Below are 225775 nucleotides of genomic sequence, written 5' to 3'. Positions count from 1 at the left end.
GCGCCGCGCGCGTCAGGTCGGTGTCGATCCAGCCGGGCAGAATCGCGTTGACCTGGATGTTGTCGGGCGCCCAGGCGCAGGCACAGGCGCGCGTGTACTGCACGATGCCGCCTTTGCTGGCCGCGTAGGCCGGCGCGAAGCTGGCGCCGAAGATCGACAGCATCGAGCCGATGTTGATGATTTTGCCGCCGCCGCTCGCCTTGAGGGCCGGGTAGGCGGCCTTCGAGCACAGGAACGCGCTGGTGAGATTGGTGTCGATCACCTGCTGCCACTCCTCCAGCTCGAGCACGTGCGGCGGCTTGCGAATGCTCATGCCGGCATTGTTGATGAGGATGTCGATACGACCGAGCTCGCTGGCCACGCGCGCGACCATGGCGGCGACGTCGTCCTTGTCGCTGACGTCGGCTGTGACGGCGATGGCACGGCCGCCGCGACCGGCGAGATCAGCCACCGCCGCCTGTGACTTGGCTTCGTTGCGGCCGACCACGGCAATGTCGGCGCCGGCATCGGCAAGCCCGCGCGCCATCCCCAGGCCGATTCCGCCGTTGCCTCCTGTCACGATCGCAACCTTGCCACTCAGGTCGAAGCGGCCCGCCATGTCGTGTCTCCATGTTGTTGTCAGACGTCAGCAGGTGCCCTGCCAGATCATCACCAGGCCGAGTGCACCCATGCCGACGCCGTAGCCGGCCCATTGCAGCTGGTTGATCATGAAGCTCGTCCGCGGCCATGCCACCACCCCGGTGCCCTGGCCGACCCAGAGCAGGCCGACGGCGAGCAGAAGCAGGCCGCCGATCATCAGGAATCTCCGCATGGCCACTTCCTCCCTCATCGACCGCGTCACAGCATCGGAGACGCTGCTGCCGTCTTTTTTGTGATGTTTTATGAGGAGGAGGCTAGCGGCCGCTGCGGCAGATGACCAGCGGCTCCAGCCGCCAATATCGGAGGCAAAAACAAAAAGCCCCGGATCAACCGGGGCTTTTCGCAGAAAAATCGAAAGACCGCGTGCGGTCCGCTCAGTACTTGACGGCCGGGCCGGTCCAGTTGAAGCGGTAAACCAGCGAGGTGCTGATGGTCTGCACCCACGGCTTGAAGCTGACCGAGTCGGTCGTCGCGAGGTTGCCGACGTCGGTACGGACCGCGATGTCCTTGCGGTCGTAGTAGGCGGCGCGATATTCGGTCTTCATGAACCAGCCCGGCGCCGAGATACCGAAGATGTTCAGGTTGTTCTCGACGCCGCCACCGACGAACCAGCCGTTGCGGTTGAACGAGTCGGTGTGGAAGCCGGACGCCGCGCCCGTGAGGGTGGTCAGGCCAGTGCCCGACCAGTGCGAACCGGAGTAGCCGGCGTTGACGTAGGACAGCACGTTCGGCGCAACCAAGTAGCCGACGCGGGCGCCCGCGGCCCAGGCGGTTTCCATCTTGATGCGGCCGGTCAGGGCAGCGAACTGATCCTGCAGGGTGCCGCGCAGGCTGCCGAACTGGCCGTCAGCGAACAGGCCGAAAACCCAGGTCGGGTTGACCTGCCAGTCATAGCCCGCGCCGACCGTGCCGAGGAAGCCGTCGCCGCCGACGCGCTGATCAATCGTCACCGGCACGCCGTTGAAGTTGGTGTGCGAATCGGCATCCCAGAGGCCGCCGCCAGCGCCACCGAAGATGTAGAAACCGGTCCAGCTCGGCGCCACCGGCATCATCGGAGCCTTCACATAGGGGCGAGCCGCCAGATCAGCAGCCGAGGCGGCACCCGTGATCGCAACCAGCGCAGTGGCAGCAAGCAAAAGCTTTTTCATATTCAATTCCCCAAGATCGTCGTGTCGCAGGTGCCGGGTTGCGGCGGCGATTCCCTCGCCAGATGTGCCCGAACTATAGCCGATTGGTGCCCAAAAGCTGTTGCAGGTTGAGCACACCGGAGGGGAAAGTGCGCTGCGGGATGCGCGCGGCCCCCGTAAGTCTCTGATCAAACTAGGTGATTGCAGGCTCGCGCGAGCGAATGGAACCTGCAATCGAGGCGTGAAATCGGGTCAAAAGCTAGACGTCGAGCAGCTCGTCGCTGGCGAATTCGGCCTTTTCCGAAATGAAGGCGAAGCGGGCCTCTGCCTTGGTCCCCATCAGCCGCTCGACCGAGTCGGCGGTGCCGTCGCGATCCTCGGCCAGCAGAACCACGCGCAGCAGGGTGCGCTTGGCCGGATCCATGGTGGTTTCCTTGAGCTGGGCCGGCATCATCTCGCCGAGACCTTTGAAGCGGCCGATCTCGACTTTGGCGTTGGCATTGAACTCGCGCTTCAGGAGTTCGTCCCGATGGGCATCGTCGCGCGCGTAGAACGTCTTGCTGCCATGGGTCAGCCGGTAGAGCGGCGGCACGGCGAGGTAGAGGTGGCCCTCGTCGATCAGCGGTCGCATCTGCCGGTAGAAGAAGGTGATCAGCAGCGAGGCGATGTGGGCGCCGTCGACGTCGGCATCGGTCATGATGATGATGCGCTGGTAGCGCAGATCCTCTTCGCGATACGACGTGCCGGTGCCGGCGCCGATCGCCATCACGAGATCGGCGAGCTGGGCATTCGCCGTCAGCTTGTCCTTGCCGGCGGAGGCCACGTTGAGGATCTTGCCGCGCAGCGGCAGCACCGCCTGCTTCTTGCGGTCGCGCGCCTGCTTGGCGCTGCCGCCGGCCGAATCGCCCTCGACGATGAACAGCTCGGAGCCCTCGGTGCCGGCATCGGTGCAATCGGCAAGCTTGCCCGGCAGGCGCAGCTTCTTGGTCGCGGTCTTGCGCGCCGTCTCCTTCTCCTGGCGACGGCGGATGCGCTCCTCGGCGCGCTCGATGACGAAATCGAGCAGCCGGTTGGCCTGCACCGGATTGCCCGACAGCCAGTGATCGAACGGATCCTTGACGGCTTGCTCGACGATGCGCTGGGCCTCGGCGGTCGCGAGGCGATCCTTGGTCTGGCCCTGGAATTCGGGCTCGCGCACGAACACCGAGAGCATGATGGCGGCGCCCGCCATGATGTCCTCGGAGGTGATGTTGGCCGAGCGCTTGCCTTGGCCGACGCGCTCGGCGTGGTCCTTCAGGCCGCGCAGCAGCGCGCTGCGGATGCCGGATTCGTGCGTGCCGCCGTCGGGCGTCGGAATCGTGTTGCAGTAGGACGACAGGAAGCCGTCGGCATCAGCGGTCCAGGCGACCGCCCATTCGCAGCCGCCATGGCCGCCGGTGCGGCCCGACTTGCCGGCGAAGATATCCGGATGGACCAGCGTGTCGGCATGGATCGCTGCGGCCAGATAGTCCTTCAGGCCGCCGGGGAAGTGGAACGTCGCCTCGGGCTGGACGTCCTCGATGCCCTTCAGCAGCGACGGATCGCATTTCCAGCGGATCTCGACGCCGCCGAACAGATAGGCTTTCGAGCGCGCCATCTTGAACAGGCGCTGCGGCTTGAACGTCGCCTTGGCGCCGAAGATGGTCGGGTCGGGCTGGAAACGCACCCGTGTGCCGCGCCGGTTGGCGACCTTGCCGACCTCCTCGAGCTTGCCCTTCGGGTGGCCGCGCTCGAAGATCATGCGGTAGAGCTTCTGGTTGCGTGCGACCTCGACCTCGAGCCGGGTCGACAGCGCGTTCACCACGGAGATGCCGACGCCGTGCAGACCGCCCGAGGTCTCGTAGACCTTGGAGTCGAACTTTCCGCCCGCGTGCAGGGTGCACATGATGATCTCGAGCGCCGACTTCTTGGGAAACTTCGGATGTGGATCGATCGGAATGCCGCGGCCGTTGTCGGTCACGGTGAGGAAGCCTTCGGCATCGAGCTCGACCTCGATGAAGGTGGCGTGGCCGGCCAGCGCCTCGTCCATCGAGTTGTCGATGACCTCGGCGAACAGGTGGTGCAGCGCCTTTTCGTCGGTGCCGCCGATATACATGCCGGGGCGGCGCCGCACCGGCTCCAGGCCCTCGAGGACCTCGATGTCACGGGCGGTGTAATCGCCCTCGGCGCTGCCTGCGCGGGCGGCTGGCTTGGCCGGAGCCTTGCCCTTGGCGGCGAACGCCGCCAACGGGTCCGTGACGCCCTTGGCCTTGGCTTTTGCAGCTGATTTCAACGGTTTACCCATGGAATTGGATGTTGCGTGTGCGCAAGATGGAACGAATCGTTGGGCCTGACTATGCCATGGACCGGCATAAAACAATGACCCCGGGAAACAACGACGTTCACCAGCCCGCCACGTTTTGGCCGGTTCCGATCGCCGGATCGCCGCTGTTCACGCGGTTCAGCCGGTTGTTGTGACTTGAAGTGGGCGGGTTCGGTGGCGTACCAGTCTGCGCCATGGAACCGCGAAGGCCTTCAAGCACTTAAGCGCCGCGGAGCAGAAAGGCGTCGAGCAGATGGAAGATTTTGGCCGCGCGGTTGCCGACTTCGTGCGCGACCATCAGGCCTGGGCTGCTCCGATCGTCCTGCTGCTTGCCTTTGGCGAGTCCCTGGCCTTCGTCTCGCTCCTGATTCCCGCCTGGGGCGCCCTGGTCGCGATCGGCGCCCTGATCGGCGCCACCGGGATCAGCTTCTGGCCGATATGGCTGGCCGGTGGAATCGGCGCCGCGCTCGGCGACTGGGTCTCCTACTGGTTCGGCTACCGCTACAAGGACCGCGTCGCCCAGATGTGGCCGCTGTCGCGATACCCGGAGCTGCTGCCGCGCGGCGAGGCCTTCGTGCGCGATTGGGGCGTGCCGAGCATCTTCATCGGCCGGTTCTTCGGCCCGTTGCGCGCGTCGGTGCCGCTGGCGGCGGGCATTTTCGAGATGCCCTACATGGTGTTCCAGATCGCCAACTTCGTGTCGGCGCTGGTGTGGTCGGCGGTGCTGCTGTTGTTCGGCGACATCATCGGGCGCACCATGGAATGGCTGTGGCATGCGGTCTGACGCCAGCCCCGAACGGGCCGGGCCGACGTGCGAGCTTGACGCAGGAACCCTGCGGCCCTATAGGCCTGCCCCCATGATCAACGCAGCGACCAACATGATCGCCGAAATGCGCCGTCGTACCTCCGCGGTACGGGCGATGATCTGCGTCTAGATCACAGCCCCTGCCGCCGGATCCGTCCCGCGGCAAACTTTCTCCTTGCAGCGCGATCGATCAGGCGGCTCCTTCGTCCAGCAGGAGTTTTCCGATGTACACGCCACCGCCCTTCAAGCCCGATCGCGCCGCGAGCCTCGGCTTTGCGGAGGCGCGCGGCTTCGGCACGGTCTGCGCGTGGGACGGCACTAGGCCGATTGCGTCCTCCGTGCCGTTTCACCTGGGGGCGCTGAACGACGGCACGCCGCAGGCGTTCTTCCACGTCGCCCGCGGCAATCCGCTGGCGAAGCTCGCCGACGGCGCGACGCCGTGGCTGCTCGCCGTCAATGGCGCCGATTCCTATGTGTCGGCCGACTGGTACGTCTCGCCCGATCAGGTGCCGACCTGGCTCTATCAGGCGGTGCATCTGACCGGTCCGGCGCGCATCCTGTCGGAGGCGGAGCTTGCAGAGCAGGTGGATGCGGTCAGCGCCAAGTTCGAGCAATGGCTGTTGCCGAAGGCGCCGTGGACCTCGGGCAAGATGAGCGCTGGCCGGCTCGAGGCGATGCGCAAGGCGATCGTCGGCATCGTGATGACGATCGACGAGGTCGAGGGCAGCTTCAAGCTCAACCAGCATAAGTCGGAAGCCGATTATGCGGCGGTCGCGACCCGGCTCGGCGAGCGGCCCGACATCGGCTCGCAACAGATATCGTCTCTCATGCGGCAGGCGCGGCCCCAGGCCTTTGCCGGCGAAACCCAGACCTAAGGAGCGTGCCATGACCGTGATCGACAGCAATTTGCCGAAAGCTCACATCACCTCCGGGACTGCGACACGCGCCGTGTTCGTCGACGGCGGCTCGGGCACGACCGGCCTGGGAATCGCCGAGCGGCTCCGGCACCAGCCGGATATCGTCGTGAAGACGATCGCCGAGGACAAGCGCAAGGATCCGGCAGCCAAGCGGGCGCTGATGGCCGAGGTCGATCTCGTCATCCTTTGCCTGCCCGATGACGCCGCCAAGGAGACGGTGGCGCTGATCGACGGCATGGGCAGCTCTGCGCCGAAGGTGCTGGACGCGTCGACCGCCTATCGCGTCGCGCCGGACTGGGCCTATGGCTTTCCCGAGCTCGCCGCCGATCAGGCCGACAAGATCCGCAATGCACGCAAGGTCTCCAACCCCGGCTGCTATCCCACCGGTGGCATCGCGCTGTTGCGGCCATTGGTCGATGCCGGCCTGCTGCCGCAGGACTATCCGGTGACGGTGAATGCCGTCAGCGGCTATTCCGGCGGCGGCAAGACCATGATCGCGGCCTTCGAGAACGGCACCGCACCGAGCTTCGAGCTGTACGGCCTCGGCCTCGAGCACAAGCATCTGCCCGAATTGCAGCTCTATTCGCGGCTGACCCGGCGGCCGATCTTCATTCCCTCGGTCGGCAACTACCGGCAGGGCATGCTGGTCTCCGTGCCGCTGCAGCTCGACACCCTGCCGGGCAGGCCGTCGGGCTCGGACCTGCAGGCGGCCCTGGCGAAGCACTATGCCGGCAGCCAATACGTCTCGGTGATGCCGCTCGACGGCGCGGCGGCCAAGAGCGGCCGGCTCGAGCCGGAGGCGCTGAACGAGACCAACGAGCTCGAGCTCTACGTCTTCGCCAGCGACAAGCATCATCAGGCGGTGCTGGTGGCGCGGCTCGACAATCTCGGCAAGGGCGCATCGGGCGCGGCCGTGCAGAACATGCGGCTGATGCTCGGACTGCCCGATCTCGTGAGCTGAGATCGATCTGGATCATCCGGTCGCGGAAGCGCCGGGCACGATCGGCAACATCATGCGACGGCCTGCGTTCCGCCGGCCGCGCTGTGCAATGACGCACGCTGAGGAATGGGCAGACCCATGACCGCCACCGATTTGAACGCGCTGCCCGTCACCGTCAACGACGTGCGCGCCGCCGCGGAAACCATCGGCGGTGCCGTGCTCGCGACGGCCTGCAACCAGAGCAGGACGCTCGGCGAGATCTGCGGCTGCAACGTCTGGCTCAAATTCGAGAACCTGCAGTTCACCTCCTCGTTCAAGGAGCGCGGCGCGCTGAACCGGCTGAATGCGCTGTCCGCCGGGCAGCGCGAACGCGGCGTGATCGCGATGTCGGCCGGCAACCACGCGCAGGGCGTCGCCTACAATGCGCGGCGTCTCGGCATTCCCGCGACCATCGTGATGCCGGTGGGCACGCCGATGGTGAAGGTGGAGAACACCAAGCGGCACGGCGCCGAGGTCGTGATTTCCGGCGCCACCCTGGAAGAGGCGGGGGCATTTGCCAGGGAGCACGGTGCGGCCAAGGGCATGACCATGATCCACCCGTACGACGATCCGCTGATCATCGCCGGGCAGGGCACGGTGGCGCTGGAGATGCTCGCGGTGGTCCCCGAGCTCGATACGCTCGTGGTGCCGATCGGGGGCGGCGGGCTGATCTCTGGCATGGCGGTCGCGGCGCGCGCCATCAAGCCGGGCCTGCGCATCGTCGGCGTGCAGGCCGAACTCTATCCCTCCATGTACAACGCCGTCCGCAACAGCCAGCTGCCGATGCGCGGTGATACGCTGGCCGAGGGCATCGCGGTGAAGTCGCCGGGCCGGATCACGACCGAGATCATCCGACAGCTCGTCGATGACATATTGCTGGTCACCGAGCCGCAGATCGAGCGTGCACTGGCGACCTTGATCTCGATCGAGAAGACAGTGGTCGAAGGCGCCGGCGCCGTCGGTCTCGCCGCCGTGCTCGCGCATCCTGCGCAGTTTGCCGGACGCAATGTCGGCCTGGTGCTGAGCGGCGGCAACATCGATACCCGGTTGATCGCCTCGGTCCTGACCCGCGAGCTGGCGCGTGAGGGGCGGCTGACGCAGTTGTCGATCGACATCGTCGACCGCCCGGGACAGCTCGCGGCCGTCTCCACCCTGCTTGCGGATGCGGGCGCCAACATCATCGAGGTCTCGCACCAGCGCACCTTCTCGGACCTGCCGGCGAAGGCGACCCTGCTGGAGCTGGTGATCGAGACGCGCGACCAGGCCCACCTCAAGGACGTGATGGCAAAACTCGTCGCCGCCGATTTCAAGGCACGGTGCACCTGAGCGTCATACGGTCCACGGCATATTCTCTTGCGCAGCCGGCGCCAGCTCGCGCCGGTCGGTCCCCGCCTTCCCAGCTCAGCTAGCCGTCTCTCCCGCCTGCAATACGTATCGCAAACGCGAACACCTCATCCTTGAGGTTCTCACTGTCAGAATTTCAGTTGCGCACCTCAGAAAATGAGGACAGGATTACCGCAGCAAAGAAGACGGTTGGGAGGATTCCGATGGGACTGCTCGCGAAGCTGGGACTCGCCGCTGCCGCATGCCTGCTTGGTGCGACCGCCGCAAGCGCCGACACCACGGTGAAATGGCTGCATATCGAGGTCAATCCGGCCCAGGTGAAGATCTGGGAGGAGGTGGCCCGCGCCTACGAGGCGTCGCATCCCGGCACCAAGATCGAGATGCAGTTCCTCGAGAACGAGGCCTACAAGGCCAAGCTGCCGACCATCCTGCAATCCAAGGACCGGCCGAACATCATCTACAGCTGGGCCGGCGGCGTGCTGAAGGCGCAGATCGAGGCCGGCGTCCTCGAGGACATCACCGACCAGGTGAAGGGTTACAGCGACAGCGTGACGCCGGCAGCGCTCGCGGCCTTCACCGACAACGGCCATGTCTACGGCCTGCCGATCTCGCTGTCGCAGGTCGGCTTCGTCTGCAACAAGGAGCTGATGGCCAAGGCGAAGGTCGATCCGGCTGCCATCAAGAGCTGGGATGATCTGCTGGCGGCCGTGAAGGCGTTGAAGGCCGCGGGCGTGACCCCGATCGTCGTCGGCGGCGCCGACAAATGGCCGCTGCATTTCTACTGGACGCATCTGGCGGTGCGCATCGGCGGCAAGCCGGCATTCGACGCGGCGTTGCGCGGCGAGAATGGCGGCTTTGCTGGCGACACCTTCGTCAAGTCCGGCGAGCTGTTCAAGCAGCTCGTCGATCTCCAGCCGTTCCAGAACGGCTTTCTTGGCTTCAAGAATCCGCAGGCCGTCGGCTATTTCGGCGACGGCAAGGCGGCCATGACGCTCGCGATCAGCTCCGTCTACAACCTGCAGCGGGCGCTCGCCGCCGACAAGGTGGGCCTCAGCGAAGACAAGATCTGCTGGTTCGATTTTCCGGTCGTGCAAGGCGGCAAGGGCGCGCCGACGGATACGCTCGGCGGCATCACCGGCTGGCTGGTCACCAAGGGCTCGCCCAAGGAAGCTGTCGATTTCCTGAAGTACTTCATCTCCAAGGACGTCCAGACCCGGCTGGCGGCAGGGAATTTCATCATCCCGGTGGTGCAGGGCGCCGACGCCGGCCTCAACAATTCCTTCATGAAGCTGATCGCGTCCAATCTGGCAAAATCGAACTATCACCAGAACTTCTATGACCAGAGCCTGGGTCCCTCCGTCGGCCGTGTCGTCAATGACGTCTCCGCGGAGATTGCCGGCGGCAGCATGACCCCGCAGGACGCCGCCCAGGCGATCGAGGCGGCGCGGAAGCAGGGCAACTGACGTGGCGCGGCCGATCGCGGGCTCGCCGGCGATGGTGTCGCCGGCATCGCTCTCCGCGCGCGCGGTGCGCGGCCCGAGCTGGGACGGCCGCTTCACCGTCCTGGTCCTGTTCCTGCCGCCGGCGCTGCTGCTGTTCACGCTGTTCGTGGTGCTGCCGATCGGCGAGGCCGCCTGGTACTCCGGCTTCAACTGGAACGGATTCGGACGGCCGACCCATTGGATCGGCTTCGACAACTACCGCTTCGTGCTGGAGACGCGCGCCTTCTGGCTCGCGCTGCGCAACAACGGCCTGATCATTGCGGTCTCGCTCTGCGTCCAGCTGCCGCTGGCGTTGACACTGGCCCTGATGCTCGCGGAGCGGTTTCGCGGCGCGGTCGCGCTGCGCATGCTGTTCTTCATGCCCTATATCCTCGCCGAGATCGCGACCGGGCTGATCTTCAGCTTCGTCTATGACGGCGATTACGGCCTGGTCGCGTCGATCTGGCGCAGCTTCGGCGCCGAGCCGCCGCATCTGCTGGCCTCGACCGACACGGCGATGCTGGCGGTGCTGATCGTGATCGTCTGGAAGTATTTCGGCTTCCACATGATGCTGTTCATCGCGGCGCTGCAAAGCATCGACAAGAGCCTGATCGAGGCGGCACGGATCGACGGAGCCACCCGGACGAAGAGCCTGCGCCATGTCGTCATCCCCTTGCTCTATCCGACGATCCGGCTGTCGGTGTTCTTCGCCATCGTCGGCTCGCTGCAGCTGTTCGATCTCGTGATGCCGCTGACCCGCGGTGGCCCCGCCGACTCCTCGAACACGATGGTGAGCTTCCTCTACAACAACGGCATCTCCCGCATGCGGGTCGGCTATGGCAGCGCCATCGGTGTCATCCTGTTCGTGATCTGTGTGACATTTGCCTTCACCTACAAGCGATGGTTCATGCGCGATGAATAGTGCCGAGACGAGCCAAGCGCCGTTCGATCCCGCCGTGCTGTTCAAGGCGGTGTTCCTCGCGATCGTCGCCATCTTCGTGCTGGTGCCGCTGCTCGCGACGCTGCTGGGCGGCTTCAAGTCGCTCGGGGAACTGCGCGTCAATCCGTTTGGCCTGCCGCAGCGCTGGGAGTGGCAGAATTATGCCGACATCCTGTTCTCCGGGCGCTACTGGCAGCTGCTGCGCAACTCGCTGATCATCTCCACGCTGACGGTGGTCCTGACTCTCATCGTCGCGTCGATGGCGGCCTTCACCTTTGCTCATGTCCGATTCTACGGCAGCTCGATGCTGTTGAGCTATCTGACGCTCGGCCTGCTGTTTCCGGCGGCGACCGCGGTGTTGCCGCTGTTCATCAAGGTGCGCGATCTCGGGCTGCTGGACACCTATTTCGGCGTCGCGCTGCCGCAGGTCGCCTTCAGCCTTGCGATGAGCGTGCTGCTGCTGCGCCGCTTCTTCAAGGACATCCCCTACGAGCTGCTCGAGGCCGCGCTGGTCGACGGCTGCAGCTACGTCAAATTCTTCCGCTATGTGACGCTGCCATTGTCGCGCCCGATCCTGGCGACCGTGGGCACCATCACTTTCGTGAACAGCTGGAACGCCTATCTGTTGCCGCTCGTGATGCTCAACACCGACGCGCTGTATCCCTGGCCGCTCGGCATCATGGTCTATCAGGGCGAATATTCCTCCGAGTGGCACCTGATCCTCGCCTTCATCACCCTGACCATCCTGCCCACGATCGTCCTTTTCCTCCTGGCGCAGAAGCACATCGTTGCCGGCTTGACATCGGGCGCGGTCAAGGGATGAACGAGACCTCACGGAGACCTCAATGAGAAAAGTCGGCATCGGCATCATCGGCTGCGGCAACATCAGCACGGCGTATCTGAAGGCCGCGCAGCGCTTTCCCGTTCTGGACATCAAGGCGCTCGCCGACATGCGCAGCGACGCCGCCGAGCGGCAGGGCGCGGCCTTCGGCCTGCCGGCGATGCGGGTCGATCAATTGCTGAAGCGCGATGACGTCGAGATCGTCATCAATCTCACCGTGCCGCTCGCCCATACCGACGTCAGTCTCGCCGTGCTGAACGCCGGCAAGCACGTGCATTCCGAGAAGCCGCTGGGCATCGACGTCGCCGAGGCCCGCAAGGTGATCGAGCTTGCCGCGCAGAAGAATCTCCGCGTCGGCTGCGCGCCCGACACCTTCCTGGGCGGCGGACACCAGACCGCACGCAAGCTGATCGACGACGGCGCGATCGGCACACCCGTGGCCGGTAGCGCCTTCTTCGGCTGCCCCGGCCATGAGCGCTGGCATCCCGCGCCGGGCTTCTATTATCTGCGCGGCGGCGGGCCGATGCTCGACATGGGGCCGTACTACATCACCGATCTCGTGCAACTGCTCGGCCCGGTGGCGAGCGTCATGGGCTCGACCGCGCGCCCGCGAGCGGAGCGCCTCGTCACCAGCCAGCCGATGAGCGGCACGCTGATCCCGGTCGAGGTGCAGACGCACGTCGCAGGCACGCTCGAATTCGAAAGCGGTGCGGTGGTCTCGGTCACGATGAGCTTCGACGTCCCGAAGCACCGGCACGCCCCCATCGAGATCTATGGCGACGAGGGCAGCATGCTGGTGCCGGACCCCAACCGCTTCGGCGGCGAGGTCCAGGTCGCCAGGACCGGCGGCGACTGGCAGACGATGCCGTTGACGCATGGTCACATCGACGGCGAGTTCCGCTCCATCGGCGTCGCTGACATGGCGACCGCGATCCTGAACGACCGGCCGCATCGCGCCAGCGGCGCGCTCGCGTTCCACGTGCTGGAGGTCATGGAAGCGTTCCAGACCTCCGCAAACGAAGGCCGGCGGGTCAAGATCGAGAGCCGCGTGGAGCGGCCGGCGATGTTGCCGGTTGGACGCGACACCGGACAGATCGACTGAGGACAGAGACATGCGCAAGGCAATGATTGTGTGGGGCGGCTGGCCGGGACATGACCCCGATCTCTGTGCCTCGATGATCCGCGGCTGGCTCAAGGCGGAAGGCTTCGAGGTGCGGATCGAGACCACGACGGCTGCATTCGCAGATCCTGCGATCCACGATCTGTCGCTGATCATCCCGATCTACACGATGTCCAAGATCGAGAAGGCGGAAGCGCTCAATCTCTGCGCGGCGGTGCGCAGCGGCGTTGGGCTCGCCGGCCATCATGGCGGCATGTGCGATGCCTTCCGCGATTCGGTCGACTACCAGTTCCTGTGCGGCGGGCAATGGGTCGCCCATCCCGGCAATATCATCGACTACCGGGTCGACTTGACCCGGCCGGACGATCCCATCATGAAGGGCCTGACAAGTTTCGAGCACCGTTCCGAGCAGTATTACATGCACGTCGACCCGGCCAACGAGGTGTTGGCGACCACGACCTTCACCGGAGAGCACGCCCCGTGGATCGAGGGGGTGGTGATGCCGGTGGTCTGGAAGAAGCGCTACGGCGCGGGCAGGGTGTTCTATTCCTCGCTCGGCCACCGCGCCTACGAGCTCGACGTGCCGGAGATCCGGACGTTGATGACCCGCGGCATGTTATGGGCGGCGCGCGAGTGACGGCTGACGCGAACCCGTTGCCGGTCCGGGCCACGCTGGAGGACGTCGCGCGGACGGCGGGCGTGTCGCTCGCCACCGTCGACCGCGTCATCAACCGGCGCGAGGGCGTGCGTGCCAAGACCGTTGCCCGGGTGGAGGCCGCTGTTGCCAAGCTGGGTTATCGCGCCGACGTCGCCGCGGCACGGCTCGCGCGCGGCCAGAGCTTCCGCTTTGCCTTCGTGCTGCCGACCGGTGGCAACAGCTTCATGACCGTCCTGACCGAGCAGGTCCAGCGCACGGCGGAGTGGCTGGCCGGCCAGCGCGGCTTCATCGATATCCTCCACGTCGACGTGTTCGATCCTGACGTGCTGGCCGGTGCGCTGGAGAACCTGTCGCCGGCCTATCAGGGCGTTGCGGTCATCGCGCTCGATCACCCCAGAGTGCGCGCCGCGATCGACGAGCTCACCGCGCGCGGTGTCGCGGTGGTGACCCTGGTCTCGGACGCGCCCAGCTCGCGCCGCCTGCATTATGTCGGGATCGACAATCCGGCCGCGGGGCGAACCGCCGCCACCCTGATGGGACGCTATCTCGGCGGTCGCGAGGGAACGGTCGCGGTGATCGCGGGATCTCTGTCGCTGCGCGATCATGCCGAGCGGCAGTTCGGCTTCAACCAGATCCTCTCCAGCGAATATCCGAACCTGCGGGCGCTGCCCGTGATCGAGGGCCGCGACGACAGCGAGCGCACGCGGGAGCTGACCGCGGCGCTGCTCGCGCGCCATGCGGATCTGCTCGGCATCTATTGCTGCGGCGCCGGCAATCGCGGCATCGCCGATGCCCTGGAGGCCTCAGGGCGGGCTCGCGAGGTGGTGTGGATCACGCATGAGCTGACCCAGCACACCAGGAGGTTCCTGGTCCGCGGCACGTGCGACGCCATCATCAACCAGGATCCCGGCCACGAGGCGCGCTCGGCGGCGCGCGTCCTGCTCGCGCACTGCTCGGGGGAGCCGATCAGTCCCGATCAGGAGCGCATCCGCATCGATATCTTCCTGCGGGACAATCTGCCCTAGCGGATCGCTAGAGCCAGCCGAAGATCGCGACCGCGAGCACAGCCTGTGCCGCGAAGCCGACCACGAACGCCAGCGTCCGGAACACCGGCAGGCCGATCGCGTAGACGATGACGTGAGCGACGCGCGACCAGAAATAGACGGCGCAGGCGAGCACGGTCCATTTGGTCGAGTAGTCGATCGCATTGAGGATCAGCACCAGCGGCGCGAAGATCACGAGGTTCTCGACCGCATTGTCGTGCGCGAACATCAGCCGCGTGGCCCACGGTGCGTGCGGCTTGTCGTTGCGGGAGGGATTGGCCATGGCGCCCGTGAGGCCGCGGACCTGGCAGCGGTTCAGGATGTAGGGAACCCACAGCAGGCCGGTCAGAATGACCGTGAGCGTCAGCCAGAACAGTTCGCGCGTCATCGAGATCCCCTCAACTGATTCCCGTCCCGTCCCGGCGGGACGGAGCGGTTATAGTCAATCGCGGCGGATCACGCTATGCGCGGACGCGGACATAGGAGCCCGGCGCATCCTCTAGCGGTGGATAGGCCTCGCTGCCGACGTCGCGTGCGGGAACTTCTTCCGGATCCAGCTGGCTCAGCCATTCGCGCCAGTCCGGCCACCACGAGCCCTTGTGCTCCTGCGCGCCCTTCATCCAGTCCTTCAGCGAGATGTCGTGGATCTGGTCATTGGTCCAGTACTGATACTTGCCGGAGGAGGGCGGGTTGACGACGCCGGCGATGTGGCCCGAGCCAGACAGCACGTACTTCACCGGACCGCCGAAGAATTGCGAGCCGTACAGCACGGAGTCGGCCGGCGCGATGTGGTCCTCGCGGGTGGCGAGATTGTAGACCGGCACCTTCACCTTGGAGAGGTCGAGCAGCGTGTTGTCGAGCACCATAGTGCCCTGCGTCAGCCGGTTCTCCAGATAGCAGTTGCGCAGATAGTAGGAATGGTTCGCCGCCGACATCCGCGTGGCGTCCGAATTCCAATGCAGCAGGTCGAACGCCTGCGGCGCCTGGCCCTTCAGGTAATTGTTGACGACGTAGGACCAGATCAGGTCGTTCGAGCGCAGCATGTTGAAGGCCATCGCCATCTTGCTGCCTTCGAGCACGCCCGAGGCCTGCATGTCGCGTTCCAGCGCCGAGATCTGGGTCTCGTCGACGAACACCAGGAGATCGCCGGCATGGGTGAAGTCGACCTGTGCGGCCAGGAAGGTCGCGGAGGTCACGCGCTGGCGGCGCTTGTCGGCGAGCCAGGCCAGCGTCGTCGCCAGCATGGTGCCGCCGACGCAATAGCCCATCGTGTGCACCTTCATCTCGCCCGTCACCTTCTCGATGACGTCCATCGCGGTGAGCGGACCTTCCTTCATGTAGTCCTCCCAGGTCTTGGTCCCGAGCTTCTTGTCGGGATTGACCCAGGAGATCACGAACACCGTGAGGCCCTGATCGACGCACCATTTGATGAAGGATTTCGCGGGGCGCAGATCGAGGATGTAGAACTTGTTGATCCAGGGCGGCACGATCAGCAGCGGCGTGCGCAGCACGTTCTCCGTCGACGGCGCGTACTGGATCAGTTGCATCATGTCGTTCTGGAAGATGACCTTGCCCGGCGTCGTCGCCATGTTGACGCCGACCTCGAGATTGGCCGGGTCGGACTGGCGAATCTTGAGCGAGCCCTTGCCGGCCTCGATGTCCTCCGCGAGCATCTGCATGCCACGCACCAGGTTATCGCCGCTCGACGCCACCGTCTGCCGCAGCACCTCAGGATTGGTCAGAACGAAATTCGAGGGCGCCAGCGCATTGGTGATCTGGTTGACGTAGAACTCGGCCTTCTTGCGCGTGTGCGGATCGAGGCCTTCGGCATTGTGGACGAGGTCCTGCGCCCATTGCGTCGTCAGCAGATAGGCCTGCATCACGAAATCGAAGAACTGGTTCGACTTCCATTCCGGATCGGCGAAGCGCTTGTCGCGCGGCGAGGGCGAAATGGCCGGGGGCGCGTCTTCGCCGGCGAGACGGCGCGCGGCCGAGCCCCACAAATCGAGATAGCCCTTGGCGATCTTGGTCTGGACGTCGCTGGCGCGATCCTTGTCCGACAGCCAGTAGTCGGCGACCGCGGTGAAGGATTTGACGACCTCGGTTAATTCGGTCGGTGGCCGGTCCTGAACCTCGCCGGTCTCGCGCGGCTTCAGATAGGCGGACAGCGCCTTGCCGCTGCTTTCCATGGCCTTCGCGATGTTCATCGCGAACGCTTCCGCATCGAATGTTTTTTCTGGATTGCTGCTGTTCTGAACGTCGGTCATGGCTCGATCACACTATCGCGTCGGGATCGTTTCGTCACCGCGCGAGATCAATAATCCGCGAGTTTGCGGCAAATTCGATTTCTGATTGTTGCGCTGCGAAAAAATCTCTCGCTTCCGACATCATGATCACGTAGCTGGATGAAATTCCTGTTCAAGCCGGTCACGTTTCGAGTGACAATTGGTTGTGCTGCGGCAAAATGCGCCGCGCTGCGGTCGGGCCGGGGACCGTCGACTGGAAGTTGGGGGCTGAGGGACGTGCGCGTGGGGACGCAGGGGCGAGGTTGGAGGTCGGGACGGCGCGCCCTTGTTGCGGGGCTCGTCGTGTTCGGCGCGCTCGCGCTTGCCGGGTGCTCCAGTCCAATCGCGGACATGCCTTCGCTCGACGCGGATGCCGTCGCCCGACCCAAGGAGCCGGGTGGGTATCTGCCCGTCAACGACGTGCCGCGCGACCGCGATGCGCCGATCATCTCGCCGCAGGAGCGCGACAAGATCGAAAAGGAGCTGCTCGCGGCGCGCGACCGCCAGGCTTCGGCGGGGACCAGCGTCAGGCCCAAATGACCGGCCCGGGACAAAGGCTGGGCGATCGGCCGCGTGGCGCGGCGTAATTGTCTGGCGCGGCGCGGCGGCCATGATAAAACAACCGGAATCAACACCTCCGCGTGTCGTTGCCAGCCAAGCCGCGAGCCCGTGCTAAACTCCTGATCCAGCACCGGTTTCAAGGCATGGCGAACGCCGCCGCAGCGCCAGCCCTGCTGGCGAATCCGCCCCCGGTTGCCGGAGCCGAGAGACCCATGGAAGATTTTTACCGCATCCGCCGTTTGCCGCCTTACGTGTTCGAGCAGGTCAACCGGGCCAAGGCGGCCGCGCGGAATGCCGGGGCCGACATCATCGATCTCGGCATGGGCAATCCGGATCTGCCGGCGCCGCCGCACGTGCTGGAGAAGCTCAAGGAGACCCTGGGCAAGCCGCGGACCGACCGCTATTCGGCCTCGCGCGGCATCGTCGGACTGCGCCGGGCGCAGGCCGGCTATTACGACCGCCGTTTCGGGGTGAAGCTCAATCCCGACACTCAGATCGTGGCGACCTTGGGCTCGAAGGAAGGTTTTGCCAACGTCGCGCAGGCGATCACCGCACCGGGCGATGTCATCCTCTGCCCGAATCCGAGCTATCCGATTCACGCCTTCGGTTTCCTGATGGCGGGCGGCGTGATCCGCTCGGTGCCGTCCGAGCCGACCCCGCAATTCTTCGAGGCGGCCGAGCGCGCGATCATCCATTCCATTCCGAAGCCGCTGGCGCTGATCGTCTGCTATCCGAGCAACCCGACCGCCTATGTCGCGAGCCTCGACTTCTATCGCGACCTCGTCGCATTCGCGAAGAAGCACGAGATCCTGATCCTCTCGGACCTCGCTTATGCCGAGGTGTATTTCGACGACAAGAACCCGCCGCCATCGGTGCTGCAGGTGCCCGGCGCGATGGATGTCGCCGTCGAATTCACCTCGATGTCTAAGACCTATTCGATGGCCGGCTGGCGCATGGGCTTTGCCGTCGGCAACGAGCGCATCATCGCGGCGCTCGCGCGCGTCAAATCGTACCTCGACTACGGCGCGTTCACGCCGGTCCAGGTGGCGGCCACCGCTGCGCTCAACGGCCCCGACGACTGCATCCGCGAGATGCGCGACGTCTATCGCAAGCGCCGCGACACGCTGGTCGAGTCGTTCGGCCGGGCCGGCTGGGAGATCCCGTCGCCCGAGGCCTCGATGTTCGCCTGGGCGCCGCTGCCGGAGAAGTTCAAGAGCCTCGGCAGCATGCAGTTCGCGACGCTCATGGTCGAGAAGTCCGGCGTCGCGGTGTCGCCGGGCGTCGGCTTCGGCGAGCATGGCGAGGGCTATGTCCGCATCGCGATGGTCGAGAACGAGCAGCGCATTCGGCAGGCCGCGCGCGGTGTCCGCCGCTTCCTTGAAAGCGGGATCGAAACGTTGCACAACGTCGTTCCCATCGCCAACCGGCGCTGAGCCCTCCCGTACTTTCCTTTCGACAGGTTCTTTGATTCCATGGTCGCACCCCTGAGAGTGGGCATCGCGGGCCTCGGCACCGTGGGTGTCGAGGTCGTTCGTCTCATCGAGCGTCAGGCGCGCGTGCTGACCGAGCGGACGGGGCGCCCGGTCAAGGTTGTCGCCGTGACGGCGCGGTCGAAGGCCAAGAAGCGCGGCATCGATCTGTCCGGCATCACCTGGGCCAAGGATGCGCTGGCGCTTGCCTCGGATCCGGAGGTCGATTGCCTGGTCGAGCTGATGGGCGGCGCCGGCGATCCTGCGCTGTCGGCGATCGACACCGCGCTGAAGGCCGGCAAGTCGGTGGTGACCGCCAACAAGGCGCTGATCGCAAAGCACGGTCTGAAGCTCGCCAAGGCGGCCGAGAAGCATGGCGGCGCGCTGAATTTCGAGGCGGCCGTCTGCGCCGCCATTCCGGTGATCAAGACCCTGCGCGAGGGTCTCGCCGGCACCGGCATCAGCCGCGTCTATGGCATCCTCAACGGCACCTGCAACTACATCCTGACCCGGATGGAGCAGGAAGGGCTGTCGTTCGACGAGTGCCTGAAGGACGCCCAGCGCCTCGGCTATGCCGAGGCCGATCCGTCGTTCGACATTCATGGCCACGACACCGCGCAGAAGCTCGCGATCCTCGCGAGCCTCGCCTTCGGCACCCAGGTGGCGGAGAAATCCATCTATGTGGAAGGCATCTCCTCGATCGCCCCGGAGGACCTGAAGGCGGCGGCCGAGCTCGGCTACCGCGTCAAGCTGCTCGGCGTCGCCGTGCGGACCGCCAAGGGCATCGAGCAGCGGGTGCATCCGACGATGGTGCCGAAATCCTCCTCGATCGCCCAGGTGATGGGCGTCACCAACGCGGTCACGATCGACGGCGACGGTATCCCGCCGATCACGCTGGTCGGTCCGGGAGCAGGGGGCGCCGCGACGGCCTCCGCGGTCGTGGCCGATATCGCCGATGTCGCGCGCGGCATCCGCGCCGCGCCGTTCGGCCGCCCGGTCGAGAAGCTGCAGGCGACCGAGAAGGCGCCGATGGAGCGGCACGAGGGTGGCTATTACATCCGCCTGATGGCGCGTGACCATGCCGGCACCGCCGCCACCATCGCCACCCGGCTGGCCGAGCAGAAGATCTCGATCGAATCGATCGTGCAGCGCCATCCCAACGGCAGCGAGCCGGCGAAGACGGCCGGCAAGTCGGCGCCGGTGCCGGTCATCCTGATCACCTATGCGACACACGAGGATGCCGTGCATCGCGCGCTCCAGGCGGTGCAGCGCGACAAGGTCATCAGCGGAAAGCCCCAGGTGATCCGGATCGAGAAGAACTAGCGCATGATGCCCAGGGAACCGCTTGTCCCTGCTCAAACAAACGCGTGGCGTTTGGTATAGGTTCATGCTCAAAGCGGGAGAGTAGACAGGCGGGGAGCGGCCGTTCGTGCCGACCGCCTGACCCGGATGCCGCCCAGGGGGGCGGCGTGCGAGCGGTAGATTTTGATGGCGGATGTCCGCCTTGACGTCTTGAGGAGTTGATCGATGTCGACGCAGATTTCTGTCCCGCAACAATTGCTGCTCGAGCGCATCCTGACGCTGGAGCTGGTGCGCGTGACCGAACGGGCGGCGGTGTCGGCGGCGCGGCTGCGCGGCCACGGCCAGGAGAAGCCGGCCGACCAGGCGGCCGTGGATGCGATGCGCCGCGAGCTCAACAAGCTGCCGATCGAAGGCACGGTCGTGATCGGCGAGGGCGAGCGCGACGAAGCGCCGATGCTCTACATCGGCGAGAAGGTCGGCCTCAATGCCGGTCCCAAGGTCGATATCGCGGTCGATCCGCTCGAGGGCACCACCTTGTGCGCCAAGAACATGCCGGGCGCGATCGCGACCATGGCGATGGCCGATGGCGGCACCTTGCTGCACGCCCCCGACGTCTACATGCAGAAGATCGCGGTCGGCCCCGGCTACGCCAAGGGCGTCGTCGACATCGACGCGACGCCGGCCGACAATGTGCGCCGGCTCGCCAAGGCCAAGGGCGTCGAGCCCGGCGCGATCACGGTGCTGGTGCTCGACCGTCCCCGCCACGCCGACATCATCCAGGGCGTCCGCTCGACCGGCGCCGCGGTGCGCCTGATCACCGACGGCGACGTCGCCGGCGTGATCCACTGCGCCGACCCGGACAATACCGGCGTCGACATGTATCTCGGCACCGGCGGCGCGCCTGAGGGCGTGCTGGCCGCGGTGGCGCTGCGCTGCATCGGCGGCCAGATGCAGTGCCGCCTGATCCTCGACACCGAGGAGAAGCGCGAGCGCGCCCACAAGATGGGCGTCGGTGATCCCAAGATGATCTACGGCATCGAGGACATGGCCCGCGGCGACTGCCTGTTCGCGGCGACCGGCGTCACCACCGGCTCGCTGCTCTCCGGCGTCAAGTTCCGCAAGGACGGCGTCATCGAGACCGAGACCGTCGTGATGCGCTCGGTCACTGGCACGGTGCGCTACATCCGCGCCGAGCACCGCCAGTTGGCGAAGTTCCACCTCGACTAATCCAACCCTGTCATTCCGGGGCACGCGACTTGTCCGCCGAAGCTCGTAGAGCGAAGGCGGAAGCGTGAACCCGGAATCCCGAGCTCGCAGATCGAGATTCCGGGTCTGCGCGCTTCGCAGGCATCCCGGAATGACGAAGTCGGGGAGCGATTCAGCATGTCCGATCTGTCCATGGTCAAGGCGCTGGTGTTCGACGTGTTCGGCACCGTCGTCGACTGGCGCACCAGCCTGATCAACGACTTCACCGCGTGGTCGAAGACCCGCGGCATCCAGGGCGACTGGACCGCGCTGGTCGATGGCTGGCGCGGGCTCTATGTCGGCTCGATGGACGAGGTCCGCAAGCACCCCGAGCGCGGCTACGTCATCCTCGACGTCCTGCATCGCCGTTCGCTGGAGACGCTGGTCGCCAAGCTCGGCATCACCGGGCTCACCGAAGCCGATCTCGATCATCTCACCCGCGGCTGGCACCGGCTGCATCCGTGGGCCGACAGTGTCGCCGGCCTGACCCGGCTGAAGTCCAAATACATCATCGCGCCGCTCTCCAACGGCAACGTCGCGCTGCTCACCAACATGGCGAAGTTCGCAGGCCTTCCGTGGGACCTGATCCTCTCCGCCGAGCTGTTCGCGCACTACAAGCCCGACCCCGAGACCTATCTCGGCGCCGCGCGTCTGCTGGGTCTTGCGCCCGGCGAGGTGATGATGGTCGCCGCGCACAACAACGATCTCGAGGCGGCACAACGTTACGGCCTGAAGACCGCCTTCGTCGCCCGTCCCACTGAATACGGCCCGCTGCAGAGCCGCGACTTCGACGCCACCGGGGCCTGGGACATCGTTGCCGATGATTTCAACGGCATCGCCGACCGCTTGGGCTGCTGATCCTCCCGCCTCACGCGCCCGACACGATCACGCCGTACCAGCCGAGCCCCTTGTAGGTCTCGTAGCCGGGCGTGGCGTGGAATGCGACCAATCGCCCGGACGCATCCTGATAGAAGCCGCTGGGCTTGCCATCGAGCTTCAGCGACACCCGCTCGCTGAGGATGCCCTGGCCATCCGAGGACGCGATCACGCGATGGCTGGAATCCACCAGCAGTGCGCGCGCCCTGTCGCTCTCGCTGACGCGCACGCCCTGGACGATCGCGCGCGCCTGCGCCTCCCAGTCGAAATGGATGGCGAGCACGCCGAGCGGCTTGCCATGCGCCTTGCCGTCCTCTCGGACCGAGGCGCAATAGGTCGCGACCTGGGCGTTGCCGAGCAGCGGCTGGCACTCAACGTCGCCGGCGACGTAGTCGTCGCCCGAGCGCAATCCACGCGCCTCGCGAAACCATCTGGTCTCGGCCACGCTCTGGCCGACGACGTTGAAGCGGTCGGCGCGGCCGTTGGCGATCACCTTGCCGCTGGGATCGCACAGCCACAAATCGAGATAGACCGTGTAGGCCGAGAGAATCACCGCGAGCCGTTCGGAGACATGGGCGACGCGCGCCGCGTCCGGAGCGGCGGCGCAATCGACCACGGCGGAGTCGGTCGCCCACCAGCGCACGTCGCAGGTCCGCTCATAGAGATTGCGGTCGATCAGCTCGATCGCATTCAGCGCCAGATCGACCATGCGCTCGCCGCGGGCCCGTTCGGTCATGCGCTCGATCGAGCTCTTGAGATTGCCGGTGCGCGTCGTGAGCTGGCCTTCGAGCTCGCGCGCGATGGTCTCGACCAATTGGCCGACGGCGCGGACCTCCTGGGCCACCACGGCGAAGCCCGCGCCCTGCGCGCCCACCCGCGAGCTCTCGATCAGCGCGTTCAAGGCCAGCATCTTCATCTGGTTGGTGATCTGCTGGATCGACTTGGTCTTCTCGCAGGCGATCTGATTGACCTCGCCGGTGAGCCGCGCGATCAGCGCCGAGACGTCGGTCTCGTCGTCCTTGGGAGTCGTTTGCGACGGAGCGGCGGAGGAAAGCGTCTTCAACTCGGGCGCGGTCAGCATCGGCAATCAACTCCATGTTGCCGCGCCTCCTCGTCGGCACGAAGAGGGCGAACAAATCGGACGAAATAATTGATTGAAATGTTACGGAATTCGCCTAACGGCTGTTTAATGCACTCCATTGAACGCAGCTCTAATTTTAGGCAACCGGGCGTATATATCAGCAGCCCTCTCATTTCCTGTGAGTTCCGTGGTTCTCCGGCACAAATCCGGTGGGCTCCAGCGAAGGAACCTGCTGATGGATGCCAGTTGCTGTAGATTCGAGGGGTCCGTTTTCGAATCGCTGCGCTGCAAGCGAGGCCCTGCGCATCATGGCACCATCCGCCCTTGCACTGCCCCTGAGCGCTCCGCAGGCGTTCCTCGGCGTGCGGCTGTCGCTGACCAACAAATTGTGGCGCGACCGGCTGGACGCACGCGGCGCGGCGCGGGCCCTGGCGATGGTGCAACGCTATCAGTTGCCGGAGATGCTGGCGCGCGTCCTCGCCGGCCGCGACGTCGAGCTCGACGCGGTCAACGACTTCCTCGATCCGACCATCCGCAAGCTGATGCCGGACCCGTTCACGGTGACGCAGATGGAAGCGGCGGCGCAGCGCATTGCCGACGCCGCGGTGAGGGGCGAGAAGGTCGCGATCTTCGGCGACTACGATGTCGACGGCGCGACCTCGGCGGCGCTGCTCGCCTGGCATCTGCGCCATTGCGGGCTCGATCCGCTGATCCACATTCCCGACCGCATCTTCGAAGGCTACGGCCCGAACGTCGACGCCATCCGAGCGCTGGCGAACAAGGGCGCGACCTTGCTCGTCACGGTCGATTGCGGCACCACCAGCCTCGAGCCGCTGGCGGAAGCGCGGCGGCTCGGCATGTCCGTGGTGGTGATCGATCACCATCAATGCGGCGACGAGCTGCCGGAGGTCGAGGCGCTGGTCAATCCAAACCGGCCCGACGACCTCTCCGGCCTCGGCTATCTCGCCGCGGTCGGGCTGACCCTGGTGACGCTGGTTGCCGTCAATCGCGAGCTGCGCGGCCGCGGCTTCTGGAGCAGCACGCGCCCGGAGCCGGATCTGCTGTCCATGTTGCATCACGTTGCGCTCGGCACCGTCGCCGACGTCGCGCCGCTGATCGCGCTCAACCGCGCCTTCGTCGCCAAGGGCCTGATCGCGATGCGCCGGCGCGACCATGTCGGTCACACCGCGCTGATGGATGTCGCCCGTCTCAACGGCCCGCCCGAAGCCTGGCATCTCGGCTTCATGCTGGGGCCGCGCATCAATGCGGGCGGGCGCATCGGCCGCGCCGATCTCGGCGTGCGGCTGCTGTTGGAGAGCGACGTCTCGGAAGCCGCGCGCATCGCCGCGGAGCTCGACCGCCTCAACAGCGAGCGCCGCGTCATCGAGCAGCAGGCCGAAGCGCAGGCGGAGGCCGAGGCGCTGGCCTCGCTCGGGCTGGAGGACAAGGGCGCGGTCATCGTCACGGCATCGGAAGGCTGGCATCCCGGCGTGGTCGGGCTGGTCGCCTCGCGGCTGAAGGAAAAGTTTGCCCGGCCGGCGTTTGCGATCGCGCTCGAGCCGGGCGGCATCGGCACCGGATCGGGCCGCTCGATTCCGGGTGTCGATCTCGGCAAGGCGGTGCGGCATGCGGTGGAGCAGGGCATCCTGATGAAGGGCGGCGGGCACGCGATGGCCGCCGGCGTCACCTTGCGCAAGGAGCGGCTGGCGGAATTCCGCGCCTATCTGGAAAGCGCGCTGGCGGCCGACGTCGCCGACGCGCGTCACGTCAACGAGATCCTGATCGACGGCGCCATCAGCGCGCGCGCCGCAACGCCCGAGCTGGTGGCGACGCTCAATCGCGCCGGTCCGTTCGGCAGCGGCAATCCCGAGCCGATCGTGGCGCTGCCGTCGCATCAGCTGGTCTATGCCGACGAGGTCGGGCAGGCGCATCTCAAGCTGCGCTTCAAATCCGGCGACGGCGCTACCGTGAATGCGATCGCATTCCGCTCGGTCGGCCAAAAGCTCGGCAACGCCCTGGTTCAGCATCGCGGCCAGATCCTGCACGTCGCCGGCACCCTTACCGTCGACCGCTACCAGGGCGTCGAGCGCGTGCAGTTGCGCGTGCTCGATGTGGCCGTGCCGGACCATGGGCCGGCGATGATCAGGTAGCGGTTCCACATTCGGCGTCGTCCCGGACAAGCTTCCCATACGCCGCAGCAGTTGTTGTGAGAACGAAATGCTCACGCCGTTCGTGCCTCACCTTGCTCCCTGTGGGTATGGGTCCCGGCGCGGAGGCCGGGACGACAGCGGAGGATGACGCGGCTGTCGTGCCTTTCATGAATTCGCGTGTCTTTGCATCCCGCCGCGCATTCGCGCCCGAGTGATGCATCGTCAAAGACCCTCTTGATGGGAGAGGGCGCAGGGAATGCCGGGTGAAGGCCTCACCCATGGCCCGCCTGCAAACAAAAAGCAGGCGGCAGTCACCACAGGTAGGCCGATCAACCGGCATTCCCTGCGCGATGGTTTTCACGCTTATACGCGATCTCCCCGGTGTCCGGCTTGTTAGCCACCGTCGCCCTCAGGGCTCATCATCACCCGACGACTTGGCGCCAGCTTCGGGGCGCCAGGACCACGCGATTTCACGTCCGCAACCTGCCGTTCGTCCGCGCGCATGGAGCACGCTGCGACACGATCGCGGCCACCGCATCCCGCCCTCCACGTTCATGACGATCGCGAAGCGCCCCTCTCATGAGGACGAGACCCGGATGTTATTTCCGATTTTCGGAATAAAAGCAAGCGGAAAGTTGGCTCCCGGGAGCTGAAGGAAGCAGGCGGCTGATTGTCCTGCGGAATGGGTTCGATTGGCGCAGCGATGCCGGCATGGCGCCACGTGATTGGAGAACTGAGGCCCCCGGGGCAGCGCGCCAGGTGCAGCACGCTTTGGCGAACGTCGAGGACGCGCACGCGCGAGGCGGTTGCACGCTCTTGACCGGCTCGGCAAGGTGCGCAGGCGGCTGAGGGGGGCTAGATGAATCGCGTGTCGTTCAAGGGCGTCGTGATCGGTAACATCGTCGACATTCTGTCGACGAACCTTGCCATCTTTCCCGTGACGATCCTCGTCTTCATCGTGTCGGGATCGGCTGCGGCGGAGCTCGCGGCCTCCGATCCGCGCGCACTGATGGCGAGCAAGCTCTTCAAGGCGTTGTCGTTCACGTTCGGAGCACTCAGCTCCGTGTTGGGTGGCTACGTGTCCGGGCGGCTTGCCAGGCACGATGACATCTTGAATGGAGCTCTCTCGTCGATCCTGTGCATGGGGTTCGGCGTGTACGCGATGTTTGTCGGCCGTGGCGGGCTTGGGACGCAACTGGCCCTCATCGCCTTGAGCCCGGTGCTGGGCGCTGTTGGCGGCTATCTCAGCATGCGCCACAGGAAACCGCAGTGACAGCCGGCGGGCTGCGCCTGGAGCTCAGCGCCAGGACGGCTTCGGCAGCTGATCGGGATTGAATTTCGGCGTCGGCCGGGGCGCTGGTGGAGGCGCGGCGTCGTCGGACGCCGAGAACAGCAGAAGCGCCTCGAACGGCACGTCGGGAGCTTCCGCGGCATAGCCGGAGCAGGTGACGGGCGTGCCCCGGCAGCATCCTTCGAGGCTGAGCGTCAGCTCGTCCGGGCCGAACAGCGACGGCTGTCCCGGGGCATGGCGCTTGGTCTTGATGATGGCGGTGAAACGATCGCCATGGGCCTCGTAGCTGCCGGCATAGCTGAGCACGGTATCGCCGCCGCAGATCCTGCCAGCGACCAGCTCGACAATGCCCGTTCCCTGGCCCTTGGGGGTCCTGAACCAGGCGGAATAGGTGCCTTCTTTCATCATCTGCCGCAGATCCCGTCGTTGGGTCGCGCGCATCGTTGTGCGACGCAAATTAAGAGAAGGTGAAAACGACCGCCAGAACAGGTCGGGAACCCGGAATTTGTTAGTATACGAATGGTGGGGGCGCTGCGGGCCGTCTCCGCTCGCTACGCTCCGGGCCGTGCCAAGTCGCATCCCGTGGCCATGCCGTTCGTCTCAAGAAAATCATCCGGCTGGGTGTCGGCCCGCGTATAAGGGAATAAGAACAGGGCCTACCTTGAGGACTATCCGATGCCATCCGAACCTCGCTCGCCGCGTCTTGCCGTTCTGATCGACGCCGACAATGCCTCGGCCAAGATCGCGGACGGGCTGTTCGAGGAAATCGCCAAGATCGGCGAGGCGAGCGTGCGCCGGATCTATGGCGACTTCTCCAGCCCGCGCTCGAAGCCGTGGGCCGATACGCTGGCGCGTCACGCGATCGTGCCGCAGCAGCAGTTCGCCTATACGACCGGCAAGAACGCCTCCGACATCACGCTGGTGATCGACGCGATGGACCTGCTGCACAGTGGACGCTTCGACGGCTTCTGCCTGGTGTCGTCGGACAGCGACTTCACCCGTCTCGCGGCGCGCATCCGCGAGCAGGGCACCGACGTGTTCGGCTTCGGCGAGCAGAAGACGCCGGAGAGTTTTCGGCAGGCCTGCCGCAGGTTCATCTACACGGAGAATTTGCGCAGCGACGCGGCGGGCAGCAAGGATGCGGACAGCGCCGCGGCGCCGAAGTCGCTGCTGCCGATCAGCGCGGCGACGCCGATGATCAAGAAGGTGATCACGCAGATGGAGAGCGAGGACGGCTGGGTCGCGCTCGGCGAGGTCGGCAAGCAGCTCTCCAACCTGGTCTCCGACTTCGATCCGCGCACCTATGGCTGTCGCAAGCTCAGCGATCTCGTTCGCAAGACGGGAGGCTTCGAGATCGAGGAGCAGGCCAAGGGCGGCGGCTCGGTGCGCATCCGGGTGAAGGCTGCCAGCGCGTCGCAGCCCAAGGCGCGGGCGTCGAGGTCCGGCCACCGCGAGGCGGCCGCCAAGACGTGATCACTCCGGCGCGAGGCTCGCGATGACCGGAGCGTTGCGCTACTCGCCATGACGGCGAACTCGTAGGGTGGCCGAAGCAGCCGCCGAAGGAGGCCGCGTGCCCACCGTCGGGCCGCGTGCTCAACCGCGGGATGGTGGGCACGGCGCCACCGCGATTTCGATCGTTGAGAGAGCACGGCAGCGCCTTTGCCCACTCTACTTGTTGGTCACACGGCAGCGACCGTACCGCTCAACCGCCCTGTCTGAGCTTCGCCAGCACCTTCAGCCCACCATAGCCGTCGGCCGGCGTGAGGCCCGCTTTGACCTGGAAGTCGCGGATCGCCTTCATGGTGTCGTTGCCGACGCGGCCATCGGTGCCGCCGGTGTCGAAGCCGGCGGCGGTCAGGCGCTTCTGCATCTCCTGCACCTCGGCCAAGGTCAGCGCGCGCTCCGAGCCGGGGAAGGGCTGCAGGAAGGGCGGGGCGCCCAGAATGCGGTCGCCGAGATGGCAGATCGCGAGCGCGTAGCTCATGGCCGGATTGTAGGACTTCACCGAGTAGAAGTTCGGGCCGAGCAGGAAGGCGGGGCCGCCCGCGACCGGAATCCAGAGCTGCGCTGACGCATTGGGCTGCGGGAACGGCTGGCCGTCGGCGCGGGTGACGCCGGCCGCCTGCCACGCCGCATAGCTGCGGCTGCCAGACATGTTGCCGGGCGCGCGCACCTCGTAGCCCCAGTGCTCGCCGCGGTGATATTTGCCGCGGTTGACGAGATAGCGCGCGGTCGAGCCGAGCGCGTCGTCGGGGCGGCCGAAGGGGTTGATCTTGCCATCGCCGTCATAGTCGAAGCCGACATTGAGCCAGACCTCAGGCATCCATTGCGTGTGACCCATGGCGCCGGCCCAGGAGCCGCGCATCTCCTCCGGCGTGCTCCAGCCGCGGTCGACGATTTTCAGCGCATTGGTGAGCTCGGTCTCCCAATAGGCCTTGCGGCGCGGCTCGTTCCAGGCGAGCGCGGCGAGCGCCGGAAACACCGGGCGCATGTGGTTCTGCTGCACCAGTGGATCGCCGAACGCGGATTCGACGCCCCACAGCGCGAGAAGCGTGCCGCGCTCGACGCCAAAATCCTTCTCGATGCGCGTGAACAGCGCCTCGTTCTTCTGCAGCGCGATCTTGCCGTTGATGACGCGCCAGTCGGAGACGCGGCGGTTGATGTACTGCCAGAGCTGCTCCTTGAACTCGGGCTGGTTGCGCATCTCCTTGAACACGGTCATGTCCGGCTCGAGCCGTGCCATGACCCGCGTCCAGGTCGCCTGCGAGATGCCCTTGGCGAGCGCGCGGTTGCGGAAGCCGTCGCGCCAGGCCTCGAACTCGGCCGGCGCCGCGGACGCCGGCAGGGCCGGGACGAGCAGCGCGGCGGCGCCGAGGCCGGAGCGGAGCAGGGCGCGGCGGGTCACCGGATCGGGTCGTGAATCGGACTGGGTCATGGCCGCCAGTCTACCCGGTCAGGGCGGTGCGCGGCAAAGCCTTGGCAGCGCCGGGAACCCGCTAGGCGCCGTGGAGATCGGCGGCGATGTGCGCGAGCCAGCGCCGGATGGTCGCGAGCTCACTCCGTTTCAAGCCGCGGGCGAGCCTGCGTTCGATGGCAGTCGCCTGTCGGCGCGCCGTGGCGAGCAGCGCGAGGCCACGGCGCGTCAGGCTCCATTGCAGCACCCGGCCATGGACCGGATGCGGCGTCCGCCGGACGGCACCGTCCCGCTCGAGATTGCCGATGATGACGTTGACGGTCTGCGGCGTCAGCAGCGCGACGCGGGCGCAGTCGGCGCCGGACAGGCCGGGATAGGCCTTGAGCATCGTCAGCACCACGAATTGCGGATGGGTCAGGCCGGTGGCGACGAGCGCGCGGTCGAGCGAGAGCCGCGCCGCGGCCTGCGCCTGGCGCAGCAGATAGGCGAGGTGGCCGTCCTCGCCGCGCTTGCCCTCGCCGGGCGACGGCGGACGGGCCGCCGTCTTGGGCTGACTCTTGGGTTGTGTCTTGGATTGCGCTTTGGGCCGACGCGCGGGGCCGGCCTTTCGCGAGGCTCGCGAGTTCGTCAATGCCGGTGCCTTGCGCATGTCATCAGAGCCCTGATAAGTTGTCAGACATCTGATAACATGAGAGACGGATAATGTCACATGCGCGCAGCGAATACACCGCGTTCCGGAGCCAGGCGCCGGAGCTGTACGAGGCCATCCTGGCGGTGAGCCAGCAGGCGGCCAAGGCCGGCCTCGACAAGCAGTTGCTCGAGCTCGTCAAGATCAGGGCGTCGCAGATCAATGGCTGCGCATTCTGCGTGCAGCATCACGTGCTGCTGGCCGAGAAGCTCGGCATCTCCGCCGACAAGATCAACCTGGTCGTCGTGTGGCGCGAGGCGCCGCAATTCTCGGCCCGCGAGCGCGCGGCGCTGGCGTTCACCGAGGCGCTGACCACGCTGCACGGCGGCGTCAGCGACGAGGTCTACACCCAGGCGCGGGCCGAATTTTCCGAAACGGAGCTGGTGTTCCTGACGTCGGCGATCGGCGTGATCAATCTCTGGAATCGCTATGGCGTCGCGTTCCGCTGGACGCCGGCGGAGCGGCCGGCACGGGCGCCGTCCTGAGCTGCCTGGAACCGCAGCGGGGCCGGGCGGGTTATGCGTGCAACTCGGAGGAGGCGCGCATGACCGGGACGGACGAACCGCTCAAGCCGGAGGATTTCCCGCTGGAAGCCGATAAGCAGCACGTGCAGCGCCAGGACGGCAAGCCGATCGCCACGACGAAGAACGAGGCGATGGCGCACGAGATCGCCGAGCGTCTCAATGCCGAGGAGCAACGCCGCGAAGAGGACAAGTGGTCGGCGTGACCGACGACAACGAGCTCATGAGTTGCCTTGCGAGACGGCGAGCCGCGCGATGTGAACGATGATCTCGCGGCTTGCGCCATGCACCTCGCCGGGAGAGGTCGGATCGAGGGTGACAGGTCTACCACTCATAATTCCCGTGCGGCTGCCCCTCACGCCAACCCTCTCCCCGTAAGAACAGGGCGAGGGAGCACACCGGTGATGGCGGGCAAGCTTGTGTCTCTCTGAGAGCCGCGGGAGACAGATACCGGCTGCAAGCTAATAAGTATGTCGCGCTCAGAACGGATTGGCCGGCTGCGCGCGCTTGGGGCCTTCCGGCTTGGGCTCGACCGCGAGGCTGGGGTCGGTCGGCATCACGCGCGCGCCGGCAGCGCGGGCGACCTGGCCGGTGGTCGAATGACGCGCTTCGTCGGCCGACTTGATCTCGGGCGGATGCCAGCGGTCGCGCACCAGCATCGTCAGCGCGCCGACACACACCAGCGCAATCGCCGCTGAAACGAGCGCCGGGCCGGCTCTGCGATGTGGGTTGGCTGTCACCGTCTGCGATCCTCCGCGCAGACAACCCGGAACGGTGGGCCGCGGTTCCAGCCGCGCCGGCGATCAGTTCCGGTCGCGCCCGGCGGCAGCATCGGCCGCAGGTCCGGGCGGCGAGGGTCCGAGCGCGCCGGTGGTCAACGGCGGCTGCGACGCGGTGATCTCCTCCAGCCCGACCTCGCGGCCGCGGCCGCCGATCAGGCGCTCATAGGCCGCGATCAGCGTCATGTAGGGATTGACCCAGATCCAGCCATCGCGCGTGAACAGCTGGACGTCGAAATGCAGATGGCGCGTGGTGCCGTTGGGATGGTCGAGATAGTTCGAGACCACGCCGATCGGCTCGCCCTCGCGCAAGCGCCGGCCGTTGAGCAGGCCGTCGGCATCCATCGCCGAAGGGTTCATGTGCATGTAGCGGAAGCGGATGTGCTCGGTGCCGCTGTTGACCTGCACCGTCACGGCCTGCTGCCGGGTCGAGCGGATCACGACGCCGTCGCGCGCGGCGAGCACGCGCTGCCGCCACGGATTGCAGCCCTCGGCGCCGTCGCGCCGCACCGGGCAGGCCCCCGGCCTGAGATCCTGGCCCTGATGGCCGAAGCCGCTGGCGCACTGGCCGACGTTGAAGCTGCGCGCCTCGCAGAAATTGTCGCGCCAGGGATACTGGCTCCACGGCTGATCGAATTTGTCGCTCGCACGCCGGCGGCCGAACGACTGCGAGTGCACATAGGCCGGTGCATCCAGGGGATAGCGGATCTGCGAATAGACGGTGCGGTCGGCCCGCCCGCTCCGGCCGCGTCCGCCGCTGTTGGCGACGATGTCGCCAACAGGCCGATAGGTGAAATCGGCATCGAGCGTGACCGGACGCTCGGCGGTGAGCGGCGCGATCTCCGGCGGGATGCGCGACGGCTGCCCGCCGGCGATGCGCAGCGCCTTCAGGAAACGCTCGGCGATGGGATAGGCCTCGCGGCAGGCGAGGCGCCGCGGCCGCGGCGCGCTGTCGAGACACTGGATCGAGACCACATAGGGCACGCCGAAGCGGGTGAAGGCGTAGCGGACATAGCCCTCGCGAATGAAGCGGCGCAGATCCGGATATTGCGCTGACAGCGCCTTGACGCTTTCGCCCTTGCCGCCGGCGGGATCGGCGACCTCGTAGGTGAGGAGTGAGCCGGTGATCTGGATCTCGACCGGCTTGGCGAAGACGCGCGACGGCAGGCCGGAGGTCACCTCCGGCGGCAGCGAGAACACGGCGTCGTAGCCGGACGGGCCGGCATCGAACAGGTCGGTCTGGAAGTCGGCCTGATAGCGCGACAGGTCGCGCGCCGCGATGGCGGCGCTGCGGCGCGCAGCGAGATAGGCGATGGTGTCGAACGGCAGCAAAACGGGGACCGGACTGCGTCCGATCCCCGTGAAGATGGTCGAGGTTACGCCGTTGAGCTGGACCAGCGCGGGCCTGCGCCGGGCATCGCCGGCGGAAATACCGCTCCGGCGCGCGGACAGAGCGAAGTCGGCGGCGACCTCGGGCGCCGCGTTGAGCTCGGAGCGGAGCTGATCCAGCGCCGCGCGCCAGTCGGCGCGGTTGATGGTGAGGGCAGGCGGCGCGAAGTCATCGGCCGCGCGCGTCGTCGATGGCGCGGCCAGCGTGATGATCGCCGCCAGGGCGGCGATGAGCGTGATGACCCGTGCCCCCAAATTCCCCCACGCCCCCCGGCGTCAGATCCTCGAGATGCCTCAGTCCTTGGCGCGCTCGCAGTAGGAGCCGTCCTCGGTCATGACGACGATGCGGGTGCCGACCGTGATATGCGCCGGCACGCCGGTGCGGACGCCGTTGGAGAGCACCGCCGGCTTGTAGGACGACGACGCGGTCTGGCCCTTGGTGACCGGCTCGGTCTCGACAACCTCGAGCGTGACCCGCTGCGGCAGCGTGATTGCCACCGGGACCACGTCGTGCATCGACAGTTTGACCGTCATGTTCTCCTGGAGATAGGCGGCCTGGTTGCCGACCACGTCCTTCGGCACCTGGACCTGGTCGTAGGTCTCCGGGTTCATGAAGTGGAAGCCGTCGGCATCCTCGTAGAGGAACGTGAAGTTGCGCTCCTCGATCGTCGCCTTCTCGACCTGGTCGGTGGTCTTGAAGCGCTCCGAGATCTTCACGCCATCGCTGATTCGGCGCATTTCGATCTGGCTGACCGGGGTGCCCTTGCCGGGATGGATGTTCTCGGCGGTCACGACGACATAGAGCTTTCCATCTTGCTCAATGACGTTACCCTTGCGAATAGAGCTGGCGATGACTTTCAAAGCTGTTTTCCTGACACTGAAAAGGGGGCGCCGGCCCAAGCCGGGGCGCCACGCGACGCGGAATGCGGTTTCGGGCGGCAACATACTGATTTTGTCCGGGGTTGCCAGTCTTTTGCGGCCCGAACGGACGACCCTCTGATGTCCCGGGAGCCCGCGCCTTCGCCGTGGTGGTCGCCGCAGCGGCACGCCGATGTCAGGCCGTTCCTGCTCGCCCGGGCCGCGATCACCCGGGCGTTGCGAGCCTGGTTCGACGAGCAGGGCTTTACCGAGGTCGAGACCGGCATCCTGCAGGTGTCGCCGGGCAACGAGACCCACCTGCACGCACCACGCACCGACCTGACGAGCCCGGATGGAACCCGCTACCGGCGTTTTTTTCGAACCTCACCGGAATTCGCCTGCAAGAAGCTGCTGGCGGCCGGGGAGCGGCGGATATTCGAGTTCGCCCGGGTGTTCCGCGACCGCGAGCGCGGCGACCTGCACCTGCCGGAATTCACCATGCTGGAATGGTATCGGGCGGAGGCGCCTTACGACGCGATCATGGCCGACACCGTCGTGGTGATCGCCCACGCCGCCCGGACCACCGGCATCCGGCAATTCGCGTTCCGTGGCCGCACCGCCGATCCCTTCGCCGAGCCGGAGCTGCTGACGGTTGCCGGCGCGTTCGCGCGCCATGCCGGGATCGACCTGCTCGCGACCATCCGCGACGGCGCGGGCGACCGTGCGGCGCTGGCCGAGGCCGCCGCCGGCAAGATCCGGATCAGCGACGACGACACCTGGTCGGACCTGTTCAGCAAGGTGCTGGTCGAGCATGTCGAGCCGCATCTCGGGCAGGGTCGGCTCACCGTGCTCTATGAATATCCGGCGCCGGAGGCCGCGCTGGCACGGGTGGCCGCCGACCCCCGCGTCGCCGAGCGGTTCGAAGTCTATGCCTGCGGCGTCGAGCTCGCCAATGGCTTTGGCGAGCTCACCGACGCCGCCGAGCAGCGCCGCCGCTTCGAGCAGGAGATGGCCGAGAAGGAGCGCCGCTATGGCGAGCGCTATCCGCTCGACGACGACTTCCTCGCCGCCGTGACCGAGATGCCGCAGGCGAGCGGCGTTGCGCTCGGCTTCGACCGCCTGGTGATGCTGGCGGCCGGCGCCATCAGGATCGACCAGGTGGTGTGGACACCGCCGGCAGGTGAGCGATGAACAGGATCGAACGTCCGACGACATTGCGCAGCGCCGAGGATCTCGTCGCGCAGGGACTGGCCGACCCGGCGGAGCAGCCGGCGCTGGCGCGCGTGGCGCAGCGCTACGCCGTGGCGGTGACGACGCATCTCGCCGACCTGATCGACGCCGATGATCCCAACGATCCGATCGCGCGCCAGTTCGTGCCCAGCCCGGACGAGCTGAAGGCCGCGCCCGGCGAGCGCGGCGATCCGATCGGGGACGATTCGCATGCACCGGTACCCGGCATCGTGCACCGCTATCCCGATCGCGTGCTGCTCAAGCTGGTGCATGTCTGCGCGGTCTATTGCCGCTTCTGCTTCCGCCGCGAGATGGTCGGGCCCGGCAAGGACAATGCGCTGTCGGAGGAGGCCTATCGCGGCGCGCTCGACTACATCCGCGGCCATCGCGAGATCTGGGAGGTGATCCTCACCGGCGGCGATCCGCTGATGCTGTCACCGCGGCGGCTGAAGGAGATCATGGCCGATCTCGCCGGCATCGAGCACGTCAGGATCATCCGTATCCACACCCGTTTGCCGGTCGCCGATCCCCAGCGCATCACGCCAGCGCTGGTCGACGCGCTGAAGGTGCCGGGCGCAACGACCTGGATCGCGCTGCACGCCAATCATCCGCGCGAGCTCAGTCCTCCGGTTCAGGCGGCCTGCGCGCGGCTGATCGATGCCGGCATTCCCATGGTCAGCCAGTCGGTGCTGCTGCGCGGCGTCAATGATGACGCGGCGACCCTGGAGGCGCTGATGCGCGCCTTCGTGGAGATCCGCATCAAGCCGTATTACCTGCACCATGGCGACCTCGCGCCGGGCACGGCGCATCTGCGGACCACGCTGGCGCAAGGTCAGGCCCTGATTCGAACGCTGCGCGGCCGGGTGTCCGGCCTGTGCCAGCCCGACTACGTGCTCGACATTCCCGGCGGCTACGGCAAGGCGCCGGTGGGGCCGCAATACCTCACTGCCGATGAAACTGTTGAGCAGGATCATGTGGCAGCTGCGCAAACGCGCTATCGTGTGATTGACTATTGCGGTGAGGCGCACCTCTATCCGCCCGCCGCGGGATGAAGTGTCCTGCTGATTCCGCTGACACGGAGGAGCAACATGAAGAGACTTGCGATCGCGATGGGGCTCCTGATGGCCGCGACTGACGGCATCGCGCTGGCGCAGAGCGGCAGCGGCTCCTCCGCCGGCACCGGATCGAAGAGCGGCATGCCGCCGCAGGCGCCGATCGGCCATCGCCAGGTGCGTCCCAGCGACCTGCCGAAGGCCGAGCAGACCGAAGACAATTCGATGAGCGGCATGACCAAGGAAGACCGCGACCTCGATCGCAAGATCAAGGGCATCTGCCGCGGCTGCTGAGTCCGACCAGCGGCGCGCCCGACGCGCGCCGCCTTATTGGTTCGTGAGCGTTACGCCGAGCGCTCGTGTGGGGAGTTGCGAAGCGCCGCACGCCGGGCGGCGACGGCTTCGGCGAGCTGCTCCAGCACCTCCACCGTCGTGTCCCAGCCGATACAGCCGTCGGTGATGCTCTGGCCGTAGGTCAGCGGCACGCCCGGCTTGACGTCCTGCCGTCCGGCGACGAGATGGCTCTCGATCATCACGCCCATGATGCGCTGCTCGCCTGCGGCGAGCTGGTGGCCGACGTCGGCGGCGACCAGCGGCTGGTTCTCCGGCTTCTTGCTCGAATTGGCGTGGCTGGTGTCGATCATCAGCCGCGCCGGCAGTCCGGACTTGATCAGCTCGGCCGCGGCCTGCTCGACATGGGCGGCGTCGTAATTGGGGCCGCTGCCGCCGCGCAGGATGATGTGGCAGTCCTCGTTGCCCGTGGTCGCCGCGATGCCCGAGCGGCCGCCTTTGGTCACCGCCATGAAATGATGCGGATGGGCGGCCGACTTCACCGCATCCGCGGCGATGCGGATGTTGCCGTCGGTGCCGTTCTTGAAGCCGACCGGGCACGACAGGCCTGAGGCCAGCTCGCGGTGGATCTGGCTCTCGGTGGTGCGCGCGCCGATCGCAGCCCAGGCGACGAGGTCGGCGATGTATTGCGGGGTCGTCATGTCGAGGAATTCGCATCCCGCCGGCAGGCCGAGATTGTTGACGGCAGACAGCACGCTGCGCGCGAGCCGCAGGCCCTTGTTGATGTCGAAGGAATTGTCCAGGCCGGGATCGTTGATCAGGCCTTTCCAGCCGACGGTCGTGCGCGGCTTCTCGAAATAGACCCGCATCACGATCTCCAGGCGGTCGGCGAGGCGCTCGCGCAGGGCCGCGAGGCGGCCGGCATAGTCGATCGCGGCGGCGGGATCGTGGATGGAGCAGGGGCCGACGATGACCAGCAGGCGGTCGTCGCTGCCGGTCAGGATGGCGTGGATCGCATTGCGCGCGGCCATGACCACCCGGGTCGCGGTGAGGGTGCGGGGGATTTCACCCATCACCTCCGCCGGCAGGCTCAATTCCTTGATTTCCTTGATACGAAGATCGTCTGTGGTGCTCAGCACGGCGGGCTCCTGGGTCTCTTGGGTGGGCACCTGCCGGCAATAAAAAAGCCGCCAGGTCTGGCGGCTCGTTCGGATATCTTGCTGCAATGTGTCAGATTGAGCGCGATCCTCCCGCCGCCAGCGAGCTGTCGTAGCTAAAGTACCAATAGTAGCTGGTGGCGGCGTGGATCATGATCGCTCTATAGCGGCCGCGCGGCCGCTTGTCATCCCGAAAATCGCAACCCTCGGACTCAGGCGTTGCGGGCGGCGAGCGCCATGCCGATCATCGACAGCCCGCCGAACAGCAGGTTGATGCCGACCAAGAGTCCGATCGCCCACAACGCCGTGCCCGGCAGCCCGGAAATGATGATGCCGGCGATCGCGATGTCGACGACGCCCGAAATTGCCAGCCACGACCAGCGCCCGGACAGCTCGCGGCGGTGCTCCAGCGCATACATGATAGTGGCGACGCCCTCGGCGAGGAAATAGACGCCGATCACGATCGTCAGCGTCACCGTCCCCTGGACCGGCTGCGCCACCAGGATGATTCCGGCGACGATGGCGAGCACGGCCGACAACAGCGACCACCAGAAGCCCGGCATGCCGCGAGCCCAGAAGGTGAGTGCGAGCCCGGCGATGCCCGAGATCAGGAACATCCAGCCGAGGAAGATCGTGACCGCGAGGCTCGCCAGCGGGGTGAGGATCATTGCCAGCAGGCCGAGCACCGCGAGCAGGATGCCCTCGATCAGGAAGGCCTTCCAATGCGCGCGCATGGCCGCCCCCATTTGCGACCTCATGCGTTCGAGCTCGGGCGGAATCGTATCCTGGGGAAGGGTCATGATCGTCACTCCGGGCAAGGTCACGCGCTCAACGCCGCGGCCGCCTGTCCACGCACATGGTGAGGACCTGCGGCCCGGACAAGCGCGCGATGCGCGTTTCGTTGCTCTGCCGGCCGCAGCAGGCCGGGACTAGGCCGTCGTCCGCATCCGGTTGCGGCCGAAAACATAGACCGTCGTTGTGACAATCAGAAGGGCCATGCCGACGATGATCGCGGTGAGACCGAGTGGAACCAGCACGGCGGCGACGTTGCGGTCGGGGTTGAGCAGCCAGTGCCGAATGGAGGTCAGCACGAATCCGAGCCCGACGAAGCCGGCGGCGCCGCCGAACAGCAGCAGCGCCCACATCCTGCGCAGCTGGCTCAGCCTTGCCCGCGCTACCTCGGTGCGCGGCGTGTGGTGATGGGCGACCCGGCGCACCAGCCGCACGGCAAGGCCGATCGAGGAGAACCCGATCAGCACGCTGACGCCGCCGAGCCAGAGGCGCGCGGCGGCGTCGAGGGTCGACGCCCGCTGCAGCAGCAGCAACGGATAGTCGAAGGCCGCATGCAGCATCACCGGAGCGGCCAGCACCAGTGCCCAGCTCGACAGCCGCGCCCCTTCGCGATTGTGGCGGTTGGCGCCGAGCGCCGTACTGGTGCGGGCGATCGCGAGATAGGCACCGGCAATGATGCCGAGCGCGCCATGAAACGGCACGGTGAGCACGCTGCGCAGCACCGCCAGCGAGCGCCACATCTCGGCATGCTGGACGAGATAAGCCAGGTTCTCGTAAGCCGCGAAGCCGAGCCCGACGGCGGCGCCGTAGAACACCGTGTCCATGGCATTGCCGACCTGCCGGCGCCGCGACCAGAGCGCGGCGATCACCGCGACCTTGGCGAGCTCTTCCGGCAAGGCGACGCCGAACAGAGCCCGGACTGCTTGCGCGATCCAGGGATTCTCCAGCGTCAGCCCGACATGCTGGAACGGGATCCTGACGATGCCGAGCAGCAGCACGCTGGCGGCACCCAGCAGGAAGGCGGTCCAGATCTTGAGCGGGGGGCCTGAATTGTCACCCGCGGCGACCACCAGCCAGAGGATCAGCAGCGCGGGCGCGATGGCGGCGGTGCCGATCACGGTCGCGAGGGCTTCGAGCAGGTTCATTTGCGATGGCAAGTAAGCCATGGTCTCCGATCATCCAATGCGGCGGGGCCGAACCGGCCGCCACCACCCGCACGGGGGATGGATTTGACATCGGTCCGTGGCCGCACGGCAAGATCTACATGTCGGCAGAATGAGCCGCCCTTCAAGGGAAAGAACCCCGTCCGGATGCTCGATTGGGGAGGGACCGCTGTGCGGCCGCAGTCCGCGGCCGCACGGCAGGGCTCAACGGGGCCGGGGTCCTCTTGGCGTCGCCGTATCGCTGTCGCGCGCCGGCGCCTCCTGGCGCGGCTCGCCCGGGGTCCAGGCGTCGGTGCGGGAGGGGCTCGGCGCCTGGGCGGTCGTCGGCGTTTCCACGCAGCTCAAGCGCGGCGTCGGGTCGGCTACGCGCCGGCACTCCAGACCCTCAGCAAAAGCGCTCTGGCTGATGGCGCACGCAACCAGGACAATCGAAAGAACAACTCTCATGGTGCCCCTCGGAGCAGGCTCGGCTCGCCCGTGATGCAGGCTCGACTCGGTCTTATTGGCCGATCATCTCCAGCTTGGTCGCAAAAGCGTGCATTTGTTTGACCATTCTCGCCGTCATTCAAAAAAAACTTCCGAAAATCGCTTGCATTATCGGAAGGTTGCAAGTCGTGCGCGAGTTCTGGCCGGTGGAATGAATGCGCGGTTGCGCTCGCTCTCGAACGGCGCCAAGTGCGCGGCCGGCGCCGAGCCGCTGCCGGACCATTTGCCCCCAGCTTGCGCGGCATGAACGGTCGGCCGGGCTTGATGTGGCGGATGGATCATGGTCGGTTGCCGCGATGAATTCGCCGCCTTGGTCAGCTTCCGACAGAGCCTGTGGTCCACGCTATCGCCGTGGCTGGGTCGACGACGCCGTGGCGGCCATCGAGGCCGACCAGTGCCGGACCGCCGACACGCATCTGATCCGGCTGATCGTGCCCGCGCTCGCCGGCATCGACATCTACCTGAAGGACGAATCGACCCACCCGACCGGGAGCCTCAAGCATCGGCTGGCCCGATCGCTGTTTCTCTATGCGCTGTGCAACGGCCACATCCGGGAAGGCACGCCGGTGGTCGAGGCCTCCTCCGGGTCGACAGCGGTCTCGGAGGCCTATTTCGCGCAGATGATCGGCGTGCCGTTCTACGCGGTGATGCCGCGCACCACCTCGGAAGAGAAGATCGCCGCGATCACGCATTACGGCGGCAATTGCCACCTCATCGACGACGGCCGGTTTCTCTATGCCGAGGCGGCCGCGCTCGCAGGCCGGCTCGGTGGCCACTACATGGACCAGTTCACCTTCGCCGAGCGCGCCACCGATTGGCGCGGCAACAACAACATCGCCGAGTCGATCTTCAACCAGTTGCAGGGCGAGCGCTGTCCGCTGCCGGAATGGATCGTGATGGGCGCAGGGACCGGCGGCACGTCGGCGACGATGGGCCGCTATCTGCGCTACCGCCGCCACCCGACGCGGCTGTGCGTCGCCGATGTCGAGCATTCGGCCTTCTTCGACGCCTTCTGCAACGGCGACAGCGCCCGGACTTGCGAACGGCCGTCATTGATCGAAGGCGTCGGCCGTCCGCGCTGCGAGCCGTCCTTCGTGCCTGGCGTGGTGGACCGGATGATGAAGGTGCCGGATGCCGCGTCCGTGGCGGCCATGAACGTGCTGACGCGGCGGCTGCGGCGGCCGGTCGGCGGCTCGACCGGAACCAACTTCCTGGCGCTGTGCCGGCTGGCGGCGGAGATGCGGCAGCAGGGACAGACGGGGTCGCTGGTCACGCTGATCTGCGATTCCGGGGAGCGCTACCGCCAGACCTATTACGAGCCGCAATGGCTGTCCGCGCGCGGTCTCGACCCCGCACCGTACGAGGGCGATCTGTCCGCCTTTCTTGATAGCGGGGCGCCGCTACGGCTCGATATTGCCGATGCGGGGAATCCGCTGTCCGCCTGAATGCCTCCGCGCGCGTCGTGATGAGAGCCGCGGCGAGCGGTGTCCGGATGCCCGGCAATGTGCGCGATCCCTGATCTGGATCAACGAAGAAGGCGCCGGATTGCGCTTTGGTCCGACCCCGAGCAGGGCTCCAAGGGCGCGCCGGAACGCAGGTTCGGGACGCGGGCAGGGGAAGGACGGATCAGGTGATGAACTACGACAGCTATTTCGACCGTGCCCTCGACCAGTTGCACCAGGAGCGGCGCTATCGCGTCTTTGCCGATCTGGAGCGCCTCGCCGGCCGCTTCCCGCGCGCGATCTGGCATTCGCCGGAGGGGCCGAAGGATGTCGTGATCTGGTGCTCCAATGACTATCTCGGCATGGGCCAGCATCCGAAGGTGATCGGCGCCATGGTCGACGTGGCCGCGCGCATGGGCACCGGCGCCGGCGGCACCCGCAACATCGCCGGCACCAACCATCCGCTGATCGAACTCGAGCGCGAGCTCGCCGATCTCCACGGCAAGCAAGCGGCGCTGGTGTTCACCTCGGGCTACGTCTCCAACGAGACCGGCATCTCGACCATCGCAAAACTGCTGCCGAACTGTCTGCTGCTGTCGGACGCGCTCAACCACAATTCGATGATCGAGGGCGTCCGCAAGGCCGGGAGAGAGAAGCAGGTCTGGCGGCACAACGACCTCGCCCATCTCGAAGAGCTGCTGCGGGCGGCCGATCCCGACCGTCCCAAGCTGATCGTCTGCGAGAGCCTGTATTCGATGGACGGTGACGTCGCGCCGTTGCACCGGATCTGCGATCTCGCCGAGCGTTATGGCGCGCTCACTTACGTCGACGAGGTCCATGCGGTCGGCATGTACGGCCCGCGCGGCGGCGGCATCGCCGAGCGCGACGGCGCGATGGCCCGCATCGACATCCTCGAGGGCACGCTCGCCAAGGCCTTTGGCTGCCTCGGCGGCTACATCGCTGCCAATGCCAATCTGATCGATGCCGTCCGCTCCTATGCGCCGGGCTTCATCTTCACCACCGCCTTGCCGCCGCCGGTTTGCGCCGCGGCGACCGCCGCGATCCGCCACCTCAAGACCTCGCAGTGGGAGCGTGACCGGCACCAGGATCGGGCGGCGCGGCTCAAGGCCGTACTTAACGCCTCGGGGCTGCCGGTCATGCCGTCCGACACCCACATCGTGCCGGTGCATGTCGGCGATCCCGAGAAGTGCAAGACGGCGTCCGACCTGCTCCTGTCCGAGCACGGCATCTACATCCAGCCGATCAACTATCCGACCGTGCCGCGCGGCCTGGAGCGGCTGCGGATCACGCCATCGCCCTACCATGATGACGGCCTGATCGACGCCCTGGCCGAGGCGCTGGTCGACGTCTGGGACCGGCTCGGCCTTGCACGGGCGCCGCAGGCGCTGGCCGCGGAGTGAGCCCGTTCCGCTGACCTGTCACATGGGCCTGTCAGTTTGATCTGCCGCAATGCCGCCCGCGCCCGCGCGGGCGTAGTCTTTTGCGTTCAGGGAAAATGCCGGTTCGGCAAGGCCCGGCCGGCGCACAGGCGAGGGCGGCCATGGCAAGGATCATCGAAGCGCTGCTGCAGGAGCACGAGAATCTCGAGAAGCTTCTCTCGGTGCTCGAGCACGAACTGGAGCTGTTCGATCACAATCGGCGGCCGGACTACGACATTCTGCAGAGCATCATCGCCTATTTCGAGGACTATCCGCAGCGCTGTCATCATCCCAAGGAGGAGATGATCTTCGGCAAGCTGCGCGAGCGCGATCCAGCCGCGGCCGCGGCCTATGGCGACGTCGACGACGAGCATGAGACCGAGGCGCGGCGGCTGCGCGGCTTTGCCGACGCCGTGAACGCGGTGCTGTCGGACCAGGAGATCCTGCGCGAGAGCTTCCACGCCGCCGTGAATGAGTTCATCGACAGCCAGCGCGAGCATCTGCGCAAGGAGGAGACCCTGCTGTTTCCCGCGGCGCTGCGTACCCTCCAGGCGGAGGATTGGGCCGACATCGACGCCCGCATGTCCGACCGCAAGGACCCGCTGTTCGACGGCGACGTCGCCGAGAAATTCCACAATCTCGAGCGGACCATCCTGCGCTGGGAACAGGAGGCGGAGCAGGCGCGCGCCACGGCCGGCTGATGGCATTTTGCCCAATTGCGCCCCGCGAGCCGTGGACTATAGTTTCAGCTCGGGGGTAGGCACTCGTCTCGGAGTTGGCTATGACCGCTTTGAACACAGGGCTCGAACCGGCCCGAGGTTCGCAGGATGCAGGTGCCGTCGACGCGACGGGCAGGCCTGCGCAGGTCCCGATGGCGCAGCAGAACGCCTTCGGCAGCCACGGCTATGACATGTATCCGCAGAAGCTCATCCGGCTGTCGGGCTGTCAGGAGCGCGCGCTCCGTCGCGAGAAGAAGCTCCCGTTGCTGCTGAGCTGACGGTGCTGCCCCGTAAGCATACGGTTGGCTGGCTTGTATTAAGACATCGTTAACCAGGCCGCGCGACCCTGTTCGCATGCTCCCCCAGGAGTGCGACGGAACCGGACGGCCGGAGCCGGCAGTCGCGACAAGAGGCCGGCGGCGTAACGCCCGCCGGCCTTTTTGCGTGGGCGGGGCGTCCTGGAATCGCCCCTCCTGGATCAGTTGCGTCGCGCCAGCGAGCGCAGGAAGCCCTGATATTCCTCGTTCAGCTCCATATCGACGGCGGGTGCGAGCCGCAGCAGCACGTTGGCGATGAAGGCCTGATCGTTGCGGGGCTCCGCGAGCACCTCGCGCAGCACCGGGACGTTGTCCTCGATGTGGTGCAGGAAGGCGACGCCTTTCTCCGCCGTGTCGGACCAGCGCGCCCGCGTCCATTTCGCCAGCGGATACATGATCTCGTGGACGAAGTTCGATTTGCGCGCCTTCTCGAAGAAGCGCAGTCCGGCGCTCCAATTTTCCTTGGCGCGCAGGGGCGGTGGGGACAGATCGCCGGTCAGCATCTTCCTGCCGGCCTGGCCGACGAAATCGTCCAGCGTGGTCGGCGCATCGATCGTGGCGCGGAAGTGCCACAGCGCGAACGAGCCGGGAAAATCCTTGCCCATGCCGTCGAGCAGGGCCGTCTCGACCGTGTCGACCGCCGCCTTGTCGCCCTTGAGCGACGCCGTCATCGCGAAGGCGAACAGCGCGTCGTTGCCGACCTCATGGACGCCGCCGTTCTTCAATTGCGCCGCCGACAATGCGGGCGTCTTGCCGTCGGCAGGCACCGTGGCCTCGCCGGCGCGCTGCGCCTTGATGAAGGCGGTGATCTCGAGCCAAGCCGTGAGGTTGGCGATGAAGGCGTCGGGATCGACATGCACGATGGCGAGATTGAGCGGCTCCTTGCGCGTTCTCAGCTCGGTCATGTCGGTCATGTCGCACTCCGCAGCAGCTCGCCGCCGAACGGTCTGTCGCCTTTGCGACATGATGGCTCGTTCGACGAAGATGCCGGAAGGGCAGCAAGAAGGGTGCCACGGTCTTGTCGGGCTCGCGGGCACGGCGCGATCCTCGGAACGAGTCTTGCTCGGGCTGCTTCGCGTGCGATGTTCGCAACGGAAAGCATGAGGCCAGTGAATGTTCACCCGTGTCTGCAAGGCCGACACCATCGACGAAGGCGGCATGCGCCTCGTGATCGCCGATGCCCAGCTCATCATCCTGGCCTGGCCCGACGATGGCGAGCTCAAGGCGTTCCAGGGCGTCTGCCCGCACACCGCGGCGCCGATGGAGGAGGCCGGCTTCGACGGCCGCGTGCTCAGTTGCCCCGTGCACAATTGGACGTGGGATGCCCGTACCGGCGCACCGCTCCACCCTCCGGAGAGTGCGTTGGCCGCGTATCCGGTGAAGGTCGAGGACGGCGTGGTCTACATCGACACGGACGGCATCTCTCCGCTGTTTGCGGCCCGTTGAGCATGCGGGACCAGACTGGAAAGACCGGCACGGGGTGGCTTGCCCGGCCGGCGAAACGCCTCTATACGTTCGGCGCGCGGCACGGAATCACCGTCGGTGGTTCAGCCGACCTCGCAGATCATCGCCTCAAGCGGCTGATTTGCTGAAGGTTTTGCCGAAACGTGCAAGCGGCGATGGCACCGGGGCCTCGTGCCCTCTGGCATCGTGCGTATTGCTCCCTTCGTCTATCGGTCAGGACGCCACCCTTTCACGGTGGAGAGAGCGGTTCGATTCCGCTAGGGAGCGCCATTCCGCGCCGGCTTTCCTTCCATCTCCGATCTTGAAACGGACGGTTTGCGCCGAGACGTGTCGGCGCGGGGTCCTGCATCCATGAATCGCACGCCCAGTACGTGATCCGGTCAACCGTCCATTAGGGTCCTTGCCGTACTGCAGCGGGCGAGCAGGAGCAGGATGATGGCCGCGCCCAAGAAGCGGGAAGCCCGCAAATCGATGAAGCAGCCGGCGTGGATCACGCTGGATGGCGGGTTCGCCGTGCGCCATTGCCTGGTTCAGGACATTTCCAGCGCCGGCGCCAAGCTGACCTTGCAGGACGCGGCGGCGCTGCCGGCGACCATCCGGCTCGCCTTCGCGCGCGACGCAAGAACCGGCCGGCAGTGCCAGGTGGTGTGGCGCCGCGGCGCCTCGGTCGGCGTCAAGTTCATCGGCAAATAGACCGGTATCGCTTCACTGCCGCAGACGCGCTAACAAGCGGCATGTGTCGATCTCTCATCCTGGGCGTCCTCGCGGCGTTCGCCGCCGTGACCGTTGCGGCCGCCGGCTCGCCGGGGTCATCGCTTCTTGCGCCATCGCTTCCCGGGCCGAATAAGGCTGGGCCGAATAAGGCCGCACCCAGTTCAGGCGCCGCCACCAACAATCCCTGCGCGTCCTACGGTGCGAACTTCGTACGCGTCGAGGGAACCGATACCTGCGTGAAGGTCGGCGGCGCCCTGGGCGTCGAGATGGGCACCTCGGCCGGCCGCTGAGGCGCTCACGACAGCGGCGGCGCGATGTGGCGGATGAAGGCCGGGCGTTGCGCGATCTGTCCGTACCAGCGCGCGAGACTCGGCAGCTCCGGCTTGACAACACCTTCGACTCCGAACCAGCGCCGCGCATAGGCGCCGAGCGCGATGTCGGCGAGCGTGAAGCGCTCGGCCTCGACATGGCTGCGTGTGGCCAGATGCGCGTCGAGGATGCGCCACATCGCCGCGGCGTCGTCGGCCGCCTTCTGCAAGGCGGGCATGTCGCGCTGCTCCGGCGGCGTACGCACCAATCCCCAGAACAGCGGACGCTCGATCGGCTGCACCGTCGACAGCGTCCAGTCCAGCCAGCGCTCCACCGCGGCGCGGTGCCGCGGCGTCGTCGGGTAGAGCGGCGTGCCGTCGCCGTGAGCGAGGCAGAGGTAGCGCATGATCGCGTTGCTCTCCCACAGCACGAAATCACCCTCGACCAGGGTCGGGATGCGGCCGTTCGGATTCATCGCGAGATAGTCCGCTTCGTTGTTGCGGCCGTACTGCATCCCCGCGTCGATCCGGTCATGGGCGACATCGAGCTCGGCGAGACACCACAGCACCTTCTGCACGTTCACCGAATTGGGGCGGCCCCAGATCGTCAGTCTGTTGTCGGCGGACACGTTCGGCTCCTCTCTGGCGAGCGTCATCATTAGCGCATGTTACGCAAAAAGCCCCGCTCGTTGGCGGGGCTTTTCGGTCGAACGCGTCGTTCGCGGGATCAGCGGCCGAAGAACAGCCACAGCAGAATGATCACCGGAATCGGCACGCCCAACAACCACAATAGAATTCCACGACCCATCTCGGCCTCCTCGTATCCTCACCGTCAATCGGAACGACAACGCGAGGGTGGCCTCGATGTTCCGGCCGGAATCACGCGGGCAGATGACTCACCAATGTCCGGTGTTCGGCATCGACAGCCAGGGCTCGGCGGGCGCCTTCGGCTCGCCCTTCTGCAACAGCTCGATCGAGTGCAGGTCGGGCGAGCGGACGAACGCCATGTTGCCGTCGCGCGGCGGCCGGTTGATGGTGATGCCGAGCTTCATCAGCCGGTCGCAGGTGGCGTAGATGTCGTCGACCTCATAGGCGAGATGGCCGAAGAAGCGGTCCTCGCCATAGCTCTCCTCGTCCCAATTGTAGGTGAGCTCGACCAGCGGGGCGCCGCGCGTCGGCGGCAGGCTCTTCAGCAGGTGTTCATCCTCGGGTGCGCAGAGAAACACCAGTGTGAAGCGACCCTTGTCGTTGTCGATCCGGCGCACCTCCTTGAGGCCGAGCGCATCGGAATAGAATTTGAGCGCGGCGTCGAGATTGCGCACGCGCAGCATGGTGTGGAGATAACGCATCGTTTCTTCTCTCCCTGAACTCGAAGCGGATGGTCAATGGCCGCCTGCGGACGCCGATCCATAGCAGCAATTCGTTCGCCCGTGTATCGAGCCCGATGCTGCGGCGATGCCGGCTCGCGCGGATGTGCGGTGCGCGCGGCGACGCATTCGATGGGCTGCGCGGTGTTGCGAAAGCCTCTCCGCATGCCCGCGAATCGCTGTTTTGGCAGTGATTCGCGGCATGGATGAACGGGCGCGATGCGACCGCATGCAGGTATTTCAGCGTGTTTCGCCTGCAATGTGCGGCCAAAATCACGCAGGACCGTCGAAAATGCCTAGAAATATAGGGGAAAATGAATCGCATGCTCCGTTCGATCGCCAACGCAGCTTGACTTCTGCGCGCTCCGTTGGAATTTTGGCGCCGCTGTGGGTGCTTCGGGGCCCCTTGAAATGCAGGAGAATCCCGAAAATCGCGGGGTGATACGCCACCAGACGACTGAAGTCCCGGCTGTGCAATGCAGCCAGAAAGCCCCGACCAGTCTGCGCAGCAATGCGCTGATAGCCGCGCAGTCGTCACGTCATTCACCAGTATCAATCACAAGGAGATACGATGGCTACCCAACTTTCCAAGTCGCAACTGATCGAGAAGATTGCGACCTCGACCGAGCTGTCCAAGCGCGACGTCAAGAACGTCATGGAGACGCTCACCGACGTCGGCCACAAGGAGCTGAAGAAGAACGGCGTGTTCCTGGTGCCGGGCTTCGCCAAGTTCGTCGTCGTCAAGAAGCCCGCCGTGAAGGCGCGCAAGGGCACCAACCCCTTCACCGGCGAAGAGATGATGTTCAAGGCCAAGCCGGCCCGCAAGATCGTGCGCGCGCGCCCGGTCAAGGCCGCCAAGGACGCGGTTGCCTGATCTGACCGTCAGTCACGGTCGTGATCACGTCAAAGGCCTCCCGGAAGGGAGGCCTTTTTCGTTGCGGCTATGTGGTTGCAGCGCGGCTGAGCGTTGCGGTCGCCGAAGCGCCGCCGTCCCCGGATCGCGAAGGTTGGCACCACGGGGGCCCGAAAAACGACAGCAGCGCCAGCGCGACGGAATATCTTCGTCGCGTGGCGCCACCCTCGAGCACTGGGCCCTGAAATCCCCAGTACTGATCTGTCTCGGGGTGGCGCAGGCAGGTTCAAAGGATTTTGCGGGAAAATTGACCGGCCCGTGCGACCTCCGGCCCGCGCAGGAGCGCCGTCGCGCGTGCTGGGGAGAAGCCGGTGGATATGGCGCAGCAAGCCGTTGATCCGCAATCCGGAGAGTCCAGGCGAGGAGCTGTGGACAAGCGTTGGATCGACTGTGGATGAAGGCCCGGCGATCGCCGCAAAGCTCGGCTCTAGCGGCGCTCGCCGTTCAGATCCGCGCCGTCGTCCGCTCCTGTTTCAGGCGCCACACCGGCCGCCTCGGTCCTGGGATGACAGGACGCAAGCACGACGAATCCGCCATAGCCGATGATGTTGAACAGAAGTTCCAGCCAGGATGCCATCGCGGATTCCCCCCCATGGCAGTGAACGTGTGGCGACGGTGACGGTTCCAGACGCGCGCGGCGGTGAGCCTGCCTGCAACCAACTCCCCAGCATCTGCGTTGTTTGGACGCACGGGAATTGGAGGACATTCGATCATGAGAAAGACATTGGCTGTTCTGGCGACCGCGGGCGCCGTCGCCATCACCGCACTGGCGGCACCCGCTCCGGCACAGGCGCGCGGCATCGGCCCGGGTCTCGCATTCGGCCTCGCGGCGGGAGCGCTGACCGCCGGCGCGATCGCGGCGTCGCACCCGTATTACTATGGTCCGGGCTACGGCTACTACGACTACGGCCCGCGTTACGTCTACGCGCCCGGGCCGTATGCCTATTACGGCGGACCGTACTATCATCGCTACCACCACTGGCGTCATCACTGGTAAGCGCCAGTCGTAAGGAGGAGGGCACGGATGGCGAAAGCTTCCGGGCTCTTCTCTCATCCCTGCTATTCCGCGGCCTCGCCGCGCTGTGCCTTCTTCCACGCCAAGCGGGCATATTCCTCGCGTTCGCGCGCGAACTTCTCCTGGGTCGACTTGAACCGTGCAATCCTTGCGGTGATGTCGGCGCGCTCCTTCGCGCGGCGGTCGTCCTGCGTCTCGTTCTGCCTCACGGATCCTCTCTGCTCCGGTCGCTATCCGGCGAGCCTCGCCCTGAGACGCGTGACAAACTTCCTGGCGAATCGCTGGCGCGATGTGGATGTCCGATTGAGGCGTGATTGCGGACGCCCGGCCCCGCTGCAGGCGGCTCGCGCGTTTTGCTGGGGACAGAAGGCGAGCACCGCCAACGTCTTCAGGTAGAACGGAACGATCCGACTCGTCTTGCTTGCGGTCGCGTCGTTCACGGCTGGTTCCGGAGGATGCGGAGTGGCGCAACGACGCAGCCGGGCCGGACATGCTCGGAGGCGGGAGCCAGCTTGCCGTGCTATGAAGGGAGGACAATGATGGTGCGAGGTTTCATGGTTCGGGGCCGCCGCTGATGATTGCATCCGATCTGCACGACGGGGTGAACCGCCTGGGAGACATGATCGCTGCGGCGCGTGTGATCGTGCCCTTCACCGGCGCTGGAATATCGACCGAGACGGGCATTCCGGATTTCCGGTCTCCCGGCGGTCTATGGACGCGAAACCGGCCGATCCATTTCGACGAATTCGTCGCCAGCCAGGAGGCGCGGGACGAGGCCTGGCGGCGGCGCTTCGCGATGCAGGAGACGTTTGCCGCGGCGCGGCCCGGCCGCGGACACCTGGCGCTTTCGTCGCTCTACCGTGCGGGGAAAATTCCGGCCGTGATCACTCAGAACATCGACAACCTGCACCAGGACTCCGGTTTCGCGCCGGATCACGTCATCGAGCTGCACGGCAACACCACCTACGCGCGATGCATCGGATGCGGGCAGCGCTATGAGCTCACCTGGGTGCGCCAGCGCTTCGAGGCCGACGGGGCCGCGCCGGATTGCCCCGATTGCGCGGAGCCGGTGAAGACCGCGACGGTATCCTTTGGTCAGTCGATGCCGGAGCATGAAATGCAGCGCGCCACCGAGCTCGCGCAGCACTGTGATCTGTTCGTCGCGATCGGCTCGTCGCTGGTTGTGTGGCCGGCCGCTGGCTTTCCATTGATGGCAAAGCGGGCTGGCGCGCGACTCGTGATCATCAACCGGGAACCGACCGATCAGGACGACGTTGCCGACCTCGTTGTCCACCACGAGATCGGCGAAGTACTCGGATCGTTCGTCCGTAATTGAACGGAAATTGATGCATTTTTGTCGGCATCTCTGTTCATATGCCTCAGTGAAACCGATTTTTATCTATGCGCGGCACGAGGGAATGTTATCTTTGATTCGAGAGATTCGCGTGACTCATCGTGGGTATAGGTGGTGAGCACGTGTATGAGGGCGCCGTTGCAGGGGTGGCGGCTCACAATTCATATGTGAGGTCCGGGGTTATGGGGTCGGACGGATTTGAGTCCAAGAAGCTTGGGGTGCCGGTCGTTGGTGGTTCGACACCAACCCGGCTCGGGGCGGAATATCAAACCGGCGTCGCGCGCGACTCGGCAATCGATGCGATGACCGGTCTTGGCGAGAACCTCGTCGAAATCAGCGGCGTCATCAAATGGTTCGACGCCTCGAAGGGATACGGTTTCATCGTTCCCGACAATGGCTGGCCGGACGTGCTGCTGCACGTCACGGTGCTCAGGCGCGACGGCTACCAGACCGCCTATGAAGGGGCTCGCCTGGTGGTGGAGTGCGTGCAGCGCTCCAAGGGCTACCAGGCCTTCCGCATCGTCTCGATGGACGAGTCGACGGCGATCCATCCGGCGCAGATGCTGCCGCCGCGCACCCATGTCACGGTGACGCCGACCAGCGGGCTGGAGCGAGCCCAGGTCAAGTGGTTCAACCGCCTGCGCGGCTTCGGCTTCGTGACCTGCGGGGAAGGGAGCCCGGACATCTTCGTCCACATGGAGACCCTGCGCCGCTACGGCATGACCGAGCTGCGCCCCGGCCAATGGGTGCTGGTCCGCTACGGGCCCGGCTCCAAGGGCATGATGGCGGCCGAGATCCACCCCGAGACGGGTTCGCCGGCATTGTCCTCGCACTGAGTTGCTTGCGATCACTGCACTTGACGGCCCTGGAAAGGTGCTTTCCGGGGCCGTTTTCATGTCGGCTCCATCTTCACGGCCAGGCCGCGGTCTTGCTGCCGAGGCCGCGACCGTGTAGTGACGGGTTCGTCGAGGACAATCGTCCCTTGAGAACATCGGGGTATAGCGCAGCCTGGTAGCGCGGCAGTTTTGGGTACTGCAGGTCGTTGGTTCGAATCCAGCTGCCCCGACCATCTCCGCAGCAACGTGGCCTCGCAGGTGAGACCTGATAGCTGGCGCGAACTGCGCGACGAGGCCGATAAAAAATTCGGATGCTCCCGCAGCGGCAAAACCCGGGAGCATCCGAAGTGTGCGGGTGAATCCGGGGAAGGAACATCCGCTGGCCGCCAGCATCCTCTGAATCGGAATCTCGCGTCTTTGCGCTAGATCAAATCGGGCGTGGGCGGCGGTTCGCGCGTCGGCCGTGCCGAGGTCGCGGCGGGGGGATCAGCGCGCCAGCTCGTCCTGCGCCAGCCGGCCGTCGATGATGTGCACGCGCCGTTGCATCTGAGCGGCGAGGTTGAGGTCGTGCGTGACCGCGACCACCGTCTTGCCGCGCAGGGTGACGAGATCGCGCAGGATGCCGAACACCTGCGCGGTCGCGGCGGTGTCGAGGCTGCCGGTCGGCTCGTCGGCGAGGATGACGGGAGGATCGTTGGCGAGCGCGCGCGCCACCGCCACGCGCTGGCGCTGGCCGCCCGACAGCTTGTCCGGCGTCTTGCGCAGATGCTCGGCGAGGCCGAGCGAGCTCAGCAGCTCCTCGGCGCGCGTGGTGATGGCGCGCGGCGACAGCCGTGCCAGCGCGCGCATCGGCAGCGCGACGTTCTCGGTGATCGAGAATTCCGGCAGCAGGAAATGAAACTGGAAGACGAAGCCGAGCCGTGACAGCCGCACCTCGGCGCGCTCGTCCTCGTTCATGCCCGTCGTCGAGCGGCCGTCGATCAGCACGTCGCCCTGGCTCGGCAGGTCGAGCAGGCCGAGCAGATAGAGCAGCGAGGATTTTCCCGAGCCCGACGGTCCGGTGATGGCGATGAGCTCGCGCGGATGGATCACGAGATCGATGTCGGCGACCAGCGTCACCGGCACCTCGCCGGGCAGCACCTTCGTCACTTGCCGCGCCTCGATCAGGGGCGGGCTCACGTCGCGCCCCGGATGATGTCGACCGGATGCAACCGCGCCGCGGCGCGGGCCGGAAAGTAGCCGGCGACGGCGCTGGAGATCAGCGCGACCGCGCCCGCCAGCAGATAGTGCTTCAGCGAATACAGCACGGGCAGATGATTGTAGTCGGAGAACGGCGTCTTGAACTCGAGCGAGGCGAGCCCGCGGGTGAGCAGGTAGCCGAGCGCCCAGCCGAGAGCGGCACCGGTCAGGCCGATGAACAGCGCCTCGACGATGAAGATGGTGCGGACCGTGCGGTCGCGGAAGCCGAGCGACTTGAGGATGGCGATGTCGCGGGTCTTCTCGTGGGTGATGGTCGAGATGATGTTGTAGGTGCCGAAGCTCGCGACCAGCAGGATGGCCCCGACGATGGTGTACATCAGCACGTTGCGCAGCGTGATCGCCGCCAGCAGGTCCTCCTGCGCCTCCTGCCAGGAGACCGCCTTGTAGCCGGTCTGCTCGCCGATGCGCTCGCTGATCAGGCGCGCCTGCATCGGATCGTTGGTGCGGACGCGGATCTCGTTGATGATCCCGGTCTGGCGCTCCAGGATCTGCGCGGTGCGCAGCAGCACGTAGCCGGTGGTCTCGTCGGTACCGCGGAAGCCGGAATGGAAGATGCCGACGACGGTCGCGTTCATGCTGACGCCCTGGGCCGAGGCGAGCGTGATGTTGGAGTTGACCCGCGCGCCGATCTTGGTCGCGAGCCGGTCGCCGAGCAGGATCGCGTGCGAGGACCGGTACAGCGAATTGAGGTTGCCCTGTCGCATGTGGCTCGCCAGCGTCGAAACTTGGCCCTCCGTGCGCGGATCGATGCCGATGATCGCGACCGTGAGGTTGCGGCCGGCGAAGCGCAGCACGGCCTTGGACTGCACCGACGCCGTCAGCGCGCCCGGCACCCAGCCCTGCAGCGAGGCGATGGTGGCCATCGGGTTCTTGATGCCGGGGCGGCGGACGTTCGGGGTCAATCGGTGGAATTCGGCTGCCGCATAGATCTGATCGGCCGGCTGACGGGTCGGCTGGCGCAGCTCGTCGGTGATCGAAATGTGCGGCAGCGCATCGACCAGCGTGCGGATGAAGTCGTCCTGGGAGCCCTCCATCATCGCCGCCATCATCACCGAAAACGCCACGCCGGTCATGACGCCCGCGATCGCGACCAGCGTCTGGCGGGCGCGATGGCGCACATGAGTCCAGGCGATGGTCAGGACGAGGCTCATGGCGCCGACGTCTCGGGCCCGATCACGCGGATCCGCTGACCGTCCTTGATGTCGGCGGTCGCGGGCGCTGCGACCAGCTCGCCCTCGCGGGCGCCGTCGAGGATCTCGACCGCCGCGGAGCCGCGGATGCCGATCCGCACCGCGCGCCGCTGCACACGGCCGTCTTCGATCACCATGAGGCTGCCGTTGACGACGGCATTGGCCGGCGCGAGCAGCGTGTCGGCCGTCTCCCGGCTGACGATGTTGGCCTCGACGCTCATGCCGACGCGCAGCGGCGTGTCGTCCGGCAAGCCGATCCGCACGCGGAACGTCTTGGCCACGGGATCGCCTGCCGGCGTGATCTGCTTCACCGTCCCGGGCAGGGCCTGGTTGCCGAACGCATCGGCGCGCAGCAGCGCCTTCTGCCCGACCTGGACACGGGGGATGTCCTCCTCGTTGACGTCGGCGACGACCCAGAGCGGCTTCTCCAGGCCGACGCGGTAGAGGATGGTGCCGGGATCGACCATGTCGCCGACCTCGCCGTCCTCCTTGAGGACGACGCCGTCCATCGGCGCCACCAGCTTGAAGTAGTCGAGGCGCTGGGTCTGGGCCGCGATCTGGGCACGGATGCGGGCGAGATCGCTTTCGGAGCGCTGGTAGGCTTGCGAGGTGGCCGCCCCGCGGGCCAGCAACTGCGACTGTCGCTCGAACTCGTGGCGCTGGAATTCCTCCTGTGCACGCAGATCGTTCAAGGTGGCCAGCGCCTCCTTGTCGTCGAGCCGCGCCAGCAAGTCGCCGGCCTTGACCGACTTGCCCTCGCAGCGGCAGCGCTCGATGATGCGGCCGCGGACCAGCGGCGTGCTCCGCGACCACGTCTCCGGCTCCACGGCGCCGGTCGCATACACGATCTCGGCCGCCGTGCCGCGGGTGATGCGGGCGGTCGCAATCAGCGGTCCACGCCCCCACCATGCGGCAAGCCCAGCCAGTGCGCCGGACAGCAGGATGATCGAGAGCAGGCCGCGCCACGGAAAACGACGCCGGCCGCGATCGACGGCCGGCGTGGCAGCAATGGCGTTGGATTGGTCCGGCGTCAGCATGTCCATGATCGAACGGACCCTGCGACGGGAGAAAGGCTATACTTAGCCCGTAGTGCCCGTCGCCACGCGGGGCGGAGCCATCTTGAAGTGCTGCTTGGCATAGGCGACGATCTGGCGATCGGTCGGGTGATCGGCGGCTTCGACGCCGACGATGCGCTTTCCGACCGCAGGATGCTTCTCGTGCAGGTACTTGGCAAGCTCGGTCTTGGCGCCGGCCGGGCCGATGATCAGGATCTCGCCGGCGTCATCGAGCGCGTGCGCGACCTCTTCGAGGAAATTCTTGTCGGGCGCCGCGTGGCCGCTGCCGATCTCGTTGGCCTTGTGGTGCAGATGCTTGGTCTGCAGGTGCGGATGCAGCGTCAGCTCGTCGGCACCGGTCAGTCCGATGTGGAACACCTTGGCCTCGCTGTGATCGAGCCACACGACGGCATGGAAATGGGTTGGCATGATCTGGTCCTTGTCAGCAAATCACCGCTTGCGCAGCCTCGCGCGTTCGCAAGCGAACGCGCGCCGCGGGAAGCGGCTCCGTTGGTGATGCAAACCTTAGCGAGCCCGATCGGGCCCGGCTTGATGCAGGTCAACGGAGGCGGGGCGCGACCACGCGCCCCCAATGGCGCGAAGTTTACTTCGGCGCGGGCGGCTTCGGCAGCGGCTTGTCCTGCCGCTTCGACCAGGAGATGTAGTAGGCGACGGTTGTCATGATCGCGATGCCCGCCGCGCTGACCAGGATCTGCGCCAGCAGCGAGCCCGAGCTCAGCATCAGGGTGAAGTGGCCGATGAAGGACAGGAACACGCCGACGCAGAACACCGCCAGCGACTGTTGGCCGCAGACGATGAGGGGATCGAACGCCTTCCACTCCAGGCCCGGCCATTCCTTCGGCACGAACCGGATGACCAAAATGACGATCACCACGAAGTGCAGGAAGCGGTACGGCGCGAGATTGGTCTTGTCGTTCGGGTTGAAGGCCGCATAGAGCCAGTTCGGAAACATCGATCCGAGCTCAGGGAAGCGGCCGGCCATCGTCATGACCAATGCGAGCACCATGTAGGCGATGCAGAAATAGAGCGTGGCCGGCGCCATGATGATGCCCATCGAGCGGCGGGCGCCGCCGAGCGCGCACCAGGAGCCGAACACGAACAGCACCTGCCAGCAATACGGATTGAAGTACCAGGTGCCCGCCGGATAGGCCGCGAAATTCCAGCCCATCTGCCGCGCCAGGAGCCAGAGCACGATCGAGGCGATCATGGTCAGGTCGGGCTGGCGCAGCATCATCCACAGCACCGGCGGGAAGAAGCCCATCAGCACGATGTAGAGCGGCAGCACGTCGAGATTGACCGGCTTGAACTTCAGGATCAGTCCCTGGGCCAGCGTATCGCTGGCGTGGTCGACGAGTCCTGCGACGTTGAACTCGTCAATGATCTCGGAGACGCCGAACCGCGTCGCCAGATAGCTGATGGCCACGATGTAGATCACGAAAAGCACGATGTGGGCGACGTAGAGCTGCCACACCCGCTTGAACAGCCGGGTGGCGCCGACGATGAAGCCGCGATCGATCATCATGCGCGCATAGACGAACGAGGCGGTATAGCCGGAGATGAAGACGAACAGGTCGGCGGCGTCGCTGAAGCCGTAATTCCGCGTGGTGATCCAGTTCACCACATTGTCCGGGATGTGATCGAGAAAGATCGCCCAGTTGGCGATTCCGCGAAACAGGTCGAGCCGCAGGTCGCGCCCGCGCTCGGGCAGCGTGGCATTGATTTTCATGGCCGCTTCAACGCACTGTTTTGAATGGAAAACGTTCGGGGAGCAGAGGCGCCGTGGCAGTCGACCGAGATTGTCACGGGACGGCAGAATGACTATACGGAGCACGATAGACGGTCACGTCCTGGATGGGAATCACCGTTCCGTGCTGGAGCTTGCCTGTACCCCATCCCGGCCGTTTCCGCCAAACGCATGACGACCTCAGCTTCCAGGGGCTCTTCCAGCCATGACCGCACGCATTTTCAAGCCCGCCAAGAACGCGATGCAATCGGGCAAGGCCAAGACCAGGGACTGGCAGTTGGATTATGAGCCGGAGCAGCCGCGGTCGGTCGAGCCGCTGATGGGCTGGACGTCCTCCTCGGACATGAAGCAGCAGGTCACCTTGCGCTTCGACACCAAGGACGAGGCGATTGCCTATTGCGAGCGCAAGGGCATTCCCTACCAGGTGATCGAGCCGAAGGAGCCGGTGAAGCGGCAGATCGCCTATGCCGACAATTTCTCGTTCCGCCGCGGTGAGCCCTGGACGCACTGATTTGGACTCATTGAGGGGCCGGCTCGGCCGTCATCCGTTCAACCTGTTTGAGGCGGCCCGCCGGAGATGGGCAGCGGGGCGTCCTTGGACAGGCCGAGCACCGGGAAGCTCCTGATGGCCCGGACGCCGGGCAGGGCGGCGAACTGGCGGAGCTGGCGGCTCATGCCTTCGACGCCGGTCGACACGCATTTCAGCAGGAAATCCGCATCTCCCGACAGCCGCCAGCATTGCTGGACCCAGGGCAACGTCACGATCGCGGCCTCGAACGACTCCAGTGCCGTCTGGTGCTGGCTGTCGAGCTGAATCGACACGAACGCGACCACCTCATAGCCCAGCGACCGTTCATCGATGCTGGCGCGGATGGATTTGATCACGCCGCTGCTGCGCAGCGTCCGCACCCGGCGCAGGCAGTTCGGATGCGAGATCCCGACCCGGTCGGCGAGCTCGTTGATGCGGATCCGGCCATCGGCCTGGAGCTCCGCCAGGATCCTGCGATCGATCGCGTCGAGCTCCGGGCTGCCAGCCATCGGCGCGGCCCGTTCAGCCGGTCGGGCGATCAGGCCGGCCACCGCCGGCCGGATCAGGCTCGGCGGTGCGCGGCATGACGCCCGAGAGCACGAGCTTCTCGTGGGCCGCGATGATCGCCTCCCTGGTGAGCCGGCCGCCGGGACGGTACCAGCTGCACAGCCCGGTCAGGAGCGCGATGATGGCAAAGGTCGCGACCTGGATGTCGTCGACGTCGAACACGCCTTGCGCCACGCCGTCGCTGAGGATGTCGGCCAGCCGGCGCTCATAGGCGCCGCGCAGCGCCACCACCGCCTCGTAGTTGCGGGGATCGAGGCTGCGCAGCTCCGAATTGGCGATGAAGACCTCGCGCTTCCGGGTCATGTGATAGCTGACGTGGAAGGCGACGAATGCCCGGAGGCGTTCGACCGGACCCTGGGTGTCGCGGAGCGCCTGCTCGAGCTCGTGCAGCAGGTCGTTGATGTGGTCCTGGATCAGCTCTGCCAGCAGCTCCTGCTTGGTGCTGATGTGATTGTAGAGCGAGCCCGGCTGGATGCCGACCTCGGCGGCGAGCTGGCGCAGGCTCATGGCCTCATAGCCGTGCTGGAAGATCAGCCGCAGGCCGGCCCTGCGGATCGCCTCCATCGTCGTCGGACCATGTGACCCGATCGTGCGCGCCATCTCGTCCTCGCTGGACCGTCCCGATGCCAATCGCGGCGGATCCGCCACGGCGGGGGGTCCCGTAGTGAAGTCTGAAAATTCCGTGGTCTCAAGCAAATGCTGCTCGCCCCGGACCCTACAACAATCCGCTTGAGAATAGAATTTAAAAACGTATGATCGTTTAATTCGAGAAGGACGGACGGTCGCAAACCGGCCGCCGGCGGGCAGGGAGGACAGCATGCGGGCAAAGATGGTACACCCGGGCTCGCAGCGGCCTGAACGGCCGCGACCGCTCTGACGCGTGCTCCCACGGCTTCCCCCTCCAGCCCCGCAACGAAGACGCCGGTCATGACGCTTCACTCCACGATCGATCCATCGTCCTCCGATTTCGCCCGCAATGCCGACGCCATGCGCGCGCTGGTCGCCGACCTCAGAACGAAGCTGGGGCAGGTCGCCGAGGGCGGCGGCGAGACCTCGCGCAAGCGGCATTTGTCGCGCGGCAAGATGCTGGCGCGCCAGCGCGTCGACCTGCTGCTCGACCCCGGAACGGCGTTCCTGGAGCTGTCGCCATTGGCCGCGCACGGGCTCTATGGCGGCGACGTCCATTCGGCGAGCATCGTGACCGGCATCGGCCGCATCGCGGGGCGCGAATGCGTCGTCGTCGCCAACGACGCCACCATCAAGGGCGGCACCTACTACCCGATGACGGTGAAGAAGCATCTGCGCGCCCAGGACATCGCGCGGCAGAACAATCTGCCCTGCGTCTACATGGTCGATTCCGGCGGCGCGTTCCTGCCGCTGCAGGACGAGATCTTCCCGGACGAGCGGCATTTCGGCCGGATCTTCTACAACCAGGCGCAGATGTCGGCGCAGGGCATTCCGCAGATCGCGATCGTGATGGGCTCGTGCACCGCCGGCGGCGCCTATGTGCCGGCGATGTCGGACGAGAGCATCATCGTGCGCAACCAGGGCACGATCTTCCTCGGCGGTCCGCCGCTGGTGAAGGCCGCGACCGGCGAGGTCGTCAGCGCCGAGGAGCTCGGCGGTGCCGACGTGCATTCGCGACAGTCGGGCGTGACCGATCACTACGCGCAGAACGATGCCCATGCGATCGGCATCGCCCGCCGCATCGTCGGCACCCTTAAGCCGCCGGGCGCGCGCACCGTGCTCAACATGCGCGAGGTGCGCGAGCCGCGCTATGCCGCGGAAGAGATCTATGGCGTCGTGCCGGTCGACGGCCGCAAGCCGTTCGACGTGCGCGACATCATCGCGCGGGTGGTCGACGGCTCGGAGTTCGACGAGTTCAAGAAGCTCTACGGTCAGACGCTGGTGTGCGGCTTCGCCCACATCTGGGGCCATCCGGTCGGCATCATCGCCAACAACGGCATCCTGTTCAGCGAGAGCTCGCTGAAGGGCGCGCACTTCATCGAGCTGTGCTGCCAGCGCAACATTCCGCTGGTGTTCCTGCAGAACATCACCGGCTTCATGGTCGGCAAGAAATACGAGGCCGGCGGCATCGCCCGCGACGGCGCCAAGCTGGTGACGGCGGTCGCGACCGCGTCGGTGCCGAAGTTCACCGTCGTGATCGGCGGCTCCTACGGCGCCGGCAATTACGGCATGTGCGGCCGCGCCTATGCGCCGCGTTTCCTGTGGATGTGGCCGAACGCGCGCATCTCGGTGATGGGCGGCGAGCAGGCCGCGATGGTGCTGAGCCAGGTCCGGCGCGACGGCATCGAGGCCAAGGGCGAGAGCTGGCCGGCGGAAGAGGAAGAGAAATTCCGCAGCCCCATCCGCGCGCAATACGAGGCGCAGGGCAATCCGTACTACGCGACCGCGCGGCTGTGGGACGACGGCGTGATCGATCCCGCCGATACCCGCCTCGTGCTCGGCCTTGGATTGTCTGCCGCCGCCAATGCCCCGGTCGAGCCGACCAAGTTCGGCCTGTTCAGGATGTGATCATGGCTCGTCCCGGATTGTATCGTCGTTTTCGCAAGCTCCTGATCGCCAACCGCGGCGAGATCGCCGTGCGCGTCATCCGCACGGCGCGCGCGATGGGATTGAAGACCGTCGCGGTCTATTCGGAGGCCGACCGCAACGCGCTGCACGTCGCGCTGGCCGACGAAGCGGTGCTGCTCGGCCCTGCGCGCGCCCGCGACTCCTATCTCAACATCGAGCGGCTGATCGAGGCCGCCAGGCAGACCGGTGCCGAGGCCGTTCATCCCGGCTATGGCTTCCTGTCCGAGAGTGCCGAGTTCGCACAGGCCTGTCTCGATGCGGGGCTGGTGTTCGTCGGGCCGACCGCGGCGATGATCACGGCGATGGGGTCGAAGTCCGGCTCGAAGTTTCTGATGGAGCAGGCGGGCGTGCCGCTGGTGCCCGGCTATCACGGCGAGGCGCAGGATGACGCCACGCTCGCCAATGAAGCCGCGCGGATCGGCTTTCCCGTGCTGATCAAGGCGTCCGCCGGCGGCGGCGGCCGCGGCATGCGCGTGGTTCACGCGGCCGGCGACCTCACTGATGCCGTCACCAGCGCCAAGCGCGAGGCCAAGGCGGCGTTCGGCGACGACCGCGTGCTGATCGAGAAGTTCGTCGAGAGCCCGCGTCACATCGAGGTGCAGATCGTCGGCGACAGCCACGGCAATCTGGTCTCGCTGTTCGAGCGCGAATGCACCCTGCAGCGCCGGCACCAGAAGGTGGTCGAGGAGGCGCCGTCGCCGACGTTGACGCCGGCGCAGCGGGACACGGTGTGCGCTGCGGCGCGTCGCGCGGCGGGCGCGGTGAACTATGTCGGCGCCGGCACCATCGAGTTCGTCTCCGACGGCCGCGACGTGTTCTTCATCGAGATGAACACGCGTCTGCAGGTCGAGCATCCCGTCACCGAGTTGATCACCGGGGTCGATCTCGTCGAATGGCAGTTGCGCGTCGCCTTCGGCGAAGAGCTGCCGCTGACGCAGGACCAGATCCGGTTGCATGGCCATGCCATCGAGGCGCGCGTCTACGCGGAGAATCCCGCCAAGAACTTCATGCCCTCAGTCGGCACGATCAAGACCTGGCAGCTTCCCGCTGAAACCGGCGGCCTGCGCATCGATGCCGGCTATCGCGAGGGCGATGCGGTCTCGCCCTATTACGACGCGATGCTCGCCAAGATGATCGCCTGGGCGCCGACCCGCGAGGTCGCGATCGAGCGGCTCAATCGCGGCCTTGACGACACCGACGTCCGAGGCATCGTCAGCAACATCCCGTTCCTGTCGTCGCTGCTGACGCATCCCGACGTCGTGGCGAACGCGATCGACACCGGTTTCATCGAGCGCCATCTGACGCATCTGACCCAGTCAGGAGCGGTGGCCGGCGACCTCGAGCTCTGTGCCGCGGTTGGGGCCATTCTCATCGGCGAGCAGATCGCGGCCGCGAAGGAGCAAGGCTCGCCGTGGCGCGCATCCGGCTGGATGCCGGTGGGACTGCGACAGCGCGTGTTCTCGTTCCGCCAAGGCGCGGGTAATGAACCGCGGACCGCCACGCTGGCCTATGGTTCCGGCGTACAGCGCCTGTCGATCGAGGGCCGTGAGACCTCGTTCTCGGCTATTCCGACTGATGACGGCGGCTTCGACCTTGTGTGCGACGGCGTCAAATCCCATGTGGTGGCCGTCATCGAGGGCCATGAGCTGTACCTGCGGACCCGCAACGGTCGTTTCGACCTGCATTGGATCGATCCGTTCGGCGGAGACGACGAGGAGCAGGCCGGCGAGGACAAGATCGTGGCGCCGTTGCCGGGGACCGTCGTGGCGCTGCTTGCGCAGGAAGGCGCCGTCCTGGAGAAGGGTGCGGCGATCCTGACGCTCGAAGTCATGAAGATGGAGCAGACCCTGCGGGCGCCGTTCGCAGGCCGGCTCACGGCGATCAAGTGCAAGGTCGGCGACATCGTGCAGGAAGGCGTCGAACTGGCGGACCTCGAACCGTCCGCCTGATCCTCGAACCGGAGAGGTCGGCATGAGCGAGAGCGTGCGCATCATCGAAATGGGCCCGCGCGACGGCCTGCAGAACGAGAAGACGTTGGTCGGCGTGGCCGATCGCATCGCCTTTGTCCGCGCGCTGGTGAACGCCGGCCTGGCGACCGTCGAGGTCGGCGCCTTCGTCTCGCCTAAGGCGATCCCGCAGATGGTGGGATCGGATGAGGTGATGCGCAGCGTGTCTGCGCTGCCCGGCGAATTCCATGTGCTGGTGCCCAATGTGAAGGGCTATGAGGCCGCGCGCGCTGCGGGCGCCAGGGTGATTTCCGTGTTCACGGCGGCCTCTGAGAGCTTCTCCCGCGCCAACATCAACTGTTCGATCGCGGAGTCGCTGGAGCGCTTCAAGCCGGTGATCGCCCACGCCAGGACCGACGGCGTCAAGGTGCGCGGCTACGTCTCCTGCGCGCTCGGCTGTCCCTATGAAGGCGAGATCAAGCCGCAGGCGGTAGCCGGCGTGGCGAAGGCGCTGTGGGACCTGGGCTGCTACGAGGTCTCGCTGGGCGACACGATCGGCGTCGGCACGCCGCTCAAGGCCAAGCAGATGCTGCGCGCCGTCTGCGACGATGTGCCCGTGATGCATCTTGCGATGCATTTCCACGACACCTACGGCCAGGCGCTGGCCAATCTCTATGTGGGCATGGAGGAGGGCGTCCGCGTCATCGATGCCGCCGCCGGCGGCCTCGGCGGCTGCCCGTTCGCTCCGGGCGCGACGGGAAATGTCGCGACCGAGGACGTCGTCTACATGCTCGAAGGCATGGGCATCCGCACCGGCGTCGACATGACGAAACTGCTGGCCGCCACCAACGAAATCAGCCGGCTGCTCGGCCGGCCCCCGGTCAGCCGCGTTGCCGGCGCGCTGAATGCGAAGAACAGGCGAGCAGCGAATGGCGAATAGCGAACGGGGGCTGAACCTATCGCCAATCCCTATTCGCTACGTCCTAGTCGCCATTCGTCGCTGCGTCAGCGGCTGAGATCCGGCCCCATCACGAGATCCGGCAGCGCCGTCGAGATCTGCGGCACGAAGCAGAGCAGCAGCACGGCGGCCATCATCAGCAGGACGAACGGCAGCGTGCCCCAGATCACCTCGCGCAGCGGGATGTCCGGCGCGACGTTCCTGATGACGAAGATGTTGAGACCCACCGGCGGGTGAATCAGGCCCATCTCCATCACGATCGTCATCACCACGCCGAACCAGATGATGTCGAAGTTTGCTGCCCGCAACGGCGGCAGGATGATCGGCGCCGTCATCAGGATGATCGATACCGGCGGCAGGAAGAAGCCGAGCACGACCACCATCAGCAGGATCGCGAACAACAGTTCCCAGCGCGGCAGGTGCATCGCCACGATGGACTCCGCCACCGACTGCGAGATGTGCAGGTAGCTCATCACGTAGGAGTACAGCAGCGACATGCCGATGATCAGCATCAGCATGGTCGATTCGCGCAGCGTCGCCTTCATGATGGGCGCGAGATCGGCCGGGCTCCAGACGCGGTAGATGATCGCGATCAGCACGAGCGCGAGGATGCCGCCGAGACCGGCTGTTTCCGATGGCGTGGCGAGGCCGCCATAGAGCGCGACCATGACGCCGGTCAGGAGCAGCACGAACGGAATCACGCGTGGCAGCACGGAGAAGCGCTGCGCCATCGTAAAATCGTCCTTGGTCAGGATGTCCGACCACGCGCCCGACTTCTCATAGACGGCTTTCGCGCGCGCATATTCCTGCCGGAAGCGCACCACCGAATAGACGCCGAACAGGGTCACCAGCAGCAGCCCGGGGCCGATACCGGCCAGGAACAGCCGTCCCAGCGATTTCTCCGCCGCGATCGCGAACAGGATCATCGTAATCGAGGGCGGAAGCAGAATGCCGAGCGTGCCGCCGGCGGCGATGATGCCTGCGGCGAAGCCGCCGGAATAGCCGCGCTTGCGCATCTCGGGAATTCCGGCCGAGCCGATCGCCGAGCAGGTCGCGGGGGACGATCCCGCCATCGCCGCGAACAGCGCGCAGGCGAACACGTTGGCGACGCCCAATCCGCCGGGCACGCGATGCAGCCACGCGTGCAGCGCCGAGTAGAGGTCCTGGCCTGCGCGGGAGCGGCCGATCGCCGCGCCCTTGAGGATGAACAGCGGGATCGACAGCAGCGTGATCGAAGCCATTTCCTCGTAGACGTTCTGCGTCACCGTATCGAGCGACGCGGTCGGCATGTAGATGGCCATGAACACGACGGCGACGGCGCCGAGCGCGAACGCGATCGGCATGCCCGCGAACATCGCAAACAGGGTCGAGAGTCCGTAGGCAACCCCAATTCCGAACACGCTCATCGACGCGCTCCGGTCAGCGGAGCCACGATCTGCAGCAGCATCTGCAGGCACAGCAGGGTCATTCCCGCGGCCATCAGGCCGTAGGGAATCGCCAGCGGCGGCGACCACATCGAATTCGAGACCTGACCATCGACCCAGGCCTCATGTGTCAGGGTCCAGGATTTCCAGGTGAAGAAGGCACAAAACAAAAAGCTCGCGACGTCGACCAGCCAGAGCCTGATCTTGTTGGCGAGCGGCGACATCAGCCCAACGAAGGCTTCGATGCTGACGTGGCCGCGATGCTCCTGCACATAGGCTGCAGTCATGAAGGTTGCGCCGACGAGCAAGAACACGGCGGCTTCGTCCTGCCAGTAGTTGGCGGCCTTGAACAGTGCACGGCCCGCCACGCTGTAGCTCAGGATGAGGCAGGCCGCGACCAGTGCGAACGCGGCCAGAACGACGATGATACGATTGAGCAGCGAGACAACACGCTGGAGCGGCGCCAGCGGACCGCTGGCGCCGATGGCTGTCGTGGCCTCGGTATCGAGAACGGGCGCGTGCATCAATCAGGCCGCGACGTCGGAGGCGAGTTTGAGGAGCTTGGCGCAGTTCGCGGACCTGCCGCCATAGTCCTTCCAGGCCGTGTCACGGGCAATGTCGCGCCATTTGTTGACGGTCTCGACATCGAGCTCCGTAACCTTGGCGCCGGCCTTTTCGTAGACCTTGGCAACTTCGATGTCGTCGTCCTGCGCGCCCTTGCGCCCGAACGCCTCCATCTCCGCGCCGACCGCGAGGATGATGTCCTGTTGGTTCTTCGGCAGCTTGTCGAACGAGGCCTTGGACATCATCAGCGGCTCGAGCATGAACCAGTACGACGCCTTGGCTCCGGAGGTGAGGGCCTTCGACACCTCTTCCAGCCGGAACGAGATCAGGCTGGTCGACGAGGTAATGCCGGCATCGCAGGCACCGGTCTGCATCGCGGTGTAGATTTCATTCGACGGAACCGACAGCACCGAGGCGCCGGCGGTCTGCAGCACCATGTCCATCTCGCGCGAGCCGCCGCGCACCTTCATGCCCTTGGCATCCTCGGGCGCCACCAGCGGCCGTGATCGGCTGGCGACCCCGCCCGCCTGCCAGACCCAGGTGAGCAGGATGATGCCCTTGTCGGCCAGAAAATCGCTCAGCGTCTTGCCGACCGGCTCGTTCTTCCAGCGCATCCCCTGGTCGTAGGTCGTGACCAGACCCGGCATCAGCCCGATGTTGGTCTCGGGCACCTCGCCGCCGGCGTAAGGCATCGGATAAAGGCTGATGTCGAGCGCGCCCTTCCGCATGGCCGAGAATTGCGCGACGGTCTTGATGAGCGAGGAGTTCGGATAGATCTCGGTCGCGATCTCGCCGCCGGAGCGCTTCGCAACCTCCTCGGAGAACACCCGGCAGAGCCGGTCGCGGAAATCGCCCTTGTCGATGGTGCCGCCGGGAAACTGGTGAGAGATCTTCAGCGTCGTTGCTGCATGGGCCGTGCCGGTTCCAAAACGCAGAATGGCCGGCGCAGCGAGCGCGGATGCGATGACATGACGGCGTGTGAGCATGAGATTTCCCCTGGACAACTTCTGGTTGGGTTCCCGACCCGGGTTCGTTGGCGTGAGTTATACCAACCAATCTACCGGACTTACCTCTAGCCGAACTAGGCAGTTCGTTCGAGGCCAAATGCATGGGAAGCGACATATTGCTGCGGCGCACGTACCGGCCTGTGAATCCCTTGCCCGGGTTGTACTAACATGATCTTGCCGGGCAAAATTGTGTCCTCGATTCCGGAACGGGACGCATTCGAGTCAAATTTGATCGAACAAAAATTCTCGCCCGCGCTCGTAACAATCGCCTTCATCGGAACGTCGATATCCAGGAACGGCGCGTCCGTCGCCGTCGAACCCCGTCATACGAAGGAGCGATCATCATGACCAATCGTAGCCGCCTCATCCTCGGAATCTCCGCCGCCGCCCTCGCGTTCAACGTGGCCGTCGCGCCGGTGGCCTTCGCGGAGGACAAGATGAGCAAGGACGATGGGATGAAAAAGGGCGCGATGTCCCACGACGGCATGAAGAAGGATTCGATGGCCAAGGACGGCATGAAGAAGGACGATGCCATGTCCAAGGACGGGATGAAGAAGGACGACGGCATGATGAAGAAGAACTAAGTCGTCTCGCCCGGCATCGTGCGATGGGACGACCGTATCAGTCCCATCGCCGATGAAGTGAGGAGCCGCGCGATGCCGGACGCGACGGCACGCAGGTCTCGTGGCGGCGGCGTTGCTGCTTACTTCTTCTTTCCGCGGGCCTTGCGCGCGGCGTAGCGCGCATCGCGCTTCGCCTTCTGCTCGGCCTCCATCTCGGCCAGGCGAGCGGCTTCGTCTTCCGCCTCGCGCGCGAGCCGGGCAATCTCGGCAGCTTTGGCCTCTTCCTCGAGGCGCTTCTGCTCCGCCTTGGCGGCCTCGCGCTCCAATCGCTGCTGCTCGCGGCGGGCGGCGGCAGCTTCGCGCTCCTGCCGTCGCTTCACGACTTCGGGATCGTCCGGTCCCGGCTGCGATTTGAACTTCTGCACGATGCTCTGGCGGGCCTGCTGCGCGGCCTTCTGCCGATCGGCAAATCCAGGTTCCTTGAATCCTCTCATGGAGACGTCGTCACTTCGCTATTTGGGTGTTCGATCAGGGTGTGGTCGGTCAGGGGCTGCACGCGCCGCCAGGCAGTTCTTCCACGAGATCGTGAACACGAGCGGAGGCCGACGCGAGCCCGTGTGTATAGGATCGCATGCGTCGATGACAAATGCTTTATCGCCGCTCCTCCACATCCGACCTGCCTAGCGCTTGCATGGCGCTCGCCGGAGGCTATGTAAGCACCCCCGTCGCTGACGCAGGTCGGCCGGCTGTGAGTCGCTTCACGCCTCGCGGGCACCAGCGCACCGCCCGGGTGCGACGTCCAACGGAGTTGACCGGCATGATCTGTGTTCGCCGCGGGCGCATGGCGCTCGGCCTCGCGCTCGTCGCTCTCGTGGTCAGCGCATGCGTGATGACCGCGGTCCTCGCCCGCCCGCGGCCCGTTTCGGCCGGTGTGCTGGGTTCCGAATGGGAATGCGGGCAGCTGTTCTGGGTGACGAGCTGCACCCGTATCGAATCGATCTCGCCGGCATCGCGCCAGCAGCAGCAACCGCACGGTGAGGCCGCTGGCCTGCGTGCCGCCTAGGCGCACCGGCGATGAGTACGCAGGGGCCGGATAGACGCGGTGCCATGGCGGCACTGGTGTTCGCGGCGCTCGTCGTGGCCTTCGGCGTGTGGCTGGCTCGCAGCCTGACCTCGGCAAGCCAGATGCAGGATTGCCTGATGTCGGGACGAACCAACTGCAATGTGATCGTGCCCGACCGGTGACCGCCGATCAGCTCGTACCGGATCGGCAAGACCGCGCCAGCAAGGTTGCATGATCGGAGCGGCGAATCAGCCGGCATCTCGGTTAACCTGACGGCAGCAGGTCGACCTGGCCGCAAAATAGTCGGGATTTTACCCGTTTGTCGCGGAAACTATGGTGCGCCCGGACCATACGCGCCAAAGCCGGCGATCCGGGATCATCAATCCGCATCACACCTCGCGTGCGCGGCAACCGGCGGGCGATCAAGGGTAGGAGAGAATGACGTTGTCCAACCAGAGCACACGGTGGCTGCCCGCGATCGCAATCCTGACCGCAGTCGTGATCCCCGCCCAAGCCTGGGCGCAAACCCAGGACCAGGCTGGTCCCGGCGCCGGGCATTCGCCCCAGGCCCGCCCGCCCGGTGTCATTCGCCAGGCGCCGGCCCAGGGTGGGCAGCCGGGCGGCCAGCCCCATGTCCAGATTCCGCGGCAAGTCGGTCCCATGGCCGGCCAGCCGCAGGGAGCACAGCCGGGCGCACCGCCGCGGGCTGCCATTGTCCCTCAGGGACGTCAGCCTGCGCCGGTGGCGCAGCAGGGACGTCCGCCGGGAGCCGGTCAGGGCTACGCAGCGGGTCACGGCCCGGGCCCTGGTCCGGCGATGGTCGGGCGGGGACCGGATGCGCGTTATACGCACGGCCGGGTCGCGGTGCGCGACTATGGTGGGCAGTCTTATCGCGGCCGGGTCGGCTGGGAGGGCGGCCGATGGCGGCACGAGGTTCACAATGGCCGTCCGGGCTGGTGGTGGGACGTTGGTGGCGTCTGGTACTATTATCCCGAGCCCATGGAAGGACCGCCGACCTACGTGTCGGAGGACTATGCTGACGATGTGGTCTATGCGCCGTCGGCGGCCTACGAGGCGCCCCCGCCGGTCGCCTACGAGCCGGCGCCGCCTCCGGCCGAAGTCGATCCGGGTGCCAGCGCGCTCGGGGGCGCGATCATCGGCGGGGTGCTCGGCGGTATCCTCACCGGCAAGGCGGGCGGTGCCGCGGCGGGCGCCGTGCTTGGTGGTGCCACCGGGGCGATCGCCGGCGCTACGGCTGCGGCGCGACCGGGCTATTATCTGTCGCAGGGCAATTGCTACTATCGATATCCGTCGGGAGAGTATGTCGCGGTCGATCCGCGCTCCTGCTACTGAGCCGCCGCCGGCGGTCGGAGCGCTGCGCTGAGCTTGGTTGGCCGCTGCGGAGTTGTGGCCGAATCTCCGCAAAGCTCCGGAGCAGGAGTGGGAGCGAATCTTGATAGACTCCGCTTCATCGTTCGAGAGGTGAGAGCTCCTGGGCCATGACCAAGGCGTCCAAGCTGGTTGCCGCCAAGGGCGGAAGGGTTCTCCTGGTCCGGCGCCGGGCCGACGGTCGCTGGATGTTTCCGGGTGGCCGCAAACGCGCGCAGGAGACGGCGAAGGACTGCCTGAAGCGCGAGATCAAGGAGGAGCTTCCCAAGCTCAAGCTCGGCCGGCTGCGGCTATGGAAGGAAGTCACCGCCAAGAACAAGCGCTCGGGTCGCAAGATGAGCGATGCCATCTTCATCGCCAAGCATGCCAAAGGGCGCCTGGAGATCGGAGACAAGAAGGAGATCGACCGCGCGGTGTGGCAAAAGCCCTACGGACTCAGCCTGACGCCGACGTCGCGCTACATCCGCGACCAGCTGTTTCCACGAAAGCCGGACTGAACCGTCGCGGGCTGGGAACATCCCGGCCGCCTGGGCGTTATCTGCCCATGCCTTACGATAACACAGACAGACAGCCTCGCGTCCTCACGCCGGAAGAGCGTCGAGCGCGCGACGCCAGCCGCAGGGCTGATGCCGAACAAGCCATGCGCGAGCATGAGGCGGCCCAGCGCGCCTTTTACGCCAACCGCGAGCGGCTCCGGGCCGAGCGTCTGGCCCGGGAGGCCGCCGCCAAGTCGGGCTGACGGGAGTTCCTGTCAGCTCGCCTTGCGGCTCCGGAATGCGTTCGCCATCCGCAGAAACGCTTGATCCAGCAACGCATACATGTCGCCCGTGATGTCGCAATCGAACATCGCGCGGCGCATGCACGTCATCCATTCGTCGCGCTCGGCGTCGCCGATCGGATACGGACGGTGCGCGGACATGATGCAGCGATGTTCGGCCCGCTCGAAATAAAGCGCCGGCCCGCCCAGCCAGCCACTGAGAAATTCGAACAGCAACTGCTTGATCGGACCAAGATCGGCGTCGTGCATCGCGCGGATGCGGCTGGCGCCGGGCTCCTGGTCCATGATGGTGTAAAAGCGCTCCGCCAGACGGCGCACGCCGGCCTCGCCGCCTACGAGCTCATAGGGCGTCGCCTCGTTCACAACTGCTTCTGCTTCGTTAGCCGAATTCGCTGCCGTCATCGCATCTCGTTTCCGCTCGCCCCTCTGCAGCCAACAAGCGGCAGAGGTATGGCGCCTTGATCTGGATCAAGCGGGAAAACGCGCGTGCGTTCGGGCTAGCGGATGCTGGCTTTGACGAGGCGCTGCCGGTCGGTGTCGGCGGCGATCTGGCGCAGCGTCTGTCGGAGCAGAGCGAGATCGACCGGCTTGGAGAACGGCGGATAGACGTTCAGGCCGAGGATCTTGCCGGCGCGGACCGTGACGTCGCGGGTCTGATCGTCGGAGCCGCTGATGATCAGCACCGGCGTGCGGGACTTGATGTCCGCCAACAGCTGCAACACCTCGGTGCCGGAGCGCTCACCGAGATTGAGGTCGAGCGTGATGCATTCGAAGTTGCGCCGGCGCAGCACGTTCATCGCGCCGTCGACCGAGTTCACGCCGGTCGTCGCAAAGCCCGCCTGCACGGCGATCTTGCGCAGGATCGACAGATGAACGTCGGCATCTTCGATCACGAGAAGTTCGTTCAGCATGGTCCCCGCGCGGCTGGTGTGTCGGCTACAGATGGACCTGCGGAACTTAAGAGGGGGTTTCTGATTTCCTCGTAAACATCGGGTCCCGTAGAACAACGGAAAATCTGCACGCTATCCGTCATTGCCGGCGCCCGCGCGGAACAGCTCAGAACGGCCGACGGCTCGGCATGGCTTTGGAGGAGCCTCGCAGATCGGTCATCTCTGCCGAATCGGCCGGAGGCAGGCGCCCGCCCGGCCGGCGCCAGTGCTCGACGTGCAGAAGGATGCCGGCCACCAGCAGCGGCGCGACGGCGGCCACCGCCAGCAGCGGCGACAGCGGCTTGGGCGTGATCATCTCCATCGTCATCTCGCAGACCATCCAGATGGCTGCGGACGCCAGCACAAAGTCGCGGGAGGGGATGCGGAGCCAGTACAGGAAGCCGGCGATGATCGCGGCCGGCGCAATGATCGGGCCGATCATGTAGAAGTTCAGCTCGGGCGGCGTCACGGCGTCGAGGACCATCGATGCCAGCAGCCACAGGCTGAGGAACATCACTACGCCGTCGACGTATCTCATGGCCAACCTCCGCCGCGACATTTTGGCGCAATCTTTGTCCGGTTTATGGCTGTTCCGTCAAGGGCCATGGTGTCCAGGGCCGATTTGCAGCCCGATCCGGCGGATTTTCCGCCCGCGGCCCGGATAAAAACGAGTTCCTGGTTCCACGGTCATCCCCCGCTCAATCCGCCGAAAACCCGAACGGAACGGACGACGTCCTGAAATCGTCCGGCAGGATCTCGCGCCCGATCGGCGGCGCCGAGCGTGCGGCGCATTTCGGCCGGTGGCAGACCCGGCAGGCGACGCCGATCGGGGTCGGCGCGTTCGCATCGGGCCCGTGGCCGTCGCGGGTGTAGATCAACTGCCCCGCATGCTCGGCGGCGCAGCCGACCGCAATCGCCCGCTCGACGCGCACCGCGCCATAGGAGCCGCCGCCGGCCGTCACGGTGCGGGCGATCGAGAAGAAGCGGCGGCCATCCGGCAGCTCCAGCCATTGCGTCACGATCTGGCGCGGTGTCTTGAAGATGCCGTGCACCGACCACAGCGGGCAGGCCCCGCCATGCCTGGCGAACGGGAAGCCGGCGCCGTCGAGCAGCTTCGAGACGTTGCCGGCGGGATCGACCCGGATCAGGAAGAACGGGATCCGCTCCGCGCCCGGCTTCTGCAGGGTGGTGACGCGGTGCGCGGTCTGCTCGAAGCTGGTGCCGAACTGGCGCGCCAGCGCCTCCAGATCGTACGCCCGCGCATCGACCGCTTTCGCAAAGATCGAATAGGGCATGATGATCGCAGCCGCTGCGTACGCCGCGAGCGCGCGGCGCGCCAGGAGCTCGGCGGTCTTGCTGGCGAACTTGCCGTCCTCCAGGGCGGCGCCGATCTCGGTGTCGAGCTCGAGATAGGCGAGCTGCCGGGCGAGCTCGAATTTCAGGCTCGCGCTGTCCAGCGAATCCTCGATCAGCAGCTGCCGGCGGTGCAGGTCGAGCCGCCTGAGCGAGCCGAGCATCACGTTCGGCGGCATGTAGCGGACCTGGAGATTATGCCGGGCGCGAAACCGCTCGATGAAGCCGGCCGGTCCGGCGGAGACCTGCGGAGCCCCCGTCGGCGCCCCCTGGAAGATCGCCTGCGCCAGCCGCTCGGCGGCATCGTCGAGCTGGGCAAAGTTGTTGCGGCGGGCGGCGAGGAAGCGGCGGACGTCGGCGACGGGATCGTTGGCGTCGAAGCCGTCATTGCCGACGCGCGGCGCGCTGCCGGCCGGCGCCGGCGCGCGCTGCTCGGCCAGCGCGAGCTGCTCCTCGCGATACGCCGTGTAGAGGCGCAGGAACGCCTCGGCCATGCCGGGATAGCTGACGGCGAGGTCGGAGATCTCCAGCGCGGGAATGTCGATGTCGGAGAACATCGGGTCCTTGAGCACCGACTGCATCCGCGCGGTATGGTCGGCGCCGCCGTCGCCGGCGAGATCGGCCAGGTCGATCTTGTAGGTCCGCGCCAGCCGCAGCAGCATGTCGGCGGTGACCGGCCTCTGGTTCCGCTCCAGGAGCGCGACGTAAGGCGCTGAAATTTCGAGGTCCGCGGCCATGTCGGCCTGGGTCAGGCCGAGCTCGCGCCGCAGGCGGCGCAGGCGCGGGCCCATGAAGATCGATCGTGCCGTGGCGGTGGTCATGGCCATATCCCGGTCTTGTAATCTCCTTACAGCTATACACGATAAGTTTGTAAAGTGTGACAAGTTTTCCGCGCAATGTCTGGTCCGCCGCCCCAGGCTGCTTACAACAGGTCCCAGGTTGTCCTTAACCAAGGGATCACGGACATGAACTTCCAACCGCGTGGACTGAACGACCAGGCCCTCCAGGGCCCCGCGTCCTACCAGGCCGAGGTCGAGGCGGCGCGCGCGCTGCTCGAGACCCAGCCGACCTGGAACGGCGTCACCGCCGAGGCCGTGGCGCGCATGCGCCTGCAGAACCGCTTCAAGACCGGTCTCGACGTTGCCCGCTACACCGCGGCCGTGATGCGCGCCGACATGGCCGCCTATGACGAGGACAGCACCAAGTACACCCAGTCGCTGGGCTGCTGGCACGGCTTCATCGCGCAGCAGAAGCTGATCTCGATCAAGAAGCACTTCGGCAAGACCGACCGCCGCTACCTCTATCTCTCCGGCTGGATGATCGCGGCGCTGCGCTCCGAGTTCGGCCCGCTGCCGGACCAGTCGATGCACGAGAAGACCTCGGTGCCCGCGCTGATCGAGGAGCTCTACACCTTCCTGCGCCAGGCCGACTCGCGCGAGCTCAACGATCTCTTCCGCACGCTGGACGCAGCCCGCAAGGCCGGCGACAAGGCGAAGGAAGCGGAGATCATCGGCAAGATCGACGGCTTCCAGACCCACGTCGTCCCTGTGATCGCCGACATCGACGCCGGCTTCGGCAATGCCGAGGCGACCTATCTGCTCGCCAAGAAGATGATCGAGGCGGGCGCCTGCGCGCTGCAGATCGAGAACCAGGTCTCCGACGAGAAGCAGTGCGGCCATCAGGACGGCAAGGTCACCGTGCCGCATGACGTCTTCCTGGCCAAGATCCGCGCCTGCCGCCACGCTTTCCTGGAGCTCGGCGTCGAGGACGGCATCATCGTCACCCGCACCGACTCGCTCGGCGCTGGTCTCACCCAGCAGATCGCGTTCTCGAGCCAGCCGGGCGATCTCGGCGACCAGTACAACAGCTTCCTCGACTGCGAGGAGGTGACGCCTGCGACCGCGCGCAGCGGCGATGTCATCATCACCCAGAACGGCAAGATGATGCGGCCGAAGCGGCTGCCCTCGAACCTCTACCAGTTCCGTCCCGGCACCGGCGAGGACCGCTGCGTGCTCGACTGCATCACCTCGCTGCAGAACGGCGCCGACCTGCTGTGGATCGAGACCGAGAAGCCGCACATCGAGCAGATCGCCAAGATGGTCGACCGCATCCGCAAGGTGATCCCGAACGCCAAGCTCGCCTACAACAACTCGCCGTCGTTCAACTGGACCCTCAACTTCCGTTGGCAGGTCTATGACGCGATGAAGGAGGCGGGCCAGGACGTCAGCAAGTACAACCGCGCCGAGCTGATGAAGGCGGAGTACGACGACACCCCGCTGGCGAAGGAAGCCGACGAGCGCATCCGCACCTTCCAGGCGGATTCGGCCAAGCGCGCCGGCATCTTCCACCACCTGATCACGCTGCCGACCTACCACACGGCCGCGCTGTCGACCGACAATCTGGCCCGCGAGTACTTTGGCGAGCAGGGCATGCTGGGCTACGTCAAGAACGTTCAGCGCGCCGAGATCCGCCAGGGCATCGCCTGCGTCAAGCACCAGAACATGGCCGGCTCCGACATCGGCGACGACCACAAGGAATACTTCGCCGGCGAGAAGGCGCTGAAGGCCGGCGGCGCGCACAACACGATGAACCAGTTCGGCTGAGCTTGGCCGACTGAGGACTGACAGGACCCGTCTGGAGCTGACAGCTTCAGGCGGGTCTCGCTTTTTGGGGACGCGCCTTGTAGCTGTCGCCGATCGTGAGCCTGGAAGCTTGAGGTCGCCTCTCTCCACGCCGTCATGGCCGGGCTTGTCCCACGGCTGTCCGGTTCAGCTTCCGCATATTGCGAGGCTCAACTGTTGTGGGTTTTTGGCAAGTTGGGGTGGCCCCGTGAGCAATTGATCGATGGGGCGGCGATGCATGAGGTTGGTGCGGACCAATCTGGCAAAGACCAAGGGGCTTTGGATTGCCTTCTGAAGGTCTTGCGCGAGGCGAAGCAAGAGGAAGGCGATCAGGGCAACGGCGATCTGGATACGAACGGCGTTCTCAGAAGTCCCGAGGAACCTGGTGATCTTGAGGGTCTGCTTGACCCAACGAAAGAACAACTCGATGGCCCAGCGGCGACGATAGAGGTCGGCGATCTCTTGAGCGCTGGCATCGAGGTCGTTCGACAGGATGCGCAGGATCTTTCCCGTTTCCAAGGTGACGCGCACTTCGCGCACCGCAGTCTGCATTGGATTGCGGCGGCTGTAGGCTTGGCGTTGTGGAAGGAAGCCGATGCGGTCGGAGAGGATGTTGCCATCCGCGATGACAGGCAACTCCTCCACGACCCGCAGCGGCGTATTGGATTTGAACCGGGTCACGATTCGACAACCGGCGGCGTCCAGTTGAGCCCACCAAGCATATTCATAATAGCCGAGATCGAAGACGTAGGTTGCTCCCGGCTCGATGGGCATCTGATGCGCTGCAGTATTGTCGTTGACGTTGGCTCCGCTGATTGCCGCATAAATCGGCCGGTCGGCGTCGGCATCATAGATCACATGCACCTTGGCACCGCAGACACCGGTAGAGAACCGTGCCCAGCCAGCGCTGGCTTCTGTCAGCCGTACGCTGGTCGAATCAATCAAATACGTCGTCTCGGCAAGCTTGCGGCGTAACCGGCGATGGGCCTGCTTCATCATGATGGCCAACAGGGCGGCAAACATCTCCGCAGGCCGATTCATATTGGCGTCCGCGAAAGTCGAGCGGCGGACAGGGCCCCCACCCAGGTGATAAAGCCGCGCGGTGTGGCTCGACAGCCCGGTGACAATCTCACGCAGACTGGAAGCCCCCGAAAGCTGACCGTACAGCAGCGCCACAAATTGGTCTTTGGTGGAAAGCCGTCGAATCCGCGCGTCCGTGCCATGCTCGTCCACAAGCGCCTCGAAGCGATGCCAGGGGACCAACTTCAGAATGTCTCGGAATACTGTATTCTGATGCGGCATGGCGGGACCTTCCTGGTGTGTCTCGAACATTTGGCGATGCTCAAGACCGCAGAAGAATCCACGCCATGCACCATGTCCAGTCTGTCTGAACCGGACAGCCGTGGGCTTGTCCCGGCCATCCACGTCGTTCGGCGGACGTGGATCGACGTGGATGCCCGGGCCTTCGCCGCGCCGAAGCGGCTTCGGCCGCGCAGGCGGGACAAGCCCGGGCATGACGAGCAACAAATTGGTGCCGGACCGTGCGGCTGAGGACGTCATTCTCCTACGCGACCCTCTCGCCCCGTCGCGCGGTGCCCTCAGCGCTCCGCCAGCGCCAGCCGCGCACCAAGCAACGCAAAGCCGCCGGCAAAGGCGCGGCGCAGCCAGGTCATGACGCGGGGGCGGCTGACGACGCGGTCGCGCACGGCGGCGGCGAACAGGCCGTAGAGCACGAACACCGCGAACGTCATCGCCATGAACGCGGCCGACAGCTCCAGCATCAGCGCCAGCGGATGGGCGGCATCGGCGGCGATGAACTGCGGCAGGAAGGCGAGGAAGAAGATCGACAGCTTTGGATTGAGGATGTTGATCAGGAAGCCGGTCAGCACCACGCGCCCGGCCGAGCGGGCATCCGCATCGTCCTTCGTCTCGACCGCCAGCGCGCCGCGCTCGCCGAGCGTCTGCCAGGCCATGTACAGAAGGTAGGCGACGCCGCAATATTTCAGTGCCGCAAACGCCAGCGCGCTGGTGTGCAGCACGGCGGCAAGGCCGACGATCGCGGCCAGCATCGCCGGAAGGATGCCGAGCGTGCAGCCGAACGCGGCGGCGATGCTCATCCGCGAGCCCTTGGTCAGCGCCACTGCGAGCGTGTAGAGCACGCCGGTGCCAGGCGAGGCGACCACGATCAGCGAGGTCAGCAGGAAGGCAGTGGACATCGGCGGGCTCCCAGGGTCGCGGTTGTTCAGGCAAAGGGCAGTCGGCGCATCTCAAATCGGCCTCCATCATTCCACGGCGCAGCGGCGGACGATAGAAGGGCACGGGACACGGGTCGGTGACGACCGGGCGTGCCATCGTGTGCGTCGTCGTCGAGGGCGCGCAGCGGGTCATGCGGGCAGGGGGCGCGTTCATTCGTCATCGCGACGCATGTCGCGCCCGAACTGTTGCGGTCGTCTCGCCCTCCAGCAAACAGAGGGCGCGGGGAATGCCGGGCTGCTGGCCGCAACCCATGGCCCGCCTGCAGAAGAAAAAGCAGGCGGCAGTCACCACAGGTTCAGCCGACATCCGGCATTCCCCGCGCGATGGTCTTCACGCTTATACGCGATCTCCCCGGTGTCCGGCTTGGTAGCCACCGTCGCCACGGGGGTCATCATCCCCCAGGACTTGACGCCAGCTTCGGGGCGCCAGGACCACGCGATTTCACGTCCGCAAGGAGCCGTTCGTCCGCGCGCTATCAAAGCACGCTGCGACCCGCCTGCGGCCACCGCTCCCCGCGCCCAACGTCCGTGACGATCGCGATCCGCCCCTCTCGAGGAGCACGGGATGGGGACAGTCAATCATGAATTTCGGAAAAAGTGAAGAGGAATATTTTTGCGCCGATGACTGGACAGGGGTGATCGTCTTGAGCGGCCTGCTGAAATAAGTTTCGCCGCGCATCCTCACGGCTCATGCTGCCGGCAAGCGCAGCCAGCGCCGTCGCGCCATGATCCGGTTTCTGCGCCGTGAGGACCTCCCGGACACTGCAACCTGTGCGGGTACTGAACGCATCGCCCTGCCAACGACCTGCTTGATGCCGGGGACGGCAACGGCTGTGTCCTGCCCGCAACGTGGTCGGTTTTTGATAGTTCCACCATTCCCCTCGAGGTTGCGGCTATTGTTCCCCAGATCGGCCCCTGCTACCGCTGCTCAACGACAGTTGGGGATGCCGTGGGGGCTCAAATGAAGTGTTTGCGTTGGCCTGCCGGCTGGCTGGCCATCCTGGGAGTCGCGTGTCTTGGCGGGTGTGCTGCGCCGCTTGCGGTCAACAATGTAACCGACATCAGGTCGACGACGGGCAGCCGAGGGATCGACGTCTACGAGGCGAAGCGCCGGACCGATCCGAGCTTGCCCGAGTTCGCGGGCGACCAGCTCGTGGAAGTGCGGACGTTTCACAATCCCGGCGGGGGAGGCGAGGTCGAGATGGCCGGAGCGTCCTGCTCACTGGAAGCCTCCGGCTTCACGGCGACCATGACGAGCCCCGCGAAGGTGCGCGTACCGCTCTATCGCGGACAGTCGAGCACGCTGGCCGTGTCCTGCCAAAAGCCTGGCTATCAGAAGCGGATGATCACGGTCGCGCCGATCGATGCGACGCGCCAGGCTCGTCTGGCCAGCGGCATCAATGGCGGCATCCTCGGTGCGGTCATCGTGGCAGGTATCGATGCCGCCGCCGACAACACGAAGAACGACTGGCGCTATCCCGTCGCGAAGGTCGTGCTGGAGGCCGATGCCGCCGGGAGGTGATGGAGGGAGCCTTCGTCGCTGGCGGTCACGGCAGTTGCGGTGACCGTGCACATAACTCGTTCGATCGCCTGTCGAGATCACGGGTTCGGGGGACGATAGCGCCGGCCACAATTTCAACGTCGGAGTCGAATGTCATGAGAGCCCTCGCGCTGATCCCACTGATCGCCTGCCTCGCTGGCTGCGGGATGGTCGACGCCGTCCAGAACGGGCTGGCCTACAGCCGCGCCGTCGAAGCCGACCTCCTCGCCGAAACCGGCGTCAAGCCCGCCGTCGGCTTCAACTGGAACAACGGCACCCTGACGTCGGTGATGGTGACCTTTCCGAAGCTCTACACCGACAAGCCGCTGCCAGAGCTGGCGGAGAAGGTCCGGGCCGCAGTGCTCAAGGAGTTCAAGCAGAGCCCGCGGCAGCTGGTGCTTGGGTTCGCGGTCAGTGGGTGAGGGCAGCGCGGCTGCTTCAACTGATGTCCATGGGAATTTCGTGCACTGGACTGCACCCCTCAAGTGAGACACGATAATCTCAGTGACAGGCATTCCGAGGATGACCTGTGGCAGCAAGAGGGAAGACCCGTCGGTTTCCGACGGCTTGTAAGCTGAAGGCGATCAAGCGTGTCGAACGAGGCGAAGGCGTTCTGCCTGTGGCTCGGGACCTTGGGATATCGCGCAAGATCCTTCATGACTGGATCAAGGCCTGGAGGGCGCAAGGGCCGGACGGGTTGAACCGCAAGCCGGGACCGAAGCCTGGTCCCCGGAAGCTCAAATCTGTGGCGACCTATGACGATAAGCGGTCCGCACTGGCACGGGCCAATGCTCGCATTGCCGAGCTCGAAGGGCTGGTCGGCCGTCAGCAGATGGACCTCGATTTTTTTCGGCAAGCCTTGCGCGCACTGGAGCGGCCGGCAGCGCAAGGCAAACCCGTATCCGCATCATCGAAGTCATCAAAAGCATGACCGCGGAGACAGCCGACTCCAGCGCTCATGTGCAGCGCCTCTGCGCTTTGGCAAGGCTGCCTCGAGCGACTTATTACCGGCATCTCAATCGACGTAGCCGCGCCGAAGCCGAGTGCGAGTTGCGCGACCAGCTCCAGCGCATCTGCCTGAAGCATCCGTTCTACGGCTATCGACGGGTGACCGCCGCTCTTCGGCGTCTGGGAATGGTCGTCAATGGCAAGAAAGTCCTGCGCCTCATGCGTCAGGATAATCTTCTCGCGCAGCGCAAGACGCCCTTCCTGAAGCCGCCGACTGCAAGGCCGACTGACGTGATCGTCGTCCCCAACCTGATCCGTGGCCTAGCGCCATCGGCTCCGGATCAGATCTGGGTCGCTGACATCACCTACGTCCATCTCGCCAAGACGTTCGCCTATCTCGCCGTCATTCTCGACGGCTTCTCCCGCAAGGCGGTCGGCTGGGCATTCGACAACACCCTCGACGCCTCCCTCGCGATCGCGGCTCTCGACAAAGCGCTTCAATCTCGGAACCCCAAGCCCGGCAGCCTGATCCACCACTCAGACCGCGGCGTGCAATACTCCTCGATCGCCTATCGGGAGCGGCTGGCCAAGCGCGACATCAAGATCAGCATGAGCAGTCCCGGCAACCCGTTCGACAACGCCAAGGCCGAAAGCTTCATGAAGACGCTCAAGGCCGAGGAGATCAACGGCAAGAGCTTTGCCGACGTCAACGACGCCCGGCGCCGGATCAACAGCTTCATCGCCGAGATCTACAATAAGGAGCGCTTGCATTCGGCCCTCGGCTATCGATCTCCCCTTGAGTTCGAAGCCGCGTTCAAGCAAAACACGATGCGATGACTTTACCCATTGTCACTGAGATTATCGTGTCTCACTTGAGGGGTGCAGTCCAGCACGTCACCGTAACTCCCAACCGGATCGACGAGGTCGGTGGACAACGGGATTCCTACATTTCCGCTCATGGCTCGCACCACTATGCTTGCGCATTTGCGATTCAAAACCGGAGGAATGGTAGATGAGGATGCGTACGCTCGCGCTTAGTGCAATGGTAATGCGAAGGGACGGCAAAACGCCGGCGGAAATTCGCTTGTACGTTTTTAAGGGCGCGACCGATCTTGCGCTCCAACAGGGCTCGGGCGTCGTCGTCGCCGAGACCGGTACTGATGAAGGTTGGAGAATTCGGGTTGGTAGCGAAATCGTTGACTACGGACCCGACGGCTATTCTTATCGCGTTTGGCGCGGAAGTTAATATTGCCCAGCGTCGCCAACGCCAGGGAACGGCTGTTATTGGACGCTCTGCGTTCGGTGGATCAGCCGGACGTTCACGATAGCACCGCCACCGACCTGTCCTTACGAACACGCTACCGTAACGCATGAAGTGGACGGGTTAGTTCTTGGTGCCTCGCTGGCTGATAACCCGGGCCATTTTTGTACGCTGTCACCTGATACGCGCAGGTGGTAATATCTCTGATACTGAAATCGAAAGATCGTGCCAACGACTGCTTCGCTGAAGGAGCGTGTTGATGGTGACATCCACCCAACTGTTGAATGTTCTTGGGAAAATTGGATTTTCGGCACTCGCACTTCTTTTTCCGCCTCTGAAGCGCTGGTGGCAGAGATATTCGTTCCCGGTCGCATCAGCGCATCGGCTTTCCATACTCATCGCGAGAGTAGCGGGGGATAATTCCGCCAATTCGAACCAGAGCAATATACGTGACGCGATCCGAGAAACTCTTCCAGAGGTAAGTATCTACATCTGGGATGAAGAATGGGTGATAAGTGCAGGGGAGGATCAGGCCTCACAAGTCACAGCCTACAAAAGAGCCAGAAAATTCTTGGCCCGAAAAAAGTGCGACCTATTGGTCGCCGGGCGGGTCAAATCCGAAAGTGTGATCTCGATCAGATTTATTGCTGCAGCTGGCGGTCCCTCATCGCCCCAAGAGTTAGCCGCGCGTCCGCTGACGTACGCGCTCGCCACGGATACGATGGACTTGCCAAAAAAGTTCACAAACGATCTCGCGTCTGCCCTTGGCACCTGCGTCATGCTCCACCTAAATGGACGCCGAGCTAGCAGGGAAATATTGAACGCCTTGGGTCGACTTACGCTTCGGCTTCAAACGTTAGTCGAGGAATCGCCAGCGATTAGTGATAATCGCGTGAGAGCCGGGCTCGTAAATTCCTACTCACTAGCTCGTGCATTTCGGTACGAATTTTCCGGCAACTTTGATGACCTCCGCAGTGCGATTGCGGGGTTTTCCGAAGCTTGCGCCGCCTTTTCGGCGGAGAACAACCGAGAGGAGTGGTCAAGGTGCCGCGCCAATCAAGGTGCCGCCGAAGTTCGTTTGGGCAGCGCAGCTAATGATGTGGAGATGTTAACCTCCGCCATCGATGTCCTAAAGGAGGCCCTCCCTGGCTTGACCTCTGACGAGGTTCGGTGGTGCAAGATCCAGCTGTCCCTGGCACTAGCCTATTTTGAGTTGGCGAGAGTTCGCGGAACAGTCGAGGATGCACAATCCGCAATTGACGTATGCATGCAAGTGCTGAACACAGAACTGCTGCGGCAAAAGGAGTCCATTCTTTGGGGAGCGGCCGCCGATCAGCGTGGGAGAGCGCTCGCTCTGCTTGCCGAAGCGCGAGTCAGTCCGGAATCTCTTTACGGGAGCGTCGAAGCATTCACAGACGCATTGGAGATATTTGACGAAAAACTTCCCGAGCTTCGGGCGGCAGTTCTTGCCAATCTGTCAAACACTTTTATTTCAATGGGCACGCGTCAAAATAGTCTGGACTGGATACACGATGCCGCGGCCAGGCTGCGGGACGCGCGACGACTTGTTTCGTAAGTGGATCATCTGCGCGTGTGGTTGGTTGTCGAGATTAATTTGGGAGTTTCGCTGGCTCTGATCGCATTCTCTGACCATGGATCGTTCACTGAAGCAATTTTGATTTTGCGTCGCGCGCTTTCTTTGGTCCCTTCGCCGGACATCGAGCTGCGGACGAGGGCTTCGCTTGGTCTCGCTAAGGCATTGATGTTCTCAGGTAAGGAAAATGAACGGGCTAGTGAACTAAACGAGGCCATCTCCATTTTTAACAGTTTGTTACAAGTTGAAGATCCATTGGTTCGCCGGGAAGCAAAAAACAATCTTGGGATGGCGTTCTACTTCCTCGGTGTAGCGACAGAGGACCGTCCGTCCCTTCGGATCGCTTGCGCGGTACTTTCTGCTGCAATTGACGCCGACGATATGGCGGCCTGTCCTTTTGTGCATGCTCAAACACAAGTCGCGTTGGGACAAGCACTTCGAGAGATAGGTCGGCTTGAGAAATCCGCTTCAGATATTGATTCGTCGATTGAAAGACTTCAGGGCTGTCTCACGGTTGCCTCCAAGGGGGAGGCGCCTATGTTCCGAGCTGCCGTACAGACCCAGCTTGCGAGCAGCTACCTAGAACGTGCCCGGCTCGACCATAACCCGAGTTCGTTTGCGTCGGCTCAAGAACTCATTGAGGAAGCGTTATTCGTCCTCGGACCGAACACCCGTGGTCCGCTTACCGCGGAAGCTCTTGAAGTCGGTCGGAAAGTTCATCTTTTCGGCGAAGAAGTCGGCACTACCATACGGTCCAGTATCGGAGCGAACCCAGATTGATCCGGAAACGTGTGGCTCGCAACAGCCCAGAGGAAAGAGCGCTCTTCTTGATACCAGCGGAACGCATAGTGGAACGCCTTTTTAACGCTGTGGTCGAAGAATATGCACGGGAAGATGCGCCGGTCCGCCTCAGGTGGAACTGAGTGGGGTCAGGAAAATGGCATTTAGGAGCACGATGTTGCTCAGTAAGACCTCTCCACCGTTAGAACAATCCGTTGCGATGGTTCCGTCCCAGGCCAACGAGTGATCCCCGACGAGCGGGTCCGGATCTGTGTAGCCAAGTATGGCGCGCTGTCCGATCAGTAAGGGCTTTAACTCCTCACTGGTCGGCCCGTGCCGGTCTACTCCCCCTCGCTTGAATCCTTCTTCCGTAACGATAACCGCAGCGGACCAGCCGAGGCGCAATAGCGGGAAGGGAATACTGAGAATGTCTATCCCCATTGGATAGGGGGTCAGCTCCGGGAGCCTCGTCTTCTCGTCTATAGCGATGTCAAGAGCGTGGGCTATCTCTTCATAGCTGTGGCGCGTTACCGTAGCGAGCGTCGCAATCACACAGTCTTTTGCTGGCCATCGCTGTGATACGTATCCATGCTCGATCAGATGCGCCTCCAAAAAATAGCCGATCATCTTCACGGCTCGCACGAGAATCTAATATTCGCGGCTTGGCTATTAAGTACTTGCCTCGTTGGTGAGCGCGCCGGGACTCGAACCCGGGACCCCATGATTAAAAGTCACGTGCTCTACCGGCTGAGCTACGCGCTCGCTCCCAAGGAAGCGGTGTGACGGCTGGACCGTCACTGTCCGGATCGTCGACAGGTCACCATCAGAACGCTGGAGGCGTGGCTGTGGTTCACTGCGGCACGGGGAACGGGGCGGTGAAACCCCGGCCGTGAGCCGCATCCTGTCGTGGGGCGCTGTGTAGGGGGTGGGTCCGTCCCGGTCAATAGGGCGGGAGGGGAAACCACGGGAGATCGACGATCGTTTCGGGCGCGGCGACGACGGTGCCGTAGCCCGCCATGAGCCTCCGCCGGCGCTCGACAGCGACGCGGAGGCGACATGCGGGGTCTCCAGGGTGTTGCGATGAACCCGGGTGACGCCTGCGCCCTTCCGGCCCAGGCGTCCTCTCATTCGGGCTACGCGGCTGGCGTCACGACGTGGAGGGCCGGGACGAGCCCGGCCACGACGGGTGGCGAGGGAGCGGCGCGGTCTCGCGCCGCTCGACGGTTGCCGTCAGACCTTCTCCGCCACCTTCGTCGCCGCTGCGCTCAGCGGGGCCGGCTGCATGCCCGGTCCCGCCAGCTCCGGCACCCAGACCGGGCGCAGGCCGATCAGCTCGGCGGTGCGGACGGTGGCGTGGCGCCAGAACTCGAAGGAGTTGATGCGGGACATCTCCAGGAGCGCGATCGCGACCGCGGACAGGAACGGCAGGCTCTCCAGGATCAGGACGGCGGCGAAGATGTAGAGCTCGGTGATCTGCAACGTGTTGGTCACGATCAGGATGGTGGCGCCGATCAGGAGCAGGGCGCCGATCACGGCCTCCCAGAACGCCTGGAACTCGATCGACATCCGCGACAGGCCGCCCTTGGAGGTGCGGGCGAATGCCAGGTGCTCGGTGATCAGGCCCTGCGCCACGGCGCGGCTGACGGTCCATTGCACTGACATCGCCGCGACCATCGCGCCCAGCATCTGCCACGGCTTCACCGCCACTCGCAGCCGGTAGAGGATCAGGAAGTGGGCGAGCGAGACCACGAAGGCGGCGAGGATCGGGATGGTCAGGATCTTGTCGGGGATGGCGATGCCGGCGAAGGCGACGATCGGCGTCCAGATCAGGTTGAGGATCGCGACCACGACGCCGAGGCTCTCGGCGCCCAGCCAGTTGAGCCAGCCGAGCGAGAACTCGCGCTTCTGGTCCGCCGTCAGCCGGCTCCTGCCCGGCAGGAAGCGCTGCCAGTGCTTCTTGACGATCTGGAAGCCGCCATAGGCCCAGCGGTGGCGCTGCTTCTTGAACGCCTCGTAGGTGTCGGGCAGCAGCCCCGAGCCATAGCGGGTGGCGGTGTAGTGGGTCTGCCATCCCAGTTCCTGGATCGCGAGGCCGAGATCGGTGTCCTCGCAGATCGTGTCGCTCGACCAGCCGCCGGCCATGTCCATCGCCGCGCGCCGGATCAGGCACATCGTGCCATGCACGATGATCGCGTTCTCCTCGTTGCGCTGGACCATGCCGATGTCGAAGAAGCCGGCATACTCGCCGTTCATGATGTAGTGCATCAGCGACAGGTCCTCGTCGCGATGCTCCTGCGGCGCCTGCACCAGGCCGACGGTGGGGTCGGCGAAGGCCGGCACGAGGTCGGAGAGCCAGTCCGGCGTCACGACGTAGTCGGCGTCGATGATGCCAATGATCTCGGCATCGACGGCGGTGCGCTCCATCGCGATGCGCAAGGCGCCGGCCTTGAAGCCCTTGACCTTCTCGGCATTGATGAACTTGAAACGCTCGCCGAGCATGCGGCAGTGATCCTGGATCGGCTGCCAGAACGCCGGATCGGGCGTGTTGTTGATGATGCAGACGACCTCGTAGTTCGGGTAGTCGAGCCGCGCCAGCGCATCCAAGGTCTGCTTCATCATCTCGACCGGCTCGAAATAGGCCGGCACGTGGATCGAGACCTTCGGGCAATAGCCTTGGGGCATGGCGGCGCGGTCGCGCGCGACCTTGTCGCGGGTCAGGAGACGGCGCGGCTCGCGGCCGAAGGCGATCGCGGCGATCTCCTCGATGCGGGCCATCGCGATCAGGATCAGGGGAACCAGCAGGATCAGGCCGAGCGTCAGCGCGAAGGTCGAGCCCCAGACGAAATAGTGCACGTTCCAATAGGCGAAGACGGTGGAGACCCAGGCGCCGACGCCGTGCGCCGTGATGGCGAGCATCATCGCCTGCAGCATGGTCGGCTGGCGCAGCCGCACGATCGGCAAGGACAGGAGCACGCCGACCAGCAGCGCGATGGTCGCGAGCTTCCAATAGTCGGGATTCACGATCGGGCCGGTCCAGGCGAATTTCGCCTCGCGCGCGGCGTTGAGCACGCCCCAATACGGGCCGACGCCGCCTTCGAAATATTTCCAGGGCTGATCGATCGCCTCGACGATGTTGTACTCCATGCCGATCGAGGCGGCCTGGGCGAGGAAATTGCGCAACACCTTGGCCTGCCGGAGCGGGCCCGGCACGGCTGGGCCGCGGCCGTCGCCGCTGCGGCTGTAGCCCTGGCTCGGCCAGCCGAACTCGGCAATCATGATGCGCTTGCCGGTGAACTGCTTCTTCAGGAGCTGATAGCGATCCACCGCCTGGTCGACCGCCTGGTCGTCGGTGAAGAACTCCCAATAGGGCAGGACGTGCGCGGCGATGAAGTCGACATTGGCCGCGAGCTCGGGGTTGTCGCGCCAGGTGTTCCAGACGTCGCCGGTGGTGACGGGGACGTTGACCGACTTCTTCACGCGCTTGATCTTCTCGATCAGCTCGTCGACCTTCTGCGTCGCCGTGAGGATGGTCTCGTTGCCGACCACGATGCCGATGACGTTGCTGTTGCGGCGGGCGAGGGTGATGGCCGACTGGATCTCGCGCTCGTTGCGGTCCGGATCCTTGTCGATCCAGGCGCCGAGCATCACCTTCAGGCCCGCCTCGGCGGCCAGCGGCGGCACGATCTCGAGGCCTCCGGTCGAGGAGTAGAGCCGGATCGCCCGCGTGATCGTGGCGAGCTTCTTCATGTCGGCGCGGATGCGCTCCGGCGAGGCCACGGTGTTGGCGCCGGGGGCGCCGGTTCCTTCATGCGGATCGTAGGAGACGCTCTGCAGCAGGCCGGTGAAGTTGGGGGCCTCCTGCTTGTCCTGCAGCAGTCCCCAGAGGGCGGCGTGCACGGCGGTGACGAGGAGCAGGACGGCGACGACGGCACGCATGGGAGGGGCAACCATTCCTAGGATCAAGTCAGCGGTGAAGCGGAGCGGTCGATCGCCGTTCCATCTCGGATATGCGATGCTGCCGGGATCACGTTCGCGGGTGACGTCCGACGACGAACGGCGAAGGCGATCAGTCTCACGCCGTCACAGCCGAAGGCCGCGACGTCATACGTCATCCCAATATGTCATCCCAACAGAGCCCAATCCTGCTGAACGCTGCCTGAACCGGGGCGAGGCTCAGGCGCGCGTCGACGACCTCGATCATATCTCGGCCGTATCCTGCCACGCGATCGGAGCGCTGTCATGCCGCACGCCGCGCATGGCGCCCGGTCGGCGGGATCGTGCGTCCTGCCTGCCGTCAGGCGCCGGTCACTTCGCCGGAGGCTGCGGGGGCGACGGCGAGGCCTGGGGGGCGGGCTGCTGCGCCGGCGCTGGCGAAGCCGGCGCGGCCGGCGTCGCTGCCGGGCCCGGCGCAGGCGCCGCAGCCACCTGCGGCTTGGCGTCCGGATTGATCCAGCAGCCATGGACGTGGTTGTTCAGCGAGTTCGGCACCTTCGGATCGATCTGCGGGATGAAGCGCGTCAGGCAGCGGAAGGCGGCCTGGACGTGGCCACCGGGGCAGCCGAAGCGGTCATAGAGATCGAGGTGGCGGAAGGCGGTATCGAGGTCGTCATTGTACATCAGCTGGACGACGCGGCGGCCGAGCCAGACGCATTCGGGATTGCCGGCCGGGCCGCCAGAGAGCGCCTGGGACGCTTCGGTGAATTCGTCGGCCTTGCGCTGGTTCTCCTTCGACACGTCGGCCGGATTGGCCGCCTGCGGCTTTTGGTCCTGGGGATGGTCGCTGCCGCTCTGGGCGAGCGCGCCGGGGGCGCCGATGAGGAGCACGAGGCCCAGAGCCGCCGACAGGCGCGAAACCGAAAACTTGGAGTGGAGCACGCGTCGACCCATAAATTCCCCGATTGTTGCCTTCGTGCCGTCCCCTGACGGACGCAGTGTTGATGCCGATCAAATCAGCCCCGATTGCGGCGGGAGATTGATTCCGACTGTCGCAGAGCGTTCCTAACGGGCGCTTGCGCAGGGGTCCAGAACCTGGGTTGCAACGGCCGGGGTCAACCGGGATTCCCAATGACCGGAATCTCGGATTTTGTCCAGCAACGTACCAACTTTCTCGCGTCATCGTAAAAGGGTGATTTGGAGCGGGTACGCCCGGTGCGCCGTCGGGCCCGAACGCCTACTTGGCAGATCGCCGCCGACCGGGTAATCGACACCACCCTGCCTGGAGAACGGAACTGAAATCCCTCCCTACGCCGCTGGCGCTTCTGCTCATATCCTTGGGTGTCATCGCCGCCGCGTGGTGGTGGCTGGCCAAGCCGATCACGCTCGCGCGCGCGCCGATCGAGCCGGCCTCGAAGCTGCAGTGCGTATCCTATGCGCCGTTCCGCGGCCAGCAGAGCCCGCTCGATCCGACCACGCATATCGACGCCGAGCAGATCGAGCAGGACCTGGTGCAGCTCGCCAAGATCTCCGAATGCGTGCGCACCTATTCGATCGAGAACGGCCTCGACCAGGTGCCGGGAATCGCCGCCCGGGTCGGCATCAAGGTCATCCAGGGCATCTGGCTCGGCTCAAACAAGCTGAAGAACCAGCAGCAGATCGGCATCGCGGTCGACCTGATCAAGCGCTATCCCGGCGTCATCACGGCGGTCGTGGTCGGCAACGAGGTGCTGCTGCGCGGCGAGATGACGACCGCCGACCTCGCCGCCACCATCCGCAGCGTCAAGGCGCAGGTCACGGTTCCTGTGACCTATGCCGACGTCTGGGAGTTCTGGCTGCGCAACCGCGAACTCTACGACATCGTCGACTTCGTCACGGTTCATATCCTCCCGTATTGGGAGGACATCCCGGTGCGCGCGAAATTCGCCGCCTCCCATGTCGACGCCATCCGCCAGCAGGTCGGCGTCGCCTTTCCGGGCAAGGAGATCCTGATCGGCGAGACCGGCTGGCCGAGCGAGGGGCGCATGCGCGAGGGCGCGCTGCCGTCGCGCGCCAACCAGGCCCGCGTGGTGTCGGAGATCCTCTCGCTCGCCAAGCGCGAGAATTTCCGCGTCAACCTGATCGAGGCCTATGACCAGCCCTGGAAGCGCAAGCTCGAAGGCACCGTCGGCGGCTATTGGGGCCTGATCAGCGACGACACGCGCACGCTGAAATATCCGCCGGGCCAGCCCGTCAGCAACTATCCGCTGTGGAAGCTGCAGATGGGCGGCGGCATGATCCTGTCCTTCGCGGTGTTCCTCGCCGGCTGGCTGACGGTGCGGCGCCGGCCCTGGCCGCCGCACATCTCGGCCTGGATCGGCGTCGGCATTTCCGCGACCACGGCCGGCGTGCTGTTCGGCATGGCCGCCGACAAGATGTTCTACGAGAGCCTCGGTGTCGGCGGCTGGCTGCAATGGGGCGCGCTGCTCGCCGCCGGCGTACTGGCGCCGATCCTGGCCGCCAATGCGGCGATGGCCGGGCGGCCGCTGCCGACCTTCCTCGACCTGCTCGGGCCGAATGACGGCCGCAAGCAGCTGAAGATCACCTACCTGCTGGCCCTGGTCCTGGTCGTGACCGTGCTGATCGCGGCCGAGACGGCGCTCGGCTTCGTGTTCGACCCGCGCTACCGCGATTTCCCGTTCGCCAGCCTGACCATGGCGGTGGTGCCATTCGCGATGCTGCTCGGCAACCGTCCGACGCAGGGCCCGCGGCCGATCGCCGAGGCATGCTTCGCCGGACTGCTGGCGATCTCCTCGGTCTACGTGATCTACAACGAGGGCCGCGACAACTGGCAGGCGATGTGGACCTGCGCGATGTATCTGCTGCTGGCGTTCACGCTGTGGCGGGCGCGGGCCGCGCAAAGCCGAGGATGAGCAGGCCGATCGCCAGCCCCGACAGCACGATGTTGTAGAGCACGATGCCGAGGCCGGCGGCGATCAGCCCGCCGGTCAAGAGCACGATCGACGGCCGCATCACGTGCAGCACCGCGATCACCAGCGCGGTGGCGCCGAACACAGAATTCTTGAACAGCGGGGTCGCCACCGCCCGGCTCTTGCAGGCCAGCGTCTGCAGGCCGGCGTCGCAGGCGAGCGCGACGCTCGACAGCTCGATCGCCAGATAGCGCAGATAGAGGGCATAGCCGACGGTGACGAAGCCGACGATCAGGAGCCATTGCACCTGATAGGGCGAGAGGCGGAACGGGGTCTTTTTCATGCGCCGGACTATGCTGCGGAAAGGACGTGCGGACAAGCCGCAAAGCCGGTTCGCGGACTGCTTTCACAATCCGTCCCAACCGGCTTTGACCGCTCGCTGATTTGAGACTCAGGAGCGGCGGAAGAACGACGACAGCGCCGACGGCTGCTCGGGCTTGGGCGCCTCGGCCGGCGGCGGCGACGGCGCGGCTGCCGTGGGCGGCGGCTCCTCGCGCTTGCCGTGGCGCTGCTGCTGGGCCTGCGGCTGATAGGTGCGCCGGCGCTGCACCGGCTTCGGGGCGGCGGCCGCGGGAGCGCCCGGCTTGGCCGCCTCCGGCTCCTCGCGGACCGCGAGGCGCTGGCCGTCATAGACGGTGGTCTCGCAGGCGCGCTGGCTCTCGGCGAGCACCGCGCAGATCTTCGCCGCCGTCGCCGCGTCACTCAACGGACCGGCGCCGAGCCGCAGCTGCACGCCCGGACCGCCTCGGCCTTCCTTGAGAATGACGATCGGCCTGAGCGAGGCGAGGTCCGCATGGGTTCTTACGAGGTCCCGCCACAGCGCCCGCAGGCCGCCGAGCGAGTTGGCCGCGCCGAGATCGACGGCAAATTCGGTCTTCTGGACCGCCGTGACCGCGGCGTCGGTGCTGTCACTGCCCTTGGCGCCGGCGGCCTCGGCGGGTTCAGCTCTTGCGAGCTTGTCGGTCTCGGCCGGCTTGCCGGCCGGGTCCGGTGCGCCAGCGGGCAGCGGCTTGGAACCAGCTGCTGCGACCGCAGGGGCGGGCGAGGCAGATGGTGTCGGGGACGGGGCCGCAGACACAGGCGATGACGAAGCTCCCGAGGCCGGCTCCTGCTTCGTCTTGTCGGCGCTCGCGGCAGCCGACGGAGCCACCGGCTGAGCCGGATTGGGTCCGGCCGCTCCGCTGGGAATCGGCATGAACGGGGACGCGTTCGCGAATGCCGGCAGGGGGCTGGGCGCCACGGAACTCGACGGAACCGCAGCCGGGGCGAGGGATTCCACGGCTGCGATCTGCGGCGCGGGCCCGGCCCTGCTGGCGGGATTCGGGGACGCCTGGGCGCTCTGCTTGGCCAGCGCGCCGGTCACCGAGTCCAATCCCTGCTCGAGCACGGTCACGCGCGCGTACAGCCGGTCCCGGTCGGTGTTGAGCGTCTCGATGGCCGCGCCGAGCTGGCGCGCCTCGCCCTGGGTCTCACGGGCCAGCGACTGCAGCAGTTGCGCCTGGCGCGACAGGTCGGCCGCAGAAACACGGTCCTGCCGCCATCCCTGTGCGGCCTGATTGGTGAAAACGGCCAGGCCGACGGCGCCGACGGCACCAGCCCCCCACCAGCCGAGCCGCCACAGCGCGCGGCGATCGAACTCGTTCTCGTCGGCAAACAGTCCAGACAGAGTCGTGCCCGTCTTCTCAGCTGCATTTGCGCCGGCGGATTTGCGGGAGTCCTTAGCCATGAACCTGCCTTAATCGAATCACGAAGCGAACATTAACAGGAAAACCACCAGGGGCTTCAGCCGGTGCGGTTTGCCCCGCGCAGAAAACGCATTATGACAGCGCGACCTATGCGCTCCCTTCATCCCAGGTGTTTCATGACCGCTCGATCCAGTCTGACCATCGTGCTTGCGGCAGGCGAGGGCACCCGGATGCGCACGAGCGTGCCCAAGGTGTTGCATCCCGTCGCCGGCGAATCACTGCTGGCGCACGTCCTGGCGGCGGCGCCGCATGGGGATGGCGCCCGCGTCGCGGTGGTGGTGGGGCCGGGGCACGAGGCGGTCGAGAAGGAAGCCCGGCGCCTGCGCCCGGATGCGGATATCTTCGTCCAGCGCGACCGGCTGGGGACGGCGCATGCGGTGCTGGCGGCGCGGCAGGCGATCGCGCGCGGCACCGACGATCTGCTGGTCGCGTTCGGCGACACGCCGCTGATCACGGCCGAGACGTTCGCGCGGCTGCGGGCGGCGCTCGCCGAAGGCGCTGCACTCGCCGTGCTCGGCTTCCGCGCCGCCGATCCGACCGGCTATGGACGCCTGCTGCTCGACGGATCGAAGCTGGTCGCGATCCGCGAGCAGGCCGATGCGAGCGAAGCGGAGCGGGCGATCACGCTGTGCAATGCCGGGGTGATGGCGATGGACGGCCGTCGCGCGCTGGGGATCCTCGACAGGATCGGCAATGCCAACAGCAAGGGCGAGTACTATCTGGTCGATGCGGTGGCGATCGCGCGCGAGCAGGGGCTCGATGCGGTCGTGATCGAAACCTCCGAGGACGAGGTGCGCGGCATCAACACCAAGGCGCAACTCGCCGAGGCCGAGGCGGTGATGCAGACCCGGCTGCGCCGCGCGGCGATGGATGCGGGCGTGACGCTGATCGCGCCGGAGACCGTCTATCTCGCCGCGGATACGACGTTCGGCAAGGACGTGACCATCGAGCCGTTCGTCGTGATCGGCCCCGGCGTGTCGATCGGCGACGGCGCGGTGGTGCATTCATTTTCGCACATCGTGCAGTCCAAGCTCGGCCGCAACAGCCTGCTCGGGCCGTTCGCGCGGCTGCGGCCCGGAACGTCGCTCGGCGACGGCGCCAAGATCGGCAATTTCGTCGAGGCCAAGGCTGCGGTGCTGGAGCCGGGCGTGAAGGTCAATCACCTGTCCTATATCGGCGACGCCCATGTCGGCGCCAATGCCAACATCGGCGCCGGCACCATCACCTGCAATTATGACGGCTTCAACAAGCACAAGACGAACATCGGCGAGGGCGCCTTCATCGGCACCAACACCTCGCTGGTGGCGCCGATCAACATCGGCGCGCGCGCCTATATCGGCTCGGGCTCGGTGATCACGCGCGATGTGCCCGACGATGCGCTGGCGCTGGAGCGCAGTCCGCAGACGACGCGCGAAGGCGCCGCGGCGCGATTCCGGAATGCCAAGCAACGCCACAAAAAATAGGCGCGAGCCGGGGCAGGGCAGCTTGGATTTCGGTCAACTGCTGTTCGATCTCGTCGGTGCGATTCTGACTGCGATCGTACGGCTAGCCATGTTTCTGGCCGCGTCGTTTACGCCACGCTTGGTACAACTCCCCCTTTGGAGATCATGTTGCTGACCGGGCTCGGCATATGGGCCTGATCGGTGCGATCGCCGCTAGGGTCTTTCTATAGGCGCCACGCGCTTGTTCACTCTTCGTCGTCCTGGAACTCGGCGAACATCGCGCGCGTCAGGCGCCAGCCGCGGCGGGTGGCGTGCTTGACCGGCTCGTTCTTGCTCTGATGCTTGATCGGCATCGGCTTCAGCTCGTGACTCAGCGTCGGCGGCGGCCAGTGCGCCAGATGGCTCCCGGACGCCGGATGTGACAGGCTGAGCGAGCTGGTTCCCTTTGGATCAGTTGGGCGGCGGTAAAAGGCCATGGGTCATCTCCGACGCGATAGTCTTGTGCGAAAGCGTTGACCGCACGTTAAGCCCGCTCCGAACCGACCTCCGTGTCGAACCGGAGCTGCCGGCCTGCCGCGTGGTTAAGCCTTGCGTGAAGTCTTGCACTTAACCCTGTCGCAATCCGCAATAATTATTGAATCCTGAAAGCGCGCGGTTTTCGTTAAGACAATGCCACGCTTTTGAATCTCTCTCGACGATTTGGGGACTAGCGCTGATGTGCGGAATCATCGGGATCCTGGGACGCGGGCCGGTTGCCGAGCATCTCGTCGATTCCCTGAAACGTCTCGAATATCGCGGCTACGATTCCGCGGGTGTCGCCACGCTCGAGGGCGATCATCTGGACCGGCGACGCGCCGAGGGCAAGCTGAAGAACCTCGAGAAGCGGCTCGAGCAGCAGCCGCTGAAGGGGCACGCCGGCATCGGTCATACCCGCTGGGCCACCCACGGCAAGCCGACCGAGAGCAACGCGCATCCGCACGCAACTGACAATGTTGCCGTGGTGCATAACGGCATCATCGAGAATTTTCGCGAACTACGCGCCGAGCTCGAAAAGCAGGGCGCCAGGTTCGCATCCGAGACCGACACCGAGACCGTCGTCCATCTGGTCAATTCCTATCTGCTGAAGGGCCACACGCCGCAGCAGGCGGTCGCTGCGTCGCTGCCGCAGTTGAAGGGCGCCTTCGCGCTGGCCTTCCTGTTCAAGGGCCACGGCAATCTCCTGATCGGCGCCCGCAAGGGCTCGCCGCTGGCGCTCGGCTATGGCGACGGCGAGATGTTCCTGGGCTCGGACGCGATCGCGCTGGCGCCGTTCACCGACACGATCAGCTATCTCGACGACGGCGACTGGGTCGAGATCACCCGCGATTCCGGCATCATTCACGACGCCTCGGGCGCGGTGGTGAAGCGCGAGGTGCTGAAATCCGGCGCGTCGTCGTTCCTGGTCGACAAGGCCAATTATCGCCACTTCATGGCCAAGGAGATCCACGAGCAGCCGGAGGTCGTCGGCCACACCCTGGCGCGCTACGTCGACATGGGCACCGAGCGCGTGATGCTGCCGGCGCGGCTGCCGTTCGACTTCAAGGACATCCAGCGCATCTCGATCACCGCCTGCGGCACCGCGAGCTATGCCGGATTCGTCGCCAAATACTGGTTCGAGCGCTTCGCGCGGGTGCCGGTCGAACTCGACGTCGCCTCCGAGTTCCGCTACCGCGAGGCGCCGCTTCGCAAGGGCGATCTCGCCATCTTCATCTCGCAGTCCGGCGAGACCGCCGACACCCTGGCCGCGCTGCGCTACGCCAAATCGCAGGGCGTGCATACGCTCTCCGTCGTCAACGTGCCGACCTCGACGATCGCGCGCGAGAGCGAGATCGTGATGCCGACGCTGGCCGGTCCCGAGATCGGCGTCGCCTCGACCAAGGCCTTCACCTGCCAGTTGATGGTGCTGGCGGCGCTCGCCATCGCCGCCGGCCGCGGCCGCGGCGAGCTGTCCGAGGCCGACGAGACCAAGCTGGTCCACGGCCTGGTCGAGGTGCCGCGTCTGATCGCGGCGGCGCTGACCACCGAGCCGCAGATCGAGAAGCTCGCCCGCGAGATCGCCAAGTCAAAGGACGTGCTCTATCTCGGCCGCGGCACCTCCTATCCGCTGGCGCTGGAAGGCGCGCTGAAGCTGAAGGAGATCTCCTACATCCATGCCGAGGGCTACGCCGCCGGCGAGCTCAAGCATGGGCCGATCGCGCTGATCGACGAGACCATGCCGGTCGTCGTCATCGCGCCGTATGACCGCGTGTTCGAAAAGACCGTGTCGAACATGCAGGAGGTCGCCGCGCGCGGTGGCAACATCATCCTGATGACCGATGCCAAGGGCGCCGAGGAGGCGACGGTGGACTCGCTGGTCACGATCACCATGCCGGACATGGCCGCGACCTTCACGCCGATCGTCTACGCCATCCCGGTCCAGCTGCTGGCCTATCACACCGCCGTGGTGATGGGCACCGACGTCGACCAGCCGCGCAACTTGGCGAAGTCGGTCACGGTGGAGTAGATACGCCGCCGCTTGCCGCGTCCAAGCGATGCTCTCGCGTCGCCTTGAGAACCAGTTGGGCGTGAGTTGCGACGCGGCCTCTGCACATTCGCTGTCATCCCGGCGAACGCCGGGATCCATAACCACCTCACTTCGTGGCTGGCAGCTCCAGCGAGGCCCAAACCACCTCCCGGGACGACGGCCGAGTTTGCCTGTGCTGTGGCGCAACTGATTGACAGGGATTCCGATGGCACTCGACACTTGGCTGCTGTTCCTGCTCACGAGCATCGGAATCTCCCTGACGCCCGGACCCAACGGCCTGCTCGCCTTGACGCACGGGGCGCTGCATGGCGGTCGCAGGACATTGTTCACGATCGCGGGCGGCCTGATCGGCTTCATCCTCGTCATCGCGCTGTGCATGTTCGGCATCGGCGCGCTGGTGCAAGCGTCGATCACCTGGCTCGTGGTCCTGAAGTGGGTCGGCGGACTCTATCTTGCCTGGCTCGGGATCAAGCTCTGGTTCGCGCCGCCGGTGGGCGTCGATCTGGCCGGCCAGACCGTGGCGGCGCGCCCGCACGCGCTGTTCCGCCAGGGCTTCCTGACCGCGGCCACCAACCCGAAATGCCTGCTGTTCTTCAGCGCCCTGCTGCCACAATTCATCGATCCCGATCGCAGCCTGGCGGTGCAGTTCGCCGTCGTGGCCGTCACCTATACGGTGACGGAGTTCGTCACCGAATACGCCATTGCCAGCGCGGCAGCCCAGGTTCGTCCGTGGCTCGCCCGGGTCGGGCGGCGCTTCAACCAGGTCTGTGGCGGCATCTTCGTGGCGGTCGGCCTGGCCCTGCCGCTGCGAAGCGCCTAGGCGCGGCGGGTTTGCCCTTTTGAGTGGCTCCTCGCCGCCGCAGGGATCGAAATCGACGGCTTGCGCGCTGACTTGGGGCCCGACTGCCGGGCCACAGGTCAGCGGCAAAGCGCGCCTGTGTCGGAAAGAGGGCCTTTGCCCTTCAAAAATCTGCTAAGACCCCTAGGTGAGATTTGATCCGACCCGGAAGTTCGCATGAGTTCCCGCGACGACCTGCCGCCTGAGACCGATCCCTTGGCCGATGTTCCGGCCGAGACGCCCCACCATGGGCTGATGTTCAGGTTTCGCAACTATTTCCTGACCGGCCTCGTCGTCGCCGGACCCGTTGCCATTACGCTCTACATCACCTGGTGGTTCGTGACCTGGGTGGACGGGCTGGTCCGGCCGTTCGTGCCGCTGGTCTATCGTCCGGAAACCTATCTGCCGTTCGGCGTGCCCGGCTCCGGCCTGATCGTGGCCGTGATCGGACTGACGCTGCTCGGCTTCCTGACGGCCAACCTGATCGGCCGCACCCTGGTCGACCTCGGCGAGCGGCTGCTCGGCCGCATCCCGGCGGTGCGGGCGATCTATCGCGGCCTCAAGCAGGTGTTCGAGACGCTGTTCTCGGGCAAGGGTTCGAGCCTGCGCCGTGTCGGCCTGGTCGAGTTTCCGTCGCCCGGCATGTGGTCGATCGTGCTGATCTCGCAGCCGCCGAGCGCGGAGATTTCGAGCCGGCTGCCCGGTGACGACGAGCAGATCTCGGTGTTCTTGCCGTGCGCGCCGAACCCCACCACCGGCTTTTTCTTCTATCTGCCGCGGAGCAAGATCATCGAGGTGGACATGAGCGCCGAGGACGCGGCGACGCTGATCATGTCCTGCGGCGTGGTGCAGCCGGGATCGGACCAGCAGAAAAAAGTCGCGGCGCTGGCCAACATGGCCAACGCCGCGCGCCTCGCCAACGCACCCGCGCAGCCATCGCCGCACCGCGAGCCCGAGCCGGCCAAGGCGGACTAGGCTGAAGGGCCGACTGGCGCGAAAGGCCAGCCACTGCGGAAGAGCTAGGCCGCATCCTGCGGAACGAACACGCGCAGGCGATGTCCATCCGGATCGAGCGCGACGAACGTCGTTCCGAAATCCATCCGCGTCGGCGCCTGCGCGATCGAAAGTCCGCGCGCCTTCCAGTCGTCGTGCAGCCTTTGGACCTCGCCGGCATCGCCGACCGCGAACGCGACCTCGCCGAAGCCTGCTGCGCCGGCCGCTGGCGGCTCGACCGTGTGCCGCGACCACAGGCCCAGCATGACGCCCTCGCGCAGCGGCAGCATGGCGAACGTCGGCGATTGTTCGATCACGGGCCGGCCAAGCAGATCCGCATAGAAGGCCGCGCTGCTCGGCGGGTTGTCGACGTAGAGGATCAGGAAATTGAACTCGGGCATCGTCTTTTCTCCGGTGGCGGCGCCGGCTGCGGCGCGTCAGCCACACGACTAGCCGAGCTCCCTGCCAGATTCTGTCAGCAGCCTTCGCGAGCACGGTCGGCGGCGGTCCGGTCCGCCCAGCGGGCAAACGTGCGCATCGCGGCACTTTGCACTGCATGATGATGCGAGGAAGGCACAGCCACGGATGTCGTCGTTCCTACAACCAGCGGGCGGTGGTGTTTCGAATGGTCACCATGGAAACATCGGGCAAACAAAAGTATGACGTTGGGGAAGCGCGTATGAGGCCTGTGAGTAGAACGACGTTGTTGTGCGTGGTCGCGCTGTCCGTAGCGTCGCTGCAACTGACCGGGCCGGCGGCAGCCCAGACCACCTATACGCGCATTCAGGCATTTGGCGACAGCTACGCCGATACGGGCAATCTCTGGACCTTCACCGGCGGGGCCGGCAAGCTGCCGCTCTATCCCACCGGCCGCTTCAGCGGCGGCACCAATTTCGTCGATACGACCTCGGCGCTGCTCGGCATTCCCCAGCTCAACTACGCGATCGGCGGCGCCATGGCCGGCAACACCAACGTGGTGGCGCCCGGCATTCCCGGCTTCTTCCAGGAGTGGAGCGGACTGACCGGCTTCTCCGGCAGGATCTCATCGACCGACCTCGTCGAAATTTCCGTCGGCGGCAATGACGCACGAGCCTACTACCGCGCCGGTGGCTCGCTCGCTGGAGCGCCGACGGCCGCGGCCGTCACGGCTCAGCAGGCCATGGCCGGCATCAACGCGCTGGTCGGGGACGGCGCGCGCAGCATCGTGTTCACGGCCGGCGATGTCAGCACCTTGCCGGAGGCCGTCGGCAACGCCAATGCTCCAGCCGGCAAGGCCTACAGCACGACCTACAACAGCCTGATGCAGCAGTCGCTCGCCGGCGTCGCGCGTTCGGGCGTACGTGTCGAGTATGTCGACACCGGACTGGTGGGGACGCTGATCCAGGCCAATCCGTCGCGCTATGGCTTCACCAATGTCGGCGCCTGTCCGATCGCCTGCATCGGCAATCCTGCGCTGCAGAACCAATACCTGTTCTATGTCGATGGCGTGCACCTGACGTCACACGGCTTCGAGGTGCTGGGCCAATATATCGTCAACCGCCTCAACGCGCCGCTGACCTTCGCGCCGCAAGGCGAGGTGGGGTCGATCACGGCGATGGGCTTCGCCTCGACCCTGTTCGGCAAGCTCGACATGTTCCGCGAGACCGCGGGCTTCGCTCCATCGACGATGAACGCCTATGGGGCAATGGGCCGCCCGCCCCACACCAAGGCGCCGCCGCTCGCGTCGGTCAGTCCATGGTCGTTCTACATGCAGGGCAATGGCGGCGTCAGCGACCGCCAGGGCAGCGCCGCCTCGAACGGCTTCAATCTCGACAGCATCGGCGGCACGATTGGCGTCGAGTACCGGCTGTCGGCGAACGCCATGATCGGCACCGCCTTCGACTACTCCAACCCGAAGGCGAGGCTGTTCAACAGCGCCGGCACCACGGATGCCAACTCCTATCAGTTCGGCCTCTACGGCGCCTGGGCCAGCAGCAACCTGTTTGCGGAAGCGCTCGCGACGATCGGCCATCAGGACTATCGCAACACGCGGCCGGGCGTCGTCGACACCATCACCTCCAATCCCGGCGGCACGACCTTCGTCGCGGCCGGCAAGGCCGGTTACCTGTTCGATGCCGGCACGGCAAAGCTCGGCCCGATCGGCGGGCTGACCTATGCCCGCGCCCGTGTCGACGGCTTCACCGAGACCGGCGATCCTGCGCTCACGCTCGCGGTCGGCTCGCAGACCGCCGAGACCCTGATCGGCAGCGTCGGCGTGCAGCTGCGCACCCCGTTCCAGGTGCAGGGCAACGTCATCAATCCGTACCTGAACCTGACGCTCGATGACGACATCATCGGCAACGGCCGCCTGATTCAGTACAGCGCGACGTCGGCGCCCGTCATCGTCAACAACTGGACCGTTCCGAACGGCACCTCGCACGACGTCTACGGCCGGGTGAGCGCCGGCGTCGTGGCGCCGTTCTGGAGCAATGTGGCGCTGACGGCGACCGTGTCGCGCACCATCGGACGCACGGGTGGCGACGATTTCTTCGGCAGCGGAGGATTGAAGATCGCGTTCTGAGGTCTGCCGCGGCGGCCAGCGTTCTCGGGGGCTCTGAGGGGAGCGTTGAAGTTGCGGCCAAGGCGAGGGCAGCCCGGAAGGGCTGCCCTTCGTTTTCGTGCCTTCAATTTTGTCACGGGGTGCGCATAGTCTTCGAGACCATCGTTGGAACCGGAGCCGTCCTCATGCCCCCCAGCATTGCCGTCATCGCACCGGGCGCAATGGGCGGCGCGATCGCTGCCCGTCTCGTGGAGCACGGCTGCAACGTCCTGACGTCGCTCGAGGGGCGCAGCGCGGCGACGCGGGCGAGAGCGGCCGCATCCGGCATGATCGGCGCCAGCGATGCCGAGATCGCCAATGCGGACATCATCCTGTCGATCGTGCCGCCGGGCGAGGCCGTGGCGCTGGCGGAGCAGCTCGCGACGGTCGTCAACCGGAATTCGAGGAAGCCCATCATCGTCGACTGCAATGCCGTCAACGTCGAGACCATCCGGACGATCGAGGACATCGTGCTGTCGTCGGGCGCGCGCCTGGTGGATGCCGCCATCATCGGCCTGCCGCCGAAGCCCGGCACGAAGGGACCGGCCTTCTATGTGAGCGGCGAGGCGTCCGCCGATGTCTCCGTGCTGGGCCAACTCGGGCTCGATCTGCGACGGATCGAAGGACCCATCGGCGCTGCTTCGGCGCTGAAGATGTCCTATGCCGGCATCAACAAGGGGCTGACCGGGCTCGGCGCCGCGATGGTGCTGGCCGCCACCCGCGCCGGCGCAGCGGACGCGCTGCGCGATGAGCTGGCTCTGAGCCAGCCGCACGTGCAGGCGCGGCTCGGCAATGCGCTGCCGGACATGCTGCCGAAGTCCTATCGCTGGGTTGCCGAAATGCGCGAGATCGCGGGCTTCCTGGGAGAGGATCATCCGGCGGCGCTGATCTACGAAGGTTTCGCGCGGCTGTTCGAGCACATCGCGGCGGACGTGCAGGGGGAGGGGGCAGAGGCGGCGCAACTGGTGGCCTTCGCCGAGAGCTGCAAGGCGAAGACGTAGCCGGAACCTCTCCCCGCGTCATTGCGAGCGCAGTGTTTAGCCCGGAGACATAGCTTACACCTGTTCGGGGACATGGTTGACACTTTTGGGGTCACGCAAATCGATCGCTGCGATCTGATGAGCGGCAAAGAAAACTCCGAATTTTCCGTCTTGTCTGAGTGGACGAATAGCGAGTCGCTCACCGCGAAAGGCTTGAGGGACTTTCCAGAGCCGTCCCTCGAAACTGACATAGGCCTTCGTGCTCGACACGGAACGGACGATCTCCCCCTCGTCGTAGTCCACCGTCGGAAGGCGATCCGGCATGGTGCGTTGGCTGGGCCGATAGCGGCTTGCCGGCACATTGAAGTCGAGAGCCTCATGGGGGCGGTCGAGATTGTAGACGGCTCGCCATTCGTCGAGTGCCCGCTGGACATCGGGAAGGTCCCTGTAACGCTTGAAGGCAAAGACCTCGGCCTTCAGGCTGCGGTGGAAGCGTTCGTTCTTGCCGCGGCTCTGGGGATGATAGGGCCGGCTATGGATCGTTCGAACGCCGAGCTTCAGCAGCCAGACCGTCAACGCGGTCCAGGGGTCTTCGAGAGTAAAGCCCCAGGGGCCACCGTTGTCGACGAACATCGCATCCGGCAGTCCATAGCGGCGGAACGTCGTCTCCAAATGTCCTTTGACCGTAGAGCCGCGCTCATTGTCGCAGGCCGCCAGGCACAAGGAAAAGCGCGAGTGATCGTCCAGCGCGGTGAGCGGATGACAAGACACACCGTTCTCCAGCGCACTGTGTCCCTTGAAGTCCATCTGCCACAGCTGATTGGGCGCATCCTTCTCGAACCGCGTGTAGGGCTGCCCGGGCGTGCCGCCAGGCTCCGTCACCCGATCGTAGCGGCGCAGGATGTTATGCACGGTGGAGATCGCCGGGACAGCTTGCCCATCGCGATCGAGACGATGCGCGAGCTTGCGCGCGCCCCAGGCCGGGTGAGCATCGCGCAACGCGACAATCTGCTGCTCAGTCGCAGCTGCGGTGCGCTCCGGACTTCGATGCGGCCGCCGCGACCGGTCCGCCAGCGTCGTATCGCCGGCGTCAGACCGCTCGATCCATTTGTAGCCGGTCTGGGGGCTGATGCCGAACCGCCGACACAGCTGCCGCCGGTTGGCTCCCTCCTGCTTGGCAAGCATCACAAACTCTCGTCGCTGGTCCATGACAGACACCTCTCGCCACGGCATCGCTCGCCCCTTTGCTTGACGAATCGAGCCAATTTTGAGGTGTCAACCATGTCTCCGAACACCTGTCAGCCATGTCCCCGGGCTGAACAGCAGCGAAGCAATCCAGAATCCCGCGACGACTCTGGATTGCTTCGCTGCGCTCGCAATCACGGCGTTGGTCTATCCCGCGGTCAACAGCGGGATCGCTTCATCCCGTTCGTACAGATACAACAAACAGCGCAGCGCGTCGCTGCGCGGACCCTTCAGCTTCGGATCCTCTTTCAGGATGCGCAGCGCCTCGTCGCGCGCCTGGGTGATCAACTGGGCGTGCACCTCGGGCCGCGCGATGCGATAGCCGGGCAGGCCGCTCTGGCGGATGCCGAGCACGTCGCCTTCGCCGCGCAGCTTGAGATCCTCCTCGGCGATGCGGAAGCCGTCGGTGGTCTCGCGGATCACCGCGAGCCGCGCCTTCGACATCGGCCCGAGCGGCTCGTGATAGAGCAGGATGCAGGTCGAGGCCTCGGAGCCGCGGCCGATGCGGCCGCGCAGCTGGTGCAATTGTGCGAGGCCGAAGCGCTCGGCATTCTCGATCACCATGATGCTGGCGGCCGGCACGTCGACGCCGACCTCGACCACCGTGGTGGCGACCAGCAGGCGCAGCTCATGCGCCGCGAAGCGGCCCATGACCTCGTCCTTCTCGCTGCCCTTCATCTTGCCGTGGACGAGGCCGACCTTGTCGCCGAAGCGCTCGCGCAGGCTCTCGAAGCGATCCGTCGCGTTGGTGAGATGATCGATGCCCTCGGCCTCGGATTCCTCGACCAGCGGGCAGATCCAGTACACCAGCTTGCCGGCATCGAGCGCGCGGCCGACGGCGTCGATGACCTCGCCGAGCCTGGTATCGGCCACCGCGCGGGTGTCGATCGGCTGGCGGCCGGCCGGCTTCTCGCGCAGCTCGGAAATGTCCATGTCGCCGAAATAGGTCAGCACCAGGGTGCGCGGGATCGGCGTCGCCGACAGCACGAGCACGTCGACGGCCTCGCCCTTCGAGGTCAGCGCCAGCCGCTCGCGTACGCCGAAGCGATGCTGCTCGTCGACGATGGCGAGCGCCAGCGACTGGAAGACCACGTCGTCCTGGATCAGCGCGTGGGTGCCGATCAGGATGTCGATCTCGCCGGCTTCGAGCCGGGCGAGGATGTCGCGGCGCTCCTTGCCCTTCTCGCGTCCGGTGAGGATGACCACGTTCATGCCGGCGCGCGCGGCGAGCGGGGCGATGGTCTTGGCATGCTGGCGCGCCAGGATCTCGGTCGGCGCCATCAGCGCCGCCTGCTTGCCGGCCTCGGCGACGGCGGCTGCGGCCAGCAGCGCCACCACCGTCTTGCCGGAGCCGACGTCGCCCTGCAGCAGCCGCAGCATCCGCACCGGCTTTTCGAGATCGGCGGCAATCGCGGCCATCGCCTCGGCCTGCGAGTTCGTCAGCGCATAAGGCAGGGCGTCGATGATCCTGCGGCGCAGGCGGCCGTCGCCGGCGTGGCGGTTGCCGGCGGGCCGGCGCAGCTGCGCCCGCACCAGCGCCAGCGCCAATTGCCCGGCGAGCAGCTCGTCGAAGGCGAGGCGCGACCAGAACGGGTTCTCCGGCAGGATGTCGGTCAATTCCTGCGGGACGTGCACCCGCGTCAGCGCCTCCCTCAAGGACGGGAAGTTGCAGCGGCTGAGCACCTCCGGGCTGATCCATTCCGGCAGGTCCGGCAGCTTGGTCAGCGCGGCGGCGATCGCCCGCCGCAGCGAGCCGAGCGCGAGGCCTTCGGTCAGCGGATAGACCGGGTCGATTCCTGACAGTTTTGCAAACCCAGCCTCATCGAGGATGCGGTCGGGATGCACGATCTGCGGCACGCCGTCGTACATCTGCACCGTGCCGGAGACGTAGCGCTTGGCGCCGACCGGCAGGATCTTCTCGATGTAGTCGCCCTTGGGCCGGAAGAACGTCAGCACGACGTCGCCGGTCTCGTCGCTGGCGTAAACGAGGTATGGCGCGCGCGCGTTGCGCGAGGGACGGTGGCGGTCGACCGTGACCTCCAGCGTCACGACCGTGCCGACCTCGACGTCGCGGACCTTCGGCCGGTTACGGCGGTCGATCACGCTGGCCGGCAGATGCAGCAGCAGGTCGACCAGCCGCGGCGTCTCGCTGCAGCCGAGCAGGTAGCGCAGCAGCTTGTCCTGCTTCGGCCCGACCCCGGAGAGGGCGGTGACCGGCGCAAACAGGGGATTGAGGATGCTGGGGCGCATGGAGCGAACACTTAAAGCGGTTTGGGAGCCGGGATAGCCGCGAATGCCGAGACATCCACGTCTTTTTCTCAGTTTTCAGGTGCCGGGCATGCCGGTTCTGCAGTCCCGAGGGCTGACAGGGGCGCCGCGCACCGCTATATCAACCGCGCCCGGCACCGTCCGGGCTTTTGGCGTTGTACTGCAGGATGTCGCGATGACTGGAACGACCCGATCGAGCCAAGGCCTTGACGACCGCCGCAAGCGGCTCCTGTTCCGCTGCTGGCATCGCGGCACCCGCGAGATGGATCTGATCCTCGGCCGCTTTGCCGACGCCGAGATCGGCAGCCTCAGCGAGAGCGAGCTGGCCGAGCTCGAGCAACTGCTCGAAGTCCCCGACCCGGACTTTTATGCCGCGGTCACCGGCGCCCGACCGCTGCCGCCGGAGCAGACCCCGGCGCTGTTCGCTCGCATCAAGGCGTTCCGCGCGGTGGACGCCGACTGATGAAGAGCCCTGTCAAGTCGCCTGCCGAGCATCTCGCGCCGGGGCGCGCGCTGACGCTCGCCAACGTCGCCGAGGGCGCCGAAGGCCTCGTCGTCTCCGACCTCGCGCGCGCCATCGCCGCCAAGCCGAAGCCGCCGGCGGTGAGCCTCGCCGTGGTCTGCCGCGACGGCGCACGCATGCAGCAGCTGGCGCGGGCGCTCGACTTCTTCGCGCCCGATCTTCCTGTCATGCAGTTCCCCGCCTGGGACTGCCAGCCCTATGACCGCGTCTCGCCGCATGGCGGCATCCTGGCCCAGCGCGTCACGACATTGGCGCGGCTGTCGCGCCTCGCCGGCAGCGACAAGCCGCTGATCGTGCTGACCACCGTGAATGCCATCGTCCAGCGCGTGCCGTCGCGCGACACCATGGCCGGGCAGGCACTGTCGGTCGCGCCCGGCCATGTCGTGCCGATGGACTCTGTCGTCGCCTGGTTGGAGCACAACGGCTACCACCGCTCGTCGACCGTGCGCGAGAGCGGCGAATATGCCGTGCGCGGCGGCATCCTCGACCTGTTCCCGGCGGGCCTCGACCAGCCGGTGCGCTTCGACTTCTTCGGCGACAGCCTGGAATCGATCCGCACCTTCGACGCCGAGACGCAGCGAACCCTGCTCGACATGCGCTCGCTCGATCTGGTGCCCGTCTCCGAATTCCAACTGGTCACCGACACCATCCGCCGCTTCCGCATGGGCTATGTCGCCGAGTTCGGCGCGCCCGAGCGCGACGATGCGCTGTACGAGGCCGTCAGCGAGGGCCGGCGCTATCCCGGCATGGAGCACTGGCTGCCGCTGTTCCACGACAAGATGGAGACGCTGTTCGACTACCTGCCGAACACGCCGGTCGTGATCGAGCCGCAGGGCGAGGACGCCGCGCGCGAACGCTTCAAGCAGATCATCGACTATTACGACGCGCGCCGCGAGGCGATGGAGCATCCCGGCGGCGGCGCGATCTACAAGCCTCTGACCGTCGATCGGCTGTATCTGACGTCGTCCGAATGGGCCGAACGGATCGCCACCGTGCCGCTGGCGCGGATCACGCCCTTCGCCTTGCCCGAAGCGGCAAACGTCGTCGACATCGGCGCACGGCAGGGCCGCAACTTCGCGCCGGAGCGCAACGACGCCGCGGTCAACGTGTTCGAGGCCGTGGTGGCGCATGTGCAGGCGCTGCAGTCGGTACGCAAGAAGGTGGTCATCGCGCTGTGGAGCGAAGGCTCGCGCGACCGCATGGCCAGCATGTTGAAGGATCACAAGCTGATCCATGTCACCAGCGTCAACACCTGGCGCGTGGTGCAGGCGACGCCGCGCAACGAGACCATGCTCGCGCTGCTCGGACTGGAATCCGGATTCGAGACCGACCAGATCGCGGTCATCTCCGAGCAGGACATTCTCGGCGACCGCCTGGTGCGGCCGCGCCGGGCGAGCCGCAAGCTCGACAATTTCATCTCCGAGGTCACGAGCCTCGGCGTCGGCGACATCGTCGTGCACGTCGATCATGGCATCGGCCGCTTCGTCGGCCTGCAGACCCTGGAGGTCGCCGGCGCACCGCATGACTGTCTCGAGCTGCGCTATGCCGGCGAGACCAAGCTGTATCTGCCGGTCGAGAACATCGAGCTGCTGTCGCGCTACGGCTCCGACCAGACCAGTGTCGAGCTCGACAAGCTCGGCGGTTCCGGCTGGCAGACCCGCAAGGCCAAGCTCAAGAACCGCATCCGCGAGATGGCCGGCGAGCTGATCAAGATCGCCGCCGAGCGCATGCTGCACGAGGCGCCGAAGCTGCCGGTGCAGGCGGGGCTCTATGACGAGTTCTGCGCCCGCTTCCCCTATGACGAAACCGAGGACCAACTCGCCGCGATCCAGGCGACGCTCGGCGATCTCGAAGCGGGACGGCCGATGGATCGTCTCGTCTGCGGCGACGTCGGCTTCGGCAAGACCGAGGTGGCACTGCGCGCGGCGTTTGCCGTCGCGCTCGACGGCAAGCAGGTCGCCGTGGTCGTGCCCACCACCTTGCTGGCGCGCCAGCACGCCAAGACCTTCACCGAGCGCTTCAAGGGCTTTCCGGTCAACGTCGCACAGGCCTCGCGCCTCGTCTCGACCAAGGAGCTCAACCAGGTCAAGAAGGGGCTCGCCGACGGCTCGGTCGACATCGTCGTCGGCACCCATGCGCTGCTCGGCAAGTCGATCAAGTTCCGCGACCTCGGCCTCGTCATCGTCGACGAGGAACAGCATTTCGGAGTCGGCCACAAGGAGCGGCTGAAGCAGCTGCGTGCCGAGGTCCACGTGCTGACGCTGTCAGCGACGCCGATCCCGCGCACCTTGCAGCTGGCGCTGACGGGCGTGCGCGAGCTGTCGATCATCGCCTCGCCACCGGTCGATCGGCTCGCCGTGCGCACCTTCGTGGCGCCGCATGACCCGGTGATGATCCGCGAGGCCTTGCTGCGCGAGCGCTATCGCGGCGGCCAGGCGTTCTACGTCGTGCCGCGCATCGACGATCTGGCCGAGGTCAAGGAGTTCCTCGACAAGACCGTGCCGGAGATGAAGGTCGCGGTCGCCCACGGCCAGATGGCGCCGACCGTGATCGAGGACATCATGTCGGCGTTCTACGACGGCAAGTTCGACGTCCTGCTGTCGACGACCATCGTCGAGTCCGGCCTCGACATTCCCCGCGCCAACACCCTGATCGTGCACCGCGCCGACATGTTCGGCCTCGCCCAGCTCTATCAGCTGCGCGGCCGCGTCGGCCGCTCCAAGCTGCGCGCCTATGCGCTGTTCACCCTGCCGTCGACCCACAAGATCAGCCCGCAGGCCGAGAAGCGCCTGGGTGTGTTGCAGTCGCTGGAGACGCTCGGCGCCGGCTTCCAGCTCGCCAGCCACGACCTCGACATCCGCGGCGCCGGCAATCTCCTCGGCGACGAGCAGTCCGGCCACATCAGGGAGGTCGGCTTCGAGCTCTATCAGTCGATGCTGGAGGAAGCGATCGAGAACCTCAAGGCCGGGATCACCGAGCCGACCGTCGACCGCTGGTCGCCGCAGATCACCATCGGCATGCCCGTGCTGATTCCCGAGGACTACGTCTCCGACCTCTCCGTGCGGCTGTCGCTGTACCGAAGGCTCGCCGATCTCGAGACCGACGACGAGATCGAGAATTTTGCCGCCGAGCTGCGCGACCGTTTCGGCAAGCTGCCGGACGAGACGCGCTATCTGTTCAAGGTCGCGGCAATCAAGAACTACTGCCGCCGCGCCAATGTCGAGAAGGTCGACGCCGGCCCGAAGGGCGCCGTCATCGCCTTCCGCGACAACAGTTTTGCTTATCCCGAGCGCCTCGTCGCCTTCATCAAGCGCCACGGCCAAGCCGCCAAGGTGCGCCCCGACATGAAGGTCGTGTTCCTGCAGATATGGGAGACGCCGGAAGAGCGCCTGGCGGGGACCACGGATATCCTCAAGGAGCTCGCCGAGCTCGCGGAGAAGAAGAAGGCGGCGTAGGGCAGCCGCTGGCTCTACATCAGCGAAGCTGCCAGCCGAAGTGCAAGGCAAGGCTGGCGATCAGGAAGACCGAGACGATCGCGACGACGCTGACCCAGTCAGTCTCGTCGCGTGATTGCCGGTTGTGCATGACGCATGCTCCGCTTGCTGAGATGCCCCCGAGTCGAGCTTGGATCGCACCACACGAGTGGGGCAAATACGCGATCTCAACATGCACGTGTTTGGATGAGATCGTGGCCGAAGGAACGAACGTCCGGCGTGGAACACGAGATCTCGTAGGGTGGGCAAAGCGGCCGCCGTCAGGCGGCAGCGTGCCCACCGTCGGCCGGCATACTAAGCGGTGAGACGGTGGGCACGGCGCCATCTAATAGATCGCATGTAGCGAGACCGTGCATGCGCCTTTGCCCACCCTACGCAGCACGACTCTTGGTTCGAACCAGCGCAGTGATGACGCAAAACATGTAGTTTATTACGACGCCGCGCGCTGCGCCTCGCCATAGACGCGGGCCAGCAGCGTGCGCGCCGTGTCATTGGGCTGCAATGCGGCGACGGTGATCGAAGGCTCGGTGCGGGTGTCGCGCTTGCCGTGCGAGGTGTGGCGCATCACGCTGGAGAGGCGGCGGGCGATGGCATGGGCGGAGCGGAGGTCGGTCTCGGCGAAGACGACCACGACGGAGCCGTTGTCCTCGTGGGTGCCGAAATCCATCCGCCGCATCAGGCGGCTGATGATGCGGGCGCCGTCATATTGCGCGCGCGGGTTGACAGGGTCGAAGGCGAACCGAGCTACCGCGAGGCTGCCGCCGCTCTTCTGCGTCTGGCTGACCGCGGTGGCGAAGTCGCGCGCGAAGGCGTTGCGGGTGAGCAGGCCGGTCTGCGGGTCGAGCATGCCGCCGGCTTCGATGGCGCGCAGCGTGCGGTTGAGGCGGGCTTCGAAGGCGTGCAGGCGGATCAACGGCAGCGCGCTGGCCGCGATGTGCGCGGGAGCGCCGGCGATGATCTCGAGATTGGCGAGTTCCTGCAGCGGCGCCGGCTGGTTGGCAGTGACGACAACGGCAAGGTTGCGGAAGCGGGTGTCCTCGGCGAGCACCGCGAGGAACGCGTCGACCACGCGCGGCGAAAACCCTTCGCCGAGCACGATGCCGTCGATGTCGCGGCTCGACAGATGCTTGGCGGCGGCTTCGATGCTCAGCGCGCCGACGACCGCCATGCGTTCGCCGAGCGCGACCGACAGGCCGGGCAGGGAGCTGCCGCGGCCGAGCAGCAGCACGGTCGCGTCATCCAGCGGATCTGTTTCCGGCAGGGTGGCGTCGGGTGCCTTCTTTTCATCGAGACGGCGCAGCACGGTGGTGTGCAGCGTGCGGACACGCAGCGCCGCGCGCAGCCGCGCCAGCAGCCGCTCGTGATTGTCGCTGCCATGCAAGGGAATGGCGTGGTCGGGCAGGACAGCGCCACCGGGCGCGATGGCGATCAGCGGCACGTAGGGCTTGCGCGCACCGACATGACGCGAGACCGCCGCCAGCTCGGTTGCATCAGCATCCTCGACGACGGCGACGACCGCGGCCGGCTGAACCCGGGACATCGTGCTGATCGCATCAGCCCAGCGCGTCTCGACGGAGGGAAGAATTTGCGCCACCGCGAGGGCCGCACTCAGCGAAGGCCGCGTGGACGAGGAGACGATGAGAAGCGGGCCTTGTGGGGACATCCAGGAAACTCAGGATACGCTGGGCGATACGTCGCGTATCCTAGGTCCCTCCCGTTAACGCAGCGTCAACACTGTTCCAAACATGACGGTTCCGTAGTGGTCCGGACGGCAGGATCAGCCGCCCGGGCCGGCGCGGTCGCGGAAGGCCTCGACCATCAGCGGATTGAGCCCGAGCTCAGCGAGCGCTTCCCGCGCGCGCGCATTGTCCATCGCGCGGCCCGCGAGGCGGTGACCGCTGAGACGGTCGGGCAGAGCGGTCAGCAGCGCGCCCTGGCCAAGCCGCCGCGACCATTCGTGCAGGTCCTGCGCAAGGAAGCGGTAGCCGCCGACGGCCATCACGCCGGCCGGCGGCGCCGTGATCGAGATCGTGTCCTGGGCACGGTCGAGGCGCACGGCATACTCGGTGTCGACGTAGTCGCGCGGCGCTGCCGGCATCAGCGAGTCGCTCGGCGGCGGCGGAGGGGCGTAGGCGGCGAGCACGACCATCGGCCCCCGCAGCCCGAGCGTGCCCTTCGGCGTCACCAGGATCTCGCCGGCGATCGACGAGCCCGGCTGCTCGCGCGGCGCGCCCTGGCGGCCCGGTTTGACCGGCCCGGGACTGCCATCGGCCGCGGTGCGGCGAACGGCGAACAGTCCGGCTTCGCCGAACAGATAGACGTCGGTCATCTCGATGTCGCGCGTCTTCCAAGATGCGCTCGACGCCACCTGCTCGGGCGCGCGCCACATGCCGAGCACGTAACGCAGGTTCGGCAGCCGCGAGGCGAGGTCGCCCTCGTCGAGACGCAAGGCGAGTTGGGCCGGCGCGATCAGCGTATCGCAGGCGAGCTCCGCGAGCTGCTGTTCCAGCACGTCGGCGTCGAACGGGTGATGCAGCGCAAGGGTGCCGCCGGACAACAGCCATGTCACGACCGAAGCGGCAAGGCCGGCGAATGACGACGGCAGGAAGGCCGACATCATGTTCACGCCCTGCGGCAGATCGCTCTCGAGCGAGACGGCGAGCCCCCCGGCGATCAGGCTCAAATGGGTGCGCGGGACGGCGCGGAAGCCGTCGGCGGTCACGTCGAACGAGACGATCGCGGCCTTGCGGCCGTCCGGCATCAGCCCGCGCGTCGAGCGCGAAGGTTTCGCGATCGACTGGTCGAGCGAATACATCCCCTCGGGCAGGTCGGAGCCGAAGCCGCAGACGTGGCGGATCGAGAACGCCTCCGCCGCCGCATTCATCGCGAGATCGGAGTGAATCACGCCGTCGATCTTCGACATCGTGACGATGGCGCGCGCGCTGGTGCGGTTCAGCGCCGCCACGAGCTCCGACTGACGCCACAGCAGTGGGAACACGGCGACGACGAGGCCGGCGCGATGCGCGGCCAACACCGTCAGCACGAACTCGATCGTGTTGGGCAGCTGGACCGCGATCACCGAATGGGCGGGCAGGCCGGCGTCGATGAAATGCGCCGCCAGCGCCGAGATCACGCGATCGGCTTCGGCATAGGTCAGGCGCATCGGCGGCCGCCCGGTGACGCGCTGCTTGTTGATGGGATCGACCAGCGCGACCGCATCCGGCTTGCGCGCCAGGATGCGTTGAAACAACGCGTCGAACGTCGGCGACGTATTGGCCTGATTCACCTGTTGCCCCGTACTTTCACGGACCCGGCCACGACCAATTGCCCCGATTGGTCACTTCCGTGCCGGCTCCGGCCGCTGCCACCAGCTCTCCGGGAGCGCTCCCGTCAAAGCCGTCCTCTTTGGCCGTTCTATACGATTCCACCGCGCGATCCATTCCTCGGCGGCATTGAGCACTGGAATAGCGTAGAACCCCGCCATAAGAGTACGGTCCAATGCGCGAACCGTCGAGATAAATTCCGGCCTGTCGCGGGCGCGCAACAGCGCCGCGATCATGGCGTCGATCGCCGGGTCCCTGGCCCCCATGTAGTTGCGGGTTCCGGTGCGGTCGGCGGCCTCGCTGCCCCAGTAGAACGCCTGCTCGTTGCCGGGGGACAGCGACTGGTCCCAGCGGTTCTGGATCATGTCGAACTCGAAGCTCAGGCGGCGCTGGTCGAACTGCACGGGATCGACCACCCTGATCGAGGCATTGATGCCGGCCCGCTTGAGACTGCCGGCGTAAGCCAGTGCGATGCGCTCCTGATCGCGCGTCGTGACCAGGATCTCGAAGGCGAGGGGGGCCCGCGTGGTCCGATGCCGCAATACCGTCCCGTCGAGGCCATATCCGGCCTCGTTAAGCAGATCGAGCGCCGCCTTCAGCGTTGCGCGGTCGCGGCCGGATCCGTCGGTGATCGGCAACCGGTAGCTGCCGTCCATGATGTCGGCGGGGATCTGCGTGGCGTAGGGCTTCAACAGCTCAAGCTCGGTCGCGTCGGCCGGACGTCCATAGGCGGACAGCTCCGAGCCGGCGAAATAGCCGCCGCTGCGGCGGTACAGCCCGAAGAAGTAGTTGCGGTTGATCCATTCGAAATCGAACAGCAACGTCAGCGCACGGCGCACCTTCACGTCGGCGAACACCGGCCGCCGCGTGTTGAACACCAGGAACTGCGAGGGCTGCGGCATCCCCGAGGTGAAGCTGTCGCGGATGACCTCGCCATTGCGTGCGGCCGGGAAGTCATAGCCGTCGTGCCAGCGCAGCGGCTCGGTCTCGACGCGGAAGTCGTACAGCCCGCGCTTGAAGGCTTCGAACTGTCCGTTGGACTCGCGGTAGTAGTCGAGCCTGACCTCGTCGAAGTTCCACAATCCGCGGTTGACCGGCAGGTCGCGTCCCCAATAGTCCGGATTGCGGGTGAGGGTGACACTGGATCCCGGCTGCACCGCGGTGACCCGATATGGGCCTGACCCGAGCGGCGCGGTCATCGTCGTGTCCTCGAAGCTCGGCACGTCCGTCGCGTGCTTCGCCAGAATCGGCATCAGGCCGAGGATCAGCGGCAGCTCGCGGTCTTCCGTTCCACCGAAATCGAACCGGATGGTCAGCGGGTCGAGCACGTCGGCCCTGGCCACCTTGCCGTAGAACTGCCGGTGGTTGGGGCGGCCGTGATCGCGCAGCAGCTCAAAGGAGAACGCCACGTCCTCGGCGAGCACGGGGCTGCCGTCGGAGAAGCGGGCACGCGGGTCGAGCCGGAAGGTGACATAGGTCCTGTTCTCGTCGGTCTCGACGGATTTCGCGAGCAGGCCATACAGCGTGAACGGCTCGTCGTTGCCGCGGGTGAGCAGGCTCTCGACCACATAGCTGCGGATTTGCTGCACCGCGAGGCCGCGGACGATGAACGGATTCAGGCTATCGAAGGTGCCGAGCAGTCCCCAGACCAGACGGCCGCCCTTGGGCGCGTCGGGATTCGCATAGGGCATGTGGTCGAAGTCGGCCGGCAAGGCCGGGAGACCGTGCATGGCGATCGCCGCAGTCTCTGCCGCGTTCGCCGTGGGGGTGTAGACCGCGGGCAACAATGCCAGGACCACGGCGACCCATCCCGCGGCCGCGCTGAACATGCGCTGCAGCATCAGGATCGGGGCGCAAGCATTTGATTCGGAACAGGTCACAAGGGGCTTTTACCACAGGCTCGCCAGCGCTAGACCGCGGCTTCGACATGGTCTCGCGGCATTGATTCTTCCGCGCACCGCGTTAAGAAGGCGGGCGATTGAGTTAGGGCGGCAACGCCTGTCACTTAACCGCCTCATTTCCTGAGGAGACAGCCGCTTCAACGGCTTGGTGTGGCGCCTTTGGCGGTCTCGGGCGCTGCCGTTCAGAAAGGGTTTTCCGCAATGAATTTCCGTGACTTGGCCTCGTCGGTTGGGCCGCGTGGGCGGCTTGTCGCGCTGCTCGCGGTCACCGCGCTGGCCGTTTCCTTCGCTCCTTCGGTTGCGCAGGCTCAAGCGCCGAAGGCGAAGGCTCCGGCTGCCGCTCCCAAGGCTCCCGCGCCGGCCGCCCAGGCCCCTGCCATTCCTCCCGCCGGCGGCCAGCCTCAGGCCCAGGCTCAGCAGGAGATGCCGCAGCTGATCTACGCGCCGTGGACCAAGTTCTGCCTGAAGGGGCAGGATGCCAACGCCAAGCAGGTCTGCTTCATCGGCAAGGACGGCCGCATCGAATCCGGTCAGCCTGTGGTTGCAGCCGTCATCATCGAGCCCGAAGGCGAGCCGAAGAAGATCCTGCGTGTGACCTTGCCGCTCGGCATGCAGCTCCAGCCCGGAACCCGCATCGTCATCGACAACAACCAGTTCATGGAAGGAAAGTACGTCATCTGCTTCCAGAACGGCTGCATGTCGGACTACGAAGCGACGCCCGAATTCGTGAACAGCCTCAAGAAGGGCCAGACCCTCTACGTCCAGGCGATCAACTCGAACGGCACCGCGCTGACGCTGCCGCTGCCGCTGCAGGAAGGCAACAGCAGCTTCGCCAAGGCCTATGATGGTCCGCCGACCGACCCGAAGCAGTTCGAAGAGACCCAGAAGAAGCTGCAGGAAGAGCTGCAGAAGCGCGCCGAGGAGCAGCGCAAGAAGCTCGAGCAGACCCAGCCAGGCCAGCCGCAGGCGAAGCAGTAACGCTGGCCGGGCCCGTCCCGCATCATCAAAAGGCGCTCCATTCGGGGCGCCTTTTTCATTCTGCGAGCTGATGCGAGGGGGAACTTGCGAGCCGGGACCGAACGATGAGGGGCTTGCGCCGACGGCGCTCAGGCGAAGCTCTCTGGTCGAGCAGGTCAGTTCATCAGCGGATTGCGCGGACGATAGCCGCCCGATTTGTCCTTGATGAAGATCTCCGCAACCTGGGAATGGCGGATCGGCTCGCCGGACTCGTCGGGAACCAGGTTCTGCTCGGAAACATAGGCGACGTATTCGGATTCAGCGTTCTCGGCCAGCAGGTGATAGAATGGCTGGTCCTTATGCGGACGGACCTCCTCGGGAATCGACAGCCACCATTCCTCGGTGTTGTTGAACTCCGGATCGATGTCGAAAATCACGCCCCGGAACGAGAACACCCGATGCCGGACGATCTGGCCGATCTGAAACTTGGCAGTTCGTGCTTTGATCATCCCAGTCGAATAGACCAGGACGGGGAGCGATGCTAGTGCCCCGCGGGCGGATTTAATCTAGACCAATCCGAGTCGCGTCAAGCCGCGACGCCCCCGCATTCCAGGCCCTTCCCAGGCTCCCTCAGGGGGCCATCTTCCGAGCCCATGTTCGACATTCTCAATCTGGCCCTGCCTTATTTCGGCGTCGTTTTCATAGGCTTCGCCTGCGGTAAGTGGAGGAGGCTGCCCGAAGCCGGGCTCGCCTGGATGAACTTCTTCCTGCTCTACGTCTCGCTGCCCGCCTTGATGTTCAACCTCATCGCGCGGACGCCGTTCACCGAGCTGAGCAACCCTCCCTTCCTGGTTGCAACGACGCTCGCCACCATGCTCACCTTCGCCCTGGCGCTCGTGCTCGGCAAGGCCATCGGGCGGCTGTCGCTCCGCGAGGCGACCATGGCCGGGCTCGCGGGTGGCTACGGCAATATCGGCTATATGGGGCCTGGGCTGGCGCTGGCCGTGCTCGGGACCAAGGCGGCGGCGCCGACCGCGCTGATCTTCTGCTGCGACAGCATCTTCCTGTTCTCGATCGTGCCGCTGCTCGTCGAGCTGACCGAGCGCGATCATGCCTCGGTGGTGCACGCGATGCGCACCGTGCTGCGCCAGATCCTGCAGAACCCGCTGATCATGGCCACCGCCGCCGGCATCCTGGCGGCCGCGTTCCAGTTGCATCCGCCGACCGTTCTCGACCGCACCCTGCAGTTCCTGCAGAACGCCGCTGCGCCGACGGCGCTGTTCGCGCTCGGCGTGACCGTGGCGCTCCGCCCGTTCGAGCGGCTGCCCTGGGAGGTGCCGGTCCTGACCGTGGTGAAGCTCGTCGTTCACCCGCTGCTGTCGTTCGGGCTGATGCTGCTGTTCGGGCCGTTCGCGCAGCCCTGGGCGGCGACCGCGGTGCTGATGGCGGCGCTGCCGCCGGCGCTCAATGTGTTCGTGATCGCGCGCCAGCACGACAGCTGGATCGAGCCGGCCTCATCGGCGGTGCTGATCGGCACCTTCGCCTCGGTGATCACCCTGACCAGCGTGATGTGGCTGATCCAGACTGGCCGGCTGGCGTTTCCCTGACGGTGCTCAACCGGCCCTGCGCGTGGCTCTCCATGACGGCGCCAGGCCCTCGCGCATCGCGAGCCGTCGCAGCGGACCGATGCCGCTCATGAGGTGCATGCCGACGGCGCGCAGCGACTGCATCGGCAGAAGATCGCTGAGCAGCGAGCGGTTGGCGACGTCGATGGCGAAGGTGCGGCTCAGGATATCGGCGCGGCGCGCCGCACCATAGCGCGCGAGCACCTGCGGCGCACCGATATCCTCGCCGGCCGCATTGGCCTTGCGCACGACATCTGCGATGTCGATGCCGTCGCGCAGGCCGAGGTTCAGTCCCTGCGCACCGATCGGCGGCACCACATGCGCGGCCTCGCCGACCAGGGCGATCCGGTTTTGCGCGTAGCTCAAGGGCCGCTCGATCGCGAGCGGAAACACATGGCGGCCCGGCTCGACGCGCACCCGGCCGAAGATCGAGTGCGACTGCCGCTCGGCGGCGGCGGACAGGGCGTCGTCGTCGAGCGCGAACAGCCGGTCGGCCTCCTTCGGGGCCGCGACCCAGACAACGCTGCAGCGGTCGCCCGGCAGCGGCACGAACACGCAGGGTCCCTGCGGCGTGTGGAATTCCGTCGACACGTTGTCGTGCGGCCGGGCATGGGTGATGTTGAAGGTCAGCGCCGACTGCTGCAGCGTGCGCCGGCTCACGCCGATGCCGGCGGCCTCGCGGCACAGTGAATGCCGGCCGTCGGCGCCGACCACGAGCCGCGCCGTCAGCACGCGGCCCGATGCGCTGGTGACGGTCACCGCATCGGCATCGCTACGCACGCTTTCCGCATCCTCGGCGATCCGCACCAGGCCGTCGATCTCGCCGGCGCGTTGTTCCAGCGCCTCGACCAGGACGGCATTGGCGATGTTGTAGCCGAACATGTCGAGACCGATCTCGTCGGCGACGAAGCGCACCTCCGGGGCTCGGATCAACCGGCCGGTATCGTCGACCAGCCGCATCGCCTTGAGGCCGGCGGCGCGGTCACGGCACGCCGACCAGACGCCGATCTCGTCGAGGAAGTCGACCGAGCCGCCGAGCAGGGCGGTGGTGCGGTTGTCGGCATACGGAGCCTGACGGGCCACGAGCGCCGTCCGCGCCCCGGTCTGCGACAGGGCAATGGCGGTGGCGAGCCCGGCGGGTCCGCCGCCGACGACGATGACATCGAAGCTGGCGTCTGAGTTGCTCATGCGGGAACATTTGACGTTCCGGCAGGGCTTTTTCAAGGGTATTGCGTGAGCCTGCGCGGCGCATCGCCGCAACGGCGGATATGCAATTGGCGCCGATTCCTGATAGCAATGGCGCCGCATGGATCAGTTGAGACCAGAGAGCGGGGTGGCCGCAACGCCCGCGCATCGCGCCGCGGCGTTCTCGGTGCACGTCTTCACCGCGCTCGGTGCGGGCGTCGCGCTGCTGGCGATGCTCGAGGCCGTGCGCGAGCATTGGACTGCGATGTTCTGGTGGCTCGGCGTCGCGCTCATCATCGACGGCATCGACGGGCCGCTGGCGCGCCGGCTCGACGTCGTCCATGTGCAGCCGGACTGGTCGGGTGACGTGCTCGATCTGGTGGTGGATTTCACGACCTACGTGTTCGTGCCTGCCTACGCCATCACCGCCAGCGGGATGCTGCTGCCGCTCGCCGCCCCGGTCATCGGCGTCGGCATCGCCGTCACCGGCGCGCTGTATTTCGCCGATCGCCGGATGAAGAGCGACGACAATCATTTTCGCGGGTTTCCGGGACTCTGGAACATCGCGGCGTTCTATCTGTTCCTGCTGCATCCCTCGCCATCGTTGGCGACCTCGGGTCTTGCGGTCCTGATCGCGCTGACCTTCGTCCCATTCCATGTCATCCACCCGGTGCGCGTCGAACGGCTGCGCTGGCTGACGCTGCCGCTGGTCGCGCTCTGGGGCGTCCTGGTCATCGACGTCCTGGGCAACAACTTCGCCGTGGGCCCGATCGTGACGACGCTGTTGTGCGCGATCGCCCTCTACATCGTCGCGAGCGACTCCGCGATCCGCCTGCTGAGATCCTTGAAAGCATGATCGACCTTCTGACCAGTCCCGAAGCGTGGGCCGCGCTGCTCACTCTGACCGCCCTCGAGATCGTTCTCGGCATCGACAACGTCATATTCCTGTCGGTGATCACCTCGCGCATCCCGCAGCCGCAGGCGACACGCGCCCGCCAGATCGGGCTGGCGTTGGCCCTGATCTTCCGCATCCTGCTGCTCAGCGTGCTGGTCTGGCTGATCGGGCTGACGCAGCCGGTGTTCACGATCGGCGGCGTGGGCTTCTCCTGGCGCGACATCATCCTGATCGCCGGCGGCCTGTTCCTGATCGCCAAGGCCACGCACGAGATCCATGCCGAGGTCGAGGCGCGCGAGGAGGAGGAGGGGTCGCAGGGCGGCGGCGCCAACAAGTTCTTCTGGGTGATCCTGCAGATCATCGTCATCGATCTCGTGTTCTCGCTGGACTCGATCATTACCGCGATCGGCATGGCCCAGGATCTCGAGATCATGATCGCCGCCGTCATCATCGCCATGGTCATCATGTACGTGTCCTCGGGACCGGTGGCGCGTTTCGTGGCGAACCATCCGACCACCAAGATGCTGGCGCTCGCCTTCCTGGTGCTGATCGGCGTCGCGCTGGTCGCCGACGGCTTCAAGTTCCACATCCCGCGCGGCTACATCTACTTCGCGATCGTCTTTGCGCTGGCGGTCGAGGCCTTCAACGTGATGGCCTCGCGCAACCGCAGGAAGCGCAAGGCCTGACGGTCGCCGAGTTGACAAGACGATCGTGATCGCCTTCGCTTTTGCCGCCGGCAGCGCCTGGTGCACGGCCGGAGGCCGGCTCCTTCAACGGAGCCGGATGTCCGATGGGAATCAGGTAAGTGTCGAAGGTTCTTTCGCCGGATTCCCGGACGCGGCGATGGAGAGTCCGAAGGGGAGATGGCGGGATGGTCAAGGCGGTGCGCGTGCACAAGGTGGGAGGCCCCGAGGCGCTGGTCTATGAGCCGGTCGATCTCGCCGCGCCCGGCCCCGGCGAGGTCCGCATCCGCCAGCACGCGATCGGCCTGAATTTCATCGACGTGTATTATCGCACCGGTCTGTACAAGGCGCCCGGCCTGCCGTTCATCGCCGGTAACGAGGCGGCAGGCGAGGTGATCGCCGTGGGGCCCGGCGTCACGCATTTCCATCCCGGCGACCGCGTCGCGTATTATGAGAACCTCGGCGGCTATGCCACCGAGCGCAACATCGCCTGGCAGCGCCTGGTCAAGCTGCCCGACCATATCACCTATGAGCAGGGCGCGGTGCTGATGCTCAAGGGGCTGACGGTCTGGTATCTGCTGCACAAGACCTTCAAGGTCGAGCCGCACCATCGCGTGCTGATCCACGCCGCCGCCGGCGGCATCGGCCTGCTGGCCTGCCAGTGGGCGCGCGCGCTCGGCGCGCACGTCATCGGCACCGTCGGCTCCAAGGCGAAGGCGGATCTCGCGCTGGCCAATGGCTGCGACCACGTCATCCTCTACAACGAGGAGGACTTCGTCGCGCGGGTCAAGCAGATCAGCCGCGGCGAATTGTGCGACGTGGTCTATGACGGCGTCGGCAAGTCGACCTTCCCCGGCTCGTTGTCCTGCCTGAAGCAGCGCGGCCTGTTCGTCAGCTTTGGCAACGCCTCGGGTCCGGTGCCGCCGTTCTCGATCGCCGAACTCAACAGTCATGGCTCTCTGTTCGCGACCCGGCCGAAGCTCAACGACTATATCGGCAAGCGGTCCGAACTGCTGGAGGGCGCCGATACGCTGTTCTCGGCGGTGATCAGCGGCAAGCTGCACGTGCCGATCAATCACGCCTATGCGCTGAAGGATGCGGGTCGGGCGCATGCCGACCTCGAAAGCCGCGCCACGACCGGGGCCTCGATCCTCAAGCCTTAACAGCCGGCCTTAACAGCCGCGCGACCGAGCCCTGTCGCTACACCTCGCCCCGGATCGAAGCGTCACCGGCTGCCGCGCGACTCCAGAGCACCGCATCGGTCTGCGCTGCCGTCGACGCCTCGATCCGCGCCGGCGCGAGGCTGTCTTGCCCGTCCCGCCAAGCGCGCTCGCGCTCGGGGTCGTCGAGCGCCAGAACGAGACCCTGGTTGAGCTCATACAGGCCAGAGGCGAGCCCCGCAGCGACGAGCGCCGCCCTGAGCGAATCCTGCACCAGCGCGCGCAGCGCGAGGTGTGGTGCCGAGACCGGCACGTCGACCTCGCGGCCGGCCATGGCCTGTGCGCAGGCGCGCCGGTCGAACGAGGCATGCCCGCGGCAGGCGAGCGGACGCGCGGGATGGACGATGCAGCCGCCGCGTACGAGGAATGGGCAGGGCTGACGCAACTTCATCCGCGCGGTGTCGCTCAATCCGTGCGTCGCGCGGTTGGCGAGCTTGATCCGGCGCGACAGCGAGCCGAGCGCCTTAGCCGGCATGCGCTGGTCGATCTGCCGGACATAGCGCGCGAGCAGGAAGATCTCCGGTGCCGTCGCGGTCACGCGCAATGCGCAACAGGAGGGGCAGCCCTTGGCGCAGGCGAGGGCGGGCAGATGCGCCGTCTGGGCGTCGATATTGGCTTCGAACAGATCGAAAGCGCGGTCGGCGAGCGTCTCAGCGCAGTTCTGCGATGCCCTGCACGCTGCCAGCAGCGAGCTGAACGCCCGCTTCAGTTCGGTGAAAGCCGCATCGCTCAATGCTGTCCTCCAAAGACCCGACGATCAAAACGCCGGACGGTCAAAACGCCAGCGACCGCGGCGCACCCGGCGCACCGCGGTCGACAGGGGCAGGGCAGAGAGGACGCTCACTGCCACACCCAGCCCGAAAGCCGATGTCAGGCAATGCCCTTGAGGATCGCCTCGAAACAGGGGCGGGGGATGCGGAAGAAGCCGCGGCCGCCGGCGAAGGTCTGATAATGCGGACGCGCCATGTCGAGCAGGCGCTCATACCATTCATTGGCGGTCAGGCTGGCGGGCTTCTCGCCGATCGAGTTGATGTCCGAGTTCGGGAAGAAGCGAACGTGGATCAGCACCTCTTCGGTCGCGGCCAGGGCGATGTGGCTGCCGCTGTCGTCGACCGGCAACGCCCGAGCCAGATTGTCTCTCGCCATTCTTGCATCTCCTTCTATCGTGCCGACCTCGTTGTCGGCGGATGATCATCAGCTTGGTCCCGGCAAGCCTCTCTCCTCCGAGCTGATCACATCCCGTACAACGCTATATCAGGACAGATATAACGTAAGTCATCGGATCGCAGGTGTTTGGCGCGATCAGGATCGTTGTTCGGGGGGACAGCTGTCCTTGATCCAAGTCAAATGGCGGCGAGCCCGACCTCGGTGTTTGTGCCTCATCTGTAGGCAGCCGGCACGCAGGCTTCGCATGTGGCACGGAGCCTGCGTCTTGAACGGCATTCGATCAGGCGACGCAGCGCGCGGCGCCGACCTTGGTCAGGATTCCGTCCAGCGTGTCGATCATCGCCGCGATCTCATCGCGAGTCACATTGAGGGCCGGCATGAAGCGTAGCGCATCCGGACGCGGCGCGTTCAGCAGCAGGCCGAGCTCGAAGGCGTGCGCAACGATCGCCGGCGCGATCGGCCTGATCACGTCGAGCGCAAGCAGCAGACCACGGCCGCGCACTTCGCCCAGGCCGTGCCTTGCCGAGATGCGCTGCAACTCGCTCTCCAGATAGATCCCGTTGTCCGCGACAGCCTTCAGAAACTCCGGCTTCTCGATCACATCGAGCACGGCGAGTCCCGCCGCACACATCAGCGGATTGCCGTTGAAGGTGCCGCCCTGATCGCCATGCTCGAAGCAAGACGCCTCGTCGGTCGCCAGCAGGGCGGCGAGCGGAACGCCGCCGCCGATGCCCTTGCCCAGGGTCATGATGTCCGGGAGGACGTCGGCATGCTCATAGCCGAACAGTTTTCCGGTGCGGCCCATGCCGGTCTGGATCTCGTCGACGATCAGCAGCAGCCCGTGCCTGGTGGTCAGCGCCCGCAACTGCTGCAGGAACTCGTCGGTCGCGGGCCACACGCCGGCCTCGCCCTGGATCGGCTCCAGCATGATCGCCACCGTCTTGTCGGAGATCAGGGCCTCGACCGAGGCGATGTCGTTCAGCCGTGCCTTTGGAAAGCCCGGGACCTTGGGCTCGAACAGCGGCTCGAACGCCTTCTTGCCCGAAGCCGACATCGTCGCCAGCGTGCGGCCGTGGAAGCCGCCCTCGAAGGTGATGATCTCGTATGCGCCGTTCTTGCGCAGAGCGCCGTATTTGCGGGCGAGCTTGATGGCGCCTTCATTGGCTTCGGCGCCCGAATTGGTGAAGAACACCTGGTCGAAGCACGAGCGGTCGACCAGCGCCTTAGCGAATTGGAGGCTGGTGTCGTTGAAATAGGCCGGGCTCGGCGTGATCAGGCGTGCCGCCTGGTGGGCGAGCGCGCTGGCCAGCTCCGGCGGCGCGTGGCCGAGCGAGTTCACGGCCCAGCCCTGGACGAAGTCGAGGTAGCGCTTGCCGCCGTCGTCCCATAACCAGGAACCCTTGCCCTGAACGAAGACGGTGCGCGGGCGCGCCGTGATCTCCATCAGAGCGTCGTAGGGATGGGAGGCGGTCAGCATGTGCAATCTCCTATGCTCAGGGGGAAGCGGGGGCCAAAAACCGAGAAGGCCGCTCCTTTGCGGGAGCGGCCTTCTCGAAAACCTGGAGCTGATGAGCTAGCTGATCAGCAACGTCTTCGGACATGGCGCGCCCCGGCATCGTCACGGCGGTGACGACGGCAAACGGCGGCGCGGCGGTTGGTCCGGTTGAAGATCATGCGGCGGCCATACAGGCAAATCGCAACCGGTGTCAAGATGCCGGCCTGCAGACTGCAACAAGGGCCGCCGTTCCAGGAAGCGGCGAGGGAAGCGCCGGCCGGTGCGAAGCCCGCTCGATCCGATCTCGGGTCTCGCGCTTTAGTGACAACTTTACCAAACATTTAGCGGCTGTGTTTACCCTCCCGGGGCAGCTTGAAAATGCAAGCGCTCAGGACGAGCGATGTCGAACCCCCATCTCACGATCGCCGAAGAAGTGCAGGCGGCCATAGCCACCGGCTCAGCCGACCGCTGCTCCGGCGTGGCCGAGCGGGTCGCCTCCCTGTTCGTCGCCTCTGCCGGCAGCCTGGATATCGAGCAGCACGCGCTGTTTGCCGACGTCTTCGAGCGTCTCGTCAATACCATCGAGCTGCGTGCGCTGGCCGACGTCGGGGCCCGGATCGCACTCGCCGAACTCAGCGCCCAGCTCGCCCCGATCCCGCAGGCGCCGGCCGGCGTGATCCGGCGGCTGGCCCATCATGACGACATCGCCGTCGCGGGGCCGGTGCTTTCGGAATCGCCGCGGCTGAGCAGCGAGGATCTGATCGAGATCGCGCAGACGCGCAGCGAGAAGCACCTGATGGCGATCGCCGGGCGCTGGTGGCTGCAGGAGATCGTGACCGACGCGCTGCTCGCGCGACGCTATCCGAGCGTGAGCCGGCAACTCATGAAGAACCCCGGGGCGCGGGTGTCACCCGCCGGATTTGCCGCCATCGTGGCGCAAGCGGCGGGAGACGCGGAGCTCACGGTCGCGGCCGGCATCCGCGCCGATCTGCCGGCAGCCTTGCGCAGGACCCTGTTGCAGCGCGCGACGGAGGCGGTGAGGGTGCGCCTGCTCGCGTCGGCGCCGCCGCATCTCTACGAGGAAATTCGCAGCGCCATTTCATCGGCCACGCTCGACGCCGAGCGCGAAATGTCGCGCAATCGCGACGCGGGCAGTTCCAAGGTGGCAGTCGGCCAGCTGAAGCAGGGCGGCAAACTGACCGAAGCCGCGCTGCTGGAATTTGCCCGCCAGCGGCGTTACGGCGAGACGATCGCGGCCATCGCGGAGCTCGCGAAATGCAGCATCGAGCTGGTGCGGCCGCTGATGCAGAGCCTGCGCAGCGACGGCATCCTCGTGCCGTGCAAGGCCGCTGGACTGAGCTGGGTCACGGTTGCCGCGATCCTCGATAGCCGGTTCGTTTCAGGCGCAACGCCCCCCGACGAGCTGACCAAGCTCAAGAACAAATATCTCGAACTGAAGCAGGACGAGGCGCTTCGCCTGCTGAAGCTCTGGTCGGTTCGTACCACGGGCTCCTCGCACTGAGGACGGCTCGCCCGGGCAGCAAAGGCGCTTGGGCGACCTGCTGCAGTGCAGCAAGACAACCGAGGGGCGTTCGGCCATATCCACGCACCTTTGATCTTTTAAAATCAGGGGTTGTATCGTATCCTCTCCGCTGCCTGCGGGAGATGCCCCGGTCAGACCGGTCAGGAATGACTCCCGTCGAGGAGATCGTGATGGGTGTCGAGCTTCGTCCGCTGGGCGTGACCTGCAACATCATGTGCCAGTATTGCTACCAGAACCCGCTCCGGGACAGCGGCAGCCTGCGCCCGCGCTATGACATCGATGCGATGCTGGCCGCCCTCGCAGAGGACGATGAGCCGTTCACGTTGTTCGGCGGCGAGCCGCTGCTGCTGCCGCTGCCGGATCTCGAGAGGCTGTGGGCATTCGGACTGGCGCGCTTTGGCCGCAACCGGATCCAGACCAATGGCACGCTCATCACAGACCGCCACATGGAGCTGTTCGCGACCTACGCGGTTCATGTCGGCATTTCCATCGACGGCCCTGACGCTTTGAATGATGTCCGCTGGGCCGGGTCCCTCGACAGGACGCGGGACCTCACCAAGAGCGTCGATCGTGCGATCGCCGGACTGTGCGAGCGGGGCCTGCATCCGAGCCTGATCATCACGATGCATCGGGGCAATGGCCTGCCGCAGCACTGGCCCTCGATGGACAGCTGGCTGCTGGAGATGCAGGCGAGGGGGGTGCGAAATGTCAGGCTGCATGCACTCGAGGTCGACTCGCCCGCCGTGCAGGCGCATTGGGCGATGACCGATCCCGAAACCATCGCGGCGTTTCTGCACTTCTATCGATTCGAGCGCGAGCACCTCACCTCGATGCGCTTCGACATCTTCGACGAGATGCGGGCGCTTCTTCGTGGGCTGGACGACCAGACCGGCTGTGTCTGGCACGGTTGTGATCCGTATACGACCGGCGCGGTGCACGGCATCGAGGGATTTGGCGAGCGCAGCAATTGCGGCCGCACCAACAAGCGCGGGATCGACTTCATCAAGACCGAGGCTGCCGGCTATGAGCGCAGCATTGCCCTGTGGTTCACCCCGCAGCCGGCCGGCGGCTGCCGCGACTGCCGCTTCTTCGCGATGTGCAAGGGCCAATGCCCGGGAACCTCGATCGACGGCGATTGGCGCAACCGCAGTGCGCAATGCGCGCTCTGGACCGCGCTGTTTGTCCAGATCGAGGAAGACCTGCTCGCTGCAGGCGAAACGCCGTTGTCCTGCGATCCTCGTCGCGCCGAGATCGAGCACAGGCTCATCAAGTCGATGATGGACGGCCGGGTCCCGTTGCTGACGGAGATCATGGACGATTTGAGTGGATCGCCGCCTGTGGCGGTTTGAGATCCAGGACGTTTGCGAAAGAGAATTTGGCCGATCAAATGTCCGAGCATGCCGCGATCCTCCCTCCGATCCGCCCGCCATTCGTTCGCATCGGCTGGGTCTCGGAGGCTGCGAGAAAGGTGTGGGAGCCGCGCTTCGAGCTGATCAGGACGGAATGGAAAGTGTTGCGTTGGCGGGCGGTCGCGGCCGGTTTGAGCCGGGCATCGATCAGCACCGTCAACCCCGAAGCTCTCGACGAGATGGCGCTGCAGGTCGAACGCGCAGGGCTCGCGCTCATACCAGTCCGACTAGCGGTCGAGGCGGTCCCGAAATTGCCGTCGTCGCAGACGCGGGCAAGACTGCCGCTCGAAGTCACCATCGCTGTCGTCCGTGCTCGCGACACGGATGAGTTCGAAGCCGACTGGCAGCGCGATCCGGCACGCACATTGCGGGACTGGGCAGGGTGTCCCCATTGTTGCGCCGAGGCGCTGCGCCGCCGCGAGCGCCGGCCGCTGGATCCGGTCTGGGCGAGCGCGCTGTTCGAGAGAACCGAAGCGTCGGGACATCGGCGGATCGAGCTGCCGTCGCGGCCGGCGACGAACATGCTCTGGCGGTCAATTGATCTCTGCATCATCCCGCACTGGCCTTGCCGGCTCGATTGCCCGGCAAGCGCCGCGCTCGCGGCGAACATGCTCGCATTCGGCCGAGCGCATTGCGGGCAGACGACGGAGTGGCTGCTCGATGTCCTGACATGGCCGGCCGAGTGGTCGATGATGCACGGCATCGCCGAGCTGCACGCGCCGGTCTGCCGGATCACGGCATCGACCTCCTACAGCAGCGCACGCCGCGAAATTATCTATCATGGCGCGACCTGGCCCGTTGAAGGCGCGAGCGGCTTGCGCTTCCCGTATCGGGCACCATCGCGCGAACGCTGGACGGGGTCGAAGAGCTTTCGTGGGGGAACGCTGACGACAGGGTAGGCGGTCCTACTTCCCTGGCCCGAGTGAAAATACAATCTCCGCGAGTTGTGATGTATCTACTGCCGCAAAAGTGTTATATGCTCCGCTTTGCGTTGATTGACCACCTTCATTGCCAAGAGCGATTATCGGGAGACTCCAAGATGTCTTACATGGACAAGAAGATTCAAATCACTGCGGACCTTGCGAAAGTGAAGGCTGCGGCGGCCCAGCTGAAGAGCCAGGCCAATGCCGCGGACGAGCTCCAGAAGGATCCGCAGGGATATCTCGCCCAAGTCGGCATCGAGATCGATTCGAACACGGCCGATCTGATCAAGGATCGCCTGTCGGGCCAGAAGGCGACCGCCGCGCCTGCTTCGGTCATTCACGTCGACGTCTGACCGCGATCTCAAGCCGGCCGGACAATGTCTGCATTGCCCGGCCGGAAACGTGCTGCAGCTCCGACCTCCGTCAAAGTCAGTTCCTGCCCCTGGGAGCAGCTGGACATGCATTCGCGTGACCGGGTGACGAAACCGACTGAGCTTGTCTTCAATATCAGTTACCGCTGTCCGCTGAAGTGCAGCCATTGCTGCTTTTCGTCGGATATGACTCAGCTCGACGTGCTGCCGCAGGACCTGATGATCGCAGCGATCGATGATGCAGCCGTCGCTCACGACATGACGCGGATCAATCTGGTCGGCGGCGATCCATTCCTCCAGCCCGAATTGATGCGCGCTGCGGCATCCCGCGCCAGGTCGTTCGGCCTCTCCACGTCCGCGACCACCAGCGCCTATTGGGCGACATCCGAAGCGAAGGCCGAGCGGATCCTGACTCCACTGGTTGAAGCAGGTCTCGAACGGATCATCATCTCTTTCGACGACATGCATGCCGAATTCTTGGACGGGCGCAATATCGCGCATGCCTACCGGGCTGCCCGTTCGCTCGGATTGGACGTGCTGATTGCCGTCGTGACATCGCCGGGCAGCGTGATCGACCGGTCCCGGATCTTCGATCTTCTCGGTGTCGACCCTGACTCGGATCCGCAGCTGTCGGTGTACGAGACGGCGATCAACTCCACGGGACGCGCCGTCGACGATGTCAGCGCGTCCGACCTCGACGCAAGGCGGCATTCGCCACAGGTCTATCGCGGACCATGTCCCTCGGTGCTGAGGCATTTCTCCGTGGCCCCGAGCGGGAACGTTCTGCCCTGCTGCGGCGTGCTGCCGTTTCATGCCGCGATGAGCGTCGGTGATCTGAACGAGACGCCGATGTCCGAGGCGATGTCCCGCGCCTACATGGACCCGGTGTGGAAGTGGATCGCCTTCGAAGGTCCGATCGCTCTGCTCTGCGAAATCACGGCGGAGACCGAACGACCGCTCGCGGCCAGCGATTTCGACGGCATCTGCACGGCGTGCGACCGTCTGTTCTCAAATCCCGAGCTGCTGCAATTGCTCGACAGCCATCTGCCGCGGAAGCTGCCAACGTTGACGCTGCTCGAGCACATGTTCGAGGCAGTGGGTGTATTTCATTCGGTGCCTCCGCCGTCGTCCGACCTGTCCGCCAAGTTCTGACAGCCCAAGTTCTGAGAGCCATTGCCATGACCATATCCGTTGCGCTGGTTGCAGCGCCGTTCCTGGCCTTGACGCGGCCCGCGCTGGGGATCAGCACGCTCCAGGCGGCCCTCGAGGACCGCGGGATCGACGCACGGCAGTACTATCTCGGTTTTGCGTTTGCCGAGTTGATCGGCGCCGACACCTTCCAGTTCATCGCGGAGCAGGTTCAGACCAGCCTGCTGATCGGTGAATGGGTGTTCGCCGCGACCTTCGAAAACGCTCCTGATCCTGTCGCGGAAGCCCGGCACCGGGAGCGAATGGAAGCCTATTGCGGCAAGCATTGGCCCGCGGTCGTCGCGGCGCGCGATGCGGCGGAGAGGTTCGTCGACCGGTCGGCTCGTCTGCTGATCGCAGACGGCGCCCGCATCGTCGGCTTCTCGTCGACGTTCCAGCAGAATTGCGCGTCTCTCGGCATCGCGCATCGCATCAGGCAGCTCGCGCCGGACACGATCATATGCTTCGGCGGCGCCAACTGCGAGGGGCCGATGGGCGAGGCGCTGCTCGAACGCTTCCCGCAAATCGACTATGTGTTTCGCGGCGAGTCCGACCGGACCTTCCCGGATTTCGTCGAGCGCTTCCTTGCAGGCACCTTGCCTTACAGTGAAAGCACCGACGTGCTGGGCCGCGTAGGCACGAATGGAAGGATCGCGGAGACTCCGCTGCAGAATCTTGACGAGCTTCCCGTCCCCGACTTCACCGACTATTTCGCGGAGCTGAGGCAGGCGTCGTTCTGCGATGATCTGCTCCCCGCGCTGCCGTTCGAGAGCTCGCGCGGCTGCTGGTGGGGCATGAAGCACCACTGCACATTCTGCGGCCTGAACGGCGCGACGATGGCGTTTCGCACCAAGTCGGCCGAGCGCGTGCTGGCCGAGCTCGCAACACTATCCGCGCGCTGGAGCGTCAAGCGCTTCGAGGCGACCGACAACATTCTGAACTTGAAGCATGTCGACGCCGTGTTCGGCCACCTCGCCAACACCGCGCCGTCGCCTTACCGGATCCTCTACGAGATCAAGTCGAACATGCGCCCCGAGCAGCTGCGTACGCTCGCGCGCGGCGGGGTGACCTGGGTTCAGCCGGGCATCGAGCATCTCGACAACGATGTCCTGCGCCTGATGGAAAAGGGCGTGACCGGGCTGCAGAACGTCCGCGTGCTCCGAAGCTGTGCCGAGATCGGACTCCGGCCGATCTGGAACGTGCTGTGCGGCTTCCCCGGCGAGCGGCCTGCGGCCTACGCCAAGATAGCGCGATGGTTTGCGCTGCTGGAGCATCTGCAGCCGCCGACCGGACATTGCCGGATCAGGCTCGACCGCTTCAGCCCGTACTTCAACCACGCGGCCGAGTTCGGGTTTGAAAATGTCGCTCCCGCGCTGGCCTATCAGGCGGTCTATGGCCAGCCGGAAGATGTGCTGACGCGGCTCGCTTATTTCTTCGATGGCACGGCGGCCAACACCGCGTCGGATGATGATCTCGCGCCGCTCGGCGCGGCGATCAGGCTTTGGCGGTCTGCACATGTGGACGGCACCGCAATGCCGATACTGGCGGTGGTCGGATTGGGTCCGTTGTCGATCCTCAAGGACACGCGCCGGATCGCAACCGAGACATGGCGCATCCTCGATCCGATCGAGATCGCCGTGCTGGACGCCTTCCGAGAACCAGTTCGCATCGACGCGACCCTCGGGCGACTGGTCGACCAGGAGACCTCCTGGCCAGAGGTGGAGCAGAGCTACGCCGGCCTGGTCGCCAGCGGGTGCATCCTGGAAGACGAGGACTGCGCGCTGACACTGGTCACCAGCACCGAAGCCCTCGTCATCGACGACGAATGCCGGCGCGATTTCCCCGGCGGCTGGCTGCGCCCGATCGCCAGGGACGGCTCCGGCGCGTCGTCCGCTCAGCTTCAATTCTGAATCAACATCCGTCGCGGGAGGAGACAATGATCGACTGGTCGCGGGCCGCGGCACCACAGGATGATCTGTATGACGCATTGCTGGCCTGTCATCTCGCCAGCACGACCACGAACGCTCACCGGCCGGAGCCGTTCGTGCACCGGGTCGCCGGCCATTCGCCGCGCATCTTCGATGGCGCCGTGTCGGTTCGCTACGTGCAGCCGACCGCGCCGGGGGCGCCCGTATTCAGCAACGGTCCGCTGGAGCACCCCAACATCGATGCTGCCGTCGACTACGTGCGGCGCTGGCCGGTCGCCTTCGAACAGATGCGCATGCTCATCGATTCCTTCCATCCGTTGGCGCGTCCCGATGTTGCGGAGAGCGACTATCGCGAGGGCTACGGATCCTACAGCGGCTCGACCGACGACCGGCTGGGCACGCTGTTCGCCACCATCTTCGATCCGATCGGCCTGGCCCAGGCGTTCGTGCACGAGATGGGACACAACAAGCTTCGCGCGCTCGGCATCAATCTGGAATCCGCGGATCGGCTGGTGTTGAATCCGGCGGACGAGTTGTATGTCAGCCCCGTCATCAAGGATCGTTTGCGCCCGATGACCGCGGTGCTGCACGCGGAATATTCGTTTGCCTACATCACGGCGCTCGACATCGTGCTGATCGAGACCGAGCCGGATGAAGAGCGGCGCCAATTGCTGTTTCGCCTGCTGCGGCGCAATCTCGCCCGCATTGAGGAGGGGGTCGACGAGATCCGGCGGTACATCCGCGTCGACCGGGACGGAGAGGCGTTCGTTGCCGGCCTCTATGCCTGGATCGACGCGTTGATCGCGCGAGGCCGGCAGTTGCTCGAGACCCGCGAGGCGGCGGCGGTGCACTGAGGAGGCCGTCGTTGGACCTGTCAACGTGGCGAGCGCTGATGTCCGGCGAACGGCCCGCGCCGGATTGGCTTGCGGCCGACAACGGCTTCGCGTCCGTCTGCGGAATGCGAGAGGCTCACGCTCCCATCGCCGCGGCCGTAAGAACGGTCACGGCCGGGGCGCGCTACAACATCATCGATCTCGGATGCGGCAATGGGGCGCTGTTGGCCGCGAGTTGCGAAGGGACGCCTGATCTGCAGCCGCTCGGCATCGAGCGAGATTCACGAAAGCTCGTCCATGCGCGAGCGATGTTCGGACGAGCGGTTTCGCACTGGCCGAGTTGCGACATGTTCGCTTGCCCCGCACCTCTTGAGACGGCCGCTGATCGGAGCGTCGTTTTGATCATGCCCGGACGGTTGCTCGAAGCGGGCGCTGACAGGGCTGCCACACTGTGTCGGTGGCTTCGCAGCCACGCCGACATCATCCTCTGCTACGCCTATCCCGATTGGATCGCGCGCTACGGCAATCTTGATGAACTCGGCAGACGCGCCGGCTTTGCATCATTGGAAAGCGTAGGACCCGACCGGACGATTGCGATCGGCCGGCTTCCCTGAGTTGCCGTTGACCCGCGCTAGAACCCAGCGACCGTGCCGTGCAGGTCGTATTCGTCGGCACGCTCGATCTTGACCGTGACGATCTCGCCGACACGCAGCGGCCGCCGGCTGGACAGATAAACGGCGCCATCGATGTCCGGGGCATCGGCCTTGGTGCGGCCCTTGGCGACGCTCGGCCCGACCTCGTCGATGATCACCTGCTGACGCGTTCCGACCTTGCGCTTGAGCCTGCGCGCCGAGATCTTCTGCTGGCGGGCCATGAGCGCGTCCCAGCGCTCCTGCTTGACCTCGTCCGGGACCTGGTCGGGCAGGGCGTTGGAGGTCGCGCCGGCCACCGGCTCGTATTTGAAGCAGCCGAGCCGATCGATCTCGGCCTCATCCAGCCAGTCCAGCAGGTAGGCGAAGTCGGCGTCCGTCTCGCCGGGGAAGCCGACGATGAAGGTCGAGCGCAGCGCAAGATCCGGGCAGGTCGTCCGCCACGCCTTGATCCGGTCCAGCGTCTTGTCCTGCGCCGCCGGGCGGCGCATCGCCTTCAGGACGTTGGGGCTGGCATGCTGGAACGGGATGTCGAGATAGGGTAATATCTTACCGTCCGTCATGAGGCCGATCACCTCGTCGACATGCGGGTAGGGGTACACGTAGTGCATGCGCACCCAGGCGCCGAGCTCGCCGAGCTCGCGCGCCAGATCGAGGAAGCGAGCCCGGACGTTGCGGTCCTTCCAGGCGCTTTCGGCATATTTCAGGTCCAGCCCATAGGCCGAGGTGTCCTGAGAAATGACCAGGAGCTCCTTGACCCCGGCTGCGACCAGCCGCTCGGCCTCGCGCAGCACGTCGGCCGCGGACCGCGACACCAGATCGCCGCGAAGCTTCGGGATGATGCAGAAGGTGCAGCGGTTGTTGCAGCCTTCGGAGATCTTCAGATAGGCGTAGTGCCGGGGCGTGAGCTTGATGCCCTGCGGAGGAACCAGGTCGAGATGCGGGTTGTGCGCCGGCGGCGACGCGCGATGGACGGCGTCCAGCACGCTCTCATACTGCTGCGGGCCGGTGATCGACAGCACGCCGGGATAGGCCTGCTCGATCTGCTCCGGCTCGGCGCCCATGCAGCCGGTAACGATGACCTTGCCGTTCTCGGCCATGGCCGCGCCGATCGCCGACAGCGATTCCTGCTTGGCGCTGTCCAGGAACCCGCAGGTGTTGACGATGACGACGTCGGCGCCGTCATGCTTCCGGGCGAGCTCGTAGCCCTCGGCGCGCAGGCGCGTGATGATGCGCTCGGAATCGACCAAGGCCTTGGGACAACCGAGCGAAACAAAGCTGATCTTGGGCGCCGAACCCTGCTGCATCTTGGAACTGCCTGATGAGATAGGCGTCAGCTAGTCCGAATTGTCCAGAAAGACAAGGCTTTGAGGCGGCCACGTCCATGCTATGGGTGAGGGCCCGGACAACCTGGTGATCGATGAGCGCCGAGCAATCGCCTAAAATCGTGATCGTTGACGAAAGCCCGATCCGCGCGGCCATCCTGGAGGAGGGCTTGCGGGAGGCGGGTTTTACCGGCGTGGTGCATGTCAGCGAGATGCAGGGTCTCCTGGCGCGCATCTATGCCCTGGACCCGGATGTCATCGTCATCGACCTGGAGAACCCCAGCCGCGACGTGCTGGAGCAGATGTTCCAGGTCAGCCGCGCCGTCCGCCGGCCGATCGCGATGTTCGTGGACCAGAGCGACGCGGCCTCGATCCAGGCCTCGGTCGAGGCGGGCGTCTCCGCCTACATCGTCGATGGGCTGAAGAAGGAGCGGATCAAGCCGATCCTCGACCTCTGCATCTCGCGCTTCAATGCGTTCTCCAAGCTTCAGGACGAGCTCGAGCGCACCAAGTCCGCGCTGGAGGACCGCAAGGTGATCGACCGCGCCAAGGGCATTCTGATGAAGATGAAGGGCTTCACCGAAGAGGAAGCCTATGTGCTGTTGCGCTCCACGGCCATGCGCGAAAAGAAGAAGATCGGCGAGATCGCGCAGTCGATCCTGACCGCCTCGGAGTTGTTGAAATGACCGGCCCGCTTCGCATTGGCTTCATCCCGCTGGTCGATGCCGCCGCGCTGATCGTCGCCGTCGACAACGGCTTCACCGCGGCCGAAGGTCTCGACGTCACGCTGGTCCGAGAGGTGTCGTGGTCGAACGTGCGCGACAAGCTCAACATCGGCCTGTTCGACGCGGCGCATCTGCTGGCTCCCGTCGCCATCGCGTCGAGCCTGGGCATCGGTCACGTCAAGGTGCCGATCGTGGCTCCTTTCAATCTCGGGGTGAACGGCAACGCGATCACCGTGACGCCGGCGCTGCATGCGGCGATCATGGCCAATCTCGATGGGGATCGTTTCGACCCGATGGCGACGGCGCTGGCGCTGGCGCGCGTCGTCGCGGAACGGCGCAAGGCCGGGCGCGAGCCGCTGACGTTCGGCATGACGTTTCCGTTCTCGACCCACAACTATCAGTTGCGGTTCTGGATGGCCGCAGGTGGCGTCGACCCCGATGAGGACGTCCGCCTCGTGGTGCTGCCGCCGCCCTACATGGTGGAGAGCATCGCCAACGGTCACGTCGACGCGTTCTGCGTCGGAGCACCGTGGAACTCGATCGCAGTCGATCTCGGCATCGGCCATATTCTCCACTTCGTGTCTGACGTGCTGGTGCGCGCGGCCGAAAAGGTGCTGGCGGTCAGGCAGAGCTGGGCTGACAAGAATCCCGGCGCTCTCGCCGGCCTGGTTCGCGCCTGCGCCAAGGCCGCCAATTTCATCGAACAGAACCACGCAGAATCCGCGCGCATCCTGGCTCAGCCGGAGCGCATCGGCGTCGATGCGGAGGTGCTCCAGCGTACGCTGGACGGCCGCCTCAAGATCTCGCCGGACGGCACCTTCCGCGAAAGCTCGCGCTATCTGCTGGTGGGCCGCGAAGACGCGGGCCGGCCCGAGAGGATCCAGGCGGCATGGCTCTATGCCCAGATGGTGCGGTGGGGCCAGACTCCCCTCAGTACTGAAGCCCTGGGCACTGCCATGGGCGTGTTCCGGCCGGACATCTACGACGCGGCCATGGGCACGGCCGCGGTCGGCACGGATGCCGCCATCGGCGCATTCGCCGGTCCGCCTTTCGCGGCGGACGACGTGATCGGCCATCTCAAGGCCTTCAAGATCGGCCGCTGGACGGCCTGATTCACGCACCGATCAGGGTCTGGGCACCGTGTGCCGTCGACCAATTTTTGGGCGGCGTGCCCGTATTTCGAGGCTTGAGTCGGTTAACTTGCCTTCATTGATTCGATCAGCATTCTGATTTTACACGCTTTTCCTGATTTTTCAGGCTGGCACGCAACTTGAATATTGCAGTGCAGTCAGCCGCCGCAGATGCCGCTGACTGCAATCCGTGTCGGATTTCCGCAGCAACGAAGCTGGTCGGATCTTTCATCGGAAGCAGGCCATGTCGGCCTGTCGGACGGTGCGATCCTCATCCCATTCCCGAACGCCAACCGCCGTGGCCGCTGGAGCTTCGTCCGCCATCATGAAAATCGAATCGTTGTCAGTCGACTTCAACGACGAGCAGAAGCGCTACCTCGAAGGCTTGGCTGCGGGCCTCAAGGTCACGCTGGCAGGGCGCGGCCAGGGTGGCACGCCGACAGCAAGCGAGCCGACCGGTCCAGACGCCATCCACATCAAGGCGCAGGACAAGGTGATCGCGTCGGGACGGAAGCTCGTCGACCAGGAGAAGGTCAAGCGCGAGCTCCATCCCTTCGATGCTTACGAGAGGCTGAAGGAGCAGGCGCGCAATGATGCTGCGCCATCCACGGCCGACAATTTCCGCTGGCGCTATTACGGCCTGTTTCACGTCGCGCCGGCGCAGGATTCCTATATGTGCCGGCTGCGCATTCCCAACGGCATCCTGAAGCATTGGCAACTGACGGGCCTTGCCGATCTCGCCGACCAGCTTTGCGGCCCCTACAGCCACGTCACCACGCGGGCCAACCTGCAACTGCGCGAAATCCCGCCGAGGCACGCGGTCATGCTGCTGGAAGGACTCTCGGATCTCGGTCTGACGGCGCGCGGCTCCGGCGCCGACAACATCCGCAATGTGACGGGGACGCCAACGGCCGGCATCGATCCGCAGGAATTGTTGGACACGCGGCTCTATGCGCGCGAATGGCATTTCCACATCCTCAACGACCGCTCACTGTACGGCCTGCCACGCAAGTTCAACGTCGCTTTCGACGGTGCCGGGCGGATCGCGGCGCTTGAGGACACCAACGACATCGCCTTTTCGGCGGTCGAGGTGAAGGACGGTTTTGGGGTCGCGCCCGGCGTGTGGTTCAGACTCGCCCTCGGCGGCATCACCGGACACAAGGATTTCGCCAAGCCGACAGGGATCATCGTCGAGCCGGAGCGGGCGACCGAGGTGGCCGACGCCATCGTGCGGCTGTTCATCGAGACCGGCGACCGCACCAATCGCCTCAAGGCTCGGCTCAAATATGTGCTCGACAGCATGGGCCACGACAAGTTCATGGAAGCCGTTGAAACAAGGCTCGGCCGCAAGCTGGCGCGCGTCCCCGACGAGGCGCTCGCGCCGCGGCCCGACGCCGATCGCATGGCCCATATCGGCGTCCACCAGCAGAAGCAGCAGGGGGTGAACTGGATCGGCGTGGTGCTGCCGTTGGGCAAGCTGACGACGGACCAGATGCGCGCGCTCGCCAAGATCGCAGCCGATCTCGGCGACGGCGAGATCCGGCTCACGGTGTGGCAGAACCTGCTGCTCTCGGGCGTTCCCGACGACAAGGTCGCGCTGGCCTGTGCGGCGATCGAGCAGATCGGGCTGTCGACAAAGGCCTCGCACATCCGCGCCGGACTGATCGCCTGCACCGGCAACGCCGGCTGCAAGTTCGCGGCATCCAACACCAAGAAGCATGCGGCCGAGATCGGCGACTGGTGCGAGAGCAGGGTGGACGTCGACACCCCGTTGAACATCCATCTCACCGGCTGTCATCATTCCTGTGCCCAGCACTACATCAGCGACATCGGCATGATCGCGGCAAAGGTGCCGGTCGGTGATGGCGACGACACGGTCGAGGGCTATCACCTGTTCGCCGGCGGCGGGTTCGGCCCGCAGGCCGACATCGGCCGCGAGGTCTATCGCGACCTCAAGGCGGCGGATGCGCCTGTAACCGTTGAGAAGCTGCTCAAGGCCTATCTCGCCCATCGCGCCTCTCCCGAGGAGACCTTCCTGTCGTTCGCACGCCGTCACGACGGCGAGGCGCTGCGCAATCTCGCCGAAGCCCAGACCTCGTCGGAGGTGTCAGCATGAACCAGATCACGCCCATGCCCAAGATCGAGATCATTCCTTCGACGGCGCCATTCTCCGAGGCGCAACGCTCATGGCTCAACGGCTTTCTGGCCGGAGCGCTCGGCTTCGACGGCGCGACAGCGTTGTCGCCGGCGCAGAACGGCGCCGTGCTTGCGCCCGCGGGCGACGGTGACGACGGCGAGGCGCCATGGCACGACCAGACCATGCCGATCGCCGAGCGCATGAAGCTCGCCGAGGGCCGTCCGCTGCGCCGGCGCATGATGGCGGCCATGGCGCAGCAGGACTGCGGCCAATGCGGTTACAATTGCAGCGACTATTCGGATGCGATTGCCGATCGCAGCGAGGCGCGGCTGAATCTGTGCGTCCCCGGCGGCAAGGAAACCGCGCGGATGCTCAAGGCGCTCTACGAGGAGATCGACAGGGCTCCGGCCGCGGCCAAGCCCGCTGCGGCTGCGCCGGCCACCGTCTCCGTCGTCGTCAGCGAGCCCGGTCGCTCGCGCGACAATCCGGTTGAGGCGACGTTCCTGTCGCGGCGCCTGCTCAACAAGCCGGGCTCGGAGAAGGAGACCTGGCACATCGAGTTCGATCTCGGCGAGAGCGGGCTCGACTACGTCGTCGGCGATTCCTTCGGCATCTTCGCCAAGAACGATCTCGGCCTCGTCGATCAGATCATCGCGCTGCTCGGCGCCTCGCACATGACTGAGGTGAACGGCAAGCCGCTGCGGCAGTGCCTGTTGGAGGACGTCTCGCTGGCGCCGGCGCCGGATTCGCTGTTCGAGCTGATCTCCTTCATCACCGGCGGCGCGACCCGCGAGAAGGCGCGGCAGCTGGCGCAGGGCGAGGATCCCGACGGCGACGCGGCGACGCTCGACGTGATGGCGGTGCTGCAGAAGTTCTCCGGCGTCCGGCCGCATCCGGAGGCCTTCGTCGAGGCGCTGGAGCCGCTGCAGCCGCGGCTCTACTCCATCTCGTCGTCGCACAATGCCACGCCCGGCAGGTTGTCGCTGACGGTCGACTGCGTCCGCTACGTCATCGGCAAGCGCAAGCGGCTGGGACTTGCCTCGACGTTCCTGGCCGAGCGGATCAATCCCGGCGACAAGCTGCGCGTCTATGTGCAGAAGGCGCACGGATTCGCGCTGCCCGCTGATCCGAAGACGCCGATCATCATGGTCGGTCCCGGCACCGGCGTCGCGCCGTTCCGCGCGTTCCTGCACGACCGCAGGGCGACCGGCGCGCCCGGCAAGAACTGGCTGTTCTTCGGACATCAGCGCAGCGACTGCGACTTCTTCTACGCCGACGAGCTGAACGCCATGAAGACGGCCGGCCTCCTGACGCGGTTGTCGCTGGCGTGGTCGCGCGACGGCGACAAGAAGTTCTACGTCCAGGACCGCATGCGCGAGGTCGGGCGCGAGGTCTGGACCTGGCTCGCCGACGGCGCCCATCTCTACATCTGCGGCGACGCCAAGCGCATGGCCAAGGACGTCGAGCGCGCCCTCGTCGACATCGTCGCCCAGTTCGGGGCCCGCTCGACCGACGAGGCCGTCAGCTTCGTGGCCGACCTCAAGAAGAAGGGCCGGTTCCAGCTCGACGTCTACTGAGCGGGAACCCTGCGGAGAATATTCTCGGCCGCTACCCCCGGCCGAGAATTTTTTGGTTCCAGCGGGACCCGAAGCAGGGGGCTTGTCGTTATTTCGCCGGTTGCCTTGCGCCGGCCCGCGAGAACGCTTTTCTCATGGCCGGAACTTCAGGAGACCGGCCATGCGGACGATATCGACGCCCCTGCGACAGATGCCCCAGGCCCGCGCCATTCGCGAGCGCGGCGCAACTGTCGCGCTGGTTGCCTTCTACAGCGCGATGGCGCTGATTGCCGCGATCACCCTGGGCACATCCTTCACGCACCCGTTCTGATCCTCCTCACCTCTTGAACGGCGCGACCGTGATGCCGGCCGCGTCCAGCGCCTTGCGGACCTCCCGCGCAATCTCGACCGCGCCAGCTGTATCGCCGTGAATGCAGACTGTGTCGGTGCGCATCTTCATCACCTTGCCCGTCACCGAGATCACCGCGCCATCCTGAACCATGCGCACGACGCGATCGGCGATGACCTTGGGATCGTGCAGCACGGCGCCGGGCTTGCTGCGCGACACCAGAAGCCCGTCGTCGCCATAGGCGCGATCGGCGAACACCTCGTGCGCCATCGACAGATTGGCCTTCTCGCCCGCGGTCACCAGCTTGGAGTTGGCGAGCACGACAAAGATCAGACTGGGATCGACGGCCTTGATCGCCTTGGCGATCGCGTTTGCCGTCATGTCATCCTCGCAGGCGACGTTGGACAGCGCGCCGTGGGCCTTCACATGCGTGACCTTGTGGCCGGCCGCGGTGGCGATCGCCTGCAGCGCGCCGATCTGATAGGCGACGAGGTTTTCGATCTCCGATGATTTCAATCCGGGTACCGGACGCCGGCCGAAACCATGCAGATCGCGATAGCCGGGATGCGCACCGACGCGGACACCTTTGGCCTTCGCCATCTCGACCGTGCGGCGCATGATGTCGGCATCGCCGGCATGAAAACCGCAGGCGACGTTCACCGACGTCGCCAGCTCGATCATGGCGGCATCATTGCCCATTTCCCACGGGCCAAAGCTCTCTCCGAGGTCGCAGTTCAGGTCGACGGTGCTGGTCATGTCAGGGTCCGCTCGTTGATGGGTCCGAAACAGCGTGAGATGTGCTCAAATCAATCGGGAGTCGCTCCGGGCCAGGTGGTGGCGTCGGTTGCGCTGACCGCATGACCGGCAACATTGGCCGTGAACAGCGCATCGACGTTGAAATCGCTGTTCGCGAGCTCACTGATGCGGCCAGGCAGGCTGCGCAGCAGATCCTTGTAGCGGCGCAGCTCGGCCTGCGCCTCGGCGACGCTCACGGCCTTGAAGCGGAACGGCGTGCCGGCGGGCGTCTGCGCCAGGCGGCCGAAATCCGCCGTGATGACGGTCGCGATCTTCGGATAGCCGCCGCTGGTGCCGCGATCGGACATCAGCACGATCGGCGAACCGTTGCCAGGCACCTGGATGCTGCCGTCCACGGTGCCGTCGGAGACGATGTTGTGGCCATGGAGATGGCGGATCGGCGGTCCTTCAAGGCGATAGCCCATGCGGTCGCTGGTTGCTGACACCATCCAGTCGCTGCCGAGGAACAGCGCTTTCATCTCGTCGCTGAACTCATCGTCCTGCGGCCCCATCACGACGCGGATCACGCCGCTCATTCTCGGCACATCAATCCGCAGTTCCGGCGCGTCGCTGGCGGGGGTGACCTCGAACCTGTCGCCGGCCTGGAGCGGCCGCGGGTAGGGGCTGCCGAGCCCGGCGCGCGCATTCACCGAGAGACTGTTGAACATCGGCTCGCCGGCGATGCCGCCTTCGATGGCCAGATAAGTGAACGAGCCGCCGCGCGCAAAGCCGAGCGTGAGCTGCTCTCCGTCGTTCAGTGTCACCGACGTGTTGATCTCGATCGGCCGCTTGGCGACGTCCGCCGGCCGCTGCGCGCCGGCGAGCGCCACGCGCACCGCGCCGCCCTTCGCCGCGAACGTCGCGCCGAACGGTCCGATCTCGATCGCAGCCGCCATCGGCACATTGCCGACGAGGCTGTTGGCTGCGGCCAGCGCCAGCTTGTCCATCGCGCCGGATGGCGTCAGTCCGTAGCGCTGCGCGCCGAAACGGCCGCCATCCTGGACCGAGCTTGCCGGACCGATCTGTGAGACGACGAGCGTGCTCATGCGGCGATCCGCTCTGCGATGAGCTCGCCGCCCTCCGCGGCGCGCTCCTGCTCCGCGAAGGTCTTCACGTCGACGGCGTAGAAGCTGACCTCGTCGCCGGGCTCGAGCAGGAAGGTCGGGTCGCGGTGCAGTTGAAACGTCCGCATCGCGGTGCGCCCGAGCAGGTGCCAGCCGCAGGGGCCGGCAAGGCACTGGATGCCGGTCTGGATGCCGCCGATCGCGATGATGCCTGCCGGTGTCGCCAAGCGCGGGTTCTGCCGGCGCGACATCTGCAACGTCGGATCGAGACCGGACAGATAGGACCAGCCCGGCGTGAAGCCGATCATCGCGACGCGATAGATGCCGGCGACATGGCGGGCGACGACCTCGTCCGGCGTCAGGTTCAGCGCCTTGGCGACGTCCTCCAGGTCGATGCCATTCTCGCCGCCGTAGCAGACTGGAACCCGCCAGCGCCGGATCTCGCTGTCCGGCGCAAGCGACCCGGCCGACAGCGCCAACAGCTTTGCCCCAAGCGTGTCGTGGTCGATCACACCTGCATCATAGTGCACCAGCAGCGAGCGATAGGTCGGCACCGTCTCGGTGATGCCCGCGATGGCGGCGGCAGTCAGCGCATGGTCGAGCGCAAGCACGCGGCGATTGGCGGTCTCGTCGATGGTCCGGCTGAACTCGACGGTGACCGCGCTGTCGCCGCTGGGCAGCAGGCGAGGAGGTGGAAAAGAGTCGGCCATCTGTCCGAGAAGATCCGTGTTGCTGTTCCTCATCTAGCCGCTTTCGATCGCCAGTGGAATTGCGCTGGAGACAAAAAGTCTCGAAAATTCAATAAATTAATCGGATGCCCCGCGATAAGAAGACCTTATCGGGCCGCTGCAGGCCCCGCATGCGCTGGGCGCACTGAGCATGCCCTTGACGCGGCCTTCGTCGCTCGCAAGATGCGCCTGCTTTTTCCGCCAGCCTGTTTGGAGCGCCAGTCTCACAATGTCCCTCACTCCCGAAGCCATCGCTACCCTCTCCCAGGTCACTACGGCGACCATCACGACGGTCCTGCTGAAGAAGGGGTTGCGCAATGTCTGGCTGCGCGGCGCCAAGCCGCTGCGCCCGGGACAGAAGCGGCTGGTCGGTCCCGCCTTCACGCTGCGCTTCGTGCCGGCGCGCGAGGATCTGGCGACGCCGGAATCCTGGTCGTCGCCGATCTCGACCCGCACCGCGATCGAGGCGATGCCCGAAGGCTGCATCGCCGTGGTCGATGCGATGGGCGTCAAGGACGCCGGCATCTTCGGCGACATCCTGTGCGCCCGCATGGTCAAGCGCGGCGTCACCGCGCTGATCACCGATGGTGTCGTGCGCGACCTCGAAGGCGTGATGGGCACCGGCCTGCCGGTGTGGTGCGATGGCTACGCCGCGCCGCCGTCGGTCGCGGGGCTCACCTTCGTCGGCTGGGGCGAGGCGATCGGCTGCGGCGGCGTTGCGGTGTTTCCGAACGACGTCATCGTCGCCGACCAAGATGGCGCGGTGCTGATCCCGCAGGCGATGCTCGATCACGTGCTCGCCGAAGGCCCGGAGCAGGAGCGCATGGAAGCCTGGATCGTCGACGAGGTGAACAAGGGCGCGGTGCTGCCGGGCCTCTATCCGATGAATGCCGAGACCAAGGCGCGCTACGCGGCGTCGAAGAAGTAGGTCGCGGCCGACGCAGCGATCGATCGACTGCAAGGACTTAGGAAAGGCAGAACCATGGTGGATGTTTATCTCGCGGGCTCGCGCCCCACGCGCCGCGCGGCGGCCGAAAGTTTCACCGGTACGGTGTGGCAGGACCCGATCATCACGCCGCAGGCGCCCGCCCGCGTCGCCTCGGCGCGCGTGGCGTTCGAGCCCGGCGCGCGCACCGCCTGGCACACCCATCCGCTCGGACAGACGCTCTACGTGATTCAGGGCGTCGGTCGGGTGCAGGCCAAGGGCGGGCCGGTGCGCGAGATCAAGGCCGGCGACGTCGTGTGGATTCCACCAGGCGAGAAGCATTGGCATGGCGCCGCGCCGACCACCGGCATGGTCCACGTCGCGATGCATGAATCGCTCAACGGTGAGCACGTGACGTGGATGGAGCACGTCACCGACGAGGAATATGCGACGCCGGTCGGCTGACGCCAGACTGACGACCGCTCGAGCGCGCGGTCGCAAGGCCGCGCGCGTTTCATTTGAATGAACTTCGACGGTCGTCGCCGCGCTCAGTTCACCCGCGTCCAGGTCTGGCCGCCGCAGAACATGCCGCCGAAGGCGCAGCCCTGCACGCGAAGACTGTCCGACCCCTTCAGCGCAATGGTCGAATCGTAGGTGCTGCCGCTGTTCGGATCGAAGATGCGGCCGGTCCACTTCTTCTCCTGGGCCTTGTCGCTCGGCCGCATGTTGATCAGGATCTGCTCGCCGTTCTGCTTGGTCTTCGCATCCACCGCGTAGCCGCAGAGATTGGTGCCGCAGGGCTCGATGCGAATCTGGCCCTCCTTCTCCTCCGTCAGCCAGATGCCGACCGGCGAGTTGGGATCGCGACCGGCGGTCTGCGCCGCAGCGGGCGGAGCGGCTGCGGTGGTCACGGCAGGCGTCTGGGCCGGCCGCGGCGGCGGCGGCGCGGCGTCGGGAGCCGGGGAAGCAGCAGGAGCCGCAGCGGCCGTTGCAGCGGCTGGCGGCGCAACCGGTGCCGTGGCGTTGGCGGCTGGGGCCGCCGGAGGGGGCGGCAGCGGCGCCGGTGGCGCGGCCGCCTGGACGGGGGCAGGCACCGTTGGCGGGCTCGCTGGTGCGGCTGCCGTCGGAGCGGGCGCCGTAGGGAGGGGAGCAGGGGGCGCGGTCGCAGCCGGAGCCGGCGCGGGCGGGGCCGGCGTGACCGCCGCCTCGGTGGGCGCCGGAGCCGGCTTGTCCGCCGCGGCTGGCGGCCTGGCCGCCTGATCCGGATCGCGCTTGGTGCGCTTGGACTTCTTCTGCTCGGTATTGTCGTAGACGCCGGGGATCTGCACGGTGCCGCGGTCGGGATCGATGCGGATCGTCTTGCCGCCGTACTCGATGACGTACTGCGCCTCGGCGGCACTGCTGGCCATAACCAAAGCCGCGACGGCCAACAGCCTCTTCATCCGTGTCTCCGCGATGTCGGTTGCTGATGTGAGCGAGCTCACGCGCAATTAAGTCGCCGATGCGGCCGCCTCGGTTCAACGCAGCCCCCGCTCAGAAATCCAGCGGCGCATTGTCGACCACCTCCTTCATCACGAAGAAGGTGCGGGTCTGCCGCACGCCGGGCAGCGAGATCAACTGGTCACCATGCATGCGGTTGAAATCCTGCATGTCGCGAACGCGGATCTTGAGGAAGAAGTCGAAATCGCCGGCGACGAGATGGCAATCGAGCACGAATTTCAGCTTGCGGATCGCCGCCTCGAAAGTGCGAAAGCTCTCCGGCGTCGAGCGGTCGAGCACGACGCCGACCAGCACCAGCGCGCTGCGCTCGACCTTCTCGGGGGCGATCTGCGCACGCACGCTCCTGATGTAGCCCTCCTCGAACAGGCGCTGGGTGCGGCGATGGCAGGTGGCCGGACTGACATGAACGGTGGCGGCAAGCTCGGCATTGCTCATCCGGCCGTCCTTCTGCAGCAGTTGCAGGATGCGGCGGTCGACGCGGTCGAGATCGATGCTGGAAGGTTCTTTCATTCTTGCTGTCATGGATGGGAGTTTCTCTTACGGATACCAAAAATAGGCGGACGTAAGCACGAAAACACAGGGTAATAAAGAGAGCACCTTTCTCCGCCTTTTTCGTATGTTTCGGCCGGCCCATTCATCCACCCACGGAGAGACCCGTGCTTCGGCTCGACAAGTTCAAAAAATATCCGCTCACCTTCGGTGCCACCCCGATCGAGCATCTGCCGCGGCTGACGGCGGCGCTCGGCGGCAAGGTGCAGATCTACGCCAAGCGCGACGACTGCAATTCCGGTCTCGCCATGGGCGGCAACAAGCTGCGCAAGCTCGAATACATCGTGCCCGACGCGATCGAGTCCAATGCCGACACCCTGGTCTCGATCGGCGGCGTGCAGTCCAACCACACCCGCATGGTGGCGGCGACCGCGGCCAAGATCGGCATGAAGTGCGTTGTCGTCCAGGAGAGCTGGGTGCCGCACGAGGACGCCGTCTATGACCGCGTCGGCAACATCCTGATGACGCGCCTGATGGGCGCCGACAGCCGCATCGTCGAGGACGGCTTCGACATCGGCATCCGCAAGAGCTGGGAGAACGCGATCCAGTCGGTGAAGGACGCCGGCGGCAAGCCCTACGGCATTCCGGCCGGTGCTTCCGTGCACAAATTCGGCGGCCTCGGCTATGTCGGCTTCGCCGAGGAGGTGAGGGCGCAGGAAGCCGAGATGGGCATCAAGTTCGACTACATCATCGTCTGCGTCGTCACCGGCTCGACCCAGGCCGGCATGATCGTCGGCTTTGCCGCGGATGGACGCGCCGACCGCGTCATCGGCATCGATGCCTCCGGCACGCCGGAGCAGACCCGCAGCCAGGTGCGGCAGATCGTCGACAACACCGCCGAGCTGGTCGAGCTCGGCCGCAAGGTGCGCGACGACGAGATCGTGATCCTGAATGACTACGCCTATCCGGCCTATGGCGTGCCGAGTGCCGAGACCAACGAGGCCATTCGCCTCGCCGCCCGCACCGAGGCGATGATCACCGACCCCGTCTACGAGGGCAAGTCGATGCAGGGCATGATCGACCTCGTCAAGAAGGGCTACTTCCCGGAGGGATCGAAGGTGCTCTACGCCCATCTGGGCGGCGCGCCGGCGATCAACGGCTACAGCTACACGTATCGCAACGGCTGAGGCCTGTTTGAACTCCGTTCGCTGCGCGGTTATGAGCCGAGCTTTCACAACACGCTCCACTGTCGTCCCGGCCTCGAGCCGGGACCCATAACCACCAGCGGGACTGTTCTGCAGGCCTGCACCTTCGCACCTGCCACAAACGACGGCCTGTGAGCATGGGTCCCGGCTCGAGGCCGGGACGACACCGTTTGTGTCGCCCGAGCGATCCGCACCTAACACTCTAGAGCATGACCTTGCTGTCTCGCGACGCATGACGTCCGAGTGATTCCATCAGTCGTGCCCCTCTCGAATAGAAGAGGGCGCAGGGAATGCCGGGTGAGGGCCTCACCCATGGCCCGCCTGCGTAAAAAATGCAGGCGGCAGGTACCACAGGTGCTGCCGATCAACCGGCATTCCCTGCGCGACGTTCTTAACGCTTATACGCAGTCTCCCTGGTGCGCCGGGCTTGTTGGCCACCATCACCACGCGGCGCCTTGAGCACCTTCGCGGCTTGATACCAGCGTCGGGGTATCAGGACCCTGCGACTTCACGTCCGCAAGCTGCCGTTCGTCCGCGTGCAAGCACGCTTTCGGCATCTCGCGGCCGTCGCCTCCCCACCTCGCGTGTCGTGACGATCGCGCGCAACGCCCCTCTTCGATGAGGCGGGATGGCGGCAGTAAAGCATGAAATTCTGAAAAACAAAAGTGGAATATTTTCTACCGGAGGACTGGACAGAGGTCTTCTCATTGAAACTACGCCGGAATATCGCGTTTAGGTGCGGGTCTTTCGGGGTAGGCTCGGCGTGCAATTCCACGGCGGGTAGACTGACGCTCCACGAGGTCCGATCTAAGGTCACAACCGGCCATCGTATATCTACTCCCGGCCCAGAGGTGACACTCAGCCCCTAGCAACAGCGAAGGGCGATCGCTAGAATTCGGTCATGAGCGACACCGCGAAGGCCACCGGTAGGGGACTGCGCTTAGGCTGGCATTGGCTTTGGTTCGTGCCGCTTTGCGTGATCGTGCTCGCGTTCGTGGAGCGGCACACGGTTAGCCACGCTTTCTTGCTCATCAAGCTCGGCTGGCATCGCTGGACGTGGGGCGCTCTGATCTCGCCGTCTGCGGCGTTCTTCCTCGGCGTAATTGCGACTTCAATTATTTGGCCGCTTTACGGTCTAGCTGTTGTTGCGTTTCTCGTCACGGTGAGACAGCCATGGCGATGGGTGGTCTTGATGATCGCCGGGGTATTGCTGCTTCCGTTTGTCACCGATCTTCTCACTTGGGGATCATTCCCCTTCATCTTTGACAACACAGGGAGCGCACGATTGAGAATGATCCCCTTCCTCCCGTGGCCGAGCGGCGCTTACGGGGAATATTGATTGCGTGTCTGCTCTGCTCCGTGACAGCGACGTTGCTTCGTTTTCCGCCAAGCCTTAACTTTTTCGATCCGACGTTCTCACGGGGCACTTGCAGAGAGTCTGCCTAATTCATCGAACGCTGCATATTCAGCCTACATCCCGTCAGCTTCGTCAGAATTTACTCGAACCAATTCTTGTAGATCGCCTGGTAGCTGCCGTTCTCCGTCGAGATGTGCAGCCATTGGTCCACGAACGCCTTCAGCGCCACGTCGCGCTGCAGCCAGTAGGCCTTCTCCGAAAAGTCGAACGGCTTCTCTGGATGGACGGCGCACAAGACACCAGGATGCAGTTTCTGCTGGTAGCGCGTCTCAGAGGCGTCGGTCATCATCAGGTCGGCGTCGCCCTTGGCGATCTCGTCGAAGATGGTGACGTTGTCGGTGTGGACCCGGATGTCGGCGGCCTTGATGTTGGCGCGGGCGAAGCGCTCGTTGGTGCCGCCCGGATTGACGACGACCCGGGTGCCGGGCTTGTCGATGTCGGACAGCGTCTGGTACTTCGAGGTGTCGCTGCAACGGGCGATCGGTGTCTTGCCCTCGCGCATGATCGGCGTCGAGAAGTAGCCCTTCTTCTGACGGTCGAGCGTGATCGACACGCCGCCCATGGCGACGTCGAACTTGTCGGCCTCGAAATCCTTCATGAGCTGCGGCCAGCTCGTCGGCACGAACTCGACCTTGACGCCGAGCGCCTTGCCGAGCGACTCGGCCATGTCGACGTCGAAGCCGGAGAATTTGCCGGTCGCCTTGTCGAGATAGGTGAAGGGCTTGTAGTCGCCGGTCATGCCGACCCGCAAGCTACCGCGCTGCACGATCTCGTCGAGCCGCGAGGCCTGGTCCGCGGCCGCCGGCACGGCAAGGCTGCAGACGAGGACGAGCCCGGTCAGGACGGACAGCGGACGATCGAAAAACCCCATGATTGCGACACCTCGGCTTGAGTGGGACGAGGGTCTTCTTACAGGAAGCGGTGTCGCGGGACGAGGGGCAGGCGGCGGTCGCATCGTTCGGATCGGCTCACGGCCGCCGCCAGCGGTCGAGCCTCCTGGTCCACCAGGCAATGCCGCGCATCATTCAACGATGCGCGGCCACCGAGCGCTAGGTCCGGCCGGGTTCGACCGGAGCAAACGCACCCTTGCCGGTCATCTCGTTCTTCAGTGCCTCGAAGCGCTCTGCCGCCTCGCGCGCACGGGTGTCGACCATGTCGATGGCGGCTTCGGCCGTCATCGGGCCGCTGCTGACGGCGATCGAGGTCGGCCCGACGGTCTCATCGACATAGTAGCCGTCCTCGCCGCGCCGCGCGGTCCAGCGGAAGCGGATCGCAGAGATCGGGCCGGGACCGATCTTGGTGTAGCCGTCGGCCTGATCGAATGAGACCACCGTACCCGTGGCCTTTCTGGCTGGAGAGTTGGGAACAGGCGCGCTCGCCCGGTCGTCACGCTTCGCAGATTCCGGCTTGTCGAGGATGCTCGCTATCGTTGCGAGCGCGTGCTCCGTCGCAACACTCATGATCGCCTCTGTTCCTACTGACGCGCGCAAACGCCGACGCCAATAGCTGCAGTTGTAGCGAAGTCTGGGCGAGATGCAACATTGCGTTCAAATTTGGGCGACAAAGCGGTGGATGAAGATCCCCGCAGGACGGCGTTCGACTCAGCCGGCTTGTCTCCAAACGTGAATGGCCGGGATGGAGCCCGGCCATGATCATTCGAGCACTGAGCACAAGTATCAGCGCGAGACGGCGCCAGCCCGCGATTCAGAGCACGTCCTGATTGATCACGTTCTGCCGAATCGGCTCGCCGTCGAGCACACTGAGGATGTTGCGCGCGGTCTGCTCGCTCATGCGGTCGACCGCCTCGCGGGTGACGCCGGCGACGTGCGGGGCCATGATCACGTTGGGCAGCATATGCAGCGCGTGGCCGACCGGCGGCGGCTCCTGCTCGAACACGTCGAGGCCGGCGCCGGCGAGGCGGCCGGACACCAGCGCGTCGTACAGCGCGGCCTCGTCGACCAGGCCGCCGCGCGCGGTGTTGATGAGGTAGGCGGTCGGCTTCATCAGCCGCAGACGCGCGGCATTGAACAGGCCGATGGTCTCGGGCGTCTTCGGGCAATGGATGCTGACGAAATCGGCGCGCGGCAGCGCGGCGTCGAGGTCGGTCACCGGCTCGCAGCCGGCGGCGGTGATGTCGGCCGCGGGCTTGTAGGGGTCGTAGACCAGGACCTGCATCTCCATCGCCAGGCAGCGCTTGGCGGTGCGGGTGCCGATGCGGCCGAAGCCGATGATCAGCACGGTCTTGCCGTAGAGATCGAACGGCAGCACGCCGAGCCGCGAGCCCCAGGTGCCGTCCTTGACCATGGCATGCATCTCGTTGGCGCGCTTGGCCAGCGTCAGCATCATGAACAGTGCCTGCTCGGCGACCGACGGCGAATTCGCGGTGCCCGCGACCATCAAGGGCACCTTGTGGCGGCTCAGCGCCGGCACGTCGACCGCATCGAAGCCGACGCCGATCCGGGTCACGACCTTCATGTCGCCGGCAGCGACGAGCTCCGGCTCGCCGAAGCGCGTCGCACCGAGAGCCACACCATGCACCGGGGCATGGGAGGCGAGCAGCACGGAGAAATCCGCAGCCGAGATCATGTTGGGGAACTCGATCATCTCGACGTCGTCGCGCGCTGCGAGCAGCGCGCGTCCCTTGGCCGAGAAGGATTCCGTGACGAGGATCTTGTTCTTGTTGGTTGCCGTCCTGGTGGTCATGTCCTGCCCTTGAATCGTCCTGGTGCTCGTCAGATCACGAGCCCGGTCGCCTCGTTTAGCAGGTGCATGTTGTTGAGGTCCATTGCCATGCGCAGAGGGCTGCCATCCCGCGCGCCGGCATTGGGGTTGACTCGCCCGCAGACCGGCGTCTCGTTGAGGGTGAAGTAGACCAGCGTCTCCATGCCCATCGGCTCGGTGACGTCGAGCAGCGCCTCGAACGGCTCGATCCCAGGCTCCGCATGCGGCTTGGTCTCGGTGATGTGCTCCGGCCGGATGCCGAGCAGCAGCGGCTCATTCCGTGACACGGACTGATAGCGCGCGGCGCGCGCGGGCGGCAGCGGAAAGGCGATCCGATCGGTGAGGCGGATGTGGAGCCGGCCATTGGCCTCCTCGAGCCGGCACGGCACGAAGTTCATCGCGGGCGAGCCGATGAAGCCGGCGACGAAGCGTGTCGCCGGATTGTGGTACAGCTCGTTCGGCGTGCCGATCTGCTCGATGCGGCCCTTGTTCATGACCACGACACGATCGGCCAGGGTCATCGCCTCGACCTGGTCGTGGGTGACGTAGACGGTCGTGGTGCGGACCTTCTGGTGCACCTTCTTGATCTCGATGCGCATCTGCACGCGCAGCTTGGCGTCGAGGTTCGACAGCGGCTCGTCGAACAGGAACACCTTGGGATTGCGCACGATCGCGCGGCCCATCGCGACGCGCTGGCGCTGGCCGCCGGAGAGCTGCTTGGGCTTGCGGTCGATGAGGTCGGCGATATCCAGCATGCGCGCGGCCTCCGCCACGCGGCTCTTGATCTCGGCCTTCGGATAGTGCTTCAGCCGCAGCCCGAACGACATGTTCTCGGCCACCGTCATGTGCGGATAGAGCGCGTAGTTCTGGAACACCATGGCGATGTCGCGGTCCTTCGGCGGCACGTCGTTGACGACGTCGCCGCCGATCGTGATGTCGCCGTCGGAGATGTCCTCGAGCCCTGCGATCATCCGCAATGTCGTCGACTTGCCGCAGCCGGACGGGCCGACCAGCACGACGAACTCGTGATCGGCGATGTCGAGATCGATGCCACGGACGGCCTCGACGTCATCGTAGCGTTTCACGACCTTGCGCAAGCTCACTTCAGCCATGTCAGATCAACTCCCGTCCTCAGCCCTTGGTCGCGCCGGCCGTGAGCCCGGCAATGTAGTAGTCCATCAGGAACGCGTAGATGATCAGCGGCGGCGCCGCGCCCAGCAGCGCCCCGGTCATGATCTGTCCCCAGTTGAAGACGTCGCCCTTGATCAGGGTGGTGACGATGCCGACCGGCAGCACCAGCTGGTCGGTCGAGGTCGTGAACACCAGCGGATACAGGAACTGCGCCCAGGAGACGGTGAAGGCGAAGATCGTCGCCGCGATCAGGCCGGGCAGGGCGACGGGAATGAAGATCCGCGTCAAGGTCTGCAGCCAGGAGGCGCCGTCGATGATGGCGGCCTCGTCGAGCTCCTTGGGGATCGAGGCGAAATAGCCGATCATGATCCAGGTGCAGAACGGCACGGTGAGCGTCGGATAGATGAACAGCAGCACGTACCAGCGATTGATCAACTGGATGCCGGTGACGTCGCCGACCAGCGCGAACATCTTGAACAGCGGAATGAACAGCAGGCTGTCCGGGATCAGGTAGGTCAGGAACACGCCGGTCGCCAGCGTCGCCGAGCCCCAGAACTTCATCCGCGACAGTGCGAACGCGGCCGGAATGCTGATCAGCATGGTGATGATCACGACGATGATCGAGACCATGGCGGAGTTGAAGAAGAAGCGCAGGAACTGGTTCGAGGTGAGCAGCCCGACATAGTTCTCCAGCGTCGGGTGGAACACCCACCACGGGTTGGTCGCCGCCGAGATCTCCGCGCTGCCCTTCAGCGAGGTGATCAGCATGTAGAGCGGCGGCACCAGCGAGAAGATCGCGAACAGCGTCAGGAAGAAATACGACCAGCGCAGCGCCCAGGCGCGGTCGCGGCTCATCGAGCCGTATTTGACATTGCGGGTCGGGCCGGCCTTGTCGACGGTCATGGTGCTCATCAGGACTCGTTCCCCCGCTTGTTGACGTCGCGCAGGATGAAGATGGCGGCGACCGCGAGGATCGGCACCATGAACAGCGAGACGCTGGCGCCGAGCGGAATGTCGCTGCCCTCGATGCCGACGCGGAACGCCCAGGTCGCGAAGATGTGCGTCTTGTCGAGCGGGCCGCCGGCGGTGAGGATGCGGACGATGTCGAAGTTGGCGAACGTCACGATCAGCGAGAACAGCGTCGTGATGGCGATGATGTTGCGCATCATCGGCAGGGTCACGTACCAGATCCGCTGCCACCAATTGGCGCCGTCGATCGCCGCGGCCTCATAGAGCTGGTCCGGGACGGATTTCAGCGAGGCCAGGTACATGATCATGAAGAACGGCGCGCCGTACCAGACGTTGACCAGGATCACCGAGAACCGCGCCCAGGCGGCATCGCCGGTCCACGGGATCGGGCCGATGCCGAAGAACGACAGCGTATAGTTGAAGGCGCTGTAGGACGGGTCGAACAGCCACAGCCAGGCCAGCGTGCTCATCGCCGGCGGAATCACCCAGGGCACCAGCAGCATGCCGCGCCATTTGCGTTGGCCCTTGGCCGGGATGTTGTGGACGAAATGCGCGACGATGAAGCCGATCAGCGCCTTGAAGACGACGGCGGTGATCGCGAAGATGCAGGATTGCTTGACGACCAGCCAGAACGTGTCGCGCTTGAACAGGAACTCGAAATTGCCGAAGCCGACGAAGCGCTGCATCGACTTGTTCAGGGTCGCCAGATGCACCGAATACAGGGCGGGATAGACGACCAGGAGCACGATCAGCAGGATCAGCGGCAGCGTCATCAGGAAAGCGGCGGTCGATTTCCGCTTCAGCGCCCTGTGCAGACCATTGCGGCGGGCCGCACGAGGGCGGGCGACGGCGTTTTCACCGATGGCGGCATCAACCATGACAAAGGGCTCCTCGTGATGTCCCCTGCGACGGCGGGGTCCTCACTGGATGGGAAACACTGACGAGGTGAAAGGGGGCGGCCCGCCTGCTGAAGCGGACCGCCGGCGTTGCTTCGAGCATGCCTCAGCTGCGCATGAAGCCTTCGCACTCGCCTTCGGCCCAGGCGAGGGTGGATTCCATCTTCTCGCCCTGGGCGTAGCGCAGGCACATCTTGGTCATCGTCGCCTGTGCATAGATCTGCTGCGCGATCTTGGGCGGAGCAGGAGAGGCTGCGATCGACAGCGTCTGGTGATTATAGGGGTTGGGATAGTGAAACAGCGTCCCCTTCGGCGGCGCCGCCTCGGCCCACACCTTCAGCGTCGTCAGCTTCTCGTAGGCCGGCAGGTCGTAGCCGCCGCTGGCCACCACCATCTTTTCGATCGAAGACGGTTTCGAGAGGTGGACGATCAGGCTCTTGGCCGCTTCCTTGTTCTTCGAGAACGCCCAGATGCCCCAGAAGTACGGCAAGAAGGGTGCGAAGCGTCCCTTCGGGCCCGCCGGGAACCCGTGCGTCCAGCATTGCTCGGCGACCTGCGGCGCATCGCGCTTGGCGACCGCCCAGGCGCTCGGCGGATTCATGATCATCGCGCCCTTGCCGGACACCAGCCATTTGTTGTTGGACGCGTCGTCCCACGCCGCGACGTCGGGCGGCAGCACGGCAATCAGCCGCTTGTAGAACTCCAGCGCCTGACGGACTTCATCGGTCTTGACCGTCACGTCACCCTTGGCGTTGACGAGATCGGCGCCGAACGCCTGGAAGAAAGCGCCGGCGGAATCGACGCTGTCGGTCGTCTCGCCGAGACCGATGCCGAACGGCACGCCGGCCTTGTGGCATGCCTCCGCCGCCTTCAGGAACGTCTCGGTGGTCCAACTGTCGGCCTTCGGCGGGCTGCCGGCGGGATACAATTCCTGCACGTCGATCCCTGCGTGCTTCTTCATCAGATCGATACGGGTGCAAGGGCCCTTGATCTGGCTGCCGACGCAGGCCGGCACCGCGAGCCATTTGCCGCCAGCCTGGCCGAGATATTTGACGGTGCCGTTGACGGAGCCATTCTCCTTGACGATCGGCTCCATGATGTCGTTGACGGGCTCGAGCTGATTGGCATAGGCCTGCGGCCACCAGGTGGGATGGGCGAGAATGTCGTGGCCCGAACCGGCCGCCGCCTCGGCAGCGATGGTGAGCTCAAGCTTCTTGCCCTGGCTGGTGATGTAGTCGATCTGGACCTCGACCTTCTCCTTGGCAGCCCATTCGTTGACGAGATCGGTCGAAGCCTGATTGGCGCCGGGAACCCAATGGTCCCAGAATCCCATCGAGAGCTTGCCGGCGGCGTAGGCGCCGCGCACATAGGGCGCGGCAATCATGACCGCCGAGGTGGCAGCGGTCGCAGCAACGAATTGTCGGCGGTTCAGCTTCCTCCGTGACATGGCGTTCCCTCCCTGGTGAGCCAAGCGTTTGGGTGCGAATCCGATTTGTTAGTTGTTGCGTCGCGTCATGCGACGCATGGATTTCGCTTGGGTGCAATCAGAGCAGAATTGCGAGCGGCTGTCGAGAAAGCAGGTGGAGCGAATCCTAGAACTAATGGCGGGCACAATCGTCGCAGGTCTCGCAACTGATTGCATCGCAACGATGAGCGCTGCAGCGCAAAGCGCGTCACGGCAGAACAGGACTCGATGTAGCTGGACGCGTTGGATGCATCGCACTGCGTGCGACAGATGGACTTGCGCGGTGCGGCAACGATAGAATTCGTTGGAATCATGGCCGTCACGACCGGCAAGTCGCGAGACGGTCGGACGTGTTGCACGGAGCATGAACTGATGGTGACGAGCCCCGCCGGCATCTGGCGCCGGTCTTTCGGATGCATCGCAATAGGAGTGTCAGTGGGCCTCGTCGGCCTCGTGGGCCTACCGCGTCAGCCTGCCGCGCAGGGCCTGTTCAAGGGCGTCGAGCAGGGCGCGCGCGAAGGCAACAAGGCGGCAGGCCCGGTCGGCGGTGTGCTCGGTGGCGCGATCGGCGGTGTCGTCGGCGTGGTCACCGGCGTGACCGGGGCGTTCACCGGCAACAACGACCAGCAGAGTGCGCAGCCCGCGGCACCGCCGGCCGAGGCCAGGAAGGCGAAGCCTTCCAAGGCGGCGAAGACGAGCAAGGTCGCCAAGGCGACGCCGATGCTGACGCAGCCAGGCGCCCCGCAACTCACGGCCGAACAGATCGTCGCCAACAGCGACAGCAATGTCGAGCGGCTGAAGACCGGGCTGAACCTGACGGAAGAGCAGGCGAAGAACTGGGGTCCGTTCGCGAATGCGATGCACGCGCTCGGCCGCAACGGCGCTGACAGGCTCGATCTGCGCATCGCGCGGTCGAAGCGCGACCCGCCGGATGACATCGTCGAGCAGATGCGCAACGAGGCTCAGTTCCTGGTCGACCGCGCCGCCGACCAGCGCGCCGTGGCCGACGCGTCGGAGCCGCTCTTCACCAGCCTCGACGACAGGCAGAAGCAGATCTTCATCGACGAGATGGTGCGGCTCAGTCGCGAGCGCGGACTGGACTAGCTCGACGGAGTTGGCGTCGCCGCGGCTGTGTCCGTTGGCAGCAGCGGCGCCTGCGGCATGCCGTGACGCATGATCACCGCGGCCGCACCGCGCTACGGTATTTTAATACCCCAAGAATAACGATTGGTCGCGTTGACGGCCTGACCGGGAGAAAGCAGGCTCCAGCGGCGTGCACATTTATCGAGCACGAGCGGGGTGCTCGCGCAACGTCCCGGCCCATCAGCGCTGCTTCTGCAACCGAACTGCGACGCATTTTGATGTACATTGCAATTGTATTACGTAGAGAGCCGGAGCCGGCAAGGCGGTCTTCGCAGGCGTGCTGATTCGCAGCAGCGATCGCACGGCAGACGATCAGCAGGCCGTTCGGCTCGATGTCTTGGAGGATGATTGTTGTCGAGAGTGCGACTGCGCCGATGGATCGAGGGCCGGTTGGGGATTGGCACCGCCAGCACCGAAAGCCGCCTCGATGAGGATGTGAAACGCTTCGTCGATGCGCTGCAAGCGGAGTTGATCGCCGCGAAGGATGAGTCCGAGCGGTACAGGCGCATCACCGAAGAGAGGGGCGTGATCATGGGCCGCCTGCGCGACGAGCGCGACGGCTACAGGCTGGAGTGGGAGGCGGCATCCGCGGAACTTCGCCGGCTGACGCGCCAGCGTCCGGCCGTGGTCTCGGACAATGGAGCGACGCGCCCCTCCGGCAATCGCCGTGACGTGGCCTTGAGGAATTCTCCGCCTTCCGCGCTGCGGGTGCTGTGCGTCGGCACCGGTCGGGACGGCACGACGTCGCTCGCGCGGATGATGCAGGAGGTGTTCGACAACCAGGGCAACGGCGACAGGGCCGTGCACGAATGGGCGTCGAGCGAGCTCAACGAGCTGTTCTGCGAGCTCAAGGAAACCAACGATCCCGGCGTCGCGGATCAGATTCGTCAGACGATCCTCGATTGCCCGCATGCATGCGTCGTCGGCAACGGCTACGCGGCCGTGCTGCCGATCATCGCCGAGCTCCTCGGCGACCAGGTCACGCTGGTGCATCTGCGCCGGCGCGATCGGGCGGCGTGCATCGCGAGCCTGGTGGAGAATGCGGAGCTGTCGCCGCAGAATCACCTTTACTACGCCGACACGCCGGCCGCGCAGCGCAAGCGTCCGACCGCTGTCCACTTCGGAGAGATGTCGAAGCAGCAATGGATGGATCTGTCGCTGGCCGACAAGTTCGGCTGGTACTACGACAAGACCCACGCCTTGATCGAACGGCACAAGAGCCTGTTCCCGAACACGCTCTCCGTCGATACCGAGGACCTCAACGCGGACAGCGTGCGCCTCGCGCTGGCCCACGCGGCCGGCAGCGCCGAGGCGCCGCGCGCCTTCCACGTCAACCGGTTCGTCGATCTGCGCCACGTACCGCCGGATCGCCGCAGCTTCGTGCAGCGGCTGCTCGGCCAGCTCGACGTCCAGAAGCTCGCCCATGACGACCTGTACGGGCTGCGGCAGGTGCTCAACGAGATGATCTATCATCTCTCGCACTTTCCCGACGCGGCACCGGGCGCGGTGGATGAGCTGCGCTGGACGCTGACCGAGATGCACGGCCTGCTCGACAGCCGCATCCGCGACGTTCGCGAACTGATGGAGCGGGTGGGCGTGACGCCGGACGCGGCGGGCGTGGTGAACGGCCACCACGCACGGCAGGCAAGCCATTGAGCGCAGTCGAGTGCTTGACTGGGCTCGGGGGCTCTGAGCAGGGGAGGCTGCGGGCGCGCTCGCGGCCTTATGGAAGAAGATTTGGCGGGCCACGCTCGATGAAGATGAGTACTATGCCTACGCCATAGCCCTATGAGCGACACCATGGGACGAAAAGCGATGAGACACGACCATTAAGACGCGAGCGGGTAGTCGTTACGAGTTTTGGGCGCAATCAATTGGTGTGCCAAGCGCCGCCGCTCGTTAGCCAAATTCCTTGCTCTATCGGGGTCGAGAAGTTCGGCGAGGTAGCCTAGTGGCACTGGACGCAAGATGACCGACGCCGGCCGCCTGTTGGACCACGATACGGGTTGGCGAACTTCCACGCGTTCGTCATGTGCTTCAGTAGACATCGAGGCATACAGCAGCACAGCAACTTCGCTGGGCGAGGCAAGTGCGTATATCGAAAGTTGATACAGCCACTCTGCTGGTAGCCCCTGTTCCCAAACGTCGCGATATTTTGCATCGAGGAACCCGTGCAGCGCATTGCCATAGAACATAGCGTAGTCCGGACGCGGTGCCGGAGCGCGACGTCGCCTCGGATTAGCGTCGGGCGCGTACGCAAACAGGTTCCGGATCGCTAGTTCGTCCGCGATGCGCACACCGGCAAGATTGTCGCGCAAAAACCGGGACAGAAGACGTTGGAAGAATACATTCATGTTGAACAGATAACCGGGCATTCGGCTTGCGGGCTGCACAGAATCGAAAGAGATGCCCAGCATGTCATGTAGTAGCCGGATGATCGTCAACGCTGGCCGACAGGCCGCAGTCAAGCGGGTAAGTTCACGTTCGGCTCGGTCTATATCGTCAGTGTGGAGGTTCGCCAAATATTCGACATCCTCAAACATAGACGACAGTTGATGCACGCGCCGTCGAAGATTCCGATCCTCGGTCAGTCGCGCTCCAGCCTCAAGGCCCGTTCGCAAAACCTGATTTAAATGCCAATCACCACGCCTTTCAAAGTGCCTACAGGGAAGTCGAGCCTCTCTTACGCCTCCTTCACGGATCATTTGATCTATCAGAATCCGGCCACGCGGGCTTTCCAGCTTCTCAGACAATGGAATGTATTGACGGACCAGACCGCGATGCAGCAGTTCCTCTACCTCCGCCGCGAGCAACGCAACCAGCAAGTCGTGCAGACCGTGTCGGGTGGTAGGCGACCTTGTCTCCTTGACCGTAGCGACGTCACGTAACCCATAAGCATATCGCAGCAGTCGTGCCAGCGGCATCGCGGGAAGTTTTGGGCCAATTGCGATGCAAAGCGGCCCAACGTCCACACGGCCGACGAAGGACGTGCTGGTGATTTCGAGTCCGTCGTATCCTTCGCGGATATCCAGCCGGTTACGCAGCGTCTCGACCAGGCGGCGGGCCTCCATATCATCCGCCAGAGAATAGCCTCTTAAGCGGGCGTCCTGCGCAGGCCCCGTTTGGTCCCATTCCGCTAGCTCGACAACGAAGGACCGCGTCCTATCAGGGCGCGGATTCATCGTCACCCTCGCTGTCGTCGGAGGAAATATCAGAAGGCTCGCCCGCCAACGCGCTATCAACCGGATCCTGATCAACTATCAGAGGCTGCATCTCCTCGAATGATACGGCCTGAATTAGATCCCCTTCTCGGTTCTGGCCAAATATATCTTCTCGAATTCGTCCAAATTCCACGTCGACCAACTCACCACCGAGTATATCTCTGAGCATCCCAAAATCATCATAGCAGTACTCTTCAAGCAGGGGGATGATGTCGTCTCGTAAGACGCGAGAAAACTCTGCTACCGAGGTAATGGGCTGCGGTGGCATTAAATAGGCGTGACCGATTTGAAGGTTTCTGGCGTCCCGTTTGAGGTAGACGCGAAGTCTCGCATTAAGTGCATCCAACCACGCACCGAGCAGCAGCCCTCCCGCCTTCCGCCCAGCCAGCAAATTGCTCTCGGGCATCAACTCAACAAAACCGAAACGCCGCCGGAGCGCGGTATCCATTATTGATATGGAACGGTCAGCCGTGTTCATTGTGCCGATGATGAAGACATTCTTCGGCACGGAAAACAATGTCCCAGTGACCGGCAGTGTGATCTGCCGGTCCCTTTTATCGTACTCGATCGTCGTCAATAGCTCTCCAAATATTCTCGGGAGATCGCCACGGTTAATTTCATCCACGACAAGGAAAAAGTTCCTAGTTGATTGCTTGGCCGCGTCTGCGCAGAGCCGCTTGAAGATGCCGTCACGCGGCTCAAAAACCATCTGGCCATTAACTGTTGTAGGCCGCAGACCCTCTATGAAGTCCTCGTAACCCCATCCGGGATGAAAGGTACAAACGCGCACGAGCCCGTCGCCATCGGTGACGGTCCCGCGCTCAGGTTCGGTCAGATCCACAAAGCTCTTTCTGAACGCATGGCGGGCGGCGAGTTCGTTAGCGACTGCCAATGCGCGATAGGTCTTACCCGTGCCTGGCGGGCCATACAATATCACCTGGCCTTTGCGTCGTAGAATGGCTTCAATTCGTGCGGCAAATGGATCAAGCGGCAGCATGGGTGCGGTTTCCGCGGCAGGCACAACTAGACGCGGCGTGGGTGCGGTGGCAGGCGCAGGACTTCTCCAGGATAGCCGCTGCTCAAGCTCAAGCAGGTTGGCTGCGCTCCTGCCGAGTTCAAAAACCGTCGTCCGGGGTCCTTCTTGTTCTGGCATTCGCCAGGAGTCGAGGGTAAGCCACTCAACAGGGCGTTTGTGCGGGAAGCCTAGGCCGCCGTCATACTCGTAAGGCCCGCGAACTTTCCCGACGCCCAGTACGGTTTGCCCCTCGCATGCCAGCACGAAATCCATTTCTGAGATTTCTTGCACGAAATTAAGTATCTCCCCCGCCTTTCTAAATGCGACACCCGCGTTGGTAGGGTAGACGGGAAGCAGAAAGTCTCGGATTCGATTTTTCGCGGTTGTCTTGTCCTGACCAATCGTTTCTGACAGATCGGGCACTTGCTCAGACCAACCGATGGACACGAACCCACCATCACGCATTTCTGCCCAGTGGCTTCCGCCTTCGCTCCCTTCCGTAGTGCCCACCTTCCAATAGCGGTGGAAGGCACCATCCCGCCGATTCAGGATGGCGTTGAGTGTTGTGACCGGCACCCCGAGTTCCCGCGCGGCAGCAATGAAACGTCCCGCGCAAATAAAGCGCGGTGAACTGCCATCTAGGATGCCGACCCCATCGGGAGGCATTTGCAGAATTTTGAAGAGGTGAAATCGTTGATAACGAGGGCTATGGTAAACATCGATCCTGTCAGGACAGATAAGAAACCAGTATTTGTGAGCCCATCCATCATGCGCCAGTTTTGGAGCGGCCTTCTCCATGGCAGCTTGAAGTTTGGCGTACGTCTCATCCGACGTATCGCCAACGCTCAGCGCCGACAATACATCAGCCCCAGCCACCAATTGGTCTCTCTGTTTTCGAGCAAAGTCGATGGCGTCCTCAAGGGATAGGACGTTCTGTGCCTTCGGCGACCCCGTCATCCAGGCGTTGTCACTCTGGCGCTGGTAGATGCCAAATTTTAGCGCTGATCCACCACCGATGCCGCCAAATTGGTTGCCGGAAAACTCATCATCGTTCTTGAATTCCAGCCAATAGGCCAAGCACCGAGTTTCACCACTCAGGCGCCCATGCATCCGACGCAGCAAGGCTTCACCGTCAAGCTCGCGCAGTACGGCCGGTCCAAAGCGATCACGGAACAGCGCGGTCTGCTGCTCGATCTGCGATGGCGTCAGCAACTCGCCGGGAGCGACGCCATGGCTAAGCACAGCTTTCAGATCATTAATGATATGCGGTTCAAGAATTGCTGCGCTCATGCGGTTCTGTCCATCTCATTCGGCATTCAACCTTGCAACCAACGGCTCCGTTGGTACGCCGTTGATCCAATCTATCATCCGACCTGCTCGCGCTCTATGGCTGCCGCCACCGGCGGTGGTATGCCTCGCTGAACACTCACTTGATACCATCCAGCACAGCTTGGACTGGTTGAATGGCTGCGAACGCCTTGGCGAAGCTTTGCGGGCGGCAATCAGCTCGGCGTCGAGGTTAAATGACGTTTTCTGCATCAGCTTCTCCAGCTAACCTTCGTGGAGTCGCCGAAGAATTGCGTCATGCGGCATGGTTCTGCCGGGAAAGGTGATGAAGACGATCGCCCCGTCGGGCTTCCTTAGCAAACGAATTTCGGAGAGGGTGGCTTGCTTCTCGCTATCCGCGCCGATGCCATTGTCCGGGTCGAGAAACACAATATCCGCGCCGTCGAACGCTGTTCGCTTGCGCGCTCCCCACGTGCCACGCTCGTCGGGACCGTGCCGAGCGTCGCCGCGAGCAGATCGCCCTTTAAGGTCACTCGCGACCCGGCTCAGGTCGACGCCCGGCGCGCGGCCAAGTGGGGAGGGGTTCGGAGCCACCATCGCCCTCACTCATATTGCGGCCTTCGTGAAGGGAGCCCGTGAACGCATCCGCCTTCCTGGCGGCGGCTACCGCTGCGAGCTGGGTCGCACTCTCGCCCATAGATCGAAGGGGAATTTGCTGCGGACACTCGCCGGCGAGGCAGGGATAAAATCGGCTACAGGCGGCGTGCCACTTCTGTTCTGAACTGGCGGAAGGGGTGGGATTCGAACCCACGGTACCCTTGCGGGTACGCCGGTTTTCAAGACCGGTGCCTTAAACCACTCGGCCACCCTTCCATCCGGCGTCGTGTCCGGGACGTCGGCGACATCCACGCCACGGCGGGGCGGGATCGACGCGATCCTTGTTTAGGGGGTGGGCTTGCGGCTCGTCAACGGCGCATTCACGCCTGCCCGGACGCCATCAATCTCAAAGCTCGCGCTCACCTGAGCGCGAAAACCATCAGGCCCGAGCACAAGACGGCCATGCTCAATGCCGTCAGGGCGAGAAAGCTGCCCGTGAGCCAATCCTGACGTCCTAGATCTCGGTGTCGCATGGGCCACCTGCTGCGGCTGGGTTGCCGGTCCGGCCTCGGTTAGATCGCCGAGGTCGATCTCAAAGGGTCGATTGAAAAAAAGCCGATCGAAGAAGCGGAGGACCGGAAAAGAAGCGGTCTTGAAAACCTGCTGGTCGAAAAAACCTGCTGTTCGAAACTGTCACCTTCAGGGATGCTCCTGAAGTGTCGTTATTGAAGCGGACGCAAACATCGAAGCGGACGAGAGCCGACCATGGCGTCGGCTGTCCGATCCGTCCGGAATCAGGCCCGCGAGCGGACCCCTTCAAACGCATGAGCAAGGAAGATCCCGGCGCCAACCAAGCCCATCACTGCCGTCATTGCTTCGATCATAGCGAACACACCCTGTTGCGCCCCACGTGAAGCAAACGACGTGCAGCCCCGCACAGTCAAAATGATTCAGGTCCCGCGAAATGAGAACACTCCCAGGTGAGGATTTCACGCAACATATGTGTCCAAAAAGGTGCACTCGCAACACAGTGGCGCAGCGGAGTGCACGCCTGGGCGGCCATCGTCCGCGTCACAACCGCTGGAAAGCTCCGGTTAACCACGGCGGGGCCCACCCCATTTCCGCCGTGTTCGGGTTGCGTTATCCTTGTGTATTGAGTTGCGGGGATGCGACTCGGGGACAAGCCGGGACGCGGGGGCCTGATGGGATGGCTCGGCTGCGACCGGCTCATTGGTAATTGGGGTCGATGGGGATTGGTCAAACAGATCCGGTCGAGAGAGCGGTGCGCAGTGCCGTCGCCATCCTCGCCTGCCTGATGGTCGCGAACTGCGCCTCGTCCAACAAGTTCGCCAGCAAGGTCGATCCGAAATACGGCGTATCGTCGAGCCCGCGCGTCGTCGGATTCGGCGAGCCGGTGCCGAAGGGCGGCGGCGTCTACCGCATCGGCAAGCCCTATACCGTGGCCGGGAAGACCTATGTTCCCGAAGAGGACACCAACTACCGCGCCGAGGGCTTGGCCTCCTGGTATGGCGATGATTTTCACGGCCGGTTGACCGCCAATGGCGAGGTCTTCGACATGACGTCGCTGACGGCCGCCCATCCGACCCTGCCGCTGCCGAGCTACGCCCGCGTCACCAATCTCGCCAACGGCAAATCGCTCATCGTCCGCATCAACGATCGCGGCCCGTACCACGGCAACCGGCTGATCGACGTCTCCAACAAGGCCGCCGATCTGCTCGAGTTCAAGGGCAGCGGCATCGCCCGCGTCCGCGTCGAATATGTCGGCCGTGCGCCTCTCGAAGGGTCCGACGATACCCAGCTGATGGCGACCCTGCGCACCGGCATCCCGGCGCCGGCGCCGTCCCTGGTCCGTGTCGCCTCCGCCAAGCCGTTCGTTCCCGAGATTGGCGCAGGTCGTCCGATTCGCGGCGAAGTCCCGCTGCCCGAGGGGCGTCCCTACACACTCGGCAACACCTCCGCCGACCTGGCGTCGGTCGCGGCGACGTCGGAGATGTCGGCTTCCAGCCGGAGCCGCGGACGCAGCCTCGATAATCCGCGTGCCGTGTCCTACGATCAGGCCGGCCGTTACGTGACGCCGACCAGCGCATACGACGGCGCGGATGAGGCCCGCGAGATCCTCGGCGGCCGCGGCCTGTACTGATCACGCAATACGCTCACGGAATACGATCTCGCACGTCGAACCAGCCGTCCCTCGCCGGGGCGGTTTCGATTCGACCGAGCCGCCAAGACCTTTTGCGAAAAGACCTGTTGCGAAAAGTCCTGTTGCGAAAAGTCCTGTTGGGAAAAGTCCTGTTGGGAAAAGTCCTGTTGGGAAAAGTCCTGCCGGGAGGGGCCTATCGGGCGGTGAATGGCACGCGCGCCCTGGCCGAGAAGGTCCAGACCCGGGTGTTGCCGCCGATCCCGCCATACTCGGCACCGAGGCCGACGCCGGCACCACCCTCCGTCTGGATGCCGAGCCCGCCGGTGAACCGGGCCGACCAGCCCTGCAGCAGCGGCGTCGAGGCGAGCGCGCCGGCGGCGAGCGTGTTGGCGTCCTCCTTGTTGAAGTAGTAGTCGCCATACATGCCGAGGAACGGCGTCAGCAGAACGCCGCTGTCGAGCCAGGCGACAGGGTAGGCCGCACGCAGGCCGCCCGAGGCGCGGCCGCTGGCGAAGTCGTTGGTGCCCTGCCGCGTGCCCAGCGAGTCGGTATAGGCGTTCTGGTGCTCCCACAGCGCGTAGACCTTGGTCGAGGGCTCGAGCACCACGCCGGCCAACTTGTAGGTTCCGGTCAGACCGGTCGACAGCATCCAGCGCTGACCGCTGAAGTTGCCTTGGGCCGTCCCCGCGGTCCCGTCATAGCCGATGCCGGAATAGGCGACGGCGGCATCGAAGCGCAGGGTGGGGACGATCTTCCAGCCGAGATAGGCGCCGGTAGTCCAGCCATCGCCCTTCAGCTTTCCGTTGATCTCCTGCTGGGTGTAGCTGAACGTCTCGTAGCCGCCGAGCACGCCGACCAGGAAGCTCGGCGTCGCCCGGAAGGTCAGCCCCATCATCGCGTTGAGCTGCTGGCCGTACAGCGAGACCTGGTTGGCCTGGGTGATGCCGCCATTGTTGGTCGTGCCGAAGCGATCGACACCGGTGCCGCGGACATCAGCCCACAGCAGCCACTCCTTCTGCTCGTGCCATCTCGGCGCAGCCTGCTTCTTGTCGCCCCGGTCGATGGCCGCGAAGGCATCATCGATTCGCCCGCGGCTGCGGCCGCGCGGCTGCGACGCACCGGGCAGCATGGAGGAATAGGCGTCGCTGCCGCCGGCCGCAGCACGGTCCGAGGTCGGCGCCGGCTCGTCCTGATCGCGCGGATCGGCCGAGAAATTGAAGCGCATGCGCGCATTGCCCGGCGTCAGGAACGAACCGCCATCATTGAACCCGTCGGCGATGGCGTCATCGATCGCGCCGGAGATCGCCTGGCCGGAATTCTGTGCCACCAGCTTGCTGACCGTCTGCTGCAGCGATCGCAGCCGCACGCTGTCGACGGGCACATTGACGGTCTGGGCCAGCGCGGCCGAGGTGCTCGCCGTGAACAACGCGTTGCCGGCATAGCTTGCCGTGATGGTGTGGCTGCCCACGGCGAGCGTCGAGGTGGCGAACGTCGCAATGCCTCCAGCCAGCGTCGCCGTGCCGATCGGCGAGCCGTTGTCGTTGAAGGTGACCGTGCCGGTCGGCGTGCCGCCCGACGCTGAAACGGTGGCCGTGAACGTCACGGGCTGGCCGAACTGGCTCGGATTCTGCGACGAGGTCAGCGCGACCGTCGTGACCAGCTGGCCTACCGACAGATTGAAGGTGGCATTGGCCGAGGCACTGTTGGTGTCGGTCACGGTCACGGTATACGTGGTCATTGCCGCCGGCGCCGTCGGCGTGCCGGTGATCTGGCCATTGGTCGTGTTGAAGCTGAGGCCGGCCGGCAGGGCCGGCGAAACGGCAAAGACCAGCGCGCCCGTACCACCCGAGCCCGTCACAGGCGTGAATGGCGTCACAGCCTGGTTGATCGGCAGCGAGCTGGACGGCACGGCCGTCGTCGCCGTCACCGCCCCATTGATGGTCAGGCTGAATGTGTTGCTTGCGGTCGCGTTGGCGGCGTCGGTCACGGTCACGGTGAATGTCGTCGCCGCAATGGTCACCGTGGGCGTTCCGGAAATGCTGCCGTTCGCCGTATTGAGAGACAGTCCGGCCGGAAGCGTCGGCGCGACGGAGTAGGTGAGCGGCGCGGTGCCGCCGCCGCCCGTGACCGGCGTGAACGGCGTGACGGCGTGGTTCGCGGTCAGCGTCGTCGCGGCGATCGCCTGCGTCGCGCTGACGGCGCCGTTGACCGCGAGGCTGAACGTGTTGGTCGCCGTGGCGCTGTTGGCGTCGGTCACCGTGACCGTATAGGTCGTCGCGCCGCTGGTCGCGGTCGGCGTGCCCGTGATCGCGCCCGAGGACGTATTGAAGGTGAGACCCGCGGGCAGCGCCGGCGCGATGCCATAGCTCAGCGGCGACGTGCCCCCGGCGCCGGTCACCGGCGTGAAGGACGCCACCGGTGTATTCACGGTCAGGCCTTTGGACGCGATGGCCTGCGTCGCGGTCACCGCGCCATTGATCGTGAGGCTGAACGTGTTGCTGGCGCTGGCGCTGTTGGCGTCGCTCACGGTGACCGTATAGGTCGTGGCCGAGCTGATCGCCGTCGGCGTTCCCGTGATCGCACCGGTCGAGGTGTTGAAGCTGAGACCGGCGGGCAGGGTCGGTGCGATGGCATAAGTCAGCGGCGACGTGCCGCCGCCCCCGGTAATCGGGGTGAAGGATGTCGCAGCGACATTGACGGTCAGGGACTTCGCCGGAATGGACTGCGTCGCGCTGACGGCGCCGTTGACGGTCAGGCTGAAGGTGTTGGTCGCGGTCGCGTTGTTGGCGTCGGTGACGGTCACGGTGTAGGTCGTGGTCGCCGCGCTCGTCGAAGGCGTGCCCGAGATCGCACCCGTGGATGGGCTGATGCTCAGCCCGGCCGGCAGGCTCGGCGAGATCGTGTAGCCCAGGGGCGCCGTGCCGCCGCCGCCGGTGACCGGCGTGAAGGCGGTGATCGCCTGGTTGGCGGTGAAGGTCCGCGAGGCGACCGCCTGCGTCGCGGTCACAGCGCTGTTCACCGTGAGGCTGAACGTATTGCTGGCCGTGGCGCTGTTGGCGTCGGTCACCGTGACCGTGTAGGTGGTCGCGCCGCTGGTCACGGTTGGCGTGCCCGTGATCGCGCCGCTCGAGGTGTTGAGCGTCAGGCCCGTCGGCAGACCGGGGGCAACGGCGTAGGAGAGCGGTGGCGTGCCGCCCGATCCGGTGACCGGCGTGAACGACGTTGCCGCAGCGTTCTGCGTCAGCGTCTTGGAGGCGATCGCCTGCGTCGCGCTCACGGGACCATTGACGGTCAGCTGGAAGGTGTTGGTGGCGGTCCCGTTGTTGGCATCCGTCACGGTCACCGTATAGGTGGTCGTGCTGCTGGTCACGGTCGGCGTGCCGCTGACCTGGCCGGTGCTGGTGTTGAAGCTGAGACCGGTCGGCAAGGTCGGCGCGATCGCATAGGCCCGCGGCGTCGTGCCGCCGCCGCCGGTGACCGGCGTGAATGGCGTGATGGCCGTGTTCACGGTGACGGTGGCTGAGCTCACCGACTGCGTCGCGGTGACGGCGGTGTTCACCGTGAGGCTGAAGGTATTGCTGGCCGTGGCGCTGTTGGCGTCGGTGACGGTGACCGTATAGGTGGTTGCACCGCTGCTCACGGTCGGCGTGCCCGTGATCGCGCCGGTGTTGGTGTCGAGCGAGAGGCCCGAGGGCAGCGTCGGCGACACGCCGTAGGTGAGCGGCGGGGTGCCGTTGCCGCCGGTCACGGGCGTGAAGGAGGTCGCCGCCGCATTCTGCGTCAATATCTTCGATGCGACCGACTGGGTCGCGGTCACGGCCGCGTTGACGGCGAGACTGAACGTGTTCGAGGCCGTCGCGCTGTTCGCGTCCGTGACGGTGACGGTGTACGTCGTCGATCCGCTCGTGGCCGTCGGCGTGCCCGTGATCGCGCCGGTCGACGTATTGAGCGAGAGACCGGAGGGAAGCGACGGCGAGATGCTATAGGTGTAGGGCGTCGTGCCGCCGCCGCCGGTGACCGGCGTGAACGAGGTCGTCGCGTGGTTCTGCGTCAACGTCTTCGAGGCGACCGCCTGCGTCGCCGTGACCGCGCCGTTGACCGTCAGGCTGAACGTGTTGCTGGCGGTGGCGCTGTTGGCATCGGTGACGGTGACCGTATAGGTGGTCGCGGTGCTGGTGATCGTGGGCGTGCCGGTGATCGCACCCGTGGACGTGTTGAACGAAAGACCGGTCGGCAGCGACGGCGCGATGCCATAGCCGAGCGGCGCGGTGCCGCCGGAGCCGGTGACCGGCGTGAACGAGGTCGTCGCGGTGTTGACGGTCAGCGCTTTCGACGCGATGGACTGTGTCGCGGTGGGGCCGGGCAGGTTGACCGTAATGGTCCAAGAGGTGAGCGCCGTTCCGGAGCCTGAGCAGGTTACGAGAAAGTCGCTACAGTCTGACGCATAAAACAGCGTGATCGTATCCTGGCCGCCGCCCGTCAGGCTGTTCAGAGTGATGTTGATCTGAGCCTGACCAGTATTCGCACTCTGCCCATTGTCGTTTCCACTGCTTGGATGCAGCGTGTAATTGGCTTTGCTCGTCGTCGGGCTGTAGTCGGAATAAGCACTCGAGCTCGTGCCGGCGATGGGCAGCTGGGTGTTCGCATTCGTGCCGGATACGGAGTACAAGCCGTAGACAACGGCATCGTCTCCGGTGTTGGGAGTGCCAACCACGGTGAGACACAGGTGATAGACCTGTGACACGGAATTGAATGTGATCGTGGCCCCGGTGGTCGAATTGACGGTCAGATCGCAGACCGCCTGCGCCGATGAGATCGACGCGCCCATGGCCGCGAGAACGACAAAGGTCGTCACCGCCAACGTTCTCAGGTTGCTGACGGCCGACGACCAGCGAGTCAGAAACCGCTGGAACGACGTCGTCCACGCGCCAATGATGATCGCGAAAAGCTGCACCTTGCCCCTGCGCTTCCCCGCGACCGCGGGTCGACCTCGGCCGCGGTCCCAAATATTCTGCGACTGCAATAAAGATTACCGAAAACTTACCGTTGATTAAGCTTTGTTTCCCCCGTGCCGCAAGCCAGTGATGCACGGAACCGCCGCACTCGCGCGGCCTTTCCCGAACTTAGTTGCGCGCCCGCAACACTGCGACCTCTCCGCGTGCTGATTCGGGGCAGTCTCGTGAAACGCCCCCACATCCCCTGCGGGTTCATGCTTGACTGTTCGCGTTGGATGCATGACACTTTCGAATTGCACATGATGAATACTGGACGCGTCGGTTGTCCGCGTTCGTCGTGACACGCTTTCTTTTTTCGTTGAATTGCACAAAATCATTTGGAGGCAACGCATGCCGCTTACGCCTGTGCTCGGGCAAATCATGCCATTTGCTGGAAACCAGCCACCGAGGGGGTGGGCGTTCTGCAACGGTGCGCTGTTGGCGATCCAGACGAATCAGGCATTGTTCTCCCTGCTCGGCACCTATTACGGCGGCAATGGTGTCACGACGTTCGCACTGCCTGATCTTCGCGGACGGGCTATCCTCGGCTCGACCGGCGGCAGCGGCCAGTTTCCCGCTGGCACGGTCAGCGGCGAGACCACGGTGACGCTCACGACGGCGCAGATGCCGACCCATAATCACCAGATCCAGGCGTCCAGCAACGATGGTACTGGGCGTGGAGCGTCGGCGACCAACAACGTGTTCGCGACCAACAAGCTCCCGCCAGACAATCCCAAGCTGATCTTCACCACCGCTGGGACGAACCAGGTGCCGCTGTCGCTCAGCACCAACATCGTCGATATCGGCGGCGGGCAGCCCCACAACAACATGCAGCCCTATCTGGTGATCAATTATCTGATCGCCCTGAATGGGGTTTACCCTTCGCGCAACTGAGACGGCTCGGCGCTCACGTTTCTCACCATCGTCGCAATCCGCCGCATCGCGCCCGCTTCGCGGCGTCCACCGCACTTGAAAGGATGTCGGGATGTCAGACCCGTTTCTCGGCGAGATCAGGCTGTTCGGCTTTCCGCGCATACCGGATGGCTGGCTGGCCTGCGACGGAAGCGCATTGTCCATCGCCAACTATGATGCGCTCTATGCGGTCATCGGGACGACGTTTGGTGGCGACGGGGTCCAGACCTTCAATCTGCCGGACCTGCGCGGCCGCGTTCCGATCGGGCAGGGCACGCCGCCCGGCGGCGCATCCTATCTGCTGGGGCAACTGGACGGTGAGGACGAGCACACCTTGATCACGACCGAGATGCCCACGCACAGCCACGCTTTGTTGGCGTCGACCACCGTCGCCGACACGGCACAGCCGGGGACCAGTACCCTCCTGGGAACCGCGACAGCGGGCAATCTCTACGCGCCCAGTGCTGACGCCGGGACCTACGAAGTGATGGCGGCCTGCGTCGGGCCGTCGGGGCAGGGCGTCGCTCACAACAACATCATGCCGACCGTCGTCGGCAATTACTGCATCTGCATCAACGGCATCTTCCCGTCGCCGGGCTGACGCCTTCGCGTTCGATCGGCTCTATTGCGCATTCCTCAGGAGAGACGTCGTGTCAGACCCCTTCGTCGGCGAAATCCAGGCCTTTCCGTTCACCTTCGCAAGCGACGGCTTCAACAGCGCGTGGCTGCCGTGCTTCGGCCAGTTGCTTCCGATCCAGCGGTATACGCCGTTGTTCGCGCTGATCGGCACCTATTACGGCGGCAACGGCACCACCAATTTCGCCCTGCCGAATCTGAGCGGCGCGATCACCAACGGGCAGGGCGACGGCCCCGGTCTGCAGCCGCGCGTCATCGGTGAGGCGATGGGGACCAGCACCGCCTTTCTGACCACGGCCGAGATGCCCGCGCATGCCCATACCTTGCAGCTCGGCAGCAAGGCGGCGGCGAATGCCACGCCAGGGCCGGGGACGGGCGTGGGCATCGTGGCGATCGATCCCAGCTTCAACGGGTTCCTGGCGCCGCCGGGCAATACGACGCTGGCGGTCAATGCGGTCACACCGAACGGGCAGAGCATTCCGCACGACAACATGCAGCCGACCCAGGCGCTGATCTGGTGCATCTGCTATGCGGGCATCTTCCCGTCATTCAACAACTCCTGAGCCGAGCAGGCTCGGAGTGACGCTCGGGATCGACGTCGTCTCACCGGACGTTCGCTTGCGGCTGCGGTCGGCCGAGACGGCCGACGAGCCGTTCCTGCGTGACCTCTTTGGTTTCGTCAAAGGTGCGCAGCTCGCCGCGGCCGGTCTGCCGCCGGCGATGCTCGATCTCGTGCTGGCGCAGCAGTATCGCGCCCAGCTCGCAAGCCATGCGGCGCAGTGTCCGGCGGCGCAGTCGCTGATCATTCTCCGCGACGCCGCGCCGGTCGGGCGGCTGCTGCTCGACCGCGCGGCGTCACAATGGCACGTGGTGGATCTCGCGCTGCTGCCTGGCGCGCGCAACGCGGGTGTCGGGCGCGAGATCATGCAGGCGGTCGCCACCGCCGCACGGGAGCAGGGCGCCGCGGTGCTTTCGCTCGCGGTCGCAACCACGAATGACGACGCGATAAGGTTCTACGTGCGGCTGGGCTTCCGCGACGTGGCGGACAACGCGACAGCGTCGCATCGCATGATGGAGCTGCCGCTCGCGCGCTAACGAGCCGGAGCCACCTCGCGCAGGAACGCGATCAGCGCCGCGTTCACCTCGGCGGCGCATTCCTGCTGGATCCAGTGGCCGGCGCCGTCGATGATCAGCTTGCGCCGGAGATCCGACAGCACGCGCGCCATGTCCTGAACGCGCTTGGCGCCGATCAGCCCCGTCACCACCGCGTCCGCGCTGCCCGCGATGAACAGCGACGGCTGGCGGATCTGGGCGTCCTGCCAGGGCGCGGTCAACTCCCAGTTGCGGTCGATGTTGCGATACCAGTTCAGGCCACCGCGAAAGCCGGAGGTGCGATAGGCTGCGATGAACTCGGCGAGGTCTGCTTCGCTCAGCCACGCCGGCAGAGGCAGGGCGGGGTTCGCCGCACCGAGGAAGCCCTTGTCCGGCGCGACGAACAGCGACTGCGGGTCGGAGAAGCCACGCGCCAGCATCGTGCGCATCGTCAGCGCGACGTCACGCTCGAGTTCGGCCTCGGCGACGCCCGGCGTCTGAAAATACTGCCAGTAGAAGTTCTCGATGCCGCCGGCGCGGAGCGTGTCGAGCGGCCGGCCGCGGCCGCGAAGCGGCGGCGGCACGCTCAGTCCGGCGACGGCCGTGAACAGGTCCGGCCGGAACAGCGCCGCATGCCAGGCCACCGGCGCGCCCCAGTCGTGGCCGATGATGACGGCGGTGTCCTCGCCGAGCGCCTCGACCAGTGCCACCATGTCGCCGACGGTGTCGAAGATCGAGTAGGCGGCGATGTCTGCTGGCGCCTGCGAGCGGCCGAACCCGCGCATGTCGGGCGCGACCACCCGATAGCCGGCCTCGGCCAGCGCCACGATCTGGTGCCGCCACGAATAGGACAGTTCGGGCCAGCCGTGGCACAGCACGACAAGCGGGCCTTCGCCCTGTTCGCGCACGAACAGCTCGATTCCGTTGGCCTTGATGGTCCGCGTCGATGACACCGTTTCCCCCTTGGTTGCTCGACTTCTGATTGCCGCCCCTGGACGTATCACACCGCGCGATGAGCCGTGCAAATCCCGGGACAGCGGACGGATCCGCGGGATTGCCGAGTTGTTTGCGCCCCCCGCAACTGCTAGAATCCCAGTGCGCTCCAGAGCTTAGCCGATGAATGTCATGACCTTACCGCCGCGTCGCTCCGGTTTCACGTCCGGACGGGTGACGCGTGTGCTCATCGCCTTGGCCGCGGCGTTCGCCGTCGGCTGGAGCGGCGTGCTCTACGCCGCCAACCAGAGCGTCCAGGGCGCGCGCAAGGAGGATGGCGGCTTCGACGGCGATGCGCCGACCGCGATCCTGATGGAGGCCAACAGCGGCAGCGTGCTGTTCGAGAAGAATGCGGACGAGCTGCGGGCGCCTTCCAGCATGATGAAGCTGATGACCGCCGAGGTGGTCTTCAACGCGGTCAAGGACGGCACGATTAAGCTCAACGACGAATACCGCATCAGCGAGAACGCCTGGCGCCGGGGCGGGGCGCCCTCCGGCACCTCGACGATGTTCGCCGCGCTCAACAGCAAGGTGTCGGTGAGCGACCTCCTGCACGGCGCTATCATCCAGAGCGGCAACGACGCCTGCATTGCGCTCGCCGAGGGCATGGCCGGCAACGAGAAGATCTTCGCCGCCGACTACATGACCAAGCGGGCGCGCGAGCTCGGCCTCACCAGATCGACCTTCGCCAATTCCAACGGGCTGCCGGATCCCGGCAACAAGATGACGGTGCGCGAGCTCGCCATGCTCGCCCGGCACATCATCCTGGATTTCCCGGAGTTCTATAAGATCTTCGGCGAGAAGGAATTCACCTGGAACAAGATCCGGCAGCAGAACCGCAACCCGCTGCTGAACGCGATGGAGGGCGCCGACGGCCTCAAGACCGGCTACACCAAGGAAGGCGGCTACGGCATGGTCGGCTCGGCCGTGCAGAACGGCACCCGGCTGATCGTGGTCGTCAATGGCCTGGAGGACTCCGAGGACCGCGCCACCGAGGCCAAGAAGATGCTGGAATGGGGCTTCCGCAATTTCGAGACCCGCACCCTGTTCGCGGCGGAGCAGCCGATCGGCTACGCCAAGGTGTTCGGCGGCGAGAGCCGCTCGGTCAAGCTGTCGAGCCCGGTGCCGGTCAAGGTCATGGTGCAGAAGAACGGCGGCGACAAGCTGATCGCCCGCATCATCTACAGTGGCCCGGTCAGGGCTCCCATCGAGCCCGGGCAGAAGGTCGGGGTTGTCAGGGTCTGGCGCGGCCCCAATATCGCCATGGAGGCCCCTGTCTATGCTGCGGAGGCGGTGGGCAGGGGATCCACGATGCGGCGTGCGATCGATGGGGTCAGCGAGCTCGTGATCGGGATGTTCCGCGCCGGGGCCGAGAAGCTCTAGAGACATGGCGGATTCAGCTTTGAAACGTGGTCCGGGCCGCGGCCGATTCGTCACCTTCGAGGGTGGCGAGGGCGCCGGAAAATCCACGCAGATCAAGATGTTGGCGGACCGTCTGCAGAAGGAGGGTGTGCGCGTCGTCCTGACTCGCGAGCCCGGGGGATCGCCGGGCGCGGAGATCATGCGCCACCTCGTGCTGTCGGGCATGGGCAAGCTGCTGGGGCCGGAGGCCGAGACGCTGCTGTTCGCCGCCGCACGCGACGACCATGTGCGCAACGTGATTCTCCCGGCGCTGAACCAGGGAAGCTGGGTGTTGTGCGATCGCTTCTTCGATTCGACCCGGGCCTACCAGGGCAGCCAGGGCAAGGTCGCGCCTGATGTGCTCAATGCGATGCAGCGGGTCACGATCGGCGACCTCAAGCCGGACCTGACGCTGATCCTCGACGTGCCCGTCGAGGTTGGCCTGCAGCGAGCCGCGGCGCGGCGCGGCAGCGGCGCGCCGGACCGGTTCGAAGGCGAGGACATCAAGTTCCACAAGGGGCTGCGCGACGCCTTTCACAAGATCGCCGCCGAGGATCCCCGGCGCTGCGTGCTGGTCGACGCCACGGCGAGCGCGGATACGGTCTCGCAACTCGTTTGGGACGCCGTGCGCGAGCGGCTGTTCGCGGAAGTGGCGGCCGCCTCATGAGCGCACGCAAGGTCGAGCCGGAGATCGCGGTCCGCCATCCCCGCGAGACCAGCGCCTTGTTCGGCCATCGCGAGGCCGAGGCCGCGCTGCTGTCAGCCTATCGCAGCGGCCGGATGGCGCATGCCTGGCTGATCGGCGGCCCGCAAGGCGTCGGCAAGGCCACCTTGGCCTACCGCATGGCCCGCTTCGTGCTGACCCACCGTGATCCTGCGTCGGACGCGGTACGTACCGCCGGCTCGCTGCACGTGGACCCGGATGATCACGTGGCCCGGCTGATCGCCTCCGAGGCCCATGGCGGGCTGCTCACCTTGGAGCGCTCGGCCAACGACAAGGGCGTGCTGCGCACCGTCATCACCGTGGACGAAACCCGCGAGACGATCTCGTTCTTCGGCTCGACGGCGGCGGTCGAGGGCTGGCGGGTCTGCATCGTCGACACCGTCGACGAGCTCAATCCCAACGCCGCCAACGCGCTGCTGAAGATCCTCGAGGAGCCGCCGCAGCAGTCGCTGTTCCTGCTGGTCAGCCACGCGCCGGCGCGGGTGCTGGCCACCATCAAATCGCGCTGCCGCCGGCTGGCGCTGCGGGCCTTGGCGACCGACGACGTCATCAGCGCCGCGGCCGAGGCCACCGGCATGAACGTAGCCGAGCCGGCGCTGCGCGAGGCGGCCAGGGCCTCCGAGGGCAGCGTCGCGCGCACCCTGATGCTGCTGGGCGGCGACGGGCTGCAGCTGCAGACCCGGACCACGGCGCTGCTCGCGAGCCTGCCGCGAATCGACGCCGGCGAGCTGCATGCCCTGGGTGATGCGCTCGGCACCAGCGACCGCGTCGCGCTGGCGAGCTTCCTCGACAGCATCGAGCGCTGGGTGGCGGAGCGGCTGCGCGCCGGCGATGCCAACGCGGAACTGCCGCGCCTTGCACGGCTGGCGGAGGTATGGGAAAAGATCGTCCGCGCCGCGCGCGACACCGAATCCTATAATCTGGAAAGAAAACCGCTGGTTTTCTCGGTGTTCGGGATGCTTGCCGAAGCCACGCGGTAACCGCGCGACCATCATCCCGGGATCATCAGGATCAATCCGTCGACCGACGTCGTCAAAGAGGAATCTGCCGTGGCCAAGGCCAGCAAGACAACCGTGAAAAAGGGCAAGCCCGCGAGCAAGAGCGGCGCGAGGAAGGCTGCCCACAACGCGCCCGCGAAGGGCAAGGTCAGCGCGGCCAAGGCGAAGGCGGCGAAGGACAAGGACGCCAAGAAAAAGACCGCCACATCCAAGACGGCCCCCGCGAAAGCCAAGAGCAAAGCTCCGGCGGCGACCGCGGCCAAGAAAGCTTCGAAGAGCGCCGCCAAGAAAGCGGTCAAGAAAGCTGTGAAGGCGCCAGCCAGGAAGGCCGTGGCAAAGCCCGCCACACCGCCGGCCAAGAAGACCGCCGCCAAGCCTGCGGCAGCAACGAAAAAGCCTGCGGCAGCGAGGAAGCCCGCCGCTCCGAAACAGCCGGCCGCACCGAAGAAGGTCGCGCCGGCCATCGTTGAAGCGCCGAAGCCGCCGCGCGCCGCCAAGCCGAAGGCGCCGCGCAAGCCGAAGGTCGAGGCCGCTGTCGTCGTCGAAATCGACGAGATCGTAGCGCGGGTCGCCGCACCTCCGGTCGACAAGAACACCTTCTACGTCACGACGGCGATCGCCTATCCCAACGGCAACCCACATATCGGCCACGCCTATGAGGCGATCGCGACCGACGCCATCGCACGCTTTGCGCGGCTCGACGGCAAGGACGTCTTCTTCCTCACCGGCACCGACGAGCACGGCCTGAAGATGGTGCAGACCGCGCAGAACGAGGGCCTGACGCCGTCGGAGCTCGCGACCCGCAATGCCGGCCGCTTCCGCGAGATGGACGAGCGGCTGAACGTCTCGTTCGACCGCTTCATCCGCACCACCGAGCCCGCGCATCACAACTCGGTGCAGGCGATCTGGACTCGCATGCGCGAGAACGGCGACATCTACGCCGACACCTATGCGGGGTGGTACTCGGTGCGCGACGAGGCCTATTACGCCGAGGACGAGACCGTCGTCGGCGAGGACAATGTCCGCCGCGGACCGCAGGGCACGCCGGTGGAGTGGGTCGAGGAGAAGAGCTATTTCTTCCGCCTGTCGGCCTATCAGGACAGGCTGCTCGCGCTCTATGAGAGCCAGCCGGATTTCATCGGGCCGGATGCGCGGCGCAACGAGATCATCAGCTTCGTCAAGGGCGGTCTGAAGGACCTCTCGATCTCGCGCACCACGTTCGACTGGGGCGTCCGCGTGCCCCACGACGACGAGCACGTGATGTATGTGTGGGTCGACGCGCTCACCAATTACATCACCGGCGTCGGCTTTCCCGACGAGAGGGATCCGAACTGGAAGTATTGGCCGGCCGACGTCCACGTCATCGGCAAGGACATCATCCGCTTCCATGCGGTGTACTGGCCGGCGTTCCTGCTGTCGGCCGGCGTCCCCGTGCCGAAGCGGGTCTATGCCCACGGCTTCCTGTTCAACAGGGGCGAGAAGATGTCGAAGTCGGTCGGCAACGTCGTCGATCCGTTCAATCTCGCCGACCAGTATGGCGTCGACCAGCTCCGCTACTTCTTCCTGCGCGAGGTGCCATTCGGCCAGGACGGTAACTACAATCACGAGGCGATCGTCGCGCGCATCAACGCCGATCTCGCCAACGACCTCGGCAATCTCGCACAGCGCTCGCTGTCGATGATCTCGAAACAGCTCGGCGGCGTGCTGCCGGAGCCCGGCGAGTTCTCGGCCAATGACAAGGCGATTCTGGCCGAGGCCGACGCGATGATCGGCGCGGCGCGCAAAGCCATGGCGACGCAGCAGATCCACCAATGGCTCAACGCCGTGTGGTCGGTCGTGGCCGAGGCCAACCGCTATTTCGCGGGCGAGGCGCCCTGGGCGCTGGCCAAGACCGATCCGGCGCGCCAGCACACCGTGCTCTACGTCACCGCCGAGGTGATCCGTCAGGTCGCGATCCTGACCCAGCCGGTGATGCCGGCCGCGTCGGCAAAGCTGCTCGACAGCCTCGGCATTCCCGAGGACGAGCGAACGTTCGCGCGGCTCGGCGGCGATGTCCGGATTGCGGCTGGCACGCAGCTGCCGGCGCCGCAGGCGGTGTTCCCGCGCTACATCGAGCCGACGGCGGCGTGATGCTGGTCGACAGCCATTGCCACCTGGATTTTCCGGATTTCGCCGAGGATCTGGATGGCATCGTCGCGCGCGCCGCCGCCGCGGGCGTCGACCGGATGGTGACGATCTCGACGCGGGTGCGGCGCTTGCCCGAGTTGCTCGCGATCGCCGAGCGGTTCGAGAACGTGTTCTGCTCGGTCGGCACCCATCCGCACAACGCGGACGAGGAGGACGGCATTCCGGCCGCGGAGCTGATTGCGCTGACTCGCCATCCCAAGGTCGTCGCGCTCGGCGAGGCCGGGCTCGACAATTTCTACGATCACGGCTCGAAGGATGCCCAGGAGCGCGGGTTCCGCGCGCATATCGCGGCCGCCCGCGACACCGGCCTGCCGCTCGTCATCCACACCCGCGAGGCCGACGCTCAGTGCGGCCGCATCCTCGAGGAGGAGATGGCGCGCGGACCTTTCAACGCCGTGCTGCATTGCTACACCGGCGGACGCGAGCTGGCGATGAAGGCGATCGATCTCGGACTGCACATCTCGTTCACGGGCATCGTGACCTTCAAGAAGTCCGAGGCCTTGCGCGCGCTCGCCGCCGAGGTGCCGGCCGACCGCATCATGGTCGAGACCGACGCGCCATATCTCGCGCCCGGCAAGTTCCGGGGCAAGCGCAACGAGCCGGCCTATGTCGTCGAGACCGCGAAGGTTCTGGCGGAGACCCGCGGCGTCTCGCTCGAGGAATTCTCGCAGCAGACCACCGAGACCTTCTTCAAGCTGTTCTCGAAGGTGCCGCGGCCAAGGGAGGCTGCATGACGCTGACGCTCACCATTCTCGGCTGCGGCTCGTCGGCCGGCGTCCCGCGCCCGGCGCTGGGATGGGGCGCCTGCGATCCCAACAACCCGAAGAACCGCCGAAGGCGCTGCTCGCTGCTGGCTGAGCGCCGCGGAACGCATGGCGTCACGCGGGTCGTGATCGACACGTCGCCGGATCTGCGCGAGCAGTTGATCGACACCAACGTCGATCACATCGACGCGGTGTTTCTCACGCATGAGCACGCCGACCAGACCCATGGCATCGACGACCTGCGCTCGGTGGTGATGCATCAGCGACGGCGCATTCCGGTCTACCTGAACCAGTCAACCGCCAAGGACATCATGCACCGGTTCTCCTATTGCTTCATCTCGCCACCGGGAAGCGACTATCCGCCGATCCTGACCCAGCACGCGATCGAGGCCGGCGAGACCCAGGCGGTGGAAGGCAAGGGCGGCGAGCTGAGGCTGACCGCGTTCCTCGTCCAGCACGGCAACATCCCCGCGCTCGGCTACCGCATCGGCAATGCCGCCTACACGCCTGACCTCAACGACATCCCAGAGGAGAGCTGGGGCGCACTCGAGGATCTCGACCTCTGGATTGTCGACGGCCTGCGGCCCGCCTCGCATCCCAGCCATTTCTCGGTCAACGACGCGCTCGCCTGGGTCGAACGCTTCAAGCCCCGACGCGCCGTCATCACCAACATGACCGCCGATCTCGACTACGAGGTGCTGCGCCAGAGCCTGCCGGCCGGCGTAGTGCCGGCCTATGATGGCATGCGGCTGGAGGTCGGCTGATTGTTCGTTGGCCGGCTAAGGCCGTCATTGCGTGGAGCCGAAGGCGACGAAGCAATCCAGAGTTATAGCAATGACTCTGGATCGCTTCGCTTCGCTCGCAATGACGGGCAGGGGCGGGCGACCGCAAGGGCCACGAAGCTATAGCAGCCTGCGGCCGAATACATGGAGATGCTACCATGCTGTCGCTGTTCTTCGAGGTCGAGGTCAAGCCCGGCCATCTCGACCAGTATCTGCAGCTCGCTGCCGCGCTGCGGCCCGAGCTCGACGCCCTCGGCGGCTGCCTGTTCCTCGACCGCTTCAGGAGCCTGTCGCGCGACAACCTGATCCTGTCCTACCAGATCTGGCAGGACGAGGGCGCCATGACCGCCTGGCGCGTGCACGCCCATCACCACGACATCCAGACGCTCGGCCGCGACAAGGTGTTCTCCGACTATCGCCTGCGCGTCGCCGAGCTGGTGCACGAGGTCAGGCCGGGGCAGGCGGCTTGGCAGCCGGAGCGGCGGGGGACGTACAACGATCCGAAACGGCGTGCGCCGACCTATGTGCTGGCGGTGGAGACGGCTGCGCCGCAGCTGAGCATCGCGACGGATCTGCCGGTCGCGACCTTCTCCAGCGTCTATCGCAAGGGCCGCTTCGCGCATCTGATCGACTTGCCGGACGAGGCGACCGGCGTGGCGCTGAGTGTGCGCCTGCTCGCCGAACCCGGCGCCGACAACATCCGCGTCGTCGAAGTCAGCAGAGACTACGGCATGTACGATCGCCGCGAAGCGCCGCAGTATTATCCGGAGAAGAGCAGGGGCGACGCGGCGGCAAACTGACCTTCGACGCCCGAGCGAGGAAAGACCATCGTCATCGCGGTGCTCATGAATGCGCCCTCGCCCCTTGTGGGAGAGGGCTCAAAGGTGCTGACTACGTCCTCACTCGGGTGAGGGGTTCGTGCCGCACATTCCGCTCTGAGTTCGTGGCAACCCCTCACCCGGTTTCGATGCTTTGCATCGAAACCACCCTCTCCCACAAGGGGAGAGGGTGCACCGCGCGTGTCGATGCAGCTCATCAGTTCATTGGCCGCGCGTAGGGCGGATTAGCGCAGCGTAATCCGCCATAGCCTCCAGCACTGGCGCGGCGGGTTACGCCTGCGGCTAACCCGCCCTACTCAGAGGCACCTACGCCGAGATCGCCTTGGCCGAGTTGACCTCGTTGCGCAGCAAAAACTTCTGGATCTTGCCGGTGGACGTCTTCGGGATCGGGCCGAACACGACGACCTTCGGCGTCTTGAAGCCGGACATGTGGCTGCGGCAATAGGCGATGATCTCGGCTTCGGTGGCTTCAGCACCGTCCTTGAGCTCGATGAAGGCGCAGGGCACCTCGCCCCATTTCGGATCGGGCTTGGCGACGACGGCGGCGAACAACACGGCGGGGTGCTTGTAGAGGATGTCCTCGACCTCGACCGAGGAGATGTTCTCGCCGCCGGAGATGATGATGTCCTTGGAGCGGTCCTTGATGATGACGTAGCCGTGCTCGTCGAGCACGCCGAGGTCGCCGGTATGGAACCAGCCGCCGGCGAAGGCTTCCTGCGTGGCCTTCTCGTTCTTGAGATAGCCCTTCATCACGATGTTGCCGCGGAACATGACCTCGCCGATGGTCTCGCCATCGCGCGGCACCTCCTGCATCGTCTCGGGATTGAGCACCGTGACGGCTTCCTGCAACGGATAAGGCACGCCCTGCCGACGCTTCAGCCGCGCGCGCTCCGGCGCTGGCAGGTCATCCCAGCCGGGCTGCTCGGCGCAGACGGAGGCGGGGCCGTAGACCTCGGTGAGGCCGTAGACATGCGTCAGCTTGATGCCGATGCTCTCGGCGCCTTCGAGCACGGCGACCGGCGGCGCGGCGCCGGCGATCAGGCCGACCACCGGCTTCTCTCGCCTGCCCTTGGGAGCGTCGGGTGCGTTGATCAGCACGTTGTACACGATCGGCGCGCCGCACATGTGGGTGACGCCGTGGGTCTTGATCAATTCGAAGATCTTCGTCGGTTCGACTTTGCGCAGGCAGACATTGACGCCGGCCGCGGCCGCCATGGTCCAGGGGAAGCACCAGCCGTTGCAGTGGAACATCGGCAGGGTCCAGAGATAGACCGGGTGCTGGCCGAGGCCGCCGGCGAGAATGTTGCTGACGGCGTTGAGATAGGCGCCGCGGTGATGCGTCACGACGCCCTTGGGATTGCCCGTGGTGCCCGAGGTGTAGCTCATCGCGATAGCGTCCCACTCATCAGTGGGACGGCGCGGCTCGAAACTCGGATCACCGGATGCGACCGCGGCTTCGTACTCGATCTCGCCGATGCGGCTGCCGCCGGCATAGGAGGCGTCATCGACGTCGATCACGAACGGCTTGGCGCCGCTCATCAGCTTCAGCGCCTCGCTGATCACGGCAGAGAATTCGGGATCGACCAGGATGATCCTGGCCTGGCCGTGATCGAGCTGAAACGCGATCGAGGATGCATCGAGGCGGATGTTGAGGGTATTGAGCACGGCGCCGGCCATCGGCACGGCGAAATGCGCCTCGTTCATCGCCGGGATGTTCGGCAGCATCGCAGCCACGGTGTCGCCCTCGCCGATGCCGCGTCCCGCGAGATAGGACGCGAAGCGCCGGCAGCGCTCATAGGTCTGGCGCCAGGTGAAGCTGCGGCCTTCATAGACCGTGCTGACGTGGTCGGGATAGACGGCCGCGCTGCGCGCCAGGAAGCTGAGCGGGGTCAGCGGCACGTAGTTGGCCGGCGTCTTGTCCAGGCCGAGCTTGTACTGGTTCGTGCTCATCACCACCCTCCCTCGTCATCTGAAGAGTTTACAGGAACCCGATCGAAATCCACGGAAAAATCGCAACCACGATGAGGCCGATGAGAAGCGCCAGCAGGTAGCCCCAGATCGGGCGGATGCCCTCGGCGGGATCGACCCGACCGATCGCGCAGGCGGCGTAATATCCAACCCCGAACGGCGGTGCGAACAGGCCAATGCCCATCGCCAGGATGATCACCATGGCATAATGCACCTCGTGCACGCCGACGGCACGCGCGATCGGAAACAGCAGCGGCCCGAACAGCACGATTGCCGGAATGCCCTCGAGCACGCTGCCGAGGATCGTGAAGGCGACGATCGAGACCGCGATGAACGTCGCCGGGCCGCCCGGCAGCCCGGTCATCGCGGCCGCCAGCGCGCGCGAGAAGCCGGACTGCGTCAGGCCCCAGGCCATGCCGGTCGCCGTCCCGATGATCAGCAGGATCGCGCCGGACAACGCCGCCGTCTCGATCAGCATCGGCATCAGCCGGCGCCAGTCGAAACGGCGATAGACCAGCAGGCCCGCCAGCACGCCATAGACGATGCCGATGGTCGAGACCTCCGTCGCCGTCGCGACGCCCTCGACGACGGCCGCGCGGATCACGAAGGGCAGGGCCAGGGCAGGGAGCGAGACGATGAAGGCCTTGCCGATCTCGGCTCCGGTGGCGCGGCGGACGCCGCTCATGTCCTCGTTGCGGTAGCGCCACCACACCAGCGTGCACAGCGTGATCGCCAGCACCACGCCCGGCAGCAGGCCGCCGGTGAACAGCGCCGCGATCGACACGCCGGTGACGGAGCCGATCGTGATCAGCACCAGGCTCGGCGGAATGGTCTCGGTTTGCGCGCCGGTGGCAGCGAGCAGGGCGACGAGATCGCCGGGCCTGGCGCCGCGCGCCTTCATCTCCGGAAACAGCACCGGCGCGACCGCGGCCATATCGGCGGCCTTGGCGCCGGAAATGCCCGAGACCAGGTACATCGCGCCGACCAGCACGTAATGCAGCCCGCCGCGGACGTGCCCCAAGAGGCTTGCCAGGAACGCGACCATGGCGCGGGCCATGCCGGTCATCTCGATCAGCAATCCGAGAAAGACGAACAGCGGCACCGACAGCAGGATGAGGTGGCTCATGCCCTCGTCCATACGCCCGACCAGCACCATCAGCGGCGTGCGCGTCGTCAGCGCGAGATAGCCGAAGATCGCGAGCCCGAAAGCGAACGCGATCGGCACGCCGGCGAAGACGCACAAGCCGACCACGCCGACGAAGAAGATCACGAGGTTGATGTTGCCGAGCGGCTTCAGCAGCGGCTGCGCCACCCAGAACAGCGCGATGATGGCTACGACGGAGACGACGGCCAGCAGCATCGTCCTGACGCTGGCCGTGCGGGCGAGACGGATGAGGGCGAACAGCGCCATCAGTCCGACGCCGACCGGCAGTGCGGCGGCGCGCCAGATGTTTTCGATCTGCAGCGCCGGCGTGGTGATGAAGCTTTCCTCGTAGGCGTACTCCCAGGACGGCCAGGCGATCATGACCAGGAACGCCAGCGCCGCGCTCGTCGCGACCAGATCGAGATAGGCGCGTAAGCCGGGGCTGGCGCGCGCCACCATTGCCGTCATCCGCATGTGCTCGCCGCGGCGGAACGCCACCGCGGCGCCGAGCATTGCGAGCCAAAGGAACAGGATCGAGGCCAGCTCGTCCGACCAGATCAGCGGCTGGTGCAGGACGTAGCGCGCCACGACGCCCGCGAACAGGATGACGATCTCGGCCACGACGAGCAGCGCGGCGGGGATCTCGACGAGGAGGCCGAGCAGGGCCTCCAGGCCGTCGAGCCAGGACCGGCGGCGAGGGGTCTCGATGATCACCTCGCTGATCGCAATTTCCGTGAACTCGGCATGCGCCATGACGTCACCCGAACGCGTCTACGACGCCTACGCTTACGACAGCTTGCCGACGGCCTTTTCCAAGAGCGCCCAGGCCTCGTCGCCATACTTGCCCTTCCACTCGGCATAGAAGCCGGCGCTGCGCAGCTTGTCGCGGAACGGCGCGACGGTCGGCTGATTGAACGTCAGGCCCTTCGCCGCGAGCTCTGCTTGCAGGCCGGCATTGAGCTTGGCGACGTCCTCACGCTCCTTCACGGCGGCCGCGTTGATGTGCTTGGCGACGATCGTGCGCATGTCCGCCGGCACGGCCTCCCAGGCGCGGCGATTGGCCAGGAACCAGAAGCCGTCCCACATGTGGTTGGTCAGCGAGCAGTACTTCTGCACCTCGTAGAGCTTGGCGGTCGAGATGATCGCCAGCGGGTTTTCCTGGCCCTCGACGACCTTGGTCTGCAGCGCCGAATAGACCTCGCTGAAATTGATCGAGGCGGGCGCGGCCTCGAACGCCTTGAACATCGAGGTCCACAGCGGCGACACCGGCACGCGGATCTTGAAGCCCTTGAGGTCATCCGGACCGTTGATCGGCTTGGTCGACGACGTCGTCTGGCGGAAGCCGTTGTCCCAGATCTTGTCCATGACCACCAGGCCGGCCTTGTTGATCTGGCCGCGCACATAGGCGCCGAGATCGCCGTCCATGGCCTTCCAGACCGTGTCGTAGTCCGGGAACGCGAAGCCGATGCCATTGATCGACGCGGCTGGCACCAAGGTCGCGAGGATCAGGCCCGAGAGCGTGAAGAACTCGACGCCGCCGGAGCGGATCTGGCTCAGCATGTCCGTGTCGGAACCGAGCTGGTTGTTCGGGAAGATCTGCAGGTCGAACTTGCCGTTGGTCTCGGCCTTGATCGCCGCCGCCATCTCCTTGGCGCGGACGTTGAGCGGATGGGAGTCGGGCAGGTTGTTGGCGTATTTGTAGGTGAACTCGGCGCTCTGCGCGCGCGCCACATGCGGCGCTGCGACGGTGCCAATTCCACCCAGTACGGCTGACGCCGCGGAGGCCTTCAACAGCGCGCGTCGTGACAGGCTCATTCTCGTTTCTCCCTGGAGAAGCTTCTTCTCGTTGCATCGCGCCGCCGCAAGCATCGCCGGACGAATCCTGCGACATCAGCGACGTCGCCTGCGCTTATTGCAGCGATGGGCCGCAGCAGCAATATCGGCGTTCGCAGCAGGCCCCATGCGCAGCGCGAGTCTCGGCGATGGCGAGCGCCCATCAGCTTGGGCTGGCCGGGGGGTCTGAAGGGCCCGCGGCTGCCGTAAATTCGAGGATTCGGCGCCAAGCCATTGAACTCCCTCAGCATATAAATATTCCATAATATACCTTATGCGAATTGGCTATGGGCGGTTGCCTGACGGTGGAAGCCGCACATCGGCCCGCCCAGCGCACGTCGGCGCCTGTGCGAAATCGCCCCCGCCTCGTCACCCCGCAGTCTTCGTTTGGTCAAAGCCCAGAGGTCAAAACCGCATCCTTCAGGATTGGGCACGGGCGTATCGTGAATGGGATCCGAAGACATGCCAGTTCAGTCGACGTCGAAGGAAGTTGATCCGGGTGATGTCGCGCTGCCGCCTGACGACGCTGTCTGCGAGGAGATCTATCAGCGGGTGCTGGCCGAGGTGCGCGCACGTATCGATCAGCGGATCGCCGCCATCGAGGCCCAGGCCGCCGCAGATGCTGTCGAGGCTGCCGAACCCGCTGCAGGCGGCGAGCACCTGGAAACGCCTCCTTCGGCCCGGCGCCGGCCCGTATTGCGGGCCATGATCACGCTGATGGCGTCAGCCGGGCTCATCGGCGCGGCCATCACCCTGGCGCGGGACCATACCGAGACCATCACCTCCGTCACCGATCGGATCGAAGCGGCGGTTCAATCCATCCGGCGCGAGAACGCTCAGACGGCGAATCCAGCCGTGACGCTGGAGACGGCGGCGAACGGATCGAGTGTGGCCGAGACGGCCCCTGCCTCACCATCACCATCCGTATCACCATCCGTTTCGCCAACACCGGAGACGTCACTGTCAGCATCATCAACGCGCCCCAGCGATCCATCCTCCGCGATGGCGGAGGCAACGTCGGAGCGTGACATGCCGCCCGCTCCCGACCGGGACGTTATGCCACTGATCGAGAAGATCGCGCATGATGTCGCCGAACTGCAGAGCGGGTTCCAGGAGTTCAAGTCCAGCCAGGAGCAAGCCAACCGCGATCAGGCCAGGGCGATCGAACAGCTGCAGGCAAGCCAGGACCAGCTGGTGCGCGCGGTCCGGGGGGCGAAGACCGAGGCCACGACGGTTGGCGCAGCCGTGCGCCTCCCACCCCGGCCGCCTCAGGCCCGCCCGCCTCGCTTCTAAGAAGTTCCGGCACGGTTCTCCCGGACGCGCAGGCATGTGCGGACTTTGCGATCAGCGAAATCGCCAGGCCCAGTGCGCGTCGCCCCGGTCGCGCCGCTCGACGATGTCGATCCTCATGAATCGGTCGTGCGCGAGCGCCGTGCCGACCCAGAGTTCGCTCCAGGCCTCGAACACGGCTGGCGGGAGGTTGTCCCGCTCGGATATCAGACGCCAGGACGTCTGGCGTACGAGGATCGAGTCGCGATCCGGCGACAGCTCTGCGTCGTCGCCTTGGCCGCGGGCCAGTCGCGCGAACGCCTTTGCGAACCCTGCAGCGCCAGGCTCGACGCCGCCAAGAAGCGCTGCGACCTCGTCGAACGTATGCATTCCGATCAGCCTCGCCGCGGCGCCGGCCAGATGGCCGCCTTCCTCCGGGCCGAGCACGGCCACCGTCTCCGGCACGATCGAGGTGATATACTCCATCGCATAGTTGCGGAGCACCTTGAGGAGCCGTTCTTCGGGCCAGGCATTCTCCGCGAGCTTGGGAGCGCGGGCCGGATCGAAAGCCGGGCAACGCTCGCCCGGCGAGAACTGAAGACGTTCGTGCCGAGCCTGGGATTGCCGAGGACGACGCCATTGTTGGCGTGCCATCCGCGCAGCATCGCGCGCGACACCTCGGAGGGAATGCCGCAGATCGCCGTCCCCGACCAGATCCAGCGCGGCGGCGGATAGCGCACCCACGCCTTGCGGTCGTTTTCGTAGACGTATTCGACCTTCACGCCGCCGACCTGATTGGACAGGTAATGGTACTGCGCACACGCGACCGCATGCGGCAGACCGTCGAGACCGAGCTTCTTCAACCCCGGAAGGAAGCGAGCCAGTTGCTGCCGCCGAAACGTCCGGAACACGATCTCCGCAGCGCGCTGCGGACCCGCCCGCGACGACAACATCAGGATGAGGCCGGTCAGGTAGGAGTGATAGATCAACTCGACGGCGCGACAGGCCGCAACGTCGGCAACGGGTGCGTGGCCATTCCCCTTCAATTGGCTCCCCTTCCCCACGCTCTCCGCTCAACCCTCACAGATAGTTCGCAGCGGCCTCGGCCTCGAAGCGGTCCGGCGGGCCTTCCCAGACGATCTTGGCATGATCCAGCACGTAGACGCGGTCGGCGTGCGGGAGCGCGAAGGTGACGTTCTGCTCGCCGAGCAGCACCGTGATCTTGGTGGTCTCGCGCAGTCGGTCGAGCGCCTTCGAGAGCGTCTCCAGGATGACCGGCGCGAGCCCGAGCGTCGGCTCGTCGAGGATCAAGAGTTTCGGCTTCATCATCAGCGCCCGCGCGATCGCCAGCATCTGCTGCTCGCCGCCGGACAGCGTGCGCGCCAGCTGCGGCTGCCGCGACTTGAGGATCGGAAACAGCCCGAACAGCCATTCGAGCCGCTCGGCACGCTCGGTGTCGGCCAGCGCATTGCCGCCGAGCTCGAGATTTTCGCGCACGCTCATGTCGCCGAACAACTCGCGCGTCTCCGGACATTGCACGATGCCTGAGCGGGCGATCTGCGCCGCCGTGCCGCCGGCAAGGCTGCGCCCTGCCCACTTCACCTCGCCCGAATACGGCACCAGGCCCGAGATGGCGTTGAACAGCGTCGTCTTGCCGGCGCCGTTGAGGCCGACGACCGAGACGAACTCGCCCTCATGGACGTGCAGCGACACGTCCTGGAGCGCCTGCGCCTTGCCGTAGAGCACGCCGACCTTGTCGACCTGCAGCGCAGGCGTGACGTCCTTGAAGCTCGCCTCCGGCCGCGCGGTCGAGACCAGCGCGCCGCCGAGATAGACGCGCCGGACCGTCTCGTCCTGCATCACCTCGGTCGCCCTGCCCTCGGCGATCTTCTCGCCGAGATACATCGCCAGCACGCGGTCGACCAGCGCCGACACGCTCTTGACGTTGTGGTCGACCAGCAGCACGGCGTGGCCGTCGTCGCGGAATTCGCGGATGAGCTCGGAGAAGTCGGCGACCTCGGACGCCGTGAGGCCGGCGAAAGGCTCGTCCACCAGCACCAGCTTCGGGCTGCGCGCCACCGCCTTCGCAAGCTCGAGCCGGCGCAGATCGGCAAACGCCAGTGTCGGCGGCCGCCGGTCGATGACGCCGCCGAGGCCGACGCGCTCCGCAATGGCCCGTGCGCGCGCATCGACGTCCTTGTCGGCGAACAGCCGCGTCAGCTTGTCCGGCAGCAGCGCGACCTTGATGTTCTCCAGCACGGTCTGGCGCGCCAGCGGTCGCGAATGCTGGAACACCAGCCCGACGCCCATGCGCGCGATGCGATGCGACGGCAGGCCCGCGAGCTCGACGCCGTCGAGCCTGACCGAGCCCGCGGTCGGCCGCTCGACGCCCATGACGCTCTTCATCGCGGTCGACTTGCCCGAGCCGTTCGGCCCGATCAGGCCGAGGATCTCACCGGGCCGGATCGAGAAGCTCAAATTCTTGACGGCGACGAGGCCGCCGAACCGTTTGGTGAGGCCGTTGACCTCCAGCATCGGAGCGCCGCTCATGGCTTGCGTCATGCCTTGGCCCCTCCCCTGATCATGCCGAGGAAGCCGTCGGGGAAGAACAGGATGACCACGAGCGCGATCACCGAGACGATGAGGGTCGCGAGCTCGCCGAGCGGCCGCAGCAGCTCGCCCATGCCGATCAGGAAGATCGCGCCGATCGCGGCGCCGATGACGGTGCGCCGGCCGCCGAGCACGGCGGCGATGATGATCTGCACGCCAACGCCGACATCGACGAAGGTCGAGACCGAGGCGGTGCCCATGTAGAACACCATCAGCGCGCCGGCGAGCCCGGAGAAAAATGCGCTGACGACGAAGGCGGCGAGCTTGTGCTTGGTGACGTTGAAGCCGAGCGCGCCGGCCTGGATCTTGTCCTGCCCGCTCGCCTGCAGGATCAGGCCGATGGCGCTGCGCGACAGGCCGAACAGGATGGCACCTGACACCAGCATGAAACCGAGCGCGATCCAGTAGTTGGTCCTGGCATCGATCGAGATCACGTCCGGCACGGCGAGGCCGATCTCGCCGCCGGTCAGCCCTGCGGCAACGACGATGAAGTTCTGCAACATCAGCACGGCCACCAGCGTGGTCAGGCCGAAATAAGGCCCGCTGACGCGCAGCGCCGGCAGCGCCAGCACGACGCCGCCGACGACCGCCGCCAGTGCGCCGGCGGCGATGCACAGCCAGATCGACAGGCCCGGCGAGAAGTGCGCATCGAGAATGCCGGCCGTATAGGCGCCGACGCCGATCAGGAAGGTCGGTCCGAAATTGACCTCGCCGGCGAAGCCGAACAGCAGGTCCCAGGACATCGCGAACACCGCCGTGTAGTACGCGACCGTCAGCAGCCCGAGGACGTAGCCTGAGACGTAGGTCGGCAGGATCAGAGCCACGATCACCGTCAGGAGCGCGATCCAGAACAGCCGCGACATAACGAATGCAGGCATGCTCACCTCCGTCCGAACAGCCCTTGCGGGCGCAGATACATGACGATGACGAGCAGCAGCAGCGCCGGGATCGTCCGGTAGGCCGGCGAGATCAGATAGGCCGTTCCGGTCTCGAGATAGCCGACGACATAGGCCGCGATCAGCGAGCCCGACACGCTGCCGAGGCCGCCGAGCACGACGATCGAGAACGCGCTCGCCGTCAGCGGTCCGACGCTGTAGGAGCTGACGCCCAGGAACATGCCGAGCAGGATCCCGGCCACTCCCGCCAGCAGGCCGTAGATCGCCCAGACGGTGAGATAGATCGACGACAGCTCGATGCCGAGCAAGGTGACGCCGCGCGGGTTCATCGACGCCGCCATCACGGCCTTGCCGCGCCTGGTGCGGTTGACCAGGAACCACAGCAGCCCGATCGCGACCCAGCAGATCACGGCGGTGAAATACTCGTTCTTCGGCGTACGCACGCCGAACACCGTGGTCACGCCCTCGACGATGGGCAGCACGGTCTTGGCGTTGTTGGTAAACAGATACGCGATCGCCTCCTGGATGATGATGCCCCACAGCAGCGTCGCGGTCAGGATGAAGATCTCCTTCTCGGACTCGGCGATGACCTTCGATCGCTGGATCGGCCTGACGGCGATGAAGTAGGTGGCAAACGCCAGGATGAAGCCGGCGAGGACGCCGATCAGCGCTCCCGTATAGGGCCCGACGCCCAGCTCGCTGGCGGCGGCCCAGGCGGCGACCGCAGCGCCGACCATGATGGCGCCGTGGGAAAGGTTGAGTACGCCCGAGACACCGAAGATCAGCGTGAAACCTGTCGCGCCGAGGGCATACAGCGCGCTGATGGCAAAGCCATCGATCAAGATCTGCCAGAAAAGCATTGAAAATCGACCTGCAACGTCAGACTGAGGCACCAAGAAAATGGGCCGCTCCTTGAAGGAGCGGCCCCGCGATGCGTCAGTTGCTGGCCGCCTTGAGCTTGATGAAGGACGGCCACGTGGCGGTGCCGGCGGCGAGCTCCTTGGGCCAGACGTTGACCTGCTTGCCGCTCTGCCATTGCAGCATCAGCCCGGTGATGTAGCCCTTGCCGGTCCGCAGCGCATGGGGGTTCGGATCGCCCTTCGGCTTGAAGGCGATGCGGCCGATCGTGCCGACATAGTCGGTCGCTTCCATCGCCTCGACCATCTTGTCGGGATCGGTGCCGCCGGCGCGATGGATCGCATCCGCGATCATGTAGACCTCGTCGTAGGAGGTGTAGCCGGCATAGGATGGGAAGTTTCCGAACTTCTTCTGATAGGCATCCACGAACGGCAGCGTCTTCGGCGTCACCGCGACGCCCGGCCCCGACACGGCATTGTACATGACGCCCTCGACCGCGCCGTTGGTGTCCTTCCAGAAGGTCGAGTTGGTCGCCTGCGAGGAGATGCCGAACATCGGGATCGGCACCTGCTGGCTCTTCCACTGCACGGTCGGCTGGGTGCCGACATGCGAGATGCCGGTGATCATGACGTCCGGCTTCAGGCCTTCGATCTTGTTGAAGATCGGTGTGAAGTCGGTGGTATCAGGCGACATGCGGATATGGTCGACGACCTTCAGCCCGATCTCCGGCAGGCACTTCTCGTAGCCGGCGTCGAGCGGCGTCGTCCACGCTGCATCCTCGCTCATGATCACCGCGGTCTTCATCTTGTAGGGTTCGACCAGCAGATCCTTGGCCGCGTCGCAGACGAGGCCGGCCAGCGAGGTCGAGGTCAGATAGCCATGGAAGGTGTATTTGAGCTGGTCGTAGTTCTTGGCGATGTTCTGGGTGATGACGTCGGATGCGGCGCCTGGCGTGATCATCAGCGTCTTGAGGCGCCCTGCCCACGGCTCCAGCGCCAGCACGACCTCGGAGATGTAGCTCGCAATGACGGCGTTGACCTTGTCCTCGCTGACGGCGCGCTGGAAGGCACGCACCGATTCCGCCGAGGAGGAGTGATTGTCGTAGACGACGATCTCGATCTTGCGCCCGTCGACGCCGCCCTTAGCATTGATCTCCTCGGCGGCCAATTGAGCCGCGGGAGCGATCGACGAGCCTGCGACGGCCTGGGCTTCGGCGATGACGCCGATCTTGATGGGATCGGCGGCCATGGCGGCCGAGGAGACGAGCGCAGTCGCGCAGCTCGCAAGCAAGATGGACTTGAGCGAAATCATGAAACCTCCCGAATCCTTATGCCTCTGACGGGCAGGCCCAACTTTGGTCTCCGATATGCCAGTGGGCAAGGGAACATCCGGCAACGTGCTCTGCGCTCAGCGCATTGTGATAGCGCGCCGCGCTCATGGCTCATGGAACATCTTGCAAGACTGCCTCGTTCCTGCGCGCCGCCCAGACACATCCGCTGCATTGCAGCAACGGATATTCCGAGTCGCAGAAGGCCCACGTCCTTACGACCAGGCGGTGCCGGTGCCCTCGATCTACATGAAGCTTCTCGTCTGAAGCGGCGACCTCAACTCAGCCAAACTGGCGCAAGTGTCCAAGCATCTCGTGCACGTCGTAGGTCATGACGGCGAGCAGCGCCGCGAGCGCGAGATACGTCCCGGCATATTCGAGCTTCGTCTGCAGCGTCGTGCCATAGTAAGCAACGTTCTCGGGCGCGCCGGGGTCGTAGCGCCAGGCCTTCATCAGTTGCGGGGCTGCGAGGATGGCGATGATGAACAGCATCGGGCTCGGCCGATAGAGCATCAAAGCCAGCAGCAAGGGAACGCCGAGCAGCCAGATGCGCGGGCTCAGCACGCTGGTGATGCGGCCGCCGTCCAGCGGCGAGATCGGCAGCAGGTTGAACAGGTTCAGGAACAGGCCGGAATAGGCGATCGCGAGCAGCAGATTGCTGTCTTCCGATCTTGCCAACAAATAGACCGCGAGCGCCGCGGCGGTCCCGACCAGCGGACCGGCGAGTGCCACATAGGCCTCCGTCTCGACGTCGACCGGCTGCTCCTTGAGCGCGATCCAGGCGCCGACGAACGGGATGAAGGCGGGAGCGCCGACGTCGAGACCGCGCTGGCGCGCGGCGACGTAGTGCCCCATCTCATGAGCAAACAGCAGCGCGATGAAACCCGCCGCGTAGCGCCAGCCCCAGATGCCCGCATACACGACCAGCGACAGCAGCATCGTGCCGCCGCTCATGGCGAGCTTCCCCCATTTCAGGCCGGAGAACAGGATCAGCAGGAGTGCCTTCACGCGGGCCCGCCCGCGTTGTCGCCGCGCGGCTTGCGGCGCAGGAAGTTCATGACCGCGGCCCCGGCGCCGACGACGGCGAAGATGATGATCTTGGCGAACTTCAGGACGAACGCACCGGCCAGCGCCAGCAGCCCGAGCTTCTTCGCGGCAACGCCGCCGACCAGCGCCAGCAAGCCATATTCGGCAATCCGATCCGTGCCGGCGCTCAAATCCTCATAGCGCTTGCCGGCATTGTAGGAGAGATCGGACAGCAGCTCGTGCGCGACAGCCTTGTCGCCCGCGATCCGCTCCGAGCCGGACAGCAGGTTCAGGCTGAAATAGCCGTCACGCCCGAGCGCGTAGGTGTTGTAGTTGACGTTCTTCGGCGCGTCGTCGGGCTGACCCTTCTCCTTGGCGAGCAGCGACCAGACGAGACGATGCGTCGTGGCATCGTAGGCCGGCGGCTCGACCCAGCCGACCACGGCCATTTCCGGAAATCCGCGCGCCGCACGGTCCTTGTTCGCCTCTTCGGCGCCGGCGCGGAGGTTGCTCAGGAGATCGTCCGCGTTCCAGCTCTTGGCGTCGTCGTCTTTGATGTAGCCTTCCTTGATGTGCTTGATGACCACCATCCAGTCGTCGTTCTGGCGCCTGCCGACGACCAGCCCGACGAAGGTCGCGTCGTTGACGACGTTGCCGAGCGCGCGAAGGACCCGCAGGCCTTCGTTCTTCGGGACGTAGAAGTAGTCGGCCGGAAGCTTCAGCGTGCCCTGGTCGATCAGCACGATGTCGCTTGGTCCGTCGGTGCCCGCTTGGCTCGCTGCCTGCCAGGCGGCCATCAGTTCAGCCTTGCGCGTGGCCTCATCCAAGGGCACGGCCTGCGCGTGAGCAGACAGAACGACGAACGCTGCGCACAACACTGCGCGCGCAATGACAATCAAGCTTTGCACCGGCCCCAATTCCCCAAAAACATCGGTCGGATAGTACCTCGAAGGCTCGGCAGCGCGCAACCAAAGGCCGATTGAGGCCTCTCGAAGCGATCGACTGGCGCTGCAGCGAGGGAGAGATGGTCCGAAAAGGCCCCCTCCTCGTCACGACGCTGTCTTGCTTTCGGCCAAAGCGGCGGGTCGAGTCACGTTTGAAAATTCAAAGAGAACATCGGCGTCGGCGGCGGGCCAAGGGTTTGGGGATCAGCAATGCAGTCCACACAGAACGTGCAACAGATTGATCAGAGCGACATCGGTCTCGCCCCTGAGAAGCCCGAGAAGGCAAGCTACGATCAACTGTACCGGCGGGTCCTGCGCGAGGTGCTGACCCGGATCGATACGCGGCTCGCGGCGATCGAGAAGCCCGGCATGGCGGCGGATGCCGCGGCGGCAGCGAGCACGAGCGGGGCGGCGGACGCCGGGGCCAGCCGCTGGGCGCGGGTGAAGGCCCCCCTCGGCAGGCTGCGCGGGCGCAACGCCGTGGGTCTCGCGCTGCTGGTCGTGCTGGTCGGCGGCTCGGTCGCCTGGTCGCAGCGCGACGTCGGCACGTCACTGATGGACCGCTGGATGCCGGGCGCCAGCGAAGCGACGCAGGACGAGGCGACGGCTCAGCAGGGCAGCGAGGATGCCATGATGTCGAATGCCTCGCTGAGGGGAGCGGAAGACACCACCGGCTCCCGCGAGCCCGCGACGTTGATGCAGAGGATGGCGCGCGACATCGCCGATCTGCAGCAGGGCATCGAACAGATCAAGTCCACACAGGATCAGGCCAGCCGCGATCACACCCGCGCCATCGAGCAGCTACAGGCCGGCCAGGATCAGCTGATGCGACTGGTGTCACGAATGTCCAACCAGGCGGTGCAGGCACGCGGCACGGTCCCCCCAGGCCCGCCCCAGCAGATCATCGTCACGCCGCAGCAGCGGACCACGACGGGAATGGCCCGGCCGCAGCCGGCGCAGCCGCAGGGTTCGACGTTCGGGACACTCTTTACCCGCAACACCTCGGGCATTCAGCCGCCGATGCCGCGTTGATGGTGTGATCGGCAGCGGCCATCGGTAGCGGCCTTTGCGCTGCCGATGCGCCCATTTGCCGACCGGTCCTTACGAGCAGGTGTGAACGCGCCCGTCGTAGCCGCGATAGGTGCCCTTCTCCGCATCGTAGGTGCGGAAGCTCTTGCAACTGACACCACCCCTCTTCGCTTCCCGCTTCGCTTCGCTCTCGGGCTTGCTGCGGGCGCGGAGCTTGCGCTTGGCCGGCTTGGCGTCGTCCTCGGCGTGATGAGCATGCGCATTCGCATTGCGATGCCGTTCGGGTTTGGCTGACGGCGCTGCCGTGTCTTGCTTCGCAGCCGCCTTCTCCGGTGCCGCCGCTGAAGGCGCAGCGGGCGGCGGCTCGGATATCTTGGGCTCGGCCGGCGCTGCCGCAGGCTTCGCCTCGGCAGCGGTGGCAGGCTGCTCCGCCGGCTTGCTCTCCGCTGCTTTCTCCTTGGTCTTCCCTTCAACCTTCTCCGGTGCGGGCGCGTCCTTGGCGACGACGGCGGGCTGAACGGCCGGTGCGGGCTCTGCCGGTTTCGACTCGGTCACCGTCGGCTTCTGGCCGACGTCGGTGCCGGAGTTCGGTTCGACCTTGGCTTCGGACGGCTTGCTCTCGGCCGCAACATCCGTCGCGGTTTTTTCGCTCGTTACTTTGTCCGCCGGCGGCTGCTGGCCCGCGCTGTCGGTGGCCTGAACGGGCTTGGTGTCCGCGGCCGCTGGCTCGGCGGGCTTCTCGGCCGTCTTCTCAGGCTCGGCCGCGGCCTTGCCGGCGGCATCCGAGGGCTGCTCGGCGGGCCTGGTTTCAGCAACCGCGGGCTTCGGCTCGGACTCGACGGGCTTGTCGGCCGTCGGCGCGGCAGACTGCTCCGTGGCGGGCTTGGCCGCATCGTTCGCGGCTCCCTGGGCCCAGGCGCTGGAGCCCGCGATCACTCCGAGGACGCAGAACAGAACGCCCGCGCGGACGGCTGGCGGACAAACAACGGAAACTTGCATGCTGGAAAACTCGCTTGAGAGGCCGGCAGATTGCCGGTTTACGTCATCTGCAGCCGGCTTTCGCCACGAAAACTGCATGCGCGCAAAAGAGTCGCACAAGGTGTGCTTTCCACATCATGGATTTGCAATCGAGGCGCGAAGGCCGGAGCGACGACACTCAATGCGTCGGGTGCCGACGGCATATTGGCCGCCTGAATGGCGCGGACTGCCTCCGGCTGGACCCGGGTGGCGTCGCGGGCGCTTCACGCGCTCACGGCGTTGCGGCTGATCACGTGATGGTAGTACGACGCGCTGAGCTTGGGCGTGCGCACCTGGGTGTCGAAGTCGACGTAATAGATGCCGAAACGCTGCTTGTAGCCGAACACCCACTCGAAATTGTCCAGCAGGCTCCACAGGAAGTAGCCCTTCACGGGCACGCCCTCGGACGTTGCGCGCTGGAGCTGGGCGAGATAATTGCGCAGATACATCACGCGGTCGAGGTCGTGGACCTTGCCGTCGGCGGTCAGCTTGTCGTCCGATGAGGTGCCGTTCTCGGTGATGTAGATGGTCTGGAGATTCCAGATCTTGGCGGCGAGCTTCGGCACCCAATAGGCCGTCTCCGGACCGACCTGCAGCCAGGGGGAGCTCATATGCGGGAACGAGGACGGCATCGGCAGCACGTCGAAGCCGGCCGCGCGGTCCGACGCGACGACATAGGCTTGCGGCGCGTAGATGTTGAGGCCGACGAAATCGACCGGCGCTGAAATGATCTTCAGTTCGTCGGCGGTGAATTTCGGCGCATCCTTTCCGGACCACGCCAGGAAACCGTCCGTGTAGCGCCCCTCGAGGATGACATTGAGGAAGCCGGCATTCAATTCGCGCGTCGCGATCTCGGCGGCATGGATGTTCTCCGGCGTGTCGATCGCCGGCAGGCAGGCCGTGATGTTCTCGGCCATGCCGACGCGCATGCCGGTTTGCCCGCCGGCGCGGATGGCCTGGACGGCGAGACCGTGCGCCAGAGCCACGTGATGGCGCGCCTGGTTGACCTGCTGCTGCGGCAGCTTCAGCCCGGGCGCGTCGACGCCGAGGCCATAGCCGAACGGGATGAAGCGGCCGCATTCGTTGATCGTGAAGATGGTCTTCACACGGTCGCCGAGATGCTGCGCGACGTAGCCCGCATAATGCGCAAAGGCCCTGGCCGTGTCGGCCGACAGCCAGCCGCCGACCCGGTCCTGCAGCGCCTGCGGCAGATCCCAATGATACAGCGTTGCGTACGGCGTGATGCCGTTGGCCAGGAGCTCGTCGACGAGGCGGTTGTAGAAGTCGAGGCCCTTCAGATTGGGCGTCAGCCCGCCGTCGGGAAACAGCCGGGGCCAGGCGATCGAGAACCGATAGGCCCGGCAGCCGAGCTCCTTGATCAGCCGCACGTCGCCCTTGTAGCGGTTGTAGTGATCACAGGCGACGTCGCCGGTGCTGCCGTCCTCGATGTTGCCCTGCAGATGCGTGAACACATCCCAGATCGACGGTCCGCGGCCATCGGCCGTGGCCCCGCCCTCGATCTGATACGACGACGTCGCCGTCCCCCACACGAAATCGGCGGGAAACCGCCGCCCGGCATCCTCCTTCACCGCGCTCTCCTCCGCCTGCGCCGGGCCATTGGCCGCCCCAAGGGCAGCCAGCCCGGCCAGCTTTGCAAGATCACGGCGGGAGACGTCGTTCGGCATTGATGAACCTCAAACCTCTGTCGCTTTCGCGCCCGATCGGGACAACGAAGGCCCTACGAACCATATCTGGGCCCCGATTTGAACAGCCCGGGATGGCGGCAATGGAGCGACCCCGATCACATCTGCGTCCCGCGCCGTCGCGTCAACGGCCGAGGACGCAACGCTCGGCATTTTGACCGCCGCACGGCTGCGGCGGCCGTTGAACACGGCGGCACGCACCGAGGGAGCCACCTCGGCTCGACAGCGGTGCCCGATTACGCCTATGGTTGAGTCATGACGGATCACGATCACCATCACGACCATCCGCGCGATCACTCGGACTTGTCCGAGACCGATCTGCGCGTCCGCGCGCTCGAAAGCATCCTGACCGAGAAGGGGTATATCGATCCTGCTGCGCTCGACGTGCTCATCGAGACCTATGAGAGCAAGGTCGGTCCCCGCAACGGCGCCCAGGTCGTGGCGCGGGCCTGGACCGATCCCGCCTATCGGGCGCGCCTTCTTGCCGAGGCCACGCCGGCGATCGGTGAGCTCGGCTATGCCGGCCGCCAGGGCGAGCACATCGTGGCGGTCGAGAACACGCCGGATCTGCACAATATGGTCGTGTGCACGCTGTGCTCCTGCTACCCGTGGCCCGTGCTCGGCCTGCCGCCGGTCTGGTACAAATCGGCGCCCTATCGCGCCAAGGCGGTGAAGGATCCGCGCGGCGTCCTGAAGGATTTCGGCTTCGAGCTGCCGCCGACGACGAAGATCCGGGTGTGGGATTCGACCGCCGAGGTCCGCTATTTCGTGCTGCCGATGCGTCCCGCGGGGACCGACGGCTGGAGCGCGGAGCAGCTCGCCGAACTCGTCACGCGCGACAGCATGATCGGCACCGGGCTGCCGAAGCAACCGCATGAGGTCGGTAGCTGATGGATGGCGCGCATGACATGGGCGGCGTCGCCGGCTTCGGTCCGGTCCGCCCCGAGCCGAACGAGCCGGTGTTTCACGCCGAATGGGAGCGTCGTGCGTTCGCCATGACGCTGGCAATGGCGACGCCCGGCGGCTGGAACATCGACATGTCGCGCTTCGCGCGCGAGAACCGTCCGCCGGACGATTACCTCGGCATGAGCTACTACCAGATCTGGCTCGCGGGCATCGAACGGCTGATGCAGGAGCGGCATCTGGTCGACGCCGATGAGATCGCCGCCGGCGAGGCGCTGCATCCGGCCAGGCCCGTCGCCAGGATCCTCACTCCAGATGCCGTCGCGGCGACCCTGCGTCGCGGCGGTCCGACCGAACGCGCGGAAACCAAGCCGGCGCGGTTCGCCGTCGGCGACCGCGTGCGCGCCAAGGACATCCATCCGGCGACGCATACGCGGCTGCCGCGCTATGTGCGCGGCCATCTCGGCCGCATCGAGGCGATCCGGGGCGTGCACGTGTTTCCCGACAGCAACGCCCATGGCGGCGGCGAAGACCCGCAATGGCTCTACACGGTGTCGTTCAGCGGCGCCGAGCTGTGGGCCGACGCGCCCGATCCGCTGCTGGAGGTGACGGTCGACGCCTTCGAGCCCTATCTGGAGCCAGCCCGATGACACCGGACCGTGAGGCGGCGGTCGCGGCGACGCGCGCCCTGCCCGGCATTCCGGTCGATGACAGTGGGCCCGTGTTTCGCGAGCCGTGGGAAGCGCACGCCTTCGCGATGGCCGTCACGCTGCACGCCCGCGGCCTCTTCACCTGGCCCGAATGGGCGGCTGCGCTCGCCGAGGAGATTTCGCGCGCGCAAGCGTCTGGTGATCCCGATTGCGGCGATACCTATTACCGGCACTGGCTGGCGACGCTCGAGCGGCTCGTCGCCGAGAAGGGCGTCACCTCCGCGGACGCGCTGACGCGTTACCGCGATGCCTGGGATCACGCTGCCGATCGCACCCCGCATGGCAGGCCGATCGAGCTCAAGCCCGAGGATTTCGTCGGTTGAGCCCTTCGTGCGCGTCGTAAGAATGCTTAATGCCCGGTGAGCGGGCGATCCTGCTTTTGGTGGGCCGGTCTTAACGGCCGGCTATTCATGCCGCGAACAGCCGTATTCGTTCGAAATTGAACATTCATCAGTGCGTCCGTAGCGTCCCGCATCTTCTTTGCTGAAGTTGAGGGGGACGTCGAAATGCCCGCGCCAGAGTTCGCCACCATCGTCGACACGCTCGCCGGCGTGCGCCAGGACTATCACGAGAAGCTCAAATCGATTCCGCAATACGAGGCCTTCCTGCTGATCGAAAGCTCGACCGAGAAGGCCGCGGGCGCCCTGCACGGCACCGAGGCGTCGGGCTCCTCCATCGCCACCGACGTGATCGACTCGCTGCAATATGCGCGCAACCGGTTCGAGCAGCACATGGCCTCGATCCCGGAATATCGCGTGCTGGTGGCGATCGACCGCGTGATCAAGGAGATCTCGCAGCATCTCGGCCTCACGCCGGCTGATGAGGCGCCTGCCGCAGAGAGCCCCGCCGCGGCCGCCGAGCAGCCCGCCGAAGCTGCTGAGGCAATGGCGAGCGCCGAAACCGACGCCTCCGCCAAAGAGGCCACGCCCGTCGAGCCGGCCCAGCCCGAAATGGCCGAAGACGAAACGGCTTCAGCCGAGGACGAGCCGGTCGAAGCCGGGGCCCCCACCCTGCGTGTCGTCGATACTCCGGCGAAGTCGCCATCGATCGTGCCCGCCGATCAGGATGATGCCGCGGAGGACGACGACATCGTGGTGCTGAACGCACCCGCCTGGGAGAAGAGCGGCAAGGACGCCAAGGACGAGATCACCGCGCGTCTCGTTGCGCAGGCGGCCTCCGCTGCCGCTAACCAGGCCGATGACGGCCACGACGTCGCCGATGCCGATCTCGTCATCGTCAGCCAGCGCGAGCCGTCGGACACCGAAGCCGCCTGAGCGCTCGTCTGTCGCGCAACTCTCCGCGGGGCTCGAGGGCCCCGCTTCCGATTCAGGATGGCCCGCCCGCCGCGATGTACTCGCGCCATCCCTTGGCGCGCAGCTCGCAGGCGGGACACTGCCCGCAGCCATGGCCCCAATCGTGCCGCGCGCCGCGCTCGCCGAGATAGCAGGTGTGCGACTGGTCGCGGATCAGGTCGACGAGGCCGGTGCCGCCGAGATCGTGCGCCAATTGCCAGGTCGCGGCCTTCGACAGCCACATCAGCGGCGTGTGCAGCTCGAACGCGCGCGCCATGCCGAGGCTCAGCGCGCTCTGCAGCGCCTTGATGGTTTCGTCGCGGCAGTCCGGATAGCCCGAATAGTCCGTCTCGCACATGCCGCCGACGATGTGGTGGATGCCGCGGCGATAGGCGAGCGCCGCGGCGAAGGTCAGGAACACCAGGTTGCGGCCCGGCACGAAGGTGTTGGGCAGGCCGTCGGCGCCCATCTCGATCGCGACGTCGCGCGTCAGCGCCGTCTCCGAGATCGCAGCCAGCGTCGGAATGTCCAGCGTGTGGCTGTCACCGAGCTTGACCGCCCAGTCGGGACGCAGGCGCGCGATGCCCTCGACCAGCCGGTCGCGACAGGCGAGTTCGATCGCATGGCGCTGGCCGTAGGCGAATCCGATCGTCTCAACGCGCGCGAAGCGGTCGAGCGCCCAGGCCAGGCACGTCGTGGAATCCTGCCCGCCCGAGAACAGCACCAGGGCCGTCGTGTCCTGCTCATTCATGGCTCCCGCTTAGCATCATCGACGGGTCGGGCCAACCTGCGGAGCGATCCCGCGTCATGGCCTTTTTGCTGGGAGCCGCGCGCCGCTTGGGGCATACAGGACAGGATCGAACGATGCTGTCAGGACCTGCCCATGATCCCTTCCCGCGACATCTCCCGCCTGATCGAGATCATGGCGGCGCTGCGCACGCCGGTCACCGGCTGTCCGTGGGACGTCGAGCAGACCTTCCAGACGATCGCGCCCTACACCATCGAGGAAGCCTATGAGGTGGCCGACGCGATCACGCGCGACGACATCGACGATCTGCGCGAGGAGCTCGGCGATCTCCTGCTGCAGGTGGTCTATCACGCCCGCATCGCCGAGGAGCAAGGCGCGTTCGCGTTCGGCGACGTCGTCGAGGGCATCACGAAGAAGATGATCCGCCGCCATCCGCATGTGTTCCCGGACAAGGACGGCAACGTCACCCAGCCCACCAAGGGCACCTGGGACCGCATCAAGGCCGAGGAGAAGGCCGAGCGCGCCGCGCGCCGCCCGCCCGAGGAGCGGACGAGCAAGTCCTCGCTGCTGGCAGGGATCAAGGCCGGACAGCCGGCGCTGGTGCGCGCGATGGAGCTGCAGCGCAAGGCCGCGACCGTCGGCTTCGACTGGAACGATCCGCGTGCCGTGTTGCAGAAGATCCGCGAGGAGGCCGACGAGATCGAGGCCGCCCTCGACAACAGAGATGCGACCGAGCTGACCGAAGAGACCGGCGATCTCCTGTTCGCGCTGGTCAATCTCGCCCGCCATGCCGATGTCGATCCGGAGACCGCGTTGCGCGGCACCAACGCCAAGTTCGAGCGCCGCTTCGCGCACATCGAACAGGCGCTGACGGCCAAGGGCCGCAGCCTCGAAGAAGCCTCGCTCGACGAGATGGACGAATTGTGGAACGAGGCGAAGCGACTGGAGAAGGAGCGTCCCCCGTCTCCGAAGCCGTGATCAGCCGCCCTTGCGCGACAGCACGGCCTTCGCGATCTCGACGAAGCGCTGCGCGGCGGGCGACAATCCGAAATCGGCGCGGCTCAAGAGCGAGACGTGCCGATGGATCGTCGGCTGCGACAGGGGGATGGCAACGAGCGTCGGAAATTGTGCCTTCGGCAGCATGTGCGCGGGCAGGATGCTCAGGCCTGCGCCCTCCGCCGTGAGCGCCAGCGCGGTGGTGATCAGCGACACCTCCCAGGCCGGCTTCAGCGCCCGCCCCGTCTGCGCCAGCGCCTCGTCGATCTGACTGCGGATCCGCGTGCCGTGACGCATCGTGATCAGCTCGGAGCTCATGATGCCGTCCCACGTCAGGCGGCGGTGCTTCTCGAACCGGCCGTCCTTGATGCCGATGGCCGACAGCGGACTCTGCATCAGTGTGTCGATCCGGACCTCCGGCACGCCCTCGTCCTCGACGCTGCCGAGGCCGAACTCCGCCTGCCCGGCCATCACGATCGCGAGCAGCTCGTCAGGCGCGACATCACGCAGGTCGATCCTCACCTCGGGATGGCGCGACCGGAAGGTCGCGAACACGCGTGGCAGCAGCGCCGACGCCACGCCCGCTGAGACCGCGATGGAAATCCGGCCGGCCTTGATCTCGGCAAGGTCGCGCATCCGCTGCGACAGCCCCTGCGCTCCCGCCAGGATGCGCTCGGCGGCGGTGATCGCCTCGCGGCAGGCCGCCGTCGGATGCAGCGCCCGCGTCGTGCGCTCGAACAGCTTGAGCTGAAAGTTCTCCTCGATCTGCCGGATCAAGAGGCTGATCGCCGACTGCGTGACGCGCAGCTCGGCGGCCGCCCTGGTGATGCTGCCGAGCCGATACACCAAGACCAGGGCCTCCAGTTGCCGCAGGGTCGGGGGCATTAGCTTTCCTCATGAATGAATGAGAATTTTGTGGCTAATCGAAAGAGTTTGATCATGCAACATATTTGCAAACAGCCGGAGCGGCGAAGCGGCCCGGCAACAACAAGCACATGGGGAGGGACATTTGACGCAGGCGATCAATCTCACGCGCTACGTCGACGAGCGGCCGCTGTCGGGATTCCAGATCCGGGTGATCTGCCTGTGCGCGCTGGTCGTCGGGCTCGACGGCTTCGATGCCCAGGCGCTCGGCTTCGTCGCCCCTGCCCTCAGCAAGGATTTGCATCTGGCGCCGGGCGCGTTGGGGCCCGTGTTCGGTGCGTCCCTGTTCGGCGTGATGATCGGCTCGCTGGTGTTCGGCGCGCTGGCCGACTATCTCGGACGCAAATGGCTGGTGGTGGCCGGCGTTCTCGTATTCGCGCTCGGCTCGCTGGCGACGACGCAGGCCACCAGCATATCCGACCTCGTCGTCCTCCGCTTCGCGACCGGAATCGGGCTCGGCGGCGTCCTGCCCAACACCATCGCGCTGACCGGCGAATATTCCCCGCAGCGTCGCCGAACCTTGCTGATCATGCTGATGTTCATGACCGTGTCGCTGGGGTCGGCGATCGGCGGAGCGGTCGCGGCCAAGCTCATCACCGCCTATGGCTGGCAGATCATCTTTCTCATTGGCGGCGCTCTGCCGCTCATCCTCTGTCCGGTCCTGATCGTCTGGCTGCCGGAATCGCTCTCGCTGATGGCGCTCGATCCGCGCAGGAGCGAACGCGTGCGCACGTTGCTGGCGCGCATCGATCCCACGGCCCAGCTTCCGGCCGATGCGCGGTTCACCATCGTCGAGGAGAGCGGCAAGGGCTTCCTGCTGCCGCAGTTGTTCACCAAGCGGCGCCTGCTCCCGACCCTGCTGCTGTGGGTGATGTTCTTCATGAACATGATGGACATCTATTTCCTCAACAGCTGGCTGCCGACGCTGACGCATGGTGTCGGCCTCGACGTCCAGGCGGCGATCGCGGTCGGCGTCGCCTTTCAGCTCGGCGGCATGCTCGGCACCGTCGGGCTCGGCCTGCTGATCGAACGGTTCGGCTTCGATCGCGTCCTGTTCGTGACCTACGTCGCCGGCTTCCTCTCGATCGTCACCATCGGCATCGCCGGCGCCTCGTTGCCGATCCTGGTGCCCGCGGTCTTCATCGCCGGCGTCGCCGTGATCGGCGGACAGATCGGCTGCAACGCCTACGCGGCGCGGATCTATCCGACCTACATCCGTGGCACCGGCATCGGCTGGGCGCTCGGCATCGGCCGCTTCGGCTCGATCCTAGGCGTCACGCTCGGCGGGCTGATGCTCGCGGCGAAATGGGACGTGTCCTCGCTGTTTCAGGCGAGCGCGGTGCCGCAGCTGTTCTCGGCACTGGTGATCCTCGGCCTTGCCGTCCTTGGCATGCGCGGCAGTCTTCCGAGCGCCGGCGACGCGCAGCGGGACACGCTTTCGACAGCCGAGCGTGCCTAGGTTCAAATTAAAAAGAGAACTGACATGAAGACGATTCAAACCCAGGTGCTCATCGTGGGTGCCGGCCCGGTCGGGCTGACCGCCGCCATGGACCTTGCCTCGCGCGGCATCGACGTCGTCGTCGCCGAGATCAGGCGCGCCGGAGAGCCGCCCAACGTGAAGTGCAACCACGTTTCCGCGCGGTCCATGGAGGTGTTCCGCCGCCTTGGTATCGTCCAACACGTGCGCGAAGGCGGCCTGCCGGCCGACTTTCCCAACGACTGCGCCTATCGCACCGCGGTCGTCGGCCGCGAGCTGACCCGCATTCCGATTCCGTCCCGCCAGGATCGCTATACGGCGACCGGTGGACCCGACACCGATTGGCCGACGCCCGAGCCGCCCCATCGCATCAACCAGATCTATCTCGAGCCCATCCTGTTCGCTTGCGCCGAGGCGCAACGCGGCATCACGATTCTCAACCGCGTCGAGGTCGATCGGTTCGACCAGGATGAAGACGGCGTGATCGCGCGGGCGCGCGATCTCGACACCGGCCAGGACATCACAATTTCGGCCGATTATCTGATCGGCTGCGATGGCGGCCGCTCCGCGGTGCGCAAGCTGATCGGCGCACGGCTCGGCGGCACCGATGTCGTACAGCGGGTGCAGTCGACCTACATCCGTGCCCCCGCGCTGAAGGACCTGATCACCCAGAAGCCGGCCTGGATGACGATGTCGCTCAACCCGCGGCGCTGCGGCACTACCGTCTCCATCGACGGCCGCGACAACTGGCTGATCCACAACCACCTCGCGGCCGAGGAAGTCGAATTCGACAGTGTCGATCGCGACTGGGCGCTGCGCACCATTCTCGGCGTCGACGACCGTTTCCAGTATGAGATCATCAGCAAGGAGGACTGGATCGGACGCCGCCTGGTGGCGGACCGCTTCCGCGATCGCCGCACCTTCATCTGTGGCGATGCCGCGCATCTGTGGATTCCCTATGCCGGCTACGGCATGAATGCGGGGATCGCCGATGCGGTCGACCTGTGTTGGATGCTCGCCGGCGTGCTGCACGGCTGGGCTGCCCCCGCCCTGCTGGACGCCTATGAGGCGGAGCGTCAGCCGATTACCGAGCAGGTGTCGCACTTCGCGATGAACCATGCGCTCGCCGTGATGAGCCAGCGGCGCGCCGTGCCTGCCGAGGTCGAAATGGAGGGCCCCGTCGGCGACGCGGCGCGTAGCAAGGTCGGCAAGGCCGCCTACGATCTCAACGTGCAGCAATATTGCTGCGCCGGCTTGAACTTCGGCTACTACTATGACCGGTCACCGGCCATTTCGTACGATGGCGAGACGCCGCCGCCCTACGGCATGGGCCATTTCACTGCGTCCACGGTGCCGGGCGCACGCGCCCCTCATGTGTGGCTCGCCGATGGCCGATCGCTGCTGGATGCGCTCGGCCCGGCCTACACGCTGGTCCGGTTCGATCCGGCCGTCGATGTCACGGCGCTCGTCGAGGCCGCAGCTCGGCATGGCGTTCCCCTAACTGTGGTCGACGTCGACCGGGCCGCGGCCGGCTATGGCTTTGCCGAAAGCCTGCTGCTGGTGCGGCCGGATTCCCACATCGCCTGGCGTGGCATGGCCGCACCGAAAGAGCCCGACAACCTCTTGGGCCGCCTGCGCGGCCTCACAACCCAGCCTGAGGCCGTGCGCCGTGACAATGCCGTCGTCGCCTGATCCGCGCCACCGCGCCATGACCCGCCACACCACCGCGCACTACTTCCTCGAGGCGCTCGTCGAGATGGGCGTCGACTACATCTTTGCCAATCTCGGCACCGATCATGTCTCGCTGATCGAGGAACTTGCGCGCTGGGACAGCGAAGGCCGACGGCACCCAGAGGTGATCCTGTGCCCCCACGAGGTGGTCGCGGTGCACATGGCGATGGGCTATGCGAGTGCGACCGGCCGCGGCCAGGCCGTGTTCGTCCACGTCGATGCCGGCACGGCGAACGCGTGCATGGCCATTCAGAACGCGTTTCGCTACCGGTTGCCGGTGCTGCTGTTCGCGGGGCGGGCTCCGTTCGCGCTGCATGGCGAGCTGCCGGGAGGACGTGACACCTACGTCCACTTCGTGCAGGAGAGTTTCGATCAGGGCAGCGTCATCAGGCCCTATGTCAAATGGGAATACACGCTGCCGTCGGGCGTCGTCGTCAAGGAGGCGGTGGCCCGCGCCGCCGCATTCATGCACAGTGATCCGCCCGGCCCGGTCTACATGATGCTGCCGCGGGAAACCCTGGCCGAGACCTGGGACGAGCAGGCGATGCCGGCCTACCCGGCCGCGCGCTATGGCAGCGTCAAAGCGGGAGGCATCGAGCCGGAACGGGCGCAGGCGATCGCGGACGCGCTGATGAAGGCGGACAATCCGATCGCGCTGACCGCCTATCTCGGCCGCAGCGCCGAGGCGGTTTCCGTCATGGAGCGGCTGGCGCTGGTGTGCGGCATCCGCGTCGCCGAGTTCAATCCCGTCACGATGAACATCTGCCAGGACTCCCCCTGCTTTGCGGGCGCCGACCCCGCCGCGCTCATCGCAGGCGCCGACCTCGGACTGCTCATCGACATCGACGTGCCCTTCATTCCACAGATGCTGAAGGCGGCCGATCGGCTGCGCTGGATCCAGATCGACATCGACGCCCTGAAGGCGGACATCCCGATGTGGGGATTTGCCACCGACCTTCGCATTCAGGGCGATTCGGCCGTCATTCTCCGCCAGGTCCTGGAGATCGTCGTCGCCCGTGCCGACGATGCGTATCTGAGAAAAGTGCGCGATCGGATCGCGAGCTGGCAGCCGGCCCGCGAGGCGGCACAGGCGAAACGCACCGCCGCGGCGGGCCAGAAGGGCCGGACCGGCGCGATCAACCCGGCCTATCTGTTCGCGCGGCTGCAGGCGCATCTGTCGGAGGACGACATCGTCGTCAACGAGGCGGTCCGCAATGCGCCGCTCCTGCAGCAGCAGCTTCGCCGCACTAGGCCGATGACCTATGTGGGCCTCGCTGGCGGCGGCCTCGGCTTCAGCGGCGGCATGGCGCTCGGGCTCAAGCTCGCCAATCCCTCGACGCGCGTGGTGCAGATCGTCGGCGACGGCGCCTACCATTTCGCCGCACCGGATTCCGTCTACGCCGTAGCGCAGCAATACCAGCTCCCGATCCTGACCGTGATCCTCGACAACAACGGATGGCAGGCGGTGAAGGCGTCGGTTCAGCGCGTCTATCCCGATGGCACGGCCCAGCGGACGGACTCGTTTCTGTCCCGGCTCTGCACCGGCCGTCAGGACGAGCAGCGCCGTCTCGCCGACATCGCCAGCGCATTTGGGGCCCATGGCGAGCGGGTCGACGATCCCGATGCCCTCGATGCGGCGATCGAGCGCTGCGTCGCAGCCGTCGATGGCGGTCGCGCCGCGGTGCTGCATGTGGACATCACGCCGCTTTAGTTCGATCGGGCGCGACCAAACGGCGCGGTCTGACCCGGCACGGCGGTCAGTTCTCTTTGCCTACATCGAGCTCGTCCCTGCTGACGGGGCCACTCTGCAAGTGGTCCTTGCCTGAAGATGTCGACAACTATGGAACGACACGGAGAAGGCCAGTTGAACATGAGGTATGAAATGAATCATGCCGAGCTTCGGGACAGACCCGGTAAATCTTCCAATCTGGCGAGGGACGCTTCCAGATCAGCGATCGCGCTCCCATATCGCGCGCCTGCCACGCTCCGTGCCCTAACTAGGTGCGCCCGTGCTTCCTCCAGACGCTTTACATGCAAGCAGGCCCGCACACGTGCAGCATGTATCGGAAACTTATGCCCTCCATAGCGATTGGCGCGTTCGAAAAACCGCATTGCGAGATCCAGATCAGATCTACAACGAGCAGTTAAGGTACCTAGCATCGTCCAGAACTCCGCTTCATCAACACCGAAGAGCACGTCGTGGCCGAATGCGTCTTGCCCGAAAAAACGCCGTCGCGCATCAGTCAAGATGTTTGCGAGTTGGTTTGGAGCTTCGAGGTCAGTCTCAAACTTAGATAACAGGTTAACATCGAACCACTCTTCATCCACGATGGACCTGCAAGCAATCCAGGCCTTGAAATTGTGGGCATGGTCGAAGCCCTGACGCAATGACTCCGAAAGAAACGAGAGCGCGTCATTCACAATGGTCAATCCCCTGCTTCGATCTTGCGAATATGCAGCAGTCGACGCCTCGCCTATGATGTACGCCACTCGGCTCAACGCAGGACGAAATCCGAAATCGATGCCCTTCCAAAATGCGTCTATCGACTTGGTATATTGAAACGTCTGCCGATAGAAGATTGGACGATATTTTGCAGACGCGCCGTATTCTAGAAGTTCGGGGCCCTCCAAACTCTGGCCTATAGCGGCTATCCGTTCATCATACTCCGCAACCGACCTCAGCGGGAGCAATCTTGCCTTCGAGTATTCCACGAGCAAAGACTGCAGCAACGCCGACGAGGATCTGACGAGAGACAGGCTACGTTTCGCGCAGCGTTCAGCTTCGCTGAACGAACTCTCCTGGTGTGATTGAAGTCGCTGCAAGCGGCCTCGCCACCTGACGACGGCTGACTTCACTATTAAGATATAGGCCAAGGCGTCCTGATCTTCAGCTGAAGCACTAACTGAATCGAGCTTGTCGTTCAGAGCCTTTGCCAATGTGAGCTTCTTTTGCGTATCGAATACGCTGTACTCATCCCTTAAGAAAAGCAGCATAAGCGAAACCGCGACGGGCACCTTTCGCGCGTCTGCTATCTTTCTCAGCAGAGCGGTGCTCGCCTGCAGACCCTTCTCCCATCGAGACGAAGAATAGTCGTTCTCCAACGACGTCGTCTTGAGTTCAAGTCGCGCCAACTCCACCCATTGCACGGCAGTTTCGACCAACGGGTTGAGCGCAATATCGCCTAGAACACGCTCTGCCTCCCGGAGAAGACTGCGCCCCTCTTTTGGTCCGCTCAGGGTCGCCTCATTCATCAGGTCATAGATTCGACCGACCCTGACATCTTGCGCCAACTCGTGGTGGTCGAACCTGAATGGACTGCTCTGAAACAAGTCATCTACGAATCTAGCGACGTGACGAGCTTTGTTCATGACCATCTGGAAGAGGATCGCCGGCGGGTATTCGCTCGGTTTTTCCTGATCGATCAGGTGATGGTGCTTTCGGCAAAGCAGCATCAAGTTGTTTTCAGAATCGAGATCGACGTGCGGAAACGATGCTTTGAATTCGGATCGACTGCCATCATTCACCGGCAGGATGTGGCAGAGTTCGCCGATCATCTCGATGTGCCCATTGGACCATCTTGCAGCGATTTCCCCACAAGCACCGTACTCACAGTGACCAATCGATCTCATAAAGATCGAGGTTCGGACACTCTGTCGGATTTTTTCTCTTGAGGCCATACGCGCAACCCGCATGTCGCTCGACAAAATAATCTCATTTGAACGAAAGGCACTTCTGAACGGCGTGGCCGTCGGCCGCTATTGATACAAATCAATATTATGATTGACACGTTTTAGTTGTAAGTTTTTTGTCTGTAAAGTCATCCGCGTCTGTGAGCCGAGATGGCTGTTAGAGCCGTTGAATCGGCTGCATCTGCTTGATTTTGCTGCGCGATGAAGCTGATGGTGGCCCACTAAGCGGCCGCCGGAGACGCTCAAAGAATATAGCGAATAAGCGCTCAAATCAGTTGATTTGGATGGTTGCGCACTCGATCGAGTGGCAATCGATAGTGGTTGGATACCTTTACTATTCTACGCAACCCGGGGCACGCCGTGATAGCGCTCCACCACGATGTCGCGCTTGGTGGCGTCGACGCGCACGGTCATGTCGTAATGGCCCTCGTGCAGCTCCTTGGCCAGCACCTCGGCGTTGCGGTGCAGCCAGGAGATGCCGGCGCCGTCGGCGGCGTCGATGGTGAGGTCCAACGTGGTGCGCGCCGCCGCGAGCCGGTCCTCGATGGTCTGCAGCAGCGCGTCGACGCCCTCCCCGGTTTCGGCCGAGACCAGCAGGCAGGGCCGCTCCGGCGGACGCCGCGCGGCGATGTTGGCGAGGTTCTCGCGCGCAGCCGCGTCGAGCCGGTCGATCTTGTTCCAGACCTCGATGATGGTGTCGGTGGCTTCGGGATCGATGCCGAGCTGGCTCAGCACCAGTTCGACATCGTGCTGCTGCGCCTCGGCATCCTCGTGCGACATGTCGCGGACGTGCAGGATCACGTCGGCCTCCAGCACCTCCTCGAGCGTGGCGCGGAAGGCGGCGACGAGCTGCGTCGGCAGGTTGGAGATGAAGCCCACGGTGTCCGACAGCATCGCCTTGCCGCCATGCGGCAGCGTGATCGCGCGCAAGGTCGGATCGAGCGTCGCGAACAGCATGTCGGCGGCCTGGACGTCGGCGCGCGTCAGGCGATTGAACAGCGTCGACTTGCCGGCATTGGTGTAGCCGACCAGAGCCACGACGCGATACGGCACACGCTGGCGTCCGGCGCGATGCAGCCGCCGCGTCGCCTGGACCTTCTTCAGCTCGTTCTCGAGCCGCGTGATGCGGTCGCCGATCAACCGGCGGTCGGCCTCGATCTGGGTCTCGCCGGGACCGCCCATGAAGCCGAAGCCGCCGCGCTGGCGTTCGAGATGGGTCCAGGACCGCACCAGACGGCTGCGCTGATAGTTGAGATGCGCGAGCTCGACCTGCAGCGCGCCCTCCTTGGTCTTGGCGCGGCGGCCGAAGATCTCGAGGATCAAGCCGGTGCGATCGAGCACCTTGGTGTTCCAGGCCTTCTCCAGGTTGCGCTGCTGGATCGGCGAGAGCGCGCAATCCATCACCACCAGCTCGACGCCATGGCCGGCGATCACGCCGGCAATCTCTTCGACCTTGCCCTTGCCGAGATAGGTCGCGGGGCGAATCTGCCCGATCGGCGCGAGAATGGCCTCGGCCACGGTCAGCTCGATGGCCCGCGCGAGGCCGGCGGCCTCGTCGATCCGCGCCTCGAAATCACGCATGTCGGATTGGCCTGCTTGCGCGCCATCGTCGCCGCGGCGCGCTCGCAAGTAGGGGCCGACCACGATGACGAGCCCGGTCCCCTTGTTGTCATCCGGCCTCGACAGGCCGATGGTCCCTTCGCGATCGCGGGGTTCCAATCAGGTCACTCTCACGTCAGGTCAGACTCACGCAGACGCGTCCTCGCCACCCTCGAACAGCTGGATCGGCGCTCCCGGCATGATGGTGGAGATCGCATGCTTGTAGACGAGCTGCGAGTGACCGTCGCGCCGGAGCAGCAGGCAGAAATTGTCGAACCATGTGACAATCCCCTGCAGTTTCACGCCATTGACCAGGAAGATCGTGAGCGGCGTCTTGGTTTTGCGGACATGGTTGAGAAAGGTGTCTTGTAGGTTTTGTGCGCGGTCGGCCGCCATTGTTGTTATCTCGCAGTCTTGTGCTTTTTCTTATTGAACCTTCGATGACCCGATCGCAGGCCCCGGATTCATCGAGGTGACCCATGGTCCATTGAGATCCCCCTCGAGGGACCACGGGATGCCGGATTAGAAGACAGGCGAGCATATTAGGCAAGCCGCTTGCAGGGAAGCCGGTTCCAAAAGACCCGGATTCATCCGTAAAATTCCGGAACTGGCCGAATTTTCCAATGTAAATTCGTCCAGTCGGCAAGTTTGGCCGAGCCGAAGGCCTCAGCCGACGCCGAGCGCCTTCAGCTTGCGATGCAGGGCGGACCGCTCCATGCCCACGAACTCGGCGGTGCGCGAGATGTTGCCGGAGAAGCGGCTGATCTGGGCGATCAGATAGTCCCGCTCGAACACCTCGCGTGCCTCGCGCAACGGCAGTCCCATGATGTGCTCGCCATTGTTGCTGGTCGGCATCGCCGGCACCATCGATCCCACATCCGGCGGCAGCATGTCCGCGGTGATGATCACCTCCGGTCCACCGGCGGCCAGAATCATCACGCGCTCGACGTTGTTGCGGAGCTGGCGGACGTTGCCGGGCCACACATGCGACTGCAGCACGGCCATGGCGTCCTGCCCGATCTGCCGCTTCGGCAGGCCGGTCGTGACCGAGATCTGGTCCATGAAATAGTCGATCAGCTCGGGAATGTCCTCGCGGCGCTCCGACAGCGGCGGAACCCGGATCGGCACCACCGACAGACGGTGATACAGATCCTCGCGGAAACGGCCGGCGGCAATCTCCTCCTCGAGATTCCGAGCGGTCGAGGAGATGATGCGCACGTCGACGTGCACCTTGGTGGTGCCGCCGGCGCGCTGAAACGTCTGGTCGACCAGCACGCGCAGGATCTTGTTCTGCGTTTCGCGTGGCATGTCGGCGATCTCGTCGACGAACAGCGTGCCGCCGTGGGCCTCTTCGAGCGCGCCGGTCTTGCGCGCCTGCTCGCCATTGGACTGCTCGATGCCGAACAGCTCCTCCTCCATCCGCTCCGGCGTGATCGCGGCGGCGTTGATGACGACGAACGGGCCTTCGGAGCGCGGCGACTGCGCGTGCAGCGACCGCGCGGCGAGCTCCTTGCCCGAGCCGGGAGGGCCGACGATCAGGATCCGGCTGTTGGCCTTGGCGGCGCGCTCGATGGTCTGGCGCAGCTGGTTCATCGATGGCGAGCGACCGGTCATGGTGCTCGCGGTCGGCGCCAGCTGCTTCAGCTCGCGCACCTCGCGCTTGAGCCGCGAATTCTCCAACGCACGCGTCGCGACCAGAATCAGGCGGTCGGACTTGAACGGCTTCTCGATGAAGTCATAGGCGCCGCGCTTGATCGCGGCGACCGCCGTTTCGATGTTGCCGTGGCCGGAGATCATCACCACCGGCAGGTCGGGATGGTCCTTCTTGATCTGCTCGAGCAGCTGCAGACCGTCCAGCTTGGAGCCTTGCAGCCAGATGTCCAGGAACACCAGGTTGGGACGGCGGCTCGTGATCTCCGCGAGCGCCGAATCGCTGTCGCGCGCGGTTCGCGTCGTGAAGCCTTCGTCGTCCAGGATGCCGGCGACCAGCTCCCGGATATCGGCTTCATCGTCGACAATCAGAATATCACTCGCCATGGGTCACGCCTGTCTCGTCAGCTGCCGGTTGCGGCTTGGATTTTTGGTTCATCATTGGTCGTTTGAACCGTGTCGGCGGTTTCGCCGCCGGCCTCGGTCTTCTGCGCATTGTCAGACGCCGCCGCCTGCTCCTTCGCGCCCGTCTTGGCGGCCTGGCCGGAGACGGCAAAGCGCAGCCGCATCCAGGCGCCACGCTGGCCGGGACGAAAATCGGATGCGTCCTTCAGCTCGAGCTTGCCGCCATGGTCTTCCAGCACGCGGCCGACGATCGCGAGCCCGAGGCCGGTGCCCTTGGCGCGCGTCGTGACGTAGGGCTCGAGCAGCCGCTGCCGCGCCACCTTCGGCAGGCCGATGCCGTTGTCGATGACGTCGATCAGCACGTCCTCACCCTCGCGCGAGGCGACGACATCGATTCGGCCCTTGCCGAGCTCCGCCTCGGGCACCACCTCGATCGCCTCGGTGGCGTTCTTGATGATGTTGGTCAGCGCCTGCGAGATCAGGCGGCGATCGAACTGCGCGCGCAAGGGGTCCTGCTTGATCTCGGTCTCGATGTCGATCTCGGGATGCGCGACCTTCATCAGGAACACGGCCTGCCGCACGGTGTCGGCGACGTCCTCGCCTTCCATCACCGGCTTCGGCATCCGCGCGAACCGCGAGAACTCGTCGACCATTCGCCTGATGTCGTCGACCTGCCGCACGATCGTCTCGGTACATTGCTCAAATACCGCCTTGTCCTCGGTGATGACCTTGCCGAATTTGCGGCGGATGCGTTCAGCCGAGAGTTGAATCGGCGTCAGCGGATTCTTGATCTCGTGTGCGATGCGGCGCGCGACGTCGCCCCACGCCGAGGTGCGCTGCGCCGACACCAGCTCGGTGATGTCGTCGAGCGTGATGATATAGCTGTCGCGCGCCTGGTTGGTCTGCTCGGCGGTGACGCGCACCGACAGATTGCGCTCATGGCCGTCGCGCTGGATCGTGATCTGGCCCTGCACCAGCCGCTGCTTGCCCTCGCGCGCGGTCTTCATCATGTCGTCGAGCTCGGGCAGCACGTCGGAGAGCGGATGATCGAGCACCTCCTGCTCGGCATGTCCAATCAGCTTCTCGGCCGAGCGGTTGAGGATGCCGACGCTGCCCGAGGCATCGACGCCGATGATGCCGGCGGAGGCCGACGACAGCACCGCCTCGATGAAGCGGCGCCGGCTGTCGATCAAATCGCTGGCGCTGACCAGCTCGTCGCGCTGCGTGCGCAGCTCCTGCGTCATCTTGTTGAAGGTCTGGCCGAGCTGGGCGAGATCGCCCTCCGAGCGATGCACCGGGACCTGGACGTTGAGATCACCGGTCGACACGGTGTTGGCGGCATTCATCAGTTGCCGGATCGGCGCCACCAGCCAGTTGGCGAAGTTCAGCCCGATCAGCACCGAGGCCATCAGGATGGTCAGCGCGATCACCGCGAACATCAGCGCGAAGGCGATCTGGATGCCGAAGCGCCGCGCCTCGACCTGGGCATATTCGGCGACCGACAGCTCGGTCTGCTTGAGCTGCTCGACGACCTGCGGATCGAGCGGACGCGCGACGTAGAGGAAGGTGTCGTTGAACGCGCGCAGCCGGATCACCGCAGCGACGTAGTTCGACTCCGGCAGCACCGCGATCTCGGGTTCCTCCTCCCGGACATTGTTCAGGAAGTCGGGTGCCGGCGGCGAATAGGCCAGTTGCACCCCGCCGGACTCGGCCCAGACGATCGGATTGGTGTTCTTGTCGATGATCATCGCACCCGGCAGATTGCGCGAGGCGGCGCTGGTGGTCAGCAGATCGCGGAAGCTGGCGCGATCCTGATCGAACAGCGGCCGCGCACGGGCGATGTCATTGGCCATGCCGATGATGTCGCCGCGGATGAACTGCGCGTGCTCCTGCATGTAGGCGCGCGCGATGGTCAGCGAGTTCTGGATCGCGACCTTGGCCGGTCCGGAGAACAGCCGGTCGAGGCCGCGATCGATGGTGACGTTGGCGGCCACCGCGACCAGCACCGCCGGCAGGACCGCGATCACCGAGAACAGGCTGACGATCTGGACGTGCAGCCGTGCCGCCGCCCGGCCGCGGCGGCGGGCCTGCACCACCTGCCAGACCTCGCGGATGATGATCCCGACCAGGACCAGGATCGTTCCGGCATCGATCAAGTAGAAGGTCTTGACGACGTCCGTCGTCGGCTCAACCGGGGTCAGCCCGACCAGCACAATGAAGGTGAGGAAGGCCGACAGCAGCGCCAGCGCAACCGCGACCGGCGCGAGCCAGGTGCGCCAGGTCCAGCGCCGGCCGTCGGCGGACGAGGAATCGAAGGGGGTGGCCGAGGTCTCTGCGCTGGTCATTCCGGCAAGGTGGGTGATGCTGAACGCGGCACGTCCGGGAATCGGACTGATGCATTCCTACCACGCTGTTGCCAAATTGCGACAAATCCGCGGCGCGGAAGCGCGACGCGGATTTGTCTACAATAATTCTCACCTGAGGCGGGCTTGAGCCAGCCGCGAAGGTATCAAATCACCGTCACCCGCCGCTGCGGTACACTTGGATGTCGAGGTCGCGAATCTTCTTCCGCAGCGTGTTGCGGTTGAGGCCGAGCAGATCGGCGGCGCGGATCTGGTTGCCGCGCGTCGCTGCGAGCGCCGCCGTCAGCAGCGGAATCTCGATCTCCTTGAGAATGCGGTGGTACAGCCCCGGCGGCGGCACGCCGTTCGGAAATCCCTGGAAGTGCGAGGACAGATAGGCCTCCACGGCACCACCCAGATTGTCGATCGAGGTCGGCGCGTTGGAGCCGGTGGTCACCGCCGGCGGGGCCAGTTCGCCGTCGATGACCGAGGCGGTGATGACGTCCTGCGGATACAGCGCCGCCAGGCGCCGCGCGAGGTTCTCCAGCTCGCGGACGTTGCCCGGCCAGCGGTGCTGCTTGAGCCGCTCGAGCGCGGCGGCATCGAGCTTCTTCGGCGGCAGCCCGTCCTTCTCGGCCAGCGCGAAGAAGTGCCGGACCAGATCCGGCAGGTCCTCAATGCGCTCGCGCAATGGCGGCAGCCGCAGCGGCACGACGTTGAGGCGGAAGAACAGGTCCTCGCGGAACAGCCCCTGCTGGATCAGGATGCGCAGGTCCTTGTTGGAGGCTGCGACGATGCGCACGTCGGTCTTGATCGGGGTGCGGCCGCCGACGGTGGTGTACTCGCCCTGCTGCAGCACGCGCAAAAGCCGCGTCTGGGCCTCCATCGGCATGTCGCCGATTTCGTCGAGGAACAAGGTGCCGCCCTCGGCCTGCTCGAAGCGGCCCGAGGCGCGGGTGTTGGCGCCGGTGAAGGCGCCGCGCTCATGGCCGAACAACTCGGACTCGATGAGGTCGCGCGGGATCGCCGCCATGTTGACCGCGACGAACGGGCCGTTGCGGCGCTTGCCGTAGTCGTGCAGCGCGCGCGCCACCAGCTCCTTGCCGGTGCCGCTCTCGCCGGAGATCATCACGGTCAGATCGGTCTGCATCAGCCGCGCCAGCACGCGGTAGATGTCCTGCATCGCCGGCGAGCGGCCGACCAGCGGGATCGATTCGAACTCGCCATCGTCGGGCTGGCTCGCCGCCCGCTCCTTCGGCTCGGCCAGGGCGCGGCCGACGATCGCGATCAGCTCCTTCAGGTCGAACGGCTTCGGCAGATACTCATAGGCGCCGCGCTCCGAGGCCTTGATCGCGGTCATGAAGGTGTTCTGCGCGCTCATCACGATGACCGGCAGGTTCGGCCGCATCTTCTTGATGCGCGGCAGCAGGTCGAACGCGTTCTCATCGGGCATCACCACGTCGGTGATGACGAGATCGCCCTCGCCCTGGCTCACCCAGCGCCACAAGGTGGCGGCATTGCCGGTCAGCCGCACCTCATAGCCGGCGCGTGACAGCGCCTGGTTCAGGACCGTGCGGATGGCCGTATCGTCATCGGCAACGAGAATGCTACCTGCAGGCATAGGTGGTCCTCAATTTGATCCCTGTGAGGCATGCAACGGCGTCCCCGAAACGTCATCGCGATTGCTTTGGTCTGGTTGTTTGGTTGCGCTGTACATCGGCATCAGCACCCGGAAGGTCGTCTTGCGCGGCTGCGACTCGCACTCGATGATCCCGCCATGGTCGCCGACGATCTTCGCGACCAATGCAAGTCCGAGGCCGCTTCCGGTCGGCTTGGTGGTCACGAACGGATCGAACAGGTTGGGCATCAGGTCTTCCGGCACGCCGGGGCCGTTGTCCCTGACGCAGAACTCCAGCGGCAGCGACACCCGCGACTTCTTGCCGGGCACCGACAGTCGCACGCCCGGGCGGAACGCGGTGGTGAGCTGGATCTCCGCATCCGAGCCGAGGTCGACGACCGCTTCGGCGGCATTCTTGACCAGGTTGAGAAACACCTGGATCAACTGGTCCTGGTTGGCGAGCACCGGCGGCAGCGACGGATCGTAATCCTCGACGAAGCGGATGTTGCGGGCAAAGCCGGATTGCGCCAGCCGCTTCACGTGGTCGAGCACGGAGTGGATGTTCACCGGCCCGCGCGCCACCGGGCGGTCGTCGCCGAACACCTCCATGCGGTCGACCAAAGTGACGATGCGGTCGGCCTCGTCGCAGATCAGCCGGGTCAGCATGCGGTCCTCCGAGGAGGCCTGCTGCTCCAGGAGCTGCGCGGCGCCGCGGATGCCCGACAGCGGATTCTTGATCTCGTGCGCCAGCATCGCGGCCAGCGCGATCACCGAGCGCGCGGCGCTGCGATGGGTAAGCTGGCGGTCCATCTTGTCGGCGATGGTGCGCTCCTGCAGCATCACCACGATGTGGCCGGGCCGCTCCGGCAGCGGCGCGACGTGCAGGTCGACGAGGCGATCGGCGCCGGTGCGCGGCGTGCCCAGATCGACCTTGTACTCGTTGACCGGCGCGCTCGTGGTTCGGACCTGGTCGATCAGCGCCAGCAAGGGGCTGCCGAACGGCACCAGCTTCTTCAGCGATTGCCGCTGCAAAAACTGCGTCGAGGAATCGAAGAACGATTCCGCCGCCATGTTGGCGTCCATGATCATGCCGTCCGGGCCGATGACGAGAACCGGATTGGGCAACGCGTTGAGGATGGCATCGCCATCCGACGGAAGTCGCTTGCGCTGTTCTGCGGCTGAGCTCATGCGGCTGCACTCCAGGCAAAATCGTCGAAAGCGTCACGCAGCGCCCGATGCACCAAAGACGGCTGCTCGGACGTGAGGATACGGTCGCGCCAGGCCTTCAGTTTTTCGGCCGGCGCGCGGGCATGCTCGGCGGCGACGTCGAGCCCCCAGCTGAGATGCTTACGGGCGTGGCGCAGGCCGACACGCTCGCCGTAATGGCGGCAGATCTCGTCATAGAGCGCCGTGAGCAGTGCGAGCTGCTGCGCCAGCTCCGGCGCGCCCTCCTCCGCCCCGCCATTGAGCTGGCGGCCGATCTGACCGGGCAGCCAGGGGGCGCCTTGCGCGCCGCGCCCGATCATCACGGCATCCGCGCCGGAGGCGTCGAGCGCCTCGCGCGCGTCTTCGTAGGTGGTGATGTCGCCGTTGACGACGACCGGCAGATCGACGGCGTCCTTCACCGCGCGCACCGCGCTCCAGTCGGCCTCGCCCTTGTAGAACTGCTGCCGGGTGCGGCCATGCACCGTGATCAGCTGCACGCCCGCGGCCTGCGCGCGGCGCGCCAGCTCCGGCGCGTTCAGGCTGCGCTCGTCCCAGCCGAGCCGCATCTTCAGGGTCACGGGCACATCGACGGCCTCGACCGTCGCCTCGATCAAGGTCAGCGCATGATCGAGATCGCGCATCAGGGCCGAGCCGGACTGGCCGCCGGTGACATGCCGCGCCGGGCAACCCATGTTGATGTCGATGATATCGGCGCCGCCGTCCTCGGCCACCCTGGCGCCCTCCGCCATCCAATGCGCCTCGCAGCCGGCGAGCTGCACGACATGTGGCCCGATGCCGCTGGCCTCGCAGCGCAACCGGGATATCCACCGCCCGCGCACGAGATCGTCGCTCGCGGTCATCTCGGACACCACCAGCCCGGCGCCGAGTTCGGCCGCGAGTCGGCGGAACGGCGCGTCGGTGATCCCCGACATCGGCGCGAGAATGGCCCGGTTGGCGAGCGAAACGCCGCCTATCTTCAAGGCTTTGGCTGGTGGTTTGGCCGGACCGGTCACGAACGACTCTTAAAGCTCTTTGGACGCATCATCGCGTCTGCGCTGCACTCTCAAGCACAAATCTTGGGCAGTCAAGCGTCATGCCTACACTTTAGCCAAAACGATCAGTATTTCAAGTGCAGTGCAGCAAAATATGCTTGTTCGGCAGTCATGGTAAACCCTTGAGCCGCCGGATTTTTGCATGGCTCCACGGCGGTTCGCAGCAGCGGATCGGCCTTCAAGTGCCTCACGGCGCCTTACGAACGCGTCGCGGTCGCAGTCGCCGCTCAAGTCATGTGTTATCCTGCTCGCTTAACATCCTCTGCAGATGTAAGAAGCCGGCAAATCTCCTCACCCTGGTCTTTCATCAGCATCGATATCCTGTTCCCATGACGACTTCTCAGCGGACTGCAGCCATCCTCGTCGCGGCCGGACGCGGCCTGCGCGCCGGCGCCGGTGGTCCGAAGCAGTACCGCACGATTGGCGGCCGTACCGTCATCCATCGCGCGCTCGCCGCCTTCGCCGATCATCCCGAGGTGGCAGTGGTCCAGCCGGTGGTGAATCCCGATGACATCGACATCTTCAATGCTGCCGTATCAGGCCTGCGCCACGAGGTCCCCGCACATGGTGGCGCAACGCGCCAGGCCTCGGTGCTGGCAGGCCTGGAAGCGCTGGCGCCGCACAAGCCCGACATCGTGCTGATCCACGATGCCGCGCGTCCGTTCGTCACGCCGGCCGTGATCTCGCGCGCGATTGTCGCGGCCGGCAAGACCGGTGCGGCGATTCCCGTCGTGCCGGTGACCGACACCATCAAGGAGGTCGGCGCCGGCGGCGACATCACCGCGACACCCGAGCGCGCAAAACTGCGCATCGCGCAGACGCCGCAGACCTTCAGGTTCGACACGATCCTGGAGGCGCATCGCCGCGCCGCGCGCGACGGCCTCACCGAGTTCACAGACGATGCGGCGATTGCCGAATGGGCGGGATTGACCGTCGCGACCTTTGAGGGCGATGTTGCCAACATGAAGCTCACCACACCGGAAGATTTCGTGCGCGAGGAAGCGCGCCTCGCAGCCGCCCTCGGCGATATCAGGACGGGCACCGGCTACGACGTCCACGCCTTCGGCGAGGGCGACCATGTCTGGCTGTGCGGCCTGCGTGTGCCGCATAGCAAGGGGTTCCTGGCCCACTCCGACGGCGACGTCGGCTTGCACGCTCTGGTTGATGCAATTTTGGGCGCCCTGGCCGATGGCGACATCGGCTCGCACTTCCCCCCCTCCGACATGAAGTGGAAGGGCGCCTCCTCCGACCAGTTCCTCAAATATGCCATCGAGCGCGTCAGCGCCCGCGGCGGCCGCGTCGCCAATCTCGAGGTCACGATGATCTGCGAGCGGCCGAAGATCGGCCCGCTGCGCGACCAGATGCGCGCCCGCATCGCCGAGATCTCCGGCGTCGACATCTCGCGCATCGCGGTCAAGGCCACCACCAGCGAGCGCCTCGGCTTCACCGGCCGCGAAGAAGGCATCGCCGCGACGGCAAGCGCGACGATCCGGCTGCCGTGGAACGCCTAGAGGCGCACCACCCTGTCACCGCTCATGGAGCTTTCGATCTGACGGTCGGATGAGGACAACGCAGCCATGGCGAGCGAACGTCAAATCGGCTCTACCAGCGCGCTGGCCCGCTCGCTGCTCGATCTCTGCCGTTCGCGCAAGCTGATGATCGCGACTGCGGAGTCCTGCACCGGCGGCCTGGTCGCCGCGGCCCTGACCGACATCCCCGGCTCCTCCGATGTCATCGACCGCGGCTTCGTCACCTACTCCAACGAGGCCAAGCGCGCGATGCTCGGCGTCGAGGCTTCGACGCTTCAGACCTTCGGCGCCGTCTCCAAGGAGACCGCGATCCAGATGGCCGTTGGCGCACTCGAGCGCGCCGACGTCGATCTCGCCGTCGCCATCACCGGCATCGCCGGCCCCGGCGGCGCCACCCCCGGCAAGCCGGTCGGCCTGGTCCATTTCGCCGTCGCCGCCCGCGACGGCCGCATCACCCACCGCGAACACCGCTTCGGCGCCATCGGCCGCAGCACGGTGCGCACACGTTCGGTGATCGAGGCGCTGCGCCTACTGATGGAGCTGGCCCGGCCGCAACTCCCGGCCAAGCCGAAGCGCGCGGCGGCGACGCGGCTGCGCCCGCGCGTGGCACGTGCGCCGCGACTGCATCCGGTGAAGCGGCCGAGGCGGCCGCGGACGTAGTTGGACGCCCCCTCGCTGGACGATGTCGCTAATTACCTTTGGCGTACGCCTGCGGCGCCGCAAAAGTTGCGCGAATCCATTCCCTCGCCTTGACGCAGGTGAAATTTCGGCGAAATTGGTGTTCTTGGCGGTTGTGGGGATTCTGGAATGCCGACCGGAGGGTTAACTGATAGGCAAGTAGCTGAGATCGAACGATTGAAGCATCTTATGGGAATAGACGATCGGGTGGGACGCGATCTCAGTGAGGCTGTCGGTGGCCGCCGACAAGGCATGTCCATAGCTCCTGTGTCGGCACAGGAGGGCAAAGATATTAGCGAGCGCATTTTCAACCCGACTATTATTCGGCTTATCCAAGAATTCGAGAAGATAACAAAGGGCTAGCGCAGTGGGAGCTCTGAGAAAAGAGGTTCGATCTGACGTGCGTCGAGCCGCACGTATGCTGATTGAGAGATACTTCCGCGAAGAAAGACGAATGGCTCTCTCTAAACAGCAGATAAATGCACTGGTAAAAGCGGCAGGAAAGGAGATCTCGGGAAATATAGTTCGCGAACTAAAGATCCGTCACCGAAGGCATAGAGGAGCTAGCGGTTGACGGCATGGCTTGCGAGCATCTACGGGAAGCTTTTAGCTGTTGTGCCTAGGTGGCCAACAATTTGGCGAGCGCTAAATCTGAAAATATATGGGCGGATACCTTGGCTTGCGATTGTTCCCGTCGCTGCTTGGATCCTTGAGACAATTAATCATCGCCTCAGCGCTTCGGTCCGCCTGCCTACGGTAATGGTACTTTCGTTTGGCGGCGCGCTGCTCTTCTCAATAGCTCATGCCTTGTACGCGTACGGGTGCCCCGAAACTATTCGTCGGATTGGATCGGAGGAAGAGTGGGCCAAGGAGTCGGGGCGGCGCAGGCAGCAGATCAATGAAGATCTCAAAAACGATGCTGCACTTCAGGAAACACTGTTTGAGATAGTTGAGACTTGCGTAAAAGATCGACTCGAGACTTTAACGGGAGAAGATGCTTTCACAGCTGAGGGGATAGTGATCATTCGACGATATTTCTATGGCGTCATCGAAGAGCGTACTACAACGTTAGGAGACCACATCGGACGACTCGGACAACTTACGGCAGAAAGTTACCGCGAACTAACGCTTGCCAATCCGCGCACTCGGTTGGCCTGCACTTTACTAATCTTTCTTGCAGCGGTCCCATTCGGATATGAAATCGCAAAACGCTTAGTTAATATTTGGCACGTTGCTTGGTGATTACAGGAAGCTTTTGGGCCGAGTGCCAGCCGCAGCGATTCTTGTTTGCACATCGTAGAGTGAGACATGGTGATCTTTGATCATCGAGATCACAAACACTCTGAGCGCGTCTTCCGGCAAATAAACAGAATCATCCCGCAAAAACTTCAACATCTCGATCGCTCGATCAACAGCTTCTCTGTACGACTCCTCGGTCGGATAGAACCCTGACCTGTCCTGCGTGTATAATCGAGCGATCTCTAAGTCTAAATCTTCCATGAGTTACCCCGTGCCCCCGCTAGGCAGCGGAGGACCTGGAAGCTTGGATGAATAGCAGTGAGTGCCGCACACCTTCAGAACGTTACTCTGCACGAAGAAACACGAAAAGCCAACATCCGATGGCCGCCCTGATATTGCCTCGATTCGCCAAGAGATACCACCTGTGGTGTTAACGCCACATTATTGCCTCTCCGGCAGCAACCAGTGCTCCCGGAGTGACCACAGTAGGATTGCTTGCTAACCGCGCCCCCTCCCCTTCTGTTCCGCAGGCTCCAGGTATTCAGCCACTCGGCTACCGGCAATAAAAAACGCTGCCAAGTCCCTGCGAGCGCAATCTTCCCGCCGCCATCGAGCTACGGTGGTCCAATGACCGAAGCGATGAGTGGCGACGGTGATCACGGCCAGGTCTATGGCCGATCCATCTGAGGTTGTCATCCCCGAAGCGGGTGAGAGGCCGAGCGCCCTCCCCAGTTTGCTCAGGACGGAAAAGCGCCGACGGTCCGCGCGAGTTGCCGCGCCAACGCTCCAGGCAGGGCTTCATCGAAATCCGGCTCAGTGAGCGGTAGTACCAGATCGTCCCGTCTTTCTTGCCGGTGCAGCGCTGCCACCCCATCTCGCCGACCTCATCGAGATCGCGCGCGATCGCCTCAGCATTGTCGACCTTGTCCGCGAGCGAGACCAGTAGCGACGACGCCGGCTTGTACGGCAGCTGCGTGAGATAGGCTTCCTTGCGTGGACGCCATTCCGGCTTCTGTTCCGCCCAGCTATCGGTGCAGTCTGCGACGATCTCGGCGACGCCATCGCCGAACAGCCGCCGGATCTCATCCAGCGTGGCCTGTCCGCCCTGGTCCTCGGCGGCGTCGTGCAGCAGGCCGGCGATGGCCTGCACCTCGCTGCCGCCCGCCGACAGCACGCGGCTGGAGACGCTCAGCAGATGCGCGATGTAGGGCACGTTGCTGCCCTTGCGGACTTGGGTGCGGTGCAGCTACGCCGCATAGACCAGCGCGCCGTCGTAGCGTTGAGAGAGTGACATCAGCCTGCTTTCTTCTTCAGATTGTCCCTTGAGCATCATGATAGCTGACCCGTCGGGCAAATCAGTCCTCTTGCGGGTTTGCGCCCGGCGGGTTGCCCAGTCCTTCCAACCGCCGAAAGCGCACTCCAAGCCATGCGCCGCGCGACGAACTTCTTCAATGCTTTCAATGTCCGACTCACTGTCCAGCCCTTCTTGCGAAAATATTTGTCTTTCGTTTTTGCAGAATTCATGTTTCCTATCCCTCATCCCGCCTCGACACGAGGGGCGTATCGCGATCGTCACGACACGCGA

At 65.4% G+C, this 225775-nt stretch carries 205 protein-coding genes, 4 tRNA genes and 2 pseudogenes (1 of these 211 only partly in view); 112 read left to right on the top strand and 99 right to left on the bottom strand.

Annotation, left to right across the window (positions count from 1 at the left end):
• The 4 genes from ACQR10_RS05890 to parE form a co-directional block, all read right to left on the bottom strand.
• On the bottom strand, window positions 1-598 hold the 5' portion of the coding sequence (locus ACQR10_RS05890; protein WP_315800124.1) for an SDR family NAD(P)-dependent oxidoreductase. The gene continues 170 nt to the left of window position 1, outside the view; only the first 598 of its 768 coding nucleotides appear in the window; it begins with the start codon at window positions 596-598; the stop codon falls past the left edge of the window.
• 27 nt (window positions 599-625) lie between these two features.
• Window positions 626-811 (bottom strand): hypothetical protein, encoded by a 186-nt coding sequence (locus tag ACQR10_RS05885; RefSeq protein ID WP_009027935.1) that lies wholly within the window; start codon window positions 809-811, stop codon window positions 626-628.
• Between the two features lie 202 nt (window positions 812-1013).
• Window positions 1014-1787: an outer membrane protein gene (locus tag ACQR10_RS05880; protein WP_315800123.1), complete on the bottom strand. Its 774-nt coding sequence runs from the start codon at window positions 1785-1787 to the stop codon at window positions 1014-1016.
• A gap of 238 nt (window positions 1788-2025) precedes the next feature.
• Window positions 2026-4089, bottom strand: a complete 2064-nt coding sequence (gene parE, locus ACQR10_RS05875) for a DNA topoisomerase IV subunit B (RefSeq protein WP_316178910.1) — start codon at window positions 4087-4089, stop codon at window positions 2026-2028.
• Between the two features lie 271 nt (window positions 4090-4360).
• On the opposite strand from parE, the gene ACQR10_RS05870 reads away from it, so the two are divergent.
• From ACQR10_RS05870 to ACQR10_RS05825, 10 genes are all read left to right on the top strand, one after another.
• Window positions 4361-4891 carry a DedA family protein gene (locus ACQR10_RS05870; protein WP_315800121.1) on the top strand — a complete coding sequence of 177 codons (531 nt, stop codon included), beginning with the start codon at window positions 4361-4363 and terminating at the stop codon, window positions 4889-4891.
• A gap of 245 nt (window positions 4892-5136) precedes the next feature.
• On the top strand, window positions 5137-5787 hold the full coding sequence (locus ACQR10_RS05865; protein ID WP_434911887.1) for an FMN-binding negative transcriptional regulator: 651 nt from the start codon (window positions 5137-5139) through the stop codon (window positions 5785-5787).
• 10 nt (window positions 5788-5797) lie between these two features.
• Window positions 5798-6790 carry an N-acetyl-gamma-glutamyl-phosphate reductase gene (gene argC / locus ACQR10_RS05860; protein ID WP_316215736.1) on the top strand — a complete coding sequence of 331 codons (993 nt, stop codon included), beginning with the start codon at window positions 5798-5800 and terminating at the stop codon, window positions 6788-6790.
• A gap of 117 nt (window positions 6791-6907) precedes the next feature.
• The gene (locus ACQR10_RS05855; RefSeq protein ID WP_316215737.1) at window positions 6908-8134 is read left to right on the top strand and encodes a threonine ammonia-lyase; all 1227 of its coding nucleotides are present in this window, start codon (window positions 6908-6910) and stop codon (window positions 8132-8134) included.
• Window positions 8135-8355: 221 nt separating this feature from the next.
• Complete coding sequence (locus tag ACQR10_RS05850; RefSeq protein ID WP_315800117.1) at window positions 8356-9615, top strand: extracellular solute-binding protein; 1260 nt, start codon at window positions 8356-8358, stop codon at window positions 9613-9615.
• Window position 9616: 1 nt separating this feature from the next.
• Entirely contained in the window at window positions 9617-10555 is a 939-nt protein-coding gene (locus ACQR10_RS05845; RefSeq protein WP_316215738.1) for a carbohydrate ABC transporter permease, read from the top strand.
• On the top strand, window positions 10548-11396 hold the full coding sequence (locus ACQR10_RS05840) for a carbohydrate ABC transporter permease (protein WP_315800115.1): 849 nt from the start codon (window positions 10548-10550) through the stop codon (window positions 11394-11396). Before ACQR10_RS05845 ends, ACQR10_RS05840 begins: the two co-directional genes overlap by 8 nt.
• Before the next feature lie 22 nt (window positions 11397-11418).
• A complete protein-coding gene (locus tag ACQR10_RS05835) occupies window positions 11419-12516 on the top strand; it encodes a Gfo/Idh/MocA family protein (protein ID WP_315800114.1) in 1098 nt (365 codons plus the stop codon).
• A 10-nt stretch (window positions 12517-12526) separates the two neighbouring features.
• Window positions 12527-13171 carry a ThuA domain-containing protein gene (locus tag ACQR10_RS05830; protein ID WP_315712128.1) on the top strand — a complete coding sequence of 215 codons (645 nt, stop codon included), beginning with the start codon at window positions 12527-12529 and terminating at the stop codon, window positions 13169-13171.
• Window positions 13168-14217 carry a LacI family DNA-binding transcriptional regulator gene (locus ACQR10_RS05825; RefSeq protein WP_315800113.1) on the top strand — a complete coding sequence of 350 codons (1050 nt, stop codon included), beginning with the start codon at window positions 13168-13170 and terminating at the stop codon, window positions 14215-14217. The genes ACQR10_RS05830 and ACQR10_RS05825 overlap by 4 nt, the downstream gene beginning before the upstream one ends.
• Window positions 14218-14224: 7 nt before the next feature.
• Here the strand turns inward: ACQR10_RS05825 and ACQR10_RS05820 are convergent, their stop codons facing one another.
• Together ACQR10_RS05820 and ACQR10_RS05815 are read right to left on the bottom strand one after the other, a co-directional pair.
• Window positions 14225-14623, bottom strand: a complete 399-nt coding sequence (locus ACQR10_RS05820) for an MAPEG family protein (RefSeq protein WP_315800112.1) — start codon at window positions 14621-14623, stop codon at window positions 14225-14227.
• 73 nt (window positions 14624-14696) lie between these two features.
• Window positions 14697-16502 carry a PHA/PHB synthase family protein gene (locus ACQR10_RS05815; RefSeq protein ID WP_316215739.1) on the bottom strand — a complete coding sequence of 602 codons (1806 nt, stop codon included), beginning with the start codon at window positions 16500-16502 and terminating at the stop codon, window positions 14697-14699.
• A 369-nt stretch (window positions 16503-16871) separates the two neighbouring features.
• Between ACQR10_RS05815 and ACQR10_RS05810 the strand changes: the two genes are divergently transcribed.
• The 5 genes from ACQR10_RS05810 to ACQR10_RS05790 all read left to right on the top strand — a co-directional run bounded on the left by ACQR10_RS05810 (window position 16872) and on the right by ACQR10_RS05790 (window position 21955).
• Complete coding sequence (locus ACQR10_RS05810) at window positions 16872-17060, top strand: hypothetical protein (RefSeq protein ID WP_316215740.1); 189 nt, start codon at window positions 16872-16874, stop codon at window positions 17058-17060.
• 233 nt (window positions 17061-17293) lie between these two features.
• Window positions 17294-18514, top strand: coding sequence for an LL-diaminopimelate aminotransferase (locus ACQR10_RS05805; RefSeq protein WP_315800109.1), 1221 nt, complete (start codon window positions 17294-17296; stop codon window positions 18512-18514).
• Between the two features lie 39 nt (window positions 18515-18553).
• Complete coding sequence (locus ACQR10_RS05800; RefSeq protein ID WP_315800108.1) at window positions 18554-19873, top strand: homoserine dehydrogenase; 1320 nt, start codon at window positions 18554-18556, stop codon at window positions 19871-19873.
• A 204-nt stretch (window positions 19874-20077) separates the two neighbouring features.
• The gene (gene glpX / locus ACQR10_RS05795) at window positions 20078-21079 is read left to right on the top strand and encodes a class II fructose-bisphosphatase (RefSeq protein WP_315712118.1); all 1002 of its coding nucleotides are present in this window, start codon (window positions 20078-20080) and stop codon (window positions 21077-21079) included.
• A gap of 156 nt (window positions 21080-21235) precedes the next feature.
• A complete protein-coding gene (locus tag ACQR10_RS05790) occupies window positions 21236-21955 on the top strand; it encodes a haloacid dehalogenase type II (protein WP_315800107.1) in 720 nt (239 codons plus the stop codon).
• A 10-nt stretch (window positions 21956-21965) separates the two neighbouring features.
• Here the strand turns inward: ACQR10_RS05790 and ACQR10_RS05785 are convergent, their stop codons facing one another.
• Window positions 21966-23054 (bottom strand): methyl-accepting chemotaxis protein, encoded by a 1089-nt coding sequence (locus ACQR10_RS05785; RefSeq protein ID WP_316215741.1) that lies wholly within the window; start codon window positions 23052-23054, stop codon window positions 21966-21968.
• A gap of 308 nt (window positions 23055-23362) precedes the next feature.
• On the opposite strand from ACQR10_RS05785, the gene recJ reads away from it, so the two are divergent.
• Both recJ and ACQR10_RS05775 read left to right on the top strand, forming a co-directional pair.
• Entirely contained in the window at window positions 23363-25204 is a 1842-nt protein-coding gene (gene recJ, locus ACQR10_RS05780; RefSeq protein WP_316215742.1) for a single-stranded-DNA-specific exonuclease RecJ, read from the top strand.
• Window positions 25205-26063: 859 nt separating this feature from the next.
• Window positions 26064-26477, top strand: a complete 414-nt coding sequence (locus ACQR10_RS05775; protein ID WP_316215743.1) for a hypothetical protein — start codon at window positions 26064-26066, stop codon at window positions 26475-26477.
• A 24-nt stretch (window positions 26478-26501) separates the two neighbouring features.
• Here ACQR10_RS05775 and ACQR10_RS05770 read toward each other — a convergent pair whose 3' ends face one another.
• The gene (locus tag ACQR10_RS05770; RefSeq protein ID WP_316215744.1) at window positions 26502-26903 is read right to left on the bottom strand and encodes a hypothetical protein; all 402 of its coding nucleotides are present in this window, start codon (window positions 26901-26903) and stop codon (window positions 26502-26504) included.
• A gap of 267 nt (window positions 26904-27170) precedes the next feature.
• On the opposite strand from ACQR10_RS05770, the gene ACQR10_RS05765 reads away from it, so the two are divergent.
• Complete coding sequence (locus ACQR10_RS05765; RefSeq protein ID WP_316215745.1) at window positions 27171-27968, top strand: NYN domain-containing protein; 798 nt, start codon at window positions 27171-27173, stop codon at window positions 27966-27968.
• A gap of 229 nt (window positions 27969-28197) precedes the next feature.
• On the opposite strand, the gene ACQR10_RS05760 is transcribed toward ACQR10_RS05765, so the two are convergent.
• Window positions 28198-29430 carry a lytic murein transglycosylase gene (locus ACQR10_RS05760; protein WP_316215746.1) on the bottom strand — a complete coding sequence of 411 codons (1233 nt, stop codon included), beginning with the start codon at window positions 29428-29430 and terminating at the stop codon, window positions 28198-28200.
• A 61-nt stretch (window positions 29431-29491) separates the two neighbouring features.
• Window positions 29492-30058 carry a MarR family winged helix-turn-helix transcriptional regulator gene (locus tag ACQR10_RS05755; protein WP_316215747.1) on the bottom strand — a complete coding sequence of 189 codons (567 nt, stop codon included), beginning with the start codon at window positions 30056-30058 and terminating at the stop codon, window positions 29492-29494.
• Window positions 30059-30111: 53 nt separating this feature from the next.
• On the opposite strand from ACQR10_RS05755, the gene ACQR10_RS05750 reads away from it, so the two are divergent.
• A complete protein-coding gene (locus tag ACQR10_RS05750) occupies window positions 30112-30582 on the top strand; it encodes a carboxymuconolactone decarboxylase family protein (protein WP_316215748.1) in 471 nt (156 codons plus the stop codon).
• A 59-nt stretch (window positions 30583-30641) separates the two neighbouring features.
• Window positions 30642-30824 (top strand): hypothetical protein, encoded by a 183-nt coding sequence (locus ACQR10_RS05745; protein ID WP_315800096.1) that lies wholly within the window; start codon window positions 30642-30644, stop codon window positions 30822-30824.
• 273 nt (window positions 30825-31097) lie between these two features.
• Here ACQR10_RS05745 and ACQR10_RS05740 read toward each other — a convergent pair whose 3' ends face one another.
• The 3 genes from ACQR10_RS05740 to efp all read right to left on the bottom strand — a co-directional run bounded on the left by ACQR10_RS05740 (window position 31098) and on the right by efp (window position 33647).
• Window positions 31098-31358: a hypothetical protein gene (locus tag ACQR10_RS05740; RefSeq protein ID WP_315800095.1), complete on the bottom strand. Its 261-nt coding sequence runs from the start codon at window positions 31356-31358 to the stop codon at window positions 31098-31100.
• A gap of 63 nt (window positions 31359-31421) precedes the next feature.
• On the bottom strand, window positions 31422-33041 hold the full coding sequence (locus tag ACQR10_RS05735; RefSeq protein WP_410051396.1) for a M23 family peptidase: 1620 nt from the start codon (window positions 33039-33041) through the stop codon (window positions 31422-31424).
• Between the two features lie 39 nt (window positions 33042-33080).
• Window positions 33081-33647 (bottom strand): elongation factor P, encoded by a 567-nt coding sequence (gene efp / locus ACQR10_RS05730; RefSeq protein ID WP_006614774.1) that lies wholly within the window; start codon window positions 33645-33647, stop codon window positions 33081-33083.
• Window positions 33648-33785: 138 nt separating this feature from the next.
• Between efp and epmA the strand changes: the two genes are divergently transcribed.
• Genes epmA through ACQR10_RS05715 form a run of 3 tightly spaced genes read left to right on the top strand, consistent with a single transcriptional unit; the run spans window position 33786 to window position 36220 of the window.
• Window positions 33786-34835: an EF-P lysine aminoacylase EpmA gene (gene epmA, locus ACQR10_RS05725; RefSeq protein ID WP_316215749.1), complete on the top strand. Its 1050-nt coding sequence runs from the start codon at window positions 33786-33788 to the stop codon at window positions 34833-34835.
• Window positions 34832-35926: a lysine-2,3-aminomutase-like protein gene (locus ACQR10_RS05720; protein WP_316215750.1), complete on the top strand. Its 1095-nt coding sequence runs from the start codon at window positions 34832-34834 to the stop codon at window positions 35924-35926. Before epmA ends, ACQR10_RS05720 begins: the two co-directional genes overlap by 4 nt.
• Window positions 35927-35962: 36 nt before the next feature.
• Window positions 35963-36220, top strand: coding sequence for a hypothetical protein (locus ACQR10_RS05715; protein ID WP_315800091.1), 258 nt, complete (start codon window positions 35963-35965; stop codon window positions 36218-36220).
• A 50-nt stretch (window positions 36221-36270) separates the two neighbouring features.
• Here the strand turns inward: ACQR10_RS05715 and ACQR10_RS05710 are convergent, their stop codons facing one another.
• From ACQR10_RS05710 to ACQR10_RS05700, 3 genes are all read right to left on the bottom strand, one after another.
• Window positions 36271-37356 carry a 3-deoxy-7-phosphoheptulonate synthase gene (locus ACQR10_RS05710; protein ID WP_316215751.1) on the bottom strand — a complete coding sequence of 362 codons (1086 nt, stop codon included), beginning with the start codon at window positions 37354-37356 and terminating at the stop codon, window positions 36271-36273.
• Between the two features lie 230 nt (window positions 37357-37586).
• Window positions 37587-38174 (bottom strand): HdeD family acid-resistance protein, encoded by a 588-nt coding sequence (locus ACQR10_RS05705; RefSeq protein WP_316215752.1) that lies wholly within the window; start codon window positions 38172-38174, stop codon window positions 37587-37589.
• 129 nt (window positions 38175-38303) lie between these two features.
• Entirely contained in the window at window positions 38304-39332 is a 1029-nt protein-coding gene (locus ACQR10_RS05700; protein ID WP_315800088.1) for a PrsW family glutamic-type intramembrane protease, read from the bottom strand.
• A gap of 779 nt (window positions 39333-40111) precedes the next feature.
• Here ACQR10_RS05700 and ACQR10_RS05695 point away from each other — a divergent pair.
• The 4 genes from ACQR10_RS05695 (at window position 40112) to ACQR10_RS05680 (ending at window position 43693) form a co-directional block, all read left to right on the top strand.
• Window positions 40112-41260 (top strand): PLP-dependent cysteine synthase family protein, encoded by a 1149-nt coding sequence (locus ACQR10_RS05695; RefSeq protein ID WP_316215753.1) that lies wholly within the window; start codon window positions 40112-40114, stop codon window positions 41258-41260.
• A 188-nt stretch (window positions 41261-41448) separates the two neighbouring features.
• On the top strand, window positions 41449-42678 hold the full coding sequence (gene hemA, locus ACQR10_RS05690; protein WP_316215754.1) for a 5-aminolevulinate synthase: 1230 nt from the start codon (window positions 41449-41451) through the stop codon (window positions 42676-42678).
• 140 nt (window positions 42679-42818) lie between these two features.
• The gene (locus ACQR10_RS05685) at window positions 42819-43397 is read left to right on the top strand and encodes a hemerythrin domain-containing protein (RefSeq protein WP_316215755.1); all 579 of its coding nucleotides are present in this window, start codon (window positions 42819-42821) and stop codon (window positions 43395-43397) included.
• An 80-nt stretch (window positions 43398-43477) separates the two neighbouring features.
• Entirely contained in the window at window positions 43478-43693 is a 216-nt protein-coding gene (locus tag ACQR10_RS05680) for a hypothetical protein (RefSeq protein ID WP_315800084.1), read from the top strand.
• A gap of 200 nt (window positions 43694-43893) precedes the next feature.
• Here the strand turns inward: ACQR10_RS05680 and ACQR10_RS05675 are convergent, their stop codons facing one another.
• Window positions 43894-44646: a hypothetical protein gene (locus tag ACQR10_RS05675; RefSeq protein WP_316215756.1), complete on the bottom strand. Its 753-nt coding sequence runs from the start codon at window positions 44644-44646 to the stop codon at window positions 43894-43896.
• A gap of 199 nt (window positions 44647-44845) precedes the next feature.
• Here ACQR10_RS05675 and ACQR10_RS05670 point away from each other — a divergent pair, with 199 nt between their 5' ends.
• The 4 genes from ACQR10_RS05670 (at window position 44846) to ACQR10_RS05655 (ending at window position 46200) form a co-directional block, all read left to right on the top strand.
• Entirely contained in the window at window positions 44846-45178 is a 333-nt protein-coding gene (locus ACQR10_RS05670; protein ID WP_315800082.1) for a Rieske 2Fe-2S domain-containing protein, read from the top strand.
• 213 nt (window positions 45179-45391) lie between these two features.
• Window positions 45392-45466: transfer RNA gene (locus ACQR10_RS05665), tRNA-Glu, on the top strand.
• Window positions 45467-45631: 165 nt separating this feature from the next.
• On the top strand, window positions 45632-45889 hold the full coding sequence (locus tag ACQR10_RS05660; protein ID WP_315712079.1) for a PilZ domain-containing protein: 258 nt from the start codon (window positions 45632-45634) through the stop codon (window positions 45887-45889).
• Window positions 45890-45930: 41 nt separating this feature from the next.
• Complete coding sequence (locus tag ACQR10_RS05655) at window positions 45931-46200, top strand: hypothetical protein (RefSeq protein WP_316215757.1); 270 nt, start codon at window positions 45931-45933, stop codon at window positions 46198-46200.
• 5 nt (window positions 46201-46205) lie between these two features.
• Here the strand turns inward: ACQR10_RS05655 and ACQR10_RS05650 are convergent, their stop codons facing one another.
• Together ACQR10_RS05650 and ACQR10_RS05645 are read right to left on the bottom strand one after the other, a co-directional pair.
• Window positions 46206-46874 (bottom strand): glutathione S-transferase family protein, encoded by a 669-nt coding sequence (locus tag ACQR10_RS05650; protein WP_410051932.1) that lies wholly within the window; start codon window positions 46872-46874, stop codon window positions 46206-46208.
• A gap of 240 nt (window positions 46875-47114) precedes the next feature.
• Entirely contained in the window at window positions 47115-47567 is a 453-nt protein-coding gene (locus tag ACQR10_RS05645; RefSeq protein ID WP_012044102.1) for a VOC family protein, read from the bottom strand.
• Between the two features lie 589 nt (window positions 47568-48156).
• Here ACQR10_RS05645 and ACQR10_RS05640 point away from each other — a divergent pair.
• Window positions 48157-48459 carry an HU family DNA-binding protein gene (locus ACQR10_RS05640; RefSeq protein ID WP_172109121.1) on the top strand — a complete coding sequence of 101 codons (303 nt, stop codon included), beginning with the start codon at window positions 48157-48159 and terminating at the stop codon, window positions 48457-48459.
• A gap of 466 nt (window positions 48460-48925) precedes the next feature.
• On the opposite strand, the gene ACQR10_RS05635 is transcribed toward ACQR10_RS05640, so the two are convergent.
• Entirely contained in the window at window positions 48926-49075 is a 150-nt protein-coding gene (locus ACQR10_RS05635; RefSeq protein ID WP_315800080.1) for a hypothetical protein, read from the bottom strand.
• Between the two features lie 135 nt (window positions 49076-49210).
• Between ACQR10_RS05635 and ACQR10_RS05630 the strand changes: the two genes are divergently transcribed.
• Complete coding sequence (locus tag ACQR10_RS05630; protein ID WP_315800079.1) at window positions 49211-49495, top strand: hypothetical protein; 285 nt, start codon at window positions 49211-49213, stop codon at window positions 49493-49495.
• Between the two features lie 62 nt (window positions 49496-49557).
• Here ACQR10_RS05630 and ACQR10_RS05625 read toward each other — a convergent pair whose 3' ends face one another.
• Complete coding sequence (locus ACQR10_RS05625) at window positions 49558-49722, bottom strand: hypothetical protein (RefSeq protein ID WP_315712073.1); 165 nt, start codon at window positions 49720-49722, stop codon at window positions 49558-49560.
• Window positions 49723-50087: 365 nt separating this feature from the next.
• On the opposite strand from ACQR10_RS05625, the gene ACQR10_RS05620 reads away from it, so the two are divergent.
• From ACQR10_RS05620 to ACQR10_RS05610, 3 genes are all read left to right on the top strand, one after another.
• Window positions 50088-50849 (top strand): SIR2 family NAD-dependent protein deacylase, encoded by a 762-nt coding sequence (locus ACQR10_RS05620; RefSeq protein ID WP_316215758.1) that lies wholly within the window; start codon window positions 50088-50090, stop codon window positions 50847-50849.
• Between the two features lie 200 nt (window positions 50850-51049).
• Window positions 51050-51703, top strand: coding sequence for a cold-shock protein (locus ACQR10_RS05615; protein ID WP_315800077.1), 654 nt, complete (start codon window positions 51050-51052; stop codon window positions 51701-51703).
• Window positions 51704-51859: 156 nt separating this feature from the next.
• A tRNA-Pro gene (locus tag ACQR10_RS05610) sits at window positions 51860-51936 on the top strand.
• 253 nt (window positions 51937-52189) lie between these two features.
• Here the strand turns inward: ACQR10_RS05610 and ACQR10_RS05605 are convergent.
• From ACQR10_RS05605 to ACQR10_RS05585, 5 genes are all read right to left on the bottom strand, one after another.
• The gene (locus tag ACQR10_RS05605) at window positions 52190-52882 is read right to left on the bottom strand and encodes an ABC transporter ATP-binding protein (RefSeq protein WP_315800071.1); all 693 of its coding nucleotides are present in this window, start codon (window positions 52880-52882) and stop codon (window positions 52190-52192) included.
• Entirely contained in the window at window positions 52879-54114 is a 1236-nt protein-coding gene (locus ACQR10_RS05600; RefSeq protein ID WP_316178861.1) for an ABC transporter permease, read from the bottom strand. The genes ACQR10_RS05605 and ACQR10_RS05600 overlap by 4 nt, the downstream gene beginning before the upstream one ends.
• Window positions 54111-55190 (bottom strand): efflux RND transporter periplasmic adaptor subunit, encoded by a 1080-nt coding sequence (locus tag ACQR10_RS05595; RefSeq protein ID WP_434911886.1) that lies wholly within the window; start codon window positions 55188-55190, stop codon window positions 54111-54113. Before ACQR10_RS05595 ends, ACQR10_RS05600 begins: the two co-directional genes overlap by 4 nt.
• Window positions 55191-55232: 42 nt before the next feature.
• The gene (locus ACQR10_RS05590) at window positions 55233-55637 is read right to left on the bottom strand and encodes a translational machinery protein (protein WP_315800068.1); all 405 of its coding nucleotides are present in this window, start codon (window positions 55635-55637) and stop codon (window positions 55233-55235) included.
• A 175-nt stretch (window positions 55638-55812) separates the two neighbouring features.
• On the bottom strand, window positions 55813-56955 hold the full coding sequence (locus ACQR10_RS05585; protein WP_316215761.1) for an OpgC domain-containing protein: 1143 nt from the start codon (window positions 56953-56955) through the stop codon (window positions 55813-55815).
• 223 nt (window positions 56956-57178) lie between these two features.
• On the opposite strand from ACQR10_RS05585, the gene ACQR10_RS05580 reads away from it, so the two are divergent.
• A complete protein-coding gene (locus ACQR10_RS05580; protein WP_315751632.1) occupies window positions 57179-57484 on the top strand; it encodes an ETC complex I subunit in 306 nt (101 codons plus the stop codon).
• A gap of 38 nt (window positions 57485-57522) precedes the next feature.
• On the opposite strand, the gene ACQR10_RS05575 is transcribed toward ACQR10_RS05580, so the two are convergent.
• Window positions 57523-58011, bottom strand: a complete 489-nt coding sequence (locus tag ACQR10_RS05575) for an Lrp/AsnC family transcriptional regulator (RefSeq protein WP_315800430.1) — start codon at window positions 58009-58011, stop codon at window positions 57523-57525.
• A 13-nt stretch (window positions 58012-58024) separates the two neighbouring features.
• Window positions 58025-58669, bottom strand: coding sequence for a TetR/AcrR family transcriptional regulator (locus tag ACQR10_RS05570; RefSeq protein WP_315800065.1), 645 nt, complete (start codon window positions 58667-58669; stop codon window positions 58025-58027).
• Between the two features lie 327 nt (window positions 58670-58996).
• Here ACQR10_RS05570 and ACQR10_RS05565 point away from each other — a divergent pair, with 327 nt between their 5' ends.
• From ACQR10_RS05565 to ACQR10_RS05555, 3 genes are read left to right on the top strand one after another with little or no spacing between them, the layout of a single operon-like run.
• Window positions 58997-60604, top strand: coding sequence for a carboxyl transferase domain-containing protein (locus ACQR10_RS05565; RefSeq protein ID WP_434880940.1), 1608 nt, complete (start codon window positions 58997-58999; stop codon window positions 60602-60604).
• Between the two features lie 2 nt (window positions 60605-60606).
• Window positions 60607-62613 (top strand): acetyl/propionyl/methylcrotonyl-CoA carboxylase subunit alpha, encoded by a 2007-nt coding sequence (locus ACQR10_RS05560; protein ID WP_434911885.1) that lies wholly within the window; start codon window positions 60607-60609, stop codon window positions 62611-62613.
• Between the two features lie 22 nt (window positions 62614-62635).
• Window positions 62636-63550, top strand: coding sequence for a hydroxymethylglutaryl-CoA lyase (locus ACQR10_RS05555; RefSeq protein ID WP_316215765.1), 915 nt, complete (start codon window positions 62636-62638; stop codon window positions 63548-63550).
• Between the two features lie 65 nt (window positions 63551-63615).
• On the opposite strand, the gene ACQR10_RS05550 is transcribed toward ACQR10_RS05555, so the two are convergent.
• Genes ACQR10_RS05550 through ACQR10_RS05540 form a run of 3 tightly spaced genes read right to left on the bottom strand, consistent with a single transcriptional unit; the run spans window position 63616 to window position 66542 of the window.
• Window positions 63616-64974, bottom strand: a complete 1359-nt coding sequence (locus tag ACQR10_RS05550; protein ID WP_315800061.1) for a TRAP transporter large permease — start codon at window positions 64972-64974, stop codon at window positions 63616-63618.
• Entirely contained in the window at window positions 64971-65516 is a 546-nt protein-coding gene (locus tag ACQR10_RS05545; protein WP_315800060.1) for a TRAP transporter small permease, read from the bottom strand. Before ACQR10_RS05545 ends, ACQR10_RS05550 begins: the two co-directional genes overlap by 4 nt.
• A 3-nt stretch (window positions 65517-65519) precedes the next feature.
• A complete protein-coding gene (locus ACQR10_RS05540; protein WP_316178848.1) occupies window positions 65520-66542 on the bottom strand; it encodes a TRAP transporter substrate-binding protein in 1023 nt (340 codons plus the stop codon).
• A 365-nt stretch (window positions 66543-66907) separates the two neighbouring features.
• Between ACQR10_RS05540 and ACQR10_RS05535 the strand changes: the two genes are divergently transcribed.
• Entirely contained in the window at window positions 66908-67147 is a 240-nt protein-coding gene (locus ACQR10_RS05535) for a pentapeptide MXKDX repeat protein (RefSeq protein WP_316178846.1), read from the top strand.
• Window positions 67148-67266: 119 nt separating this feature from the next.
• Here ACQR10_RS05535 and ACQR10_RS05530 read toward each other — a convergent pair whose 3' ends face one another.
• Window positions 67267-67620: a DUF6481 family protein gene (locus tag ACQR10_RS05530; protein WP_315800057.1), complete on the bottom strand. Its 354-nt coding sequence runs from the start codon at window positions 67618-67620 to the stop codon at window positions 67267-67269.
• A 323-nt stretch (window positions 67621-67943) separates the two neighbouring features.
• Here ACQR10_RS05530 and ACQR10_RS05525 point away from each other — a divergent pair, with 323 nt between their 5' ends.
• From ACQR10_RS05525 to ACQR10_RS05505, 5 genes are all read left to right on the top strand, one after another.
• Window positions 67944-68189 (top strand): hypothetical protein, encoded by a 246-nt coding sequence (locus ACQR10_RS05525; protein WP_316215766.1) that lies wholly within the window; start codon window positions 67944-67946, stop codon window positions 68187-68189.
• Window positions 68190-68233: 44 nt separating this feature from the next.
• Window positions 68234-68371 (top strand): hypothetical protein, encoded by a 138-nt coding sequence (locus ACQR10_RS05520; protein WP_315800055.1) that lies wholly within the window; start codon window positions 68234-68236, stop codon window positions 68369-68371.
• 256 nt (window positions 68372-68627) lie between these two features.
• Entirely contained in the window at window positions 68628-69542 is a 915-nt protein-coding gene (locus tag ACQR10_RS05515; RefSeq protein ID WP_410051397.1) for a hypothetical protein, read from the top strand.
• Between the two features lie 146 nt (window positions 69543-69688).
• The gene (locus ACQR10_RS05510) at window positions 69689-70075 is read left to right on the top strand and encodes an NUDIX hydrolase (protein WP_315800053.1); all 387 of its coding nucleotides are present in this window, start codon (window positions 69689-69691) and stop codon (window positions 70073-70075) included.
• Window positions 70076-70122: 47 nt separating this feature from the next.
• Window positions 70123-70317, top strand: coding sequence for a hypothetical protein (locus ACQR10_RS05505; protein WP_315800052.1), 195 nt, complete (start codon window positions 70123-70125; stop codon window positions 70315-70317).
• 12 nt (window positions 70318-70329) lie between these two features.
• Here ACQR10_RS05505 and ACQR10_RS05500 read toward each other — a convergent pair whose 3' ends face one another.
• The 4 genes from ACQR10_RS05500 to ACQR10_RS05485 all read right to left on the bottom strand — a co-directional run bounded on the left by ACQR10_RS05500 (window position 70330) and on the right by ACQR10_RS05485 (window position 73459).
• On the bottom strand, window positions 70330-70758 hold the full coding sequence (locus tag ACQR10_RS05500) for a group II truncated hemoglobin (protein WP_316164804.1): 429 nt from the start codon (window positions 70756-70758) through the stop codon (window positions 70330-70332).
• A 95-nt stretch (window positions 70759-70853) separates the two neighbouring features.
• Window positions 70854-71267, bottom strand: a complete 414-nt coding sequence (locus tag ACQR10_RS05495) for a response regulator (protein ID WP_315800050.1) — start codon at window positions 71265-71267, stop codon at window positions 70854-70856.
• A gap of 145 nt (window positions 71268-71412) precedes the next feature.
• A complete protein-coding gene (locus ACQR10_RS05490) occupies window positions 71413-71799 on the bottom strand; it encodes a hypothetical protein (RefSeq protein ID WP_315800049.1) in 387 nt (128 codons plus the stop codon).
• A gap of 184 nt (window positions 71800-71983) precedes the next feature.
• Window positions 71984-73459, bottom strand: coding sequence for a helix-turn-helix domain-containing protein (locus tag ACQR10_RS05485; RefSeq protein WP_316215767.1), 1476 nt, complete (start codon window positions 73457-73459; stop codon window positions 71984-71986).
• A 144-nt stretch (window positions 73460-73603) separates the two neighbouring features.
• On the opposite strand from ACQR10_RS05485, the gene ACQR10_RS05480 reads away from it, so the two are divergent.
• A complete protein-coding gene (locus ACQR10_RS05480) occupies window positions 73604-75241 on the top strand; it encodes an isocitrate lyase (protein WP_315800047.1) in 1638 nt (545 codons plus the stop codon).
• Between the two features lie 165 nt (window positions 75242-75406).
• Here the strand turns inward: ACQR10_RS05480 and ACQR10_RS05475 are convergent, their stop codons facing one another.
• On the bottom strand, window positions 75407-76561 hold the full coding sequence (locus tag ACQR10_RS05475) for an IS4 family transposase (RefSeq protein ID WP_315800429.1): 1155 nt from the start codon (window positions 76559-76561) through the stop codon (window positions 75407-75409).
• Window positions 76562-76857: 296 nt separating this feature from the next.
• Entirely contained in the window at window positions 76858-77475 is a 618-nt protein-coding gene (locus ACQR10_RS05470) for a LysE family translocator (RefSeq protein ID WP_316215768.1), read from the bottom strand.
• A 1165-nt stretch (window positions 77476-78640) separates the two neighbouring features.
• Between ACQR10_RS05470 and ACQR10_RS05465 the strand changes: the two genes are divergently transcribed.
• The 7 genes and pseudogenes from ACQR10_RS05465 (at window position 78641) to ACQR10_RS05435 (ending at window position 83637) form a co-directional block, all read left to right on the top strand.
• A complete protein-coding gene (locus tag ACQR10_RS05465; RefSeq protein ID WP_434911884.1) occupies window positions 78641-79036 on the top strand; it encodes a hypothetical protein in 396 nt (131 codons plus the stop codon).
• A 134-nt stretch (window positions 79037-79170) separates the two neighbouring features.
• Window positions 79171-79476 (top strand): hypothetical protein, encoded by a 306-nt coding sequence (locus ACQR10_RS05460; protein ID WP_315800044.1) that lies wholly within the window; start codon window positions 79171-79173, stop codon window positions 79474-79476.
• A 107-nt stretch (window positions 79477-79583) separates the two neighbouring features.
• Window positions 79584-79784: pseudogene (locus tag ACQR10_RS05455) on the top strand (helix-turn-helix domain-containing protein); the annotation flags it as partial.
• Between the two features lie 15 nt (window positions 79785-79799).
• The gene (locus ACQR10_RS05450; RefSeq protein ID WP_409997868.1) at window positions 79800-79985 is read left to right on the top strand and encodes a hypothetical protein; all 186 of its coding nucleotides are present in this window, start codon (window positions 79800-79802) and stop codon (window positions 79983-79985) included.
• A complete protein-coding gene (locus ACQR10_RS05445; protein WP_315800043.1) occupies window positions 79982-80839 on the top strand; it encodes an IS3 family transposase in 858 nt (285 codons plus the stop codon). The genes ACQR10_RS05450 and ACQR10_RS05445 overlap by 4 nt, the downstream gene beginning before the upstream one ends.
• 683 nt (window positions 80840-81522) lie before the next feature.
• Window positions 81523-82839, top strand: a complete 1317-nt coding sequence (locus tag ACQR10_RS05440) for a hypothetical protein (protein WP_434911883.1) — start codon at window positions 81523-81525, stop codon at window positions 82837-82839.
• Window positions 82840-82854: 15 nt separating this feature from the next.
• Window positions 82855-83637, top strand: a complete 783-nt coding sequence (locus ACQR10_RS05435; protein ID WP_434911882.1) for a hypothetical protein — start codon at window positions 82855-82857, stop codon at window positions 83635-83637.
• Between the two features lie 129 nt (window positions 83638-83766).
• On the opposite strand, the gene ACQR10_RS05430 is transcribed toward ACQR10_RS05435, so the two are convergent.
• The 4 genes from ACQR10_RS05430 to ACQR10_RS05415 all read right to left on the bottom strand — a co-directional run bounded on the left by ACQR10_RS05430 (window position 83767) and on the right by ACQR10_RS05415 (window position 88524).
• Window positions 83767-84264, bottom strand: coding sequence for a hypothetical protein (locus ACQR10_RS05430; protein WP_316215771.1), 498 nt, complete (start codon window positions 84262-84264; stop codon window positions 83767-83769).
• A gap of 59 nt (window positions 84265-84323) precedes the next feature.
• Window positions 84324-84399, bottom strand: a tRNA-Lys gene (locus ACQR10_RS05425).
• Between the two features lie 468 nt (window positions 84400-84867).
• On the bottom strand, window positions 84868-87573 hold the full coding sequence (locus ACQR10_RS05420) for a glycosyltransferase (RefSeq protein WP_434911881.1): 2706 nt from the start codon (window positions 87571-87573) through the stop codon (window positions 84868-84870).
• Window positions 87574-87942: 369 nt separating this feature from the next.
• Entirely contained in the window at window positions 87943-88524 is a 582-nt protein-coding gene (locus ACQR10_RS05415; RefSeq protein WP_316215773.1) for a beta-1-3, beta-1-6-glucan biosynthesis protein, read from the bottom strand.
• Between the two features lie 377 nt (window positions 88525-88901).
• Between ACQR10_RS05415 and ACQR10_RS05410 the strand changes: the two genes are divergently transcribed.
• Entirely contained in the window at window positions 88902-90482 is a 1581-nt protein-coding gene (locus ACQR10_RS05410) for a beta-(1-6) glucans synthase (protein ID WP_316178956.1), read from the top strand.
• On the opposite strand, the gene ACQR10_RS05405 is transcribed toward ACQR10_RS05410, so the two are convergent.
• Both ACQR10_RS05405 and ACQR10_RS05400 read right to left on the bottom strand, forming a co-directional pair.
• Window positions 90442-90822 (bottom strand): hypothetical protein, encoded by a 381-nt coding sequence (locus ACQR10_RS05405; protein WP_315800038.1) that lies wholly within the window; start codon window positions 90820-90822, stop codon window positions 90442-90444. The genes ACQR10_RS05410 and ACQR10_RS05405 overlap by 41 nt on opposite strands.
• Before the next feature lie 108 nt (window positions 90823-90930).
• Window positions 90931-92265, bottom strand: coding sequence for a hypothetical protein (locus tag ACQR10_RS05400; RefSeq protein WP_316215774.1), 1335 nt, complete (start codon window positions 92263-92265; stop codon window positions 90931-90933).
• A gap of 135 nt (window positions 92266-92400) precedes the next feature.
• Here ACQR10_RS05400 and glmU point away from each other — a divergent pair, with 135 nt between their 5' ends.
• Window positions 92401-93747, top strand: coding sequence for a bifunctional UDP-N-acetylglucosamine diphosphorylase/glucosamine-1-phosphate N-acetyltransferase GlmU (gene glmU, locus ACQR10_RS05395; protein ID WP_316215775.1), 1347 nt, complete (start codon window positions 92401-92403; stop codon window positions 93745-93747).
• A gap of 224 nt (window positions 93748-93971) precedes the next feature.
• On the opposite strand, the gene ACQR10_RS05390 is transcribed toward glmU, so the two are convergent.
• On the bottom strand, window positions 93972-94202 hold the full coding sequence (locus ACQR10_RS05390) for a hypothetical protein (RefSeq protein WP_315800034.1): 231 nt from the start codon (window positions 94200-94202) through the stop codon (window positions 93972-93974).
• Between the two features lie 239 nt (window positions 94203-94441).
• Between ACQR10_RS05390 and glmS the strand changes: the two genes are divergently transcribed.
• From glmS to ACQR10_RS05375, 3 genes are all read left to right on the top strand, one after another.
• Window positions 94442-96268, top strand: a complete 1827-nt coding sequence (gene glmS / locus ACQR10_RS05385) for a glutamine--fructose-6-phosphate transaminase (isomerizing) (RefSeq protein ID WP_316215776.1) — start codon at window positions 94442-94444, stop codon at window positions 96266-96268.
• Between the two features lie 226 nt (window positions 96269-96494).
• On the top strand, window positions 96495-97109 hold the full coding sequence (locus ACQR10_RS05380; protein WP_315800032.1) for a LysE family translocator: 615 nt from the start codon (window positions 96495-96497) through the stop codon (window positions 97107-97109).
• 195 nt (window positions 97110-97304) lie between these two features.
• The gene (locus ACQR10_RS05375; protein ID WP_316178817.1) at window positions 97305-98102 is read left to right on the top strand and encodes a DUF502 domain-containing protein; all 798 of its coding nucleotides are present in this window, start codon (window positions 97305-97307) and stop codon (window positions 98100-98102) included.
• Window positions 98103-98146: 44 nt separating this feature from the next.
• On the opposite strand, the gene ACQR10_RS05370 is transcribed toward ACQR10_RS05375, so the two are convergent.
• Window positions 98147-98521, bottom strand: a complete 375-nt coding sequence (locus ACQR10_RS05370; protein WP_315800031.1) for a VOC family protein — start codon at window positions 98519-98521, stop codon at window positions 98147-98149.
• A gap of 278 nt (window positions 98522-98799) precedes the next feature.
• Here ACQR10_RS05370 and ACQR10_RS05365 point away from each other — a divergent pair, with 278 nt between their 5' ends.
• Both ACQR10_RS05365 and ACQR10_RS05360 read left to right on the top strand, forming a co-directional pair.
• Complete coding sequence (locus ACQR10_RS05365; RefSeq protein WP_316215777.1) at window positions 98800-100680, top strand: autotransporter domain-containing protein; 1881 nt, start codon at window positions 98800-98802, stop codon at window positions 100678-100680.
• Between the two features lie 164 nt (window positions 100681-100844).
• Window positions 100845-101699, top strand: a complete 855-nt coding sequence (locus ACQR10_RS05360; protein ID WP_316215778.1) for an NAD(P)-dependent oxidoreductase — start codon at window positions 100845-100847, stop codon at window positions 101697-101699.
• Window positions 101700-101753: 54 nt separating this feature from the next.
• On the opposite strand, the gene ACQR10_RS05355 is transcribed toward ACQR10_RS05360, so the two are convergent.
• Together ACQR10_RS05355 and recG are read right to left on the bottom strand one after the other, a co-directional pair.
• A complete protein-coding gene (locus ACQR10_RS05355; protein WP_316216558.1) occupies window positions 101754-102911 on the bottom strand; it encodes an IS481 family transposase in 1158 nt (385 codons plus the stop codon).
• 159 nt (window positions 102912-103070) lie between these two features.
• Complete coding sequence (gene recG, locus ACQR10_RS05350) at window positions 103071-105173, bottom strand: ATP-dependent DNA helicase RecG (protein ID WP_316215779.1); 2103 nt, start codon at window positions 105171-105173, stop codon at window positions 103071-103073.
• Window positions 105174-105366: 193 nt separating this feature from the next.
• Here recG and ACQR10_RS05345 point away from each other — a divergent pair, with 193 nt between their 5' ends.
• Window positions 105367-105654 (top strand): succinate dehydrogenase assembly factor 2, encoded by a 288-nt coding sequence (locus ACQR10_RS05345; RefSeq protein ID WP_315800027.1) that lies wholly within the window; start codon window positions 105367-105369, stop codon window positions 105652-105654.
• Complete coding sequence (mfd, locus tag ACQR10_RS05340) at window positions 105654-109169, top strand: transcription-repair coupling factor (protein ID WP_316215780.1); 3516 nt, start codon at window positions 105654-105656, stop codon at window positions 109167-109169. Before ACQR10_RS05345 ends, mfd begins: the two co-directional genes overlap by 1 nt.
• A gap of 469 nt (window positions 109170-109638) precedes the next feature.
• Here the strand turns inward: mfd and ACQR10_RS05335 are convergent, their stop codons facing one another.
• The 3 genes from ACQR10_RS05335 to ACQR10_RS05325 form a co-directional block, all read right to left on the bottom strand.
• Entirely contained in the window at window positions 109639-110871 is a 1233-nt protein-coding gene (locus tag ACQR10_RS05335; RefSeq protein WP_316215781.1) for a GGDEF domain-containing protein, read from the bottom strand.
• A gap of 114 nt (window positions 110872-110985) precedes the next feature.
• Window positions 110986-112494 carry a class I adenylate-forming enzyme family protein gene (locus ACQR10_RS05330; protein ID WP_316215782.1) on the bottom strand — a complete coding sequence of 503 codons (1509 nt, stop codon included), beginning with the start codon at window positions 112492-112494 and terminating at the stop codon, window positions 110986-110988.
• Between the two features lie 51 nt (window positions 112495-112545).
• Entirely contained in the window at window positions 112546-114372 is a 1827-nt protein-coding gene (locus tag ACQR10_RS05325) for an extracellular solute-binding protein (RefSeq protein WP_315800023.1), read from the bottom strand.
• Between the two features lie 261 nt (window positions 114373-114633).
• On the opposite strand from ACQR10_RS05325, the gene ACQR10_RS05320 reads away from it, so the two are divergent.
• On the top strand, window positions 114634-115410 hold the full coding sequence (locus tag ACQR10_RS05320; RefSeq protein WP_315800022.1) for an invasion associated locus B family protein: 777 nt from the start codon (window positions 114634-114636) through the stop codon (window positions 115408-115410).
• Window positions 115411-115565: 155 nt separating this feature from the next.
• Here the strand turns inward: ACQR10_RS05320 and hspQ are convergent, their stop codons facing one another.
• Window positions 115566-115898 carry a heat shock protein HspQ gene (gene hspQ, locus ACQR10_RS05315; RefSeq protein WP_315711998.1) on the bottom strand — a complete coding sequence of 111 codons (333 nt, stop codon included), beginning with the start codon at window positions 115896-115898 and terminating at the stop codon, window positions 115566-115568.
• 144 nt (window positions 115899-116042) lie between these two features.
• On the opposite strand from hspQ, the gene ACQR10_RS05310 reads away from it, so the two are divergent.
• Entirely contained in the window at window positions 116043-116996 is a 954-nt protein-coding gene (locus ACQR10_RS05310; RefSeq protein ID WP_315800021.1) for an AEC family transporter, read from the top strand.
• A 6-nt stretch (window positions 116997-117002) separates the two neighbouring features.
• Here the strand turns inward: ACQR10_RS05310 and ACQR10_RS05305 are convergent, their stop codons facing one another.
• Window positions 117003-118202: a UbiH/UbiF family hydroxylase gene (locus ACQR10_RS05305; protein ID WP_316215783.1), complete on the bottom strand. Its 1200-nt coding sequence runs from the start codon at window positions 118200-118202 to the stop codon at window positions 117003-117005.
• Window positions 118203-118320: 118 nt separating this feature from the next.
• Here ACQR10_RS05305 and pcsA point away from each other — a divergent pair, with 118 nt between their 5' ends.
• The 3 genes from pcsA to ACQR10_RS05290 all read left to right on the top strand — a co-directional run bounded on the left by pcsA (window position 118321) and on the right by ACQR10_RS05290 (window position 120940).
• Entirely contained in the window at window positions 118321-119055 is a 735-nt protein-coding gene (pcsA, locus tag ACQR10_RS05300) for a phosphatidylcholine synthase (RefSeq protein ID WP_316215784.1), read from the top strand.
• Window positions 119052-119780 (top strand): TerC family protein, encoded by a 729-nt coding sequence (locus ACQR10_RS05295; RefSeq protein ID WP_316215785.1) that lies wholly within the window; start codon window positions 119052-119054, stop codon window positions 119778-119780. Before pcsA ends, ACQR10_RS05295 begins: the two co-directional genes overlap by 4 nt.
• Window positions 119781-119965: 185 nt before the next feature.
• Window positions 119966-120940 carry a quinone oxidoreductase family protein gene (locus ACQR10_RS05290; RefSeq protein WP_315800017.1) on the top strand — a complete coding sequence of 325 codons (975 nt, stop codon included), beginning with the start codon at window positions 119966-119968 and terminating at the stop codon, window positions 120938-120940.
• Window positions 120941-120977: 37 nt separating this feature from the next.
• On the opposite strand, the gene ACQR10_RS05285 is transcribed toward ACQR10_RS05290, so the two are convergent.
• From ACQR10_RS05285 to ACQR10_RS05275, 3 genes are all read right to left on the bottom strand, one after another.
• Complete coding sequence (locus ACQR10_RS05285; RefSeq protein WP_316178799.1) at window positions 120978-121730, bottom strand: YkgJ family cysteine cluster protein; 753 nt, start codon at window positions 121728-121730, stop codon at window positions 120978-120980.
• 137 nt (window positions 121731-121867) lie between these two features.
• Window positions 121868-122143, bottom strand: coding sequence for a hypothetical protein (locus ACQR10_RS05280; protein WP_315800015.1), 276 nt, complete (start codon window positions 122141-122143; stop codon window positions 121868-121870).
• 301 nt (window positions 122144-122444) lie between these two features.
• Window positions 122445-123641 (bottom strand): acetylornithine transaminase, encoded by a 1197-nt coding sequence (locus tag ACQR10_RS05275; RefSeq protein WP_315800014.1) that lies wholly within the window; start codon window positions 123639-123641, stop codon window positions 122445-122447.
• Window positions 123642-124059: 418 nt separating this feature from the next.
• Here ACQR10_RS05275 and ACQR10_RS05270 point away from each other — a divergent pair, with 418 nt between their 5' ends.
• From ACQR10_RS05270 to ACQR10_RS05235, 8 genes are all read left to right on the top strand, one after another.
• Complete coding sequence (locus ACQR10_RS05270) at window positions 124060-125181, top strand: DUF2336 domain-containing protein (protein WP_316178795.1); 1122 nt, start codon at window positions 124060-124062, stop codon at window positions 125179-125181.
• Window positions 125182-125348: 167 nt separating this feature from the next.
• Window positions 125349-126551 carry a radical SAM protein gene (locus ACQR10_RS05265; protein ID WP_316215787.1) on the top strand — a complete coding sequence of 401 codons (1203 nt, stop codon included), beginning with the start codon at window positions 125349-125351 and terminating at the stop codon, window positions 126549-126551.
• A gap of 38 nt (window positions 126552-126589) precedes the next feature.
• Window positions 126590-127510 (top strand): hypothetical protein, encoded by a 921-nt coding sequence (locus ACQR10_RS05260; RefSeq protein ID WP_316215788.1) that lies wholly within the window; start codon window positions 126590-126592, stop codon window positions 127508-127510.
• Window positions 127511-127650: 140 nt separating this feature from the next.
• Complete coding sequence (locus tag ACQR10_RS05255) at window positions 127651-127887, top strand: hypothetical protein (RefSeq protein WP_315800010.1); 237 nt, start codon at window positions 127651-127653, stop codon at window positions 127885-127887.
• A gap of 24 nt (window positions 127888-127911) precedes the next feature.
• Complete coding sequence (locus ACQR10_RS05250; RefSeq protein WP_434847990.1) at window positions 127912-129057, top strand: radical SAM/SPASM domain-containing protein; 1146 nt, start codon at window positions 127912-127914, stop codon at window positions 129055-129057.
• 26 nt (window positions 129058-129083) lie between these two features.
• Window positions 129084-131003 (top strand): RiPP maturation radical SAM C-methyltransferase, encoded by a 1920-nt coding sequence (locus ACQR10_RS05245; protein ID WP_316215790.1) that lies wholly within the window; start codon window positions 129084-129086, stop codon window positions 131001-131003.
• 26 nt (window positions 131004-131029) lie between these two features.
• Window positions 131030-131875 carry an aKG-HExxH-type peptide beta-hydroxylase gene (locus ACQR10_RS05240; protein ID WP_316178789.1) on the top strand — a complete coding sequence of 282 codons (846 nt, stop codon included), beginning with the start codon at window positions 131030-131032 and terminating at the stop codon, window positions 131873-131875.
• 11 nt (window positions 131876-131886) lie between these two features.
• Entirely contained in the window at window positions 131887-132468 is a 582-nt protein-coding gene (locus tag ACQR10_RS05235) for a hypothetical protein (protein WP_316215791.1), read from the top strand.
• A gap of 17 nt (window positions 132469-132485) precedes the next feature.
• Here ACQR10_RS05235 and rimO read toward each other — a convergent pair whose 3' ends face one another.
• Window positions 132486-133811, bottom strand: a complete 1326-nt coding sequence (rimO, locus tag ACQR10_RS05230) for a 30S ribosomal protein S12 methylthiotransferase RimO (protein WP_316178785.1) — start codon at window positions 133809-133811, stop codon at window positions 132486-132488.
• Window positions 133812-133924: 113 nt separating this feature from the next.
• On the opposite strand from rimO, the gene ACQR10_RS05225 reads away from it, so the two are divergent.
• From ACQR10_RS05225 to ACQR10_RS05205, 5 genes are all read left to right on the top strand, one after another.
• Entirely contained in the window at window positions 133925-134515 is a 591-nt protein-coding gene (locus ACQR10_RS05225) for an ANTAR domain-containing response regulator (RefSeq protein WP_315800004.1), read from the top strand.
• A complete protein-coding gene (locus tag ACQR10_RS05220; RefSeq protein WP_315800003.1) occupies window positions 134512-135666 on the top strand; it encodes a CmpA/NrtA family ABC transporter substrate-binding protein in 1155 nt (384 codons plus the stop codon). Before ACQR10_RS05225 ends, ACQR10_RS05220 begins: the two co-directional genes overlap by 4 nt.
• Before the next feature lie 343 nt (window positions 135667-136009).
• The gene (locus ACQR10_RS05215) at window positions 136010-137800 is read left to right on the top strand and encodes a NirA family protein (RefSeq protein WP_316215792.1); all 1791 of its coding nucleotides are present in this window, start codon (window positions 136010-136012) and stop codon (window positions 137798-137800) included.
• Window positions 137797-139398 (top strand): sulfite reductase subunit alpha, encoded by a 1602-nt coding sequence (locus ACQR10_RS05210; RefSeq protein ID WP_316215793.1) that lies wholly within the window; start codon window positions 137797-137799, stop codon window positions 139396-139398. The genes ACQR10_RS05215 and ACQR10_RS05210 overlap by 4 nt, the downstream gene beginning before the upstream one ends.
• Before the next feature lie 160 nt (window positions 139399-139558).
• Entirely contained in the window at window positions 139559-139708 is a 150-nt protein-coding gene (locus ACQR10_RS05205; RefSeq protein WP_315711980.1) for a hypothetical protein, read from the top strand.
• Between the two features lie 6 nt (window positions 139709-139714).
• On the opposite strand, the gene ACQR10_RS05200 is transcribed toward ACQR10_RS05205, so the two are convergent.
• From ACQR10_RS05200 to pxpB, 3 genes are read right to left on the bottom strand one after another with little or no spacing between them, the layout of a single operon-like run.
• Window positions 139715-140482 carry a LamB/YcsF family protein gene (locus ACQR10_RS05200; protein WP_316215794.1) on the bottom strand — a complete coding sequence of 256 codons (768 nt, stop codon included), beginning with the start codon at window positions 140480-140482 and terminating at the stop codon, window positions 139715-139717.
• Window positions 140483-140532: 50 nt separating this feature from the next.
• Complete coding sequence (locus ACQR10_RS05195; protein ID WP_316215795.1) at window positions 140533-141567, bottom strand: biotin-dependent carboxyltransferase family protein; 1035 nt, start codon at window positions 141565-141567, stop codon at window positions 140533-140535.
• Entirely contained in the window at window positions 141564-142295 is a 732-nt protein-coding gene (gene pxpB, locus ACQR10_RS05190) for a 5-oxoprolinase subunit PxpB (RefSeq protein WP_316178775.1), read from the bottom strand. The genes ACQR10_RS05195 and pxpB overlap by 4 nt, the downstream gene beginning before the upstream one ends.
• Before the next feature lie 247 nt (window positions 142296-142542).
• Between pxpB and ACQR10_RS05185 the strand changes: the two genes are divergently transcribed.
• Together ACQR10_RS05185 and ACQR10_RS05180 are read left to right on the top strand one after the other, a co-directional pair.
• Window positions 142543-143241: a ribonuclease activity regulator RraA gene (locus tag ACQR10_RS05185; RefSeq protein ID WP_006613956.1), complete on the top strand. Its 699-nt coding sequence runs from the start codon at window positions 142543-142545 to the stop codon at window positions 143239-143241.
• Window positions 143242-143295: 54 nt separating this feature from the next.
• Complete coding sequence (locus tag ACQR10_RS05180; protein WP_008965351.1) at window positions 143296-143703, top strand: (R)-mandelonitrile lyase; 408 nt, start codon at window positions 143296-143298, stop codon at window positions 143701-143703.
• A gap of 83 nt (window positions 143704-143786) precedes the next feature.
• Here the strand turns inward: ACQR10_RS05180 and ACQR10_RS05175 are convergent, their stop codons facing one another.
• Window positions 143787-144680 carry a DUF2147 domain-containing protein gene (locus ACQR10_RS05175; RefSeq protein WP_316215796.1) on the bottom strand — a complete coding sequence of 298 codons (894 nt, stop codon included), beginning with the start codon at window positions 144678-144680 and terminating at the stop codon, window positions 143787-143789.
• Between the two features lie 91 nt (window positions 144681-144771).
• Complete coding sequence (locus ACQR10_RS05170) at window positions 144772-145248, bottom strand: Lrp/AsnC family transcriptional regulator (protein WP_316215797.1); 477 nt, start codon at window positions 145246-145248, stop codon at window positions 144772-144774.
• 146 nt (window positions 145249-145394) lie between these two features.
• Here ACQR10_RS05170 and ACQR10_RS05165 point away from each other — a divergent pair, with 146 nt between their 5' ends.
• Both ACQR10_RS05165 and ACQR10_RS05160 read left to right on the top strand, forming a co-directional pair.
• Window positions 145395-146414, top strand: coding sequence for a 1-aminocyclopropane-1-carboxylate deaminase (locus tag ACQR10_RS05165; protein ID WP_172108925.1), 1020 nt, complete (start codon window positions 145395-145397; stop codon window positions 146412-146414).
• Between the two features lie 919 nt (window positions 146415-147333).
• Window positions 147334-147771: a hypothetical protein gene (locus ACQR10_RS05160; RefSeq protein WP_315799994.1), complete on the top strand. Its 438-nt coding sequence runs from the start codon at window positions 147334-147336 to the stop codon at window positions 147769-147771.
• Between the two features lie 157 nt (window positions 147772-147928).
• Here the strand turns inward: ACQR10_RS05160 and ACQR10_RS05155 are convergent, their stop codons facing one another.
• The 7 genes from ACQR10_RS05155 to ACQR10_RS05125 all read right to left on the bottom strand — a co-directional run bounded on the left by ACQR10_RS05155 (window position 147929) and on the right by ACQR10_RS05125 (window position 155013).
• Entirely contained in the window at window positions 147929-148720 is a 792-nt protein-coding gene (locus ACQR10_RS05155; RefSeq protein ID WP_315799993.1) for a transporter substrate-binding domain-containing protein, read from the bottom strand.
• A 178-nt stretch (window positions 148721-148898) separates the two neighbouring features.
• Entirely contained in the window at window positions 148899-149309 is a 411-nt protein-coding gene (locus ACQR10_RS05150; RefSeq protein ID WP_316178771.1) for a hypothetical protein, read from the bottom strand.
• A 244-nt stretch (window positions 149310-149553) separates the two neighbouring features.
• The gene (locus ACQR10_RS05145) at window positions 149554-150552 is read right to left on the bottom strand and encodes a hydroxyacid dehydrogenase (RefSeq protein ID WP_316215798.1); all 999 of its coding nucleotides are present in this window, start codon (window positions 150550-150552) and stop codon (window positions 149554-149556) included.
• A gap of 29 nt (window positions 150553-150581) precedes the next feature.
• The gene (locus ACQR10_RS05140; protein ID WP_315799990.1) at window positions 150582-151682 is read right to left on the bottom strand and encodes an ABC transporter ATP-binding protein; all 1101 of its coding nucleotides are present in this window, start codon (window positions 151680-151682) and stop codon (window positions 150582-150584) included.
• A 19-nt stretch (window positions 151683-151701) separates the two neighbouring features.
• Complete coding sequence (locus ACQR10_RS05135) at window positions 151702-152613, bottom strand: carbohydrate ABC transporter permease (RefSeq protein ID WP_315799989.1); 912 nt, start codon at window positions 152611-152613, stop codon at window positions 151702-151704.
• Entirely contained in the window at window positions 152613-153548 is a 936-nt protein-coding gene (locus tag ACQR10_RS05130; protein WP_315799988.1) for a carbohydrate ABC transporter permease, read from the bottom strand. Before ACQR10_RS05130 ends, ACQR10_RS05135 begins: the two co-directional genes overlap by 1 nt.
• A 124-nt stretch (window positions 153549-153672) precedes the next feature.
• The gene (locus ACQR10_RS05125) at window positions 153673-155013 is read right to left on the bottom strand and encodes an ABC transporter substrate-binding protein (RefSeq protein ID WP_315799987.1); all 1341 of its coding nucleotides are present in this window, start codon (window positions 155011-155013) and stop codon (window positions 153673-153675) included.
• 390 nt (window positions 155014-155403) lie between these two features.
• Here ACQR10_RS05125 and ACQR10_RS05120 point away from each other — a divergent pair, with 390 nt between their 5' ends.
• A complete protein-coding gene (locus ACQR10_RS05120) occupies window positions 155404-156135 on the top strand; it encodes a Spy/CpxP family protein refolding chaperone (protein ID WP_410051398.1) in 732 nt (243 codons plus the stop codon).
• 399 nt (window positions 156136-156534) lie between these two features.
• Window positions 156535-157830 carry a hypothetical protein gene (locus tag ACQR10_RS05115; protein ID WP_316215909.1) on the top strand — a complete coding sequence of 432 codons (1296 nt, stop codon included), beginning with the start codon at window positions 156535-156537 and terminating at the stop codon, window positions 157828-157830.
• A gap of 173 nt (window positions 157831-158003) precedes the next feature.
• On the opposite strand, the gene ACQR10_RS05110 is transcribed toward ACQR10_RS05115, so the two are convergent.
• The 4 genes from ACQR10_RS05110 to ACQR10_RS05095 form a co-directional block, all read right to left on the bottom strand.
• Window positions 158004-159356: an McrC family protein gene (locus ACQR10_RS05110; protein WP_316215800.1), complete on the bottom strand. Its 1353-nt coding sequence runs from the start codon at window positions 159354-159356 to the stop codon at window positions 158004-158006.
• Window positions 159340-161700 carry an AAA family ATPase gene (locus ACQR10_RS05105; protein WP_316215801.1) on the bottom strand — a complete coding sequence of 787 codons (2361 nt, stop codon included), beginning with the start codon at window positions 161698-161700 and terminating at the stop codon, window positions 159340-159342. Before ACQR10_RS05105 ends, ACQR10_RS05110 begins: the two co-directional genes overlap by 17 nt.
• A 261-nt stretch (window positions 161701-161961) precedes the next feature.
• Window positions 161962-162294, bottom strand: a complete 333-nt coding sequence (locus ACQR10_RS05100) for a hypothetical protein (RefSeq protein ID WP_316215802.1) — start codon at window positions 162292-162294, stop codon at window positions 161962-161964.
• 186 nt (window positions 162295-162480) lie between these two features.
• Window positions 162481-162570 (bottom strand) — tRNA-Ser (locus ACQR10_RS05095).
• A 970-nt stretch (window positions 162571-163540) separates the two neighbouring features.
• Here ACQR10_RS05095 and ACQR10_RS05090 point away from each other — a divergent pair.
• On the top strand, window positions 163541-164455 hold the full coding sequence (locus ACQR10_RS05090; RefSeq protein ID WP_316215803.1) for a septal ring lytic transglycosylase RlpA family protein: 915 nt from the start codon (window positions 163541-163543) through the stop codon (window positions 164453-164455).
• 193 nt (window positions 164456-164648) lie between these two features.
• Here ACQR10_RS05090 and ACQR10_RS05085 read toward each other — a convergent pair whose 3' ends face one another.
• Window positions 164649-169310 (bottom strand): beta strand repeat-containing protein, encoded by a 4662-nt coding sequence (locus tag ACQR10_RS05085; RefSeq protein WP_434911880.1) that lies wholly within the window; start codon window positions 169308-169310, stop codon window positions 164649-164651.
• Between the two features lie 490 nt (window positions 169311-169800).
• On the opposite strand from ACQR10_RS05085, the gene ACQR10_RS05080 reads away from it, so the two are divergent.
• The 4 genes from ACQR10_RS05080 to ACQR10_RS05065 all read left to right on the top strand — a co-directional run bounded on the left by ACQR10_RS05080 (window position 169801) and on the right by ACQR10_RS05065 (window position 172092).
• A complete protein-coding gene (locus tag ACQR10_RS05080; RefSeq protein WP_434911879.1) occupies window positions 169801-170343 on the top strand; it encodes a phage tail protein in 543 nt (180 codons plus the stop codon).
• Between the two features lie 91 nt (window positions 170344-170434).
• Window positions 170435-170962, top strand: a complete 528-nt coding sequence (locus ACQR10_RS05075) for a phage tail protein (protein WP_316178755.1) — start codon at window positions 170435-170437, stop codon at window positions 170960-170962.
• Between the two features lie 49 nt (window positions 170963-171011).
• Entirely contained in the window at window positions 171012-171560 is a 549-nt protein-coding gene (locus tag ACQR10_RS05070) for a phage tail protein (protein WP_315799981.1), read from the top strand.
• A 16-nt stretch (window positions 171561-171576) separates the two neighbouring features.
• The gene (locus ACQR10_RS05065; protein WP_434911878.1) at window positions 171577-172092 is read left to right on the top strand and encodes a GNAT family N-acetyltransferase; all 516 of its coding nucleotides are present in this window, start codon (window positions 171577-171579) and stop codon (window positions 172090-172092) included.
• Here the strand turns inward: ACQR10_RS05065 and ACQR10_RS05060 are convergent.
• A complete protein-coding gene (locus tag ACQR10_RS05060; protein ID WP_434911877.1) occupies window positions 172089-173042 on the bottom strand; it encodes an alpha/beta fold hydrolase in 954 nt (317 codons plus the stop codon). The genes ACQR10_RS05065 and ACQR10_RS05060 overlap by 4 nt on opposite strands.
• A 163-nt stretch (window positions 173043-173205) precedes the next feature.
• Here ACQR10_RS05060 and ACQR10_RS05055 point away from each other — a divergent pair, with 163 nt between their 5' ends.
• From ACQR10_RS05055 to ACQR10_RS05025, 7 genes are all read left to right on the top strand, one after another.
• Window positions 173206-174465 (top strand): D-alanyl-D-alanine carboxypeptidase family protein, encoded by a 1260-nt coding sequence (locus ACQR10_RS05055; RefSeq protein WP_315799978.1) that lies wholly within the window; start codon window positions 173206-173208, stop codon window positions 174463-174465.
• Window positions 174466-174469: 4 nt separating this feature from the next.
• On the top strand, window positions 174470-175150 hold the full coding sequence (tmk, locus tag ACQR10_RS05050) for a dTMP kinase (protein WP_315799977.1): 681 nt from the start codon (window positions 174470-174472) through the stop codon (window positions 175148-175150).
• Window positions 175147-176187 carry a DNA polymerase III subunit delta' gene (locus ACQR10_RS05045; protein WP_316215809.1) on the top strand — a complete coding sequence of 347 codons (1041 nt, stop codon included), beginning with the start codon at window positions 175147-175149 and terminating at the stop codon, window positions 176185-176187. The genes tmk and ACQR10_RS05045 overlap by 4 nt, the downstream gene beginning before the upstream one ends.
• Window positions 176188-176256: 69 nt before the next feature.
• A complete protein-coding gene (gene metG, locus ACQR10_RS05040) occupies window positions 176257-178335 on the top strand; it encodes a methionine--tRNA ligase (protein ID WP_316215810.1) in 2079 nt (692 codons plus the stop codon).
• Window positions 178335-179126, top strand: coding sequence for a TatD family hydrolase (locus tag ACQR10_RS05035; RefSeq protein WP_316178741.1), 792 nt, complete (start codon window positions 178335-178337; stop codon window positions 179124-179126). Before metG ends, ACQR10_RS05035 begins: the two co-directional genes overlap by 1 nt.
• The gene (locus tag ACQR10_RS05030; RefSeq protein ID WP_316215811.1) at window positions 179123-179920 is read left to right on the top strand and encodes an MBL fold metallo-hydrolase; all 798 of its coding nucleotides are present in this window, start codon (window positions 179123-179125) and stop codon (window positions 179918-179920) included. Before ACQR10_RS05035 ends, ACQR10_RS05030 begins: the two co-directional genes overlap by 4 nt.
• Window positions 179921-180096: 176 nt before the next feature.
• Window positions 180097-180738: an antibiotic biosynthesis monooxygenase family protein gene (locus tag ACQR10_RS05025; protein WP_316215812.1), complete on the top strand. Its 642-nt coding sequence runs from the start codon at window positions 180097-180099 to the stop codon at window positions 180736-180738.
• Between the two features lie 345 nt (window positions 180739-181083).
• Here the strand turns inward: ACQR10_RS05025 and ACQR10_RS05020 are convergent, their stop codons facing one another.
• From ACQR10_RS05020 to ACQR10_RS05010, 3 genes are read right to left on the bottom strand one after another with little or no spacing between them, the layout of a single operon-like run.
• Window positions 181084-182727, bottom strand: coding sequence for an acyl-CoA synthetase (locus tag ACQR10_RS05020; RefSeq protein ID WP_316215813.1), 1644 nt, complete (start codon window positions 182725-182727; stop codon window positions 181084-181086).
• Window positions 182728-182755: 28 nt separating this feature from the next.
• Window positions 182756-184642, bottom strand: a complete 1887-nt coding sequence (locus tag ACQR10_RS05015; protein WP_315799970.1) for a TRAP transporter large permease — start codon at window positions 184640-184642, stop codon at window positions 182756-182758.
• 33 nt (window positions 184643-184675) lie between these two features.
• Window positions 184676-185704: a TRAP transporter substrate-binding protein gene (locus ACQR10_RS05010; protein WP_434911876.1), complete on the bottom strand. Its 1029-nt coding sequence runs from the start codon at window positions 185702-185704 to the stop codon at window positions 184676-184678.
• A gap of 480 nt (window positions 185705-186184) precedes the next feature.
• On the opposite strand from ACQR10_RS05010, the gene ACQR10_RS05005 reads away from it, so the two are divergent.
• On the top strand, window positions 186185-187015 hold the full coding sequence (locus ACQR10_RS05005) for a hypothetical protein (protein WP_434911875.1): 831 nt from the start codon (window positions 186185-186187) through the stop codon (window positions 187013-187015).
• Between the two features lie 51 nt (window positions 187016-187066).
• On the opposite strand, the pseudogene ACQR10_RS05000 reads toward ACQR10_RS05005, so the two are convergent.
• The 7 genes and pseudogenes from ACQR10_RS05000 to ACQR10_RS04970 all read right to left on the bottom strand — a co-directional run bounded on the left by ACQR10_RS05000 (window position 187067) and on the right by ACQR10_RS04970 (window position 194541).
• Window positions 187067-188037: pseudogene (locus tag ACQR10_RS05000) on the bottom strand (hypothetical protein).
• 34 nt (window positions 188038-188071) lie between these two features.
• Window positions 188072-189541 (bottom strand): ATP-binding cassette domain-containing protein, encoded by a 1470-nt coding sequence (locus ACQR10_RS04995; RefSeq protein ID WP_409997866.1) that lies wholly within the window; start codon window positions 189539-189541, stop codon window positions 188072-188074.
• Window positions 189542-189549: 8 nt separating this feature from the next.
• Complete coding sequence (locus ACQR10_RS04990) at window positions 189550-190479, bottom strand: branched-chain amino acid ABC transporter permease (protein ID WP_315799965.1); 930 nt, start codon at window positions 190477-190479, stop codon at window positions 189550-189552.
• 2 nt (window positions 190480-190481) lie between these two features.
• Window positions 190482-191357 carry a branched-chain amino acid ABC transporter permease gene (locus ACQR10_RS04985; protein WP_315799964.1) on the bottom strand — a complete coding sequence of 292 codons (876 nt, stop codon included), beginning with the start codon at window positions 191355-191357 and terminating at the stop codon, window positions 190482-190484.
• A 76-nt stretch (window positions 191358-191433) separates the two neighbouring features.
• Window positions 191434-192666, bottom strand: a complete 1233-nt coding sequence (locus ACQR10_RS04980) for an ABC transporter substrate-binding protein (protein WP_315799963.1) — start codon at window positions 192664-192666, stop codon at window positions 191434-191436.
• A 298-nt stretch (window positions 192667-192964) separates the two neighbouring features.
• Complete coding sequence (locus tag ACQR10_RS04975; protein WP_315799962.1) at window positions 192965-193690, bottom strand: site-2 protease family protein; 726 nt, start codon at window positions 193688-193690, stop codon at window positions 192965-192967.
• Window positions 193687-194541 carry a DUF2167 domain-containing protein gene (locus tag ACQR10_RS04970; protein ID WP_434911874.1) on the bottom strand — a complete coding sequence of 285 codons (855 nt, stop codon included), beginning with the start codon at window positions 194539-194541 and terminating at the stop codon, window positions 193687-193689. The genes ACQR10_RS04975 and ACQR10_RS04970 overlap by 4 nt, the downstream gene beginning before the upstream one ends.
• 321 nt (window positions 194542-194862) lie before the next feature.
• Between ACQR10_RS04970 and ACQR10_RS04965 the strand changes: the two genes are divergently transcribed.
• Window positions 194863-195684 (top strand): hypothetical protein, encoded by an 822-nt coding sequence (locus ACQR10_RS04965; RefSeq protein WP_434911873.1) that lies wholly within the window; start codon window positions 194863-194865, stop codon window positions 195682-195684.
• A 69-nt stretch (window positions 195685-195753) separates the two neighbouring features.
• Here ACQR10_RS04965 and ACQR10_RS04960 read toward each other — a convergent pair whose 3' ends face one another.
• Entirely contained in the window at window positions 195754-196680 is a 927-nt protein-coding gene (locus ACQR10_RS04960; RefSeq protein WP_434911872.1) for a hypothetical protein, read from the bottom strand.
• A gap of 242 nt (window positions 196681-196922) precedes the next feature.
• Complete coding sequence (locus ACQR10_RS04955) at window positions 196923-198383, bottom strand: GH1 family beta-glucosidase (RefSeq protein ID WP_434911871.1); 1461 nt, start codon at window positions 198381-198383, stop codon at window positions 196923-196925.
• 273 nt (window positions 198384-198656) lie between these two features.
• On the opposite strand from ACQR10_RS04955, the gene nthA reads away from it, so the two are divergent.
• The 4 genes from nthA (at window position 198657) to ACQR10_RS04935 (ending at window position 201288) form a co-directional block, all read left to right on the top strand.
• A complete protein-coding gene (nthA, locus tag ACQR10_RS04950) occupies window positions 198657-199292 on the top strand; it encodes a nitrile hydratase subunit alpha (RefSeq protein WP_434848631.1) in 636 nt (211 codons plus the stop codon).
• Window positions 199292-199954: a nitrile hydratase subunit beta gene (gene nthB / locus ACQR10_RS04945; RefSeq protein ID WP_434848632.1), complete on the top strand. Its 663-nt coding sequence runs from the start codon at window positions 199292-199294 to the stop codon at window positions 199952-199954. Before nthA ends, nthB begins: the two co-directional genes overlap by 1 nt.
• Window positions 199951-200337, top strand: a complete 387-nt coding sequence (locus tag ACQR10_RS04940) for a nitrile hydratase accessory protein (RefSeq protein ID WP_315799956.1) — start codon at window positions 199951-199953, stop codon at window positions 200335-200337. Before nthB ends, ACQR10_RS04940 begins: the two co-directional genes overlap by 4 nt.
• A 183-nt stretch (window positions 200338-200520) precedes the next feature.
• Window positions 200521-201288 (top strand): hypothetical protein, encoded by a 768-nt coding sequence (locus ACQR10_RS04935; protein ID WP_434848633.1) that lies wholly within the window; start codon window positions 200521-200523, stop codon window positions 201286-201288.
• A gap of 52 nt (window positions 201289-201340) precedes the next feature.
• Here the strand turns inward: ACQR10_RS04935 and queC are convergent, their stop codons facing one another.
• Window positions 201341-202057, bottom strand: coding sequence for a 7-cyano-7-deazaguanine synthase QueC (gene queC, locus ACQR10_RS04930; protein WP_434848634.1), 717 nt, complete (start codon window positions 202055-202057; stop codon window positions 201341-201343).
• Window positions 202058-202189: 132 nt separating this feature from the next.
• Here queC and mazG point away from each other — a divergent pair, with 132 nt between their 5' ends.
• Window positions 202190-203032, top strand: a complete 843-nt coding sequence (gene mazG, locus ACQR10_RS04925; RefSeq protein WP_316178717.1) for a nucleoside triphosphate pyrophosphohydrolase — start codon at window positions 202190-202192, stop codon at window positions 203030-203032.
• Here the strand turns inward: mazG and ACQR10_RS04920 are convergent, their stop codons facing one another.
• A complete protein-coding gene (locus tag ACQR10_RS04920) occupies window positions 203033-203935 on the bottom strand; it encodes a LysR family transcriptional regulator (RefSeq protein WP_315799952.1) in 903 nt (300 codons plus the stop codon). It lies immediately after the preceding gene.
• 124 nt (window positions 203936-204059) lie between these two features.
• On the opposite strand from ACQR10_RS04920, the gene ACQR10_RS04915 reads away from it, so the two are divergent.
• From ACQR10_RS04915 to ACQR10_RS04905, 3 genes are read left to right on the top strand one after another with little or no spacing between them, the layout of a single operon-like run.
• Window positions 204060-205433: an MFS transporter gene (locus ACQR10_RS04915; protein ID WP_434848635.1), complete on the top strand. Its 1374-nt coding sequence runs from the start codon at window positions 204060-204062 to the stop codon at window positions 205431-205433.
• A 24-nt stretch (window positions 205434-205457) separates the two neighbouring features.
• Window positions 205458-207143 (top strand): FAD-dependent oxidoreductase, encoded by a 1686-nt coding sequence (locus ACQR10_RS04910; protein ID WP_434848636.1) that lies wholly within the window; start codon window positions 205458-205460, stop codon window positions 207141-207143.
• Window positions 207144-207159: 16 nt separating this feature from the next.
• Complete coding sequence (locus ACQR10_RS04905) at window positions 207160-208893, top strand: thiamine pyrophosphate-requiring protein (RefSeq protein WP_434848655.1); 1734 nt, start codon at window positions 207160-207162, stop codon at window positions 208891-208893.
• Window positions 208894-209069: 176 nt separating this feature from the next.
• Here the strand turns inward: ACQR10_RS04905 and ACQR10_RS04900 are convergent, their stop codons facing one another.
• From ACQR10_RS04900 to dusB, 8 genes are all read right to left on the bottom strand, one after another.
• Window positions 209070-210737, bottom strand: a complete 1668-nt coding sequence (locus tag ACQR10_RS04900) for an HNH endonuclease signature motif containing protein (RefSeq protein ID WP_316178708.1) — start codon at window positions 210735-210737, stop codon at window positions 209070-209072.
• Between the two features lie 474 nt (window positions 210738-211211).
• Window positions 211212-212591 (bottom strand): GTPase HflX, encoded by a 1380-nt coding sequence (hflX, locus tag ACQR10_RS04895; RefSeq protein ID WP_315799947.1) that lies wholly within the window; start codon window positions 212589-212591, stop codon window positions 211212-211214.
• Between the two features lie 27 nt (window positions 212592-212618).
• A complete protein-coding gene (hfq, locus tag ACQR10_RS04890; protein WP_006613906.1) occupies window positions 212619-212867 on the bottom strand; it encodes an RNA chaperone Hfq in 249 nt (82 codons plus the stop codon).
• A 270-nt stretch (window positions 212868-213137) separates the two neighbouring features.
• Window positions 213138-214508, bottom strand: coding sequence for a sigma-54-dependent transcriptional regulator (locus ACQR10_RS04885; protein WP_315799946.1), 1371 nt, complete (start codon window positions 214506-214508; stop codon window positions 213138-213140).
• A gap of 17 nt (window positions 214509-214525) precedes the next feature.
• Window positions 214526-216871, bottom strand: a complete 2346-nt coding sequence (locus tag ACQR10_RS04880; RefSeq protein ID WP_315799945.1) for a sensor histidine kinase NtrY-like — start codon at window positions 216869-216871, stop codon at window positions 214526-214528.
• A gap of 175 nt (window positions 216872-217046) precedes the next feature.
• On the bottom strand, window positions 217047-218489 hold the full coding sequence (ntrC, locus tag ACQR10_RS04875) for a nitrogen regulation protein NR(I) (protein WP_315799944.1): 1443 nt from the start codon (window positions 218487-218489) through the stop codon (window positions 217047-217049).
• Window positions 218490-218498: 9 nt separating this feature from the next.
• On the bottom strand, window positions 218499-219674 hold the full coding sequence (locus ACQR10_RS04870; RefSeq protein WP_315799943.1) for a two-component system sensor histidine kinase NtrB: 1176 nt from the start codon (window positions 219672-219674) through the stop codon (window positions 218499-218501).
• Window positions 219671-220624: a tRNA dihydrouridine synthase DusB gene (dusB, locus tag ACQR10_RS04865; protein WP_315800425.1), complete on the bottom strand. Its 954-nt coding sequence runs from the start codon at window positions 220622-220624 to the stop codon at window positions 219671-219673. The genes ACQR10_RS04870 and dusB overlap by 4 nt, the downstream gene beginning before the upstream one ends.
• Window positions 220625-221073: 449 nt before the next feature.
• Between dusB and ACQR10_RS04860 the strand changes: the two genes are divergently transcribed.
• The 3 genes from ACQR10_RS04860 to ACQR10_RS04850 all read left to right on the top strand — a co-directional run bounded on the left by ACQR10_RS04860 (window position 221074) and on the right by ACQR10_RS04850 (window position 224193).
• A complete protein-coding gene (locus ACQR10_RS04860; protein ID WP_316215829.1) occupies window positions 221074-222255 on the top strand; it encodes a bifunctional 2-C-methyl-D-erythritol 4-phosphate cytidylyltransferase/2-C-methyl-D-erythritol 2,4-cyclodiphosphate synthase in 1182 nt (393 codons plus the stop codon).
• A gap of 66 nt (window positions 222256-222321) precedes the next feature.
• Window positions 222322-222933 (top strand): CinA family protein, encoded by a 612-nt coding sequence (locus ACQR10_RS04855; RefSeq protein ID WP_316215830.1) that lies wholly within the window; start codon window positions 222322-222324, stop codon window positions 222931-222933.
• Window positions 222934-223521: 588 nt separating this feature from the next.
• Window positions 223522-224193: a hypothetical protein gene (locus ACQR10_RS04850; protein ID WP_316215831.1), complete on the top strand. Its 672-nt coding sequence runs from the start codon at window positions 223522-223524 to the stop codon at window positions 224191-224193.
• Between the two features lie 550 nt (window positions 224194-224743).
• Here ACQR10_RS04850 and ACQR10_RS04845 read toward each other — a convergent pair.
• Both ACQR10_RS04845 and ACQR10_RS04840 read right to left on the bottom strand, forming a co-directional pair.
• Window positions 224744-225403: an HD domain-containing protein gene (locus ACQR10_RS04845; RefSeq protein ID WP_316215832.1), complete on the bottom strand. Its 660-nt coding sequence runs from the start codon at window positions 225401-225403 to the stop codon at window positions 224744-224746.
• A gap of 33 nt (window positions 225404-225436) precedes the next feature.
• Window positions 225437-225730, bottom strand: a complete 294-nt coding sequence (locus tag ACQR10_RS04840) for a hypothetical protein (RefSeq protein ID WP_316215833.1) — start codon at window positions 225728-225730, stop codon at window positions 225437-225439.
• Window positions 225731-225775: the final 45 nt, after the last annotated feature.

The sequence above is a fragment of the Bradyrhizobium sp. HKCCYLRH2060 genome, from assembly GCF_051168135.1.
GTDB lineage: Bacteria > Pseudomonadota > Alphaproteobacteria > Rhizobiales > Xanthobacteraceae > Bradyrhizobium.
The sequence above is the reverse complement of the archived record's forward strand: the minus strand, read 5'-3'. Positions and strand labels throughout refer to the sequence as shown.

What these genes read in the sequence shown, in the direction of transcription:
- ACQR10_RS05885 (WP_009027935.1), bottom strand. Translation starts at nt 811, where the DNA reads ATGCGGAGATTCCTGATGATCGGCGGCCTGCTTCTGCTCGCCGTCGGC.
- ACQR10_RS05880 (WP_315800123.1), bottom strand. Translation starts at nt 1,787, where the DNA reads ATGAAAAAGCTTTTGCTTGCTGCCACTGCGCTGGTTGCGATCACGGGT.
- parE (WP_316178910.1), bottom strand. Translation starts at nt 4,089, where the DNA reads ATGGGTAAACCGTTGAAATCAGCTGCAAAAGCCAAGGCCAAGGGCGTC.
- ACQR10_RS05870 (WP_315800121.1), top strand. Translation starts at nt 4,361, where the DNA reads ATGGAAGATTTTGGCCGCGCGGTTGCCGACTTCGTGCGCGACCATCAG.
- ACQR10_RS05865 (WP_434911887.1), top strand. Translation starts at nt 5,137, where the DNA reads ATGTACACGCCACCGCCCTTCAAGCCCGATCGCGCCGCGAGCCTCGGC.
- argC (WP_316215736.1), top strand. Translation starts at nt 5,798, where the DNA reads ATGACCGTGATCGACAGCAATTTGCCGAAAGCTCACATCACCTCCGGG.
- ACQR10_RS05855 (WP_316215737.1), top strand. Translation starts at nt 6,908, where the DNA reads ATGACCGCCACCGATTTGAACGCGCTGCCCGTCACCGTCAACGACGTG.
- ACQR10_RS05850 (WP_315800117.1), top strand. Translation starts at nt 8,356, where the DNA reads ATGGGACTGCTCGCGAAGCTGGGACTCGCCGCTGCCGCATGCCTGCTT.
- ACQR10_RS05840 (WP_315800115.1), top strand. Translation starts at nt 10,548, where the DNA reads ATGAATAGTGCCGAGACGAGCCAAGCGCCGTTCGATCCCGCCGTGCTG.
- ACQR10_RS05835 (WP_315800114.1), top strand. Translation starts at nt 11,419, where the DNA reads ATGAGAAAAGTCGGCATCGGCATCATCGGCTGCGGCAACATCAGCACG.
- ACQR10_RS05830 (WP_315712128.1), top strand. Translation starts at nt 12,527, where the DNA reads ATGCGCAAGGCAATGATTGTGTGGGGCGGCTGGCCGGGACATGACCCC.
- ACQR10_RS05820 (WP_315800112.1), bottom strand. Translation starts at nt 14,623, where the DNA reads ATGACGCGCGAACTGTTCTGGCTGACGCTCACGGTCATTCTGACCGGC.
- ACQR10_RS05815 (WP_316215739.1), bottom strand. Translation starts at nt 16,502, where the DNA reads ATGACCGACGTTCAGAACAGCAGCAATCCAGAAAAAACATTCGATGCG.
- ACQR10_RS05810 (WP_316215740.1), top strand. Translation starts at nt 16,872, where the DNA reads ATGCCTTCGCTCGACGCGGATGCCGTCGCCCGACCCAAGGAGCCGGGT.
- ACQR10_RS05805 (WP_315800109.1), top strand. Translation starts at nt 17,294, where the DNA reads ATGGAAGATTTTTACCGCATCCGCCGTTTGCCGCCTTACGTGTTCGAG.
- ACQR10_RS05800 (WP_315800108.1), top strand. Translation starts at nt 18,554, where the DNA reads ATGGTCGCACCCCTGAGAGTGGGCATCGCGGGCCTCGGCACCGTGGGT.
- glpX (WP_315712118.1), top strand. Translation starts at nt 20,078, where the DNA reads ATGTCGACGCAGATTTCTGTCCCGCAACAATTGCTGCTCGAGCGCATC.
- ACQR10_RS05790 (WP_315800107.1), top strand. Translation starts at nt 21,236, where the DNA reads ATGTCCGATCTGTCCATGGTCAAGGCGCTGGTGTTCGACGTGTTCGGC.
- ACQR10_RS05785 (WP_316215741.1), bottom strand. Translation starts at nt 23,054, where the DNA reads ATGCTGACCGCGCCCGAGTTGAAGACGCTTTCCTCCGCCGCTCCGTCG.
- recJ (WP_316215742.1), top strand. Translation starts at nt 23,363, where the DNA reads ATGGCACCATCCGCCCTTGCACTGCCCCTGAGCGCTCCGCAGGCGTTC.
- ACQR10_RS05775 (WP_316215743.1), top strand. Translation starts at nt 26,064, where the DNA reads ATGAATCGCGTGTCGTTCAAGGGCGTCGTGATCGGTAACATCGTCGAC.
- ACQR10_RS05770 (WP_316215744.1), bottom strand. Translation starts at nt 26,903, where the DNA reads ATGATGAAAGAAGGCACCTATTCCGCCTGGTTCAGGACCCCCAAGGGC.
- ACQR10_RS05765 (WP_316215745.1), top strand. Translation starts at nt 27,171, where the DNA reads ATGCCATCCGAACCTCGCTCGCCGCGTCTTGCCGTTCTGATCGACGCC.
- ACQR10_RS05760 (WP_316215746.1), bottom strand. Translation starts at nt 29,430, where the DNA reads ATGACCCAGTCCGATTCACGACCCGATCCGGTGACCCGCCGCGCCCTG.
- ACQR10_RS05755 (WP_316215747.1), bottom strand. Translation starts at nt 30,058, where the DNA reads ATGCGCAAGGCACCGGCATTGACGAACTCGCGAGCCTCGCGAAAGGCC.
- ACQR10_RS05750 (WP_316215748.1), top strand. Translation starts at nt 30,112, where the DNA reads ATGTCACATGCGCGCAGCGAATACACCGCGTTCCGGAGCCAGGCGCCG.
- ACQR10_RS05745 (WP_315800096.1), top strand. Translation starts at nt 30,642, where the DNA reads ATGACCGGGACGGACGAACCGCTCAAGCCGGAGGATTTCCCGCTGGAA.
- epmA (WP_316215749.1), top strand. Translation starts at nt 33,786, where the DNA reads ATGTCCCGGGAGCCCGCGCCTTCGCCGTGGTGGTCGCCGCAGCGGCAC.
- ACQR10_RS05720 (WP_316215750.1), top strand. Translation starts at nt 34,832, where the DNA reads ATGAACAGGATCGAACGTCCGACGACATTGCGCAGCGCCGAGGATCTC.
- ACQR10_RS05715 (WP_315800091.1), top strand. Translation starts at nt 35,963, where the DNA reads ATGAAGAGACTTGCGATCGCGATGGGGCTCCTGATGGCCGCGACTGAC.
- ACQR10_RS05705 (WP_316215752.1), bottom strand. Translation starts at nt 38,174, where the DNA reads ATGACCCTTCCCCAGGATACGATTCCGCCCGAGCTCGAACGCATGAGG.
- ACQR10_RS05700 (WP_315800088.1), bottom strand. Translation starts at nt 39,332, where the DNA reads ATGGCTTACTTGCCATCGCAAATGAACCTGCTCGAAGCCCTCGCGACC.
- ACQR10_RS05695 (WP_316215753.1), top strand. Translation starts at nt 40,112, where the DNA reads ATGAATTCGCCGCCTTGGTCAGCTTCCGACAGAGCCTGTGGTCCACGC.
- hemA (WP_316215754.1), top strand. Translation starts at nt 41,449, where the DNA reads ATGAACTACGACAGCTATTTCGACCGTGCCCTCGACCAGTTGCACCAG.
- ACQR10_RS05685 (WP_316215755.1), top strand. Translation starts at nt 42,819, where the DNA reads ATGGCAAGGATCATCGAAGCGCTGCTGCAGGAGCACGAGAATCTCGAG.
- ACQR10_RS05680 (WP_315800084.1), top strand. Translation starts at nt 43,478, where the DNA reads ATGACCGCTTTGAACACAGGGCTCGAACCGGCCCGAGGTTCGCAGGAT.
- ACQR10_RS05675 (WP_316215756.1), bottom strand. Translation starts at nt 44,646, where the DNA reads ATGACCGACATGACCGAGCTGAGAACGCGCAAGGAGCCGCTCAATCTC.
- ACQR10_RS05670 (WP_315800082.1), top strand. Translation starts at nt 44,846, where the DNA reads ATGTTCACCCGTGTCTGCAAGGCCGACACCATCGACGAAGGCGGCATG.
- ACQR10_RS05660 (WP_315712079.1), top strand. Translation starts at nt 45,632, where the DNA reads ATGGCCGCGCCCAAGAAGCGGGAAGCCCGCAAATCGATGAAGCAGCCG.
- ACQR10_RS05655 (WP_316215757.1), top strand. Translation starts at nt 45,931, where the DNA reads ATGTGTCGATCTCTCATCCTGGGCGTCCTCGCGGCGTTCGCCGCCGTG.
- ACQR10_RS05650 (WP_410051932.1), bottom strand. Translation starts at nt 46,874, where the DNA reads ATGACGCTCGCCAGAGAGGAGCCGAACGTGTCCGCCGACAACAGACTG.
- ACQR10_RS05645 (WP_012044102.1), bottom strand. Translation starts at nt 47,567, where the DNA reads ATGCGTTATCTCCACACCATGCTGCGCGTGCGCAATCTCGACGCCGCG.
- ACQR10_RS05640 (WP_172109121.1), top strand. Translation starts at nt 48,157, where the DNA reads ATGGCTACCCAACTTTCCAAGTCGCAACTGATCGAGAAGATTGCGACC.
- ACQR10_RS05635 (WP_315800080.1), bottom strand. Translation starts at nt 49,075, where the DNA reads ATGGCATCCTGGCTGGAACTTCTGTTCAACATCATCGGCTATGGCGGA.
- ACQR10_RS05630 (WP_315800079.1), top strand. Translation starts at nt 49,211, where the DNA reads ATGAGAAAGACATTGGCTGTTCTGGCGACCGCGGGCGCCGTCGCCATC.
- ACQR10_RS05620 (WP_316215758.1), top strand. Translation starts at nt 50,088, where the DNA reads ATGATTGCATCCGATCTGCACGACGGGGTGAACCGCCTGGGAGACATG.
- ACQR10_RS05615 (WP_315800077.1), top strand. Translation starts at nt 51,050, where the DNA reads ATGGGGTCGGACGGATTTGAGTCCAAGAAGCTTGGGGTGCCGGTCGTT.
- ACQR10_RS05600 (WP_316178861.1), bottom strand. Translation starts at nt 54,114, where the DNA reads ATGAGCCTCGTCCTGACCATCGCCTGGACTCATGTGCGCCATCGCGCC.
- ACQR10_RS05595 (WP_434911886.1), bottom strand. Translation starts at nt 55,190, where the DNA reads ATGCTGACGCCGGACCAATCCAACGCCATTGCTGCCACGCCGGCCGTC.
- ACQR10_RS05590 (WP_315800068.1), bottom strand. Translation starts at nt 55,637, where the DNA reads ATGCCAACCCATTTCCATGCCGTCGTGTGGCTCGATCACAGCGAGGCC.
- ACQR10_RS05585 (WP_316215761.1), bottom strand. Translation starts at nt 56,955, where the DNA reads ATGAAAATCAATGCCACGCTGCCCGAGCGCGGGCGCGACCTGCGGCTC.
- ACQR10_RS05580 (WP_315751632.1), top strand. Translation starts at nt 57,179, where the DNA reads ATGACCGCACGCATTTTCAAGCCCGCCAAGAACGCGATGCAATCGGGC.
- ACQR10_RS05575 (WP_315800430.1), bottom strand. Translation starts at nt 58,011, where the DNA reads ATGGCTGGCAGCCCGGAGCTCGACGCGATCGATCGCAGGATCCTGGCG.
- ACQR10_RS05570 (WP_315800065.1), bottom strand. Translation starts at nt 58,669, where the DNA reads ATGGCGCGCACGATCGGGTCACATGGTCCGACGACGATGGAGGCGATC.
- ACQR10_RS05565 (WP_434880940.1), top strand. Translation starts at nt 58,997, where the DNA reads ATGACGCTTCACTCCACGATCGATCCATCGTCCTCCGATTTCGCCCGC.
- ACQR10_RS05560 (WP_434911885.1), top strand. Translation starts at nt 60,607, where the DNA reads ATGGCTCGTCCCGGATTGTATCGTCGTTTTCGCAAGCTCCTGATCGCC.
- ACQR10_RS05555 (WP_316215765.1), top strand. Translation starts at nt 62,636, where the DNA reads ATGAGCGAGAGCGTGCGCATCATCGAAATGGGCCCGCGCGACGGCCTG.
- ACQR10_RS05550 (WP_315800061.1), bottom strand. Translation starts at nt 64,974, where the DNA reads ATGAGCGTGTTCGGAATTGGGGTTGCCTACGGACTCTCGACCCTGTTT.
- ACQR10_RS05545 (WP_315800060.1), bottom strand. Translation starts at nt 65,516, where the DNA reads ATGCACGCGCCCGTTCTCGATACCGAGGCCACGACAGCCATCGGCGCC.
- ACQR10_RS05540 (WP_316178848.1), bottom strand. Translation starts at nt 66,542, where the DNA reads ATGCTCACACGCCGTCATGTCATCGCATCCGCGCTCGCTGCGCCGGCC.
- ACQR10_RS05535 (WP_316178846.1), top strand. Translation starts at nt 66,908, where the DNA reads ATGACCAATCGTAGCCGCCTCATCCTCGGAATCTCCGCCGCCGCCCTC.
- ACQR10_RS05530 (WP_315800057.1), bottom strand. Translation starts at nt 67,620, where the DNA reads ATGAGAGGATTCAAGGAACCTGGATTTGCCGATCGGCAGAAGGCCGCG.
- ACQR10_RS05525 (WP_316215766.1), top strand. Translation starts at nt 67,944, where the DNA reads ATGATCTGTGTTCGCCGCGGGCGCATGGCGCTCGGCCTCGCGCTCGTC.
- ACQR10_RS05520 (WP_315800055.1), top strand. Translation starts at nt 68,234, where the DNA reads ATGGCGGCACTGGTGTTCGCGGCGCTCGTCGTGGCCTTCGGCGTGTGG.
- ACQR10_RS05515 (WP_410051397.1), top strand. Translation starts at nt 68,628, where the DNA reads ATGACGTTGTCCAACCAGAGCACACGGTGGCTGCCCGCGATCGCAATC.
- ACQR10_RS05510 (WP_315800053.1), top strand. Translation starts at nt 69,689, where the DNA reads ATGACCAAGGCGTCCAAGCTGGTTGCCGCCAAGGGCGGAAGGGTTCTC.
- ACQR10_RS05505 (WP_315800052.1), top strand. Translation starts at nt 70,123, where the DNA reads ATGCCTTACGATAACACAGACAGACAGCCTCGCGTCCTCACGCCGGAA.
- ACQR10_RS05500 (WP_316164804.1), bottom strand. Translation starts at nt 70,758, where the DNA reads ATGACGGCAGCGAATTCGGCTAACGAAGCAGAAGCAGTTGTGAACGAG.
- ACQR10_RS05495 (WP_315800050.1), bottom strand. Translation starts at nt 71,267, where the DNA reads ATGCTGAACGAACTTCTCGTGATCGAAGATGCCGACGTTCATCTGTCG.
- ACQR10_RS05490 (WP_315800049.1), bottom strand. Translation starts at nt 71,799, where the DNA reads ATGTTCCTCAGCCTGTGGCTGCTGGCATCGATGGTCCTCGACGCCGTG.
- ACQR10_RS05485 (WP_316215767.1), bottom strand. Translation starts at nt 73,459, where the DNA reads ATGACCACCGCCACGGCACGATCGATCTTCATGGGCCCGCGCCTGCGC.
- ACQR10_RS05480 (WP_315800047.1), top strand. Translation starts at nt 73,604, where the DNA reads ATGAACTTCCAACCGCGTGGACTGAACGACCAGGCCCTCCAGGGCCCC.
- ACQR10_RS05475 (WP_315800429.1), bottom strand. Translation starts at nt 76,561, where the DNA reads ATGCCGCATCAGAATACAGTATTCCGAGACATTCTGAAGTTGGTCCCC.
- ACQR10_RS05470 (WP_316215768.1), bottom strand. Translation starts at nt 77,475, where the DNA reads ATGTCCACTGCCTTCCTGCTGACCTCGCTGATCGTGGTCGCCTCGCCT.
- ACQR10_RS05460 (WP_315800044.1), top strand. Translation starts at nt 79,171, where the DNA reads ATGAGAGCCCTCGCGCTGATCCCACTGATCGCCTGCCTCGCTGGCTGC.
- ACQR10_RS05445 (WP_315800043.1), top strand. Translation starts at nt 79,982, where the DNA reads ATGACCGCGGAGACAGCCGACTCCAGCGCTCATGTGCAGCGCCTCTGC.
- ACQR10_RS05440 (WP_434911883.1), top strand. Translation starts at nt 81,523, where the DNA reads ATGGTGACATCCACCCAACTGTTGAATGTTCTTGGGAAAATTGGATTT.
- ACQR10_RS05430 (WP_316215771.1), bottom strand. Translation starts at nt 84,264, where the DNA reads ATGATCGGCTATTTTTTGGAGGCGCATCTGATCGAGCATGGATACGTA.
- ACQR10_RS05420 (WP_434911881.1), bottom strand. Translation starts at nt 87,573, where the DNA reads ATGCGTGCCGTCGTCGCCGTCCTGCTCCTCGTCACCGCCGTGCACGCC.
- ACQR10_RS05415 (WP_316215773.1), bottom strand. Translation starts at nt 88,524, where the DNA reads ATGGGTCGACGCGTGCTCCACTCCAAGTTTTCGGTTTCGCGCCTGTCG.
- ACQR10_RS05405 (WP_315800038.1), bottom strand. Translation starts at nt 90,822, where the DNA reads ATGAAAAAGACCCCGTTCCGCCTCTCGCCCTATCAGGTGCAATGGCTC.
- ACQR10_RS05400 (WP_316215774.1), bottom strand. Translation starts at nt 92,265, where the DNA reads ATGGCTAAGGACTCCCGCAAATCCGCCGGCGCAAATGCAGCTGAGAAG.
- glmU (WP_316215775.1), top strand. Translation starts at nt 92,401, where the DNA reads ATGACCGCTCGATCCAGTCTGACCATCGTGCTTGCGGCAGGCGAGGGC.
- ACQR10_RS05390 (WP_315800034.1), bottom strand. Translation starts at nt 94,202, where the DNA reads ATGGCCTTTTACCGCCGCCCAACTGATCCAAAGGGAACCAGCTCGCTC.
- glmS (WP_316215776.1), top strand. Translation starts at nt 94,442, where the DNA reads ATGTGCGGAATCATCGGGATCCTGGGACGCGGGCCGGTTGCCGAGCAT.
- ACQR10_RS05380 (WP_315800032.1), top strand. Translation starts at nt 96,495, where the DNA reads ATGGCACTCGACACTTGGCTGCTGTTCCTGCTCACGAGCATCGGAATC.
- ACQR10_RS05375 (WP_316178817.1), top strand. Translation starts at nt 97,305, where the DNA reads ATGAGTTCCCGCGACGACCTGCCGCCTGAGACCGATCCCTTGGCCGAT.
- ACQR10_RS05370 (WP_315800031.1), bottom strand. Translation starts at nt 98,521, where the DNA reads ATGCCCGAGTTCAATTTCCTGATCCTCTACGTCGACAACCCGCCGAGC.
- ACQR10_RS05365 (WP_316215777.1), top strand. Translation starts at nt 98,800, where the DNA reads ATGAGGCCTGTGAGTAGAACGACGTTGTTGTGCGTGGTCGCGCTGTCC.
- ACQR10_RS05360 (WP_316215778.1), top strand. Translation starts at nt 100,845, where the DNA reads ATGCCCCCCAGCATTGCCGTCATCGCACCGGGCGCAATGGGCGGCGCG.
- ACQR10_RS05355 (WP_316216558.1), bottom strand. Translation starts at nt 102,911, where the DNA reads ATGCCGTGGCGAGAGGTGTCTGTCATGGACCAGCGACGAGAGTTTGTG.
- recG (WP_316215779.1), bottom strand. Translation starts at nt 105,173, where the DNA reads ATGCGCCCCAGCATCCTCAATCCCCTGTTTGCGCCGGTCACCGCCCTC.
- ACQR10_RS05345 (WP_315800027.1), top strand. Translation starts at nt 105,367, where the DNA reads ATGACTGGAACGACCCGATCGAGCCAAGGCCTTGACGACCGCCGCAAG.
- mfd (WP_316215780.1), top strand. Translation starts at nt 105,654, where the DNA reads ATGAAGAGCCCTGTCAAGTCGCCTGCCGAGCATCTCGCGCCGGGGCGC.
- ACQR10_RS05335 (WP_316215781.1), bottom strand. Translation starts at nt 110,871, where the DNA reads ATGTCCCCACAAGGCCCGCTTCTCATCGTCTCCTCGTCCACGCGGCCT.
- ACQR10_RS05325 (WP_315800023.1), bottom strand. Translation starts at nt 114,372, where the DNA reads ATGCTGCAGCGCATGTTCAGCGCGGCCGCGGGATGGGTCGCCGTGGTC.
- ACQR10_RS05320 (WP_315800022.1), top strand. Translation starts at nt 114,634, where the DNA reads ATGAATTTCCGTGACTTGGCCTCGTCGGTTGGGCCGCGTGGGCGGCTT.
- hspQ (WP_315711998.1), bottom strand. Translation starts at nt 115,898, where the DNA reads ATGATCAAAGCACGAACTGCCAAGTTTCAGATCGGCCAGATCGTCCGG.
- ACQR10_RS05310 (WP_315800021.1), top strand. Translation starts at nt 116,043, where the DNA reads ATGTTCGACATTCTCAATCTGGCCCTGCCTTATTTCGGCGTCGTTTTC.
- ACQR10_RS05305 (WP_316215783.1), bottom strand. Translation starts at nt 118,202, where the DNA reads ATGAGCAACTCAGACGCCAGCTTCGATGTCATCGTCGTCGGCGGCGGA.
- pcsA (WP_316215784.1), top strand. Translation starts at nt 118,321, where the DNA reads ATGGATCAGTTGAGACCAGAGAGCGGGGTGGCCGCAACGCCCGCGCAT.
- ACQR10_RS05295 (WP_316215785.1), top strand. Translation starts at nt 119,052, where the DNA reads ATGATCGACCTTCTGACCAGTCCCGAAGCGTGGGCCGCGCTGCTCACT.
- ACQR10_RS05290 (WP_315800017.1), top strand. Translation starts at nt 119,966, where the DNA reads ATGGTCAAGGCGGTGCGCGTGCACAAGGTGGGAGGCCCCGAGGCGCTG.
- ACQR10_RS05280 (WP_315800015.1), bottom strand. Translation starts at nt 122,143, where the DNA reads ATGGCGAGAGACAATCTGGCTCGGGCGTTGCCGGTCGACGACAGCGGC.
- ACQR10_RS05275 (WP_315800014.1), bottom strand. Translation starts at nt 123,641, where the DNA reads ATGCTGACCGCCTCCCATCCCTACGACGCTCTGATGGAGATCACGGCG.
- ACQR10_RS05270 (WP_316178795.1), top strand. Translation starts at nt 124,060, where the DNA reads ATGTCGAACCCCCATCTCACGATCGCCGAAGAAGTGCAGGCGGCCATA.
- ACQR10_RS05265 (WP_316215787.1), top strand. Translation starts at nt 125,349, where the DNA reads ATGACTCCCGTCGAGGAGATCGTGATGGGTGTCGAGCTTCGTCCGCTG.
- ACQR10_RS05260 (WP_316215788.1), top strand. Translation starts at nt 126,590, where the DNA reads ATGTCCGAGCATGCCGCGATCCTCCCTCCGATCCGCCCGCCATTCGTT.
- ACQR10_RS05255 (WP_315800010.1), top strand. Translation starts at nt 127,651, where the DNA reads ATGTCTTACATGGACAAGAAGATTCAAATCACTGCGGACCTTGCGAAA.
- ACQR10_RS05250 (WP_434847990.1), top strand. Translation starts at nt 127,912, where the DNA reads ATGTCTGCATTGCCCGGCCGGAAACGTGCTGCAGCTCCGACCTCCGTC.
- ACQR10_RS05245 (WP_316215790.1), top strand. Translation starts at nt 129,084, where the DNA reads ATGACCATATCCGTTGCGCTGGTTGCAGCGCCGTTCCTGGCCTTGACG.
- ACQR10_RS05240 (WP_316178789.1), top strand. Translation starts at nt 131,030, where the DNA reads ATGATCGACTGGTCGCGGGCCGCGGCACCACAGGATGATCTGTATGAC.
- rimO (WP_316178785.1), bottom strand. Translation starts at nt 133,811, where the DNA reads ATGCAGCAGGGTTCGGCGCCCAAGATCAGCTTTGTTTCGCTCGGTTGT.
- ACQR10_RS05225 (WP_315800004.1), top strand. Translation starts at nt 133,925, where the DNA reads ATGAGCGCCGAGCAATCGCCTAAAATCGTGATCGTTGACGAAAGCCCG.
- ACQR10_RS05220 (WP_315800003.1), top strand. Translation starts at nt 134,512, where the DNA reads ATGACCGGCCCGCTTCGCATTGGCTTCATCCCGCTGGTCGATGCCGCC.
- ACQR10_RS05215 (WP_316215792.1), top strand. Translation starts at nt 136,010, where the DNA reads ATGAAAATCGAATCGTTGTCAGTCGACTTCAACGACGAGCAGAAGCGC.
- ACQR10_RS05210 (WP_316215793.1), top strand. Translation starts at nt 137,797, where the DNA reads ATGAACCAGATCACGCCCATGCCCAAGATCGAGATCATTCCTTCGACG.
- ACQR10_RS05205 (WP_315711980.1), top strand. Translation starts at nt 139,559, where the DNA reads ATGCGGACGATATCGACGCCCCTGCGACAGATGCCCCAGGCCCGCGCC.
- ACQR10_RS05200 (WP_316215794.1), bottom strand. Translation starts at nt 140,482, where the DNA reads ATGACCAGCACCGTCGACCTGAACTGCGACCTCGGAGAGAGCTTTGGC.
- ACQR10_RS05195 (WP_316215795.1), bottom strand. Translation starts at nt 141,567, where the DNA reads ATGAGCACGCTCGTCGTCTCACAGATCGGTCCGGCAAGCTCGGTCCAG.
- pxpB (WP_316178775.1), bottom strand. Translation starts at nt 142,295, where the DNA reads ATGGCCGACTCTTTTCCACCTCCTCGCCTGCTGCCCAGCGGCGACAGC.
- ACQR10_RS05185 (WP_006613956.1), top strand. Translation starts at nt 142,543, where the DNA reads ATGTCCCTCACTCCCGAAGCCATCGCTACCCTCTCCCAGGTCACTACG.
- ACQR10_RS05180 (WP_008965351.1), top strand. Translation starts at nt 143,296, where the DNA reads ATGGTGGATGTTTATCTCGCGGGCTCGCGCCCCACGCGCCGCGCGGCG.
- ACQR10_RS05175 (WP_316215796.1), bottom strand. Translation starts at nt 144,680, where the DNA reads ATGAAGAGGCTGTTGGCCGTCGCGGCTTTGGTTATGGCCAGCAGTGCC.
- ACQR10_RS05170 (WP_316215797.1), bottom strand. Translation starts at nt 145,248, where the DNA reads ATGAAAGAACCTTCCAGCATCGATCTCGACCGCGTCGACCGCCGCATC.
- ACQR10_RS05160 (WP_315799994.1), top strand. Translation starts at nt 147,334, where the DNA reads ATGAGCGACACCGCGAAGGCCACCGGTAGGGGACTGCGCTTAGGCTGG.
- ACQR10_RS05155 (WP_315799993.1), bottom strand. Translation starts at nt 148,720, where the DNA reads ATGGGGTTTTTCGATCGTCCGCTGTCCGTCCTGACCGGGCTCGTCCTC.
- ACQR10_RS05150 (WP_316178771.1), bottom strand. Translation starts at nt 149,309, where the DNA reads ATGAGTGTTGCGACGGAGCACGCGCTCGCAACGATAGCGAGCATCCTC.
- ACQR10_RS05145 (WP_316215798.1), bottom strand. Translation starts at nt 150,552, where the DNA reads ATGACCACCAGGACGGCAACCAACAAGAACAAGATCCTCGTCACGGAA.
- ACQR10_RS05140 (WP_315799990.1), bottom strand. Translation starts at nt 151,682, where the DNA reads ATGGCTGAAGTGAGCTTGCGCAAGGTCGTGAAACGCTACGATGACGTC.
- ACQR10_RS05135 (WP_315799989.1), bottom strand. Translation starts at nt 152,613, where the DNA reads ATGAGCACCATGACCGTCGACAAGGCCGGCCCGACCCGCAATGTCAAA.
- ACQR10_RS05130 (WP_315799988.1), bottom strand. Translation starts at nt 153,548, where the DNA reads ATGGTTGATGCCGCCATCGGTGAAAACGCCGTCGCCCGCCCTCGTGCG.
- ACQR10_RS05125 (WP_315799987.1), bottom strand. Translation starts at nt 155,013, where the DNA reads ATGTCACGGAGGAAGCTGAACCGCCGACAATTCGTTGCTGCGACCGCT.
- ACQR10_RS05120 (WP_410051398.1), top strand. Translation starts at nt 155,404, where the DNA reads ATGGTGACGAGCCCCGCCGGCATCTGGCGCCGGTCTTTCGGATGCATC.
- ACQR10_RS05110 (WP_316215800.1), bottom strand. Translation starts at nt 159,356, where the DNA reads ATGAATCCGCGCCCTGATAGGACGCGGTCCTTCGTTGTCGAGCTAGCG.
- ACQR10_RS05105 (WP_316215801.1), bottom strand. Translation starts at nt 161,700, where the DNA reads ATGAGCGCAGCAATTCTTGAACCGCATATCATTAATGATCTGAAAGCT.
- ACQR10_RS05100 (WP_316215802.1), bottom strand. Translation starts at nt 162,294, where the DNA reads ATGGTGGCTCCGAACCCCTCCCCACTTGGCCGCGCGCCGGGCGTCGAC.
- ACQR10_RS05090 (WP_316215803.1), top strand. Translation starts at nt 163,541, where the DNA reads ATGGGGATTGGTCAAACAGATCCGGTCGAGAGAGCGGTGCGCAGTGCC.
- ACQR10_RS05080 (WP_434911879.1), top strand. Translation starts at nt 169,801, where the DNA reads ATGCCGCTTACGCCTGTGCTCGGGCAAATCATGCCATTTGCTGGAAAC.
- ACQR10_RS05075 (WP_316178755.1), top strand. Translation starts at nt 170,435, where the DNA reads ATGTCAGACCCGTTTCTCGGCGAGATCAGGCTGTTCGGCTTTCCGCGC.
- ACQR10_RS05055 (WP_315799978.1), top strand. Translation starts at nt 173,206, where the DNA reads ATGAATGTCATGACCTTACCGCCGCGTCGCTCCGGTTTCACGTCCGGA.
- tmk (WP_315799977.1), top strand. Translation starts at nt 174,470, where the DNA reads ATGGCGGATTCAGCTTTGAAACGTGGTCCGGGCCGCGGCCGATTCGTC.
- ACQR10_RS05045 (WP_316215809.1), top strand. Translation starts at nt 175,147, where the DNA reads ATGAGCGCACGCAAGGTCGAGCCGGAGATCGCGGTCCGCCATCCCCGC.
- ACQR10_RS05035 (WP_316178741.1), top strand. Translation starts at nt 178,335, where the DNA reads ATGCTGGTCGACAGCCATTGCCACCTGGATTTTCCGGATTTCGCCGAG.
- ACQR10_RS05030 (WP_316215811.1), top strand. Translation starts at nt 179,123, where the DNA reads ATGACGCTGACGCTCACCATTCTCGGCTGCGGCTCGTCGGCCGGCGTC.
- ACQR10_RS05025 (WP_316215812.1), top strand. Translation starts at nt 180,097, where the DNA reads ATGCTGTCGCTGTTCTTCGAGGTCGAGGTCAAGCCCGGCCATCTCGAC.
- ACQR10_RS05020 (WP_316215813.1), bottom strand. Translation starts at nt 182,727, where the DNA reads ATGAGCACGAACCAGTACAAGCTCGGCCTGGACAAGACGCCGGCCAAC.
- ACQR10_RS05015 (WP_315799970.1), bottom strand. Translation starts at nt 184,642, where the DNA reads ATGGCGCATGCCGAGTTCACGGAAATTGCGATCAGCGAGGTGATCATC.
- ACQR10_RS05010 (WP_434911876.1), bottom strand. Translation starts at nt 185,704, where the DNA reads ATGAGCCTGTCACGACGCGCGCTGTTGAAGGCCTCCGCGGCGTCAGCC.
- ACQR10_RS05005 (WP_434911875.1), top strand. Translation starts at nt 186,185, where the DNA reads ATGCCAGTTCAGTCGACGTCGAAGGAAGTTGATCCGGGTGATGTCGCG.
- ACQR10_RS04995 (WP_409997866.1), bottom strand. Translation starts at nt 189,541, where the DNA reads ATGAGCGGCGCTCCGATGCTGGAGGTCAACGGCCTCACCAAACGGTTC.
- ACQR10_RS04990 (WP_315799965.1), bottom strand. Translation starts at nt 190,479, where the DNA reads ATGCCTGCATTCGTTATGTCGCGGCTGTTCTGGATCGCGCTCCTGACG.
- ACQR10_RS04985 (WP_315799964.1), bottom strand. Translation starts at nt 191,357, where the DNA reads ATGCTTTTCTGGCAGATCTTGATCGATGGCTTTGCCATCAGCGCGCTG.
- ACQR10_RS04980 (WP_315799963.1), bottom strand. Translation starts at nt 192,666, where the DNA reads ATGATTTCGCTCAAGTCCATCTTGCTTGCGAGCTGCGCGACTGCGCTC.
- ACQR10_RS04965 (WP_434911873.1), top strand. Translation starts at nt 194,863, where the DNA reads ATGCAGTCCACACAGAACGTGCAACAGATTGATCAGAGCGACATCGGT.
- ACQR10_RS04960 (WP_434911872.1), bottom strand. Translation starts at nt 196,680, where the DNA reads ATGCAAGTTTCCGTTGTTTGTCCGCCAGCCGTCCGCGCGGGCGTTCTG.
- ACQR10_RS04955 (WP_434911871.1), bottom strand. Translation starts at nt 198,383, where the DNA reads ATGCCGAACGACGTCTCCCGCCGTGATCTTGCAAAGCTGGCCGGGCTG.
- nthA (WP_434848631.1), top strand. Translation starts at nt 198,657, where the DNA reads ATGACGGATCACGATCACCATCACGACCATCCGCGCGATCACTCGGAC.
- nthB (WP_434848632.1), top strand. Translation starts at nt 199,292, where the DNA reads ATGGATGGCGCGCATGACATGGGCGGCGTCGCCGGCTTCGGTCCGGTC.
- ACQR10_RS04940 (WP_315799956.1), top strand. Translation starts at nt 199,951, where the DNA reads ATGACACCGGACCGTGAGGCGGCGGTCGCGGCGACGCGCGCCCTGCCC.
- ACQR10_RS04935 (WP_434848633.1), top strand. Translation starts at nt 200,521, where the DNA reads ATGCCCGCGCCAGAGTTCGCCACCATCGTCGACACGCTCGCCGGCGTG.
- queC (WP_434848634.1), bottom strand. Translation starts at nt 202,057, where the DNA reads ATGAATGAGCAGGACACGACGGCCCTGGTGCTGTTCTCGGGCGGGCAG.
- mazG (WP_316178717.1), top strand. Translation starts at nt 202,190, where the DNA reads ATGATCCCTTCCCGCGACATCTCCCGCCTGATCGAGATCATGGCGGCG.
- ACQR10_RS04920 (WP_315799952.1), bottom strand. Translation starts at nt 203,935, where the DNA reads ATGCCCCCGACCCTGCGGCAACTGGAGGCCCTGGTCTTGGTGTATCGG.
- ACQR10_RS04910 (WP_434848636.1), top strand. Translation starts at nt 205,458, where the DNA reads ATGAAGACGATTCAAACCCAGGTGCTCATCGTGGGTGCCGGCCCGGTC.
- ACQR10_RS04905 (WP_434848655.1), top strand. Translation starts at nt 207,160, where the DNA reads ATGACCCGCCACACCACCGCGCACTACTTCCTCGAGGCGCTCGTCGAG.
- ACQR10_RS04900 (WP_316178708.1), bottom strand. Translation starts at nt 210,737, where the DNA reads ATGATCGGCGAACTCTGCCACATCCTGCCGGTGAATGATGGCAGTCGA.
- hfq (WP_006613906.1), bottom strand. Translation starts at nt 212,867, where the DNA reads ATGGCGGCCGACCGCGCACAAAACCTACAAGACACCTTTCTCAACCAT.
- ACQR10_RS04885 (WP_315799946.1), bottom strand. Translation starts at nt 214,508, where the DNA reads ATGGCGAGTGATATTCTGATTGTCGACGATGAAGCCGATATCCGGGAG.
- ACQR10_RS04880 (WP_315799945.1), bottom strand. Translation starts at nt 216,871, where the DNA reads ATGACCAGCGCAGAGACCTCGGCCACCCCCTTCGATTCCTCGTCCGCC.
- ntrC (WP_315799944.1), bottom strand. Translation starts at nt 218,489, where the DNA reads ATGCCTGCAGGTAGCATTCTCGTTGCCGATGACGATACGGCCATCCGC.
- ACQR10_RS04870 (WP_315799943.1), bottom strand. Translation starts at nt 219,674, where the DNA reads ATGAGCTCAGCCGCAGAACAGCGCAAGCGACTTCCGTCGGATGGCGAT.
- dusB (WP_315800425.1), bottom strand. Translation starts at nt 220,624, where the DNA reads ATGTCGGGGATCACCGACGCGCCGTTCCGCCGACTCGCGGCCGAACTC.
- ACQR10_RS04860 (WP_316215829.1), top strand. Translation starts at nt 221,074, where the DNA reads ATGACGACTTCTCAGCGGACTGCAGCCATCCTCGTCGCGGCCGGACGC.
- ACQR10_RS04855 (WP_316215830.1), top strand. Translation starts at nt 222,322, where the DNA reads ATGGCGAGCGAACGTCAAATCGGCTCTACCAGCGCGCTGGCCCGCTCG.
- ACQR10_RS04840 (WP_316215833.1), bottom strand. Translation starts at nt 225,730, where the DNA reads ATGAGGGATAGGAAACATGAATTCTGCAAAAACGAAAGACAAATATTT.